General features: G+C 59.2%; 204 protein-coding genes, 1 tRNA gene and 1 pseudogene (2 of these 206 only partly in view). 106 read left to right on the top strand and 100 right to left on the bottom strand.

The genetic code is table 11. The annotated features are described in order from the left end of the window. The 5 genes from cyoB to H8F22_RS20305 form a co-directional block, all read left to right on the top strand. Positions 1 to 1747: the 3' portion of a cytochrome o ubiquinol oxidase subunit I gene (gene cyoB, locus H8F22_RS20325; protein ID WP_027922710.1), read on the top strand. Its footprint begins 284 nt before the window's first position; the window shows 1747 of its 2031 coding nt (coding positions 285-2031); its start codon lies beyond the left edge, outside the window; the stop codon is at positions 1745 to 1747. Between the two features lie 3 nt (positions 1748 to 1750). Further along, positions 1751 to 2377, top strand: coding sequence for a cytochrome o ubiquinol oxidase subunit III (locus tag H8F22_RS20320; protein ID WP_027922711.1), 627 nt, complete (start codon positions 1751 to 1753; stop codon positions 2375 to 2377). Further along, the gene (gene cyoD, locus H8F22_RS20315) at positions 2377 to 2718 is read left to right on the top strand and encodes a cytochrome o ubiquinol oxidase subunit IV (RefSeq protein ID WP_027922712.1); all 342 of its coding nucleotides are present in this window, start codon (positions 2377 to 2379) and stop codon (positions 2716 to 2718) included. The genes H8F22_RS20320 and cyoD overlap by 1 nt, the downstream gene beginning before the upstream one ends. Positions 2719 to 2729: 11 nt before the next feature. Beyond that, positions 2730 to 3617 carry a heme o synthase gene (gene cyoE, locus H8F22_RS20310; RefSeq protein ID WP_027922713.1) on the top strand — a complete coding sequence of 296 codons (888 nt, stop codon included), beginning with the start codon at positions 2730 to 2732 and terminating at the stop codon, positions 3615 to 3617. A 190-nt stretch (positions 3618 to 3807) separates the two neighbouring features. Next, positions 3808 to 4347 carry a hypothetical protein gene (locus tag H8F22_RS20305; RefSeq protein ID WP_194940608.1) on the top strand — a complete coding sequence of 180 codons (540 nt, stop codon included), beginning with the start codon at positions 3808 to 3810 and terminating at the stop codon, positions 4345 to 4347. Positions 4348 to 4435: 88 nt separating this feature from the next. Here H8F22_RS20305 and H8F22_RS20300 read toward each other — a convergent pair whose 3' ends face one another. Further along, complete coding sequence (locus tag H8F22_RS20300) at positions 4436 to 5845, bottom strand: aminotransferase-like domain-containing protein (RefSeq protein ID WP_194940607.1); 1410 nt, start codon at positions 5843 to 5845, stop codon at positions 4436 to 4438. Between the two features lie 121 nt (positions 5846 to 5966). Between H8F22_RS20300 and H8F22_RS20295 the strand changes: the two genes are divergently transcribed. Further along, positions 5967 to 6461: a RidA family protein gene (locus tag H8F22_RS20295; protein ID WP_027922715.1), complete on the top strand. Its 495-nt coding sequence runs from the start codon at positions 5967 to 5969 to the stop codon at positions 6459 to 6461. 57 nt (positions 6462 to 6518) lie between these two features. Here H8F22_RS20295 and H8F22_RS20290 read toward each other — a convergent pair whose 3' ends face one another. From H8F22_RS20290 to H8F22_RS20275, 4 genes are all read right to left on the bottom strand, one after another. Continuing rightward, the gene (locus H8F22_RS20290) at positions 6519 to 7223 is read right to left on the bottom strand and encodes a hypothetical protein (RefSeq protein WP_109787539.1); all 705 of its coding nucleotides are present in this window, start codon (positions 7221 to 7223) and stop codon (positions 6519 to 6521) included. A gap of 135 nt (positions 7224 to 7358) precedes the next feature. Further along, a complete protein-coding gene (locus H8F22_RS20285) occupies positions 7359 to 7874 on the bottom strand; it encodes a hypothetical protein (protein ID WP_194940606.1) in 516 nt (171 codons plus the stop codon). A gap of 66 nt (positions 7875 to 7940) precedes the next feature. After that, positions 7941 to 9458: a sensor histidine kinase gene (locus H8F22_RS20280; RefSeq protein ID WP_027922718.1), complete on the bottom strand. Its 1518-nt coding sequence runs from the start codon at positions 9456 to 9458 to the stop codon at positions 7941 to 7943. After that, on the bottom strand, positions 9455 to 10171 hold the full coding sequence (locus tag H8F22_RS20275) for a response regulator transcription factor (RefSeq protein ID WP_027922719.1): 717 nt from the start codon (positions 10169 to 10171) through the stop codon (positions 9455 to 9457). Before H8F22_RS20275 ends, H8F22_RS20280 begins: the two co-directional genes overlap by 4 nt. A 152-nt stretch (positions 10172 to 10323) precedes the next feature. Between H8F22_RS20275 and msrB the strand changes: the two genes are divergently transcribed. From msrB to msrA, 3 genes are read left to right on the top strand one after another with little or no spacing between them, the layout of a single operon-like run. Next, positions 10324 to 10842, top strand: a complete 519-nt coding sequence (msrB, locus tag H8F22_RS20270; protein ID WP_059182190.1) for a peptide-methionine (R)-S-oxide reductase MsrB — start codon at positions 10324 to 10326, stop codon at positions 10840 to 10842. A gap of 43 nt (positions 10843 to 10885) precedes the next feature. Then, entirely contained in the window at positions 10886 to 12649 is a 1764-nt protein-coding gene (locus H8F22_RS20265) for a cytochrome c biogenesis protein DipZ (protein WP_194940605.1), read from the top strand. Positions 12650 to 12679: 30 nt separating this feature from the next. Further along, positions 12680 to 13384, top strand: a complete 705-nt coding sequence (msrA, locus tag H8F22_RS20260) for a peptide-methionine (S)-S-oxide reductase MsrA (protein WP_027922722.1) — start codon at positions 12680 to 12682, stop codon at positions 13382 to 13384. A 20-nt stretch (positions 13385 to 13404) separates the two neighbouring features. Here the strand turns inward: msrA and H8F22_RS20255 are convergent, their stop codons facing one another. After that, a complete protein-coding gene (locus tag H8F22_RS20255; RefSeq protein WP_059182192.1) occupies positions 13405 to 14418 on the bottom strand; it encodes a sensor domain-containing diguanylate cyclase in 1014 nt (337 codons plus the stop codon). Positions 14419 to 14493: 75 nt separating this feature from the next. Beyond that, positions 14494 to 15399 carry a LysR family transcriptional regulator gene (locus H8F22_RS20250; RefSeq protein WP_027922724.1) on the bottom strand — a complete coding sequence of 302 codons (906 nt, stop codon included), beginning with the start codon at positions 15397 to 15399 and terminating at the stop codon, positions 14494 to 14496. A gap of 102 nt (positions 15400 to 15501) precedes the next feature. Here H8F22_RS20250 and H8F22_RS20245 point away from each other — a divergent pair, with 102 nt between their 5' ends. Beyond that, complete coding sequence (locus H8F22_RS20245) at positions 15502 to 16677, top strand: aspartate aminotransferase family protein (RefSeq protein WP_059182193.1); 1176 nt, start codon at positions 15502 to 15504, stop codon at positions 16675 to 16677. 144 nt (positions 16678 to 16821) lie between these two features. Here the strand turns inward: H8F22_RS20245 and H8F22_RS20240 are convergent, their stop codons facing one another. From H8F22_RS20240 to H8F22_RS20205, 8 genes are all read right to left on the bottom strand, one after another. After that, the gene (locus H8F22_RS20240; protein WP_027922726.1) at positions 16822 to 17274 is read right to left on the bottom strand and encodes a bleomycin resistance protein; all 453 of its coding nucleotides are present in this window, start codon (positions 17272 to 17274) and stop codon (positions 16822 to 16824) included. An 11-nt stretch (positions 17275 to 17285) separates the two neighbouring features. Continuing rightward, a complete protein-coding gene (locus tag H8F22_RS20235) occupies positions 17286 to 17783 on the bottom strand; it encodes a P-loop NTPase family protein (protein WP_027922727.1) in 498 nt (165 codons plus the stop codon). A 14-nt stretch (positions 17784 to 17797) separates the two neighbouring features. Beyond that, entirely contained in the window at positions 17798 to 19714 is a 1917-nt protein-coding gene (locus H8F22_RS20230) for an alkaline phosphatase D family protein (protein ID WP_027922728.1), read from the bottom strand. A gap of 80 nt (positions 19715 to 19794) precedes the next feature. Continuing rightward, positions 19795 to 20172, bottom strand: a complete 378-nt coding sequence (locus H8F22_RS20225) for a hypothetical protein (protein ID WP_027922729.1) — start codon at positions 20170 to 20172, stop codon at positions 19795 to 19797. Between the two features lie 196 nt (positions 20173 to 20368). Beyond that, positions 20369 to 20590, bottom strand: a complete 222-nt coding sequence (locus H8F22_RS20220; RefSeq protein ID WP_027922730.1) for a formate dehydrogenase subunit delta — start codon at positions 20588 to 20590, stop codon at positions 20369 to 20371. Further along, complete coding sequence (gene fdhF / locus H8F22_RS20215; RefSeq protein ID WP_194940604.1) at positions 20587 to 23469, bottom strand: formate dehydrogenase subunit alpha; 2883 nt, start codon at positions 23467 to 23469, stop codon at positions 20587 to 20589. Before fdhF ends, H8F22_RS20220 begins: the two co-directional genes overlap by 4 nt. Then, on the bottom strand, positions 23466 to 24998 hold the full coding sequence (locus tag H8F22_RS20210) for a formate dehydrogenase beta subunit (RefSeq protein WP_194940603.1): 1533 nt from the start codon (positions 24996 to 24998) through the stop codon (positions 23466 to 23468). The genes fdhF and H8F22_RS20210 overlap by 4 nt, the downstream gene beginning before the upstream one ends. Next, positions 24995 to 25471: a formate dehydrogenase subunit gamma gene (locus H8F22_RS20205; protein WP_027922733.1), complete on the bottom strand. Its 477-nt coding sequence runs from the start codon at positions 25469 to 25471 to the stop codon at positions 24995 to 24997. Before H8F22_RS20205 ends, H8F22_RS20210 begins: the two co-directional genes overlap by 4 nt. A gap of 374 nt (positions 25472 to 25845) precedes the next feature. Here H8F22_RS20205 and H8F22_RS20200 point away from each other — a divergent pair, with 374 nt between their 5' ends. Continuing rightward, positions 25846 to 26298, top strand: coding sequence for a hypothetical protein (locus H8F22_RS20200; protein WP_194940602.1), 453 nt, complete (start codon positions 25846 to 25848; stop codon positions 26296 to 26298). Between the two features lie 12 nt (positions 26299 to 26310). Next, positions 26311 to 26679 carry a PH domain-containing protein gene (locus H8F22_RS20195; RefSeq protein ID WP_027922735.1) on the top strand — a complete coding sequence of 123 codons (369 nt, stop codon included), beginning with the start codon at positions 26311 to 26313 and terminating at the stop codon, positions 26677 to 26679. A 164-nt stretch (positions 26680 to 26843) separates the two neighbouring features. Here the strand turns inward: H8F22_RS20195 and H8F22_RS20190 are convergent, their stop codons facing one another. After that, positions 26844 to 27155 (bottom strand): DUF3077 domain-containing protein, encoded by a 312-nt coding sequence (locus H8F22_RS20190; RefSeq protein WP_194940601.1) that lies wholly within the window; start codon positions 27153 to 27155, stop codon positions 26844 to 26846. 724 nt (positions 27156 to 27879) lie between these two features. Here H8F22_RS20190 and H8F22_RS20185 point away from each other — a divergent pair. After that, the gene (locus H8F22_RS20185) at positions 27880 to 28680 is read left to right on the top strand and encodes a DUF7946 domain-containing protein (RefSeq protein ID WP_194940600.1); all 801 of its coding nucleotides are present in this window, start codon (positions 27880 to 27882) and stop codon (positions 28678 to 28680) included. Next, positions 28677 to 29378 (top strand): hypothetical protein, encoded by a 702-nt coding sequence (locus tag H8F22_RS20180; protein ID WP_194940599.1) that lies wholly within the window; start codon positions 28677 to 28679, stop codon positions 29376 to 29378. Before H8F22_RS20185 ends, H8F22_RS20180 begins: the two co-directional genes overlap by 4 nt. A gap of 842 nt (positions 29379 to 30220) precedes the next feature. Here H8F22_RS20180 and H8F22_RS20175 read toward each other — a convergent pair. Both H8F22_RS20175 and H8F22_RS20170 read right to left on the bottom strand, forming a co-directional pair. Beyond that, complete coding sequence (locus H8F22_RS20175; protein ID WP_194940598.1) at positions 30221 to 30550, bottom strand: hypothetical protein; 330 nt, start codon at positions 30548 to 30550, stop codon at positions 30221 to 30223. Positions 30551 to 30700: 150 nt separating this feature from the next. Beyond that, a tRNA-Leu gene (locus tag H8F22_RS20170) sits at positions 30701 to 30785 on the bottom strand. Between the two features lie 107 nt (positions 30786 to 30892). Between H8F22_RS20170 and queA the strand changes: the two genes are divergently transcribed. From queA to H8F22_RS20140, 6 genes are all read left to right on the top strand, one after another. Next, positions 30893 to 31942: a tRNA preQ1(34) S-adenosylmethionine ribosyltransferase-isomerase QueA gene (gene queA, locus H8F22_RS20165; RefSeq protein WP_027922739.1), complete on the top strand. Its 1050-nt coding sequence runs from the start codon at positions 30893 to 30895 to the stop codon at positions 31940 to 31942. Positions 31943 to 31956: 14 nt separating this feature from the next. Further along, positions 31957 to 33072, top strand: a complete 1116-nt coding sequence (gene tgt / locus H8F22_RS20160) for a tRNA guanosine(34) transglycosylase Tgt (RefSeq protein WP_172825974.1) — start codon at positions 31957 to 31959, stop codon at positions 33070 to 33072. A gap of 43 nt (positions 33073 to 33115) precedes the next feature. After that, positions 33116 to 33451 (top strand): preprotein translocase subunit YajC, encoded by a 336-nt coding sequence (yajC, locus tag H8F22_RS20155; protein ID WP_007982729.1) that lies wholly within the window; start codon positions 33116 to 33118, stop codon positions 33449 to 33451. A gap of 64 nt (positions 33452 to 33515) precedes the next feature. Then, a complete protein-coding gene (secD, locus tag H8F22_RS20150) occupies positions 33516 to 35384 on the top strand; it encodes a protein translocase subunit SecD (protein ID WP_027922741.1) in 1869 nt (622 codons plus the stop codon). Between the two features lie 9 nt (positions 35385 to 35393). Continuing rightward, the gene (secF, locus tag H8F22_RS20145) at positions 35394 to 36308 is read left to right on the top strand and encodes a protein translocase subunit SecF (protein ID WP_027922742.1); all 915 of its coding nucleotides are present in this window, start codon (positions 35394 to 35396) and stop codon (positions 36306 to 36308) included. A 119-nt stretch (positions 36309 to 36427) separates the two neighbouring features. Continuing rightward, positions 36428 to 36976 carry a glycine zipper 2TM domain-containing protein gene (locus H8F22_RS20140; RefSeq protein ID WP_027922743.1) on the top strand — a complete coding sequence of 183 codons (549 nt, stop codon included), beginning with the start codon at positions 36428 to 36430 and terminating at the stop codon, positions 36974 to 36976. 248 nt (positions 36977 to 37224) lie between these two features. On the opposite strand, the gene suhB is transcribed toward H8F22_RS20140, so the two are convergent. Then, the gene (gene suhB / locus H8F22_RS20135) at positions 37225 to 38043 is read right to left on the bottom strand and encodes a type III secretion system regulator SuhB (protein WP_027922744.1); all 819 of its coding nucleotides are present in this window, start codon (positions 38041 to 38043) and stop codon (positions 37225 to 37227) included. A gap of 306 nt (positions 38044 to 38349) precedes the next feature. Here suhB and trmJ point away from each other — a divergent pair, with 306 nt between their 5' ends. The 21 genes from trmJ to H8F22_RS20030 all read left to right on the top strand — a co-directional run bounded on the left by trmJ (position 38350) and on the right by H8F22_RS20030 (position 57189). Continuing rightward, positions 38350 to 39120: a tRNA (cytosine(32)/uridine(32)-2'-O)-methyltransferase TrmJ gene (gene trmJ / locus H8F22_RS20130; RefSeq protein ID WP_027922746.1), complete on the top strand. Its 771-nt coding sequence runs from the start codon at positions 38350 to 38352 to the stop codon at positions 39118 to 39120. Between the two features lie 2 nt (positions 39121 to 39122). Then, positions 39123 to 39899, top strand: coding sequence for a serine O-acetyltransferase (gene cysE, locus H8F22_RS20125; protein WP_027922747.1), 777 nt, complete (start codon positions 39123 to 39125; stop codon positions 39897 to 39899). 248 nt (positions 39900 to 40147) lie between these two features. Further along, positions 40148 to 40639, top strand: coding sequence for a Fe-S cluster assembly transcriptional regulator IscR (gene iscR / locus H8F22_RS20120; RefSeq protein ID WP_027922748.1), 492 nt, complete (start codon positions 40148 to 40150; stop codon positions 40637 to 40639). A 50-nt stretch (positions 40640 to 40689) separates the two neighbouring features. Further along, positions 40690 to 41904: an IscS subfamily cysteine desulfurase gene (locus H8F22_RS20115; protein ID WP_027922749.1), complete on the top strand. Its 1215-nt coding sequence runs from the start codon at positions 40690 to 40692 to the stop codon at positions 41902 to 41904. An 85-nt stretch (positions 41905 to 41989) separates the two neighbouring features. Beyond that, positions 41990 to 42376 (top strand): Fe-S cluster assembly scaffold IscU, encoded by a 387-nt coding sequence (gene iscU, locus H8F22_RS20110; protein WP_003443374.1) that lies wholly within the window; start codon positions 41990 to 41992, stop codon positions 42374 to 42376. A gap of 34 nt (positions 42377 to 42410) precedes the next feature. After that, entirely contained in the window at positions 42411 to 42734 is a 324-nt protein-coding gene (iscA, locus tag H8F22_RS20105; protein ID WP_027922750.1) for an iron-sulfur cluster assembly protein IscA, read from the top strand. An 8-nt stretch (positions 42735 to 42742) separates the two neighbouring features. Next, positions 42743 to 43264: a co-chaperone HscB gene (hscB, locus tag H8F22_RS20100; protein WP_027922751.1), complete on the top strand. Its 522-nt coding sequence runs from the start codon at positions 42743 to 42745 to the stop codon at positions 43262 to 43264. Positions 43265 to 43315: 51 nt separating this feature from the next. Then, positions 43316 to 45178: a Fe-S protein assembly chaperone HscA gene (hscA, locus tag H8F22_RS20095; protein WP_194940597.1), complete on the top strand. Its 1863-nt coding sequence runs from the start codon at positions 43316 to 43318 to the stop codon at positions 45176 to 45178. Positions 45179 to 45180: 2 nt separating this feature from the next. Beyond that, entirely contained in the window at positions 45181 to 45522 is a 342-nt protein-coding gene (gene fdx, locus H8F22_RS20090; RefSeq protein WP_027922753.1) for an ISC system 2Fe-2S type ferredoxin, read from the top strand. 14 nt (positions 45523 to 45536) lie between these two features. Beyond that, complete coding sequence (gene iscX, locus H8F22_RS20085) at positions 45537 to 45737, top strand: Fe-S cluster assembly protein IscX (protein ID WP_027922754.1); 201 nt, start codon at positions 45537 to 45539, stop codon at positions 45735 to 45737. An 88-nt stretch (positions 45738 to 45825) separates the two neighbouring features. After that, a complete protein-coding gene (gene ndk, locus H8F22_RS20080; RefSeq protein ID WP_007903599.1) occupies positions 45826 to 46251 on the top strand; it encodes a nucleoside-diphosphate kinase in 426 nt (141 codons plus the stop codon). Between the two features lie 28 nt (positions 46252 to 46279). Further along, complete coding sequence (gene rlmN, locus H8F22_RS20075; RefSeq protein WP_027922755.1) at positions 46280 to 47422, top strand: 23S rRNA (adenine(2503)-C(2))-methyltransferase RlmN; 1143 nt, start codon at positions 46280 to 46282, stop codon at positions 47420 to 47422. 17 nt (positions 47423 to 47439) lie between these two features. Then, complete coding sequence (gene pilW / locus H8F22_RS20070) at positions 47440 to 48198, top strand: type IV pilus biogenesis/stability protein PilW (RefSeq protein ID WP_059182202.1); 759 nt, start codon at positions 47440 to 47442, stop codon at positions 48196 to 48198. Then, positions 48198 to 49253 carry a RodZ domain-containing protein gene (locus H8F22_RS20065; RefSeq protein ID WP_194940596.1) on the top strand — a complete coding sequence of 352 codons (1056 nt, stop codon included), beginning with the start codon at positions 48198 to 48200 and terminating at the stop codon, positions 49251 to 49253. The genes pilW and H8F22_RS20065 overlap by 1 nt, the downstream gene beginning before the upstream one ends. A 3-nt stretch (positions 49254 to 49256) precedes the next feature. Continuing rightward, positions 49257 to 50366, top strand: a complete 1110-nt coding sequence (gene ispG, locus H8F22_RS20060; protein ID WP_027922758.1) for a flavodoxin-dependent (E)-4-hydroxy-3-methylbut-2-enyl-diphosphate synthase — start codon at positions 49257 to 49259, stop codon at positions 50364 to 50366. A gap of 24 nt (positions 50367 to 50390) precedes the next feature. Beyond that, the gene (gene hisS, locus H8F22_RS20055) at positions 50391 to 51680 is read left to right on the top strand and encodes a histidine--tRNA ligase (protein WP_059182204.1); all 1290 of its coding nucleotides are present in this window, start codon (positions 50391 to 50393) and stop codon (positions 51678 to 51680) included. A gap of 40 nt (positions 51681 to 51720) precedes the next feature. Then, positions 51721 to 52362, top strand: a complete 642-nt coding sequence (locus tag H8F22_RS20050) for a tetratricopeptide repeat protein (protein WP_027922760.1) — start codon at positions 51721 to 51723, stop codon at positions 52360 to 52362. After that, on the top strand, positions 52355 to 53506 hold the full coding sequence (gene bamB / locus H8F22_RS20045) for an outer membrane protein assembly factor BamB (RefSeq protein WP_027922761.1): 1152 nt from the start codon (positions 52355 to 52357) through the stop codon (positions 53504 to 53506). Before H8F22_RS20050 ends, bamB begins: the two co-directional genes overlap by 8 nt. Positions 53507 to 53645: 139 nt before the next feature. Then, the gene (gene der / locus H8F22_RS20040; RefSeq protein WP_027922762.1) at positions 53646 to 55115 is read left to right on the top strand and encodes a ribosome biogenesis GTPase Der; all 1470 of its coding nucleotides are present in this window, start codon (positions 53646 to 53648) and stop codon (positions 55113 to 55115) included. 146 nt (positions 55116 to 55261) lie between these two features. Continuing rightward, a complete protein-coding gene (locus H8F22_RS20035) occupies positions 55262 to 56410 on the top strand; it encodes a pyridoxal phosphate-dependent aminotransferase (protein WP_027922973.1) in 1149 nt (382 codons plus the stop codon). Further along, on the top strand, positions 56398 to 57189 hold the full coding sequence (locus tag H8F22_RS20030) for an amidohydrolase (protein ID WP_027922763.1): 792 nt from the start codon (positions 56398 to 56400) through the stop codon (positions 57187 to 57189). The genes H8F22_RS20035 and H8F22_RS20030 overlap by 13 nt, the downstream gene beginning before the upstream one ends. 203 nt (positions 57190 to 57392) lie before the next feature. Here H8F22_RS20030 and leuA read toward each other — a convergent pair whose 3' ends face one another. Continuing rightward, a complete protein-coding gene (gene leuA, locus H8F22_RS20025) occupies positions 57393 to 59072 on the bottom strand; it encodes a 2-isopropylmalate synthase (protein WP_027922764.1) in 1680 nt (559 codons plus the stop codon). Positions 59073 to 59163: 91 nt separating this feature from the next. Further along, complete coding sequence (locus H8F22_RS20020; RefSeq protein WP_027922765.1) at positions 59164 to 59460, bottom strand: hypothetical protein; 297 nt, start codon at positions 59458 to 59460, stop codon at positions 59164 to 59166. On the opposite strand from H8F22_RS20020, the gene H8F22_RS20015 reads away from it, so the two are divergent. Then, positions 59459 to 59815 (top strand): hypothetical protein, encoded by a 357-nt coding sequence (locus H8F22_RS20015; protein WP_027922766.1) that lies wholly within the window; start codon positions 59459 to 59461, stop codon positions 59813 to 59815. The genes H8F22_RS20020 and H8F22_RS20015 overlap by 2 nt on opposite strands. 108 nt (positions 59816 to 59923) lie before the next feature. On the opposite strand, the gene H8F22_RS20010 is transcribed toward H8F22_RS20015, so the two are convergent. The 3 genes from H8F22_RS20010 to H8F22_RS20000 are packed head-to-tail and all read right to left on the bottom strand — an operon-like array spanning position 59924 to position 63099. After that, complete coding sequence (locus H8F22_RS20010; RefSeq protein ID WP_059182206.1) at positions 59924 to 60745, bottom strand: peptidoglycan DD-metalloendopeptidase family protein; 822 nt, start codon at positions 60743 to 60745, stop codon at positions 59924 to 59926. A 3-nt stretch (positions 60746 to 60748) separates the two neighbouring features. After that, the gene (gene xseA, locus H8F22_RS20005; RefSeq protein WP_194940595.1) at positions 60749 to 62128 is read right to left on the bottom strand and encodes an exodeoxyribonuclease VII large subunit; all 1380 of its coding nucleotides are present in this window, start codon (positions 62126 to 62128) and stop codon (positions 60749 to 60751) included. Positions 62129 to 62169: 41 nt separating this feature from the next. Further along, positions 62170 to 63099 carry a LysR family transcriptional regulator gene (locus tag H8F22_RS20000; RefSeq protein ID WP_027922769.1) on the bottom strand — a complete coding sequence of 310 codons (930 nt, stop codon included), beginning with the start codon at positions 63097 to 63099 and terminating at the stop codon, positions 62170 to 62172. A 100-nt stretch (positions 63100 to 63199) separates the two neighbouring features. Here H8F22_RS20000 and H8F22_RS19995 point away from each other — a divergent pair, with 100 nt between their 5' ends. The 4 genes from H8F22_RS19995 (at position 63200) to guaA (ending at position 67942) form a co-directional block, all read left to right on the top strand. Further along, on the top strand, positions 63200 to 63967 hold the full coding sequence (locus H8F22_RS19995) for a sulfite exporter TauE/SafE family protein (protein ID WP_194940594.1): 768 nt from the start codon (positions 63200 to 63202) through the stop codon (positions 63965 to 63967). A 162-nt stretch (positions 63968 to 64129) separates the two neighbouring features. After that, the gene (locus tag H8F22_RS19990) at positions 64130 to 64678 is read left to right on the top strand and encodes a hypothetical protein (RefSeq protein WP_027922771.1); all 549 of its coding nucleotides are present in this window, start codon (positions 64130 to 64132) and stop codon (positions 64676 to 64678) included. 117 nt (positions 64679 to 64795) lie between these two features. Further along, on the top strand, positions 64796 to 66265 hold the full coding sequence (gene guaB / locus H8F22_RS19985; protein WP_027922772.1) for an IMP dehydrogenase: 1470 nt from the start codon (positions 64796 to 64798) through the stop codon (positions 66263 to 66265). Between the two features lie 99 nt (positions 66266 to 66364). Next, positions 66365 to 67942 (top strand): glutamine-hydrolyzing GMP synthase, encoded by a 1578-nt coding sequence (guaA, locus tag H8F22_RS19980; RefSeq protein WP_027922773.1) that lies wholly within the window; start codon positions 66365 to 66367, stop codon positions 67940 to 67942. 72 nt (positions 67943 to 68014) lie between these two features. Here guaA and H8F22_RS19975 read toward each other — a convergent pair whose 3' ends face one another. Continuing rightward, complete coding sequence (locus H8F22_RS19975; protein WP_194940593.1) at positions 68015 to 72760, bottom strand: membrane-targeted effector domain-containing toxin; 4746 nt, start codon at positions 72758 to 72760, stop codon at positions 68015 to 68017. Between the two features lie 228 nt (positions 72761 to 72988). On the opposite strand from H8F22_RS19975, the gene H8F22_RS19970 reads away from it, so the two are divergent. Both H8F22_RS19970 and tadA read left to right on the top strand, forming a co-directional pair. Next, positions 72989 to 74365 (top strand): multicopper oxidase family protein, encoded by a 1377-nt coding sequence (locus H8F22_RS19970; RefSeq protein WP_027922775.1) that lies wholly within the window; start codon positions 72989 to 72991, stop codon positions 74363 to 74365. Then, positions 74365 to 74862 carry a tRNA adenosine(34) deaminase TadA gene (gene tadA, locus H8F22_RS19965; RefSeq protein WP_027922776.1) on the top strand — a complete coding sequence of 166 codons (498 nt, stop codon included), beginning with the start codon at positions 74365 to 74367 and terminating at the stop codon, positions 74860 to 74862. Before H8F22_RS19970 ends, tadA begins: the two co-directional genes overlap by 1 nt. 156 nt (positions 74863 to 75018) lie before the next feature. Here the strand turns inward: tadA and cmoB are convergent, their stop codons facing one another. The 8 genes from cmoB to H8F22_RS19925 all read right to left on the bottom strand — a co-directional run bounded on the left by cmoB (position 75019) and on the right by H8F22_RS19925 (position 85117). Next, entirely contained in the window at positions 75019 to 75975 is a 957-nt protein-coding gene (gene cmoB, locus H8F22_RS19960; RefSeq protein ID WP_194940592.1) for a tRNA 5-methoxyuridine(34)/uridine 5-oxyacetic acid(34) synthase CmoB, read from the bottom strand. Continuing rightward, entirely contained in the window at positions 75972 to 76751 is a 780-nt protein-coding gene (gene cmoA / locus H8F22_RS19955; RefSeq protein WP_172825931.1) for a carboxy-S-adenosyl-L-methionine synthase CmoA, read from the bottom strand. The genes cmoB and cmoA overlap by 4 nt, the downstream gene beginning before the upstream one ends. A 191-nt stretch (positions 76752 to 76942) precedes the next feature. Then, positions 76943 to 77593, bottom strand: coding sequence for a lysoplasmalogenase (locus H8F22_RS19950; protein WP_027922779.1), 651 nt, complete (start codon positions 77591 to 77593; stop codon positions 76943 to 76945). 2 nt (positions 77594 to 77595) lie between these two features. Further along, a complete protein-coding gene (locus H8F22_RS19945) occupies positions 77596 to 77991 on the bottom strand; it encodes a protease inhibitor I42 family protein (RefSeq protein ID WP_194940591.1) in 396 nt (131 codons plus the stop codon). Positions 77992 to 78182: 191 nt separating this feature from the next. Beyond that, positions 78183 to 80600 carry an endopeptidase La gene (lon, locus tag H8F22_RS19940; RefSeq protein ID WP_027922781.1) on the bottom strand — a complete coding sequence of 806 codons (2418 nt, stop codon included), beginning with the start codon at positions 80598 to 80600 and terminating at the stop codon, positions 78183 to 78185. Between the two features lie 276 nt (positions 80601 to 80876). Continuing rightward, the gene (locus tag H8F22_RS19935) at positions 80877 to 83285 is read right to left on the bottom strand and encodes a glucose/quinate/shikimate family membrane-bound PQQ-dependent dehydrogenase (RefSeq protein ID WP_027922782.1); all 2409 of its coding nucleotides are present in this window, start codon (positions 83283 to 83285) and stop codon (positions 80877 to 80879) included. A gap of 230 nt (positions 83286 to 83515) precedes the next feature. After that, the gene (locus tag H8F22_RS19930; RefSeq protein WP_027922783.1) at positions 83516 to 84898 is read right to left on the bottom strand and encodes a carbohydrate porin; all 1383 of its coding nucleotides are present in this window, start codon (positions 84896 to 84898) and stop codon (positions 83516 to 83518) included. Positions 84899 to 84922: 24 nt separating this feature from the next. Continuing rightward, complete coding sequence (locus H8F22_RS19925; protein WP_155953710.1) at positions 84923 to 85117, bottom strand: hypothetical protein; 195 nt, start codon at positions 85115 to 85117, stop codon at positions 84923 to 84925. Between the two features lie 62 nt (positions 85118 to 85179). On the opposite strand from H8F22_RS19925, the gene H8F22_RS19920 reads away from it, so the two are divergent. Continuing rightward, positions 85180 to 85410, top strand: coding sequence for a VF530 family protein (locus H8F22_RS19920; RefSeq protein WP_007944895.1), 231 nt, complete (start codon positions 85180 to 85182; stop codon positions 85408 to 85410). Positions 85411 to 85412: 2 nt separating this feature from the next. Continuing rightward, a complete protein-coding gene (locus H8F22_RS19915) occupies positions 85413 to 86051 on the top strand; it encodes a Pr6Pr family membrane protein (RefSeq protein WP_194940590.1) in 639 nt (212 codons plus the stop codon). A gap of 76 nt (positions 86052 to 86127) precedes the next feature. Here the strand turns inward: H8F22_RS19915 and H8F22_RS19910 are convergent, their stop codons facing one another. Both H8F22_RS19910 and H8F22_RS19905 read right to left on the bottom strand, forming a co-directional pair. Continuing rightward, on the bottom strand, positions 86128 to 86913 hold the full coding sequence (locus H8F22_RS19910; RefSeq protein ID WP_027922785.1) for a siderophore-interacting protein: 786 nt from the start codon (positions 86911 to 86913) through the stop codon (positions 86128 to 86130). Beyond that, entirely contained in the window at positions 86910 to 87488 is a 579-nt protein-coding gene (locus H8F22_RS19905) for a PadR family transcriptional regulator (protein ID WP_027922786.1), read from the bottom strand. Before H8F22_RS19905 ends, H8F22_RS19910 begins: the two co-directional genes overlap by 4 nt. 511 nt (positions 87489 to 87999) lie before the next feature. Between H8F22_RS19905 and H8F22_RS19900 the strand changes: the two genes are divergently transcribed. The 5 genes from H8F22_RS19900 to H8F22_RS19880 all read left to right on the top strand — a co-directional run bounded on the left by H8F22_RS19900 (position 88000) and on the right by H8F22_RS19880 (position 93663). Next, on the top strand, positions 88000 to 88491 hold the full coding sequence (locus tag H8F22_RS19900) for a CS1 type fimbrial major subunit (protein WP_027922787.1): 492 nt from the start codon (positions 88000 to 88002) through the stop codon (positions 88489 to 88491). Positions 88492 to 88605: 114 nt separating this feature from the next. After that, positions 88606 to 91128 (top strand): TcfC E-set like domain-containing protein, encoded by a 2523-nt coding sequence (locus tag H8F22_RS19895; RefSeq protein WP_194940589.1) that lies wholly within the window; start codon positions 88606 to 88608, stop codon positions 91126 to 91128. A gap of 38 nt (positions 91129 to 91166) precedes the next feature. Continuing rightward, entirely contained in the window at positions 91167 to 91907 is a 741-nt protein-coding gene (locus H8F22_RS19890) for a pilus assembly protein (RefSeq protein WP_027922789.1), read from the top strand. A 5-nt stretch (positions 91908 to 91912) separates the two neighbouring features. Then, complete coding sequence (locus H8F22_RS19885; RefSeq protein WP_194940636.1) at positions 91913 to 92401, top strand: CS1 type fimbrial major subunit; 489 nt, start codon at positions 91913 to 91915, stop codon at positions 92399 to 92401. After that, entirely contained in the window at positions 92398 to 93663 is a 1266-nt protein-coding gene (locus tag H8F22_RS19880; RefSeq protein WP_194940588.1) for a hypothetical protein, read from the top strand. Before H8F22_RS19885 ends, H8F22_RS19880 begins: the two co-directional genes overlap by 4 nt. A gap of 43 nt (positions 93664 to 93706) precedes the next feature. On the opposite strand, the gene H8F22_RS19875 is transcribed toward H8F22_RS19880, so the two are convergent. The 3 genes from H8F22_RS19875 to H8F22_RS19865 all read right to left on the bottom strand — a co-directional run bounded on the left by H8F22_RS19875 (position 93707) and on the right by H8F22_RS19865 (position 102773). Then, positions 93707 to 98779, bottom strand: a complete 5073-nt coding sequence (locus H8F22_RS19875) for an NEL-type E3 ubiquitin ligase domain-containing protein (protein ID WP_194940587.1) — start codon at positions 98777 to 98779, stop codon at positions 93707 to 93709. Positions 98780 to 98930: 151 nt separating this feature from the next. Then, a complete protein-coding gene (locus H8F22_RS19870; RefSeq protein WP_027922793.1) occupies positions 98931 to 102047 on the bottom strand; it encodes a transglycosylase domain-containing protein in 3117 nt (1038 codons plus the stop codon). 267 nt (positions 102048 to 102314) lie between these two features. After that, complete coding sequence (locus H8F22_RS19865) at positions 102315 to 102773, bottom strand: REP-associated tyrosine transposase (protein ID WP_059182216.1); 459 nt, start codon at positions 102771 to 102773, stop codon at positions 102315 to 102317. 611 nt (positions 102774 to 103384) lie between these two features. Between H8F22_RS19865 and H8F22_RS19860 the strand changes: the two genes are divergently transcribed. Then, positions 103385 to 104806, top strand: coding sequence for an amino acid permease (locus H8F22_RS19860; protein ID WP_027922795.1), 1422 nt, complete (start codon positions 103385 to 103387; stop codon positions 104804 to 104806). A gap of 56 nt (positions 104807 to 104862) precedes the next feature. Here the strand turns inward: H8F22_RS19860 and H8F22_RS19855 are convergent, their stop codons facing one another. Then, on the bottom strand, positions 104863 to 105987 hold the full coding sequence (locus tag H8F22_RS19855; protein WP_027922796.1) for an OpgC family protein: 1125 nt from the start codon (positions 105985 to 105987) through the stop codon (positions 104863 to 104865). A 248-nt stretch (positions 105988 to 106235) separates the two neighbouring features. On the opposite strand from H8F22_RS19855, the gene H8F22_RS19850 reads away from it, so the two are divergent. The 3 genes from H8F22_RS19850 (at position 106236) to H8F22_RS19840 (ending at position 109751) form a co-directional block, all read left to right on the top strand. After that, a complete protein-coding gene (locus H8F22_RS19850; RefSeq protein ID WP_059182217.1) occupies positions 106236 to 107741 on the top strand; it encodes a glucosyltransferase domain-containing protein in 1506 nt (501 codons plus the stop codon). A gap of 109 nt (positions 107742 to 107850) precedes the next feature. After that, positions 107851 to 108225 carry a GtrA family protein gene (locus tag H8F22_RS19845; RefSeq protein WP_027922798.1) on the top strand — a complete coding sequence of 125 codons (375 nt, stop codon included), beginning with the start codon at positions 107851 to 107853 and terminating at the stop codon, positions 108223 to 108225. After that, positions 108222 to 109751: a glycosyltransferase family 39 protein gene (locus tag H8F22_RS19840; protein WP_059182218.1), complete on the top strand. Its 1530-nt coding sequence runs from the start codon at positions 108222 to 108224 to the stop codon at positions 109749 to 109751. Before H8F22_RS19845 ends, H8F22_RS19840 begins: the two co-directional genes overlap by 4 nt. Here H8F22_RS19840 and H8F22_RS19835 read toward each other — a convergent pair. Then, a complete protein-coding gene (locus H8F22_RS19835) occupies positions 109729 to 111348 on the bottom strand; it encodes an FMN-binding glutamate synthase family protein (RefSeq protein ID WP_027922799.1) in 1620 nt (539 codons plus the stop codon). The two genes, H8F22_RS19840 and H8F22_RS19835, sit on opposite strands and share 23 nt — an antisense overlap. 61 nt (positions 111349 to 111409) lie before the next feature. Next, entirely contained in the window at positions 111410 to 112210 is an 801-nt protein-coding gene (locus H8F22_RS19830) for a helix-turn-helix transcriptional regulator (protein ID WP_027922800.1), read from the bottom strand. 129 nt (positions 112211 to 112339) lie between these two features. Between H8F22_RS19830 and H8F22_RS19825 the strand changes: the two genes are divergently transcribed. The 5 genes from H8F22_RS19825 (at position 112340) to H8F22_RS19805 (ending at position 116526) form a co-directional block, all read left to right on the top strand. Then, complete coding sequence (locus tag H8F22_RS19825; protein ID WP_194940586.1) at positions 112340 to 113161, top strand: carbon-nitrogen hydrolase family protein; 822 nt, start codon at positions 112340 to 112342, stop codon at positions 113159 to 113161. 238 nt (positions 113162 to 113399) lie between these two features. Further along, a complete protein-coding gene (locus H8F22_RS19820) occupies positions 113400 to 114725 on the top strand; it encodes an APC family permease (RefSeq protein WP_059182220.1) in 1326 nt (441 codons plus the stop codon). Between the two features lie 203 nt (positions 114726 to 114928). Continuing rightward, positions 114929 to 115363, top strand: coding sequence for an NUDIX hydrolase (locus H8F22_RS19815; RefSeq protein WP_059183057.1), 435 nt, complete (start codon positions 114929 to 114931; stop codon positions 115361 to 115363). Positions 115364 to 115387: 24 nt separating this feature from the next. Continuing rightward, complete coding sequence (locus tag H8F22_RS19810) at positions 115388 to 116026, top strand: LysE family translocator (protein WP_027922804.1); 639 nt, start codon at positions 115388 to 115390, stop codon at positions 116024 to 116026. 2 nt (positions 116027 to 116028) lie between these two features. Then, a complete protein-coding gene (locus H8F22_RS19805; RefSeq protein ID WP_194940585.1) occupies positions 116029 to 116526 on the top strand; it encodes a GNAT family N-acetyltransferase in 498 nt (165 codons plus the stop codon). A 32-nt stretch (positions 116527 to 116558) separates the two neighbouring features. Here the strand turns inward: H8F22_RS19805 and metR are convergent, their stop codons facing one another. After that, positions 116559 to 117476, bottom strand: a complete 918-nt coding sequence (gene metR / locus H8F22_RS19800; protein WP_007944922.1) for a transcriptional regulator MetR — start codon at positions 117474 to 117476, stop codon at positions 116559 to 116561. A 107-nt stretch (positions 117477 to 117583) separates the two neighbouring features. Here metR and metE point away from each other — a divergent pair, with 107 nt between their 5' ends. Continuing rightward, a complete protein-coding gene (gene metE / locus H8F22_RS19795) occupies positions 117584 to 119896 on the top strand; it encodes a 5-methyltetrahydropteroyltriglutamate--homocysteine S-methyltransferase (RefSeq protein WP_194940584.1) in 2313 nt (770 codons plus the stop codon). 42 nt (positions 119897 to 119938) lie between these two features. Here metE and H8F22_RS19790 read toward each other — a convergent pair whose 3' ends face one another. After that, positions 119939 to 125167, bottom strand: coding sequence for a dermonecrotic toxin domain-containing protein (locus H8F22_RS19790; RefSeq protein ID WP_194940583.1), 5229 nt, complete (start codon positions 125165 to 125167; stop codon positions 119939 to 119941). Positions 125168 to 125353: 186 nt separating this feature from the next. Next, positions 125354 to 128719, bottom strand: a complete 3366-nt coding sequence (locus H8F22_RS19785) for an Ig-like domain-containing protein (RefSeq protein ID WP_194940582.1) — start codon at positions 128717 to 128719, stop codon at positions 125354 to 125356. A 255-nt stretch (positions 128720 to 128974) separates the two neighbouring features. On the opposite strand from H8F22_RS19785, the gene H8F22_RS19780 reads away from it, so the two are divergent. Beyond that, positions 128975 to 130009 (top strand): alpha/beta fold hydrolase, encoded by a 1035-nt coding sequence (locus H8F22_RS19780; RefSeq protein WP_027922809.1) that lies wholly within the window; start codon positions 128975 to 128977, stop codon positions 130007 to 130009. A 111-nt stretch (positions 130010 to 130120) separates the two neighbouring features. On the opposite strand, the gene H8F22_RS19775 is transcribed toward H8F22_RS19780, so the two are convergent. Continuing rightward, positions 130121 to 130477, bottom strand: a complete 357-nt coding sequence (locus H8F22_RS19775) for a DUF6124 family protein (protein WP_027922810.1) — start codon at positions 130475 to 130477, stop codon at positions 130121 to 130123. A gap of 446 nt (positions 130478 to 130923) precedes the next feature. On the opposite strand from H8F22_RS19775, the gene H8F22_RS19770 reads away from it, so the two are divergent. The 3 genes from H8F22_RS19770 (at position 130924) to H8F22_RS19760 (ending at position 133284) form a co-directional block, all read left to right on the top strand. Beyond that, on the top strand, positions 130924 to 131589 hold the full coding sequence (locus H8F22_RS19770; RefSeq protein ID WP_027922811.1) for a DsbA family oxidoreductase: 666 nt from the start codon (positions 130924 to 130926) through the stop codon (positions 131587 to 131589). A 94-nt stretch (positions 131590 to 131683) separates the two neighbouring features. Beyond that, on the top strand, positions 131684 to 132379 hold the full coding sequence (locus H8F22_RS19765; RefSeq protein WP_027922812.1) for a hypothetical protein: 696 nt from the start codon (positions 131684 to 131686) through the stop codon (positions 132377 to 132379). Further along, on the top strand, positions 132376 to 133284 hold the full coding sequence (locus H8F22_RS19760; protein ID WP_027922813.1) for a hypothetical protein: 909 nt from the start codon (positions 132376 to 132378) through the stop codon (positions 133282 to 133284). Before H8F22_RS19765 ends, H8F22_RS19760 begins: the two co-directional genes overlap by 4 nt. A gap of 36 nt (positions 133285 to 133320) precedes the next feature. Here H8F22_RS19760 and H8F22_RS19755 read toward each other — a convergent pair whose 3' ends face one another. The 5 genes from H8F22_RS19755 to H8F22_RS19735 form a co-directional block, all read right to left on the bottom strand. Further along, positions 133321 to 134709 (bottom strand): sigma-54-dependent transcriptional regulator, encoded by a 1389-nt coding sequence (locus H8F22_RS19755; RefSeq protein ID WP_027922814.1) that lies wholly within the window; start codon positions 134707 to 134709, stop codon positions 133321 to 133323. Further along, positions 134699 to 136471, bottom strand: a complete 1773-nt coding sequence (locus H8F22_RS19750) for a sensor histidine kinase (protein WP_194940581.1) — start codon at positions 136469 to 136471, stop codon at positions 134699 to 134701. The genes H8F22_RS19755 and H8F22_RS19750 overlap by 11 nt, the downstream gene beginning before the upstream one ends. A gap of 138 nt (positions 136472 to 136609) precedes the next feature. Continuing rightward, on the bottom strand, positions 136610 to 137488 hold the full coding sequence (locus tag H8F22_RS19745; RefSeq protein ID WP_027922816.1) for an alpha/beta hydrolase: 879 nt from the start codon (positions 137486 to 137488) through the stop codon (positions 136610 to 136612). After that, the gene (locus H8F22_RS19740) at positions 137485 to 138879 is read right to left on the bottom strand and encodes an aspartate aminotransferase family protein (protein ID WP_194940580.1); all 1395 of its coding nucleotides are present in this window, start codon (positions 138877 to 138879) and stop codon (positions 137485 to 137487) included. The genes H8F22_RS19745 and H8F22_RS19740 overlap by 4 nt, the downstream gene beginning before the upstream one ends. Next, the gene (locus tag H8F22_RS19735; protein ID WP_027922818.1) at positions 138872 to 139570 is read right to left on the bottom strand and encodes an MtnX-like HAD-IB family phosphatase; all 699 of its coding nucleotides are present in this window, start codon (positions 139568 to 139570) and stop codon (positions 138872 to 138874) included. The genes H8F22_RS19740 and H8F22_RS19735 overlap by 8 nt, the downstream gene beginning before the upstream one ends. A gap of 219 nt (positions 139571 to 139789) precedes the next feature. Here H8F22_RS19735 and H8F22_RS19730 point away from each other — a divergent pair, with 219 nt between their 5' ends. Further along, complete coding sequence (locus tag H8F22_RS19730; protein ID WP_027922819.1) at positions 139790 to 140542, top strand: MipA/OmpV family protein; 753 nt, start codon at positions 139790 to 139792, stop codon at positions 140540 to 140542. A gap of 35 nt (positions 140543 to 140577) precedes the next feature. Here the strand turns inward: H8F22_RS19730 and H8F22_RS19725 are convergent, their stop codons facing one another. The 11 genes from H8F22_RS19725 to H8F22_RS19675 all read right to left on the bottom strand — a co-directional run bounded on the left by H8F22_RS19725 (position 140578) and on the right by H8F22_RS19675 (position 150560). Further along, positions 140578 to 140979, bottom strand: coding sequence for a DMT family transporter (locus tag H8F22_RS19725; protein ID WP_059183058.1), 402 nt, complete (start codon positions 140977 to 140979; stop codon positions 140578 to 140580). Further along, positions 140972 to 141346: a DMT family transporter gene (locus tag H8F22_RS19720; protein ID WP_194940635.1), complete on the bottom strand. Its 375-nt coding sequence runs from the start codon at positions 141344 to 141346 to the stop codon at positions 140972 to 140974. The genes H8F22_RS19725 and H8F22_RS19720 overlap by 8 nt, the downstream gene beginning before the upstream one ends. A 159-nt stretch (positions 141347 to 141505) precedes the next feature. Continuing rightward, positions 141506 to 141835 (bottom strand): GlpM family protein, encoded by a 330-nt coding sequence (locus tag H8F22_RS19715; RefSeq protein WP_194940634.1) that lies wholly within the window; start codon positions 141833 to 141835, stop codon positions 141506 to 141508. Positions 141836 to 141843: 8 nt separating this feature from the next. After that, on the bottom strand, positions 141844 to 143172 hold the full coding sequence (aauR, locus tag H8F22_RS19710) for a two-component response regulator AauR (RefSeq protein WP_027922823.1): 1329 nt from the start codon (positions 143170 to 143172) through the stop codon (positions 141844 to 141846). Further along, entirely contained in the window at positions 143169 to 145070 is a 1902-nt protein-coding gene (aauS, locus tag H8F22_RS19705) for a two-component sensor histidine kinase AauS (protein ID WP_027922824.1), read from the bottom strand. Before aauS ends, aauR begins: the two co-directional genes overlap by 4 nt. A gap of 178 nt (positions 145071 to 145248) precedes the next feature. Beyond that, positions 145249 to 145983, bottom strand: coding sequence for an amino acid ABC transporter ATP-binding protein (locus H8F22_RS19700; protein ID WP_027922825.1), 735 nt, complete (start codon positions 145981 to 145983; stop codon positions 145249 to 145251). Beyond that, complete coding sequence (locus H8F22_RS19695; RefSeq protein ID WP_027922826.1) at positions 145980 to 146651, bottom strand: amino acid ABC transporter permease; 672 nt, start codon at positions 146649 to 146651, stop codon at positions 145980 to 145982. Before H8F22_RS19695 ends, H8F22_RS19700 begins: the two co-directional genes overlap by 4 nt. Continuing rightward, entirely contained in the window at positions 146651 to 147397 is a 747-nt protein-coding gene (locus tag H8F22_RS19690; protein ID WP_027922827.1) for an amino acid ABC transporter permease, read from the bottom strand. Before H8F22_RS19690 ends, H8F22_RS19695 begins: the two co-directional genes overlap by 1 nt. 192 nt (positions 147398 to 147589) lie before the next feature. Beyond that, positions 147590 to 148504 (bottom strand): glutamate/aspartate ABC transporter substrate-binding protein, encoded by a 915-nt coding sequence (locus tag H8F22_RS19685; protein ID WP_059182230.1) that lies wholly within the window; start codon positions 148502 to 148504, stop codon positions 147590 to 147592. A 282-nt stretch (positions 148505 to 148786) separates the two neighbouring features. Further along, the gene (locus H8F22_RS19680) at positions 148787 to 149212 is read right to left on the bottom strand and encodes a DUF4440 domain-containing protein (RefSeq protein ID WP_194940579.1); all 426 of its coding nucleotides are present in this window, start codon (positions 149210 to 149212) and stop codon (positions 148787 to 148789) included. After that, the gene (locus H8F22_RS19675) at positions 149193 to 150560 is read right to left on the bottom strand and encodes an MFS transporter (RefSeq protein WP_194940578.1); all 1368 of its coding nucleotides are present in this window, start codon (positions 150558 to 150560) and stop codon (positions 149193 to 149195) included. The genes H8F22_RS19680 and H8F22_RS19675 overlap by 20 nt, the downstream gene beginning before the upstream one ends. Positions 150561 to 150665: 105 nt before the next feature. Between H8F22_RS19675 and H8F22_RS19670 the strand changes: the two genes are divergently transcribed. Further along, on the top strand, positions 150666 to 151553 hold the full coding sequence (locus H8F22_RS19670; protein WP_194940633.1) for a LysR family transcriptional regulator: 888 nt from the start codon (positions 150666 to 150668) through the stop codon (positions 151551 to 151553). A gap of 65 nt (positions 151554 to 151618) precedes the next feature. Here H8F22_RS19670 and glpD read toward each other — a convergent pair whose 3' ends face one another. The 5 genes from glpD to H8F22_RS19645 all read right to left on the bottom strand — a co-directional run bounded on the left by glpD (position 151619) and on the right by H8F22_RS19645 (position 156941). Then, positions 151619 to 153157 (bottom strand): glycerol-3-phosphate dehydrogenase, encoded by a 1539-nt coding sequence (gene glpD / locus H8F22_RS19665; protein ID WP_194940577.1) that lies wholly within the window; start codon positions 153155 to 153157, stop codon positions 151619 to 151621. A 266-nt stretch (positions 153158 to 153423) separates the two neighbouring features. Further along, the gene (locus tag H8F22_RS19660) at positions 153424 to 154179 is read right to left on the bottom strand and encodes a DeoR/GlpR family transcriptional regulator (protein WP_027922833.1); all 756 of its coding nucleotides are present in this window, start codon (positions 154177 to 154179) and stop codon (positions 153424 to 153426) included. A 94-nt stretch (positions 154180 to 154273) separates the two neighbouring features. Further along, entirely contained in the window at positions 154274 to 155779 is a 1506-nt protein-coding gene (gene glpK, locus H8F22_RS19655; RefSeq protein ID WP_027922834.1) for a glycerol kinase GlpK, read from the bottom strand. A gap of 74 nt (positions 155780 to 155853) precedes the next feature. Continuing rightward, positions 155854 to 156705: an MIP/aquaporin family protein gene (locus H8F22_RS19650; protein ID WP_027922835.1), complete on the bottom strand. Its 852-nt coding sequence runs from the start codon at positions 156703 to 156705 to the stop codon at positions 155854 to 155856. An 8-nt stretch (positions 156706 to 156713) separates the two neighbouring features. Continuing rightward, a complete protein-coding gene (locus tag H8F22_RS19645) occupies positions 156714 to 156941 on the bottom strand; it encodes a hypothetical protein (protein WP_155953711.1) in 228 nt (75 codons plus the stop codon). A 136-nt stretch (positions 156942 to 157077) separates the two neighbouring features. Here H8F22_RS19645 and ybaK point away from each other — a divergent pair, with 136 nt between their 5' ends. Together ybaK and H8F22_RS19635 are read left to right on the top strand one after the other, a co-directional pair. Further along, positions 157078 to 157548, top strand: coding sequence for a Cys-tRNA(Pro) deacylase (gene ybaK / locus H8F22_RS19640; RefSeq protein WP_027922836.1), 471 nt, complete (start codon positions 157078 to 157080; stop codon positions 157546 to 157548). 107 nt (positions 157549 to 157655) lie between these two features. Further along, positions 157656 to 158438 carry a PhzF family phenazine biosynthesis protein gene (locus tag H8F22_RS19635; protein ID WP_027922837.1) on the top strand — a complete coding sequence of 261 codons (783 nt, stop codon included), beginning with the start codon at positions 157656 to 157658 and terminating at the stop codon, positions 158436 to 158438. A 116-nt stretch (positions 158439 to 158554) separates the two neighbouring features. Here the strand turns inward: H8F22_RS19635 and H8F22_RS19630 are convergent, their stop codons facing one another. Both H8F22_RS19630 and argF read right to left on the bottom strand, forming a co-directional pair. Further along, entirely contained in the window at positions 158555 to 159664 is a 1110-nt protein-coding gene (locus H8F22_RS19630; protein WP_027922838.1) for an ABC transporter ATP-binding protein, read from the bottom strand. Then, positions 159661 to 160581, bottom strand: a complete 921-nt coding sequence (gene argF, locus H8F22_RS19625; protein WP_027922839.1) for an ornithine carbamoyltransferase — start codon at positions 160579 to 160581, stop codon at positions 159661 to 159663. The genes H8F22_RS19630 and argF overlap by 4 nt, the downstream gene beginning before the upstream one ends. Before the next feature lie 463 nt (positions 160582 to 161044). Between argF and H8F22_RS19620 the strand changes: the two genes are divergently transcribed. The 4 genes from H8F22_RS19620 to grxD all read left to right on the top strand — a co-directional run bounded on the left by H8F22_RS19620 (position 161045) and on the right by grxD (position 164353). Continuing rightward, the gene (locus tag H8F22_RS19620) at positions 161045 to 161251 is read left to right on the top strand and encodes a hypothetical protein (protein ID WP_059182233.1); all 207 of its coding nucleotides are present in this window, start codon (positions 161045 to 161047) and stop codon (positions 161249 to 161251) included. A 132-nt stretch (positions 161252 to 161383) separates the two neighbouring features. Then, positions 161384 to 161674: a hypothetical protein gene (locus H8F22_RS19615; RefSeq protein WP_194940576.1), complete on the top strand. Its 291-nt coding sequence runs from the start codon at positions 161384 to 161386 to the stop codon at positions 161672 to 161674. Positions 161675 to 161808: 134 nt separating this feature from the next. Then, positions 161809 to 163914 carry a molybdopterin oxidoreductase family protein gene (locus H8F22_RS19610; RefSeq protein WP_194940575.1) on the top strand — a complete coding sequence of 702 codons (2106 nt, stop codon included), beginning with the start codon at positions 161809 to 161811 and terminating at the stop codon, positions 163912 to 163914. Between the two features lie 97 nt (positions 163915 to 164011). Beyond that, complete coding sequence (gene grxD / locus H8F22_RS19605) at positions 164012 to 164353, top strand: Grx4 family monothiol glutaredoxin (RefSeq protein WP_007943565.1); 342 nt, start codon at positions 164012 to 164014, stop codon at positions 164351 to 164353. Positions 164354 to 164438: 85 nt separating this feature from the next. Here the strand turns inward: grxD and bfr are convergent, their stop codons facing one another. Both bfr and H8F22_RS19595 read right to left on the bottom strand, forming a co-directional pair. Further along, complete coding sequence (gene bfr, locus H8F22_RS19600) at positions 164439 to 164915, bottom strand: bacterioferritin (RefSeq protein WP_027922842.1); 477 nt, start codon at positions 164913 to 164915, stop codon at positions 164439 to 164441. Between the two features lie 198 nt (positions 164916 to 165113). Then, complete coding sequence (locus H8F22_RS19595) at positions 165114 to 165332, bottom strand: bacterioferritin-associated ferredoxin (protein ID WP_007943567.1); 219 nt, start codon at positions 165330 to 165332, stop codon at positions 165114 to 165116. Positions 165333 to 165645: 313 nt separating this feature from the next. On the opposite strand from H8F22_RS19595, the gene H8F22_RS19590 reads away from it, so the two are divergent. Continuing rightward, a complete protein-coding gene (locus H8F22_RS19590) occupies positions 165646 to 166248 on the top strand; it encodes a peroxiredoxin (protein WP_194940574.1) in 603 nt (200 codons plus the stop codon). A gap of 74 nt (positions 166249 to 166322) precedes the next feature. Here H8F22_RS19590 and rnt read toward each other — a convergent pair whose 3' ends face one another. Together rnt and pyrC are read right to left on the bottom strand one after the other, a co-directional pair. Further along, entirely contained in the window at positions 166323 to 167000 is a 678-nt protein-coding gene (rnt, locus tag H8F22_RS19585) for a ribonuclease T (protein ID WP_027922845.1), read from the bottom strand. After that, positions 166997 to 168043 carry a dihydroorotase gene (gene pyrC / locus H8F22_RS19580; RefSeq protein ID WP_027922846.1) on the bottom strand — a complete coding sequence of 349 codons (1047 nt, stop codon included), beginning with the start codon at positions 168041 to 168043 and terminating at the stop codon, positions 166997 to 166999. The genes rnt and pyrC overlap by 4 nt, the downstream gene beginning before the upstream one ends. Before the next feature lie 159 nt (positions 168044 to 168202). Between pyrC and H8F22_RS19575 the strand changes: the two genes are divergently transcribed. Then, the gene (locus tag H8F22_RS19575; RefSeq protein WP_027922847.1) at positions 168203 to 169114 is read left to right on the top strand and encodes a flagellar protein MotY; all 912 of its coding nucleotides are present in this window, start codon (positions 168203 to 168205) and stop codon (positions 169112 to 169114) included. A 129-nt stretch (positions 169115 to 169243) separates the two neighbouring features. Next, positions 169244 to 170461, top strand: a complete 1218-nt coding sequence (locus H8F22_RS19570; protein WP_027922848.1) for an argininosuccinate synthase — start codon at positions 169244 to 169246, stop codon at positions 170459 to 170461. 155 nt (positions 170462 to 170616) lie between these two features. Here H8F22_RS19570 and H8F22_RS19565 read toward each other — a convergent pair whose 3' ends face one another. Continuing rightward, on the bottom strand, positions 170617 to 171222 hold the full coding sequence (locus H8F22_RS19565) for a hypothetical protein (RefSeq protein ID WP_194940632.1): 606 nt from the start codon (positions 171220 to 171222) through the stop codon (positions 170617 to 170619). Between the two features lie 595 nt (positions 171223 to 171817). Between H8F22_RS19565 and H8F22_RS19560 the strand changes: the two genes are divergently transcribed. After that, the gene (locus H8F22_RS19560) at positions 171818 to 172444 is read left to right on the top strand and encodes a response regulator transcription factor (RefSeq protein ID WP_007943575.1); all 627 of its coding nucleotides are present in this window, start codon (positions 171818 to 171820) and stop codon (positions 172442 to 172444) included. A gap of 82 nt (positions 172445 to 172526) precedes the next feature. On the opposite strand, the gene H8F22_RS19555 is transcribed toward H8F22_RS19560, so the two are convergent. The 8 genes from H8F22_RS19555 to metG form a co-directional block, all read right to left on the bottom strand. Beyond that, positions 172527 to 172706, bottom strand: a complete 180-nt coding sequence (locus H8F22_RS19555; protein ID WP_059182237.1) for a PA3496 family putative envelope integrity protein — start codon at positions 172704 to 172706, stop codon at positions 172527 to 172529. Positions 172707 to 172812: 106 nt separating this feature from the next. Beyond that, a complete protein-coding gene (gene nth, locus H8F22_RS19550) occupies positions 172813 to 173451 on the bottom strand; it encodes an endonuclease III (RefSeq protein ID WP_027922850.1) in 639 nt (212 codons plus the stop codon). Positions 173452 to 173481: 30 nt separating this feature from the next. After that, the gene (locus H8F22_RS19545) at positions 173482 to 173991 is read right to left on the bottom strand and encodes an Rnf-Nqr domain containing protein (protein ID WP_194940573.1); all 510 of its coding nucleotides are present in this window, start codon (positions 173989 to 173991) and stop codon (positions 173482 to 173484) included. Then, positions 173984 to 174595, bottom strand: coding sequence for an RnfABCDGE type electron transport complex subunit G (locus H8F22_RS19540; protein ID WP_027922852.1), 612 nt, complete (start codon positions 174593 to 174595; stop codon positions 173984 to 173986). The genes H8F22_RS19545 and H8F22_RS19540 overlap by 8 nt, the downstream gene beginning before the upstream one ends. Continuing rightward, positions 174592 to 175581, bottom strand: a complete 990-nt coding sequence (locus tag H8F22_RS19535) for an RnfABCDGE type electron transport complex subunit D (protein ID WP_059182239.1) — start codon at positions 175579 to 175581, stop codon at positions 174592 to 174594. Before H8F22_RS19535 ends, H8F22_RS19540 begins: the two co-directional genes overlap by 4 nt. Further along, positions 175568 to 176782 carry an electron transport complex subunit RsxB gene (rsxB, locus tag H8F22_RS19530; RefSeq protein WP_194940572.1) on the bottom strand — a complete coding sequence of 405 codons (1215 nt, stop codon included), beginning with the start codon at positions 176780 to 176782 and terminating at the stop codon, positions 175568 to 175570. Before rsxB ends, H8F22_RS19535 begins: the two co-directional genes overlap by 14 nt. Continuing rightward, on the bottom strand, positions 176779 to 177348 hold the full coding sequence (locus H8F22_RS19525; RefSeq protein WP_027922855.1) for an electron transport complex protein RnfA: 570 nt from the start codon (positions 177346 to 177348) through the stop codon (positions 176779 to 176781). Before H8F22_RS19525 ends, rsxB begins: the two co-directional genes overlap by 4 nt. Positions 177349 to 177490: 142 nt before the next feature. Then, positions 177491 to 179542: a methionine--tRNA ligase gene (gene metG / locus H8F22_RS19520; protein WP_027922856.1), complete on the bottom strand. Its 2052-nt coding sequence runs from the start codon at positions 179540 to 179542 to the stop codon at positions 177491 to 177493. 328 nt (positions 179543 to 179870) lie between these two features. Here metG and apbC point away from each other — a divergent pair, with 328 nt between their 5' ends. Continuing rightward, positions 179871 to 180965: an iron-sulfur cluster carrier protein ApbC gene (gene apbC, locus H8F22_RS19515; RefSeq protein WP_027922857.1), complete on the top strand. Its 1095-nt coding sequence runs from the start codon at positions 179871 to 179873 to the stop codon at positions 180963 to 180965. Between the two features lie 137 nt (positions 180966 to 181102). Here the strand turns inward: apbC and H8F22_RS19510 are convergent, their stop codons facing one another. Continuing rightward, complete coding sequence (locus tag H8F22_RS19510; RefSeq protein ID WP_027922858.1) at positions 181103 to 181861, bottom strand: SDR family oxidoreductase; 759 nt, start codon at positions 181859 to 181861, stop codon at positions 181103 to 181105. 165 nt (positions 181862 to 182026) lie between these two features. On the opposite strand from H8F22_RS19510, the gene H8F22_RS19505 reads away from it, so the two are divergent. The 4 genes from H8F22_RS19505 to groL all read left to right on the top strand — a co-directional run bounded on the left by H8F22_RS19505 (position 182027) and on the right by groL (position 185534). After that, positions 182027 to 182758 carry a HugZ family pyridoxamine 5'-phosphate oxidase gene (locus H8F22_RS19505; RefSeq protein WP_027922859.1) on the top strand — a complete coding sequence of 244 codons (732 nt, stop codon included), beginning with the start codon at positions 182027 to 182029 and terminating at the stop codon, positions 182756 to 182758. 66 nt (positions 182759 to 182824) lie between these two features. Then, on the top strand, positions 182825 to 183301 hold the full coding sequence (locus H8F22_RS19500) for an FxsA family protein (protein WP_027922860.1): 477 nt from the start codon (positions 182825 to 182827) through the stop codon (positions 183299 to 183301). A 246-nt stretch (positions 183302 to 183547) separates the two neighbouring features. Further along, on the top strand, positions 183548 to 183841 hold the full coding sequence (locus H8F22_RS19495; protein ID WP_019827816.1) for a co-chaperone GroES: 294 nt from the start codon (positions 183548 to 183550) through the stop codon (positions 183839 to 183841). A gap of 49 nt (positions 183842 to 183890) precedes the next feature. Continuing rightward, positions 183891 to 185534 carry a chaperonin GroEL gene (gene groL / locus H8F22_RS19490; RefSeq protein ID WP_027922861.1) on the top strand — a complete coding sequence of 548 codons (1644 nt, stop codon included), beginning with the start codon at positions 183891 to 183893 and terminating at the stop codon, positions 185532 to 185534. A gap of 161 nt (positions 185535 to 185695) precedes the next feature. Here the strand turns inward: groL and H8F22_RS19485 are convergent, their stop codons facing one another. Both H8F22_RS19485 and H8F22_RS19480 read right to left on the bottom strand, forming a co-directional pair. Next, entirely contained in the window at positions 185696 to 186439 is a 744-nt protein-coding gene (locus H8F22_RS19485; RefSeq protein WP_194940571.1) for a phosphatase PAP2 family protein, read from the bottom strand. 54 nt (positions 186440 to 186493) lie between these two features. Beyond that, positions 186494 to 188443 (bottom strand): LTA synthase family protein, encoded by a 1950-nt coding sequence (locus H8F22_RS19480; protein WP_194940570.1) that lies wholly within the window; start codon positions 188441 to 188443, stop codon positions 186494 to 186496. A gap of 205 nt (positions 188444 to 188648) precedes the next feature. Here H8F22_RS19480 and colR point away from each other — a divergent pair, with 205 nt between their 5' ends. The 5 genes from colR (at position 188649) to H8F22_RS19455 (ending at position 192383) form a co-directional block, all read left to right on the top strand. After that, complete coding sequence (gene colR / locus H8F22_RS19475) at positions 188649 to 189332, top strand: two-component system response regulator ColR (RefSeq protein ID WP_007948597.1); 684 nt, start codon at positions 188649 to 188651, stop codon at positions 189330 to 189332. Further along, positions 189322 to 190605, top strand: coding sequence for a sensor histidine kinase (locus H8F22_RS19470; RefSeq protein WP_194940569.1), 1284 nt, complete (start codon positions 189322 to 189324; stop codon positions 190603 to 190605). The genes colR and H8F22_RS19470 overlap by 11 nt, the downstream gene beginning before the upstream one ends. Before the next feature lie 161 nt (positions 190606 to 190766). Further along, positions 190767 to 191435 carry a class I SAM-dependent methyltransferase gene (locus H8F22_RS19465; protein WP_027922865.1) on the top strand — a complete coding sequence of 223 codons (669 nt, stop codon included), beginning with the start codon at positions 190767 to 190769 and terminating at the stop codon, positions 191433 to 191435. Between the two features lie 4 nt (positions 191436 to 191439). Next, positions 191440 to 192153: a lipopolysaccharide kinase InaA family protein gene (locus tag H8F22_RS19460; protein WP_194940568.1), complete on the top strand. Its 714-nt coding sequence runs from the start codon at positions 191440 to 191442 to the stop codon at positions 192151 to 192153. Positions 192154 to 192155: 2 nt separating this feature from the next. Beyond that, positions 192156 to 192383 carry a hypothetical protein gene (locus H8F22_RS19455; protein WP_081743926.1) on the top strand — a complete coding sequence of 76 codons (228 nt, stop codon included), beginning with the start codon at positions 192156 to 192158 and terminating at the stop codon, positions 192381 to 192383. Between the two features lie 165 nt (positions 192384 to 192548). On the opposite strand, the gene H8F22_RS19450 is transcribed toward H8F22_RS19455, so the two are convergent. The 7 genes from H8F22_RS19450 to H8F22_RS19420 all read right to left on the bottom strand — a co-directional run bounded on the left by H8F22_RS19450 (position 192549) and on the right by H8F22_RS19420 (position 204443). Continuing rightward, positions 192549 to 195584, bottom strand: coding sequence for a multidrug efflux RND transporter permease subunit (locus H8F22_RS19450; protein WP_027922867.1), 3036 nt, complete (start codon positions 195582 to 195584; stop codon positions 192549 to 192551). A 13-nt stretch (positions 195585 to 195597) separates the two neighbouring features. Beyond that, positions 195598 to 196746: an efflux RND transporter periplasmic adaptor subunit gene (locus tag H8F22_RS19445; protein WP_194940567.1), complete on the bottom strand. Its 1149-nt coding sequence runs from the start codon at positions 196744 to 196746 to the stop codon at positions 195598 to 195600. Between the two features lie 179 nt (positions 196747 to 196925). Continuing rightward, complete coding sequence (locus tag H8F22_RS19440; RefSeq protein WP_027922869.1) at positions 196926 to 198023, bottom strand: DUF1513 domain-containing protein; 1098 nt, start codon at positions 198021 to 198023, stop codon at positions 196926 to 196928. A gap of 14 nt (positions 198024 to 198037) precedes the next feature. Then, on the bottom strand, positions 198038 to 199102 hold the full coding sequence (locus H8F22_RS19435) for an imelysin family protein (RefSeq protein WP_194940566.1): 1065 nt from the start codon (positions 199100 to 199102) through the stop codon (positions 198038 to 198040). A 27-nt stretch (positions 199103 to 199129) separates the two neighbouring features. Beyond that, the gene (locus H8F22_RS19430; protein WP_194940565.1) at positions 199130 to 200557 is read right to left on the bottom strand and encodes a di-heme oxidoreductase family protein; all 1428 of its coding nucleotides are present in this window, start codon (positions 200555 to 200557) and stop codon (positions 199130 to 199132) included. A 267-nt stretch (positions 200558 to 200824) separates the two neighbouring features. After that, complete coding sequence (locus H8F22_RS19425; RefSeq protein ID WP_059182244.1) at positions 200825 to 202162, bottom strand: imelysin family protein; 1338 nt, start codon at positions 202160 to 202162, stop codon at positions 200825 to 200827. Between the two features lie 229 nt (positions 202163 to 202391). Beyond that, on the bottom strand, positions 202392 to 204443 hold the full coding sequence (locus H8F22_RS19420; protein ID WP_027922873.1) for a putative bifunctional diguanylate cyclase/phosphodiesterase: 2052 nt from the start codon (positions 204441 to 204443) through the stop codon (positions 202392 to 202394). Between the two features lie 933 nt (positions 204444 to 205376). Between H8F22_RS19420 and H8F22_RS19415 the strand changes: the two are divergent. After that, a pseudogene (locus tag H8F22_RS19415) lies at positions 205377 to 205746 on the top strand (DUF6124 family protein). 114 nt (positions 205747 to 205860) lie between these two features. On the opposite strand, the gene H8F22_RS19410 reads toward H8F22_RS19415, so the two are convergent. The 3 genes from H8F22_RS19410 to H8F22_RS19400 all read right to left on the bottom strand — a co-directional run bounded on the left by H8F22_RS19410 (position 205861) and on the right by H8F22_RS19400 (position 207643). Further along, positions 205861 to 206457: a superoxide dismutase gene (locus H8F22_RS19410; RefSeq protein WP_008034365.1), complete on the bottom strand. Its 597-nt coding sequence runs from the start codon at positions 206455 to 206457 to the stop codon at positions 205861 to 205863. Positions 206458 to 206633: 176 nt separating this feature from the next. Next, positions 206634 to 207236 (bottom strand): LysE/ArgO family amino acid transporter, encoded by a 603-nt coding sequence (locus H8F22_RS19405; RefSeq protein ID WP_027922874.1) that lies wholly within the window; start codon positions 207234 to 207236, stop codon positions 206634 to 206636. Between the two features lie 5 nt (positions 207237 to 207241). Continuing rightward, the gene (locus H8F22_RS19400) at positions 207242 to 207643 is read right to left on the bottom strand and encodes an ACT domain-containing protein (protein WP_027922875.1); all 402 of its coding nucleotides are present in this window, start codon (positions 207641 to 207643) and stop codon (positions 207242 to 207244) included. Positions 207644 to 207739: 96 nt separating this feature from the next. On the opposite strand from H8F22_RS19400, the gene H8F22_RS19395 reads away from it, so the two are divergent. From H8F22_RS19395 to H8F22_RS19380, 4 genes are all read left to right on the top strand, one after another. Continuing rightward, positions 207740 to 208639: a LysR family transcriptional regulator ArgP gene (locus H8F22_RS19395; RefSeq protein ID WP_059182246.1), complete on the top strand. Its 900-nt coding sequence runs from the start codon at positions 207740 to 207742 to the stop codon at positions 208637 to 208639. A gap of 95 nt (positions 208640 to 208734) precedes the next feature. Further along, positions 208735 to 209727 (top strand): NAD-dependent epimerase/dehydratase family protein, encoded by a 993-nt coding sequence (locus H8F22_RS19390; RefSeq protein ID WP_027922877.1) that lies wholly within the window; start codon positions 208735 to 208737, stop codon positions 209725 to 209727. A 119-nt stretch (positions 209728 to 209846) separates the two neighbouring features. Further along, positions 209847 to 210722 (top strand): coiled-coil domain-containing protein, encoded by an 876-nt coding sequence (locus H8F22_RS19385; protein WP_027922878.1) that lies wholly within the window; start codon positions 209847 to 209849, stop codon positions 210720 to 210722. Positions 210723 to 210919: 197 nt separating this feature from the next. After that, the gene (locus H8F22_RS19380; protein WP_027922879.1) at positions 210920 to 211768 is read left to right on the top strand and encodes a cache domain-containing protein; all 849 of its coding nucleotides are present in this window, start codon (positions 210920 to 210922) and stop codon (positions 211766 to 211768) included. A 135-nt stretch (positions 211769 to 211903) separates the two neighbouring features. On the opposite strand, the gene H8F22_RS19375 is transcribed toward H8F22_RS19380, so the two are convergent. Together H8F22_RS19375 and pobA are read right to left on the bottom strand one after the other, a co-directional pair. After that, on the bottom strand, positions 211904 to 213421 hold the full coding sequence (locus H8F22_RS19375; RefSeq protein WP_027922880.1) for an MDR family MFS transporter: 1518 nt from the start codon (positions 213419 to 213421) through the stop codon (positions 211904 to 211906). 77 nt (positions 213422 to 213498) lie between these two features. Beyond that, a complete protein-coding gene (gene pobA / locus H8F22_RS19370) occupies positions 213499 to 214692 on the bottom strand; it encodes a 4-hydroxybenzoate 3-monooxygenase (protein WP_194940564.1) in 1194 nt (397 codons plus the stop codon). 179 nt (positions 214693 to 214871) lie between these two features. On the opposite strand from pobA, the gene H8F22_RS19365 reads away from it, so the two are divergent. Beyond that, positions 214872 to 215768: a helix-turn-helix domain-containing protein gene (locus H8F22_RS19365; protein WP_027922882.1), complete on the top strand. Its 897-nt coding sequence runs from the start codon at positions 214872 to 214874 to the stop codon at positions 215766 to 215768. A 9-nt stretch (positions 215769 to 215777) separates the two neighbouring features. Here the strand turns inward: H8F22_RS19365 and H8F22_RS19360 are convergent, their stop codons facing one another. Further along, positions 215778 to 215954, bottom strand: a complete 177-nt coding sequence (locus H8F22_RS19360) for a hypothetical protein (protein WP_170219114.1) — start codon at positions 215952 to 215954, stop codon at positions 215778 to 215780. Positions 215955 to 216135: 181 nt separating this feature from the next. Next, the gene (locus H8F22_RS19355) at positions 216136 to 217041 is read right to left on the bottom strand and encodes a LysR family transcriptional regulator (protein WP_218186575.1); all 906 of its coding nucleotides are present in this window, start codon (positions 217039 to 217041) and stop codon (positions 216136 to 216138) included. A 114-nt stretch (positions 217042 to 217155) separates the two neighbouring features. Between H8F22_RS19355 and H8F22_RS19350 the strand changes: the two genes are divergently transcribed. Together H8F22_RS19350 and H8F22_RS19345 are read left to right on the top strand one after the other, a co-directional pair. Beyond that, complete coding sequence (locus H8F22_RS19350; RefSeq protein WP_059182248.1) at positions 217156 to 218043, top strand: MBL fold metallo-hydrolase; 888 nt, start codon at positions 217156 to 217158, stop codon at positions 218041 to 218043. A 77-nt stretch (positions 218044 to 218120) separates the two neighbouring features. Beyond that, entirely contained in the window at positions 218121 to 218735 is a 615-nt protein-coding gene (locus H8F22_RS19345; protein WP_027922885.1) for an NAD(P)-dependent oxidoreductase, read from the top strand. A 131-nt stretch (positions 218736 to 218866) separates the two neighbouring features. On the opposite strand, the gene H8F22_RS19340 is transcribed toward H8F22_RS19345, so the two are convergent. Next, positions 218867 to 219748, bottom strand: a complete 882-nt coding sequence (locus H8F22_RS19340) for a LysR substrate-binding domain-containing protein (protein ID WP_027922886.1) — start codon at positions 219746 to 219748, stop codon at positions 218867 to 218869. Between the two features lie 161 nt (positions 219749 to 219909). Between H8F22_RS19340 and H8F22_RS19335 the strand changes: the two genes are divergently transcribed. The 6 genes from H8F22_RS19335 (at position 219910) to H8F22_RS19310 (ending at position 227332) form a co-directional block, all read left to right on the top strand. Beyond that, positions 219910 to 221547, top strand: coding sequence for a 5-guanidino-2-oxopentanoate decarboxylase (locus H8F22_RS19335; RefSeq protein WP_027922887.1), 1638 nt, complete (start codon positions 219910 to 219912; stop codon positions 221545 to 221547). Next, positions 221544 to 222992, top strand: a complete 1449-nt coding sequence (locus H8F22_RS19330; protein ID WP_194940563.1) for an aldehyde dehydrogenase family protein — start codon at positions 221544 to 221546, stop codon at positions 222990 to 222992. The genes H8F22_RS19335 and H8F22_RS19330 overlap by 4 nt, the downstream gene beginning before the upstream one ends. Before the next feature lie 217 nt (positions 222993 to 223209). After that, complete coding sequence (locus tag H8F22_RS19325; RefSeq protein WP_027922889.1) at positions 223210 to 224313, top strand: extracellular solute-binding protein; 1104 nt, start codon at positions 223210 to 223212, stop codon at positions 224311 to 224313. 191 nt (positions 224314 to 224504) lie between these two features. Further along, positions 224505 to 225413, top strand: coding sequence for an ABC transporter permease (locus H8F22_RS19320; RefSeq protein WP_027922890.1), 909 nt, complete (start codon positions 224505 to 224507; stop codon positions 225411 to 225413). Then, a complete protein-coding gene (locus H8F22_RS19315; RefSeq protein ID WP_027922891.1) occupies positions 225410 to 226258 on the top strand; it encodes an ABC transporter permease in 849 nt (282 codons plus the stop codon). The genes H8F22_RS19320 and H8F22_RS19315 overlap by 4 nt, the downstream gene beginning before the upstream one ends. An 18-nt stretch (positions 226259 to 226276) precedes the next feature. After that, a complete protein-coding gene (locus H8F22_RS19310) occupies positions 226277 to 227332 on the top strand; it encodes an ABC transporter ATP-binding protein (RefSeq protein WP_027922892.1) in 1056 nt (351 codons plus the stop codon). Between the two features lie 154 nt (positions 227333 to 227486). Here H8F22_RS19310 and H8F22_RS19305 read toward each other — a convergent pair whose 3' ends face one another. Beyond that, the gene (locus tag H8F22_RS19305; RefSeq protein WP_027922893.1) at positions 227487 to 228416 is read right to left on the bottom strand and encodes an AraC family transcriptional regulator; all 930 of its coding nucleotides are present in this window, start codon (positions 228414 to 228416) and stop codon (positions 227487 to 227489) included. Positions 228417 to 228751: 335 nt separating this feature from the next. Here H8F22_RS19305 and H8F22_RS19300 point away from each other — a divergent pair, with 335 nt between their 5' ends. Then, positions 228752 to 228787: the 5' end (the start) of an antibiotic biosynthesis monooxygenase family protein gene (locus H8F22_RS19300; RefSeq protein WP_027922894.1), read on the top strand. It continues 318 nt past the right edge of the window; the window shows 36 of its 354 coding nt (coding positions 1-36); its start codon is at positions 228752 to 228754; the stop codon falls past the right edge of the window.

Below are 228787 nucleotides of genomic sequence, written 5' to 3'. Positions count from 1 at the left end.
GCCTGAGCACTATGACCAGATCTTCACCGCTCACGGTGTGATCATGATCATCTTCATGGCGATGCCATTCTTCACCGGCCTGATGAACCTTGCAGTGCCGCTGCAGATCGGCGCGCGTGACGTTGCCTACCCGTTCCTGAACTCCCTGAGCTTCTGGCTGCTGATGTCTGGCGTCGTGCTGGTGAACGTGTCCCTGGGTGTCGGCGAATTCGCCCGTACCGGTTGGGTGGCGTATCCACCGCTGTCGGAACTGGGCTACAGCCCTGGCGTGGGCGTGGACTACTACATCTGGGCGCTACAGCTATCCGGGCTAGGTACGACGTTAACCGGGGTCAACTTCCTGGCCACCGTGCTGAAAATGCGTACCCCGGGCATGAAACTGATGGACATGCCGATCTTCACCTGGACCTGCACCTGGGCCAACGTTCTGATCGTCGCTTCCTTCCCGATCCTGACCGCTACCCTGGCACTGCTGACGCTTGACCGTTACATGGATTTCCACATTTTCACCAATGAACTTGGTGGCAATCCGATGATGTACGTCAACCTGTTCTGGGCGTGGGGTCACCCCGAGGTTTACATCCTGATTCTGCCGGCGTTCGGGATCTTCTCCGAAGTCATCTCGGCGTTCTCCGGCAAGAAACTGTTCGGCCACCACTCGATGATCTACGCCTCGGGCGCGATCTCGATCCTGGGCTTCATGGTTTGGCTGCACCACTTCTTCACCATGGGTTCGGGTGCCAACGTCAACGCCTTCTTCGGTCTGGCGACGATGCTGATCTCGATCCCGACGGGGGTGAAGCTATTCAACTGGCTGTTCACCATCTACCAGGGCCGTCTGCGCATGACCAGCCAGGTTCTGTGGACCCTGGGCTTCATGGTGACCTTCGCGATCGGCGGCATGACCGGCGTACTGCTGGCCATTCCGGGTGCTGACTTTGTCCTGCACAACAGCCTGTTTGTAATTGCTCACTTCCACAACGTGATCATCGGCGGCGCCGTGTTCGGCTACATCGCTGGTTTCGGCTTCTACTTCCCTAAAGCGTTCGGCTTCAAGCTGCACGAAGGTTGGGGCAAGGCAGCATTCTGGTTCTGGATCTCGGGCTTCTTCGTCGCGTTCATGCCGCTCTATGCTCTGGGCTTCATGGGCATGACCCGTCGTCTGAACGCCACCACCAACCCTGAGTGGGTGCCGTACCTGTACGTGGCCATGTTCGGTGCGGTCATGATCGCCTGCGGTATCGCCTGCCAGTTGATCCAGCTCTACGTCAGTGTTCGTGACCGTAAGAAGCCGGAAAACATGTGCGAACACGGTGACCCGTGGAATGCCCACACGCTGGAATGGTCGACCTCGTCGCCACCACCGTTCTACAACTTTGCCGTACTGCCAAAAGCCGACTGCATCGACCCGTTCACTGAAGCCAAGGAAGACGGTACTGCGTACCAGACTCCGGTCAAGTACGAGCCGATCCACATGCCAAACAACACCGCGACCGGCCTGGTCATGGGTGCTCTGTTGACCGTGTTCGGTTTCGCGATGATCTGGCACATCTGGTGGATGGCCATCTTCGGCCTCGCCGGCGCCGTGATCTACTTCGTGATCCACGCTGCCCGTGATGACCAGGGCTACATGGTGCCGGTCGACGTGATCGAGCGCACCGAAGCCGAGCAGCGCAAACGTCTGGTAGCCGCAGGGAAAATCCCGGCCACTGCCACCCGTGTTGAAACCTCGTTGGAACAGGCTTAAACCATGTCGAACTTAGTGACCAATGCTGGACACACCCATGTCGATGGACATGGGCACGATGACCATCACCACGACTCGGGCGAGATGACCGTATTCGGTTTCTGGCTCTACCTGATGACCGACTGCATTCTGTTTGCGTCGATCTTCGCGGTGTACGCGGTACTGGTTAATAACGTAGCGGGTGGCCCGTCGGGCCACGACATCTTCGAGCTGCCATACGTGCTGGGCGAAACCGCCTGCCTGTTGTTCAGTTCGATCACCTACGGCTTCGCCATGCTGGCGTTGTTCAAGGGCAACAAGAAGGCGGTACTGGGCTGGTTGGCCATCACCTTCCTGTTCGGCCTGGGCTTCATCGGCATGGAGATCAACGAGTTCCACATGCTGATCTCCGAAGGCTACGGTCCTAACCGCAGCGGCTTCCTGTCCGGGTTCTTCACCCTGGTCGGCACCCACGGTCTGCACGTGACCAGCGGTCTGATCTGGATGGCGATCATGATGTATCAGGTCCAGAAAAACGGCCTGACGGCGACCAACAAGACCCGTCTGAGCTGCCTGAGCCTGTTCTGGCACTTCCTGGACGTGGTGTGGATCTGCGTATTCACCGTTGTTTACCTGATGGGGACCCTGTAATGGCTAATGCACACTCCCACGATGGCCACGGCCACGACGACAGCCACGGCAGCGTCAAGTCCTATGCCATCGGTTTCATCCTGTCGGTGATCCTGACGATCATTCCTTTCGGCCTGGTGATGTACCCGTCGCTGCCGAAAGCCATGACCCTGTGGATCGTACTGGCCTTCGCCGTGATCCAGGTGCTCGTGCACCTGGTGTACTTCCTCCACCTGGACCGCTCCGCTGCCCAGCGTAACAACGTGATCGCGTTTGTCTTCGCTGCATTGGTAATCGTCCTGTTGGTAGGCCTGTCGCTGTGGATCATGTTCAGCATCCACACCGTCATGATGGCGCACTGAGGAAAGTCCGGATGTCCTTTAAGCACTTTATCCAAATCACCAAACCGGGGATCATTTTCGGTAACGTGCTTTCTGTGGCAGGCGGATTTTTCCTGGCCTCGAAAGGGCATGTCGATCTGGCCATCTTCCTGGCCGCCATGATCGGCACGTCCCTGGTGGTGGCTTCCGGTTGCGTGTTCAACAACTGCATCGACCGCGACATCGACCTGAAGATGGAACGCACCAAGAACCGCGTGCTGGTCCAGGGCTTGATTTCCCTGAAACTGGCCCTGGCCTTTGCGACCGTCCTGGGTGTTGCCGGCGTTGCGTTGTTGTACAAGGTGGCTAACCCGTTGGCCGCGCTGTTCGCCGTGATCGGTTTCGTCATCTACGTCGGCTTCTACAGCCTGTACCTCAAGCGCAAGTCGGTTCACGGCACGCTGGTGGGCAGTCTGTCGGGCGCCATGCCGCCGGTGATTGGCTACGTCGCTGTGACCAACAGCTTCGACATGGCCGCACTGACGTTGCTGGTGATGTTCAGCCTGTGGCAGATGCCGCATTCCTACGCCATCGCGATTTTCCGCTTCAACGATTACCTGGCCGCATCGATTCCGGTGCTGCCAGTGAAGCGCGGAATCCAGGTGGCCAAGAAGCACATCCTGATCTACATCCTGGCCTTCCTTGTGGCGACCTTGATGCTGACCTTCAGCGGCTACGCCGGCATGAGCTACCTCGCCGTCGCCGCGGCCATGGGCATGTACTGGTTGTACATGGCCTGGACCGGTTACAAGGCAGTGGATGACACGGTCTGGGCACGCAAGCTGTTCGTGTTCTCGATCTTCACCATTACCGCGTTGAGCGTGATGATGTCCCTGGACTTCAAAGTGCCGACCGAGCTGCTGCTGACGTACGCGCCTTAAGCGTCGGATGCTGTAAACAAAAGCCCCGCCTTCGAGAGAAGTGCGGGGCTTTTTGTTGCTGCATTGATGCGTTGATCGTGTTCCTGGTTAGATAACCACCTGTCAGCTTTGACAGTAGATAGGTACGGTGGGGCGGAGTATTTTTTAAAGGAGGGTATTTACAAATCACATGGAAAGCTGAGGTGTTGATATGAAATATAAACAACTTTATGAATTCATAAATACGGACGGCGCCGGGAAACCAGAAGTTGTAATGTCTCGTTATGACGAAGGAAATTACAGCCTGGATAATCCAAATACCAGGATTACAATATATTCTTCCAATGATGATTGGAAGTATGACATCACTTCCGCTACGAACGATGCGGATGGAGATGGTGATCATGATGAAGACGACCAATCCTACTACATGATCGCAGCCAGGCTGGTGGCAGAGATGGCCACCCTAAGTCCAATGGATGAGAGTAATAGACTGTTTGATCGGGTTTTGATTGCATTTTCTGATCATAGTGAGCAAGACGTCAATATTATGCATTACAAAAAAGGTAATAGAGATCTCAAAAATCCTGATTTTATTGTTAAGGCGTCAAATCGCGATTCGTATGGAAGATATCGAACTGTCATAGATACAATAGATGCGGACGGTGATAAGGATATTGATAAAGATGATGAGTTGATATATAGAAACTTGGCGACGTCTTTTTCATCAATGGAGAACTTGTTGCCATAATATAAAGCAAAGCCCCGCCTTCGAGAGAAGAGCGGGGCTTTTTGTTGGGGCTTTTCTGGTGGGCCGCGACTCGGTTTATCAGAAAAACTCAGCTATCAAGCAATCGCAAAAACCCCTCCCGCACCTGCGGGCTATCGCTGTGCGCGACGTTGAAGCGCAGGAAGCTGTTGGCATCAGCCGCTTTGCTCAACAACGTGCCGGGTGCCAGGACGAGGTCGTTTTCAAGGCCTTTACTGGCCAGCGTCTCGGCGTGCAATCCTTCGGGCAAACGGTTCCAGATGAACAGGCCTTCGCCCGGCAGCGAAGACACCGAGCATCCGGCCTCTACCAGCCAGCGCGCCACGCGGCTGCTCGATTCGTAGAGGCGATCGACGGTGCGGCGGGTGTGTTTGGCGTAAGTGCCGTTGGTGAGCATCGTGCAGATAATTTGTTCCGCCAACTCTGAAGTCACGCCGCCGCAGCTCATCTTCAAGCGGATCAACCGTGCGGCCAGTTGCGGCGAGAGCACTGCGTAGCTGACCCGGCTATTGGCCGTCAGGGTCTTGGAGAAACCGGACACGTAACTGACATTGTCGAGCCCGCTGGCGGCCAGGCGCGGGGTGCGTCGTTGCTGGAGATCGCCGTACAGGTCATCTTCAACAATGTGAAAACCGTAGCGGTGACTCAACTCCAGCAGGCGATACACCTGCGCCGCCGAAAACGAGTGCCCGGTCGGGTTATGCAAGGTGCTGTTGGTCATATAGAGCACGGGGCGGTGGACGATCAGCAGGTGCTCGAACGTCTCCAGATCCAGCCCGCTGCAATCGCGGGGAACGGTGAGGACCTTGGCGCCGTGCAACGCCAGATTGGTGTGCAGGTTGAAGTAGCACGGATCGTCGAGCAGCACCGTATCGCCGGGTTTTATCAACAGGCGCATCAGTTGGTCGATGGCCTGCATGGTGTTGGCGGTGGTGATGATTTGTTCCACCGGCACTTCGATGCCGAAGCCCGACAACTTGACCCGCAATGCCTCGCGCAGCGGCCGGTAACCGCCGACCTCACCGTATTCGCCCATGCGCAGCGATGTCGCACGAAGGGTGCCGCGCACGGCTTTGAGCAGTTCATCCGCCGGTAACCACGAGCCGGGTAGAAATCCACAACCGGGACGTAGAGCGTCGTTATCCACAAGAATCGCACGGCGGACACGGCTGAGGGTGTCTTGCGGTTGCAGGTCTGGGGCAGTAGCGGTTGGGGGCTGAGTGCTTGCCCGGTGGACGTAATGCCCCGAGCCCTGGCGTGAGACCACCAGTCCCTTGGCCCGCAATCGGTCGAGGGCGTCCACCACGGTGGATTTTCCGACGTTCATCAATTCGGAGAGTTCGCGAATCGGCGGCAACTTGGCCCCGTGCGGCAGGCCTCCCTGGCTGATGGCTTCGGACAGCTGATCGACAATCTGCTGCACCAGCGGCACCCCCGGCTGGAACTCGATGGCGGCGATCACAGCGCGTTGAGCCTGCATTTTACTGGTCTCCCTGGCAGTAAAGTTCGCTGGATTCTATACGAACTTGCCCTGATCAAGAGAAGCGTCTGTCTCTACCATCAAAATCGCGTTTGTATGGTGGATCAAGAGGGCTCAGTAGATGATTAGGCAAACAACCCGCGACGAACGTTTCCTCGAGATGGCGAAAGAGCATGGCTTCGATATCTACGACGAGAACGCGGCCGGGGGGCATTACGCGCCACTGCTTCGGCATGTCGATGAGCTGTATGTCAGTGGCCTGGTGCCGCGCATGAACGGCAAAATCCAGTACCCGGGCCGGGTGGGCCTGGAGCTTAATTTGGCCGATGCCCAAGAGGCCGCGAGCATCAGCGCGATACGCGGTCTGGCATTGATCCGCGAGGCCGTCGGCTCACTGGATAACGTCAAGGCCCTGCTTCGTGTCACCGTTTATGTGAAATCCACGTTCGATTTCGTCGACCTCAGTGAGGTGGCCAACGGCGCGTCGGATGTCTTCACCCAAGTGTTGGGCGATGCTGGCAAACATACGCGCACGACGGTCGGTGTTTATCAGTTGCCGAAAAACGCGCCGGTGGAAGTGGACATGATTGCGGCGCTGCATCCTTCGATTTCCTGATTTTTGCAGGCAATAAAAAGCCCCGCTGCAAGGGCGGGGCTTTTGGGTTGGGCCGTGTTACTGCGCGGCGATGCTGTAGCCGTCGAATGCGGTTTGCTGCTGCAGAGCGGTGATGATGTTCTTGCGGTTGACCGCTTGTTCCACACCGGCGTTATCCAGGAACGTCTCGCTTTCAATCACGGCGTCGTCGCCTTCGCCGACGAAGGTAAAGCCGAGGAACTCCAACGCTTTGCGGTCAACGTTCAGGCTTGAACGCGGGGTGCGCAGTGGCAGGGTGACGTTGATGCCGTCCTTGCTGATGGTGAACACTTCGAGGTCTTTCTTGGCGCGAGCCACTTTGCTTTTGCCACTGCTTGGGTTGCTGATGGCCTGGTGAGTCTGGTTCAACACTTTCAGCGCGAGGCCGTAGACGATTTCCTGAAACGCCGGGTCATCCTTGAAGCTGGAGAGAATCCGGCTGATCGGGAATTTGCTGCTCAGGTCTTCGAGAGCGGCAATGTCGGCCGCTTCCGCGTCCTTGAGTTGTTTGAGTTCGCCCATCAGTTCATAGGCTTTATCGTCGTCGAAGCTGTCGTGTGCCTGGCGAATTGCGGCGCGCAGTTCGCGGATCTGGTCGCTTTCCCGGGTGGATTGAAAAGCGTCCAGGACCATCTCGCTGATGGTCTTGGCCTGAGGCACATGCTGTGAAAGATTGATGGAGTTTTCGTATTCCGCTTTGGACGACAGGGTGACTACGGATTCAGCGGTGTTGGAATCGGACATTGAAATTTCACTACTTCTTTTAACTTGAATTGAGGCGAGAAAGCACAGGGCCTTTTCAGGTCGCCTAATCTATTGGACCCACGCCGAGTTGTCACGGATGAACAGGCGGTTGGTCATGATTTTTGCGAGAAGGCCTCAGTCGATGGCCATTTGCGGTCGTTGTGACTGAAGCGCTGATAGCGCCCGATAAAACTGCAAAGAGCGACCACTGATCAATCCGCAGACAAACCCGGATGCGGAGGCCTTGAGCAGTAACATCTCAAGCGTGGTGGCCTGTTCCGGGTGAACATCATCCTGGTAGCCGAAGTAGTAGTTCACGGCAAAAAACAGCAGGTAGAGCACCAGGGTTTTCGCTGTTCCCGGCACGACCAGTCCGGTTTTCGGCTTATTGAGTTCGACGCCTCTGCTTTGGAAAAGCACCAGCGCAGCCAGACCTCCCAGAACAACGGCGATCAACCAGCAACCGAGGGAGGCGGTGGGGTTCAACGACAGGTTCAGTGAATAGAGCGACCAGCCGAGCAAGATCGGCGGAGTCACGCGTAGCGAGGTTTTGCTTTCCTCAGTCGGGGATAGCGCTTTGATTCCGTAGTAGCAGAGCACCAGGAATACCGCATAAACCCACAGCGGGGTGTGTTGCAGGGTATTGAGCATCACGCAGCGTCCATGCCGAAAAACAAGTGCCGGGATAATAGTCGTTACCGGAGCAGGTGCGGTCGGCTATTTCCCCATCGAATTCAGGTTCATCGAGTGAACCGCCCATTGTTCCGCCGTTTGCTGATCCACCGGCAAGGAGAAGCGGAAGGTCGCGCCTCGTCCGGGCAGATCGATCAGCTGGATCTCACGTCCGTGTAACTGCAGGATCCGATGCACGATGCGCAGCCCCAACCCGCCATCGCGCCGTGCACCGCCAATGTTGAAGGGACGCAGGAACAGGCCTTCGCGCAGCGGCGCAGCGATGCCGGGGCCGGTGTCGCTGACCGTGACTTCTATAAATGGCCCCTGAGGGCGCAGGCTCAGCTCGATTTCTCCGCCTTGAGGGGTGTTGCGCAGGGCATTGTCGAACAGGTTGGTCAGCACGCGCTCGATCAATCCCAGGTCGGCGCAGGCGGCGGAAACGTTAGGGGCGAAAGTGGCCTTCAGTTCGATCTGGCGCGCTTCGGCGGTCAGTTCGAATTTCTGGAAAATGTCCTGCACCAGATCGGTCAGTGAGAAGCGCTCCAGCACCGGTTGCACAAAACCGTGTTCCAGCCTGACCAGTTCCAGCAGCGATTGCGCCAGGCCTCCCACCTTGCGGCTTTGATCGAGGGCGATGCCCAGATAGCGACGCCGGTCGACGGGGGATAACGTGGCGTCCTTGAGCGACAGGGTTTCCAGGTATCCATGCAGCGAGGCCAGTGGTGTTCGCAGGTCATGGGAAATGTTCGCCACCAGTTCGCGGCGTTCCTGGTCTTGACGCGTCAGCGAGCGCCACTGTTCACTGAGGCGGGTTTGCATCTGCCGGAAGGCGGCGTCCAGCACGGCGATTTCATCGTGACTGGCGGCTTTTTCCATCGGCTCGGAGGTGGGCGGTGTGGAGGGCACGCCGTCGATGTCGAACTGACTGACTCTTTCGGTCAAGCGCCGCAGCGGTCGGGTAATCAGGGCAAATGCCGTCAGACCGGCAATCAGGCACAGCAATGCCACCAGACCGATGGACAACAGGGCGGTATTGAGTGCGGCGCTGGTGGCACCGCGTTCGGCGAAGCGGTCGTGTTCTTCGCTGAGCAGTACCACATACAGGTAACCGGCGGGCTGGCCGTTGACCTGCAATGGCGCAGCGCTGAACACCTTGCGCCCGTCGGCGCTGCGCGGGTCATCACCGAGAATCGGCAGGGCATCGCCTTTGAGCAGGCGCTGGACGGGGGCCAGATCGATCCGCTCCCGACGTATCCGTCCCTCCGGTGCGGCGCTTCCGACAATCTTGCCCTCGGTGTCCAGCAGATAAACCTCAACGCTGGGATTGACCTGCATGAGTTTGCTGAACAGTTCACGAATGGCATTGGGCATCAAGCCGCTGCTGTCCATCAGCACCGTGTCATGGGCGATGTGTTGCGCCAGATCGCGCGACAGCCCCTGCACTACTTCCAGCTCATGCATCTTGTTGGAGCGCACCTGCATCCAGGCCGATGTGCCGCAGCACACCAGCAAGAGAATGGCGAACACCAGGGACAGGCGTTGTGTCAGGGTCAGCCTCATGGCTGCTCCTCCTTGACGGCGAATTTGTAGCCACGCCCCCACACCGTGAGGATGCGCGCGGGCAGCGCCGGATCGGTTTCGATCTTGGCCCGCAGACGATTGATGTGGGTGTTCACCGTGTGTTCGTAACCTTCATGGCTGTAACCCCAGACCGCATTGAGCAAATCCATGCGCGAGAAGACTTTGCCGGGTTGGCGGACGAAGAAATACAGCAGGTCGAATTCCCGTGGCGTGAGGTCCAGGCGACGACCGTCGAGCGAAACGTCGCGGGTGATCGGGTCGATGGACAAGCCGTCCGTCATCAGGCTGCCCGAGTCCATCTTCAGGTTGCGGGCCATGGCGTCGACCCTGCGTAGCAGCGCTTTGACCCGGGCGACCAGTTCCAGCATCGAAAAAGGTTTGGCGAGGTAATCGTCGGCGCCGAGTTCCAGCCCCAGGATCCGGTGCATTTCGCTGGAGCGTGCGCTGGTGATGATGATCGGGGTGTAGCGGGCCATCGCCCGTGCCCGACGGCAGATTTCCAGGCCATCGACACCGGGCAGCATCAGGTCGAGGATCAACGCGTCCCAGCTTCCTTGCTGCAACAGGCGCATGCCTTCGTCACCGTCGGCGCAGTGCACCACCTCGAACTGCTCATCGCGAAGATGCAGGCAGATAAGGTCGGCGATGTGCAGGTCGTCCTCGACCACCAGGACGCGTTTGGTCTGTTCCATAAAGCTCAATCCTTTGTAGCGCAATGGGCACATTGTGCGGGTTTTCCTCAGTCCGAGTTATCACGAATTGTTTAACTGCTCGTGAGGATTTGGCGATCAACCCAAGCCTAGGCTGTGTTCCTTATCAGGCATCGGGAATTTTGGAGAAGGCCATGTTTTCACGGCGACAGTTTCTTGTAGCGGGCGGCGGGCTGGGCGCTGCAGCCTTGGTGATCGGTGTGTTGCCAAAATTTGCCGCCAGCACCGCACTGGTCAGTGATGCCAGTGCCGCGGAGGTATTCGAGGTGACCCACAGCGACAGCGAATGGCACGCCATGCTCAGTGACGAGCAGTACGAAATCCTGCGTAAAGAGGGCACCGAGCGGGCCTACAGCAGCCCGTTGAACAATGAGCATCGCGAGGGCGTTTTCGCCTGCGCCGGGTGTGATCTGCCGCTGTTCTCATCCGATACCAAGTTCGACAGTCGCACCGGCTGGCCGAGTTTCTGGGCCCCCCTGGACAAAGCGGTGGCCACTCGTCAGGACCGGTCTTTCGGCGTGCTGCGTGAAGAAGTCCACTGTCGGCGCTGTGGCGGTCATCTGGGGCATGTCTTCGATGACGGGCCCAAGCCTACCGGCCTGCGTTATTGCATGAACGGTCTGGCGCTGACGTTCGAGCCACAGGCAGCTTGATTCATGGGCATTTCATTTCACTCACTTGATGCAGGTCGACGCTATGTGGCTTTTGGTTCTCGCTTATCTCGGTGGTGTCCTGACGATTGTCAGCTCCTGCATTCTGCCGGTGCTGCCCTTTGTCTTCGCGCGAACCGGGCAGCCGTTTATGAAGAGTGGCTTGCCGCTGTTGGCGGGGATGGCGTTGACCTTCGCCCTGGTCGCGACGTTGGCGGCGGTGGGCGGCGGTTGGGTGGTGCAAGTCAATCAGTACGGTCGCTGGCTCGCGTTGCTGTTCGTTGCACTGTTCGGGCTGACGCTGCTGCTGCCACGACTCGCCGAGCGTCTGACTCGACCACTGGTGGCGGCCGGCAGTCGATTGTCGGAAGCCGCCGGCGCCGATGCCCGGCCGCGTCCCGGCGCTTCGTTCCTGATCGGCGTCGCCACGGGTTTGCTCTGGGCGCCTTGCGCCGGGCCGATCCTGGGTCTGTTGCTGACCGGGGCGGCGCTGCAAGGAGCCAGCATCGAAACCACGCTGTTGCTGCTGGCGTACGCGGCCGGTGCCGCCACGTCGCTCGCCGTGGCACTGCTGCTCGGCGGTAAAGTCTTCGCGGCAATGAAGCGCTCGATTGGCGCCGGGGAATGGGTTCGGCGCGGTCTTGGGGCCGCCATGCTGGCGGGTGTCGCCGCGATTGCCCTGGGGTTGGATACCGGGATTCTGGCACGGGTTTCGACCGCGTCCACCGGCGGGATCGAGCAAGCCCTGGTGGGCCGATTGGCCGGCAAGTCGCCGAACAACAGCGGGGCGATGATGGCCGCGGGTGGCGCGATGAAAGCGAGTGACAAGGCATCGGGCGCGTTGCCGATTGAAGGCAATCTCCCAGCGCTGGATGGCGCGGTGCAATGGCTCAATTCCCCACCTCTGACCGCGCAGGCCTTGAAGGGCAAAGTTGTGTTGGTGGATTTCTGGACTTACTCCTGCATCAACTGCCTGCGCACCTTGCCGTATGTGAAAGCCTGGGCCGAGAAGTATCGCGATCAGGGATTGGTGGTGATCGGCGTCCATGCCCCTGAATTCGCCTTTGAGCGCGACGTCGGTAATGTCACCAAGGCCATGAAGGACCTGGGTATCAACTACCCCGTGGCCATCGATAACGACTACAAGATCTGGCGTGCCTTCAACAACGAATACTGGCCGGCTCACTACTTTGCCGATGCTCAGGGGCGCATTCGTTATCACCACTTTGGTGAAGGCGAATACGCCGAATCGGAAAGGGTCATCCAGCAACTGCTGCGTGAAGCGGGCACAGTGAACGTCGCGGACGGTTTGATCAACGCGGAGGCGACAGGGGTTCAACTCGCGCCGGACATGAGCGAAGTGCAATCACCGGAAACCTATGTCGGTTTCCAGCGGGCGGAGCATTTCGTCCCCGAAACCGGCCTTGTGCCTGACAAAGTGGCCGCGTACAGCCCTCCCGCCGAGCTGGCACTCAACGACTGGAGCCTGGACGGAAAGTGGAATGTCGGTTCAGAGCGTGCGACTTCCAGCGCGCCAGCCAGTCGCATCGTTTATCGCTTCCATGCCCGTGATCTGCACTTGGTACTGGGCCCCGGTGCCGACGGTAAACCGGTGCGATTCAAAGTGCTCATTGACGGCAAAGCCCCAGGCGATGCCCACGGCACCGATGTGGCACCCGATGGCAGCGGCCGTGTGAATTCACAGCGTTTGTATCAATTGGTACGCCAGAGCGGCGGCGTGACCGACCGCACGTTCAGCATCGAGTTTCTCGATCCGGGTGTTTCGGCGTACGCGTTTACGTTCGGTTGAAGTCATTTCATTTGTTGAGGAGTCTGCTCCATGAAAACCCTGTTCACCTGGCGCCGCACCCTGTTGGGGATGGCCGCTGCCGGCATTATCAGTCAGTGCTCGGCGTTCTCGTTCGGAGCCGAAGAAGCCGTCGTCATCCCTCCGCCGGCGCTGGATGAAACGACCCAGGCCCACAGCGAAAAAGTGGTGTTTGCCGGCGGGTGTTTTTGGGGCGTCCAAGGCGTTTTTCAGCACATTAAAGGCGTGAAGAAAGCGGTTTCCGGTTACGCCGGCGGTGCGGCCAACACCGCCCAATATGAACGGGTCAGCGAGGGCGATACCGGCCACGCGGAGTCCGTCGAGGTCACGTTCGACCCGACTCAGGTCAGTTACGGGACGCTGCTGCAGATCTATTTTTCGGTGGCCCACAACCCCACCGAACTGAACCGCCAAGGCCCCGACAGCGGCACTCAATACCGGTCGGCGATTTTCACTGAGAACACCGAACAGCAACGCGTCGCCCAGGCTTACATTGCCCAGCTAGACGCTGCTCATTCGTTCAACAAACCTATAGTGACCAAGCTGGAAACCTACAACGGCTTCTACCCGGCGGAGGAGGAGCACCAGGATTTTCTGACCGAGCACCCGACCTATCCGTACATCGTGATCAACGATCTACCGAAAGTGGCGCAGTTGAAGCAGTTGTATCCCGATCGTTATCAGGAGAAGCCGGTGTTGGTGAAGGCGGGGATGTGAGTGGAAGCGATAACGGGGGGTTACCCCGAAATCATATTCTTGCCCGACACCTTCGACCGATAAAGCGCCTGATCAGCCCGAGCCAGCAACCCGGTCTGTTGTTCTTCCTCAAAACGCTGGACCACGCCAAAACTCATGGTCACGTGAAACGCGCCCACCGGGGGCAGGCTCGACAGGCCATCGCGGATTTTTTCGGCCAGGAGTCTGGCGTCAGCCAACGGGGTATCGGGAAGGATCATGATGAACTCGTCACCGCCCCATCGCGCCAGCAGATCGCCTTCGCGCACGAAGTGCTTCACGCCCTCGACCACCTGCACGATGGCGGCATCACCCAAGGCATGGCCGTAGTGATCGTTAATGATCTTGAAATCGTCGATGTCCATGGCGATCAGGGACAGGGGACGTCGAAAGCGCTGGGCGCGTTCGCATGCCTGAGGCAGGCTTTTTTCCATCAGGTAGCGATTGGCGATGGAGGTAAGCGTGTCGGTTTCCGCGAGTTTGCGGTTCTCTTCGAGTTGAATCTGCAGCTGCTGATTGACCCGGGACAATTCCCGGGTGCGCTCTTCAACGATGGCTTCAAGGGAATGAGCGCGTCGCTCCAGTTCCTCGAGCAGACGTCGCTTGTCGTCGATGCTGCGGTGCGCGCCGACCATCCGCGCTACCGTGCCGTCGGCATTGCGGGACAGCACATAGCCGCGGTCTTCGATCCAGGTGTAGCTGCCGTCCAGCATGCGGCAGCGATATTCGGCTTGATAGGTGGGGGCGCGCTGTTTCAGGTAGTCATCAAACACGGCCATGACGCGGGGGTAATCGTCAGGGTGGATGAGGTTTTCCCAGGTCAACGCGGTGTTGTCCAGGGAATGAGGCTCGTAGCCGAGCATCTTGTACCAACCAGGGTTGCGGTAAACAAAACCGGTGTTGGCGTTCCAGTCCCAAATGCCATCGCTGACCAGCTCCAGAATGGTGTGGAGCAGGTCTTCGCTAAAATCTGACACATTGAATTTCAACGGCGTGATATTTGATGCTTCCCCCATCACCGCTCTCCCTGACGCGCAAATATCAATTGATTCGCCTGGGGGTCGAGATTAGTTCATGGCGCATTGCCACGGCTAGTGTTTGCCCCACAACTGCATGGCAAAGTCGACGAAGTGGCGTAATTTTGGCAGCCGGTAGCGATCCTGGGCGTACACCAGGTGCATGGGCCGGCTCGGCAGTTGATAGTGCTGCATCAATGCCACCAGTTTTCCGTTGAGCAGGTCCTGTTCCACCAGCGCATCGGGCAGCATCACGATGCCCATCCCGGTACGGGCCGCCTGATGCAACCCCGCTGAACTGTTGATCAACATCGGACCACTGACGGCCACCATCACTTCGCCTTCGGGTCCGCTCAGGCGCCATTGTTTTTCGACCGATTGCCAGTCATCCCCGACCGGGTAGGCAAAGGACAAGCAATCGTGATGTTGCAGGTCTTCGGGTTTTTCCGGCGTAGATCGGCGTGCCAGGTACTCCGGTGATGCGCACATGGTCAGGGTGTAGTCGATCAGCGGCCGGGCGATCAGGTTCGATGGCTCAATGGCGCCCAGGCGAAACGCCACATCAAGGCCGTTTTCGAGCAGGTCAGGGCGCCCGTTGGTGAGCACCACGTCCAGTTTGACCTGTGGGCATTGCAGCGAAAATTCGCTGAGCGCAGGCGCGAGTCTTTCCGTGCCGAAGGTCAGTGGTGCCGTGATACGCAAGGTGCCACTGGGCGCGTCCTGACTCTGTTCAGCCAGGCGTTCGGAATCGGCGACCAATCCCAATACTTCAAGGCAACGCTGGTAATAGGCCGAGCCGAACTCCGTCAGGCGCTGGCGCCGTGTCGTGCGGTTGAGCAGGCGTACACCCAGGCGTTGCTCCAGCGCCCGCAGGTGATTGCCGACCATGGTCGTGGACATTTCACACTGCTGCGCGGCGGCCGTCATGCTGCCGGCTTCCACCACGCGTACGTAAACGGTCATTGCCTGGAACAAATCCATTATCAAGCTCGGCTTTAAGATGATTGAAGTATTGCAGCGTTTATCCAGCTCAGGTGGCTAACCATACTGCAAAAACACCGACCATTGATGGAGCTTGATGCCATGACCGCCGCCTGCCTGATGAGCACTTACCAACCGCTGGCCCTGAGTTTCAGCAAAGGGGTGGGCACGCGCCTTTGGGATGAGGCGGGTCGTGAATACCTGGACGCCGTGGCGGGCGTGGCGGTGACCAACGTTGGCCACTCCCATCCTCGAATCGTCTCGGCGATCACTGAGCAAGCCGGTTTGCTGTTGCACACGTCCAACCTCTACAGCATCAATTGGCAACAACGGTTGGCGCAGCGGCTGACAGCGTTGTCCGGCATGGAGCGGGCGTTCTTCAACAACTCCGGTGCCGAAGCCAACGAAACCGCGCTGAAACTCGCACGGCTTTATGGCTGGCACAAAGGCGTCGAGCAGCCGCTGGTGGTGGTCATGGAAAATGCTTTTCATGGCCGGACGCTGGGCACGTTATCCGCCAGCGATGGCCCGGCCGTGCGCTTGGGGTTCAATGAATTGCCGGGGGATTTCGTCAAGGTCCCGTTCGGTGACCTCAGTGCACTGGATGCCGTGCAGCAAGCCCACGGTCAACGAATCGTGGCAGTCCTGATGGAGCCGATCCAGGGCGAAAGCGGTGTGCAGCTGGCGCCGCCGGGCTATCTCAAAGCGGTGCGCGAACTCTGCAACAAACGCTCGTGGCTAATGATGCTCGACGAAATCCAGACCGGCATCGGCCGCACCGGCCAATGGTTCGCGTTCCAGCACGAGGGTATTGTTCCGGACGTCATGACCCTGGCCAAAGGGCTGGGCAACGGCATCCCCATCGGTGCCTGCCTGGCCCGGGGCAAAGCCGCCGATTTGTTCACTCCGGGCAGTCATGGCAGCACGTTCGGTGGCAATCCACTGGCCTGCCGTGTGGGTTGCACCGTGCTGGACATCATCGAAGAACAAGGTCTGCTGGACAACGCCAGGCTTCAGGGCGAACGTCTGCTCGCCAGATTACGCAGCGAATTGGCGGACAATCCGAACGTTCTGGCAATCCGTGGTCAAGGCTTGATGGTCGGCATCGAACTCAAGCAACCGATCCGCGACCTGACCCTGATCGCCGCGCGCGATCACGGTTTGCTGATCAATGTGACACGCGGGAAAACCATTCGCTTGCTGCCGCCGTTGACGATTGATGAGCGGGAAGTGGAGATGGTTGTCAGAGGCGTTTGTCGGGCCGTGACCATTGCCTGACACACGTTCCCGATCGTTCCCGCGCTCTGCGTGGGAACGATCAAATGTTCACTCTTCTATAAGTTTTCCGGCGTTAGTCTTCCCCGCGCGCAGGCTACCAATCGATTTGATCAGGCGTTCTGCGTTAGCAGGAGAGCGTAGTAGTTAGGCCGTCTCCTCGGCAGCAGACAGATCTGAATACGGCCGCTCCCCCAAGCTTTCCACCAACCGAACCAGATACCCATCCGGATCCTGCACCAGAAATTCGCGTTGCCCGACCTCCACCGCATCGGCGCGATACCAGACATCGGCGCACGGGCGAAACAGTGGCCATTCGACTTCCGACAATCGCTCAAGTATCGGTTCGACGAGATCGACGGTGATCTGAAAGTTGATACCTCGACCAAACGGTGCTTCCAATGCGCCCGTCACCCACTGGCCGTCATCCGGAGCATATTGCTCCAGCATGATCTGTGCGCCGTTGTTATCGAGGTAGGCGAAACCCGCTTCCGGGCGTTCGTAAGCAATCTTGAAACCGATCAATGAGGTCCAGAAATGAAGGCTGTTCTTGAGGTCGATGACCATCAGTTCGGGGACCAACTTGCTCCGTGCAAACATACCTATCCTTGTTAAACCGTGTGGGAGGACTTGGCGAAAGCGCTGATTTCACCTCGATCCATGAGTTTGATTTTTGAGCCCGTGAACGTTGCGAACAATTGCCGGTGTACGGTAAACCCACTGGCGTCTTCGCGCATCCGATAACTGGCGGCCCATTCCACCAACGCTATCAGCAACTCGTCATTGTCCGGTCTATGTTCTCGTTGACGAATATTGGCCACACAGCTGTCGTCATCCACACACAACCAGATCAGCGCCGTTGCCCTGTGGATAAGTTCTCTGACAATCCAGCCATAAACACCTTCGATCACCCACTGATCTTCAGCGGCCGCCACCCGCGCTATGTCCAGTGCCGCGGCATATGGGCGGGCGATGCTGTGTTCGTCCGACACCCAGTAAATCAGGTCGAGATCGATCCATGGCACCTTGAGTTGTGCGGCCAATCGTTCCGCCAGCCAGCTTTTGCCGGCGCCGGAGTTGCCGATGATCAGCGTGCGGGTGAGGTTCATGGTGACTCGCCGTTTCAGTCGTCATGTTCAGGCGCAACCATCCGGGTCTTGGGCGAGCCGTTTGAGTTGTGCTGATAGATATCCTGGGGTTGCCCTTTCTCATTGAAGTACACCTGGCCGATGCCTGCCGAGTTCCATAGCCGTTCGCCGGCCTCGGCGTGTTCGGGGATGTGCGGGACGATGCGCATGCGTCGGCGTTTGGTCAGCCAGTTGAGGGGCGAGCGCGGCGAGTAGAGCCAGCGGTTGAGGCGGTCGAACCATTCGAGCAGCCTCGGCGGGAATTCATTCTTGATGCCGCTGCTGGTGATCTGCCAGATTTTCGGGCCGGCCTTACGGTGCCGGATCAGTACTTCGTAGACGAAGGAATAATGCACATCACCGGACAGCACCACGTAGTTACCCGGTGTGCGCGAGTGTCGGAAGATGTTCAGGATCACTTGCGCCGCGCCGCGATGGGCCATCCAGTTTTCGGCGTCCACCAGCAGGGGATAACCGAACCAGCTGAAGACTTTCTGTACGGTTTCGATCAGTTTGACGCCGAAGATCGGCGCGGGTGACACGATGATCGCCGACGGATGATCGAGCAGTTCCTGTTGCAGCTCGCTGAGGGCTTCCCAGTCCAGCAGGCCCGACGGTTGCTTGAGGTTCATCTCGCTGCGCCAGCGCCGGGTGCGGGTGTCGATCACCACCAGGGCGGGGGTGGTGGGCAGCACGTAATGCCACTGCTGAAAGCTCAACAGCGCATCGATCAAGTCATCCTGCACCGGACTGTCGAGGTAACGGTCGGCCCCGGTGACGCTGAGCAAACGGGTTTTTTCCAGCACATCGCTGAACGCGTCGGGGTTGTTGCCCCAGCCCTGGCACAGCATGTAGGCGATCAAGGCGTTGCCGATGATGCGCTTGGAGAACGGATGGCCGTAGGCCGTTTCCTCCCATTGCGCGGAAAGGTTCCAGTCGTCGGTGATGTCGTGGTCATCGAAGATCATCAGGCACGGCAGATGCGCCATGGCCCGGGCGACACCGCCCAGGCCGGACTTGAAGCCATCGATATGGGTCTGTTCAGCGGCATAACGCTTGCGTCTCTCAGGCGTCAGCGCAGGCGGTTGCGGGGCGATCAATCTCCAGGGCGTCGGCGACCAGACCAGCAAATACATGGCCATCACTTCAGCGAACGTCATCAAGTGATTGTCGGCACTGCTGCTGGTGAAGATCGGCTTGCGCGCGCCGCCGAAAAATCGATCACGCAGGGTTTCATTGCTCTTGAGCGCCGGTAACAAATCCGCACGGTGGTAGTAGCTGGCCGGGTGCTCATAAAGCTTGGCGCTGTCGCTGACCACGGCGCCTTCGAGGTGTTCTTCGAACAGTCCTAACCGCTCGATCAAGGCATGAATTGCTCGCAACATCGGTCCCGCGACATCGTCGGCGTAAATCTGATCGCCGCTCATCATCAACAGCGCCGGGCGTTGCGATGCGTCATGTTCCGTTGCCAATAGACCGTCGACACAGAGCAAGCCATCGGTGGCCGGGTGATGGGGTTTACGGCAGGAGCCATGCAGCAATTGATCAATGCGCGAGCGCAGGACGAAGTTCGGGCAGCGTGCTTCGCCGTAGAGCAAATGCGGGGCCCACTCGGCGATGCCCGTCCCGTCGATCAACAGGTCGTATTCGATCACGGTGTCGCAGGGCAGGGCGGTCGCCAGCGGCACATCGATCAAGTGGATAAACGCGTGAGTGCCGATCGGGATGACGGTGCACTGTCCGGCATCCAGTCGGATGTCGGCGCAGTCTTGCAGGCGCAACGTCAGCGACAGCGCCCGGGAACCCACGAGCCACATGACCAGCCGCGCAGGTTCCAGCCGCCGCAACAGCGGGCCGACCAGCACCGGTGGCAGTGAGTGGCAGTCATCAGACAAAGGCAGAGATACGGACATCCGGGTTCAAGGCTCTTGGCGCACAGGCCGGCGATGATAGCGCAGAGCTCTGGCTGAACTTCATCAATTGCCCGATGGGGTCACTTGAGGGGAAAGATCGTGACCGACACCACCAGCGCAACCAATGCGGCCACCAGGCTGCACGCTGCCGCAGCAAAATGTCGATAAGCGGGGGATTGTTCCTGGTTGCACTTGGTGAATACCAAGAGCCAGGTCCCGATCAGAGTGCCCATAAATGCCATCAGCGTATAAAGCGCAAAGGCCGGGGCTCGCGAGACGGGGGCGTCCGGGGTTAACCAGCTCGAGCAAAGAATCAGCACCGCAGTCCCGACGATGAAACTGGCCACGGCACCCGAGAGGTTCGCCAGCCAGATATTCAACGGGCCACGGCTCTTCACAACCCAAATCCACATCCCTGCTGATGCAGCGAAGAACATCAACATACTGATTAACTGCATTCCATCTTCCCTGTTAACAACGTCGTGGGTCTTTGTTGAGGTGAGGCGATGGCAGGCACGATATCAAATCAGTGGCTCTGAGCTGAAGGGCGTTGTGGGTTTATATCGATTTGATTGAGTCGCAGCGCGAATCCAATGTAATGAGGGAGCAAGCTCCCTCATTACAAGTTGGGTGATCTTCAAGGTCAATCCAGACCTATGCCGCCCAGCCCGCCCCACTGACCGCCGCCTGCGCCAATGGATGCATGTCCGCCCCCTGATGCTCCGTCTGCCAGGCCAGCAATTCCTTGCGCATGCCCGGCGTCCAGTACATCTGCAGGTGATTACGCACACCGAGCACGGCCGCTTGCTGGTCCGGTTCGGTGGCGAAGTACTGGGCGATCTGGTTGGCCATCTTGATCAGGTTTTCAGTGCTCATCGGCGCACCTCCGCTTTAGCGCCACGGGCATGCCGGCGTTCCTTGAGCAAACGATCCTGTTCGTCACTGAAGGCCTGATAGCGTTTTTGCCATTCGGAAGGGTGGTAGACGCGGCTGACCTCCACGGCAGTGACCTTGTACTCCGGACAGTTGGTGGCCCAGTCGGAGTTGTCGGTAGTGATCACGTTGGCCCCCGATTCCGGGAAGTGGAACGTGGTGTACACCACGCCCGGCGCGACCCGCTCGGTGACCCGCGCACGCAGTACGGTCTGCCCGGCGCGGCTGCCGATGCCGACCCAGTCACCCTCATTGATGCCACGGCTCTCGGCGTCGGTCGGGTGAATTTCCAGACGGTCCTCGTCGTGCCAGGCGACGTTTTCGGTACGCCGGGTCTGGGCGCCGACGTTGTACTGGCTGAGGATGCGCCCGGTGGTCAGCAGCAGCGGATAGCGGTTGTTGACCTTTTCCTCGGTAGGCACGTAACCGGTGAGCATGAAACGCCCCTTGCCGCGCACGAATTCCTCGATGTGCATGGTTGGCGTGCCGTCCGGTGCTGCGGCGTTGCACGGCCATTGCAGGCTGCCGTGGCGATCCAGTTCGGCGTAGCTGACGTTGGTGAACGTCGGCGTCAGGCTGGCGATTTCGTCCATGATGTCTGACGGATGTTTGTAGTTCATCGGGTAGCCCAACGCATTGGCCAGGGCCACCGTGCCTTCCCAGTCGGCCTTGCCGCCCAGCGGTTCCATGACCTTGCGCACCCGGGAAATGCGTCGCTCGGCGTTGGTGAACGTGCCGTCTTTTTCCAGGAACGAGCTGCCCGGCAGAAATACATGGGCGAACCTGGCGGTTTCGTTGAGGAAAATGTCCTGCACCACGATGCATTCCATGGCCGACAGGGCAGCGGTGACGTGTTGGGTATTCGGGTCGCTCTGGGCAATGTCCTCGCCCTGGCAATACAGGCCCTTGAAACTGCCGCTGAGGGCGGCCTCGAACATGTTCGGAATGCGCAGGCCCGGGTCGGGTTGCAGGGTGACGTTCCACGCCTGCTCGAACTGCGTCCGTACCACTTCGTTGGAGATGTGCCGGTAGCCGGGCAACTCGTGGGGGAAGGAGCCCATGTCGCACGAGCCCTGAACGTTGTTCTGTCCCCGCAGCGGGTTCACGCCGACGCCTTCGCGACCGATGTTGCCGGTGGCCATGGCCAGGTTGGCGATGCCCATGACCGCGGTGCTGCCTTGACTGTGTTCGGTGACGCCGAGGCCGTAGTAGATCGCCGCATTACCACCGGTGGCGTACAGGCGAGCGGCGGCACGGATGTCGGCAGCGTCTACGCCGCAGACGGCGGCCAGCACTTCCGGTGAGTTCTCCGCACGGCTGACGAACTCGCTCCAGCGGGCAAAATCGCTACCCTCGCAACGGGCGTCGATAAAGGCTTGATCGAGCAGGCCTTCGGTGACGATGACGTGGGCCAAGGCGTTGAGCATCGCGACGTTGGTGCCCGGACGCAGGGCCAGGTGCAGTTCGGCGCGGGCATGCACCGAGTCCACCAGATCAATGCGGCGTGGGTCGATCACGATCAATCGCGCGCCTTCACGCAGGCGACGTTTGAGCTGGGAAGCGAACACCGGGTGGGCGTCGCTGGGGTTGGCGCCCATTACCAGAATCACGTCGGCCTGCATCACCGAGTCGAAACTCTGGGTGCCGGCGGACTCACCCAAGGTTTGTTTCAGGCCATAACCGGTCGGCGAGTGGCAGACCCGCGCACAGGTGTCGACGTTGTTGTTGCCGAAGGCGGCGCGCACCAGTTTTTGCACCAGGTAGGTTTCTTCGTTGGTGCAGCGGCTGGAGGTGATGCCACCAATGGAGTCGCGGCCGTATTTTTGCTGCAACCGGCGGAATTCGCTGGCGGCGTAGGTCACCGCTTCATCCCAGCTGACTTCCTGCCACGGGTCGTTGATGTGTTTGCGGATCATCGGTGTGGTGATGCGATCCGGGTGGGTGGCATAGCCCCAGGCAAAGCGCCCTTTGACGCACGAGTGGCCGTGGTTGGCCTGGCCGTTCTTGTCGGGAACCATGCGCACCAGTTGGTCGCCTTTCATCTCGGCGCGGAACGAGCAGCCCACGCCGCAATAGGCGCAGGTGGTGATCACGCTGTGCTCGGGCTGACCCAGTTCGACCACGCTTTTTTCCATCAGCGTCGCGGTAGGGCAGGCTTGCACACAGGCGCCGCAAGACACGCATTCCGACTCAAGGAAATTCTCGCCACCAGCGGCTGCCACCCGGGATTCGAAACCGCGTCCGGTAATCGTCAACGCAAACGTGCCTTGGGTTTCTTCGCAGGCGCGCACGCAGCGGTTGCAGACGATGCACTTGCTCGGGTCGTAGTCGAAGTAGGGGTTGGAGGTGTCCTTCACGTCGGCCAGATGGTTGTCACCTTCATAGCCGTAACGCACTTCCCGCAGGCCGACCTGGCCGGCGACGGTTTGCAGCTCGCAGTTGCCGTTGGCCGAGCAGGTCAGGCAGTCCAGCGGGTGATCGGAGATGTACAGCTCCATGACATTGCGGCGCAGCGTCGCGAGTTTCGGCGTCTGGGTGTGCACGCTCATGCCTTCGCTGACCGGCGTGGTGCAGGACGCGGGATAACCGCGCATGCCGTCGATTTCTACCAGGCACATGCGGCAAGAGCCGAAGGCTTCGAGGCTGTCGGTGGCGCACAGTTTCGGAATCGTGGTGCCCATCAGCGCAGCGGCGCGCATCACCGAAGTGCCTTCGGGCACGCTGATGCTGCGGCCGTCGATGTTCAGGGTGACTTGCACCTGACTTTCACGGGCCGGCGTGCCCAGATCGATGTCGGTGTTCGGGTCGAAGAGAGTGATCATTGGTCGGCCTCCGAAGATTGCAGACCGAAGTCGGCGGGGAAGTACTTGAGGGCGCTGGCCACCGGAAAGGAAACCATGCCGCCCAAGGCGCACAGCGAACCGTATTGCAGGGTGTCGCACAGGTCCTTGAGGATGATCACCTGCTCATCGCGACCGTTCTGGTCCGGTGCGGCCAGCAAGCGGTCGATCACCTCGACGCCCCGGGTCGAACCGATGCGGCAGGGCGTGCACTTGCCACAGGATTCCTCGGCACAGAACTGCATGGCGAAGCGCGCCATGTGAGCCATGTCCAGGCTGTCGTCAGCTACCACCACGCCACCGTGACCGAGCATCGCGCCGATGCCGGCGAAGGCTTCGTAATCCAGCGGCGTGTCGAATTGCGAAGGTGGCACCCAGGCGCCGAGCGGGCCGCCAACCTGTGCGGCTTTCAACGGCCGGCCACTGGCGGTGCCTCCGCCGTAGTCTTCCACCAATTCACGCAGGGTCAGGCCAAAGGCCCGTTCCACCAGACCGCCACGACGAATATTGCCCGCCAATTGGAATGGCATTGTGCCGAGGGAGCGGCCCATGCCGTAATCGCGATAGAACTGCGCGCCCTTGGCCAGAATCAGCGGCACCGAGGCCAGGGTCAGCACGTTGTGCACCAGCGTCGGCAGGCCGAAAAGCCCCTTCAACGCAGGAATCGGTGGCTTGGCGCGGACGATCCCGCGCTTGCCTTCGAGCGAGTCCAGCAGCGCGGTTTCTTCACCGCAAATGTAAGCACCGGCCCCGACACGCACTTCCATATCGAAGGCCAAACCACTGCCGCCGACATTGGCGCCGAGGTAACCGTTGGTCCGGGCAATCTCCAGCGCTTCATTCAGCGTGGCGACGGCCTGTGGGTATTCCGAGCGCACATAGATGTAGCCGTAACTGGCGCCGACGGTGATGCCGGCAATGGCCATGCCTTCGATCAGCAGGAAGGGGTCGCCTTCCATCAACATGCGGTCGGCGAACGTGCCGGAGTCGCCTTCGTCGGCGTTACACACAATGTATTTTTGCGCCGCCTCGGTAGCGCGCACCGTGCGCCATTTGATCCCGGCGGGGAAGGCTGCGCCGCCACGCCCACGCAAGCCCGAATCGAACACCGCGGTCGCGGTCTCATCGCCGCCAATAGTGACAGCTCTGGTTAAACCCTCGAAACCGCCGTGGGCCCGATAATCGTCCAGCGACAGCGGACGAGTGATGCCGGCGCGGGCGAACAGCAGGCGTTGTTGAGACTTGAGATACGGCATTTCTTCCACCAGGCCCAAGGCCAGGGGGTGCGAAGACGGGTCGCCTTGCAGCGCATCGAGCACGGACGGCACATCGCTAGCGGTCAGCGGGCCGAAGCCGATACGGCCTTGCGGGGTGTCCACTTCGAGCAATGGTTCCAGCCAGTACAGGCCGCGAGAGCTGGTGCGTTGCAGGTCCGGGCTGGCAAGGGCTGACGCCACCGCATCGGCACCCACGGCACGGGCAAGAGAATCACAGGGGAGATAGAGGCTCATACGTCCTCCCGGCAAGCGTCGAGCAACGCATCGAGACGCTCGGCACTGAGCCGCGCATGCACCTGACCATCCAGCTCCAGCGCCGGCGAACAGGCGCAGGCACCGAGGCAATACACCGGACGCAAACTGATGCTGCCATCGGCGCTGCTGCCGTGATCATCCAGTTGCAGACGATCACGCAACTGCGCGGCCAACTGCTCGGCGCCGCGACTCTTACACGACTCCGCCCGGCACAGCCGCAGGATATGCCGGGCCGGCGGCGCGGTGCGGAAGTCATGGTAAAAGCTGATCACGCCGCGAATCTCGGCCTGACTCTGATTGAGGGCGTGGGCTATCTCGGGGATGGCGGCATCGGGGATGTAACCGATACCGGCCTGAATCTCATGGAGGATGGGCAACAGTGCACCCGCAGAGCCCTTGTGGCGCTCCAGCACGCTGTTGACCATAGGCAATTGCAACATCTCATCAGGCATACAGCATTCCTCACGGTCACGGACAAACCAGGCGGTTGTCGGTCGTCCGAAAGTGTCGGCTGCGGCATTCACACCACGTCACGGTATCGTGGCATTGTCAGGCCGTTGGCCAGGGCACCCTGAGCGGGCATCTTGTTGTGCCCGGCGCGGTCTTTGCCGCACCGTTTATAGGGCATTGAGGGAGCTTGCCACGCTGGTATTGATTCGACTGCACCAAAGCGACGTGTTTGGTTCTTTCCACGACCACCCGTTAAGTCTAGAAGAGCACTGACCACGGCGCGCATTGTCTGAAATGTTTTGTGGTACAAGCGCGGCACACTCGCCCGCTACCGTAAACGTACGATGCCGTCCGACGAGATCGCAAAGGAGCACATATGAACCGACTCATCCTGCCTGCGCTGGTCATCCTGATCGCGGCGCAATCCCCGGCCTACGCCATCAACGACACCTATCGCAAACAACTGGAGCAATCCGGCTGCACTCAGGTCAGCGAAACCCAAGGCTGCGATATCCACAAGAGCAAGGCAGAAAACGCCAAGGCAGGCTTCACCAACCCCGCCGCGGACAGCTCAAGCGCCCAAACCCCCTACGTCGGGCAATGGGTGGCCAAGAGCGATGCCGGCGCCACTGTCGCCACCATCCGCATCGATGCCAAGGAACAAGTGTGGGTCAACGGCAAACCGGTCAAAGCCAAGCGTACCGACGGCACGCTGCAGTTTCGCCAGGGCAACATCCTCTTCACCCTCCAGGGCGATCGAAGCCTGCAGAATCAGGACTACTGGATGGACAGCGATGCCGGGACCAAAGGACCGATACAGATTGAATAACAGGAGCGACACATGATTGATTTCAACAACAAGGGCTTCTTCAAACTCAAGCAAAACGAAGAATACGCCCAACGCGTTACCGACCTTTTGCTCGACGGCGAACACGTCATCGACGCCTACAAATCCATGCGTGACGGCGTGGTGTTCACCAACAAACGCATCATCGCCGTCAACGTGCAGGGCCTCACCGGCAGCAAAAAAGACTTCACCTCACTGCCCTACAAAAACATCGTGGCGTACTCGGTGGAAACGTCCGGCACCTTCGACCTGGATTCAGAGCTGGAGATCTACTTTTCGTCGTTGGGAAAAGTGAAGTTCGAATTCACCGGCAGGACATCCATGGTAGAAATCTCAAAACTGATCTCCCAACACGTCCTCTGACCCCAACACGAAAAAGCCCCGAAAACTCGGGGCTAACAACGGCCTCCAGCTAACCGCAATCCCTGTGGGAGCGGGCTTGCCCGCGAAAGCGCCAGACCAGCCAACATTCATGCTGAATCTACCGCCATCATCACAAGCAGCCCACTCACCTCATTTTTGAACCACTACCCTTCAGACGTAGCCGCCGCCCGCTCAGCCGCCGCCGCAGAACCCCGCCCCCGCCCAAGCACCTTCACCGCATCATCAACCACCGCCTTACTCATCGCCGTCAAATAATGCGCAGCCCAGGCGTGGCGGTCTGTGTCTGTTGCGTACGCGGCATCTTCATTCAGCTTCTTGGCGAGAAACAGAAAGTCAGAAGCCATGGCCAATGCATCGCCGAGGGGAACGCCGCGAGTGACGTGGAAGAGTGGTTGATCGGCGCAGTAAATGGCAGGGGTTAGGCCGATGGTTTGGAGTTCTGGTTGATCGGTCATTGGCCACCTCCGATGATGGAGAGGCGGTGGGAGAGGGTGGATGGTGGAGCGTTACGGAACTGGGAGTCGCGTTGAGGGAAAAGCCAAATTTTGTACGGATTGATGCTGCGCATTATCAGACTCCTTGATAGATGGAGCTGCCAGATTCGTTACCACACGAATGGGTGACAGCTGTGCGCAGGGTGGTAAACCGGGTATCAAGGAAACCGGCACGCCCAAAGGCGTCCCACGCACAGCCGCCATGACTCACGTCGCAGGCATAAAAAAAGCGCCTGATGACGTGTCTGGGGCGCTGTTGCGCCTTGAATAACTCGGGTTACCACACCCGGTCGCTGAATTGGCAGCGACGGTGGGAGGTTATCGTGCGGATCTCGTTCCTGCAACCTACGAAGGTTTCGATCCCAAACCTCCAATGACGAAGAAGTCTGGCCTTTCCCTTTTTTTTGGAGTTTTGTCGCGGATTGGGTGAGTCTAACCTTGCAGATGCGCTCGCTGACGGATCCGCCGTTGTTAAGCGGGTCACGGGATGGCTGGGTGGGAGGTATCTAATTGTTTTGCCGAGAAAATTTTCCACAGATCATGTGTCTCCCCTCAGATGGATGATGGTCAGGGAGGAGTTCCCATCTAATACTTTAGATGTATCTTTGCCAGGCCGCGAAAAGATGGGGTGGCATTTGGCTATTTCGCCGCGTAGGATGAGATTTCTGTCACTTGGGGTTTAAAAATGGAATTTGATTTCTCTGTTGTATACGATACGGATGAAAAACAATTTGATGGTCTTGATCTTTATTACGGATCTAAGTCGCTCCAAGGCATCAGTGAGGCAATATCTATTGCGACTCACGGTATCGTTAACAAATCTTATATCAGCAGGTCAACCGCTCGAAAGGGCATAAAAATAGATTTTAAAACAAGTTTCGAAGGGTCGTTTAAACAGCGATTCAAAGTGGCGTTCACAAGTGAAAAAACAGTTGCAAGTTTGCACGCGCTGACTAATAAAAGCTATATAGAGCTTTTGCAGTACACACTTGGTCAAGTGATTGGTGATAACCGAGAAATAAACCGAAGGACAGCTATAAAAAGTTTCGAGAAAATGTATTTTAGCGAAGATATTACGCATCGTTTAACAACATCTATTTTTGACGCGCATTTGCCAGTGAAATATCAGGGCTACAAGGCAACTCTTTATGCCGCGCAGACTCCGATAGCAACGCTCAATCAGAATACGTTGAGTTATCTAGAAGAAGAAATAACCAATCCCGAAACTGAAGAGCTGATCGTTGGTATCAGCCGATTCAACGCGCGAACTGGTACCGGAAGGCTGGTTCAGGACATCGATGGTGATTCTTACAGCTTTGTGCCTAATGGCGCGTTTAGCAAGAGACAAAAAAGCATACTTGTGAGAAGTCTTCATGGGATTACGCAAGGTAATTTTGTGGCTTTACGCGCAGAGGTGAATCGCGTAACTCTTAATAATGGTGCAACTAAATTTTTCAGGCTGCATAAAGCTGAGCTCATTCAGTGAAGCGTTGGTTGTTTGTAGGCGCTGCAATCCTGATTGTTGGAATGTATTCTGTTTATTTTTATGTAGTTGGCAAAGACTTTGCGAAGGGAGATCTTGGTCCTCTAGGAGACTTCATTGGGGGGAATATAAACCCCCTGTTGACGTTTATCTCGGTCGTTCTTCTAATTGACACTGTGGTTATTCAGCGCATAACAGCAGAGGGCGCGAAAGTATCCGAAATAGAGGCGCGAAAAACTATAAAGCAGCAATCAGATCTAGCTGCTAAGCAAAGTTTTGAGTCCTCGCTATTCAATTTAGTATCTCTTTGTCTCAATGAGGCGAAGAATGCAAATATAATTTTAAAAAGCGGTAGTTATGCTGGGAGTCAGGCGTTCGGAAAGTATATAGAGGTGTTTGAGACACTCATGGCATCGCAGAACAAAACCGATCTCTTGGCGACTTTAGAAGAACTTTCATCAGATGCGCTTTTTGATAATCTGAAAAACTTCTCTACTGCTTTCAAGTTTGTCAATGATTATGCTGTCCCGGCTGAAAAAGAAAATTATATCTCTCTCGTGCTCACTGTTATGCCTACATCTTTGATGCAGTTGTTGTGTGTGGCGCATAATCATAGTAAGTGGCCAATACTGTTGCCTTTCGAGAAGGCAGGGATATTTGATCGTGAAAGTTTAAAGATTTATCTCAAACACTTCGCTTGATGCTAGGGTGGGACTGGCTTGGTAATGGAAGTTAGCTGTCGTATTAAATTCTCTTTGTAAACTTAAAACTACGGTGAAAAGGTGGCCGGAGATAAGGGTGCGGATTTATTATTGGAAAAGGGGGCAAATTTATTAGTGGATTAAACTCGAAAATAAATCTGTCCTAATTTTTTCGTCCCCGTTTTTTCCATTTTCCATTTTTCCCTTGAGCCAGGGTCACTATTGAATCTCGCTTACTCCAGCCTGCTGTCAGAGGATACTCATTGCATTTTTTGGACATTCGAAGATTCTAGACTAGTGTCATCAGTGCAATGCGTTGCTTTACTCATAAAATCAATTGCTCAAAAGGAGCGACGATGGAACGTTATGGGAACCTGGGTAGAGATTCAAATGTGGCTGCATTTGAGATAGGGAATGGGTCTATCACTGTCGAATTTATGGACCGGGCGCAGTACCTGTATACAGATCAGAGCGCGGGTCCTGGATCTATTGCAGAAATGCATCGATTGGCTAGAGCCGGTAGAGGGCTGAATAGCTACATTTCACGCGTAGTTAAGAAAGGCTACGCAAGGAAAATTCGCTAAGAGCTAGAGCGCGCGATGCGTTTTTCGGATCATGAAAACGCGTCCCGGAGTCGATAGCTAGGCAAAGCCGGATTGCTGATTTAGTTCGGACGCTCAAATGTGAGCGAGGATCGCAATTGAATCGTGCCTGCTCGAGGCTGCTGTCAGGCTACCTGCTGACGCAATTGAAAGGTGGGCAGATAGATTTCCATATCAGACAAGACCCTTGCCAGCACTGGTCGGTATAATGGGTTACTAAACTTTGCCTCACTCGATCATTCACTGAATGTCGTTCAAGTAATCCTTGAGCGCGATGATCGGCGCATTAAGCTGCTCCATTGTCCGCGCACTGCTGAAATCAGCTGACAGCCGTCGCAGCTCCCGTCCCAGTGGCGTTTCAGCCCCGCCTATAGCGTCCAGCGCCAAACTTACACAATGCGCCACTCTAAGCTGAATACCTTCAAGATCCCCCCGGCGCACCAGCAACCCAAACACCTCCCGCTCATAATCACTCATCAGCAAATCATCCCGCAGAATCGGACTTGAATCTTCCGTCTCATACGCAAGCTTGAGGCAGAACAGGGCGACGGTTTCCAGCAGCAGTTCCATGGGAGTGAATCCTTGAGAATTGTCGTACCAACCGAGAACGAGAAGATCAAAAGCATCGCCAGCAAGCCGGCCCCTATAGGTCGGTGGGGCGTCAGCCACTTTATCGCAGGCGAAAAAAAAGGCCTTGCTAAGCAAGACCTTTCTTAATTTTGGTGCCCCGAGGGAGACTCGAACTCCCACTCCTTTCGAAAACGGATTTTGAATCCGCCGCGTCTACCAATTCCGCCATCAGGGCTCAATGGCGGCGAAGTATAGAGATGAGATTACCGTCGGTCAATCAGGTACATAGAGAATTTTCACTATTTCGGCTAGACTTCCGGCCCCTGCTAGACGAACCCCATCATGCGCGTTGCTGACTTTACTTTCGAACTCCCAGATTCGCTGATCGCCCGCCACCCTTTGGCCGAGCGTCGCAACAGTCGCCTGTTGACCCTTGATGGGGTCAGCGGCGCCCTGGCACACCGTCAATTCACCGATTTGCTCGAGCATTTGCGCCCGGGCGATTTGATGGTGTTCAACAATACCCGGGTGATTCCGGCGCGGCTGTTTGGCCAGAAGGCTTCCGGCGGCAAGCTGGAAATCCTGGTCGAGCGCGTGCTCGACAGTCATCGCGTGCTGGCCCATGTGCGTTCCAGCAAGTCGCCGAAGCCGGGGTCGAAGATCCTGATCGATGGCGGTGGCGAGGCTGAAATGCTGGCGCGTCACGATGCGTTGTTCGAACTGGGGTTCGCCGAAGAGGTGTTGCCGCTGCTGGACCGCGTCGGGCACATGCCGTTGCCGCCTTATATAGACCGCCCGGATGAAGGTTCGGACCGCGAGCGTTATCAGACGGTCTATGCCGAGCGCCTGGGCGCGGTGGCGGCGCCGACGGCGGGGCTGCATTTCGATCAGCCGCTGATGGAGGCGATTGCCGCCAAGGGCGTCGAGACCGCGTTCGTGACCTTGCACGTCGGCGCCGGTACGTTCCAGCCGGTGCGCGTCGAGAAGATCGAAGATCACCACATGCACAGCGAATGGCTGGAAGTCGGCCAGGACGTGGTCGATGCCGTCGCTGCATGCCGCGCTCGCGGTGGTCGCGTGGTGGCGGTGGGGACCACCAGCGTGCGTTCGCTGGAAAGTGCTGCGCGCGATGGCGTGCTCAAGCCGTTCAGTGGCGACACCGATATCTTTATCTACCCGGGCCGCCCGTTTCATGTGGTCGATGCCCTGGTCACCAACTTCCATTTGCCTGAATCCACGCTGTTGATGCTGGTTTCGGCATTCGCCGGTTATCCCGAAGCCATGGCTGCTTATAAAGCGGCCGTCGAGCATGGATACCGCTTTTTCAGCTACGGTGATGCGATGTTTATCACCCGTAACCCCGCACCACGTGGCCCAGAGGAAACAGAATGAGTCGCCAAAGTCGTATGTCGTTTGAGTTACTTGCTACTGACGGCAAGGCTCGTCGCGGTCGTTTGACCTTTCCACGCGGCACCGTAGAAACCCCGGCGTTCATGCCGGTGGGCACCTACGGCACCGTCAAGGGCATGTTGCCGCGGGATATCGTCGCCACCGGCGCGGAAATCATTCTGGGCAACACCTTCCACTTGTGGCTGCGTCCTGGCACCGAAGTGATCAAGAAGCACGGCGACCTGCACGATTTCATGCAGTGGAAAGGCCCGATTCTGACTGATTCCGGCGGTTTTCAGGTGTTCAGCCTGGGCGCCATGCGCAAGATCAAGGAGGAGGGCGTGACCTTCGCCTCCCCGGTGGATGGCGCCAAAGTGTTCATGGGGCCGGAAGAATCGATGCAGGTCCAGCGTGACCTGGGTTCGGACATCGTGATGATTTTCGACGAATGCACCCCGTACCCGGCTGACGAAGATGTCGCTCGCGTGTCGATGGAGCTGTCGTTGCGTTGGGCCAAGCGCTCGAAAGAAGCTCATGGCGACAACACGGCGGCGCTGTTCGGCATCGTTCAGGGCGGCATGCACCAGGACCTGCGCATGCGCTCCCTGGAAGGCCTCGACCAGATCGGCTTTGATGGCTTGGCCATTGGCGGTCTGTCGGTGGGCGAGCCCAAGCACGAGATGATCAAGGTGCTGGATTACCTGCCGGGTCAGATGCCGGCTGACAAACCTCGTTACCTTATGGGCGTTGGCAAACCGGAAGATCTGGTTGAGGGTGTGCGCCGCGGTGTGGACATGTTCGATTGCGTGATGCCAACCCGTAATGCCCGCAATGGGCATCTGTTCATTGACACCGGCGTGCTGAAGATCCGTAACGCGTTCCATCGCCATGATGATTCGCCGCTCGATCCGACCTGTGATTGCTATACCTGCCAGAACTTCTCCCGTGCTTATCTGCATCATCTGGACAAGTGCGGCGAAATGCTGGGTAGCATGTTGAATACCATCCACAATTTGCGCCATTACCAGGTGCTTATGGCTGGTTTGCGCGAGTCTATTCAACAGGGTACATTGGCCGCCTTTGTCGATGCCTTCTACGCCAAACGCGGGTTACCTGTTCCGCCTTTGGACTGAGTTTTCTGACCCCAAGATTCAACATTTGCAACTGGAGTGCTAAATGAGCTTTTTTATCTCTAATGCCATGGCTGACGCTGCTGCACCTGCGGCAGGCCCAATGGGTGGCGGCTTTGAGTGGATTTTCCTGGTCGGTTTCCTGGTCATCTTCTACCTGATGATCTGGCGTCCACAGGCCAAGCGCGCCAAAGAACAGAAGAACCTGCTGAGCAGCCTGCAGAAAGGCGACGAAGTTGTGACCACCGGTGGTATCGCCGGCAAGATCACTAAAGTGGCAGACGATTTCGTTGTTCTGGAAGTTTCCGACACTGTCGAAATGAAGTTCCAGAAGGGCGCTATTGCCGCGACGCTGCCAAAAGGCACGCTGAAAGCGATCTAAGTTTCAACTTCATATTCAATCGACGGGGCGCGCAAGGCGCCCCGCGTCATAAACGGGCGGCGTGATGCTGAACAAATACCCTCTGTGGAAATACATTCTGATCCTGGCGGTGCTGGCGGTCGGTCTGATTTATTCCGCTCCCAATCTATATCCTGATGACCCGGCCATTCAGGTCAGCGGTGCAAGTACTGCGCTGTTGGTCAATCAGGCTGATCTGGATCGCGTGAGCACAGCGCTCAAGGAATCCGGGATCAACGTCAAGGCAGCCACGCTGGCGGCCAATGGCAAGGGCGGTCTGATTCGTCTGACCAAGGCTGAAGATCAGCTGCCGGCCAAAGACGTCGTGCGCAAGGCATTGGGTGATGACTACGTCGTTGCACTGAACCTGGCACAAACCACGCCGCAGTGGCTGCGCAGCCTCGGCGCGCACCCGATGAAGCTGGGTCTGGACTTGTCCGGTGGTGTGCACTTCCTGCTGGAAGTGGACATGGACAAAGCCCTCGACGCACGCTTGAAAGTGTACGAAGGCGATGTAAAGAGCCTGTTGCGTAAAGAGAAACTGCGCTATCGCAGCCTGCCGCAACTCAACGGTGCCATTCAGCTGGGCTTCAGTGATGAAGCAACCCGCGAACAGGCCCGTGCGCTGGTCCGCAAGAACTTCAACGATTTCGACATTGTTCCGGCCGACCTGAATGGTCAACCGGTGCTGCGTCTGGCGATGACCCCAGCCAAGCTGGCGGAAATCCGCGAATACTCCATCAAGCAGAACTTGACCACGGTACGTAACCGCGTCAACGAACTGGGTGTTGCCGAACCGATCGTTCAGCGTCAGGGCGCCAACCGCATTGTGGTTGAATTGCCGGGCGTTCAGGACACCGCAGAAGCCAAGCGTATCCTCGGCAAGACGGCCAACCTCGAGTTCCGTCTGGCGGCTGAGCCAGGTGCTTCGAAAGCCACTTCCGAAACCTTCGAGTTCCGTGAAGGCAAGCGTCCGCCGGCACAGATCGAGCGTGGCCTGATCATCACCGGTGACCAAGTGACTGACGCCAAGGCTGGCTTCGGCGAGCACGGCACGCCAGAAGTGAACATCCGTCTGGATGGCCACGGTGGCGAGCTGATGAGTCGTGCGACTCGCAGCAACGTCGGTCGCAGCATGGCGGTGATCTTCATCGAACAACGCCCTGTGACCACCTACACCAAGCAAATGGTCAACGGCGTCGAGAAAGACGTTGCGGTCCAGACGTTTAAAGAAGAGAAGAAGATCATCAGCCTGGCGACCATCCAGTCGCCGCTGGGTGCTCAGTTCCGCATCACTGGCCTGAACGGCCAGGGCGAGTCGTCCGAACTGGCGCTGCTGCTGCGTGCCGGTGGTCTGGCTGCACCAATGTACTTCGCTGAAGAGCGCACCATTGGTCCAAGCCTGGGTGCCGACAACATCGTCAAGGGTATCGATGCTTCGCTGTGGGGCATGCTGTTTGTCTCGCTGTTCATCATCGCCATCTACCGCTTCTTCGGCATCATTGCCACCGTCGCGCTGGCGGTGAACATGGTGCTGCTGCTGGCCTTGATGTCTTTGCTGGGTGCAACGCTGACCCTGCCGGGTATCGCCGGTATCGTATTGACCATGGGTATGGCGGTCGATGCCAACGTACTGATCTTCTCGCGGATACGTGAAGAGATCGCGGCGGGCATGACCGTACAACGGGCAATCAACGAAGGCTTCGGCCGGGCATTCACCGCGATTCTCGACGCCAACCTGACCACACTGTTGGTCGGCGGGATTCTCTTTGCGATGGGCACCGGCCCGGTCAAAGGCTTCGCAGTGACCATGTCCCTCGGGATCTTTACCTCGATGTTCACGGCCATCATGGTGACCCGCGCGATGGTCAACCTGATCTTCGGCGGTCGTGACTTCAAGAAGTTGTGGATTTAAGGGGCTGCCATGTTACGTACAATCAACTTCATGGGCGTTCGCAACTTTGCGTTCGGCGTCACATTGTTCCTTACGGCGCTGGCCATTTTCAGCGTCTTCCACAAGGGCATGAACTGGGGCCTGGACTTCACCGGCGGTACGCTCATTGAGCTGACCTACGAGCGTCCGGCTGACGTCACCAAGGTGCGTGAGCAACTGGTGACATCGGGCTATCACGAAGCCATCGTGCAGAGCTTCGGTGCAACTACCGATTTGCTGGTGCGTATGCCGGGTGAAGATCCACAGTTGGGTCATCAAGTGGCAGAAGCGCTGCTGAAAGTCGGCGGTGACAACCCGGCGACGGTCAAGCGCGTCGAGTTCGTCGGCCCGCAGGTGGGTGAAGAACTGCGCGACCAGGGCGGCCTCGGCATGCTGATGGCGCTGGGCGGCATCCTGATCTACCTGGCATTCCGCTTTCAGTGGAAGTTTGCGGTCGGTGCGATTGTTTCGTTGATCCACGACGTGATCGTGACCATCGGTATCCTGTCGTTCTTCCAGATCACTTTCGATCTGACGGTGCTGGCGGCGGTACTGGCGATCATTGGTTACTCGCTCAACGACACCATCGTGGTATTCGACCGGGTTCGTGAGAACTTCCGGGTACTGCGCAAGGCTAACCTGATCGAGAACATCAACATCTCGACCACGCAAACCCTGCTGCGGACCATGGCGACTTCGATCTCCACGTTGCTGGCGATTGCGGCCCTGCTGTTCTTCGGTGGTGACAACCTGTTCGGCTTCTCCATTGCCCTGTTCATCGGTGTTCTGGCGGGTACTTACTCGTCGATCTACATCGCGAACGTGGTGCTGATCTGGCTGAACCTGAACAGTGAGGATCTGATTCCTCCTGCGGCAACCGAGAAGGAAGTCGACGACCGTCCATAACGGCCATCGCTTTCCCGCGGACTGCCAAAAAAGGCGCGAGTTGAACTCGCGCCTTTTTTTATGCTCCAAGGCTGGGAGAAGCGCGGGTTTGTCCCGCATGTGATGGTCAGGAGGTTCATGTGAACAAGTCGTTGCTGGTTGGTGCGGTATTGGGTGCTGTCGGTGTGACTGCCGGGGGTGCTGTTGCCACCTACAGCCTGGTTAAAAGCGGCCCTGAGTATGCGCAAGTACTAGCCGTTGAACCGGTCAAGACACAGATCAAGACGCCACGTGAAGTCTGCAAGGATGTCGCAGTGACTCGGCAAGCGCCGGTCAAGGATCAACACCAGATTGCCGGTACGGTGGTCGGTGCATTAGCAGGTGGTTTGCTGGGTAACCAGATCGGCGGCGGCACCGGCAAGAAGATTGCTACGGTCGCAGGCGCTGTCGGCGGTGGTTATGCAGGCAACAAGGTTCAGGAAGGCATGCAAGAGCGTGACACCTACACCACGACTCAAACTCGCTGTAATACAGTGAATGACATCAGCGACAAGGTCGTTGGCTACGATGTTCGTTATTCGCTGGATGGCAAGGAAGGCAAGGTGCGGATGGATCGTGATCCGGGCAACCAGATCCCGGTCGACAAGGAAGGCAAGCTGGTCCTGTCGCAGAACGAAGAAAACCGCTAAATCTTCAGGCTTAAGCGTTTAAAAAGAAGCACCCTTCGGGGTGCTTTTTTTGTGCCTGGAATTCATGAATCACCGTAAAACCCTGTGGGAGCCGGGCTTGCCCGCGATAGCAATGTGTCAGTCACCATGAAGGGTGCAGGCGAAACCGCCATCGCGGGCAAGCCCGGCTCCCACAAGGATTGGGGGTAATACCCAAATCGCAGGCATAAAAAAGCACCCCGAAGGGTGCTTTCTCTTTCGCTGGAGGCTTAGCGCTTCAGCGAGGCTGGCAGGTGCGGCTGGATCGCCGTCAGAACTGCCTTGAAGCATTTGGTGTTACCAGCAACGACGTGGCCTTTCTCAAGGAATTCGTGACCACCGGTGAAGTCGCTGATCAAGCCACCGGCTTCCTGAATCAACAGGGCGCCTGCAGCCATGTCCCACTCGGACAGGCCCGACTCCCAGAATGCGTCGAAACGACCGGCAGCCACGTAAGCCAGGTCCAGGCTCGCTGAACCCGCGCGACGGATGCCGGCAGTCTGGCCAACCAGGGCGCGGAACATGCCCAGGTAGTTGTCGAGGTTGTCCATTTGGTCGTCACGGAACGGGAAGCCGGTACCCAGCAGGGCGCCGTCCAGGCTGGTGCGACCGCTGACGCGCAGACGACGACCGTTCAGTTGAGCGCCGCGACCACGGCTGGCGGTGAATTCTTCCTGGCGAACCGGGTCCAGAACAACAGCGTGTTCCAGGCGACCGCGGTATTTGCAGGCGATGCTGACAGCGAAGTGAGGAATGCCGCGCAGGAAGTTGGTGGTGCCGTCCAGCGGATCGATGATCCACAGGTATTCTTCGCCTTCGATACCGTTGCCGGCGTGCATGCCGGTTTCTTCACCCAGGATCGAGTGGTTCGGGTAGGCCTTGCGCAGCGCATCGATGATTTTCTGTTCGGCGGCGCGATCCACCTCGGATACGTAATCCTTGGCGTCTTTTTCGTCGACCTTGATGGTATCCAGGCGCTCGATGGAGCGGAAAATCAATTCACTGGCGCTGCGGGCGGCGCGCAGCGCGATATTCAGCATGGGCTGCATGGATGTGTCACCTAAGGTTGTTAAAGAAAGCCGAGCATTCTATCAGAACTTTTCTACAGGTGAAGGTCGGTGTTCGCTTTCATAGCTTAACGGTGTGTCCCGCCTCAGAAATACGTTCACTTTTTGACGAGTGGTCAATGTTGGCGGGCAAGGCGCCGCGCCGACTCATGGCTTGCTATGGGGAGAAGCGGCAGCGCAGCATGCCGACATTGAACGCCGTCAAAAGTGAACAGTTATTTTTGAGGCGGGACACCCGGAGGAACTGTAAGATTCGGCTCCTTATTTCTGTGTTCGAGACTGCCTCCCGTGCTGCATAACATTCGTGTCGTCCTGGTCAATACCAGCCATCCCGGCAACATCGGCGGGGCTGCGCGTGCCATGAAGAACATGGGCCTGTCGCGGCTGGTGCTGGTCGAACCGCGGCAGTTTCCGCATCACGAAGCCGACGCTCGTGCTTCCGGTGCCGGGGATGTCCTTGAAAACGCGCAAGTCGTCGCCACCTTGGAAGATGCCTTGGTCGGCTGCAATCTGGTGCTCGGCACCAGTGCTCGCGACCGGCGCATTCCCTGGCCGCTGCTCGATCCCCGCGAATGCGGTGTGAAAGTGGTGGAAGAAGCCGGGCAGGGCGCCGAGATTGCCTTGGTGTTTGGTCGTGAAGATTCCGGTCTGACCAATGAAGAGCTGCAGCGATGTCATTATCACGTGCACATTCCATCAGACCCTGAGTTCAGCTCGCTGAACCTTGGGGCGGCGGTGCAGGTGCTGGGCTATGAAGTGCGCATGTCCTGGCTCGCGGCCCAAGGGCAGCCGAGCAAGGTCGAGAAGGATGAAGTGGCGTCCACCAAAAGTGGTGAACTGGCGACCATGGATGAGCTGGAGCGATTCTATGAGCACCTGGAACACACCCTGGTGGCCATCGAATTCCTCGATCCGGAAAAACCACGGCACTTGATGGCGCGCCTGCGCCGGTTGTACGGACGTAGCTCGGTCAGCCGGGCGGAAATGAACATATTGCGTGGCATCCTCACGGAAACCCAAAAAGCGGCCCGTGGCGAGCTTCTAAAGCGGAAGGATTAATGATGTTTGAGCGTTTGCGTGAAGATATCCAAAGCGTATTCCATCGAGACCCGGCGGCGCGTAACGCTTTTGAAGTTCTGACGTGCTACCCGGGCATGCATGCCATCTGGATTCACCGTCTGTCGTCGGTCTTGTGGCGCGCAGAGCTGAAATGGCTGGCGCGACTGGTGTCGAACTTCGGTCGCTGGCTGACCGGGATCGAGATTCATCCGGGTGCCAAAGTCGGTCGTCGCTTCTTTATTGATCATGGCATGGGCATCGTTATTGGTGAAACCGCCGAGATCGGTAATGACGTCACCCTTTATCAAGGTGTGACGCTGGGTGGCACCAGCTGGAACAAGGGCAAGCGTCACCCGACCCTTGAAGATGGCGTGGTGGTGGGGGCGGGCGCCAAGGTGCTGGGTCCGTTTACCGTCGGCGCGGGTGCCAAGGTTGGTTCTAACGCCGTAGTGACCAAGGCAGTGCCTGCCGGCGCGACCGTTGTCGGTATTCCAGGGCGGATCATCGTCAAGTCCGATGACGAGCAGGATGCCAAGCGCAAGGCCATGGCCGAGAAAATCGGCTTCGATGCCTACGGTGTCGGCGAAGACATGCCGGACCCTGTAGCGCGTGCCATTGGTCAGTTGCTGGATCACTTGCAGGCGGTCGATGGTCGTCTGGAGGGGATGTGCGGCGCACTGAAGGATCTGGGCAGTAATTACTGTGCCAAGGACCTGCCTGAACTGCGCGAAGAAGACTTCGCCTGTGTGAAGGACAAGGATCAGAGCCAGGCGAGCTAGACCGGGTCGACTTCAATCGCGGGCAAGCGCGCTCCCACAGGTATCTCAGTGTTCACACGGGACCCTGTGGGAGCGGGCTTGCCCGCGATGAACGATAACGCGCAATTGCTGGCTGTAACCGTCCAGCCTTTGCTATGATGCGGCCGCTCTTTTGCGGGTAAACCTGACTAAAGTACTAGGTCTTATAGTTGACTTAAACACTCGGGAATTGCATACTCGCCCCATTCCGAACTCCGTGGTAATTGTCCATGCGACTGACTACAAAAGGCCGATACGCCGTGACCGCCATGCTCGATCTGGCGTTGCACGCGCAGCACGGGCCGGTGTCCCTGGCCGATATCTCCGAGCGCCAAGGCATCTCCCTGTCCTACCTCGAACAGCTTTTCGCCAAATTGCGCCGTAGCAATCTGGTGTCCAGCGTCCGCGGTCCGGGCGGCGGCTACCAACTGTCCCGCGAGATGCAGGGCATCCAGGTCGCCCAGGTGATCGATGCGGTGAACGAATCAGTAGATGCCACCAAATGCCAGGGCCAAGGCGATTGCCATTCAGGCGACACCTGCCTGACTCACCACTTGTGGTGCGACTTGAGCCTGCAGATTCACGAATTTCTGAGCGGTATCAGCTTGGCTGACCTTGTGACTCGCCGTGAGGTACAAGACATAGCCCAGCGTCAGGACCAGCGCCGTTGCAACAGCAAGGCGCCACGCCTGGACAAGATTGAAGCGTCCGCCGTCGAATGACAGCCAAAGAGCTAACGGCACGCCAGCCAGCCTGATTTAGGAGATAGTCCATGAAATTGCCGATTTACCTTGATTACTCTGCGACCACCCCGGTTGATCCGCGTGTTGCGCAAAAAATGAGTGAATGCCTGCTGGTTGACGGAAACTTCGGTAACCCGGCGTCCCGTTCCCACGTGTTCGGCTGGAAAGCTGAAGAGTCCGTCGAAAACGCCCGTCGTCAGGTCGCAGACCTGGTCAACGCCGATCCGCGTGAAATCGTCTGGACCTCCGGTGCCACCGAATCCGACAACCTGGCAATCAAGGGTGCGGCGCATTTCTATGCGACCAAAGGCAAACACCTGATCACCACCAAGATTGAGCACAAGGCTGTCCTCGACACCATGCGCCAACTGGAGCGTGAAGGCTTCGAAGTAACCTACCTCGAGCCTCAGACTGATGGTCTGGTAACGCCGGCGATGATCGAAGCGGCCCTGCGTGACGACACCATCCTGGTCTCGGTCATGCACGTGAACAACGAAATCGGCACCATCAACGACATCGAGGCCATCGGCGAACTGACCCGCTCCAAGGGCATTCTGTTCCACGTCGACGCGGCTCAGTCCACCGGCAAGGTCGACATTGACCTGTCGAAGCTGAAAGTCGACCTGATGTCGTTCTCTGCCCACAAAACCTACGGCCCTAAAGGCATCGGCGCGCTGTACGTCAGCCGCAAGCCGCGTGTTCGCATCGAAGCGACCATGCACGGCGGCGGTCACGAGCGTGGCATGCGTTCCGGCACCCTGGCGACCCACCAGATCGTCGGCATGGGTGAAGCTTTCCGCGTAGCCAAAGAAGACATGGCTGCCGAAAACGTGCGCATCAAAGCCCTGAGCGACCGCTTCTTCAAACAGGTCGAAGGCCTGGAAGAGCTGTACATCAACGGCAGCATGACCGCTCGTGTACCGCACAACCTGAATCTGAGCTTCAACTACGTTGAAGGCGAGTCGCTGATCATGGCGCTCAAGGACCTGGCGGTTTCGTCCGGTTCGGCCTGCACCTCGGCGTCCCTTGAGCCTTCGTACGTACTGCGCGCCCTGGGCCGCAACGACGAACTGGCACACAGCTCGATTCGCTTCACCTTCGGCCGTTTCACCACCGAAGAAGAAATCGATTACGCCGCGCAGAAAGTCTGCGAGGCCGTTACCAAGCTGCGCACTCTGTCGCCGCTGTGGGACATGTACAAAGACGGTGTCGACATTTCGAAAATCGAGTGGGCGGCACACTGATTTCAAGTCGCCGCGAACCGGCCCTGTACAACCCAGGTTGGCAGGGCTTAAAGAGCGACTCTCTGATGAGTGAGGATTAAGCATCATGGCTTACAGCGAAAAGGTCATCGACCACTACGAAAACCCGCGCAACGTCGGCAAGATGGACGCGGAAGATCCTGATGTCGGCACCGGCATGGTCGGCGCTCCGGCGTGCGGCGACGTTATGCGCCTGCAAATCAAGGTCAACGAGCAAGGCATCATCGAAGACGCCAAGTTCAAGACCTACGGTTGCGGTTCGGCTATCGCCTCCAGCTCCCTCGCTACCGAGTGGATGAAGGGCAAGACCCTGGACGAAGCCGAGACCATCAAGAACACTCAGCTGGCTGAAGAACTGGCCTTGCCGCCAGTGAAAATCCACTGCTCCGTACTCGCAGAAGACGCTATCAAAGCGGCCGTTCGTGACTACAAGCAGAAGAAAGGCTTGATCTGACTTTCAGGTTTTGGCGACGAGTAAGGAGTCACCGATGGCTATCAGCATGACAGAAGCGGCTGCTCGACACGTGCGGCGCTCCCTCGACGGGCGCGGCAAAGGTGAAGGGATTCGTCTGGGTGTTCGCACCACAGGCTGTTCCGGCCTTGCCTACGTGCTGGAGTTTGTCGACGAGGTGGTTGAAGAGGATCAGGTGTTCGAAAGTCACGGTGAAAAAGTGATTATCGACCCGAAAAGCCTGGCCTACCTGGACGGCACCGAGCTCGATTTCGTCAAGGAAGGGTTGAACGAAGGCTTCAAGTTCAACAACCCCAACGTACGCGGTGAATGTGGCTGCGGCGAAAGCTTCAACATCTGAGGCTTGTCGTGGGTACTCCTTGTCATTTCGCTTTATTTGAGCTGCAACCGAGTTTCAATCTGGACCTCGACCAGCTGGCTACGCGCTACCGTGAGTTGGCGCGCAGTGTTCATCCGGACCGCTTTGCTGACGCTTCCGAGCGTGAGCAGCGGTTGGCGCTAGAGCAATCCGCGAGCCTCAACGAGGCCTACCAGACGCTCAAAAGTCCGCCCAAGCGCGCGCGTTACTTGCTCGCCTTGAACGGTGGTGAGCTGCCGCTGGAGGTCACGGTGCATGATCCGGAGTTTTTGCTGCAGCAGATGGAGCTGCGTGAAGAGCTCGAAGACCTGCAAGACAGTGCTGATCTGGCCGGTGTTGCAGCGTTCAAGCGTCGCTTGAAAACCGCCCAGGATGTACTGAACCAAAGCTTCGCGGCTTGTTGGAATGATGCGGCGCACCGTGAGCAGGCCGAACGCCTGATGCGGCGCATGCAGTTCCTCGACAAGCTCACCTACGAAGTGCGCCAGTTAGAAGAGCGCCTCGACGATTAACCCAGTGCCGCTCCGGTCGCACGCCTGATATACAGATAAGTCCTGATACCAATGGCCCTACTGCAGATCGCCGAACCCGGCCAAAGTCCTCAACCGCACCAGCGTCGTCTGGCTGTGGGGATCGACTTGGGCACTACCAATTCGCTGGTCGCTGCGTTGCGCAGTGGTCTTTCCGAGCCTCTGGCCGACGCTGACGGGCAGGTCATCCTGCCATCTGCCGTGCGTTATCACGCAGATCGCGTCGAAGTCGGCGAGTCCGCCAAACTGGCTGCCGCCACAGATCCCTTGAACACCGTGCTGTCGGTCAAGCGCTTGATGGGTCGTGGTCTGTCCGACGTCAAGCAATTGGGCGATCAACTGCCGTACCGCTTTGTCGGTGGCGAGTCGCACATGCCGTTCATCGACACCGTGCAGGGGCCGAAAAGCCCGGTCGAAGTCTCCGCCGATATCCTCAAAGTGCTGCGTCAGCGCGCTGAAGCGACCTTGGGTGGCGAGCTGGTCGGCGCGGTGATTACCGTTCCCGCCTATTTCGATGATGCGCAGCGTCAAGCCACCAAGGACGCGGCCAAGCTCGCCGGTCTGAACGTGCTGCGTTTGCTCAATGAACCAACCGCCGCCGCTGTGGCTTACGGTCTGGATCAACACGCTGAAGGCCTGGTCGCCATTTATGACCTGGGCGGCGGCACCTTTGATATTTCGATTCTGCGCCTGACCGGCGGCGTGTTTGAAGTTTTGGCTACCGGCGGCGACAGCGCGCTGGGCGGCGATGACTTCGATCACGCGATCGCTGGCTGGATCATCGAGAGCGCCGGTCTGTCCGCCGACCTCGATCCGGGGGCGCAGCGTCAACTGTTGCAAGCGGCTTGTGCCGCCAAAGAAGCGCTGACCACCGCCTCGTCGGTTGAAGTGGCTCATGGCGGCTGGAAAGCCGAGCTGACCCGCGAAACCTTTGATGCGCTGATCGAGCCGATGGTCGCTCGCAGCCTGAAAGCCTGCCGCCGCGCCGTGCGTGATTCGGGTGTTGAGCTGGAAGAAGTGCACGCGGTGGTCATGGTCGGTGGTTCGACACGTGTGCCTCGCGTTCGCGAAGCGGTCGCGGAAGCCTTTGGTCGTCAGCCGCTGACTGAAATCGACCCGGATCAAGTGGTGGCCATCGGTGCCGCGATCCAGGCCGATACGCTGGCTGGCAACAAGCGCGATGGCGATGAACTGCTGTTGCTTGACGTGATTCCGTTGTCCTTGGGGCTGGAAACCATGGGCGGCCTGATGGAGAAGGTGATTCCGCGCAACACCACCATTCCCGTCGCTCGCGCCCAGGACTTCACGACTTATAAAGATGGCCAGTCGGCCATGGCGATCCACGTGTTGCAGGGCGAGCGCGAGCTGATCAGCGACTGCCGCTCCCTGGCACGCTTCGAATTGCGCGGCATTCCAGCGATGGTGGCCGGTGCGGCGAAGATTCGCGTGACCTTCCAGGTTGATGCTGACGGTCTGCTCAGCGTTTCGGCCCGTGAATTGGGTTCGGGCGTTGAAGCGAGCATTCAGGTCAAGCCGTCCTACGGTCTGACCGACGGCGAAATCGCCAAGATGCTCAAGGATTCGTTCCAGCACGCCAATGACGATAAAGTCGCCCGTGTACTGCGTGAGCAGCAAGTCGATGCACAGCGCCTGATCGAGGCGGTGCAGGCCGCCCTTGATGTCGACGGTGAGCGCCTGCTCGACGCCGAAGAGCGCATGGTCATCGAGTTGCAGATGCAGGAACTGGCCGAACTGATGAAAGGTACCGATGGTTACGCCATCGAGCAGCAGACCAAGCGTCTGTCGCAAGTGACCGATGCCTTTGCTGCCCGCCGCCTGGACTCGACGGTGAAAGCCGCGCTGGCGGGGCGCAACCTGAACGAGATTGAGGAATAACGATGCCGCAGGTCATTTTTCTGCCACACGAGAAGTTTTGCCCGGACGGCATGGTTGTAGAGGCTGAGCCCGGCATTTCCATCCTCGAACTGGCGCACGAACACCACATCGAGATGGAAAGTGCCTGTGGTGGCGTCTGTGCCTGCACCACGTGTCATTGCCTGATTCGTGAAGGCTTTGATTCGCTAGAAGAGGCTGACGAGCTGGAAGAAGACTATCTTGATAAGGCTTGGGGGCTGGAAGCTCAGTCCCGCCTGGCGTGTCAGGCCAGAGTCGGCACGGAAGACCTGACCGTCGAAATTCCGAAATACTCGCTCAACCACGCAGCCGAAGCGCCGCACTGATTCAAGGAATTGTCATGAGTCTCAAGTGGACTGATGTGCTGGAGATTGCGATCCAGCTGGCTGAAAGCAAGCCCGATGTTGACCCTATGTCGGTCAACTTCGTCGATCTGCGCAAATGGGTTATGGAATTGCCCGATTTCGACGACAAGCCTGAGCATAGTGGCGAAAAGATTCTGGAGGCCATTCAGGCCCACTGGATCGAAGAACGCGACTGAGCCACGCTGCAGGTTAGGCAATACCCAAGAACCCGCGTATAATTCGCGGGTTTAATTTTTCACAAATTACCGTTTCTGGAGTTACACCATGGCTGTTCAACGTACTTTCTCCATCATCAAGCCTGACGCTGTTGCAAAAAACGTCATCGGCGAGATCACCACTCGTTTCGAAAAAGCAGGCCTGCGCGTTGTAGCTTCGAAACTGAAGCAACTGTCCAAAGCTGAAGCTGAAGGCTTCTACGCTGAGCACAGCGCTCGTGGTTTCTTCAACGACCTGGTTGCTTTCATGATCTCCGGCCCGGTTGTTGTTCAGGTTCTGGAAGGCGAAAACGCTATCGCTCTGAACCGTGAGCTGATGGGCGCTACCAACCCTAAAGAAGCTGCTGCCGGCACCATCCGCGCTGACTTCGCTGACTCCATCGACGCCAACGCTGTACACGGTTCGGACTCCGAAGCCGCTGCTGCTCGCGAAATCTCGTACTTCTTCGCAGCTACTGAAGTAACCACTCGCTAAGCATTGGCTTAAGAGTGAAGGTGAATCCATGACTACATCGACTGTAAAAACCAACCTGCTGGGTCTGACTCAACAGGAAATGGAAAAATTCTTCGACTCGATCGGGGAGAAGCGTTTCCGTGCCGGTCAGGTAATGAAATGGATTCACCACCTTGGCGTCGATGATTTCGACGCCATGACGAACGTCAGCAAAGCCTTGCGCGACAAGCTCAAGGTGATTGCTGAAGTTCGCGGTCCTGAAGTGGTCAGCGAGGACATTTCCACCGACGGCACCCGTAAGTGGGTGGTGCGCGTGGCATCCGGCAGCTGCGTCGAGACCGTGTACATTCCCCAGGGCAAGCGCGGCACTCTGTGCGTTTCGTCCCAGGCAGGCTGTGCCCTGGATTGCAGTTTCTGCTCCACCGGCAAGCAAGGTTTCAATAGCAACCTCACCGCGGCCGAAGTCATCGGTCAGGTGTGGATTGCCAATAAATCGTTTGGCAGCATCCCGGCGACTGCCGACCGTGCCATCACCAACGTGGTGATGATGGGCATGGGCGAGCCGCTGCTGAACTTCGACAACGTCGTCGCGGCCATGCACCTGATGATGGACGACCTGGGCTACGGCATTTCCAAGCGCCGTGTGACCCTGTCGACCTCCGGCGTGGTACCGATGATCGATGAGCTGTCCAAGCACATCGACGTCTCCCTGGCGTTGTCGCTGCACGCACCGAATGACGCATTGCGTAACCAATTGGTGCCGATCAACAAGAAATATCCGCTTAAGATGCTGCTCGAGTCGTGCCAGCGCTACATGTCGTCCCTGGGCGAAAAGCGCGTGCTGACCATCGAGTACACCTTGCTCAAGGACATCAACGACAAAGTTGAACACGCCGTTGAGATGATCGAGCTGCTCAAGAACATCCCGTGCAAGATCAACCTGATTCCGTTTAACCCGTTCCCGCATTCCGGTTACGAGCGCCCGAGCAACAACGCGATTCGCCGGTTTCAGGATCAGCTTCACCATGCAGGCTTCAATGTCACCGTACGCACCACTCGCGGTGAAGACATCGATGCCGCGTGTGGCCAATTGGTAGGGCAGGTGCTGGATCGCACCCGTCGCAGCGAACGTTATATCGCCGTGCGCGAGTTGAGCGCCGAGAACGATATGGCTACAAACGCTGCGAAATAATTAAAGAGAGGATCTCTATGTCCCTGCGCTTCGCGCTGCTTTTGCTGTGGGCCAGCCTATGTGCTGGTTGTGTCCTGTCGGGCGATTTCAACCCGATGAAGACCAGCAAGGGGCGCGATGAAGCGCGTGTGGCTTATGTACAGCTGGGCCTGGGGTACTTGCAGCAGGGCATGACCGAGCGCGCCAAGGTCCCGCTGAAAAAGGCGTTGGAGCTGGATGACTCGGACCCTGATGCCAACGCCGCGCTGGGTCTGGTGTTCCAGGCTGAAATGGAGCCGGAACTGGCCGACCAGCATTTTCGCAAGGCATTGTCTTCCCGCCCCAACGACGCACGAATCCTGAACAATTACGGCAGTTTCCTCTTCGAGGAAAAACGCTACAAAGAGGCGTACGAGCGCTTTGAACAGGCCGCCGCCGATACGCTGTATCCTGAGCGTTCGCGAGTATTCGAGAACCTGGGCATGACCGCTTCAAAGTTGGGCGAGCGTGATCTTGCACAGCAGCAACTCGAAAAAGCCCTGCGTTTGAATCGCCAACAGCCACGTGCATTGCTCGAAATGGCTGAGTTGTCCTTCGAAGACAGGCATTATGTGCCCGCGCGTGACTATTACGATCGTTTTAGCCTGCTGGCCGAGCAAAATGCACGTAGTCTATTGCTCGGCGTTCGGCTGGCAAATGTGTTCGAAGATCGCGACAAGGCCGCAAGTGCAGGCCTGCAACTAAAACGACTCTATCCCGGTACGCCGGAATATCAGCAATACCTGTCGGAGCAATGATGAAAGCGGCGCATCCCGAAGTTGTAGCAGCGAATCGCGTTAACCCCGGTGAGACTTTGCGCCAGGCCCGCGAAAGCAATGGCTGGTCGCTGGCCGAAGTGGCCCTCAAGCTCAACCTCACCGTCACCTCCTTGAGCAATCTTGAAGCCGGCGCATTCGACAAGCTGCCTGGGCATACCTTTGCTCGCGGTTATATCCGTGCGTACGCCAAATTGCTGGGCATGGACCAGGCCGTTCTCGTCCAGCAGTTCGACCAGTCCACCGGCACCGATTCCCAGGGCAGCAGCGTTCACAGCCTGGGGCGTATCGAAGAGCCGGTACGGGTTTCCCATACTATTTTGCGCATCGTCAGCCTGTTGCTGCTGATCGCGGTGATTGGGGGTGGTTTTGTCTGGTGGCAGGATCAAACCTCGCTGCGCACCAAGGATTCGATCGGCCTCGCCCCGGAACATGTAGAAGTTGAAGGCGCCGACGGCACCACCCAGATCCATCCGCTGGACGAGCCGGAAGACCAGGCCGTCGCGGAAGGTCAGGCGGAAGGGACTACTTCGCTGGCATTGCCACAAGCCGAGACCTCCTCTGAAGCACCGGCTGAAGCTGAAGCAACCACGCCGGCTGCTCCGGTAGTATCGACACCGGTGGCTCCGACGCACAACGCCGCTCCTGTTGTTGCTGCTCCAGCGCACAACACTGCCCCAGTGGTTGCGACGCCGACTGCTCCGGCGCCGGCTGCTCCAGCGGTTCCGGCACCGGTAGTGACCGCTCCGGTTGCTCCTGCCGCACAGGCACAGGTTGCGACGGCTCCAGTAGCCGGTCAGGGCCAGGTTCAGCTGCAGTTCACCGCCGATTGCTGGACGCAAGTGACCGATGGCACCGGCAAGGTGCTGTTGAGTGGTCTCAAGCGTAAAGGCGATAGCGTTTCCGTCAGCGGCAAGCCGCCGTTTGCCGTGCGCCTGGGCTTCGCCCGTGGTGCGCAGGTCAGCTACAACGGTCAGGCGGTTGATGTCGCTCCGTTCACCAGTGGCGAGACTGCTCGCCTGAAGTTGGGTCAATAAGTCATGCACGGCGAATCTCCAATCAAACGTCGCGAATCCCGCAAGATTTGGGTCGGTAACGTGCCTGTTGGCGGCGATGCGCCTATCGCTGTGCAGAGCATGACCAACAGCGATACCAATGATGTTGCCGCCACCGTGGCCCAGATCAATCGTCTGGAAGCCGCTGGCGTCGACATCGTGCGCATTTCCGTGCCAGACATGGATGCCGCCGAAGCCTTCGGCAAGATCAAGAAACTGGTCAAAGTGCCCTTGGTGGCCGACATCCACTTCGACTACCGGATCGCATTGCGCGTGGCCGAGTTGGGTGTGGACTGCCTGCGGATCAACCCGGGCAACATCGGTCGCGAAGACCGCGTCCGCGCGGTAGTCGATGCCGCCCGTGATCGCGGGATTCCGATCCGCATCGGCGTCAACGCCGGTTCCCTGGAAAAAGACCTGCAGAAGAAGTACGGCGAGCCGACCCCGGCAGCGCTGGTTGAATCTGCCCTGCGTCACGTCGAGCACCTCGAACGCCTGAATTTCCAGGACTTCAAGGTCAGCGTGAAGGCCTCTGACGTGTTCATGGCCGTCGAAGCCTACCGTTTACTGGCCAAGGAAATCGTCCAGCCGCTGCACCTGGGTATCACCGAAGCGGGTGGTTTGCGTTCAGGCACAGTGAAATCCGCCGTGGGCCTCGGTATGCTGCTCGCCGAAGGGATTGGCGATACTATTCGCATCTCGTTGGCGGCTGACCCGGTCGAGGAAGTGAAAGTCGGCTACGACATTCTCAAATCCCTGCATTTGCGTTCCCGTGGCATCAACTTCATCGCCTGCCCGAGCTGCTCGCGGCAGAACTTCGATGTGGTCAAGACCATGAACGAGCTGGAAGGGCGCCTCGAAGACCTGTTGGTGCCGCTGGATGTCGCGGTCATCGGATGCGTGGTCAACGGGCCGGGTGAAGCCAAGGAAGCCCATATCGGCTTGACCGGCGGCACGCCCAACCTGATTTACATCGACGGCAAGCCGTCGCAGAAACTGACGAATGACAATCTGGTGGATGAGCTTGAACGCTTGATCCGCCAGAAAGCGGCCGAGAAAGTCGAAGCCGACGCGGCAGTCATCGCCCGCGGCTGAGCCGAACGAATTTAAGGATTTAAAGTGAGCAAGTCTCTGCAAGCCATTCGTGGCATGAACGACATCCTGCCCGAACAGACTCCCCTGTGGCGTCATTTTGAGGGCACTGTTTCGCGTCTGCTGGATAACTACGGTTACAAGCAGATCCGCATGCCGATCGTCGAGTTCACCGAGCTGTTCAAGCGCTCCATCGGTGAAGTGACCGACATCGTCGAAAAAGAGATGTACACCTTCGAAGATCGCAACGGCGACTCCCTGACCCTGCGTCCGGAAGGCACGGCTGCGTGCGTGCGTGCAGTGCTTGAGCACGGCATCACCGGTGGTGGCCAGGTGCAGAAACTCTGGTACATCGGCCCGATGTTCCGTCACGAGCGTCCGCAGAAAGGCCGTTATCGCCAGTTCCACCAGATCGGTGTCGAAGTGTTCAACCTCGACGGTCCGGACATCGATGCCGAGCTGATCGTGCTGACCTGGCGCCTGTGGGGCGAGCTGGGCATCCGTGATGCGGTCAAGCTCGAGCTCAACAGCCTGGGCACTGCCGAATCGCGCGGTCGCTATCGTGAAGCGCTGGTCGAGTTCCTGTCCGCGCATCTGGACAAGCTGGACGAAGACAGCCAACGCCGTCTGAAGACCAACCCGTTGCGGGTTCTGGACACCAAGAACGCCGACACCCAAGCGATCCTGGTCGACGCGCCAAAAATGGCCGACTACCTGGACGATGAGTCCCGCGTGCACTTCGAGGGCCTCAAGGCTCGTCTGGACGCCGCCGGCATTCCTTATGTGATCAACCCGAAGCTGGTTCGCGGGCTGGATTACTACAGCAAGACCGTTTTCGAATGGGTCACCGACAAGTTGGGCGCCCAGGGCACCGTGTGTGCCGGCGGTCGTTATGACGGTCTGGTCGAGCAGATGGGCGGCAAGCCGACCACGGGCGTTGGTTTCGCCATGGGCATCGAGCGCCTGGTGCTGTTGCTTGAGACCCTGGAGCAGATCCCGGAAGAAATCTCCCGTCAGGTCGATGTCTACCTCTGCGCCTTCGGCGAAGCGGCGGAACTCGCCGGCCTGACCCTGAGTGAACGTGTTCGTGATCAATTGCCCAACCTGCGCCTGCAAGTCAATGCCGGCGCCGGCAGCTTCAAAAGCCAGTTCAAGAAGGCCGACAAGAGCGGTGCGCTGTATGCGCTGATCCTCGGTGACGATGAGATGGCCCAGCAAGTGGTAGGTTTCAAACCCCTGCGTGGCCAGGGCGAACAACAAAGCATTGCCTGGGATGCGCTTGCTGCACACCTGGCCACCTGCGTCGTGCAGGGTTGAAGCTGTCAAACAGCCGATTTAGCGATTAAGGAGTATTGGGGTGTCGAGTACCGAAGACGAACAACTGGCGGATTTGAAGGACTGGTGGTCACGCAACGGCAAGCCCCTGGTTACTGGCGGCCTGCTGGCGCTGGTCATCGTGTTCGGCTGGCAAGCCTTTCACAAATATCAGAGCAATCAGTCGCAAGGCGCCTCGATGCTCTATCAGCAACTGCTCGAAACCACGCTGACGCCTGACGGCAAGCCTGACGCAGCCCGTGTTGCCGACCTGGCTGGCAAGCTCAACAGCGAGTTCGCCGGCAGTGCCTACGCACAATACGGCAGCCTGTTCGTGGCGAAAGTCGCGGTCGACAGCGCCAAGCTGGACGACGCCGCCACCGAGCTCAAAGCCATTGTCGCCAAACCGGCCAACCCGGCGCTGGGTGAAATCGCCCGTCAGCGTCTGGCGCAGGTACTGGCCGCGCAGAACAAGGCCGATGAAGCCCTGAAGTTGCTCGAAGGCGATGCCGACAAAGCATTCCTGGCCACTCGTGAAGAACTCAAAGGCGACCTGCTGGTGCAGTTGGGTCGTACCGACGAAGCGAACACGGCGTATCAAAAAGCCAAGGCAGCCCTGTCGGATGAAGCGGCGGTCGGCGGCCTACAAATCAAGCTGGACGATCTGGCCAAAGGGGATGCGTGACGTGATTCGTTGGAAACATGCAGCATTGCTGGCCCTGGCCATTTTGGCCGCGGGTTGCAGCAGCAACAGCAAAAAAGAATTGCCGCCTGCCGAGCTCGTCGACTTCAAAGAAGAAGTGGTCTTGCACAAGCAGTGGAGTCGTTCGATCGGTGACGGTCAGGGCGAAACCTACAACATGCTGGTACCGGCGATTGATGGCGACAACATCTATGCTGCCGACGTCACTGGCGTGGTGGTCGCGATGGATCGCAGCAATGGCGACGTCAAATGGAAGAAAGATCTCGAACTGCCCGTTTCCGGCGCCGTTGGCGTGGGTTACGGGCTGGTCATGATCGGCACGCTCAAAGGCGAAATCGTTGCACTGGACGCGATCAACGGTGAAGAGAAATGGCGCGCTCGCGTGACCAGTGAAGTCCTCGCACCGCCGGCCAACAACGGTGACGTGGTTGTGGTTCAGACTCAGGACGACCGTCTGATCGGTCTGGATGCCGCGACCGGCAACCAGCGCTGGTTGTATGACAGTACGCCTGCGGTCCTGACCCTGCGCGGCACCAGCGCACCGATCGTGACCAACCGCCTTGCGCTGGCTGGCTTGTCGACCGGTAAAGTGGTCGCTCTGGACATCACCAACGGCGTGCCGGTTTGGGAACAGCGAGTAGCGATTCCACAAGGTCGTTCGGAGCTGGAACGTGTGGTCGATATCGACGGCGGCTTGCTGCTGTCCGGCGGTACTTTGTACGTTGCCAGCTATCAGGGGCGCGTTGCGGCACTGGACCTGGAAAGCGGTCGTCAGCTCTGGCAGCGTGATGCTTCCAGCTATGCCGGTGTCGCCCAGGGCTTTGGCAACGTCTACGTGAGCCTGTCTGCGGGCACGGTTGAAGGCGTCGACGAGCGTTCCACCACTGCATTGTGGAGCAACGACTCGCTGGCCCGTCGTCAACTGTCGGCTCCGGAAGTGTTCTCCAGCTACGTTGCAGTCGGCGACATGGAAGGCTACCTGCACCTGCTGAGCCAGGTGGACGGTCGTTTCGTCGGCCGCGAAAAGATTGACAGCGACGGCCTGCGTGCCCGTCCGCTGGTGGTGGGTGACACGATTTATGTGTATGGCAACAGCGGCAAACTGGAAGCCCTGACCATTAAGTAAAGGTTTGACTATGCTTGGGGTTAATCCCCAGGCAGCCCCGTAACACGGGGTTCGCAGCGCCCTCAAGCGTTGCCCCGAGCACCAGCCGCTGCCTCGCAGCGGCTTTTGTATTTTCTGAAATAACGAAGTGGAGAGCCGCATGGTTCCCGTAATCGCCCTGGTGGGCCGACCGAACGTCGGCAAGTCCACCTTGTTCAACCGCCTGACCAGGACTCGTGACGCCATCGTCGGCGACTTGTCCGGTCTGACCCGTGATCGCCAATACGGTGAGGCCAAGTGGCAAGGGCGTTCCTACATTCTGGTCGACACCGGCGGTATCTCCGGTGACGAGCACGGTATGGACGAAAAAATGGCCGAGCAGTCGCTGCTGGCCATTGAAGAAGCGGATGTCGTTCTGTTCCTGGTAGATGCCAAGGCTGGTTTCACCGCCGCCGACCAGATGATCGCCGAGCATTTGCGCAAACGTAACAAGCGTTCCTACGTGGTTGCCAACAAGGTCGACAACATCGACCCTGAAATGGCCCGCGCCGAGTTCGCCCCGTTGGGCATGGGCCACGCGATTCCTATCGCCGGTGCTCATGGTCGTGGCATCACCCAGATGCTGGAAATCGCCCTGAGCGATTTCCCGAAAGACGAGGAAGAGCCGGAAGACGGCGAAGAAGAGATCGTTGCCGAAGGTGAGGAAGCCAAGCGCATTCCTGGCCCAAGCGAAAAAGACGGTATCAAGATCGCCATCATCGGTCGCCCGAACGTCGGCAAGTCGACCCTGGTCAACCGCATGCTCGGTGAAGACCGGGTGATCGTGTATGACCAACCCGGCACCACCCGCGACAGTATCTACATCCCGTTCGAGCGTAACGACGAGAAGTACACGCTGATCGACACCGCCGGTGTGCGCAAGCGCGGCAAGATCCACGAAGAAGTTGAAAAATTCTCCGTGGTCAAAACCCTGCAAGCGATCAAAGACGCCAACGTGGTGATCTTCGTCATGGACGCCCGCGAAGGCGTGGTGGACCACGACCTCAACCTGCTGGGCTTCGCCATTGAGTCGGGTCGTGCGCTGGTGATCGCGATCAACAAGTGGGACGGCATGACGCCGAGCGAGCGCGACTTCGTGAAGGTCGAGCTGCAACGCCGACTGTTCTTCGTTGATTACGCCGACATCCACTTCATCTCGGCCCTGCACGGCACGGGCGTGGGCAACCTCTACGCCTCGGTACAGAACTCGTTCAAGTCCGCCGTGACCCGTTGGCCGACCAACCGCCTTACCCAGATTCTGGAAGATGCGGTCGGTGAGCACGCGCCACCGATGGTCAACAACCGCCGGATCAAGCTGCGTTACGCCCACTTGGGTGGTGCGAACCCGCCGATCATCGTGATCCACGGTAACCAGATCGAGAAGGTGCCGAAGTCTTACGTTCGTTACCTGGAAAACACGTACCGTCGTGTCTTGAAGCTGGTCGGTACGCCGATCCGCATCGAGTTCAAGGGCGGCGAGAACCCGTTCGAAGGCAAAAAGACCACGCTGACCGACCGCCAGGTCAACAAGAAGCGTCGCATGATGTCGCACCACAAAAAGGCCGACAAAAAGCGCCGCGATAAGAAATAGAAGCAGCTTTAAGTTTCAAGCAGCAAGCTTCAAGTCGAAGCAAGAAAGGGTCCTGTCAGGGGCCCTTTTTTGTGCCTGAAGGTTTGAGGCTTGACCGCTTGCAGCTTGTCGCTTGAAACTTGCAGCTCACCTGCAAGGGGCTACCGATGATCACCAGTAAGCTGCCGAATGTCGGCATCACTATCTTCACTCAGATGTCTCAACTCGCGGCGCAAACCGGGGCGATCAACCTGTCCCAGGGTTTTCCCGATTTCGATGCCCCGCAAGCCCTGTGCGATGCAGTCGGCCGGCACATCGCCAATGGCCATAACCAATATTCGCCAATGACCGGCCTGCCGGCTCTGCGGCAGCAAGTGTCGGCGAAGATCGCTCGCAGCTACGGCGTCAACGTCGATGCCGATCACGAAGTGACCATCACTCCTGGCGCCACCCAGGCGATCTTCTGCGCGATTCAGGCGGTCATCCACAGCGGCGACGAAGTCATCGTGTTCGATCCTTGCTACGACAGTTACGAGCCGTCGGTGGAACTGGCCGGTGGACGCTGCGTGCACGTGCAGCTCGGGCTGAACGATTTCTCCATCGACTTCCAGAAACTGGCTGACGCCATTACCCCGCGCACGCGGATGATCGTGCTCAACTCGCCGCACAACCCGAGTGGGGCGCTGATCAGCCGGGCCGAGCTGGATCAGTTGGCGGATCTGATTCGGGGTCGCGACATCTATCTGGTCAGCGACGAAGTCTACGAACACCTGGTGTTTGACGGCGTGCCTCACGTCAGTGTGCTCAATCACGAAGAGCTGTATCAGCGCGCGTTCGTGGTCAGTTCCTTCGGCAAGACTTATCACGTTACCGGCTGGAAAACCGGCTATGTGGTCGCACCGCCGGCACTCACCGCCGAGCTGCGCAAGGTGCATCAATACGTCAGTTTCTGCGGCGTCACTCCGCTGCAATTTGCCTTGGCTGACTTCATGGCGGAGCACCCGGAACACATCGAAGAGTTGCCAGGTTTCTATCAGGCCAAGCGGGATATGTTCTGCGATTTGCTGACGCCATCGCGCTTCAGTTTCACTCGTGTGACCGGCACCTATTTCCAGTTGGTCGACTACTCGCAGATCCGCCCGGACCTCAATGACGTCGAGATGGCATTGTGGATGACCCGCGAACATGGCGTGGCGAGCATCCCGATCTCGGTGTTCTACCAGACCCCACCCGAAGGCCAGCGCCTGGTGCGCCTGTGCTTCGCCAAACGCGAGGAGACCCTGCGTGAAGCAGCGGCAAAACTATGCGTGATCTGAGTGCACTGCCCAACCTGAATGTCGCGTTGATCCAGACCACGCTGGCCTGGCACGACCGGCAAGCCAATCTGGAGCATTTCGAGCAGCTGCTGGACCAGGCGCGCGGCGCGGACCTGATCATCCTGCCGGAGATGTTCACCACCGGTTTCTCCATGGAATCGGAAACGCTGGCGGAGGCGGAAAACGGTCCGACCAGCAAGTGGCTGCGCGTTCAGGCGGCAAAACTCGACGCGGTCATCACCGGCAGCATCATTGTTCAAACCGCAGACGGCAGTCATCGCAATCGCCTGCTGTGGGCGCGGCCGGACGGGGAGGTGTGGCACTACGACAAGCGCCATCTGTTCCGCATGGCTGGCGAGCATAACCATTACACGCCGGGCGAGCGTCAGGTGCAGTTCGAACTCAAGGGCTGGCGCGTGCGGCCGCTGATTTGTTACGACCTGCGCTTTCCGGTCTGGAGCCGGGATGCGCAAGACACCGACTTGCTGCTGTACACCGCCAACTGGCCAGGTGCACGGCGTCAGCACTGGAACCGTTTGCTGCCGGCGCGGGCCATCGAAAACCTCTGCTACGTGGCCGCGGTGAATCGCATCGGTACTGATGGCAAAGGCTTCGCCTACACCGGTGACAGTCAGGTACTGGATTTCCAGGGCGAAACCCTGCTCAGTGCCGGTGAAGCCGACGGCGTGTTTCAAGTGGTGCTGAACGCTGCGGACCTGCAGGCCTATCGCACGCGTTTCCCGGCGAACCTTGACGCTGATACCTTCGAGTTCACCTGACATCCTTGCCGTTTGAACCGGCCTCATCGCGAGCGAGCTCGCTCCCACATTGATCGATGTGAACGCAAAGTTTGTGTACACCAAAATCCACTGTGGGAGCGAGCTTGCTCGCGATGCACCCAGGACGGTCAGCACAAAAACAGCAGGCAAACAAAAAGGCCCCAAGGTAAGTACCTTGGGGCCTTTTGCATTTCAGCGACCGCTTACGCCGCTTTGGCTTCCGGCTGGCTCAGCGAGCGGTTCAGCGCGCTGAACAGGGCCTTGAAGCTGGCCGTGGTGATGTTTTCATCGATACCCACACCGTGCACCGCACGCTCGCCGTTCACACGCAGTTCAATGTAGGCCGCTGCCTTGGCATTGGTGCCCGCGCCGATCGCGTGTTCGTTGTAGTCCATGATCTCCACCGGAATCGGCAGGCCGGCCACCAGGGCTTCCAGCGCGCCGTTGCCCTTGCCGCGCCAGTGCAGGTTGGTTTCGCCCTGACCTTTGCTCGAGACTTCCACTTCCACCGCACTGTGACCGTTTTCTTCCTGCAGACGATGGCTGACCAGCGCGTACGGGGTGTTGGCCTGCAAGTACTCGCTGTGCAGCAAGGCGTGGATTTGCTGAGCGGTCATTTCCAGGCCGAGGCGATCGGTTTCACGTTGTACAACCTGACTGAACTCGATCTGCATGCGGCGTGGCAAGTTGATGCCGTATTCCTGTTCCAGCAGGTAAGCGATACCGCCCTTGCCCGACTGGCTGTTGACGCGGATCACCGCCTCGTAGCTACGACCGATGTCGGCCGGGTCGATCGGCAAGTATGGCACTTCCCACAGGGCATCCGGTTTCTGCTGGGCGAAGCCCTTGCGGATCGCATCCTGGTGCGAGCCGGAGAATGCGGTATGCACCAGGTCGCCAACGTACGGGTGACGAGGGTGTACCTGAATCTGGTTGCACTCTTCGACGACTTTGCGCACGCCGTCGATGTCGGAGAAGTCCAGCTCAGGGTGAACACCCTGGGTGTAGAGGTTCAGCGCCACGGTCACGAGGTCGACGTTACCGGTACGCTCCCCGTTGCCGAACAGGCAGCCTTCGACACGGTCGGCACCGGCCATCAGGCCCAATTCGGTAGCAGCGACACCGGTGCCACGGTCGTTGTGGGTGTGCAGGCTGATGATCACGCTGTCACGACGGTTGATGTGACGGCCGAACCATTCGATCTGGTCAGCGTAGATGTTCGGGGTGGCGCATTCGACGGTGGCAGGCAAGTTGAGGATCATCTTGTGCTCAGGCGTCGGGTTCCAGACCTCGATCACGGCATCGCAGACTTCCTTGGCGAATTCCAGTTCGGTGGCGCTGAACGTCTCTGGCGAGTACTCGAAGGTCCACTCGGTGTCTGGCTGCTGGGCGGCGTATTTGACGAACAGCTTGGCCGCGCTGACGGCGATTTCCTTGATTCCGTCCTTGTCCTGATTGAAGACAATCCGGCGGAAGGAAGGGGAGGTCGCGTTGTACAGGTGAACGATGGCTTTCTTCGCGCCGCGCAAGGATTCGAAAGTGCGTTCGATCAAGTCTTCACGGCCCTGGGTCAGCACCTGAATGGTGGTGTCGTCCGGGATGTGGTTGCCTTCGATCAGGGTACGCACGAAATCGAAGTCGGTTTGCGATGCCGCCGGGAACGAGGCTTCGATTTCTTTCACGCCGACAGCCACGAGGGTTTTCCAGAAGCGCAGCTTCTTGACCGCATCCATTGGCTCGATCAGCGACTGGTTGCCATCACGAAGGTCAGAGCTGCACCAGATCGGCGCGGCGGTGATGGTCTTCGACGGCCAGGTGCGATCCGGGATATCGATGGTCGGGAACGCACGGTATTTCGAAGACGGGTCTTTGAGCATGCTCATCGGGGGAATCCTTATTGTGTGGGCCGAAAAAAGGCGGCCTGCCGGTGGATCAAATGTTCTTGGGGAAAAGCGTGGGGCGAGGCACCGCGATTCAGCCTGGCAGTCGTGCGCTGACGAGGCACAGGCTGCGGTGCTGGCGAAGCTGAATGAGGGTGTGAAAGGTTTTCATGCCTTCAACCCTAACCGCGAGGGTGAAGGATGGCAAGCGGTCGAAAAAAATTGAGAGGAATACCCGAAAAGGCAGTTTTATCGAGATTTTATTGCTGTGAGCGGGGCTGATTGTTTTGATGATTGCGCGAGGTTTGAGCACTGCGCAATTGTAGAATTGCGATGACGGCCGCTTGAGCGCGGCTATGCTTAAAGCCTGATCAAGGCAGGAGTCGGACATGAACGAGTCGGACTGGAAGCGGTATAGCGCGTTGCGGCCGTTGGCCCATGAGCGGATGTGTATCCGGATCATGGAGGAGGTCGAGCGCACCGTGGCGGATAAAAGCCTGACGCCTTACGAGCGGATTGAAGCCACTGAAGAGCTGCTTCAGTGCAGGCAAAAGGAGCTGTATTGGGCGTTTGGTGTGTTCAGGTTTTCACGGCATGAGGCGCGGTCGCACTTGCTTGGGTTGTGCGCGCGGGAGTTGATCACGTCTGAGGAACTGGCGGGGTTTTCGGCGGAGACTCAGGAGTGGATCAGGCATTGCCTGGCGGACCGGGAAGCCCATGGGATTGAGGATCTTGAGGCTGAATAGAAGGCGTCTGTGATACCGCCATCGCGGGCAAGCCCGCTCCCACAGGGTTGGAGATCCCATGTGGGAGCGGGCTTGCCCGCGAAGAGGCCATCAGCCTTTGCACACAAGTCAGGGTTGAAACGCCCCAATAAAAATCGCCGGATCCACCCGCGCATCATTCAGGCTGACATTCCAGTGCATATGCGGCCCGGTCGCACGGCCAGTAGCACCGACCTTGCCTACCACTCCACCACGCGCCAACTGCTGCCCAACCTTCACATCGATTTTCGACATATGGCAGAACATGCTGATAAAGCCCTGGCCATGATCGACAAACACCGTGTTGCCGTTGAAGAAGTAGTTGCCGATCAGAATCACCTTGCCCGCGGCCGGCGTCTTGATCGGCGTACCTGCAGGCACAGCGAAGTCCAGCCCCGCGTGCGGATTGCGCTCTTCACCATTAAAGAAGCGGCGCACGCCAAACTTGCTCGACAGCGGTCCGTTGACCGGTTTGTCCAGCAACAGGTTGCTCGGAGTGTTCGGGCTGAAGCTGCGGTAGGCCTGGATCTGCTCGGCCAGTTCGCCTTCGATGCGCTTGAGGTTGTCCGGGTTCGGATTGACCTGCTGGGTATTTTTCAGGGTGATGTGTTGTTCCGGGTATTTCTTGTTGCCGACGGTGAAGTTCAGGCTGCGACCGCCGCTGCTGATCTGCTGCGTGCCCGGTTTCACGGTCAACGGCACGCCGACAATCGCCAGCCAGTTGTTCTGTTCCTTGACCACCAGCACCGGTTTGCCTTGATAGCTGGCTTTTGGCGCCTGGGCAGCGGCGCCCAGATCCACCACGGCCACGCCGCCCGGCACCGGTTTGTTCAACAGGCGAGTGATGTAGCTGTCGGCGTGGGCGTTGAAGGTCAGGCACAGCAACAGCAGCGGAGCTAAAAAACGCGGCATGGATCAATCCAGTAAAGAAAGGGTGACAGGCGTCAGGTGATTGTCTTCGACCCGAACTTGCAGTTCGCCGTCGCCGAGCTTGGCCTTCAGGCGCTGACCGTTATGGGTTTGTTCGGCGCTGCGGATCGCGTTGCCGCGCTCGTCCAGCAGAATGCTGTAACCACGGGCAAGGGTCGCCAGCGGGCTGACCACCTGCAACGTCTGCACTTGGCTTTGCAGTTGCAGGCGCCGCGACTTGAGGCCTTCGCGGATGGCACGGGGCAGGCGTTCGGCGAGGCTGTCGAGGCGCTGGCGGAGCATCGCCAGTTGCCGGCCAGGATGTTGCCCGGCGAGGCGGGTTTCCAGGCGAATCAAACGTTCGCGACGGGTGTTGAGGCTGCGTTCGAAGGCGCGCCGCAAGCGCATGTCCAGATCATCCAGACGCTGCGCTTGCTGGCGCAGGCGTTCGCCGGGGTGGCGCAGGCGGCGAGAGATGCCCTCCAGACGCAGGCGGTCGCGCATCAAGCGGTCACGCATGCGCATCACCAGCCGGCGATGCAGGCTTTCGACCCTGCGCACCAGATCGCTGGAATCCGGGGCGAGCAGTTCGGCGGCAGCGGAGGGCGTCGGGGCGCGAACGTCGGCCACGAAGTCACTGATCGATACGTCGGTTTCGTGACCGACAGCGCTGACAATCGGTGTGACGCAGGCATCAACGGCGCGGGCCACCGCTTCTTCGTTGAAGCACCAGAGGTCTTCCAGCGAGCCGCCGCCACGGGCCAGGATCAGCGCGTCGAAACCACGGGCGTCCGCCAGTTTCAGTGCGCGGACAATCTGCGCGGTGGCTTCGCGACCTTGCACGGCGGTGGGAATCAGTGTCAGCTGGATCTGCGGCGCACGGCGGCGGAACACGCTGATAATGTCGCGAATCACTGCGCCGGTCGGCGAACTGATGATGCCGATGCGTTGAGGGTGCGCTGGAAGCGCCACTTTGCGCTCGGCACTGAACAGACCTTCGGCGCTGAGCTTTTCCTTCAAGGCATCGAAGGCCAAACGCAGTGCGCCGTCACCGGCCGGCTCCACGGTGTCGAGGATCAGCTGATAATCGCCGCGCCCCTCGAACAACGAAACCTTGCCGCGGACTTTGACCGCCAGGCCATCCTTCAAGGCTTGGCGAACCCGCGCAGCGTTCTGCCGGAACAGCGCGCAACGCACTTGGGCGCCGCTGTCCTTGAGGGTGAAATACACGTGGCCGGACGCCGGGCGGGCGAGGTTGGAGATTTCGCCTTCGACCCAGATATTGCTGAACACGTCTTCGAGCAACACCCGCGCGCGGCCGTTGAGCTGGCTGACAGTCAGGACTTCACGGTCCAGGCCGAGTCTTGCAAAGGGATCTTTAATCATGGGGCGCAGTTTAAAGGCATTCGACTTCGAATCTCCATGAGTCAGCGCAAATCCCCTGTGGGAGCAGGCTCGCTCCCACAATGATCTGTGCAGACATTGATGAAGTGTTGAACCAGCGTCGTGGGATTCTGCCGGCAGGCGAGGGCGACGGTGCTGAGGCAATCCGGGTCTGCCAGGGGCAGGAAGTGAATGTCAGATGGCGCAATGTCCCGCATCGATTCCGGCAGCAGGGCGATGCCGAACCCGGCCTGAATCAATTGCAGTTGTGTGGTTTTGCGCGACACCACTCGGGCCGCTCTCGGGAAGAAACCCTGACGCATGCACAGCTCGGCGGATAGATAACTCAGGCCGCCGCGCTGGGGATGAGGAATGGAGATAAAGGCTTCATCCTTCAGTTGCGCCAGATCGATGCCCTGAGCGGAGTTATCCACGGCCAGTCGATGATTGGGGGGAACGGCCAGCAGCAAGCGTTCGCTGTACAACGGAACAATCTGCACGCCTTCACATTGGCGCAATACCGGCAGCCGCAGCAGTCCGACATCCAGCTGACTGTCGGCCAACGCTTCAAGTTGCGCTTCGGAAGACAGCTTGGCGATCTCCATGGACACGCCGACATGCTGGCTCAGATAGCCGCTGATGCCTCGCAGCAGGCGGCCACTCATGGGCACGGTGCTTGAGTGGCTAAGACGCAAGGTGCCGAGTTCTCCATTTCCGACCTGGGTAGTCATCTCACTGGCCTTGGTCAATTCGATCAGCAGGTTTCTGGCCCTGGGCAGGAAGGCTTCACCGGCCGCCGTCAGCCGGGGCAGACGTGCAGTGCGTTCGAACAAGGGGGTTTGCAGACGGGTTTCCATGTCCTTGATCTGCCGGCTCAAGGCTGACTGCGCGACAAACAAACGCTCAGCGGCTGCACTGAAGCTCCCGCACTCGGCGATTTCCACGAAGTAACGCAATTGACGGGTTGAAAGCACGAGGCATGCCTTTTTGAGATGAGAGGGCGACTTTGAAGATATTAGTCGCAAGACTCGGCGCTGGCTAAAGTCATCACAGGTAATTAATGAAGGCGTGCAGATGAACCTGTTTGAGATGTTGCACCAATGGCCCTTCGGCACAACGGATTGGCTGATCATCGGGCTGGGCATCGCTCTGGCTTATATCGTGTTCGGCATAGCCGGTTTCGGCACCGCGCTGGTGGCGGGGCCGATTCTGATTTTGTTCATGCCGTTGTCGAAGATCGTGCCATTGCTGGTGCTGCTGGATTTTGTCGCGGCGTTAGGCAATCTGCTGCCCTCGCGGCGTGATGTGGCGAAACCCGAGTTGCTGCGGTTGCTACCGTGCATGGCGGTGGGGTGCACACTGGGGGTGATCTTTCTGCTGAACCTGAAATCCGACGTTTTGCTGCTGCTGATGGGGCTATTTATCAGTGCTTATGCGATTTACAGCCTGTGGGTCAAAACCCGTCCGACACAGTTATCCGCCGCGTGGGCGGTGCCGATGGGCGCGGTGGGCGGGATGTTCGGGGCGTTGTTTGGCAGTGGCGGCTTCTTATATGCGATCTATTTGAACAGCCGATTGCCCAAAGAGGCGGCCCGCGCAACCCAGAGTGCGCTGATCAGTTGCAGCACGGTGGTGCGCTTGAGCCTGTTTGCCGTCGCAGGTGTGTACGCCGAGCTACCCTTGTTGGTATTGGCGTTGTGTTTGTTGCCGGCCATGGCCTTGGGGCTATGGATCGGGCGGCGATTGACCATGAGGTTATCGCGCGAAGCGTTTGTGCGACTGGTGACCTGGTTGGTACTGGCCAGCGGGATTGCCTTGATCGGACGTTACTTGAGCACTTGACCTGAGCATGTCAGGGATTAAGCTGCCGCCCGAAAATCCTGTAGGAGTGAGCCTGCTCGCGATAGCGGTGTATCAGTCGACAACATTATTGAATGTTAAACCGCTATCGCGAGCAGGCTCACTCCTACAAGGGTGAATATTCAGTATTTGCAGGGCTGTGCCATGAACTCCCAAAGCATCATCGTCCCGAAAATCTCCACGCTGCCAGTGCACGAACCCCGGGCCCGGGCGGTCGTGCGGTGGCTGGTGCGCAAAAACATCATCAAGGAAGAGCTCACGACGTGCGGCCGCACCGGCAATCGCATGGGACACGCCATCGCCGACGGTGCCCGCGCCGTGGTCCTGCACCCCGAAGCGCTGCCATTTGGCGAGCCAATCAATGGTCTGGAGATCATCACCAAGCGCTGCATCTACACGCCGGCCAAAGGTTTCCTGAGCGAGGCGGGCTGCGCCGAATGCCGCAAGGAAGTCGGCGAAGCGCTGTTCGAAAGCCTGGAAGACTGGATGCCCGGCCGCACCGACAACTTCACCTGTCCAGAATGCGGGCATGAAGATGACATCAACGGGTTTCTGTTCCTGCAGGAGTGCGGTTTTTCCAACCTCGGATTCATCTTCAATAACTGGGCAGAAGCCGGGTTCAAGCAGAGCTTTATCGACGAATTTGCCGATTGGCTGGATCAGCCGGTGAGTTGGGTCAAAGTTGAATTGTAGGCCGCGAGAAATCCCGTATATCAGTAATGCTAATAATAGACAGAGTTTTACATTGAACCCGAGGGGGTGTCTGACTATAATGGCGCGCTTCCATTTTCCCGCTCGGGAGCCCCCGCGATGCTGCGTATCAGCCAAGAAGCTCTGACATTCGACGACATTCTCCTAGTGCCCGGTTATTCCGAGGTACTTCCTAACGAAGTCAGTCTCAAGACCCGCCTAACCCGTGGCATCGAGCTGAACATTCCTCTGGTTTCTGCCGCCATGGACACCGTTACTGAAGCCCGTCTGGCAATCGCCATGGCTCAGGAAGGTGGCATCGGTATCATCCACAAGAACATGACCATCGAGCAGCAAGCTGCCGAAGTGCGTAAGGTCAAGCGTTACGAAGCCGGCGTGGTCAAGGACCCGATCACTATCGAGGCTGACGCCACGGTTCGTGAACTGTTCGAACTGACCCGCATGCACAACATCTCCGGCGTTCCGGTACTGCACAATGGCGACCTGGTCGGCATCGTCACTTCCCGTGACGTGCGCTTCGAGAACCGCTTGGACGTCTCCGTCCGTGAAGTGATGACGCCTAAAGAGCGTCTGGTCACGGTCAAGGAAGGCGCGGACAAGAACGACGTTCGCGAGTTGTTGCACAAGCACCGCATCGAACGCGTACTGATCGTCGACGACAAATTCGCCCTCAAAGGCATGATGACCGTCAACGACATCGAAAAAGCCAAGGCTTACCCACTGGCCAGCAAGGACGATCAAGGTCGTCTGCGTGTAGGCGCTGCAGTCGGTACCGGTAAAGACACCGGTGATCGCGTCGCAGCCCTGGTCAATGCCGGCGTTGACGTGGTGGTGGTCGACACCGCTCACGGTCACTCCAAAGGCGTGATCGACCGCGTTCGCTGGGTCAAACAGAATTTCCCTGAAGTGCAGGTCATCGGCGGCAACATCGCCACCGGCGCTGCCGCCAAGGCCCTGGCCGAAGCCGGCGCTGACGCCGTCAAGGTCGGTATCGGCCCTGGCTCGATCTGCACCACCCGTATCGTCGCCGGTGTCGGCGTTCCGCAAATCAGTGCCATCGCCAACGTCGCCGCTGCCCTTGAAGGCACTGGCGTTCCGTTGATCGCCGACGGCGGCATCCGTTTCTCCGGTGACCTGTCCAAGGCCATCGTTGCCGGTGCTTCCTGCGTGATGATGGGCTCGATGTTCGCCGGTACTGAAGAAGCGCCGGGCGAGATCGAACTGTTCCAGGGTCGTTCGTACAAGGCTTACCGTGGCATGGGTTCGCTGGGCGCCATGTCCCAGGCTCAAGGTTCCTCCGACCGTTACTTCCAGGACTCCTCGGCAGGCGCCGAGAAACTGGTTCCGGAAGGCATCGAAGGGCGTGTTCCTTACAAGGGCACCCTGAGCGCCATCATCCATCAACTGATGGGCGGCCTGCGCTCCTCGATGGGCTACACCGGCAGTGCCGACATCGAAGAAATGCGCACCAAGCCTGAGTTCGTGCGGATCACCGGTGCTGGCATGGCCGAGTCCCACGTTCACGACGTACAAATCACCAAAGAAGCGCCAAACTACCGCGTAGGTTGAGGCTTCAAGCAAAAAGTTAAGTAACCGGGGCTGTTTTATTCAGCCCCGAGTTGTTTCTGAATCACGACTGTTTCTGAATTACTTAGACGAGACTGAATCATGGCCCTCGACATTCACGCCCACCGCATCCTGATCCTCGACTTCGGTTCCCAGTACACCCAGCTGATTGCCCGCCGTGTGCGTGAAATCGGCGTGTACTGCGAACTGCATCCGTTCGACATGGACGACGAAGCGATCCGCGAATTCGCTCCAAAAGGCGTCATTCTCGCCGGCGGCCCCGAGTCCGTGCACGTCGCTGACAGCCCGCGCTGCCCGCAAGCGGTGTTTGACCTGGGCGTACCGGTCTTCGGTATCTGCTACGGCATGCAGACCATGGCTGAACAGCTGGGTGGCAAGGTCGAAGGTTCCGAATTGCGTGAGTTCGGTTACGCTCGCGTTGACGTCGTCGGCAAGAGCCGCCTGCTCGACGGCATCGAAGACCATATCGACGCCGACGGCCTGTTTGGCCTCGACGTGTGGATGAGCCACGGTGACAAAGTCACCAAGATGCCGCAGGACTTCCACATCCTGGCCAGTACGCCAAGCTGCCCGATCGCCGGTATGTTCAACGATGCTCGCGGCTACTACGGCGTGCAGTTCCACCCGGAAGTGACCCACACCAAGCAGGGTGGTCGCATCCTGTCGCGCTTCATCCTCGACATCTGCGGCTGCGAAGCCCTGTGGACGCCTTCGAAGATTGCTGAAGACGCCATTGCCAACATCCGCGCCCAGGTCGGCACCGACAACGTACTGCTCGGCTTGTCCGGTGGCGTTGACTCCTCGGTGGTTGCCGCACTGCTGCACAAAGCCATTGGCGACCAACTGACCTGCGTCTTCGTCGACAACGGCCTGCTGCGTCTGCACGAAGGTGAGCAAGTGATGGCCATGTTCGCCGAGAACATGGGCGTCAAGGTGATCCGCGCCAACGCCGAAGACCAGTTCCTGAACAACCTGGCTGGCGAAAGCGATCCAGAGAAGAAACGCAAAATCATCGGCCGTACCTTCATCGACGTCTTCGATGCCCAGTCGAACAAACTGGACAACATCAAGTACCTCGCCCAAGGCACCATCTACCCGGATGTGATCGAGTCGGCTGGCGCCAAAAGCGGCAAGGCTCACGTGATCAAGTCGCACCACAACGTGGGCGGCCTGCCGGAAGAAATGAACCTCAAGCTGGTTGAACCCCTGCGCGAGCTGTTCAAGGACGAAGTCCGTCGTCTGGGCCTGGAACTGGGCCTGCCGTACGACATGGTCTACCGTCACCCGTTCCCGGGCCCGGGCCTGGGCGTGCGCATCCTCGGTGAAGTGAAGAAGGAATACGCCGACCTGCTGCGTCGTGCCGACCACATCTTCATCGAAGAACTGCGCAAAGCCGACTGGTACCACAAGGTCAGCCAGGCGTTCGTGGTGTTCCAACCAGTGAAATCGGTTGGCGTTGTGGGCGATGGCCGTCGTTACGCCTGGGTCGTGGCCCTGCGTGCCGTGGAAACCATCGACTTCATGACTGCGCGTTGGGCTCACCTGCCTTACGAACTCCTGGAAACCGTCAGCGGCCGGATCATCAACGAAATCGAAGGCATCTCCCGCGTTACCTATGACGTGTCGAGCAAGCCACCAGCGACGATCGAGTGGGAGTGATCCCGGTTTAAACTGATCGTCCGTAACACCTGAAAGGCCCCGTGAGCGCAAGTTCACGGGGCCTTTTTGCGATCAGGCCACTACAGAGGGCAGGCGCCCTTCAAGGGTCAGGCCCATGCGGTTGAGTGCGTGGACAAGGTTGATCAGATTCGCGTAGGTGATCTGATGCACGGCAGTCCAGGCAGGACGGTTAATCAGAAAGCCGCCATCCGCCGTTCGCGCAATCATCGTTCGCACAATCTGGTTGGTCCGGCTGCGATGAATCAGCGTCAACGTGTCCTCCGAACTTTCAATGGTGAACATGCCTTGGCGGAACAGCAGCTCATTGATTTGCTCGGGCGATCGCTGAATGAACTGAGTTGGAATCTGCAGGCTGATGTCGGCATACAGGGTGTCGACATTACCGCCCATCAGGGGCGCGATTTCTGTAACTTCACGGCCGACTTCGATGCCATGGTCGATGTCCAGGTGCTGACGCTGGTCAGGGCCCACTTCTTCGATGCGTAGACCGATACCCCCCTCGGTTTCGCTGATGCCGGCCATTCCCCTGAACGTGTTGGTACTCTCCTGGTCGGTGATTACCACCCATTTGCCGCCACCATTGCGGGCTTGTGTGGCCTTCATGATGGTATGGGTGAGGTAGGTCCTGACGGATTGCCGTGAGATGGCGCGGAAATTCGAGTCTGTATAGCGATAACTGGCCAGGCAATCGGTGGCCTGGATTCGAATGCCGTTCTGTTGGGCGGCCTTGACGACTTCGAGGGGGGTGAACTGTCCCGCAGGATCGCCTGGCAGTTTTTGCAGGTACTTCCCCAGCATCCCATGCATGTCCCCGGTTTCGGCGAAATCGTTCAGGTCGACTTGATTGAAGTCGTTGAGCAGGCGATGCATGTAGATCGTCTTGACGCCTTGCTTCGCCAGCGTCGGCATGTTTTCGATCAGGAACCGCATGCTGGCAATGCGGTCCTGACTCTCACCGATTACCAGACCGGGCGCAGTGTTGAATACTTTCTCGATGAGCTCCGTAACGGTCGTGGAGGGCGTGATGACGGGCTGAATCGGGCGGGCCGGTAACGAGGCAAAAAAATTCTTCGGGATCTGGAATCTGATGGCATCCCTGATCAGGACCGCTCTACGCCCGGCGACATACTCTTCATAGGGGGAAACCCCTCTGAGGACCCCGCCAGGTGCGGCAACGACTTTTATATGGGTTTCGGGCTTTCCCAGAGCCAGGAAGTTCAGCGAGCGTCCATTGGGGGCGTCGTATCTCGTCAAGTGCCTGGAAAAATCAGGCGTTGGCCGGACATGATTCGTCGGCTTCGAGGGGCCGGGAACAGGCTTGCTGAGGTTTTTGCCGCCGCCCTTCAATCCGGCATTGGGCGCCAGCTCCCATTCGCCCTCGCCATTCAATCGCACCGGCATTGACCCCGTGGAGGCATGGGGGGTAGCCGGGTCGATAATGGCCCATGTGCCGCCGCCATTGATATCGGCTTCGTAACGAACGTAGTAAGCCTGATCGTTCATGAGGATCGCGGTGGACGGGTTTGAGTTCAGTGAATAAATGCCCTTGAATTTTCCGTCGGTGGCCAGCAGGGCCTGGCTTTCCAGAATTTCATTACTCTGCCAGTGCTCCGGCACCGAGGCCTGTGGCTCGATATCAGGCAGAGTCGGAATGAGCTTTTCGAGCACCTCGCTTGTCCCTGATGCCTCGGAAGTTATGTTCTGAGTTGCGACTTGTTCAACGGTATCCACCGCTTTGGACGGTTGAGCAGGCCAACCCATGAGTCTCATGCCCTTTGCGGCCAGTGCATTCTTCAGCGCTTCAAGATTATTGAAAGGCTTGAAGACGAAGTCCGGCCATATAGGGGAATCGAGTTCGATGTATCCGCCGGGCATCGTTTTGATAATGGTTTCTTCTATCTGCTTGTTGCCATTGCGATAGACCAAAAGCACGGCACTGTCCGAACGCTGAAAGGTGTACATGCCTGGCTCCGGCAACAGGGCTTTGAGGTTCGTCGAGGATCTATAGGTCCATGGGTTTTCCACTTGCAACCGCCAATCGCCTTTGATGGATGACGTTACGGTGTTCGAGCCCTCAAAGGGGGCTTCCTGAAGATCATAGACAGGCGTGTCCGCAGAGTCCTCATACACCACCGCTGCGCCGGAGTCGGCTGTAATGGGCTCCGCCAGTCCGGGGCTCACCTCATCGATGCGCACACTCACAGCGCCCACCTGTTCACTGATGCCTTGATAACGCCTGAAGGAACTCATGTTTTCCCGATTGACCAACGCCACCCAATTGGCTGATCCGTGCGCCTGCTCATTGAGTTGAATGACTTCGCTGGCAAAAAAACTTCGTGCCATTTGTTGTTGCGGCTCGAGGCTGACATGACCGTTGATGTTGTAAGTAATCGCGCAGTCGACGGCTTGAACGCGGATATGCTGCGCGTTGGCGGCCTTCACGAGTTCCAGGGAAGTCAACTTGCCCTCCGGGTCGTGACCCGTCTTGAGATCGAGTTTTTGCAGGTAGTCTTCGAGCTCTGCGGGCATTTCCCCGGTGCGAGCGAAAGTGTCCAGATCCATTTGATTGGCGTTGGTCAGCAGCTCTTGCAGATAGAGCCTCTTGAACCCAAGTTTCGCCAGTGTCGGCATATTTTCGATCAGCAATTTTCTACCGGCGAGGCTGCCCGGTGTCTGGCCCAAGACCAACCCGGACTTTTGTTCGGATACTGTTTGAAACAGCTCGGCCGCCGTTTTGAACGGAGGAGGGGAAGACGTTTGTACGGGGGGCAACGGTGGATGAGCTTCGTAATAGGCTTCGGCATCGTGTATCAGCCGGTTACGAGCAATGCGCTGATGCCAGGCAAATCGACTGGTCCGTACTTCCTGTCCTTCTTCCTCAATAACCGTAATAAACTCATCCGGACCGCCCAGGGCCCATTCCCTCATGCGGGGCGTTCGCAGTTTTTTTACATAAGTACCGGGTTCCTGCGCCCATGCCCCGTCTTGGGGGAGAGAGGGCTCACCCAACTGGCTGGTGGGCGGCGATTGCATTCCGCCTTTCAGTCCTGTGCGGGGTATCAGCTCCCACTGACCGTCAGCGTTCAGGCGAACGGGGAACGTGCCCGAGAAAGCGTCGGGGTTTTCTGGATCAATAATTGCCCATTTGCCGGCTCCGTTGGCGTCGCCTTCGAAGCGCACGTAATAGGCTGCGTCGTTCATCTTGATTGCGGTCGATGGGGTGGAATGGAGCGAATAGATCCCCTGAAATTTACCGCTCTGGGCAGACAGCATTTCGCTTTCCAGTGACTCATGGCATTGCCATTGTTCAGGCACTACAACCGGTTCGCTCGGCGATAAAGGTGACCCTTCGGGTTGAGGGCGACTCGACTCTACGCTGTCGAGCTCACGCGGATCTTCCGTTACGGTAGATTCAGCGGCACTGTCCGACTCCCTCAGCGAAGCCATTTCGGCGGCTTCGGCGGCATCCACTGAAGCCCCGACTTCTTCCAGAACGCTGGCTTCCTTGAGCATCGGGATATTGAACAGGGCATTGATGCCATCGAGCACCGCGCCGATGACGCCAGCCTTGCGTTGCGCCGCCGTTTTGCCATTGACCGCCTTGTCGATGTTCAAGCCCATCGCGGCGATACTGGCCCCGATCACCGGCAACGCGATTGGCCAACCCATCACCGCCAAGGGGCCAAACACATGCAGCCCGGCAGCCAGGTAACCCAGCCAAAGTTGTTTACGCATTTGTCCGTGAGTCACCAGCGTCAGATCGGCCTCTTCCAGCATCGTGCTCTGGACCGCCCGGCTCTGCCAGGTGAAGGGATCGCCGCTGATGGTGATGTTTTTCTGATTGATCAAATGGTGGTCGTATTTTCCCCAGGTGCCGACCAACTGGTTCATCAGCGGGGTGATGTTGTCGTGGACTTCCTTGCGTACCGACAGCGGGAAATGGGTCATGAACTCCGTGCGCGGTTGCTCTTCATTCATTTGCAGCAAGATCCACCAGTGCATGTCCGTCGCTGTCGGCTGCACGTGGAAAGCCTGTGCGGCACCGGGAACGTAAGTGATCTGTCGACCATTGCGGTCAACAATGCGCAGAATATCGGTGGCGACATGACCTGCGACATCCAGCGCGCAGATACGTAGATCTGCAGGCGAAGCGGTTTGGGACTGCAGGGTCGCCAGGGTGATCGGCCAGGTTGCACCACCGACGACGGCCCTGACGACGGTCTGGAAATCCTCCTCTTGCAGTTGGCCGTTTTGACGCGCCTCGACGGCTTTGCTGAGGTAGTTGGATTTGGCCAGGGTCCGGAAGTCATCGAGATGAGTCGCCCAGAACGCGTTCAGTTTATTCAGATAACGTTCACTGAGGTTCATCTCCCACAGGTCCGTGAGGACCTTGCTGGGGTACATCCGCACTTCATTGGTTTCATTGAAAATGCTGGCGTTTGCATCCTCAGTGTAAAACCCGCCGTTACTGTTCAGTTCGAGGGCGTCGTCTTGATCGGTCACGCGGTATCCCTGGATGACCAGTTGCGTCAGGGTCAATGATTCACAGGGTTTGGGGGCGTGCTCCCAACTCAGAAAGGCCGTGTTGCTGCTGGCCGAGACGTTGTCGAACCGATGCCACCAGACCTCATCCGGGTCCATGCCGGTGATGCCGTGTTTGTTCAGGATTTCGCTGGCGACTGCGTGGGCTTCATCCTTCAAGCCCGGGCAGGCCGTCACAACGACGGGGGCAATCGTTTTCAGCCGCTCCTTGTCGGCAGCATTGGGTAACGCTTCGGTATTCTGATCAACAGGCATGCTCTCGCTCCTTGAGAAATGGGCTGTGAGGATGACCCGTTAGCTCAAGGCAAGTGCACTACATAGTTATGCCCACATGCCGTTCGTGACCGTGTAAGGTCTCGCAGCAGATCGCATCTGCTGCGGCCATCCGCCGCCCCACCCTTACTGTTTCTCAACCGCAGGTGTATCGTATTCGCCTTTTGCAGGCCCTCGTGCCTGTCGCTGATACGTGAGGTAGTTAAGTTCATGTCGTTTACCCGTCGCCAAATCCTCGGTGGCCTGGCCGGTCTTGTTGTCGTTGGTGTCGGAGCGGGGGGCGCGTCGCGGTACTGGCTGGGCAAGATGGCTGACGCTGACGCAGGTCACGACTACGAGCTGATCGCAGCGCCGCTGGACGTCGAACTGGTGGCCGGGCACAAGACCGAAGCCTGGGCGTTCGGCCCCTCGGCGCCGGGCACCGAGTTGCGGGTTCGCCAGGGCGACTGGCTGCGAGTGCGTTTCATCAACCACCTGCCGGTCGCGACCACCATTCACTGGCACGGCATCCGCTTGCCGCTGGAGATGGATGGCGTGCCGTACGTCTCGCAATTGCCGGTGCTGCCGGGTGAGTACTTCGATTACAAATTCCGCGTGCCCGACGCCGGTAGCTACTGGTATCACCCGCACGTGAACAGCAGCGAAGAGCTCGGTCGCGGGCTGGTAGGTCCGCTGATCATCGAAGAGCGTGAGCCGACCGGTTTCAAGTACGAGAAAACCCTGAGCCTCAAGAGCTGGCACGTCGATGAAGAGGGTGCTTTCGTTGCGTTCAGCATTCCTCGTGAAGCCGCGCGCGGCGGTACGGCGGGACGTTTGTCGACCATCAATGGCGTCTCGCAGGCGGTGATCGACTTGCCCGCCGGGCAGATCACCCGCGTGCGCATACTCAACCTCGATAACACGCTGACGTATCGCCTCAACATCCCCGGTGTCGAAGCGCAGATCTACGCACTGGATGGCAATCCCATCGAGCCGCGTCCGCTGGGCAAGGAATACTGGCTTGGCCCCGGCATGCGTATTTGCCTGGCGATCAAGGCACCGCCGGCCGGTGAGGAATTGTCCCTGCGCAACGGCCCGGTTCGCCTGGGCACCTTGCGCTCAGTGGCGAATACCGACGCGCCGACACCATGGCCGCCGGCACTGCCTGCGAACCCGATCGCCGAGCCGGACCTGGCCAACGCCGAGAAACTCAACTTCAATTTCGAGTGGGTGGGCTCGGTGTCGGTCAACGTCGGCAACGGTAAACCGCCGAGCCTGTGGCAGATTAACGGCAAGGCCTGGGACATCACGGACAAGACCTGCGCCGACCGCCCGATTGCCAAGCTTGAGAAGGGCAAGAGCTACATTTTCGAATTGAAGAACATGACTCAGTATCAGCACCCGATTCACTTGCACGGCATGAGCTTCAAAGTCATTGCCTCGAACCGGCACAAGGTCATTCCGTACTTCACCGACACGTATCTGTTGGGCAAGAACGAGCGTGCGCAAGTGGCGCTGGTAGCGGATAACCCGGGCATCTGGATGTTCCATTGCCATGTGATCGATCACATGGAAACCGGCCTGATGGCCGCTATCGAGGTGGCCTGATGCGTCAGATACGTCCCGCCGCGATCATCGACCGCAGCCGTGATCGCGACTTCATGCGCGAAGCCCTGGCCTTGGCTGCACAAGGCGCAGCGTTGGGTGAAGTGCCCGTGGGCGCTGTGTTGGTGCAGGACGGCGAGATCATCGGTCGCGGCTTCAATTGCCCGATCAGCGGCAACGACCCGAGTGCCCACGCTGAAATGGTCGCGATCCGCGCCGCAGCCTTGGCCGCGAGCAACTATCGCCTGCCGGGCAGCACGCTGTACGTGACGCTGGAACCGTGCAGCATGTGCGCCGGCCTGATCGTGCATTCGCGGATTGCGCGGGTGGTGTATGGCGCGCTGGAGCCCAAGGCCGGGATTGTGCAGAGTCAGGGGCAGTTCTTCACCCAAGGGTTTTTGAACCACCGGGTGTTGTTTGAAGGCGGGGTGTTGGCGCAGGAGTGCGGGGCGGTGCTCAGCGAGTTTTTCAAGGCCCGAAGAGCCAAGCCAGCAGATTGAGTCGCACCGAGGAGTGAACTTGAGAACCCGATCAATGTGGGAGCTGGCTTGCCCGCGATGAGGGGCTGACAGTCGACATCTTTGCTGTCTGACACTCCGCTATCGCAGGCAAGCCAGCTCCCACATTTGATCTTCGGTGTTGCTGAAAGCTTCGGTTTACTTGCGGGCCACGATGACCGCACGCATCGGCGCCGGAAGCCCTTCAATCGTTTTGCTGTGATCGTCCGGTTCCAGGAAGTCGCTCAGCGACTGATACTTCATCCACTCCGTCCCGCGCTGTTCCTCGACCGTGGTCACGCTCACGTCCACGCAACGCACATCGGTAAACCCGGCACGGCGCAACCACAATTCCAGCGCCGGCACCGACGGCAGGAACCACACGTTGCGCATCTGCGCATAACGGTCTTCCGGCACCAGCACCTGCTGCTGATCGCCTTCGATCACCAGCGTCTCCAGCACCAGTTCACCGCCTTTGACCAGGCAATCCTTCAGCGCCAGCAAATGCTCGATCGGCGAACGGCGGTGATAGAACACGCCCATGGAAAACACCGTATCGAAGCCTTCCAGCTCCGGCGGCAAGTCTTCGAACGGGAATGGCAGGTGCCAGGCATTCGGTTCTGACAGGTAGCGCTGCACGGCCTGGAACTGGCAGAAGAACAGCCAGTTCGGGTCAACGCCGATCACGCTGTCGGCACCGGCGCCGAGCATGCGCCACATGTAGTAACCGTTGCCGCAACCCACATCAAGAATGCGTTTGCCCTTCAGATCCAGATGCGGTGCAACACGCGACCATTTCCAGTCTGAACGCCATTCGGTGTCGACGTGCACGCCGAACAGATCAAACGGTCCTTTGCGCCATGGCGATAAACCCATCAGCGCGGTACGCATTTGCGCACGGGTTTCGTCGTCGCACTCGGTGTCCAGCATCAGGCCGTTGAGCAAGTCGACTTCGCTCGGCTGAAGCTTCGGCAATGCATCCAGTGCACTCTGCCAACGTTCCAGGTCGCCATGACCCTTATCCATTTTCTTGTCGAGTTGCGCTTGCAGGGTGTTGGCCCAGGCGGCCAGTGGTGTACCGGCCAGACGGCGGGCGAGGGGGGACAGATCAATCATGGCAAGGCAATCAACGAGGCAAAGTTAAGACACTGGAACCACGGCACGACTTTCGAGAACCCGGCGGCCAGCAGGCGCTCGCGGTGTTCTTCGAGGCTGTCGGGCTTCATGACGTTTTCGATGGCGCTGCGTTTCTGGGCGATTTCCAGTTCGCTGTAGCCGTTGGCGCGTTTGAAGGCGACGTGCAGGTCGGTGAGCAGCGCGTGTTCTTCGGGGTCATTGAAACGCAGCTTCTCTGACAGGATCAGCGCGCCACCCGGCAACAGCGATTGGCGGATGCGCGACAGCAATGCCGTGCGCTGGTCCGGGGCGATGAATTGCAGGGTGAAGTTCAACGCCACCACCGAGGCGGGCTGGAAGTCGAGGGCGAGGATGTCGCCCTCGATTACTTCAACGGGCAGCAACTCCTGGAACATCGAGTCCTGACCGTTGAGGTATTCGCGGCAGCGTTCGACCATTGCCGTCGAGTTATCCACAGCGATCACCCGGCAACCGTCGGTGCGCACGTGTCGGCGCAAGGCTTGAGTCACAGCGCCCAGGGACGAACCGAGGTCGTAGAGCACGCTGTTGGGCTGGGCGAATTGCGCGGCGAGCACGCCGAGGTTTTCCACGATGGTCGGATAGCCCGGCACCGAACGCTTGATCATGTCCGGGAACACCCGCACCACGTCCTCGTTAAAGGCGAAGTCAGGCACCTGGGCCAAAGGCTGGGCGAAAAGGCGATCGGGTTCTTTGCTCACGGCGGTTCCAGCGGCGTTGGTGGAAAAGGCCGGCATTTTAGCCAAATTGACGGGGGGATGCGCGGGTTGTCTGATAAACCGTGCCGAAGGCGTACGCAATCCTGTAGCAGCTGCCGAAGGCTGCGTTCGGCTGCGAAGCAGTCGTGCCTTGTTTTGCGTCACTTAAGTACGATTGATGTTGTTTGGGAGGCGAGGGCTTTGCCCTCGAACTCAGCCTTCGGCAGCTGCTACAGCGTGTGGCGTGCTTGATACTGGGGGCCGAACGCCGACGCCGTGATCCCCCACTGCCCCAGCCAGTAACTGACGATGATCACGTAAGGCGCCGCATCGAACGGCGCCACAAAGCGGCTGATACCAATAACGCTGTCGGAGAACACAAACGCCAGCGCACCTGCCGCCGCCAGCAGTGCCGAGCGTTTTGGCACCTCCGTGCCCAAGCGAGCCAGTGCCCGCCAGAGCATTGCGCTGATGGCCAGGCCATAAACAATCACCGGAACCAGCAATGGGCCGAGACCGTGGGAAATCAAAATCCCCAACAATACTGCGCCGACGCCCAGGGCAATCACCAAGGGCAACGCCGCCAACCGCCGGCAATCGCTCAAATAGGCTTTGAGATAAGCCAGGTGTGCAACCAGAAACGCCCCGAGACCAAACACAAACAGATCCCCCGGCCAGGCCAGCAACACATCGCCCAGCAGCGAGAAAATCAGGCCAAGGCTGATCCAGCGTCGATAGTCGCTGGGCGGCGCGTCATGCAGCCAACCGAGCAGGGCCAGTACTGGCAACGGTTTGACCAGCAGACAAAGCAACGTCGCGTGCACGCTTACGCCATACAGGAAGGTCACCGCGCCCATCAGCGCCAGAATCAGCCAGCCCACGATCAGTTAATAACCGAAATCGCGCAATCGAAGGTGTCCACCGGCAACACTTCCGGCGCCCAAGGCTGCTGCGAGGTCAGGCGCAAACGCCCGGTGCCGGCGGCAAACGCCTGAAAGCGCCAGGTCGAAATACCGGCGCTGCCGACGATGCCAGCGTCCTCGGGGTTGCTGTACACCTCGGGGCTGAGCGCATGCAGCACACCACCGGCCGAATCCTGGATCGCCCAGCGGTAACCCGTACTCGGGTTGCTCGGCAGGGTCAGGATCAAGTTTTGCCCGTTGTTGAGTTTCACCGGGCATTGGCTTTGTTTTTCCACGGTCACGTTCTGTTTCGGCTGCGTGGCGCAGGCGGCCAGCAAGGAAAGGGCGAGGGGGACAAACAAGCGAGTGGGGGACATAGGGTCAGCGGCTCCGGCGTTCACGACGAACGGCGAGCATAACTGAAGATGAGACAAAGTGTGACAGCGCTGGGGATTTGCGCCGTCAGTGCCGACGCCTTCGCGGGCAAGCCCGCTCCCACCATGGATTGCAATAACCCAGTGGGAGCAAGCCTGCTCGCGAAAGCAGTGGTCCAGGCACTACCTAACGATCAGAACAATATCTTCGCCACATCCGCAAAGCGCTTGGCGAAATGCACGGTGATCCCTTCTTTCAGATAATCCGGCAGCTCCTCAAAGCTGCCACGGTTAGGCTCCGGCAAGATTAACTCGAAGATCTTCTGCCGCCGCGCCGCAATCACCTTCTCGCGTACCCCGCCAATTGGCAGGACGTGCCCGGTCAACGTCAGTTCGCCGGTCATGGCCACGCCTTTTTTCGGCGGCTGGTTGCGTGCGAGCGAGAGCAGGGCGCTGGCCATGGTCACGCCGGCGCTCGGGCCGTCTTTCGGGGTGGCGCCTTCCGGGACGTGGAGGTGGACGAAGGCTTCGTCGAAGAATTTCGGATCGCCGCCAAACGATTTCAGGTTGGAACTGACGTAGCTGTAGGCGATTTCCGCCGACTCTTTCATCACATCACCCAATTGCCCGGTGAGTTTGAAGCCACGGTTCAGCGTGTGGATCCGCGTCGCTTCGATCGGCAAGGTCGCGCCGCCCATGCTGGTCCAGGCCAGACCGGTGATAACGCCGGTGCCGGACAACACTTGCTCGTTGCGGAACACCGGATGACCGAGTGAGGTTTCGAGGTCTTTGGGGCCGAGTTTGATGACGGCTTTGGGGTCGTCGATCAATTTCACCACGGCTTTGCGCACCAGTTTGCCCAGTTGTTTTTCCAACTGGCGCACACCGGCTTCGCGGGCGTAACCGTCGATCAAGGCTTTGAGCGCGCTGTCGCTGATGCTCAGGCTGCCTTTGGACACGCCGGCCTTTTCCAGTTGTTTCGGCCACAGGTGACGCTTGGCGATGGCGATTTTTTCTTCGGTGATGTAACCCGACAGGCGAATCACTTCCATCCGGTCCAGCAACGGGCCGGGGATTGAGTCCAGGGTGTTGGCGGTGCACACGAACAGCACTTTCGACAGGTCCAGACGCAGGTCCAGATAGTGGTCGAGGAATTCGACGTTCTGTTCCGGATCGAGGGTTTCCAGCAGCGCCGAGGCCGGGTCGCCCTGATAGCTTTGGCCCATCTTGTCGATCTCATCGAGCATGATCACCGGGTTCATCACTTCGACGTCTTTCAACGCCTGTACGAGTTTGCCCGGTTGCGCGCCGATGTAGGTGCGGCGGTGGCCCTTGATCTCGGCTTCGTCGCGCATGCCGCCGAGGCTGAAGCGGTAGAACGGCCGGCCAAGGGATTCGGCGATGGACTTGCCGACGCTGGTTTTACCCACGCCCGGCGGGCCGACCAGCAGCACGATAGAGCCGCTGATCTCGCCTTTGTAAGCACCGACCGCGAGGAATTCGAGGATGCGGTCCTTGATGTCGTCGAGGCCGGCATGGTGTTTGTCCAGTACCTTGCGCGCGTGCTTGAGGTCGAGTTTGTCCTCGCCGTACACGCCCCACGGCACCGAGGTCGCCCAGTCGAGGTAGTTGCGGGTGACCGCGTACTCCGGCGAGCCGGTCTCGAGGATCGACAGCTTGTTCATTTCCTCTTCGATGCGTTTCTGCGCCTGCGGCGAGAGCACTTTGCCGGTGAGGCGTTGCTCGAACTGCTCGATGTCAGCGCTGCGATCGTCTTTGGTCAGGCCCAGCTCTTGCTGGATGACCTTGAGTTGTTCCTTGAGGAAGAACTCGCGCTGATGCTCGCCGATCTTGCGGTTAACTTCGGCGGAAATCTCTTTCTGCAGGCGTGCAACTTCGACTTCCTTGCGCAGCATCGGCAGGACTTTTTCCATGCGCTTGAGCATGGGCACGCAGTCGAGCACTTCTTGCAGTTCGCCACCGGTGGCGGAGGTCAGGGCGGCGGCGAAGTCGGTCAGCGGCGACGGGTCGTTGGGGCTGAAGCGGTTGAGGTAGTTTTTCAGCTCTTCGCTGTACAGCGGGTTGAGCGGCAGCAGTTCCTTGATCGCGTTGATCAGCGCCATGCCGTAGGCCTTGACCTCGTCGGTCGGCTCGGTGGGCTGGTGCGGGTATTCGACTTCCACCAGGTACGGCGGGCGATGGTGCTTGAGCCAGGTCTTGATGCGCACCCGGGTCAGGCCCTGGGCGACGAATTGCAGTTTGCCGTTTTCACGGCTGGCGTGGTGCACCTTGACCAGGGTGCCGTACTCGGGGAGTGCGCCGGTGTTGAGATGGCGCGGGTCTTCCTGGGGCGTGTCCATGTAGAACAGGGCCAGGGAGTGGTGATCGGCCTTGCTGACCAGGTCGAGGGTTTCGGCCCAGGGTTCTTCGTTGACGATGACCGGCAGTACTTGAGCCGGGAAGAACGGGCGGTTGTGGATCGGGATGATGTAGACCTTGTCCGGCAGGTTCTGGCCGGGCAGGGCGAGGCCTTTGCCGGTGGCGTGGTGTTCGATTTGCTCGGCTTCGTTGTACTCGCTCGGGTCTTCGGGGAAGTCTTGCTGGTCGCTCATGGGGCACCTGCGCAATGGGGTATGGGTGTTAGATGGGGCAGGTGGGGGGTGGTTTCAATGGCACGGGATATTTCAAGGTGTGTGTTCAGGGTCTGGACAGGTGAGTGTGTTGACCTGTCCAGTGTAGATGCACCGCGCCAACTTGCCCGCCTGATAGCCGACCCAGCAGTAGCAGATGAACCCAGTCCAATTGTAGGAGTGGGGTGACAAAAATAGTGGCCACAAAAAAGGCGACCCCCTCGCAGGAGTCGCCTTTCCATTAACCGCCGCTAGAACTTACTCGGACAGTTTGTACGCCATCACATAGTCGCCTTGCTTGGTGCCCAGCGACCCGTGACCGCCGGCAACAACCAGCACGTATTGCTTGCCGTCCTTGCCGGTGTAGGTCATCGGTGTGGTTTGCGCGCCGGCCGGCAGGCGACCTTCCCACAGTTGCTTGCCGTTTTTCACGTCGTAGGCGCGCAGGTATTGGTCGAGGGTGCCGCTGAGGAACGCGACGCCACCGGCGGTGGTGAAGGTGCCGCCCAGGCTGGGTACGCCCATGCTCAACGGGATCGGAACCGGTGAGCTGTCGCGCACGGTGCCGTTCTTGTGCATCCAGATTTTTTCATGGGTGGTCAGATCGACCGCGGCCACGTAACCCCACGCCGGAGCCTGGCACGGCAGGCCCATCGGCGACAGCAGGGGTTCGAGGACGACGCCGTACGGCGCGCCTTTGTTTGGCTGTACGCCTTCGGTTTCGCTTTTACGCGGGCCTTGGGCAGCGATTTCCGCAGCCGGGATCAGCTTCGATTTGAAGGCCATCCAGTCCGGGTTCACGAACAGGATCTGACGCACCGGATCCACCGAGACACCGCCCCAGTCGAACACGCCGAAGTTACCCGGATAAACGATCGAACCTTGCAGCGATGGCGGGGTGAACGGGCCGTCGTAGCGCAGGGATTTGAAGGTGATCCGGCAGACCAGTTGGTCGAACGGCGTGACACCCCACATGTCGCGCTCTTTCAACGGCGGCGGCATGAAGTTGAGGTCGGACTTGGGTTGGGTCGGCGAGGTGTGATCACCGGCGACAGCGCCTTGTGGCACCGGCACTTCGTTGATCGGCACAATGGCTTTGCCGGTGCTGCGGTCCAGCACGTAGATGCTGCCTTGCTTGGTGGACGCGAGTACCGCCGGCTTCACGCCGTCAGCGGTTTTCAGGTCCATCAGGGTTGGCTGGCCGCCGACGTCCATGTCCCACAGGTCATGGTGGGTGAACTGGAAGTGCCAGCGCACTTTGCCGGTGGCGATGTCCAGCGCGGTCAGGCCGGCGGCGTGCAGTTCCGATTCAGGGGTGCGAGCGCCACCGAACTGGTCCGGCGTCTGGTTGCCCATCGGCAGGTAGAGCATGCCGAGTTTTTCGTCGACCGCGAACATGGACCACATGTTCGGCGAATTGCGGGTGTAGGTCTGGCCTTCGGCAATCGGCGTGGTGTCGTCCGGCTTGCCGCTGTCCCAGTTCCACACCAGTTTGCCGGTGTGCACGTCGAACGCACGGATCACGCCGCTTGGCTCGTCGGTGGAGACGTTGTCAGTCACGTGGCCGCCAATCACCACCAGGTCTTTGGTGACCGCAGGAGGCGAGGTGGAGTAGTAACCGCCGGCGGTGAAGCCGCCGATGTTGGCGCGCAGGTCAACCTGGCCCTTGTCGCCGAAGTCTTCGCACATCTTGCCGGTGTCAGCGTTGAGGGCGATCAGACGGGTGTCGGCGGTCGGCAGGAAGATCCGGCGTGGGCAGGCGTTGGTGACAGCGGCGCTGGCGCTGCCGGTCGGGCTCTGCTCGGAGGCGTAGACGGCGTCATCGTGGTACGACACGCCACGGCAGGTCATGTGCGCCCACCCCTTGAAGTTCGCCGCGTTTTGCGTGGAGAGCTTAGGGTCGAAACGCCAGATTTCCTTGCCGGTGTCCGGGTCCAGCGCGATCACCTGGCTGTGCGGCGTGCACACGTACAGCATGCCGTTGACTTTCAGCGGGGTGTTTTCAGCGGTGGTCTCGCCCGGATCGTTCGGACCCGGCAGGTCGCCGGTGCGGTAAGTCCACGCCGGGACCAGTTTGTGCGCGTTTTGCGGGGTGATCTGTGCCAGGGGCGAGTAACGATCACCGTGAGCGCTGCGGCCGTAGGAGTTCCAGTCGCCGTCGGGCATGGCCGGCGCGGTGTTGGTCATGCCGGGCACGCTGTCGCGGTCCAGTTGGCCTTTGATTTCACCCGGGCTGGTGAACTGGCTGGCCAATGCGGCCACGCCCGCCACGACCACGGCGACGCTCAGGGCGCCGGTGCCCATCGGTGCAGCGCCTTCGCGCAGCAGCGGGCGACGAAACCAAGGCAGCAGCATGACGATACCCAGCGCAAACCACAGCGCCAGGCGCGGCACCAGTTGCCACCAGTCGAGGCCGACTTCCCACAGTGCCCAAACAGTGCTGGCGAACAGCACCAATGCGTACAGGCCCAGCGCAGCGCGGCGGGCCATCATCAGCAGCACGCCGGTCAGCGTCAGGCCGATACCGGCCAGCAGGTAATACAGCGAGCCGCCGAGCATGCTCAGCTTGATCCCGCCTGCCAGCATGGCCAGGCCCATTAGCAGAAGCAGGATGCCGAGCAGGCTCGGCAACAGACGGCTTCGACTCAAAGCACCATCAGTGCTCATAGTGTGGTTCTCCGTGACGTTTTAAGTAGTCCCGCGCAAGTTCACTGTAGATGACGATCTGGCGTGGGCATGGTTCAGTTATAAAAGTGAAACTTGGTTAGAGCTTGTTCAGGTGTTGCAACCCTTGTAGGAGCAGTGCTTGCTCGCGATGGCGGTGTGTCAGACCGCATCTTCGTCAACTGACACTCTGTCATCGTGAGCAAGCTCTGCTCCTATAGGGGGGGGGTGGGTCAGAAGGATGAAGTGATCTTGATCCCGCCAATCAGGGCGTCATCGACCTGGTCCACGCCACCGGGATGGCGGATGTATTGCAGGTTCGGGCGCACGGTCAGCCAGTTCGTCACATGCACGCCGTAATAGAGCTCGGCGCTGTATTCAGTGTCTTGCGGCGGCAGGTACGACGGATCGTCGTAGTTGAAGACGGCGCGGGCCTGATTGGTCGCCTCGGCGTTTTTGCGGTAGGCCGGGTTGACGTGAACCCGGGCCAGGGCGAAGCCGATGTCGTCTTTGGCGCGCGCGTCGAACAAGCCCTTGTAGACCACGCCAGCCTGGACGTAGTTGTCGATGGCGTTGGTCTTCTTGTCGTGCATCGTGCCGTTGGCAAACACGTTCAAACCACGGCTGTTATCGCTGGCGACGCTGGTGATCTGCTGCTGAATGCCAAGCCACACGCCGTGTTTGCTCGATGCACTGCGATAGGCTTCGCCACTCAGGGCCGCCGGCTGACCATTGCTGTCCTTATAGACATCGGTGGCGCTGGCGCTGCTGTAGTAATAACCGGCGCGGTATTCGCCCGGAAGGCCGTTGAGTTTCGGCGTCCACACCAGTTCCACCGGCAAAATCGCGCCCTGGGTGCCGCTGCCGCTGAGCTTGAAACCGTTGTCGCGATCCAGGTTCGACGGGTTTTGCTCGTAGGCACCGACCTGCGCATACAGCTCCGGCGTCAGGTGATATTTGACGCGCAACGCCCATTGGCTGACCGGCCAGTTGTACCAGACGTCGCCGACCCAGTTACCGACTTGGGAGCCGCAGAACGCCAGGTTCTGGAAGTCGCACGGGAAGCTGTTGAAGTCTTCGCCTTCGCCAAAACGACCGGCCTTGATGTCGAGCTTCTGGTCGAAGAATTTCTGCTGGTACCACATCTGCGTCAGGCGCCAGGTTTGCCCACGGCCCCAGACTTCCTGGGCCGACGTAAAGCCGCCCACGCGCGGATCGTTGATGCGGTCGTTGCTGATGTTGTTGCCGTTGCGCTCGGTGATGGTCAGCTGAAATTCAGCGTCGTCCCAACCGAGGATTTTCTGCAAATCCAGGTGCGTGCCGAAACCGAACTGGTCGCTGTAGCGCGCGGTGCGGTCATGGTCGTAGCCGCCATGCAGGTTGCTGCCCATTTCGCCGGTGTAATCGACTTTGAAGTCGTAGCCTTTTTCCGCAAGTTCGGTGCGCGTGCCGTTCCAGTCGCCGAGCATCCACGGTGAATCGCTATCGAAGGCGGGCGCCGCCTGGGTGCAGGTGGCAAAGCCCAGTGCGGTGAGTCCACCGATCAGGTTCAGGGCTTTTCGGCTGGCGATAGCTGTGCAGACAGCGCTGTCTCGCGAAGTTTGAAAGTAAGGCATAGAGAAGAAATTCTGGGTCTTTTTCTAGGGAATTATGGAGTGCAGCAGGGCGTAAAGCAGTTTGAAGAAGCGTTTCAGCTTGGCGGCGCAAGGATAATGTTCTGTTACAAATAGAGAAAGGGCTTTTATGGACATGGATCGTTTCAGATTTGGTAACAGTGTCGGGCGGCGATCTTCAACGTCACCTACATTGACTGATAGCGCACGCAGCGCTTCCACCCGATCACACCCTCGGCTAAGGTGCGCGGCTTCCCACTCCTTACATCGCTCGAAGGCCCGGCATGACCGAACAGAACAACAACCCGCTGCATGGCGTGACGCTGGAACAAATCCTCAACGCCCTGGTTGAACATTACGAATGGTCGGGGCTGGCCGAGCGCATTGATATCCGCTGCTTCAAGAGCGACCCGAGCATCAAGTCGAGCCTGACGTTCCTGCGCAAAACCCCGTGGGCCCGGGAGAAAGTCGAGCGTTTGTACGTGAAGTTGATGCGCACCAAGCGACCGGTCTGAACATGCAGGGCTCGGTCGCGAGGCGTCGTTTTGTGGCCGCTGCGGCGGTACTGGGCTGGGCGGGACTGGCCATTCAGCTGTACCTGATTCTGTATTCGCGCTGGACGCTGGATGCCAGGTTGATCGGCGGTCTGGTGAGCTTTTTCAGCTATTTCACGGTGCTGACCAACACGCTGGTGGCGACGGTTCTGACCTGCGAATGGACGTCTCGCGAGTCTGCGGCTCGACGCTGGTTTTTGCAGCCGTGGGTGAGCAGCGCGATTGCCGTGAGCATCGCTGTGGTGGGGCTGGCGTACAGCGTGTTGCTGCGGCATTTGTGGCACCCCGAAGGCTGGCAGTTCCTGGCGGATGAAGTGCTGCACGACATCATGCCGCTGCTGTTTCTGGCCTATTGGTGGCGGTGCGTGCCCAAAGGTACGTTACGGCTGCGGCACATTGGCCTGTGGGTGATTTTCCCGCTGGGGTACTTCGCCTATGTGTTGTGGCGCGGGCATCTGCTGGCGGTTTATCCCTATCCGTTCATTGATGTGGATAAGTTGGGTTATCCACAGGTGTTTGTGAATGCGGGGGGATTGTTGGTGGGGTTTGTGATCGTTGCGCTGATGGTGATCGGGCTGGATCGGTGGCTTGCCCGAAAGTGAACCTGAACTATGGCGAGGGAGCTGCTGTGGCGAAGGGGCAAGTCCCCTCGCCACAGGGAAGACAGGTAACCTTTAGTTATTCATCGTCGCTGTCATCCAATCGCCAGTAGCCGACTGCTTTGACCCTCTGCTCATTCAAGCCGTGCTCATCAAGCAAGACCCGCCGAATCTGCCGCGACACTTTGGTCTCCGTCGCCACCCACGCATAGAGATTGCCGCTCGGCACTTGCAGTTGCTTCACGGTCGTCAGCAGGTTGTCCTTGCCGCCTTCGCGCAGCACCCAGATCACATGGACCTGCGCGGCGCTTTCCAGGCGTTGTTGTTCAGCGCCGTTCTCCACTTCCACAACCACCAGCGCACGGCGATTGGCCGCCAGGCCTTCGAGGCGACGGGCGATGGCGGGCAGGGCGGTTTCGTCGCCGATCAGCAGGTAGCTGTCGAACATGTCCGGCACGATCATCGAGCCGCGTGGCCCACCGATGTGCAGGAACTGGCCGGGTTTGGCTTGCTCGGCCCAGGTCGAGGCAGGGCCGTCGCCGTGCAGCACGAAATCGATGTCCAGTTCCAGCGTGTCGAGGTCGTAACGACGTGGCGTGTAGTCGCGCATCGCTGGCATCGGCCCGTTGTCCTTGCCCGCGCCGAGCACCAGCGTTTCCAGCGCCGCGTGTTCCGCCGCGGTCTGCGGGAACAGCAGTTTGACGTGGTCGTCCGTACCGAGGCTGACGAAGCCGGCCAGCTCCGGCCCGCCCAGGGTAATCCGGCGCATGCGCGGCGTCAGGTCGACCACGCGCAACACCTGCAGACGACGGCGTTTGATTTCATGCATGACACGGTGGATGGATTGCACGATCACTTCACTCATTCGGCTTGCTCCTGAACGGGTTGAACGGCAGGGCCGTCGACGATGGCCTTGGCGGTGTTGTTGAGCAGGTCGCGCACCCGCAGGATTTCTTCCGGGCTCCAGCGGCCGTGGTGCATCTGCAAGGCGTGACGCAAGTTGTGCACCGCCTCGTGGATCTCGGCGGGACGGTCATGACCGCGCAGCGAGCGCTTGCTGACCTCGATGCGCATCCGCACACCGTCCAGCGCAATCGCCTGTTCGGTCAATGACAGGCGTCCGGCGTCGGTGACGGTGTAGCGTTTTTTGCCGCCTTCGGCATCGCCCAGAATCATTTCGCTTTCTTCGAGAAAGGTCAGGGTCGGGTAGATCACGCCGGGGCTGGGGCAGTAGGCGCCGTCGAACATGCTTTCGATCTGACGGATCAGGTCATAGCCGTGGCAGGGCTGCTCCGCGATCAACGCCAACAGCAGCAGTTTCAGGTCGCCGGGGGCAAACACCCGGGGGCCGCGGCCACCGCGTTCACGGCCGGGGCCAGGGCGTTTCTCGAAGCCGTCGCGGCTGTCGCTATGGTCTCGGTGGGAATGATGGTCTCTCATTTTTGCGTCTTCTCTCGTCGTGTTTAGATACAACTTAAGATATATCTTTAGGTGAGCGCAAGCCTACTGGACCAATGGTCGGTCTGCGCCACCGCTTGACGGCCAGACGCGCTGAGCGATGAGGAATACGGTATGGGTTGCTCTTTTAGAGCAATTAAACTAATCATGGAGGCTCATCGATTGATAATTGTTCCGCTGTTGCAAGATAAGTAGTCTTCATCTTTTGGAATTCAATTAGTTCCTATCTGTGTGCTTTTTCAGGTGAAAACTGTGTGTAGTATTTCTCTGAGGGTAAAACAATCGAGTTGGCGTTTTTCCAGTGTTTTTCCTATTGTTCGAACGCCGTTGTTACTACATGTTCTTCGGAAGTTGCGTACTTACTTTCTCATGGGATTGGACGATCATTCTTTGGCGTCGAAAGTTAAGCGAAATCGCCATCACCGTATGGAGAGATTTCCGCTTGCCCAACTTTCCTCGGTCCAATCCTTTGAAAAAATACAGGTACACAATAATGTTCAAGACGTTTGCAATCGCCGTTCCGATGACCCTCCTGGCCCTGAGCACTTCGATGGCGTTCGCGGCGGAAGAATCGCGCACCTCCATCAACATTACCGCTGATATTCCGAGCAAGGTCTTCCACGCTCAGCCTGTAGACAAAGACTTCGGCAAAGACGAGAAAATGCAGTATGTCGTCGGCTCCGGCACCCTGACGGAAGTCCGTGGCACCTATGATGTTCAACACACCAATGGCTCGGTCGGCGCTTATGTCGTGGGCGGTCCTACTCCGCTGTTCAATGGTAATCCAGCCTTGAACATTCCTCTGACTTACACCTTCAATGGCACGCCATTGACCGCTGATTCTCAGGAAGTCGTCGGCGACGCCGAGTCCAACGGTGGCATGCGCGCCGACCTGGTGATTACGGCAGAGAAGCCGGGCAACAGTCAGGTGGGGATCTACACCGCCAACCCGGTCGTCATCTTTGATGCCATTCCGCGCATCTGAAGTAAGCGCGTGCTGTAAGTAAGTTCTGTCTTACTTGGCAACGTTCACCGATCGCCAGGGAGGTTGTGCCTGTCGATCGGGTTTCAACGAATTTATCTTCAGAGTATTTCGTTCATGTTCCCGATGACTCCCATCGCGACGGCGCTTGCCCTATGTTTTTGTGCGACTGCCCTGGCCGCGCCAGCGGACAACGGCCACACACCCCGAAGTTTACTTGCGCAAGCCAAGGGATTACCGAGCGAGTTCGAAGAGCACTTCTTTGATGTGCCGCTGGCGGTGCGCGTGGAACTTGATCAACAGTTTCTCGGTGAGGCGATGGTCGTGCTGACCCGCGACGATCGAATAACCCTCGTTGACTTCACCGATGTCAGCGACAGCATGATCAAGCCCAGCGAGCGCGACATCTGGGCCAACTACCTGAAACAAGGCGTGGTGCTGGGCGCCTGCCAAGCCAATTGCCCCGAACAACTGCTGGCCGTGCACTACAGCCTGGAAAACTCGCTGGTGTCGATCCTCACGCAAAACGCCGAACGCGATGATCAGGTGCAGCGCTATTACAACCAGCCCGAAGGCGGCAGCACCGGGTTGATCGTGCGCAACCAGCTGAACCTCAATGGCGGTCAGAACCAGGACCTCGGTGGTCGATACGGTCTGGAAGCGAGCAGCAGCCTGGGCAACTGGACCCAGGCGGTCAACCTGCAGTTGTCACGCCTCGGTGGTGTGGACAATCAGCTCTATCACGCCATGCACGAGCTCTTTACCCAGCGCGAACTGGAAGGCAACTTCCTGCGCCTGGGCTTGTTCACGCCCACCTCGGAAGGCCTGACCCGTCAGCCGCGCTCCTTCGGCGCCAGCCCCGACACCGCGCTCGGCGTCATGTACGGCAGCTCCGACAGCCTGGCCATCAATAACCCGAAACCGGCGGTCTACCCGATCTATGTCACGGCCAATCGTCAGGGCTCGGTGGAGATCTACCGCGACGGCTTGCTGATCAATACTCAGGCGATACCCGCCGGTTTGCAGACCCTCGATACGCGGCCATTGCCCGGCGGCATCTATGACGTGGAAGTGCGGCTGATCGAAGACGGCCAGATCACCTCCAGCACGCAGGAGCTGGTCTACAAGCCCAACAATTGGCGCAATCATGACGAGCGCTGGCGCTACAACCTGTTTGCCGGGCGTGAATCGAAAATGCTCAGCAACTGGGATGAGCAGGCCGATGGCGACATGACTGCCGGCGCCGCATTCAACTTCCTGCTGCACCCGCGGGTGATTCTCGGCCTGTCGGGTCGACAAGTGAAAGACACCCTGCAATACGGCACATCGGTCGACTGGGCCATCGTCCACAACGCCAGCGTCTTCGCCAACGTCTACAAGACCGAGGACTACGGCACCGGTTTCGACGTGCAGGGGCTTTATTCCTACGGCAGCGGCAGCCTCGTCGCCAGCCATAACCGCAGCTGGCTCGACACCACCCGGCTCTACGACACTTTGCCCGACGGCACGCGCGTGCGGCAGCGCAATGTATTTATCGGTCAGACCAGTAACTCGTCCTTGTCTCTCAATCATCGCCTCACCAGCAAAAGTTCGGTCAATGCCCGGGTGTCCCACAGTGAAGGCAACACCGAAGGCGTCGGCGTGGACCTGGGTTGGACTCAACGCACGCAACTGTTTGGCAGCGACGCCAATTGGCGCCTGTCGCTGTTCGACAGGCCGGGCAGCGTCAGTTCGGGCAATGATCGAAATCGCGGCCTTGACCTGAGCGTGAGCGTGGCGCTGGGTGGCCCGGGAGAACAGTTGTCCGGCAGCATCGGCACCCGCACCGATCGCGATGGCGGGCGTGACAACAATGCCTCGATCACTTACCGCAAAGACTTGCAGGACCACCTGCTGCAAAGCGTTTCCGCCACGGCGATCACCGACACCTATGGCATCGGCATGAACGCGATGGCGACGATGCGATCGGACCTGGCCAACGCCGACGGATTTATCCAGCGCTCCTCTTACAACAACGACTTCACCGGTGGTCTGAACCTCGACAGCACCGTCGCCGTCGGCGGGCAAAAAATGGTCGTGACCAGCCAATACCACCGCAACGGTGCGGGCATGATCATCGATGTCGAATCGGACATCGAAGACATCACTTTACGTGCCGACGATCTGAGCGGTGGCAGCGCAGTCCTCAAGCCCGGACGCAATTTTGTGCCGATCACGGCCTACAAAAGCAGCTCCGTCAGTTTCGATTTCGAAGGCAACCACGTGCCTGCCGCGACCATCCAGCCGGTCCGTTCCAGTTATCACCTGAACAAGGGCGGCGTGGATTATCGCCAGATTCGCGTGATGCGAACCCTCACTGTCCTCGGTCGCCTGATCGACCCCCAGGGCAACCCGCTCAAGGGCCATCACATCATCAACCACGCCAGTCGCGGGGTCAGTGAGGTGGACGGCTTCTTCTCCATGGAAATGAACGCCGGTTCCCCGACCCTGGAAGTGCGCCACGGCAACCAGTTGCTGTGCCAGTTCCGCCTCGACCCGAGCCGTGGCCGCACGGAAAACAACGTGCTGATGATTGGCGATCTGCGTTGCACGCCGGACACCCTGGCGGACCTGACGCTTGAGACGCCGACGGCAGGCTGATGCCCGACACCCCGAATTTTTTTATGAGGTAAATGACGATGAAACGTCGGTTGGCACTGATTGGTTTTTGTTTGTTCACCCAGACGGCACATGCCGGGCCGAACATCAATATCGGCACGGTCTACGACTACCTGGACGGTGACAAAAGTACCTTTTTGAAACGCGTCTATAACGGCGGCGACAGCACCGCTTTCGTCAAGGTCAACATCCTTGAAATCCTCTACGACGCCGATGGCAAGTCGCGGGAGGTGCCGCTCAAATCCAATGCCGAGGGCAATTCCCGGGATGGCTTGATGGCCAGCCCGGCGCGACTGATCGTGCCCGCCAGTGGCATGCAGGGCACGCGGTTGCTGTACATGGGCGAGCGCGACAAAGAGCGCTATTTCCGTGTGCGTTTCATACCGGTGGTGCCCGAGAAGGAAGACGAATTCGCCGTCTCCGGCGAGGAGCGTGAGCAGTACAAGAAAGCCCTGTCCGCCGGGGTCACGGTGCTGGCCGGGTATGGCGCGGTGTTTTTCGTTCGCCCCAAGGCCCCGCGTTACGCCAGCGTGATCGAAAACGAGGCGGCCAGGTACCGGATCCGCAATACCGGCAACACCGTGGTGGTGATCGATGAGTTCAAGGATTGCTCGGTCAAGAATGACCAGGACTGCCAGCCGACCACCAAGCATCATGTTCTGGCCGGCCGCCATTTCGAGTTCGAGAAACAGGCTGGCCGCGAGTACCGCTTCACGCTGGTTGAAGGCGAGAGCCGCAAGAAACTCGATGTGAAAGGCTGATGACTATGTTCAGACAACTGACGGTCCTGATGGTGTCGGCAATGGCCTGCCAGGGTGCGTTCGCGGCCCGCGAAGTGCAGCACTTTGAAGTATTCGTGACGGTCCCGAGCCAGGCGTTTTACGTCATTCCCGCAGACCCCGGCTGGATTCACCGCGAACAGTCATTGCCATGGAATCTGACGACCTCGACCCTGGGCGGCTTGCGCAAGTATTTCGATGTGAAGAGCGAAGCCGGTTCCATCGAAGCCCGCCTTGAGGGCAGGCCTTACTTGTCTAACGGGACGCAGGCCCATGACATTGGATTGCGCGTGCTGTTCAACGAAAAGTTGTTGAACGAGGGGGAAAGCTGCGAGGTGGTTTCGCTGATCGACGCCGCGCAGGGCAAGCGGGTTTTACTGGAAGTGCTGCCTGTGCCACCCGCCGATGGGGTTTACAAACCCGGCAACTATTTTGGAAGCGTCAACATGGTCTTCAACGCGGTGTTGCCCAAATGATGAATTTATTGAATAAGCGATCAGCCCGGACGTTGAAGGGGGCTGCATCGGCCAGCCTGCTGTGTGCGGTGTTTGCCTTGCCCATACAGGCCGCTGTGATGGACATCGAAGCGGTGTTCGAGCCGGATTCGTCGGAGCCGAATAATAACGTGTTCGTCAACATGACCCCGTCCGAAGGTTTTTGCCGGCAGATTCCACAAGCCTGTGCGCCCTATAAGCTGTTCAGCCTTATTGCGCCTATTTCCTTCACGGCGAATGCGCCAATCCTGGCCAACCATGCGGACCCGCGGCAAGGAGGAATGGCCCGCGTTCCCTCGGACTGGAGAGAGGTGGTGGTTACCCACGAGTCGGGTGATAGCGAGGTGCTTTCCATTCGTATCGGCGGGATCGGGCACGAAGCTGCGATTCCCCGCCCTGTCACTGAACTGACCGGAGGAGGTTGGTGGGATGACTTGTGGGTAGGTGGCGGTTGGGCCTATGCGCCGATACCCTGTTCAAGTGTGGGTTGGCACTCGGCAGGGCCCTCGGGCTACAACAGTTTCTGGCGAGTCGCCAGAGGGGTGGGCGTGTGCAGCAAGACGGCGAAGTTCGATATTCCGCTTTCCTTTCGCTACCTTTACTTCGTGTTCGCTTATGAGCTGCGCACGCCTAACCCCCTGACCATGAAGTCGGGCAAATACACCGGCACCATGCCGTACACCGTCGGTCCACGTCAGGATTTCGACATGGGCGATGTCATGATCCCCAGTGACAACCAACTGACCCTCAACTTCTCCCTGGATGTTCGGCACACCCTCAAGGTCGAGATTCCACCCGGTGGCAATCGCGTTGAGCTGGTACCGCAGGGCGGCTGGCAAGCCTGGCTGACCCAAGGGCGCAAGCCCACACGGCTGTTTCGTGATCAGACGTTCAATGTGTCTTCATCGAGTCGCTTCAAGATGAACCTGGACTGCCAGTACAGCACCGATGGCAACCGCTGCTCGGTGCGCGACCCGGTTTCGGGCCATATCGTGCCGCTCGACGTCAGCGTGACCCTGCCCAATGGCCTGGTGGATGCCACCGATCAACCGGTCAGCCGCCGGCCGTTACGGCGCGACGGCATTGGTACCGAGCTGTTCCAGCCGCGCTTTTATGTCGATCGCAAACCGGGCACGTTGCACTTCGAAATTGCGCAGGATGAGGTCGAGGAGATGATCAAGCCCGGTGTCGCCAGAACGTACTCGGGCACTGTCACGGTGGTTTGGGATTCGCAGGTGGGTTAAGCGTGAACCCTGATGCATCACCCGATGCATCAGGGATTGCCGTTTATTGCTGTGCGTGTTTTTGCAACGCTTCGCGGGTGAGTTTTCGGCTCAGCTCTTTTTCTTCGTAACCCATGTCGTGCAGCAATTGGCCGTAGACCTCATCGGTCATGTCCTGGCCCGTCAACACCAAACTGTCATCGATATTCAGGCGCCGGGCGAGGTCTTGCAGACGCTGTTTGAGGGCGCGTCGTTGTGCAATTTGCTGGTCCCTGGAACGGGCCCAGGTGTGTTGGACTTCGCGTAACTCATCGAGCAAGTCGCTCTTGGTTTCGTAAAACCGGGCATTGCGCCGGAATTCGTTCGGATAGGTGTCCTGCAGGTATTTCTGCCAGAACGGCTGTTCGATCATGTCGTTGACCAACCCATCGCCGGCCTCCATCGACATCACCGTCTCGAAGGCGGTGTCGAGGGTTTTGGCGTTCACACCGGCGATGGTGCGAAACAGCATCGTCTCCGATTGCCACGGTAAGCCGAGGCGTTGAGCCAGGCCGGTTTCGTAGGCGAGGTACACCTCGACCTCATCCGGATTGCCCGGGCGGCTGCCGAAATCGGCACGGGCAATGTCATCCACGCGCGCGAGGCGAGCAGCACCTCTGGCCAGGTTCACCAGTTTGCTTTCAAGCACGGCGTTGGACGTCGACAAGGCATAGGCTTCGGAGGCGAGCACCTTGATGCCCATGTGGTTGAATACTTGGGCCCCGGCATCGGCGCAGGTAGTAGGCGCCCTGGCCATTTCGAACAGGTCCTTGCGCAATCCGGTGTCCAGGTCGATGGCTTCGATCATGCGCCATACCCGATTGCTGAGCTGCTGACGCAAATCACCACCGGCCTTGTAATCGGCCGAGCGGGTCTGTTTCTGGATCAAGGCAAAAAAATCCTCGGAGCCAGGCTCGGTCATCAATTCGTGCCAGGCTTCCTCCCGGAAAGTACCCAGCCCTGAGACCTCGGCACTCCACCATGTCGAGTCATCGTTCATGGGCCACAGGTTCATCGTGTCCCGTGCCGCATAGGCGTAGACCTGCTCTGGCGAGATGCCGACGGATCGTCGATACGCTTTGAAGGTGATCCGGTTGGCCTCCGAGAGCCGCTCGTCGTACAAGCGGGTCCGCGCCAGGAGGAAGGCATCTTCCGAGCCGGGCACGACCTTGGGAATGACGTTGATCGGGTTCTCCTGCAAATCCAGAAAGAAGCCCCGCGGTCGACGTTTGTTGAAAGGCCCGAACAGGCCATCGGGCCAGGCGGTGGCCCCGGTGTTGCTCAAGCTCAGGACTCTCAGTCTGGGCATGCGTCCGACGTCCGGGAGCCGGCCCAACTGCCTGTTGTCATCAAGCCTGAGGGTTTCCATGCGGGTCAGGTTTCGCAGTTGCTCGACGGCAGACGGGGTCAACGTGATGTTGTTGTTCATCAACCGCAGCGTCCGCAGGTGGTGCATTTTGCCGATGGCGTCGGGGAGTCGGGTCAAGCCGCAATTGCGGGCACTCAGTTGCTGCAGATGAGGGAAGTCACTGAGCAGACCGGGACCGCTTTCAAAAAAGGTCGTGCGGTCCAGATTCAAGGTGCTGATCTGATCGAGGTAGCGCTTGATATCCGGCAGCTCCTTCCACCAGCGTTCGAGGTCAAGCGACTTGAACTCTGTGGACAGGTCCAGCGCATACCCGCCGTCGGCCGTGATGCTGCGTTCACCAAAGACCGTGGGCTTGCGTTTGAAACAATCGATTAACCGTTCGGCAATGTGCAAGCCGCCACTGTTGACGAACCCGTGTTGATCCGGGCCCCAGGTATCCGGCTGCTGGTAGCGCCAGCGATTGAACAGCACACGCAGGTCGTCCAGTTCGCGGTCCAGTCGGGTCAGTGTCTGATGCCCTTGCTCCTGCGAACCGAGGGATCGAACGAAGGTATTGACCTCGCGGTCGTTGAAGTGAGGGTAAATATCCTGCACCCGTTCGGTGAGCGTGGGGGCAACGGTGGAAAAGCCGGGACCGCGCAACAGAATCATGTCTTCATGGTCAGCCAGCGGACGGATCGGCGGTGCGGCGAGCGCCGTGCGGCGCTGCGCCGGTGTCTCGGTCTTGGCCATCACCCATTGCTTGAAGAAGCCCCCCTGGCCTGGCCGATAACCCAACTGCGCCTGTTTGTTTTCCGGCAAGGCGTTGAGAACGGCTTCGTAAAAATCAGTGGCGTCGTGCAGTTTTCGGTTGTCACCGTCCCAGACTTCGAACCGGTTGCCATCGTCCTTGACCAACACCCGGACCATCGACGCGCCCTCGGCACCCACACGGCTGCGCAAGGGGCCGGCATCGTTGCCTTCGCGAACCTCGATGCGCAATTGCGCGAACGTGTCGGTATGAATCCTCAAGGCGTTCAGCACCAGGCTTTCGGTTTGCGCCACCCACTGCGCGCCGTCATGGAAACCTTCATAGGCGTGGTTGGTCCGGGCTTCGAAGGCCGCCTCACGGGTGCGGCTCTTGAGGCTCAAGGGCAGTCGTTGCGTTTGAATCATGCGCTTGAGGTCGGCAGCGTCGGTGGTGTTCAGCAGCGTCGTTGCGGCACGGGACGGCAACTCGGGAAAGGCGTGGCGCATGAGTCGCAGCGGCGGATCGTCGAACGCCTGGGCCCCTTGGTAAAGCTGATTGATGATGTCTGGGGTCAGTCGATCGGCTTCGTCCGCCAGACGATTGCGCAAGGCTTGCACCCGTTCACGTTGGGCGGTGGACCGACCGAGCACGGCGTGCAGCTCTTCTTCGTTGAGAAACCCGACAAGGTCTGGTGCAAATTGCTCGCTCATGAGGTTCGACAAACTGGTGGACAGGGTCTGTTCGGCCGTCGCATCGGCGTTGCCGTACTGGCGGAACCGGCCGCTCATGTCGGCGTTTTCGTAGACCTTCAGGGCTTTATCCGCGGGCCAGCCGTCCAGGTAAGTCGCCAGCGGTTCAAACCAGTAGGAAGAAGGATCCAGAGGCTGGCCTGAGCGAATCCTCCTGATGGCCTGGCGGGTCTGGCGCTGGATGTTCAAGCGGGTGAGGCTGTCGTCGAGTAACGGTGGCGGGGCCGTGTTGTCGACGTACATCCGGCGCAGCGCACCGTCGTCGGTACCACTGGCGATGCGAACGGCTTCGAGTTCCGTGTCGCTGAAGCCCTCCACGGTGTGGCCGAGACGGCGCATCAACGTCGGACGATCCCAGGCTCGCGGGTTCTCGGCTTCATGGGTCCAGGCGCCGAGGCCGTTGTGTTTCAACTCGGGCAGGTAAGCATTGTCGCGATGCGGGTGTTTGACCCGGTAGTTGCCGGTTTGCGGATCCTTTTGCACGGCGTAGTGCTTGTCATCCAGCGGCAGAACAGCCTCGCCCTCGTGAGCGTGCAGCCCCAGCGCGTCAGGTCTGGAGTCCGGCGATAACTGCACATCGGGCCATTCATAAGGTTTCAGGTCGGGGTGCCACAACCGGGGTTCGCCGTTGGGCAGCGTGACTGGTTTCATGCCTTCGATCAGCGGTGACAGTTTCAGGCGTGCCAGCGCACCGATCTGCGCACCGGCGGCGAACGCTTCCAGCTGAAGAACATCGGTGACCAGGCCGACAATGTGTTCGGTGGCTTCAGTCCACAGTCCCAGGGTCATGTCGACGAGGCCTTCAATGGCGTCGCTGGCCATCTGATAAGCCATGTAGCCCATCATCAGCTGACCCAGTCCGGGCACGAACGGCGTGACGACCATCAGGGCGATGTTGAAGATGTCCGAGACGATTTTCTTGAAGTTCTCCCACCAGGCCCATCGTGCATGAGTATCGGCATCGGCGGTTGATACGGCGATGTGACGGGCGTCATTGAGGACCTTGTTGAGCTTTTGCTCGAACAGGTACTGCCAGAGTTCGCCGCTGATCGGTGCGGTGTTGAACTGCAGACGAGGGGCGGTGATAGCCTCTTCGCGCCAGCTCGGCCTCGGGTCCAGCGGCTCTTTGCGATGCCATTTCACTTGAAACAGGCGTTGTGGCAGCCCGCCGAAAAAATGCCCCCGATCGGATTGATCGACGAACCGGCTGAAGAATTGCTGGTAGGTCATGCCGGTGGAGGAGATGACATCGTTGTCGCGCAGCTGACGCGTCAGTTCTTTCATCAGCGCGAGGGTCGAGGGGTACTCTTTCAGCGGGTGCTCGGGGTCTTGTGGGACATACGCGAAGATCGGCACCACCTCATGGACCCGGTTCAGATCCGGCGTAATCAAGACGATGCCGGTCAGCTGGCTGTCGAGCATGGACAGTTTGGCGAACTGCATGATTCGGCCTTTGCGGGTGAGGTTGCGCTGGCCATCGAGCATCATCAGGATCAGGTCACCGGCATCGGCGTCGATGTCGCCCTTCAGGACGGCCAGTCTGGCGGCGGCTTTAAACGCGGCTTTCTCGTTCTCGATGATCTTGTGTTTTAAAACCACCTGGGCGAGGCCATCCCTGGGCCGCAACTGTTCTTCGAGGTATTTCGTGTAGCGCGCGCCAATGTCCAGCGTGCGACACAGGGTCTGGAACTGGGCGATGGACATTTTTCGTTTGATCGCCAGGGTGTCGAAATGCCCGCGGGCATCGGGCTGGCTGATGAAGTTCGAGTCCGCCTCGCAGGTTTCGTGGCTCGCGAAGTTATGCAGGGCCGCGTCGAGTAGTGAAACGGTGCGGGTCACCACGCCGTTGAGGTGGCTGGCATACCAGGGAAGCTGTTTGGGTAGATAAAGGTGCAGGTAAGTGGTCTTTACATCGACGTCGACACCGAACTGTTCCAGCAACGCTCTGGTCAGCAACGGTTCGGCGAACTCGTAAACGCCTCGGACCTTGTCCATGACCCGGTCGACGGTGTTTTGAGCGGACCAGAGGTCGAGGTTGGCGTGTTGTAGCGGGGTGTGATCGAACCCCCTGATGTTCTGTGCCCAATACCCTGAAGCCGTTTGCGTGAGGCTCAGTTCCCGGATCCGTCGCACTGACGCGTCCTTGAACGTGGGATGGATACGGCTTTTGATGAAATCGTAGTGGCGACCTTTTTTGTCATTGGCCCCCGGTGTCGGTCGCGCTGATATACGTCCGTGTAAGTCAGTCATGCTTTTAATAAACCTTGAGCGTTAAGTGGAGTGACCAGCCTAACGCCCGAGGCTCAAAGTAAAAGCCTGAATTACCGCTGCTTAATCAGTGTCAGCCGCCCAAAAGCATTGGAATTACCAATGCCGAAAATAGGTAATTACCACCTTTTTTTCAGCGCCGTGCGACCTCCACTGGCAGGCATTGCGTATGCGTACCCGGTTGCAGATAAGGCGTGAGAATCGGTGCCATGCCCTTGAGCACCTGCACGGGCAGCGCGGAGGTGAACTTGAAGGCCTCGGCGGTGCGCCCGGGCACGAAGGCGGTCAACGTACCGAAGTGGCTATCACCGATATAGAACACGAAGGTGGCCGTGCGGTTGATTGACTTCGAACTCAGGATCCGCCCGCCGGAACCAATGGCTTCGATGCGGTTATCCCCGGTCCCGGTCTTGCCGCCCATCGCCAGGGGTTTGCCATCGGGGGTGATGAAACTGCCGGAAACACGTTTGGCGGTACCGGCGTCCACCACTTGCGACAAGGCCTCGCGCATGGCCGTGGCCACTTCGGACGGCATCACCCGTTTGCCGGCGACCGGGTCATTGATCAGTTTGGTTTCGTATGGCGTATTCGCCGCGAAATGCAGCGTGTCGATACGCAATGTCGGCATGCGCACGCCATCGTTGAGAATGGTGCCGATCAACTCGCCCAGCGCTGCCGGACGGTCGCCGGAGCTGCCAATGGCGGTGGCCAGCGACGGCACCAGGTGATCGAACGGATAGCCGACTTTCTGCCAGCGTTGATGGATGTCGAGGAATGCTTCGATCTCGAGCATGGTGCGAATACGGCTGTCGCGGGCGCCCTTGTGCTTGCTTTTGAACAGCCAGCTATAGACTTCCTGACGTTCGAACTGGCTGGCTTTGACAATCTGGCTCCACTTGGCGTCAGGGTTGTTCAGCAGGTAACCCATCAGCCACAGGTCCAGCGGGTGAACCTTGGCGATGAAACCCTGGTCCGGCAGGTCGTAGGTGCCCGGGCTGTAGCTTTCGTACAGCCGTTGCAGGCGTTCGTCAGTGAGTTTTTCAGTGAGCTTGGCGCCTTTGAGGTGCGAGCGCACAAAGGTGTTAAAGCTTTCCTGGCTGGCTTGTGGCAGCAGATACCGGTGCACTGCTGCCAGGCGGATCGGCGTCGGGCGCATGCCGTCGAGGAAGGTGTCGAGCCGTGCCTGGGTGTCCTTGTTTTTGTACTTTTTCCAGAACTTCAGCAGAAACGAAGTGCCTTCTTTGTCGGCGAAATCGGCCAGGTATTCCTGACGCCGGGGATCGCGGTCGTCCTTGAGCAGTTCGGCGCTGTTGTTGGGGCCGGAATAGGTGGTGTAGCGCACCAGGTCGCGCATCAGCCGAATGAACGGCAGGTTGATGGACTCACGCAGGGCATCGCGCAGGGTCGGTATGCGGCCGTTGTCTTCCTTGCGGAAGTTATGGAACACGTGCAACCCGCCACCGGTGAAAAACGCTTCGCCGGGGCTGGCCGAGTATTTGCGATCCAGCGCGGCACCGAGCATCGCGGGCAGGTTGCGATCCTTGTTTTCGATCAGGTAGTCAACCGCCCAGCGGCTCAGGCGGTCCTGATCGGGGACATCGACTTTCTTCAGTTCCGGGATGCTCATCCCGGCGTATTTATCGTGCAGTTCCGCCATGATTTGCAGGTAGGTGGTGAGCACGCGCATTTTCGCGGTGGAGCCCAGTTCCAGCTTGCTGCCTTCGTTGATGTCAAACGGCTGGTCGGTGCTGTCGGTTTGCACCCGCACGCGCGCGCCGTCCGGCGTCAGTTCAAACAGGGTGAAGCTGTAGCGCACCTGAGTGGTGCTGGTGGGGGTGAGCAGGCGTTCGCCCATCAAGCCGATCTGCGTGGCGAACACCGGGTCGGCCAGGCGCTTGAGGTACTCGGTAGCCTGGCTTTGCAATTCACCTTGCAGGGTGCTGGTGGCGGACAGGTCGAGGCGGTCGAGGTCGTACAGTGGACGATTGAGCAACCCGCCCAGACGGCTGCGCGCCACGCTGATGCCTTTGTTGGTTTCGATCGGCTGAATGGTCGGCTGGGTTTGCCAGTCGCGGTAAGTCACCTTGCTGGCCAGTGCCGCTGCCGCGAAAGGCGCATCGATCACGTTGTTCTGGGCGAGCAGGCGAATGTGGCTGTCGGTGAGGTCAGCCAGTTCATCACGACCCTTGGTCAGGTAGTGGGAAGGGCGACGCTGGGCAATCATCAATGACAGTATTTCACGCAAGGCCAGACCTTTGGCGGCCATCGTCTTTGGATCGGTGGCAGGGCTGGCCAGCGTTTCGTTGGCCTTGTCGAAGTCGGCGCCGTACCAGACGCGCAACCCTTCGGCCATGCCATGCACTTCACCGTGGCCGGGCACGGCGGACAGCGGCACGCTGTTGAGGTAGTCGCGGACCACATTTTTCCGGGCCTCGAGGGTGTCCGGACCTGCCTGATAGGCCCGCACGGTGGCGGAGATCATCTGCCGGATCTTTTCCGCACCCGACACCGTCAGGCCATCGGGCGAATGCCGATACTTTTCAAGCTGTGTCGCCAGGGTACTGCCGCCCGCCGATTGACCCGGCAGGTGAATCAACTTGGCCACCTGCGACCACGCGGCCATGCCGAAGCGCGGCCAGTCCACGGCGGGGTTGGCCAAGGGTTGCTTGGGGTCAAGCAGAAAGCGGTTCTCGATGAACAGCAGGCTGTTGACCACCACCGGCGGGATCGCATCAAAGCTTGAATAAAGCTGTTGTGGGTATTTGAACTGGTACAGCGGCATCGCGCGACAGTCGGTGATCGACAGGCCGGCCTGGATTTTCTCGGCGTAGGGCACGAAAAGGCCCTTGCCGCTGTAGTCCATCAACTTTTGGGAAAAACGGGTTTGGGCGGCAATCACGTAATTGCGCTTGAGCAGCCGGGGCAGGAACTCATCCAGTGAGCTGTAGCCCAGACGCAAATCAAAAGGCCCGGCGCCAGGGTAGCGGATGGCATCGCTGGGGCCTGGTTCCAGGGAATAGCTCAGGGACGCCGCAAACTTGCTGACTTCCCGGGCTTGGAATTTGGAGGTGCGCATTTCCTTGGCTGCCGCCAGTCCCACGACAATCGCGATGATCAGCAGCAACAACCAAAACGCCTTCCAGCCGTGTTTGACACGACTGGGGCGAGGTTTTTCAGGTGACGGCGCTTCATCCACACGTTCAGTCGGGACCACAGTTTTACTCGTATCGGTTTGCCACAAAGCGCCCATAGCCGATTGATCCATTCACGCAGATTGATCTGACTTGTCTGAAGCTTAGACGGTGGTTGGCGATGGTGAAAAAATTGTGAGTGCACAATTTTCCAATCTGTTTTGTTTTTTGTGGCGAGGGAGCTTGCTCCCGCTGGGCTGCGAAGCGGCCCCAAACCTGGCAATCGTGGTTTTTCAGGTAAATGGGGTCGTAGGTTTTGCGACTGCTGCGCAGCCGAGCGGGAGCAAGCTCCCTCGCCACAGGGCCGTAGTGGCCTTTGGGTAGTGTTACAACCAACAGGCATCCCAGAGGGGGTAATCACCGATTTTTTCCACCAGCCCGGCACGCAACGGGTTGGCAACTATGTATCGGGCGAACGGCAGGAGTTCTTCGCCATCGCGGATTGCACGATCGTGATAGCCGGTTTGCCAGAAGGCTCCTCGACTGTTTGATGCCTGGTTAATGGTGAGCGTGCTGCGTGATTTGATGGCCTGCATGAGTTGCGCCATGGTGCGCTGTTCGAGTTGCACCAGCCAATGGAAATGATCCGGCATGACGACCCAGGCTATCGAATTGACCCACTTCTCTTCGTGGGCTCGCCTGAGCTCGGCGACCAGCAAACGGCCCTTTTGCCAATCAGTGAAGATTCGACGGCGCTGATGAGTAACTGCAGTGATGAGATAGGCCCTGCCAGGTTCCGAACAGCGTCCATGGCGCAGCAGGTGCGAATTTGGGCGTGGATGCATTCCTTTGCGTCCTTGAGCTGATAGTCCAGTTCACCTTCGCCATGCTTTCGTTTCTGCGTGGCTTCAAGTTCTGAGTGAAATGTCTGAATCATCTGAAGGAACAGTCTCTGTGGCGAGGGAGCTTGCTCCCGCTGGTCTGCGAAGCAGACTAATAAGCGCAATGACGTTCTTTCAGATAATCCTTTGAACACAGAATTGCGACTGCTACGCAGTCGAGCGGGAGCACGCTCCCTCGCCACAGGGGGTTGGTGTCTGGAATGGCTGAGCTAGACACCTCCCAAGGTAAATGCGGCGAAGGTCTGGGCATGACGATGCACCAATGCTGTGCAATACTCGGCGCCGTTTTCTGTCACGGGTGAAATCACTTTTAGCCAGTTAAACCCTCTCCGCAAAACCGTCTTTTGCCGAGAGTTGTGGCTGCATTTTGTGGTTTATTGAGTGAAAACACCTGGGCAATGCTTTTTATACTGCACGTCCCGCTGATCCTGGAGGTTTTGTCCTACAGGACGGTCCTGCTCACGAAGTACGGCCGGTTTCAGGCAAGCAATGGCTTATCGGTCAGCGCTTCGACACTCGGTGGCTATATCCAATAACAAGACGAGGATGTCCCTATGCCAGCTGGCAATCACCTGCCCCACGGCGAGACCGCTCAGGGCGGCCCGCTTAAACGCGAACTCGGCGAACGGCATATTCGCTTGATGGCACTCGGTGCCTGTATCGGCGTCGGTCTGTTCCTGGGGTCGGCCAAGGCCATCGAAATGGCCGGCCCCGCCATCATGCTCTCCTACATCATCGGCGGTCTGGCGATCCTGGTGATTATGCGCGCCCTCGGCGAGATGGCCGTGCACAACCCGGTCGCCGGCTCGTTCAGCCGTTACGCCCAAGACTACCTCGGCCCCTTGGCGGGCTTCCTGACCGGCTGGAATTACTGGTTCCTGTGGCTGGTAACCTGCGTCGCGGAAATCACGGCGGTAGCGGTGTACATGGGCGTCTGGTTCCCCGATGTGCCGCGCTGGATCTGGGCGCTGTCGGCGTTGATCAGCATGGGCACCATCAACCTGATCGCGGTCAAAGCCTTCGGTGAATTCGAATTTTGGTTCGCCCTGATCAAGATCGTCACCATTATTGCGATGGTGGTTGGCGGCATCGGCGTGATCGCGTTCGGCTTCGGTAACGACGGCGTGGCGCTTGGGGTTTCCAATCTCTGGGCTCACGGTGGTTTCATGCCTAATGGCGTGCAAGGCGTGTTGATGTCCCTGCAAATGGTCATGTTCGCCTACCTTGGCGTCGAGATGATCGGCCTGACCGCCGGTGAAGCCAAGAACCCGCAGAAGACCATCCCGGATGCGATCGGCTCGGTGTTCTGGCGGATTCTGCTGTTCTACGTCGGCGCACTGTTCGTGATTCTGTCGATCTACCCGTGGAACGAAATCGGCACCCAGGGCAGCCCGTTTGTGATGACGTTCGAGCGTCTGGGCATCAAGACCGCCGCCGGTATCATCAACTTCGTGGTGATCACCGCCGCGCTGTCGTCCTGCAACGGCGGCATCTTCAGCACCGGGCGCATGCTCTACAGCCTGGCGCAGAACGGCCAGGCCCCGGCCGGATTCGCCAAGACTTCGAGCAACGGCGTGCCGCGTCGCGCCTTGCTGCTGTCGATGGGCGCATTGCTGCTGGGCGTGTTGCTCAACTACCTGGTGCCGGAGAAGGTCTTCGTCTGGGTCACCGCGATTGCCACCTTCGGTGCGATCTGGACCTGGGTGATGATCCTGCTGGCCCAGCTGAAATTCCGCCAAGGCCTGAGCGCCAGCGAACGTGCCGGCCTCAAATACAAAATGTGGCTGTACCCGGTCAGCTCGTACCTGGCGCTGGCGTTCCTGGTGCTGGTGGTCGGCCTGATGGCGTACTTCCCGGACACCCGCGTGGCGCTGTATGTGGGCCCGGCGTTCCTGGTGCTGCTGACGGTGTTGTTCTACGTGTTCAAGTTGCAACCGACCAATGCGTCGCAAGGCGCGGTGCATTCGGCTTCGTAAGACGTAACGTTTGAAATGCAAAAAGCCCCGGTCGAGATGACCGGGGCTTTTTGGTTTCAGGCGATTGCGTTTTGCGGTGATCGCGTCAGGCGTTTATTGAACTCCAGCCAGACCGCCAACAACCCCATCAACCCGGCCCCCACCAGTGCGGTGAAAATTTGCATGGCAAACGCATCGTCGGTCAGGGCGTTGACCATGTCGGCCAACGGCGCCAGTAACACGCCGAGGCAGAACACCTCCAGCGAATAACGCCCCATGCGCGAGCATTGCCGGGCCAGCCAGTGTTGCGTCCAGCCCGTGTCCGGCAACAGTTTCGCCGTGACATACGCCAGGGCCAGAAAGTGCAGCAGGCGCACCGGCGACAGGTCGGTCTTGCTGATCGGGTACAGCAGATTACTCAGCATCGTTGGCATCACGGCATCATGTATTTCCGGCCAGCGCCAGGACACGGTGATCACCCCGGCCAGCACCGCATACATCGCCGCACCGACAAACAACGGCTGGCGCAGCAGCGGACGCGTCTCGGCCGCCCGGGGCTTTTGCCCGTGAATCGCCGCTGCGCCACCGAGCACAAACAGCAGTTGCCAGGTGACAGGGTTGAAGTACCACACGCCGTCCTTGATCGCGGCCAGGTTCCAGCCAAACGAAGGCGCCAGCAGGTAAACAGTCAACGACACCGCCACCACCGCCCACGCTTTGCGCACCAGCATCGGCAGCACCAGCGGCAACCCGGCCAGCAGCACGATGTACAGCGGCAACGGGTCCATCAGGTTCGGCTTGAAGCGCAACAGAAGTTCATCCGTCAATGCTTGCTGCGGGTTGCTGATGAAGTGGTGCAGGCCCATTTCCTCGACCAGATCACGGGTTTCCACATGGCTGTTGGCGAAAAACACGATGCCCATCAGCATCGCCAGCAGGAAAATGTGCACCACGTACAGCACCCAGGCGCGGCGCAGGATTTTCACGCAGGCGATCAGATAACCGTCGCGCGCGAGGATCTTGCCGTAGGCCAGGACTGCCGCATAACCGGCCAGGAACACAAAGATTTCCGCCGCATCGCTGAAGCCGAAATTGCGCAGGGTGATTTGACCCATGGGGTTGTGGGGCACGTGATCCCAGAAAATGAAGATCAGTGCCAGGCCTCGGAAAAAGTCGATTCGGTGATCGCGTTCAGTCGTCATGGCGGCGGGCTCTTGAACGGTTTTGAAGTAGGAGCGAACGGCGCCACAAAGGGTAACGCGCCGCACATCGGCGGCGCGCAGGGTGCCGTGATTTACGGGTAATTGCAAAAGTCCGGGTATTACCGAATGTCTCTAAGCATCGCCGAACGATAACCGCCTGTCTAAAAGCCGCGCGGCCCCGCGATCTCTGGCTACCGTCGGGTTCAAAGCTTTATCGATTGAAGGCGGAATTCCCATGAGGCGCCGGCATGAAGATCAGCGATTGGCTCGACAAAGAACTCGCAGGCCGTCAGGTCTGGTTGTTGTTTCTTCTCGCGACGCTGCTGTATGCCCTGCCGCTGATCCTCGCGGATTACCCCTATATCGATGACAACTGGCGTTCCCTCGCTGCCGGTGCGGCGTGGACGGAGGAGGGCCGCCTGTTCGCGCAATGGTTCTATTACCTGCTGACCTTCAGCGGTGCCGCGCCCAATATTTTTCCGTTGCCCCTGTTGATTGCCACCCTGGCCATGAGCGCCGCCCTGACGCGCCTGACGTTCCATTATTTCCCCGAACCGACGTTCGGCCATTGCCTGGTGTTGCTGCCACTTTGGTACAACCCGTTTTTCCTGCAAAACCTGTCGTACCAATACGACGGCCCGACCATGGCGCTGAGCGTGGTGGCGGTGATCTACGCGATTACCTTCCGCAGCCTCTCGCGCGTCCAGCAACTCACGGTTCCGGCACTGTTGATCGCATTGGCCATCGGCCTTTATCAGGTCAGCATCAATGTGTTTCTCGGGCTCTGTTGCCTGGAGCTGCTGCGGGGCGCCAACGATCGATTATCGTGGCCCGCGTGGTGCCGATTGCTCGGCTGGAAAGTCGCGCAGTTGGTGCTGGCAGGCTTGATCTATTACGCCACGGCGTTTGCCTGCATGAGTCAAACCCGCACCTCGATGTTGAACGGTGCGGCCGCGCCGCTGCTGCAAGTTGAAATCAATGCCGGCCGGGTCCTGGAAAAAATCGTGCTGCTGTTTCATGGCGGGTTTGCCTGGGTATTCGGCGCGCTGTTGTTGTGCGCCATCGCCGGTGGTGTGTGCGTGGGGCGGGGTGTGCTGGCGCGATGGGACACGGGCCTGCACAAAGCGGTGATCGGTATTGCGTGTCTGTTGATGCTGCCGGTTTTGATGTTGCTCGTTCCCGGCATCTCGTTGTTTTTCCGCGACTTCAATGAAGGCGCCCGAACCTTGATGGGCTTTGGCGTTGTGCTGGTTTTACTGTTCTACCTGAGTCATCGGGTGCTGGCGTCATTGCATGGAAAGCTGCCCTTGCTGTTGTTAATCCCGCTGTTGGCGACGCTCTCGTTGTCCTTCGCTTATGGCCGCGTACTGACCTTGCAAAAGACCTTCTCGACCAACGCGCTGTATGCCTTGAGTGCCGACATCGCCTCCCGCCCCGCATTGCGCAACGCCAAGCGCATTTACCTGTCGGTCAGTTATTCGGATCACTGGCTGGTGGCCGCCGCCGGGTCATTCAAGCAACTGCCGGTATTGCACTACCTGTTGAACATCGACTTCTACATGCTCGCGGAAAACCTGCCGAAAACAGGCATCACCAACGTGGTCAGGGAAAAGGAACGGCGCAACGCCACGTGGGTGGGGTACCAGGGTTATCCACCGCTGGTGGACAGCCTGTTCTATCGCATTTATCTGCTGGGGGATTACGGATTCATCGTCATGAAGGAGCCGCCTCGGGTGACCACGCTGCAGTGGTAATCGACCGTTGGTCTGGAAGGCTGCGCTACCTGTTAGTTCTGACAGTAGACGCACATCTTGCGCTGGCTTTAGGTTGACGCCTGAAACAGCAAACAGCCAGGGAACGGACATGAAAGCCTTATGGAAAGAGTTTTCCACCTACGCGGTGGTTGGCGTGGCCAATACACTGATTCATTGGCAGCTCTTTTATATTCTGAACACAGCCGCCGGAATAAGTCAGGCGGCCAGTAACCTTTCGGCATTTTGTGTGGCAGCTACGTTTTCCTTCTATGTTCATGCGCTGTACACGTTTGAAGCCGGGACGTCGGTACTTCGTTATCTGCTGTATGTCTTCTTTATGGGCGTCATGAGTTTCGTTGTTGGACATTACGCCGATGTCTGGAAGGTCCATGGGCTGTTGACCGTCGGCTCGTTTTCGGTCTTGAGTCTGATCTGCGGAATCATCTTTTCGAGATTGGTCTTGTTGCACGAGCGCGAGGCGTGAAAATTTCGCGCTGTACTGGGGAGGTGGCGGCGCTGTCTGTGGTGGTGGCGATCGCGTTATTCGTGAGATTTCACGCCATCACCACGCCGAGTGTCTGGTACGACGAAGCCTACAGCCTGCTGCTAGCCGAGCGTTCGCCTGCGGAAATCTGGTCCACCACGGCGCGGGATGTTCATCCTCCGCTCTACTATGTGTTGCTGCATTACTGGATGTTGGTGTTCGGCAATGGTGTGTTGTCAGCGCGATCGCTGAGTGCCCTGGCCGATGTCGGCACCTTGTTGCTCAGCATCAAACTGATGAGCCTGATAGCGACGCGCAGGGCGACCTGGATTGCGGCTGTGTTGCTGGCATTGCTGCCGATTTCGGTTCGCTATAGCCAGGAAATCCGCATGTACACGACGCTCGGTTTTTGGCTCATGGCCGCGACCGTGGCGTTGGTGTGCTGGGTCAATGCACCGCAGCGAAAACGCTTTGCGATCCTGTATGTGCTGTTGATGACCGCGGCTTTCTATACGCATTACTTCGCCGGGCTGTGTGTCTTGGTGCATTGGCTTTTCTGGTGGCGAGCGCGAGGGGTATCTGATCGGGCATGGGTATTGGCCAACGGTTTGATTGTCTTGCTGTTCCTGCCGTGGCTGCCTCATTTCCTTGAGCATCTGCTACGAAGGTGCGGGTTCGAATGGATACCACCGCTTACGTGGCACACCGTTTTGACGGTCGTCTGGCCGTTCATGGTGATGAGTAACGTGGTAGCGGAAGAGTCAGGATGGCGCGTGCTGCCGACACTGTTGATCCTTGTGTGCGCAGCATCGGTGTTGTTGAACGATCAGAGTGACCGTCGTTACAGGGGGCTTCTGGTCGGGTATTTTTTTGTACCGGCTATTACGCTTTTTTTGATCGCTCTGTTAGCACCTGCGTTTGTCCCCAGATACCTTTTATTCGCAGCCCTCGGGTTACCGCTTATTGTTGCTGTTGCTCTAAGTTTCTGGTTACCGCAAAAGCGTGTTCTTGCTATGGGCGTTTTGACCGTGTTTTTAACCGGAGAAGTGCTGGGGCTTTTCAAGTACTACCAAGATGGCAATGGCATGGATATTAAAATGGATAGGGTGGCGGCCATGATTAACCGTAGTTGGCGACCGGGTGACGAGATCATGATCGACAGTTTGTCCTGGTACTTGCCGTTTACGTACTACAACACCACAGGCACGCAACCGAGGATTTACACCCCTTCAAATAAACCGGTGCTCTGGGGCTATCCTGATCAGGGTGGCTGGGCGCTTCTGCCCCGACGTTCGAATCACATCATCTTCGAGGACTTTACGGTGTGGGCACCCACGACCAAACGAGTCTGGTGGATAACAGATAAAACTCCAGCGAAAGATGAAAGGGTACTCGCGCAATACTGGAACCAAACAATGATGATTGATGGAGGTGACGTAGAAGCTCGACTGTTTACACGCGCTGCAACGCCAACCCCTGTCGGGATTGGCGCGCAAGCACTCATTACGCACCAGCCACCTCATTAGGCTCAAAACTATCCGCCCGCGCCATCTGCCACATCCGCGAGTAAAACTCGCCGTTCACTTCACCGGTGAGTAACTCCCCGGGTTTCAGGAACACATGCAGCTGCGAGAACAACTTGATCTCGGTCGCCGACATGCGTCGTACCAGATGCTTGGCCGACAACTGCGAAGGGTGATCGAGACCCGCCGCCGCCAACATTTCAGCCAGGGCTTTGAGCGTGTTGCGGTGGAAGTTGAACACCCGCTGGGCCTTGTCCGGGACCACCAGTGCGCGCTGGCGCAAGGTGTCCTGGGTGGCGACGCCGGTCGGGCATTTGTTGGTGTGGCAGCTCTGCGACTGGATGCAGCCGATGGCGAACATGAAACCGCGTGCCGAGTTGGCCCAGTCGGCACCGATGGCCAGGACGCTGGCGATGTCGAAAGCGCTGACGATCTTGCCGCTGGCACCGAGTTTGATTTTGTCCCGCAGGTTCAGGCCGACCAGTGTGTTGTGCACGAACAACAGACCTTCGCGCATCGGTACGCCGATGTGGTCGGTGAATTCCACCGGCGCGGCGCCGGTGCCGCCTTCCTTGCCGTCGACGACGATGAAATCCGGGAGGATGCCGGTTTCCAGCATGGCTTTGGCGATGCCCATGAATTCCCACGGGTGACCGAGGCAGAACTTGAAGCCCACCGGTTTGCCGCCGGACAGTTCTCGCAGTTGCTGGATGAAGTGCATCAGTTCGATCGGCGTGGAAAACGCGCTGTGCCGCGACGGCGAGATGCAGTCTTCGCCCATCAGGATGCCGCGGGTTTCGGCGATTTCCTTGGTGACTTTGTGCTTGGGCAGAATCCCGCCGTGGCCGGGCTTGGCGCCCTGGCTCATCTTGATTTCGATCATGCGCACTTGCGGGGTTTGCGCCTGGGCCGCGAAGCGTTCCGGGTCGAAGCGCCCGTCAGCGGTGCGGCAACCGAAGTAGCCGCTGCCGAGTTCCCAGGTCAGGTCGCCGCCGTTTTCCCGGTGATAAGCACTGATGCTGCCTTCGCCGGTGTCATGGGCAAAATTGCCGAGCTTGGCGCCCTGGTTCAACGCACGAATCGCGTTGGCGCTGAGCGAGCCGAAACTCATGGCCGAGATGTTGAACACCGAGGCCGAGTACGGTTGCGTGCACTGCGGGCCGCCGACGATCACCCGAAAACTGCTCGGGTCGCTCAACGGCGCCGGGCGCATCGAGTGGCCGATGAACTCGAAGCCTGATTGATACACATCGATCAGCGTGCCGAAGGGCTTGTCGGCGCTTTCGTTCTTGGCGCGCGAATAGACCAGCGAGCGCTGGGCTCGGGAGAAGGGCAGGGCATCGCTGTCGGATTCGAGCAGGTACTGGCGGATTTCCGGACGAATGCCTTCCACCAGGTAACGAATGTTGCCGAGAATCGGGTAGTTGCGGCGCACCGCGTGGGGGCTTTGCAGCAGATCGAACAGGCCGATCAGGCTGAGCACACCGGTGACGGCGGTGATCGGCCAGAGCCAGTCGTATTCGAGGAAAGGCAGACTGGCGAGGGTGAAGATCACGCAAGCGGCAAAGAAGGCGTAGCGGCTCAGGAGTGACAGGCTCATACGGTTTCCTTGGGGTCGGACTCGGTTGTGGCCACAGAGATCTCTGTAGGAGAGCGGTGTATCAGGCATTCTGTGCCTGCAGAAAAATCGAAAACAGCTCGGACTGGGATTTGATCCCCAGCTTGCTGTACATGTGTTTCTTATGGACTTTCACGGTTTCCACGGAGATTTCCAGCTTACGGGCGATTTCTTTACTGGAGCAACCGCTGAGCATCAACCGCCCGACATCCAGTTCCCGGGCGGTCAGTTGCGCGCCTTTGAGTTGCTGCACCGACGCTTCCAGCTGCACGCGCCAGTCGGGTTGCGGTGGCGACGGCGCGAGGGCCACGACTTCGTTGATTTCATAGGGCAGACGCTGGCGCAACAGGCCCAGCACCCACGGCTGGATCAGCGACAGCAAGGCTATCTGCTGGCCACTGAAACGTTGCTTGCTGCCCAATGACAGGCACAACGTGCGGTCGCCTTCGAGCTGGCAATTGAACTGGATTTCATCAGCGACCACATTCAGACGAAAGTAGCGCTGGTAATACTCGGTCAGCTCAAAGTGCTCCGGTGCCACTTCCGACAGGCGATAGAGGCCGGTGCGCGACTGCTCGCGACAGGCGATGTAGAACGGGTCCAACAGATACAAACCGCGCAGATAATCCTGAAACAGCTGATCCGGGCTGCCGTCCTCGCCCGGGCATTCGGCGAACACTTGCGGGTGCTGGTCGGCGCTGAAAAGCAGGGCCACCCAACTGTCGAAGGTCACGTACTGATCCAGCAGACGCACCAGTTGCGTCCAGAAATTGGGCTTGTCCAGGGCGTCGATCAGTTGACCGACCGAGCGGTGCCAAGCGATGTCGTCCAGCGAAAGTGTCATGCCTCTACCCCTATCGGGTTACCCCAGCGGCGTGATTCCCCGGCCGCTGGCTTGCTGCGCATACTGGCGCACAGAAACCGGCCGGGCAATCTTTCTGCCGCCCGGCCTCCCCAAGAACAAGGAATACCGATGAAAGTCGAACTCGCCCAGTTGGCGGGCCGTGACAACGGCACCGCGTACAACCTCGAACGCGCCCTGGTGGCGATTGCGGCCTGCGCTGCCGACACGCAACTGATCGTCTTCCCGGAAACCCACCTGATGGGCTTTCCGACCGCCGACACCGTGGCGCAAACCGCCGAACCACTGGACGGCCCGACCGTCAGCGCAGTGCTCGCCGCCGCCCGTGAGCGCAACATCGCCGTGGTGATCGGCATGGCCGAGAACGACAACGGTCGCTTCTACAACACCACGCTGCTGATCACCCCCGAAGGCATCGCGCTGAAATACCGCAAGACGCATTTGTGGGCCTCGGATCGCGGCGTGTTCGAGCCCGGCGACCGTTACGCCACCTGCGAGTGGAACGGTGTGCGGGTCGGCCTGCTGATCTGCTACGACATCGAATTCCCGGAAACCGCCCGCGCCCTTGCGCAACTGGGCGCCGAATTGCTGATCGTCACCAACGGCAACATGGACCCCTACGGCCCGACGCATCGCACCGCGATCATGGCCCGTGCCCAGGAAAACCAGGCGTTTGCGCTGATGGTCAATCGGGTGGAAGCGGGTGATGACGGGTTGGTGTTCGCTGGCGGCAGTGCGCTGGTGGATCCGCTGGGCACGCTGTTGTTCGAAGCGGGACGCCATGAGGGGCAATTCACGGTTGAGCTGGATTTCAACCGGTTGGAGGCAGCACGCAAGGACTACCGGTATCTGGATGATCAACGGCTGAAGTTGCCGGGGGAGATTGTGGAGCGGGCTTGCGGGGTTCGGGAGCTGCTGATTCCTTCGCGCTGATCCGGATTCTGTGTTGTCGGGACTGACGCTTTCGCGGGCAAGCCCGCTCCCACAGGATTTATGTCGTTCACAAAATCCGTATCCACAAGGATCCCTGTGGGAGCGGGCTTGCCCGCGATGAGGCCCTGACAGACGACACACCTGTTTGTCCCTTGAACCAAAAACAACAACGTAACCCCCGAAATTTAGCGCCGAACTCGGCTCTGCCATAAATCTAATAAATTCGGAGTAGTCGCTCATGGCTCGTTTGCAACGCACCCTGTCATTGGGTTCGGTGGTGCTGTTTGGCATTGCCTACATGACGCCGATCATTGTGCTCGGCACCTTTGGCATCCTCGCTCAATCCACCGCCGGCATGGTGCCGGCCGCGTACCTCGCGGCACTGGTGGCGATGTTTTTCACCGCCATGAGCTACGGCCGAATGGCCTCGGCATTCCCCGTCGCGGGCTCGGCCTACAGCTATGTACGCAAAGCCATCAGCCCGAAGCTCGGCTTCATCGCCGGTTGGGCGGTGCTGCTCGATTACCTGTTTTTGCCGATGGCGATCTGGCTGATCGGCGCCGCCTACCTCAACTCCGCGTTCCCGGCGGTGCCGCAATGGCTGTGGGTGCTGGCGTTCATCGGCATCACCAGCGCGATCAACATCGTCGGCCTGAAGCTGGCCAACGGCATCAACGCCTTGCTGATGCTGGTGCAGGCCCTGGTGCTGATCGCCTTCGTCGTGTTGTGCATCCACTACGTCGGTGGCGATGCGAGCACGCCGTTGTGGTCGATCAAACCGTTCTTCAACGGCGACATGCAGATGCCGCTGATCATGAGCGGCGCGGCCATCGCCTGTTACTCGTTCCTGGGCTTCGACGCGGTCAGCACCCTGACCGAAGAAACCCGCGACCCGCGCCGCACCATCCCGCGGGCAATCATGCTGATCACCCTGATCGGTGGGCTGATCTTCGTCAGCGTCTCCTACTTCGTACAGGTCGCACACCCGTCATTCCAGTTCGACAACGTCGACTCGGCGGCCTATGAAATCGCCCGCAACATCGGCGGCGACCTGTTCGTCTCGATCTTCCTGATCGGCCTGATCGTCGGCCAGTTCGCCTCGGGCCTGTCGGCGCAGGCCAGCGGTTCGCGCCTGCTGTTCGCCATGGGCCGCGACGGTGTGCTGCCGAAATCGTTCTTCGGCACCTTGCACGAACGCTTCGGCACCCCGGTCAACAGCATCCTGTTGTGCGCCGTCGTCGCGTTGCTGGCGCTGAAACTGGACGTCACCACCTCGACCTCGTTCATCAACTTCGGCGCATTTCTCGCCTTCAGCCTGGTAAACCTGTCGGTGATCTTTCACTACTGGATCGGCGGCGAGAAAAAAGGCCCGCGTGAACTGCTGCTGTTCCTGATATTCCCGTTCATCGGCCTGGCGGCAGACTTGTGGCTGATGGTCAGTCTCGATCACCTGGCGATTTACCTGGGCCTGAGCTGGCTGGCGATTGGCGTGGTGTACCTGGCGGTGCTGACTGGCGGTTTCCGTCGCCAGCCTCCGGAAATGGATTTCCAGGAAGCCACCTGAATTCCTGACACCGAAAAACCGTTGTAGGAGTGAGCCTGCTCGCGATAGCGGTCCGGCATTCACCATTGATGTCGACTGATACACCGCTATCGCGAGCAGGCTCACACCTACAAGGGGATCGGCGGTGAGTGCGGATATTCCCCGTGACGATGCTCAAGGGTTATGTGAACCTTGCGGCTTTTACCCAAGGCCCATTGCGATCCATGACCCTTGCATCCGCTGATTCGCCACGCATCATCCGCATCGCCGCTGCCCTGTTGATCGGTCCCGACGGCCGTACGTTGCTGGTGCGCAAGCGCGGCACCCAAGCCTTCATGCAACCGGGCGGCAAGATCGAAGCCCATGAACAACCGGTTCACGCCCTGGCCCGCGAGCTGGAAGAAGAGCTGGGTTTGCTCATCGATCCCGCGCACGCCAGTTACCTTGGGCAATTCTCGGCACCGGCGGCCAACGAGCCGGGGTTTGTCGTACAGGCCGAGCTGTTTTTGCTGACCATCGATGTCGACGTCACCCCCGCAGCCGAGATCGAAGAAGTAATCTGGATCGACCCGGCCACCGACGGCGGTGTCAGGCTGGCACCCTTGACACGGGACCTGATCCTGCCGTTTTATCGAGCATCGCTGACCGAACCTGCCTGATCATTTCCGGACGAAGGATTGCCCATGATCCCGCTTCAAGACCTGCTGATTTTTGCCGCTGCCGCGTTGCTGATGGTGCTGACGCCGGGGCCGAACATGATCTACCTGATCTCCCGTTCGATCTGCCAGGGGCGCAAGGCGGGTGTGACGTCTTTGCTCGGCGTGGTCGCGGGGTTCTTCGTGCATTTGTTCGCGGCGGCGGCCGGTTTGACCGCGGTATTCCTGGCCGTGCCGATGGCTTATGAAGTGTTGAAGTGGGCGGGGGCGTTGTACTTGCTGTGGCTGGCCTGGCAGGCAGTCAAACCCGGTGCCCGCTCACCGTTCGAACCGCAGCAGTTGCCACCGGATTCATCGCGCAAACTGATCACTATGGGCTTTCTTACCAGCGCGTTGAACCCGAAGATTGCGGTGTTTTACCTGTCGGTGTTTCCACAGTTCATCAACCCTGAACACGGCTCGGTGTTCAGCCAAAGCATCATCCTCGGCCTGACCCAGATCAGCGTCAGTTTCTGCGTCAACCTGCTCATCGCGCTGTTCGCGGCGGGCATCGCCTCGTGGTTCGTCAGGAACCCGACCTGGCTGGCGCTGCAGCGTTATGTCATGGGGTTTGTGTTGGCGGCGCTGGCGGTGCGGCTGATGCTTGAGCAACGCAGGGCGGCTTGATCATGTGGATTGAACGGCTGGACGCCAGTCATGCGCTGGCTTACCGGGAGCTGATGCTCGAAGCCTATGACCGGCATCCGCAGGCTTTTACGTCGAGTGTGCGCGAACGCGCCGCCATGCCGCTGAGCTGGTGGGAAGGGCGCCTGACCAGCAAGCTGGATGTGGTGTTCGGGGCATTCGAGGAGGGCAAGTTGGCCGGCATCGTCGGTCTCGCCTTCGAGCCTCGGGAAAAGGCCCGGCACAAGGCGACACTGTTTGGCATGTACGTGTCCGGTACGGTTCGCCAGCGCGGGTTGGGGTCTCAACTGGTGCAGGTGGCATTGGCCGAGGCGCAGCAGCATCCGGCGCTGAAGGTGATTCAGCTGACCGTCACTGCCGGTAATGACGCGGCGTTCAACCTGTACCAGCGTTGCGGCTTTATCCAGTTCGGCCTGGAACCGTTGGCGGTGCGGGTGGGCGAGGAATACTTCGACAAAATCCACATGTGGCGGGAAATCTGAACCCACCGCAATTCCCCTGTAGGAGTGTTGTGTTATCTGACGGCGCTCACACCATCCAGTGTCGAGAACGACGTGTCCTTCGCCGTCAGCAAGAAATCACGCATGTACGGCGCATCCAGCATGTCCGCGCGTATCCCCGCATACAATGTCGCAAACAATCCTTTTTCACCCAGCCGCTTGGCCTTCACGTAACCCCGCGAGCTGTATTCATGCAGCGCCCAATGCGGCATGCCACACACGCCGCGACCGCTGGCCACCAGTTGCATCATCATCACCGTCAGTTCCGAGGTACGGACCTGCGCCGGTTCGATGTCGGCCGGTTCGAGGAAACGGGTGAAGATGTCCAGCCGATCTCGTTCCACCGGATAAGTGATCAGCGTCTCCGTGAGTAAGTCTTCCGGCACGATGTACGCCTTGCTCGCCAAGCGGTGCTGGTTGGCCACCGCCAACATGGCTTCATAGGTGAACAACGGCACGTAGGTGATCCCGGCGATGTCCAGCGGGTCAGAGGTCACCACCAGGTCCAGATCGCCACGGGCCAGCGCCGGTAGCGGTGCAAAGGAAAACCCTGACGCCAGGTCCAGTTCGACTTCCGGCCACGCATCGCGGAACTGGTCGATGGTCGGCATCAGCCACTGGAAGCAACTGTGGCATTCGATCGCCATGTGCAAACGCCCGGCGGTGCCACCGGCCAATCGCGCGATGTCACGCTCGGCGCCGCGCAGCAGCGGCAAGGTGGCGTCGGCCAGTTGCAGCAGGCGCAGGCCGGCGCTGGTGAAGCGCACCGGTTTGGTCTTGCGCACGAACAGCGGCATGCCCATGCGCTCCTCCAGTTCCTTGAACTGGTGGGACAGCGCCGATTGCGTCAGGTGCAAACGGTCGGCGGCATCGACCAGGCTGTCGGCTTCACGCAAGGCGTGCAGGGTCTTGAGGTGGCGGATTTCAAGCACCGGATGGCTCCATGAGGAAAACTTGTGATCAACACGAAAAGGTTGAGTTTGTCTCATGTTGGCTTGGCTGTCGACAATAGCGCCATCTTTTACAGGAGCAATTCACCATGGCGCTGGCCCACACCCTCGGTTTCCCACGCATCGGCGCGGACCGCGAACTGAAAAAAGCCCTCGAATCCTACTGGAAGGGCGATCTCGATCAGGACGCGCTGAACCGTGTCGGCCGGCAACTGCGCGCCACCCATTGGCAACTGCAGAAAGACGCCGGCATCGACCTGCTGCCGGTCGGCGACTTCGCCTGGTACGACCAGGTGCTGACCCATTCCCTGACCTTCGGTGTGATCCCCAAGCGTTTCGACAGCGCCAGGGATGCCAGCGGCCAGCCGACCCTCGACACCCTGTTCGCCATGGCCCGAGGTGCCAGCGCGAACTGCTGCGGCGGCGACCACGGCACCGCGCAATACGCCCAGGAACTGACCAAGTGGTTTGACACCAACTACCACTACCTGGTCCCGGAATTCAGCGCTGACCAGCAATTCAAACTCAGCTGGGAACAGTTGTTCGACGAAGTGGATGAAGCCAAGGCCCTCGGTCACAACGTCAAACCGGTCATCATTGGCCCGCTGACGTACCTGTGGCTGGGCAAGGCCAAAGGCAACGACTTCGACAAACTCGACCTGCTGGAACACCTGCTGCCGGTGTACAACGAAATCCTCGGCCGCCTTGCCGCACAAGGCGTGGAATGGGTGCAGATCGACGAACCGATCCTGACCCTCGACCTGCCGCAAGCCTGGAAAAATGCGTTCGAACGCGCTTACCACATCCTTCAATACTCACCGCTGAAAAAACTCGTGGCGACCTACTTCAGCGGTCTGGAAGACAACCTCGGCCTGGCAGTCGGCCTGCCGGTGCAAGGCCTGCACATCGACGCAGTGCGGGCGCCGGATCAACTCGGTCAGGTGCTGGATCGTCTGCCGACCTACAAGATTCTCTCGGTCGGTCTGGTCAACGGTCGCAACGTCTGGCGCTGTGAACTGGAACAAGTGTTGGCGCAACTGCAACCGGCCCAGGAACGCTTTGGCGACAACCTGTGGGTCAGCAGTTCCTGTTCGTTGCTGCACAGCCCGGTGGATCTGGAGCGCGAAGACAAACTCGACCCGGAACTGAAAAGCTGGCTGGCATTTGCCGTGCAGAAGTGTGGCGAAATCGCCGTGTTGCGCGACGCCCTCAACGATCCGCAATCACCCAAAGTTCACACCGCACTGGCCGAAAGCCGGGCGATTCAAGCCAGTCGCGCCGAGTCGCCGCGTATCCATAAAGCCGCCGTGCAGGCGCGCATCAACGCCATCGGCGCAGCAGACAGCCAACGCCATTCGCCGTTTGCCCAGCGCATCGAACAGCAACGCGCACGTTTGAAATTACCGGCATTCCCGACCACCACCATCGGTTCGTTCCCGCAGACCGGTTCGATCCGACTGGCGCGTCAGGCGTTCAAGCAAGGCAAGCTGTCGGCCAACGACTACACCGACGCCATGCACAGTGAAATCCGCCACGCCGTGCAAATCCAGGAACGCCTGGGCCTCGATGTACTGGTACACGGCGAAGCCGAACGCAACGACATGGTCGAGTACTTCGCCGAGCAACTGGACGGCTACCTGTTTACCCGTTTCGGCTGGGTGCAGAGCTACGGTTCGCGCTGCGTCAAACCGGCAATCATCTACGGCGACCTCAGCCGTCCGAAGGCGATGACCGTCGACTGGATCACCTATGCGCAGGGCCTGACCGACAAGGTCATGAAAGGCATGCTCACCGGTCCCGTGACCATGCTGATGTGGTCGTTTCCCCGTGAAGACGTGTCGCGCAAAATCCAGGCGCAGCAGTTGGCGCTGGCCCTGCGTGATGAAGTGGTGGACCTGGAAAACGCCGGCATCAAGATCGTGCAGATCGATGAAGCCGCGTTCCGCGAAGGCTTGCCGCTGCGTCGGGCGCAGTGGCAGGAATACCTCGATTGGGCGGTGCAAGCGTTCCGCTTGAGCGCGTCCGGCGTGCGGGATGAAACCCAGATCCATACCCACATGTGCTACAGCGAATTTAACGACGTGATCAAGGCCATCGCCGACATGGATGCTGACGTGATCACCATCGAAACCTCGCGTTCGGACATGGAGTTGCTGGAAGCGTTCGAAGCCTTCGACTACCCGAACGACATCGGCCCGGGCGTCTACGACATCCACTCGCCACGGGTGCCGGACACCGCCGAGATGGTCAAGTTGATGAGCAAAGCCGTGAAGCGGATTCCGGCCGAGCGCCTGTGGGTGAACCCCGATTGCGGATTGAAAACCCGAGCGTGGCCGGAGACCGAAGCCGCGTTGGTGAATATGGTGGCGGCGGCGCGACAATTGCGCAGCCAGTTGGCATAAAAATCCCAAAACGGGAGCGGAAAACCGCTCCCGTTTCCCGTTTTACAGCGGCTCGAAATGCTTTAGTGCTACTGATCTTTTGCCGATATCGGCGTAGGGCAGGGCAGCGTTGTCGGCGTGGGTCAGATACCGGTGCTCGGGCAGTTTCAAGTGCGCTTTCTCGAATTCAGCGAATGCCGGTGCGGGTTTGCTGTAGTGGAAGTGGGCGTACCACAGCACCTTGGGCGGCGTGGCCGTCAGGTCCCACACTTGGTACTCCTGCAGGTAATCGATCCGTCCGTCAGGGCGTTTGCCAAGATTTTTCATCGGCGCCGTTTTGCGAATCTGCACTGCGTTTTGGCTGATCAGGTCGTCGAGCATGCTATCGGTAGGTTTTTGCGTACGTATCGACTGGCGGGTACGCATTTGACGACCGGTAGCCGTGAGTTCCGTGGCCTTGTCGCGCAGTTGCTCAATGATGGAATTGTGCGGGGCAAGTTCTTCGATAGTGAGGGCGCGACGGTTCAGCTCGCTGGCCTCGCTGACCATCATGTGCTCCAGATCGACTCCAAGCATGTCCTGAGCCGCATACGCTTGAACCCTGGCCTTGTAGGTTTCCTGGGACTGCAGACGGTTATTGGCATCTTCGACCAAGGCCTGAAGGTTTCTTTGTGGCGCTCCAGACGTCTGTGTCTGCGGATTCAGCAGGCGAGACTTGCCGTTGACGCCCAGTTCCCAGATTTCCTCGTATCCGCCCCGCCCCGTCAGCGTGTATCGGTGCGTCTGGGTGGTCGACTCCCAATGCTCCACCCCGATCAGCAAATGATCATCTTCGGTGGTGAAGACTTTTTTCCTGCGTTGCCCGCCGGGGGAAGGGGGGACCGGCTGATCGATGGCCCTGCGCGCTCGTTCGGCCATTTTCTCGATACCCTTCAGCAGTGGCGCCACGGCGTCCAGATGGAAGTGTTGCGGATAGCTGGCGGTCCAGGCGTTCATGTTGCGACGAAATTCTCTGTAGAGATCGAGGCACTCCAGCAAGATCTGGTTGCGCTGGGTTCTGGTGGCGGTGACTTCCGGCAGGCTGTATTGGGTGAACAAGGCGCGATCGACTTTGGCCCGCAGATTCTCCGCCTGTCCTTGCAGATAAAACCAGGAGATCTCCCGGGTGGTGTCATAGCGCTTGACGATTTCCAGCAGGTGGCCGGTTCTCAAGTAGAGCAGGTTGGTCTCGCTGAGCCGCTTGTTCAACATCATGACTTCGCCGGTCAGTTGTGCCTTGTGACTGCTGACCGTTATGCGTTCGTACCACAGGTTGAGATTGCGCATGGCGGCATCGATTTGATCCAGCTCGTGCATGAAGTCCACACGCACCTTTCTGATGTCTTGCAGAATACGGAAGCGTTCGCTGAGCGCGGAGTTAGGCAGTGCGTCCAGGCGCCCGATGAGATCGTCGATCCTGCCGACCAACGGATCGGCTCGATGATTGGCAAAGAACACCCGTTGCTTGTACCGGTCAGCGATCAACGAAGCGTCATGGCTCTGCATGTCCCGCAGCACGCGCTTTTTGTTGCCGTGAGTGAGGGGCGAAAGTTCAACCAGCGTCTGGTAGTGCCTGCTGGCCAGTTCGATGTCGCCGATACACGCGGCTTCTGTCGCCGGCATCAGCGTCGGGCGATGAGTTTCGATACTGATGTTGTACTGCTCGATCAAGGCATTGGTCCGCAGGACTTGGGCGTCGAGTGTCGGAGCAAATTCATCGACGGCTTCGGTCAATTGGTGATGGCGGCGAAAGGCATGATCGGCCCACCAGCGTGGCAGGCGTGCGCGAATGGCCGCCGGCCAGAGCGGGTCTAGCCCGTCCGCCAGATGCCCGAGCACCCCACCGCCTCCCAGTCCGCCACCCTCAAAGGTCACTCCGTAGACACCGAAGTAAGTGTCCCAACGGCCCGCCTCATCAAGGCCGATGGGTTGTTTATAGGTTTTTTGGGGCGTGCCGGTCAGTCGCCAGTTACGTGAATCCGTGCTGCGTTCAACCTGAAAGATGCGCCCCTGTCGAACGATAAAGTCGCCGTCTGCGTGCCGGTAAATGTTGCGGTACATCCCGTGGGTGGCCGGTTGCAAGCCGGCAAGAGAGATCGGCTTTTGGTAGTCGTAACCGGCGAAGCGATTGAAGCCATGCCGCGCTTGGCGCCTTGATCTTCCTTGCAACGCTCCTGCGCTTTTGCCCAATGCCTGGATTTGACGAAGCCGCGTGAGTGAACGGGCGCCCTTGGCTGACCGGGATCCTGCGGACGCGCCAGGAAGAACGTCCATGGCGGCATCGATCAGCGACAGCAACACCGATTCAATCTCCGTCAGGCCGTCGCCTGCCTCACCGCGCAACAGGGCCGCGACGGCGTGGTTGGCGCTGTGCCAGGCATCGTAGAGTGCGATGCCCGCGCCGACAAAGGGCACCATGCTCAAGGCCATTTTCATGTAGTTGAACGCCCTCGGACCGCTGAGCGCGTAGCGTTCCAGGTACAAGGCATCGTTGGAACGGGAGGTTGCGCGATGCGCTTCGATCAGTCGTCCCATGTGCGCGTTGAGCAAATGGGACGACAGTGATGTGGTTTTCGGCCAGGGCAGCCCGATCCCGATCATCGCGTTGAAATGCTTGAGCACAGCCTGGTTGATGCGGCTTTCATGAGCGCTCACCGTGCCTTGCAAGGCGCGTCCTGCCAGATAACTGACCATCTCACTGCGCAGGCACGCATTGAACAAGGCCTGGCGAGCCGTCTCAAGATTATCGTAGCGACGCAGGCACTGGCCGTCAGGACTGTCCGGCAGATACAGCAGGGTAATCCCGCTGACTTGCTCTTGAATGAACGTCACCCCCAACAACGTGGTGGGGCCCTCGTTTGGTGTGTCCTTGCCACCGGCGCTCAGGTACGCCGGCAGGAGCACAATGCGCTTGCCTTCAACGTTCCAGGCCTGCGGGGTGTCGGCATCAATGGCGATGTTCAATATCTGCCATTCGTGTTGATTGATCCGCTTTTGCAGGCGTGCGCAGGCCCCCTGCAATTGCAGCATCAGGCGCCAGGGCTCGATCAGGCATTCACGCCGGTGCTCTTTTACGAAAGCGGTCTCGCTGGTCGAGCCCATGAAGGCATCGCGAATCAGGTTTTCGTAGCCTTGGGGCAAGTCCAGCTCGGGCACCATCTTGCGCAGCCAGGGCTGGGTGATACCCCTTGCCAACGCCTGGCGTTCGGTTTCATCCGTCACCGTGATTTCAAGTCGCATAAATCCCAATCGCAGTGACAGGGGGTCCAGCCGCATCGAGGGCGTATTGTCGACGTTGAGCTGGACAAGTTCTTCGAGTGACATTTTGCTGCGGCTTGCACTGGGCACTGCGACGAGTTTCTGCGGGGTTCCCGGGGCTGCGCCATCCGACAGTTGTTTTTTCAGCAGGACCGAGTCAGGCAGGTCAATTTGTACGTCAAAGTGCCCCTTGAGCGAGAAGTCTTTGCGCAGACGGGCTTGCACATGCTGGCGGGTGAAATCGTCACGGGAGGGGAGGGCGATCTCCAGCTGTTCATGACTACGGCGCATCGCCAGAATGTAGCCCTCGAACAAACCCTTGAGCTCAACGCGTTCGGCTCCCGATAACCTGGCCATCCAGGTGGGCAGCAAAGAGAAAAGGGTCGCGCTACGGCTTTGTTCCAACAGGTGAGAGAAGGCCTGGCTCCTGGCGGCCGGCACCGGGACTTGCAAGGCGGCCAGCGTTTTTTTGCGCAGCTTTTCCAGTTCATCTGCACGCTGTTGAGCCTGGGCTGCATCAGGAAATTGTTGGCGTATGTGCGCTGCTTGTTCTTCGAAATGACTCGTTTTTTTGTTGAGGCTGTAGTGCAGCGGGTCGGTCTCGATTGTGTTCATTTTCAAGCCCAGAACCGTGTCCCCGTCCTGAATCTTGAACACCTGGCGTTCCAGTTCTGTGCAATTGGCGAACCGTTGCAAACCGCCGCCGGCGCCGGGCCAGTACAGCAACAGACTGCGCGGCGATGCGGCATCGAGCGGCGCTCGGGTAATGACGAAAGGGCCGATGAGTTCTTCGGTTTTGACGCCGGTGTTTGCCTCTGTCATCGACAGCGTCAAGCTGGCGGCGGTAATGGCTGAGTCACGATCGGCCGCGAGCGGCGAGTCCAGCACCGCTTCAAGCAGGCTGAATTCATCGCTGTTGAGCTGTTTGAGCGCCAGTTGAAGCTGGGCCTCGGCACGCAGGCCATCCTTGTGCGCCTGATAGAGCGCACTGAACTCGCGGTTGATGGTCACGAAGTCGAAGGTGCGCGCCCTGTAAAGCAGGGTGGACGCGGCCGTATCAGCGACTTGCTCTGCCGTCTCCAGCGCCTTCAAGGCCTCTTTGAATGTTTGTTGCCGGTCGCTTTCGAGTTGATCGCCCAGCAGCGTCTCGAGTGCATCGCGCTGGCGGTTCAGCGAAGCCTGGCGCTGGGGCCAGGGGATATCGGCAAACAGGCTGTCGAACAGCGGCTGTTCATCCTCCCCGGCAGGGTTGTCTGGCGGCAGGGTTTCATGGTCTGGAGGTAAGGCGAAAACGACGGCGTCCGCGTACTGCGGGTGTAACAGCCGCTCAGTGATGCCGACCGTCAGAGGCTGATCTTTCGCGCCGTATTCAAAACGCACGTCATCATCAGGCAGGCCCTGCGGGACGAGAGATTGTTCAGACAACCAGTCTTCCATGTCACTGCGCTGGTTGAAGACCTGAATGGGAACCGCCCGGCTCGGCAAATACAGCCACTGCGCGACGGGTTGGCGTTCGCCCACGCTGATGACCCAGGCAGCCGGGAGTTTCAGGGTGCCGCTGTCGCTCAGTATCAGGGTCAACTGCTCGATGTGGATGGGTTGATCATTCAGGCGCAGACCGGAATCGGGAGGGGAAGGGATCAGCACTAGTGTCTGCAACTGCTCTGCCGTCAGGGTTCTGCGCGCGAACGCCACTTGGGCACAGGCCTCGAAATGGCTGCAGTACAACTGACCCGCCCGCTCGCGTCGCGACACTGGCGTACCGGGTGCCCGGGCGTCCCAATAGGCCATCCAGCGTTGGATGAGCGATGGGTCCTGACGGTGGTTTCTCAGGGGGGCGGCGGCAAACAACGCTTGCAAGCCCTGGCTGCTGTCGCGCCAGCGCGCCGTAGCGCTGAGTAACAGGCTTTCATCGGGGTTGTGCTTCAGCGGCGGATGGGCCGCCATCGTGATTGGCGGAGAGACGGGCAGGGGACTGAACGCACTTTCTTTCATGACAACGTGGCTCTGTGCAGGGAGCGGCGTATCCGCTCTTGAAGAGCGCCATTAAAGAAAATCAGTCCGGGTCCATGGCACTACATAGTTATCGCATTGCCAAGCGAGTACGACCAAAGCCGCTGAAGCCTCCCTGTTCAGCGGGGTTGCAGTGGCTTTGGTGGCTAGGCCGTGTCGATCAATCGGTTAATTCGAAAGCTGCCTGACGGTCAGTGCGTGAATGTAAAAATCATTTCCGATGTCTCCAGGCTCGTGATTGGTGATGTGGAAGTTGGCGGTAGCCGCGGAGGCAGTAAAACTGCCTGCCACCGTAATCCAGCCGGTATGTTTGAAAATATTGACGACGGGGGTATTGAGCATGTTGTCGACATGCAGACTTATTTTCGGGTCGACGTCGTAACCGTTCACGGCGGTGTTGTATAGCTGGCAGGAAAACTGGTATTGCGCGCCACTCACCAACGCAAAGTTGCGGGTGAACAACACGCCTGAGTTATTTTTTTTTCCAGGTGTCCAGATGTGAAAGAGATAGTTGGGGGCTGTCCCCAGCAATCGGCCTGTTTGCGCTCCAGCGCCCAATGCCCAACCATTGAAATTGCCGTTTAAAAAATCGGTCACGGAATTCAGGTCTGCCTGCACCGTGACTTGCCAGGGCGTCGACGCCTGCTGTCCATCCGCCGTTTTTGCGATCAGGCCATGGCTGCCCGTTCCGACAGAAACTTGCGTCCTCCAGATGCCATTATCGTCTGCGACAGCTGACCCCAAGGGGGTCGCACCGTTGAACAGGCTCACCGCGCTTCCGGGTGTTGCGGTACCGACCAATTCAGGAGTGGGGTCATCGCATGTCCCACCCTCTCTGACCTGCCCGGTAAGTGGGCCTTGATTGTCGATCAACTGGGTAATCATCGGCGCTGCCAGCATTTCCGATTTGATCGTCAGTTCCCGCAGGGGGAAGAACGTATCAACGCCTCCCTTGTCGCTGAAGTTGGCAATCGACAGGCCGAATACTTGAGTACCGTCCTTGAACAGTTTCAGTGGCTCCCGGCTGATGACACCGCTTAATCCGGTGTTCACATGGTTGGCGTTAATCACCCCGTCGAACAACAGGAGGACGTATTCGCTACCGTCGGATTGTTGGCCACTCAACGCCACGCGCATCCGTGTCCCTATGGCCATGAAGATCCATGGAGTCAGTGTCCAGTGTGCATCCCCCGTGAAATGGTTGAGGTTAAGCGTCTTGTGATCCGGCGCCTCCTTGATGGTCATGCGCGGGTAGTTGATATCCTCGTTGGAAATAGCGGTGACCTCATACTTCGTGGGCGCGGAGCTTTGGTCATGTATGCCTTCCTGCGTCACGACATACCAAAAGGACATGAATGTGCCCATGTTGGCGGGGACGGCGGTCAGCGGCAGGGTGAACAGCAATGAACCACTGGCGCTGCCTTGAAGTGTCGCCAGTGCAGGGCTGCCAAACCCCTCACGTCCTTTGACGAAAAGGCTGACACGGTGTGTGGGGTTCATTCCGGTATAGGTGACTTTGACCGTGGCGTTTTGCTGGGTGTTTTGCGGGTTGATGATATTGCCAGGCGATGCCTGCAACAGTTCAGGCGCCGGCAGTACCAAGGCTTTGGCCCCGATTCGCAGCACCCGTTCGGGGGCTGTCAGCGGGAGTTCGCGGTGACGGGCGATGTACCAGTCCACACCGATAATTCGATTGAGCAGTGGATTGATCAGCTCCTGCGCCAGCCGAAACTCAATGTCTTTGCTGACATTGCTGGCGGTAATGGGTAACGAATCCTCAAAAACGAGGGCATCTTGCGGATCGAGCGGATTGCCCTGCTTCCAGACCTCCAGGTGCACCGTATCGCCAATGCGCGTGTGGGCCTTGGCCGGGCAAATGGCAGGTGTGCCGAAGGGAATATCTTTGGGGTCAAGTACGCCGTTTTCATCCTTGCCGATATCGATGACTTCCAGGATATCCGTCACCTGACCGATGCGCAGGCGCCGGACATAAGACTCCAATGGTGCCGCATGCGTGATGCCGGTCACCGTATACGACAGCTCCACCGAACCGTTCGGGTAAGTATCGAAGTGGGCGGTTTCCCAATCGAACGGCACCACGATACCTACACCGGGAATGTCCATTGAACGGGTGACAAATCGCTCGAAGGTTTGCAGCCGAGTGGTGCCGCCAGCGCTGGTGCTCAGGCAGTTCAGTGTCACCTTGTCACCGACTTCCAGGCCCTCGATTCCGGGGCCGGCATAGACAACAGTGTCTACCAGTCCTGGAGGGAAGACCGCCCCATGGGCTTGCGGAGCCGTAGGGGCCGGCGCGCGGTACTTTTCGCCAATAAGCCGTGGAGAGTAGGGGTATGACGGTGTCCGTACCGGTGAACCCGCAACCATTCGGATTCGCTGGTAGCTCAGCTTGATGGTGGTCGGGGCCAGTTTCTTCACGAGTTCGATAGGGACCCTGAATGTCACGACCCCGGCCTTGTAATCCTGCGGGCCAAAGACTTCGCTGATCCCGGTCGAGGCGTCATAAAGCGTCAATTCGACTTTGTCGCCCGCGACGACGTCTGCACGCCTTACCAGTACGTCAACGTCCATGGCTGCGCCGTCGAGATCATCAATGGCGAGAACATCGTCAACGGCGAGCGGCACTGAAGGCGCTTCAAGGTACGTCGTGTCCGGTTGCAGCGCACCCACGCCGATGTTGGACGTCAAACTGCTGTTGTGTACCTGGTCATGAAGGGTGTAACTCACCAGCAGCGGGTCGGCCGGGCCGATCGACTTGAGGATCGTCGAGGAGACGAACACCACGATGTCCTGACCGACGTGTTCGGCAGTGATGACGAATTCGACGATCTGGGTATCGATCATCAGTTTGATCCGGTCGCCCGAAGTCATGACTGGCCAGGCAGGGATGATGAAGTCAACACCGGCGCCGGCCATCTCTTTATCAATCACCTGCGGGAAGCGTGGGGCTTCAAGAGGCACGCGCTCACTGGATTGACCGGTTGGATCGAGGCTGTCCGGGAAGGTCGGCTTGAACCATACGGTGATGGGGTCCGAGCGTTCCGGGCCATTCCCGCTGGTACGCTCGACGGTGTACCACAGGTGATGGATACCCGGTTTTTCGACAGTGATCCTTGCGATGACGCTGGCGATGTTCTGGTGACCGTGATCGACAGGGACAATGACAGTCTTGATCAGTTGGCCGGTGTCTGCCGGATCCGGCTCCTCACCGGGCAGCAATCGCTTGCCTAAATACAGGCGCAGCGTGTCAAACGCGTCCATTAACGTGTAGGAGGGGAAAAGCACCCACCACCCCAGTCCGGGGCCGGCGGTTTCATCGGCGTTGACCCCACGCAAGGCCCGGGGGTAGTCGACCGCATGCCAGCCAGCAATCATGATCGGGAATATTCTGAGTACGCCATCCTCCGTGAACAGGCCATTGGACCTGACCTCGGCAAACACATCGACCTGTTGCTGCGGGCTTTCCTTTTGCAGCGCCACCAGTTGTTGTGGCGAGTAAATGAACAGTGCCGTCATGACGTTCTCCAATCCACACACGCGCGCGAACCGGTTCGGTGGTGTCGCGTCAGAGGCAGATTGCACGCTTAAAGTCGCCGACTGGCTACTGTCAGAAATAACAGGTTCAGACTGTTTTCTGACCAGCGGTAGCGGTCGACGCATCTCGCGACCGTTCAGCACTCTTCATCAAACTGTCACGTAACTGTGGCAGCGCGCTTGAACAAACTTCATCAGACTCGCGCTCTACTGGGGTTCTGCGTTTTGGTGTTTTTCATGGGTACTGGATTTTTTTCAAGAGTTGTCTTTTTGGCCGCGCTGCTGTTCGGCCTGCCGTCTTTCGCGGCGTCTCGTTGTGATGTCAACGTACCCACCGAACACGTTGATCTGGCGCAGGTGAGCCTGGCGTACCAGAGCATCGGCCGTGCGTCGGACCCTGCGTTGTTGCTGGTGATGGGCCTGGGCGGGCAGTTGATTCATTGGCCGGACGAGGTGGTGGTCGCGCTGTGTCAGCAGGGGTTTCGGGTGATTCGTTACGACAATCGTGATGTCGGCCTGTCCACCTGGCGCCAGACCCCGGCCGAGGCCAACCTGACCTTCGAAGCCTTGCGCTACAAACTCGGCTTGCCGGTGTCGGCGCCGTACACCCTGACCGACATGGCCGACGATGCATTGGGTTTGATGGACGCGCTGCACGTTGAACAATTCCACGTTTTGGGCGCGAGCATGGGCGGGATGATTGCCCAGCACATGGCGGCGATGGCGCCGCAGCGTGTGGAAAGCCTGACGCTGATCATGACCAGTTCCGGGGCCGAAGGCTTGCCGGCGCCGAGTGCGGCGCTGGTGCAGTTATTGTCGCGCCGCGGCGCGCCGAATAGGGAAGTGGCGCTGGAACAGCAGGCGGACTTGCTCGCGGCGCTGGGCAGTCCTTCCGTGACGGATGACCGCGAAGCATTGCTGCATCAAGCGGCGCTGTCCTACGACCGGGCGTTCAACCCCGAAGGCGTGAAGCGTCAGATCATGGCGATCCTCGCCGAGCGCAGTCGTGTGGATTTGCTCAACCACTTGCGCGTGCCGACGCTGGTGGTGCACGGCACGGCTGATCCGTTGTTGCCGGTGATGCATGGCGTGCATCTGGCGGCGCACATTCGGGGCAGTCAACTGGTGCTGATTCCGGGGTTGGCGCATCGCTTCCAGGAAGCGTTCAAGGCACCGCTGCTGGCGGCGGTGTTGCCGTACTTGCAGACCCACCGCGAAGACACTTCGCATTGGGCGCAGATCGACCCGGTTCCATCCCCCAATCTCCTGTAACCCCCATCCAAACTGTAGGAGCGAGCCTGCTCGCGATGACGGCGGAACAGTCTGCATCGATGTAGCAGGCAGACCGCTATCGCGAGCAGGCTCACTCCTACCTGTTTTGTATTACGTGGGGACGACGTTATCCAGCATCAGGTTCACCGCCAGTTCGCCCAACATGACGGAGTTCTGAATGCCAAGCACGGTGTTGCGCTGGGTGCCGTCAACCGTTGCGGCGTAGTTGCTCAACAGCACGCTCGCTGACGCCAGGGATTCACTGGCATTGACCAGCAGGGTTTCGTGGTCGGTGTCGGGGGCGACGAAGTAGATCGTGCTGGGTTTGCGCGGGGTGTCTTTGGGGATGACCGGTTTGAGGTAGTAATCGAGGGCGCGGTCGGCGGCTTTGTTGAGTTTTTTGGACTCAGGGGTTTCGTAGGGGGAAACGTCGTCGGTTTCCGGTGGGTTCGACGTTACTTTGAACATATGTAAATTCCTCTAGTAGAGCCGCTACCTTCTCGCTACTAAACGGAATGGGTGGCGGCTGTGCGCAGGTTAGTAGACCGGGAGGAATCAAACCGGCGCGCCCGAGGGCGCCAAGCGCACAGCCACCATCAAGTGCAGGCGGATACCTGACTGAATGACACTTGTGCATCCAATAAAACCTACCCGGGCTACTAAACCCGATCACTGGAAATCAGTGACAGGACCAAGTTACCGACGGCCCTCCAGGCGCACAAGCCGGCGGATTCTGACGTGGTTGTAGGCGACGGCGCAAGGCGCTGTAGCTTTCAGGAAGTAACCCTAAACAGAACTAAACACACGCCCCAAAACACGGCAAAACCTGTGGGATCAGTACAACGGCTGCCACCTCGGCTCAGTCAGGTGTATCGTTCCAGCTTTCCCGCACAATTCAGCCAGCGAGGTGTGTGATGAGTACCCCTTTGAAAATCGATTTCGTCAGCGATGTGTCCTGCCCCTGGTGCGTTGTCGGCCTGTACGGCCTGACCCGGGCGCTGGAGATTCTGCGCGATGAGGTCCAGGCCGAGATCCGCTTCCAGCCGTTCGAGCTGAATCCGAAGATGGGCCCCGAAGGGCAGAACATCACCGAACACATCAGCGAAAAATACGGCTCGACGCCCGAGCAATCGCAGAAGAACCGCGAAATGATCCGCGCCCGTGGCGCCGAGGTCGGGTTTGCGTTTCGCACCGACGGCAATAGCCGCATCTACAACACCTTTGATGCTCATCGCTTGCTGTATTGGGCAGGGCTGGAAGGCTTGCAGTTCAACCTGAAAGAGGCGCTGTTCAAGGCGTATTTCACCGACGGCGGCAACCCGTCCGATCACGGGCAGTTGGCGCAGATTGCTGAAAGCGTCGGCCTCAATCGGCAACGGGCCGAGGCGATTCTGGCGTCGGGTGAATACGCCAAAGAGGTGGTGGCGGAAGAGAAGTTGTGGCTGACCCGTGGCGTGAGTTCAGTGCCGACGGTGGTGTTCAACGGGCAGTACGCCGTCACTGGCGGGCAGCCGGTGGAGACGTTTGTCGGGGCGATCCGGCAGATCATGAGTGAGGCGAAGGGCGGAACGGTCAACTGACGACGGCTGGGCAAAAAATATCAATGTGCCACTACAGTTGTTAGTGGTGCTGCCGACACAGACAGCACCGCTAATAATCATAGGGACTTGATCCATGACTTTTCACGCTCTACGCACCTGGGCTGCGCTGACAGTGCTCGCCTGCCTGACCCTCACTGGCTGTGCTCACGTGCAACCTCCTGTACCGCTGGACCAGCAATTCTGGGATGCCAAGGAACCGACTATCGGCGTGGCGATTACAGTGGTGCCGGAACCGGTGCTGGCGTTGACCGGCAATCAGGGGATTATCGATTACGCCATCAACAAGGGCGTAAACAGCAAACTCAGTGACAACGTCGAAAAATGGCAAGTGAGCGATCTTAAAACCTTGCCGGATGTGATTGTCGCCAAACTGCAGGCCAAGGGTTACAAAGCCAAACGGATCAACGAGCCGGTCGACTTGAAGGCCTATAAGGAAACCAGTTTCCGCGAAGGCTACATGACCCGGGACATGACGCCGGTCAAGAACGCCTACGGCGTCGATCGCCTGCTGCTGGTGAATGTCTACGCCACCGGCGCTACCCGCAGCTACTACAGCGTCGTGCCGACCAGCGTGCCGATGGCGCAGGTGGGCGGGCAGGGCATGGTGATCGATCTGGCCGACAACAAACTGCTGTGGTTCAAACCCTTTGTCGCTACCCAGGCCGCCCAGGGCGAGTGGGACGAGCCGACCTATGCCAACCTGTCCAACGCGTTCTATCAGGCAATGGACAATAGCCGTCAGCAAATGATCACCCCGTTCGCGCAATGATGCGTTTGCCCACGGTGGCCGGTGCCCTGGCCCTGCTGATGCTGGCCGGGTGTGCGCAAAAACCGGCCCCTGAGGCCGGTTTCAAGGATCAAAGTGCCTTGCCTTACGTGCAGGCCCACGGGCTTAAGGTCGACGTGCAGCTGCCGCGAACCTTTGTCGGTGCCAGCACCGTGATTGACTCTAAGGCCGCCCTGCAAGCAGCTTCATCGAGTCAGAATCTGGTGGCCAGTTCAGGCAACAGTGCCGGGGTGGCAGGCTTGTTGTTGGCCAGCCTGATCAACACCCAGATGGGCAGCGGCAGCTTGCAGCGCGACGCGGAAAAAGCCGCGCTCAACGAGGCGCGACCGATGGCCGACTTGCTGGCAGGCGTTCCGTTGCAGGAGCGTCTGCAACAGCGTTATCAACAGGCATCGCAAGTGGCCGGGTTCAAGCAGGGAGAGGGGCAGGTCACCGCGCGGCTGGTGATTGAACCCAAGCTGATGCTGACCCCGGATCGTGGCAGCTTTGTGTTGATCAATCAGGTGCAAGTCCAGGACATTGCCGGTTCGGCGCTGTATCGCATGCGCATCGAAGTCGTCAGCCAGCCGATTCGGCGCTGTGGCAAGGAATGCATCGATGACGGCAGCCTCGATTTGGCGAAGGTCACGGCGGTGCTCGACGAGTGTATCGATGAATCGATGCGCGTTCTGTCCACCGACCTGATGCAACCGACACCGCCCGCGGCAGCCCAGGAAACCTTGCGTTATAGCCTCGATGGCCAGCGTGTGGTCGAGCGGGGCTATCAATTGGCCAACAATGGCAGTTACTGGCGTTATCGCAACCTTTACGGGGCAGTGAAATCGGTGCCGGTGCCGTTTGAGGATGCGTTGACCCAAGCGCAGTTGCAGAAGGTTTACGGGCATTGATGCGACCTTGTGGGAGCGAGGCCGCTCCCACAAGATTCAGCGGACGATTTTGTCGACGTGGATGCCGAGCTTTTTCAGCCGATACCAAAAGCTGCGCTCGGAGATGCCGATCAACTGCGCCGCCGCCGCCTGCACGCCATTGCTCTGCGCCAACGCCGCCAGAATGTAGGATTTCTCCACTTGCGCCAGTGCCGCTTCCAGGTCCGCCGGCACGCTGCCTTCTGCGACCAGAACACCACGGTCAGCCGATCGTGAAGCAAACAAATACGCCGGCAGATCCTCCTCTTCAATCACCGCCGCCGACGCGACGATGGTCGCGCGTTCCACGCAGTTTTGCAGTTCTCGAATATTCCCCGGCCACGAATAATTGGCCATTGCCTGCAACGCCTCGGCGCTGAAACCGGTGATGCGTTTGCCCGCCGTGACCCCCAGCGTATGGGCGAAATGCCGGGCCAGTGGCGCGATGTCTTCGACCCGCTCGCGCAGCGCCGGTAACGGAATCGGGAACACATTGAGGCGGTAGTAAAGGTCTTCGCGAAACTCCTTGTTCGCCACCGCCTCCAGCAAGTTTTTGTTGGTCGCCGCGATCACCCGTACATCCACTTTGCGCTCGCGCGGATCGCCCACCGGTTCGATCACTCGCTCCTGCAACGCCCGCAGGATTTTCGCCTGCAAGGCCAGCGGCATTTCACCGATTTCATCGAGAAACAGCGTGCCTTTGTCCGCCTGCATGAAACGCCCGACCCGATCCGCCACGGCGCCGGTAAACGCGCCTTTGCGGTGGCCGAACATTTCACTTTCCAGCAGGCCTTCCGGAATCGCCGCGCAGTTCACCGCGACGAAGGGCTTGTCCGCGCGATTGCCGTGTTTGTGGATGGCGCGGGCGACCATTTCCTTGCCGGTGCCGCTCTCGCCGGTCAGCAGGATGGTCGCGTTGCTTTCACGCACCGAGTCGATGGCGTGCAGCACCCGGCGGAAGTTCGGGCTGTCGCCGATCAGGCTGTCGATCTGCTGGTGTTCGTCGAGCTCGGCGCGCATGCGCTGGTTGTCTTTGAGGATGTCGCGAAATTGCAGGGCTTTGTTGACGGTGATGTCCAGTTCGTCGATGTCGAACGGCTTGGCGATGTAGTCGAAGGCACCGTTGCGCATTGACTGCACGGCGTTTTTCACCGTGCTGTAGGCGGTCATGACGATCACCGGCAAGTGCGGGTAGCGGGTTTTGATTTCCGCGAGCAATTGCGGGCCGTCCATGCCGGGCATGCGCCAGTCGCTGATCACCAGGTCGATGTCATCGCACTCCAGCACCTTGAGTGCGTGCAGGCCATTGCTGGCGGTGAACACCTGAATGCCGCTCTGACTCAAGGCCGATGCCAGCAGGTCGCACAGCTTGGGTTCGTCGTCGACCACCAGTACGTTATGTGTCATCACTGCCCCTGTCGAAGTGTTCGTCGTTGGCCGGGATGTACAAGGTGAAGGTCGCCCCGGCCTCTTTTTCACTGACGCATTCGATGCGTCCGTCATGACTTTCCATGATCGAGAAGACCTTGGCCAGACCCAGCCCGGTACCGGACGCCTTGGTGGTGACGAACGGCGTGAAGATCCGTTCGAGCATGTCCGGGGCGATGCCCTGGCCGGTGTCGCTGATGCGAATGACGGTGTAGTGCTGTTCGCTGCTGATCCCGACCGTCAGGCGACCGCCCTCGGGCATGGCGTCGATGGCATTGACGATCAGGTTCAGCCCGGCCTGCTTGAGTTGCCGCGCATCGGCATATAGGGTCGCGGCCGGCGCCTGGTCGTCGATGCGCACCTCGATGTGGTGGCTGGCCAGTTCCGGGGCGCAGAAGCCGATCAGCTCATCCACCAGCGGACGCGCCAGTTGTGTCGAGCGCATCGGTGCGCTGGGCTTGGCGAAGTCGAGAAAGTCAGTGATCAGGTCGTTGATGCGGCTGACTTCGCTGACCACGTATTCCAGGTGACGCTTGTCGGTCTCGGGCAAATCGGCGCGCCGGTGCAGCAATTGCGTGGCGGTTTTGATGATGCCCAGCGGGTTACGGATTTCATGGGCCAGGCCCATCGCCACTTCGCCCAGTGCATGCAGACGGTCGCGACGGCGCAGCTGTGATTCCAGGTGTTGCAACTCGCCGAGGCGTTCGCTCATGTGGTTGAAGGTGCTGCTCAGTTCCGCCAGTTCGTCGCCGCCGGTGACCACCAGGCGTTGGCGGTAATCACCGGCAATCACCGCTTGCACGCCTTTAGCCAGGCCGCGCAACGGCTTGGTCAGTCGCTGCGACACCAGCCAGCCGACCGCCAGGGACGCCGCCGAACTGAGCAGAAAAATCAGGATGAACAGGTTGCTCTGGTTCACCAGCCCGACCAGGCTGGAGTGGCGCAGCAGGCCACTGAAAATCACGCCTTGCAACTGGCCGTTTTCGTTGAATATCGGCTGATAGATACCGCTGTAGCGGTTGGTGAATTGTTCGATGGGTTGCTTGGTGGTGCGCAGGATCTGTTCGATGTTCTCCGGCACAGTCGCCGGGTGATCTTCGAAGCGCTGGGTCGAGAAGACTTCCGAAAAGTCATTGGCCTTGGCCAGGTACAAGCGCAAATCAAGGGAATGCACATCGGCCACACTGGTGAGGAAACTGCTGTCCAGGTAAGTGGCGATCACCAGTTTGTAGTCGATGCCTTGCTGTTCGGTCTCGAAGGTCGAGACCACCGTGCCGGTTGCCACGCCGCCGACTTGCAGGGTCTGCAACACCGCTTTGGGGGCGGTGCTGATCTGGCGGGTGATGTCGTCGGAGACGGTGCTGAACAGCACTTGGTGATCGCTGTTACGCACCAGTGCCACCACGTCGATGCCCATCGAGTCAGCGATGTCGGCGGTCAGTTGATCGTGTCGGGTCGATAGTCGATCCGTGGGCGGGCGGGTATATCGCAGGAACAACTGCGCCGCTCGGGCGTTTTCGTGGAGAATTTCGCTGATTTCGTCTTCGACAATCTTGGTCGATTCCTGCAGCCAGATGCGCACGTTGCTGTCGAAAATCTGCGACAGCGTGGTGGCGGCCAGTTCGGCGGCGATCATGGTCGGGATCACGCTGACCAACCAGAAGGCGAGCACCAGTTTGCGCTGCAGGCTCCAGCCGGAGAGGGTGAACGGTCGGGCGATGACGGGTGATTCTTTAGGCATTGGGTTTCGCTTATCGCAGCAGGTCCGATTGGATAAACCGTTTCAATACAGTAGCCGACTTCGCCCCGGAAAAGGCGCCACCGATCCCTGTAGCCGCAGGCTTCGCCAGCGGCTACATGAGTCAACTACAGGTCGTGTTCAGGCCAATTGGCGATATTCCTTGCGCACGGGTTGCGGGGCGTAGCCTTGTTGCATGAAACGGTGCTGGATGAAATCGGCGCTCAGCTCCACCACGCGGCGGTATTGCAGGTCGACGGTGATCATGTGATAGCAATCGTCGAGCAGCACCTTCACCACCGGACCACCGAGTTTTCGCTCAACGTAATCGGCATTCCATGCGCTGGTGATGTCGTCTTCCTTCGAGTGCAGCACCAACGCCTGAGTGGTGATCTGCGGCATGCGTTTTTTCACCGCCGCCACCAGCCGATGCAGTTCGCGAACACTGACCCCGGACATGGTCAGCAGTCCGGCATTGCTGCTTTCACCGGCCTTCATCTGTCGTTCAACGATGGCGCGCAAGCGTTCGTCCTTGATGCCGAACGGTGATTTTTCGTTGAAGCGGCACAGGTGCACGCCGTAGGGAATCGACATCACCAGGCTGCTCAATTTCGCCACCCAGGGCATGTTCCAGCCGTCGTAGCGCAGGGTCGTCGAGTACAGCAACAACCCTTCGATCTGCCCCGGATGTTCGGCGGCCAGGTACATCGACAACACCGCGCCCATGGACAGACCGCCGACGAACACATGCGGGTGCTTGCGTCGCACGCCAACGAAGGTGTTGCGCGCGCTCTCATACCAGTCGCGCCAACCGGTGGCTTGCAGGTCGGCGTTGTTCCCGCAATGGCCGGCCAGGGTCGGCACATACACCGTGCACCCGGCCTTGGCCAGGCCCATGGCCACCCGACGCAACTCGGTCGGGGTGCCGGTGAGGCCGTGGATCAACAACACCGCGACCTCCCCTGAGCCGAGAACGAAACCGGCGCTGCCTTCGCCCATGTCGATCTCTGCGGCATTCATCGTTTCATGGCCCGATCAAGCAAGCGGTCGAGCAGGGCGATGCCGAGGTCGATTTCCGGGTAGCTGATTTCCAGCGAAGGCGCGAGGGTGATCACGTTTTTGTAGTAACCGCCCACATCGAGAATCAAACCGAGGCGTTTGCCGTCGATTTCGATGTCGCCCTTCATGCCTTCATCGACCATGAAATCCAGGGTCGCCTTGTCCGGTGTGAAACTGTCCGGGCCGCAGATTTCGCAGCGCAGGGCCAGGCCCAGGCCGTCGACGTCGCCGATGATCGGGTAGCGCTTCTGCAAGTCTTTCAGGCCTTCGAGGAAGTACTTGCCCTTGTTCATCACCATGGCGCCGTAGTCGAACTCGCTGGTCATCTTGAACATTTCCAGGCCCACCGCCGTGCCCAACGGGTTGGAGGCAAAGGTCGAGTGGGTCGAACCTGGCGGGAAGATTTTCGGGTTGATCAGCTCTTCCTTGGCCCAGATGCCGCCCAGCGGATTGAGGCCGTTGGTCAAGGCTTTGCCAAAGACGATGACGTCCGGTTTGACGTCGAAGTGCTCGATCGACCACAGCTTGCCGGTGCGGTAGAAACCCATCTGGATTTCGTCGACCACCATCAGGATGCCGTGCTGATCCAGCACATGCTTGAGTTCGCTGTAGAGGTTCATCGGCGGAATCACGTAGCCGCCGGTGCCCTGGATCGGCTCGACGTAGAAGGCTGCGTATTCACTCTGGCCGACTTTCGGGTCCCAGACGCCGTTGTATTCGGTCTCGAACAGGCGGGCGAATTGCTGCACGCACTGGCTGCCGTACTCTTCCTTGGTCATGCCTTTCGGGCCTCGGAAGTGGTACGGGAACGGGATGAAATTGGCGCGCTCGCCAAAGTGGCCATAGCGGCGGCGATAGCGGTAGCTGGAGGTAATCGACGAGGCGCCCAGCGTACGGCCGTGGTAACCGCCCTCGAAGGCGAACATCAGGCTTTTGCCGTTGGTGGCGTTGCGCACGACTTTCAGCGAGTCCTCGATGGACTGCGAGCCGCCGACGTTGAAGTGCACGCGACCGTCGAGGCCGAACTTCTTCTTGGCATCGACCGCGATCATTTCCGAGAGCTCGATCTTGCCTTTGTGCAGGTACTGGCTGGCGATCTGCGGCAGGGTGTCGATCTGTTGTTTCAGTGCAGTGTTCAGGCGTGGGTTGGCGTAGCCGAAGTTGACGGCCGAGTACCACATTTGCAGGTCGAGGTAGGCCTGGTCTTCGGTGTCCCAGACGTAGGAGCCTTTGCAACGGCTGAAAATACGCGGCGGGTCGATGTAGTGAACGGTGTCGCCGTACGAGCAGTATTTGGCTTCTTTATCCAGGAGGATCTGGTCTTCAGGGGTGGCGATTCGGCTATCAGACATGGTGGAAGAGTTCCTGATTTTCTGTGTTGAAAGTTTCGGCATTGGCAGCGCTGGCGTTGGGAAGCAGGGCCAGCAACGCGGGGAGTTCGGCGAAGCTGTCGAAGCGCGCGTGAGGAATGCCGTTGCGCTCGCAGTGCTCGGCCAGGCGATCCTTGGCGAACACGAAATCGGCGGTGGCGGCGACGCACATGTCGGACTGGCCATCGCCGATCACCAGCACGCGTTTAGTGCTGGGGGTGGATTTGCATTTGCAGTTGCCGGAAGCGGCGCGGCAGGCGTCGCTGGCGTGGGGGAAATCGATGCGCCAGCTGTCGTGGTCGAGCTGACGCAAGCGGTTGGCGAGGATCGGCAACAGGCTCACATAGTTGCGCGCCAGAATCCGGGCGATGCCTTGTTCGATGCCGTCGCTGACCACTTCAAACGAAGCGCCGAGGCCGATGGTGTGGTCGACGAAGTCGGGGAAGTCCGGGTCGATCTCGATGGAGTCGAAGAACCCGAGCAGTTCATTGGGTGTGGCCTTGACCAGCGCGAGCTGGCGGCTGAGGCATTCACGGGAACCGATATTGCCGGCCAGCCACTCGTTTTCGATCGCTTCCCAACTCGGGTCGGCAAAACGTTGGAGGATGCTGTCGATCACGTCGGTGCGGGTGATGGTCCCGTCGAAATCACACACGATATGCCAGTCAATCATCTGCAGTACCTATTGGGCGTTGCGCGCTGTCTGCGCTTGCCAAAGGGATAGAGCAGAGACTGTGCCAACCGGGTTTGGCCCAGCAGTGCTGGGGTTTTTGCAGGAGTTGGGTGCTGCGAAGCTACAATTTTTGTAGGTCGCTACAAACAACATGAGTGCTTGCGCGGGGGAGGTGAAAAGGGGATTGATGCGCGCCTGTCCCGTACAAGGAATGGCCTCATGTCGAGGATCACTGTTGTTCTATTCACCGCGCTGACGTGCCTGTCGGCCAGTGTTTCAGCGGCTGGCATTACCGGCGAGGCCGGGGCGGGTCTCAGCTATCAGCCACACGATCCGAGCGGCAGTCGCTACGAAGTGCGGCCGGTGCCGTACCTAGATCTGGATTGGGGGGATGTCAGCCTCAACACGGATGACGGCCTGACCTGGAATGCGTTGAAGGCCAACGGTTTCAGCGCCGGACCGTTCGTAAATTACCTGCCGGGACGGACTGCCAACGGTGAGCTGCAAGGCTTGCACGACGTGCCGGACATGGGCGAAGTGGGCGGATTTGTGCAGTACGCGCCGGCTGATTTCTGGCGGGTGTTTGCCTCGGTCGGGCAAGCGGTCGGCGCCCGTGGCGGGGTGTTGGGCCGGGTCGGCGGGGAGGTGGGTTATCCCGTGGGGGGCGGGGTGATTGGCAGCTCCAATGTGACGGCGCACTTCGCCAATGCCCGGCAGAATCAGGCGTTTTTTGGTGTGAGTGGGGATGAGTCGTTGGCTTCCGGGGTTCGGTCGTATAACGCTGGGGGCGGTTGGCAGAATGTGGCGCTGACCCAAAGCTTTGAGTTTCCGCTGGCGCCGCACTGGTCGTTGCTGACCAGTGCGAGCTGGATACACCTGACGGGTTCGGCGGCGGATAGCAGCATCGTCAAACAGGTTGGGGATAGCAATCAGGGGGCAGTGCAGGCGGCTATTGCTTACAAGTTCCAGTGACCGGGACGCGCAATCCCTGTGGGAGAAGTGAGGTCTCAGGTTTCTTCACCTTCAGCCAGCAACGCAATCCCGCCAATAATCACCGCCACCCCCAGCCAGTGCAGCCCGCTGATCTGCTCCCCCAACCCCAGCCACGAGCCGAGCAGAACCCCGACAAACACCAATGAACTGAGTGGAAACGCCAGCGACAAACTGCTGCGCCGCAAAATCAGCATCCACACAAAAAATGCCCCGATACCGCAGCCCACGGCACTCAGTACGCCGGGGTCGACCACCACGGCCTGGAGCCATTGCAGGGTGAACGTCATCTGCCCCAATTGATCGCCGCCGACCTTGGTCGCAATCTGCCCGGCACTTTCCAGAACAATCAGCAGCGCCCACAGCACCACGGTACCGAGCCGCCCGTGCAGCCAATCCATCGGTCTGGAATCAGGCATGGCCGGCACACACGAGCATCACGCCCACCGTAATCACCAAGGTTGCCAGCCAGCGTCGGCGGCTGACGGTTTCGCCCAGCACCACGTTGCCCGCCAGCACCACGCCGCAATAGGCCAGCGCTCCGGCCGGGAACAACAGGCTCAGCGGGGCGCGGGACAAGGCTTCAAGCCAGACGAAAAACTCCAGCGTATAAGCGCCGATTCCGCACCACAGCAGCGGTGCGTTGAACACCTGGCCCCAGAAGGCGTTCAGCCGGAACCCGCCTTCGAGTTCCGGCAAACGGTCCAGGCCGAGCTTGAAACAGAGCTGGCCGATGACGTCCAGCACGATGGAAAAGGCGACCAGCAGAATGACAGTGACGGTCAGGTCGGGATCTAGGATAGGCACGGTCAGGATTCACCCTTGGCGGATCCTCCCGGACACCGGCGTCATCGAACATGAAGACCGGCCGGGAGGGCTTTGGGTGGTAAATGCAAGGGACGGGCCAGTGAGCCTGATGGAGATCCCACTGGGAATTGCGAGGTGTCAGGAGTGGAGGCGGACCCAGACAGTGACGAGGACGGTGGCCGCGATCAACCAACCCACTGCCGCCACGGCCAACGAAGCCTCCAACCGCATCCAATCCACCATCACGTACAACGTCGCCAGGTAAACGAAGTACGGAATGATCGACCACATCCCAAACACGATGGTGGTCTTCAAATCTTCCACCGAGCGCCCTTTGCCAACGATGAAATGCGCAATCAGGGCAAAGGTCGGAAACAACGGCACCAGCCCGGCGATGTAATAGTTTTTGGTCTTGGCCAGCGCCGCCAGAATCAATACAACCGCCGCACCCAGTGCCGCTTTGAGCATCAAATCCATCAGTGGCTCAGCCCGTACTTTTTGACTTTGTCGAACAGCGTGGTCTTGGCCATGCCCAGTTCCAGGCTGGCCTGGGTCAGGTTGCCGCCGCTGCGTTGCAAGGCGTCGCCGAGCAAGGTGCGTTCGAAGGCTTCCACCGCTTCGGCGAACGCCAGGCCCTGATTGCTGCCACTGGCCCCGGTTTTCTTGAAGGCCGGCAGGCCGAGGGCGAAGCGCTCGGCGACGTTGCGCAGTTCCCGCACATTGCCCGGCCAGTCGTGGCTCATCAGGTTCGACAGGGTCTGGTTGTCCAGTTCTGGCACTGCGCGATCAAAGCGCAGGGAGGACTGCTGCAGGAAGTGCTCGAACAATTGCAGGATGTCTTCGCGCCGTTCGCGCAACGGTGGCAGTTCCAGGGTCACCACGTTCAAGCGGTAATACAGGTCGCTGCGGAATTCGCCGGCCTTGCTGGTTTCGGCGAGGTCGGATTTGGTGGCCGCGATCACCCGGCAATCCACCGCCACGCTCTGGTTCGAGCCGAGGCGTTCGAGGGTGCGTTCCTGCAACACCCGCAGCAATTTGATTTGCAACGGCAGGGGCATGCTTTCGACTTCGTCGAGGAACAGCGTGCCGCCGTCGGCGTGTTCGATCTTGCCGATTCGCCGCTTGCCGGCGCCGGTGAAGGCGTTGGCCTCGTGACCGAAAATTTCGCTTTCGAACAGGTTCTCCGGCAAGCCGCCGCAGTTCAGCGCGACGAATTGTTTGGTGTGGCGGCGACTGAAGTCATGCAGGCAACGCGCGACCAGTTCTTTACCGGTGCCGGTCTCGCCTTCGATCAACACGTTGGCCGAGGTGTCGGCGACGTTGGCGATCAACTCGCGCAAGTTCTGCATGGCCGGCGAACGGCCGATGATCCGGCCTTCCAGCGAGTCGCGCTCGGCCAATTGCCGGCGCAACGAAGACACTTCGCGGGCGAGGCTGCGTTGTTCCAATGCACGGCGTGCAACGTCCACCAGACGTTCCGGGGAGAAGGGTTTCTCCATGAAGTCATAGGCGCCTTTTTGCATCGCGCCGACCGCCATGGAGATGTCGCCGTGACCGGTAATCAGCACCACCGGCAGGCTGCGGTCGCGGGCCTTGAGCCGGTTCAGCAGTTCCAGGCCATCGATGCCGGGCAGGCGAATGTCGCTGATGACAATACCGGCGAAGTTGTCGCCGACACGTTCCAGCGCTTCTTCGGCGCTGCCGACTCCGACGCAGGGAATGTCTTCCAGGGTCAGCGCCTGTTGGCAGCCGAGCAGTACATGAGGGTCGTCTTCGACGATCAGCACACTAAGGTCGTTGTTCATATTGGCTCGGCGAGAATGGGGCTTACCAACGGTAAACTGAGGACGAAGGTGGTACCACCGCTGGCCGGGTGTTCGACACCCAAATGTCCGCCCGTGGCGGCGGCCAGGCTGGCAGACAGGGTCAGGCCGAGGCCCAGCCCTTGTTCGCCGGGTTTGGTGGTGAAGAACGGTTCGAACAGGTGCTTGCGCGCTTCGGCGTCAATGCCGTGGCCGTTGTCGCGCACGCGCAGGCGATATTTGCCGTCGAATTCGTCGCCTTCCAGCCACAGTTCCGGCACCGGCTGGGCTTGCATGGCGTCGAGGGCATTGCCGATCAGGTTGACCAGAATCTGTTCGAGGCGGGTCTGGTCAATCTGCACCTGCACATCGGAAAACTCCCGATGCAGTTGCAGATGAACACTTTCCACCCGACCGCCGAGCAGTTGCAAGGCCGCGTCCACGGCTTTACCGAGGCAGGCCTGGCCTTTGTCGTCACCACGACGGGCGAAGGAGCGCAGGCTGGCGGTAATGCGGCCCATGCGGTCGATCAATTCGTTGATGGTCTTGAGGTTGGTGCTGGCGACATCCAGCTGACCGCGCTCCAGAAAGCGCACGGTGTTGCCGGACAAGGTGCGCAGCGCTGCCAATGGCTGGTTCAATTCATGGGCAATGCTGGTCGACATCTGGCCGATGGCCGCGAGTTTGCCGGCTTGCACCAGTTCATCCTGGGCGCGGCGCAGCGTCTCTTCAGCCTGTCGGCGCTCGCGGATCTGACCTTTGAGCCGCTCGTTGCTGGCGCGCAGGTCGGTGGTGCGTTCGGTAATCCGACGCTCCAGTTGATTGTTGGCTTCCTGCAAGGCTTCCCGGGCGGCGAGGCGGGTGGCGATGACCTTGCGCCGCTCGTTCCAGGCAATCAGCAGGAACGCCACCAGAGCAAAGGCCACCGCCACCAGAATTCCTTGGTTGATCGCCTCGCGGCGCAAATCCTGCAGCGGCGTGAGCAGGGTGAAATTCCACGGCGTGTCGCTCAGGGGCCGGGTCTGGGCCAGGTAGCTGATGTCCTCTTCGTCGGACTCCACTTCGCTGTTGGCCGGGAAGGTCAGTTTTTCCACGCCTTCGGCCAGGGTTTCACGGGCCAGCGGTTGCAGTTCGTTCAGCGGGAACCAGTAGTACTGGAGGCTGCGGGCGAGTTTTTCCTTGGTCTCGTCGCTCAACGGCACGACTGACTTCAGGCGCCGCGCCGGATCGCTGGAGAGGATGATGATGCCGTTTTCATCGCTGACAAACGCTTCGAGGCGCGCCCGCTGCCAGCGCTCTTCCATGGCTTCGAGGCGCACTTTGACCACCGCAACGCCGATGATCTTGCCGTGCTCTTCCAGACCGTGGGCCAGGTAGTAACCGGGTTCGCCGTTGGTGCTGCCGATGCCGTAGAAACGACCTGGCTGGCCGCGAATGGCGTCCTGGAAATAGGCGCGGAAGGACAGGTCTTCACCGAGGTAACTGTCGACATCGCGCCAGTTGCTGGTGGCCATGACGCGACCGGTGGTGTCCATCACATAGATAGCCCGACTGCGGCTGCGCCGGTTCAGGCCTTCAAGGTAATCATTGACCGTTTGCCGGTGTTCCGGCGATGGGTCGGCCAGCAGTTTCGACACACTGGATTCGAGTTCCAGCAGGCTGGGCAGGTAGGTGTATTTGCTGATCTCGCTCTCGACGGCGCGGGCGTGCAGTTCGAGCTGCCGCTGGCCGTTCTCGCTGAGGCTGCGAATGCCGTAGTGTTCACTGATCCAGAAGCCGGCGTAACCCAGTCCGATCATCAGGGTGATGATCAGCGGCGGCAGGAACAGATGGCGAATCAGACGGGGTTTCACGGCGAGTGATGGCGGCGCTGCGCGATGGAGAGAGGGGTCGCATTTCATCACAGATGCCTTGGGTCAACCACAACACTTGATCACGAACCACCGGCGCCCCCTGTGGGAGCGAGCTTGCTCGCGATGAGGCCAGCCCAGTCAACATTGATGTTGAATGTCAGACCGCCATCGCGAGCAAGCTCGCTCCCACAGGTGATTTGTGTGGTCTCGAGCGAGTGCCCGGTGCTTAGTGCTGCAAAATCTTGTTGAGGAAGTGCTGTGTCCGCTCGGCACGGTGGCTGATGTCGCCGAAGAACTCTTCTTTCTGGCAGTCCTCGATGATTTTGCCCGCGTCCATGAAGATCACACGATCCGCCACTTTACGGGCGAAGCCCATTTCGTGGGTCACGCACATCATGGTCATGCCTTCGTGGGCCAGTTGCACCATGACGTCGAGCACTTCGTTGACCATTTCCGGGTCGAGCGCCGAGGTCGGTTCGTCGAACAGCATGACGATCGGGTCCATCGCCAGCGCACGGGCAATCGCCACACGCTGTTGCTGACCACCGGACAGTTGGCCCGGATGCTTGTGCGCATGGGCCGACAGCCCGACGCGCTCAAGCAGTTGCAGGCCTTTTTTGGTGGCTTCTTCCTTGCTGCGGCCCAACACCTTGATCTGCGCGATGGTCAGGTTTTCGGTGATGGTCAGGTGCGGGAACAGTTCGAAGTGCTGAAACACCATGCCCACGCGCGAACGCAGTTTCGGCAGGTCGGTCTTCGGGTTGGCGATGGACGTGCCATCGACCACGATGTCGCCTTTCTGGAACGGTTCCAGTGCGTTGACGCATTTGATCAGGGTGGATTTGCCGGAACCGGACGGCCCGCACACCACGATCACTTCGCCTTTTTTGACCTCGGTGCTGCAATCAGTCAGTACCTGGAAGTCGCCATACCACTTGTTGATGTTCTTGATAGAGATCATACGGCAAACCTTTTTTGCAGACGCTTGACCAGCAGCGAGGCGGCAAAGCTGATTGTGAAGTACACGAGACCTGCGAAGATCAGGAACTCATTGGAGCGGCCAATGATGTCGCCGCTGGCACGCGAGGCGTTGAGGAAGTCCACCAGGCCGACCGCGTAAACCAGCGAGGTGTCCTGGAACAGGATGATGCTCTGTTGCAGCAACAGCGGGGTCATCTTGCGGAACGCTTGCGGCAGGATGATCAGACGCATCATCTGGCCGTACGTCATGCCCAGCGCCTGGGCTGCGCCCATCTGGCCCTTGGGAATCGACTGCACACCGGCCCGGACGATTTCGCAGAAGTACGCGGCTTCGAACATCATGAAGGCCACGATGCACGAGGCGAATGCGCCGATCGGGGTGTCTTCGCCGGTGATCCAGCGCAGTACGAACGGCACCGCCAGGTAGAACCAGGTGATCACCAGCAGCAGCGGGATCGAGCGGAAGTAGTTAACGTACGCGCCGGCCAGGTTCGACAGCAGTTTGCTGTGGGACAGACGGCACAGCGCCAGGATGGTGCCGAGGATGATCCCGCCGATCACGCCCAGCGCCATCAGTTGCAGGGTCATGACCATGCCGTTCCACAAGCCCGGCAGGGAAGGGATGATGCCCGAGAAGTCGAATTCCATCATTTACCCCCTACGGAGATCAGGCCCGGTACGGCGACTTTCTTCTCGACCAGACGCATCAGCAGCATCAGGCTCATGTTCAGGGTGAAATAGATCAGGGTCGCCAGGGTGAACGCCTCGAACAGGTTGGCAGAGAACTCGGCGGTCTGTTTGGTCTGCGCGAGCAGCTCCATCAAACCGATCAGCGAGGCCACGGACGTGTTCTTGAACACGTTGAGGAATTCCGAGGTGAGCGGCGGAATGATGATCCGGTAGGCCTGGGGCAGCAGCACGTTCCAGTAGATCTGCGGCAGCTTGAACCCCATGGCGCGGGCCGCGGCTTCCTGACCTTTGGGCAGGGCCTGAATGCCGGTGCGCACTTGTTCGCAAACGCGAGCGGTAGTGAACAGGCCCAGGCAGACGACGACGCTGAGGAAAGCCGAAGTGGTCGGGTTGAGGTCCTGTTTGTACCAGTCCTGCAGGTTTTGCGGCAGCAGATCGGGCACCAGGAAGTACCAGATGAACAGCTGAACCAGCAGCGGCACGTTACGGAAGAGTTCGACGTAGCAAGTCGCGATGCCCGATACGATGCGATTCGGCACGGTGCGCATGACACCCAGGATCGAGCCCAGTGTCAGGGCAATGATCCAGGCCACGATGGCGATGGCAATGGTCCAGCCCAGGCCGGCGATGTACCAGTCGAGATAGGTCTCGCTGCCAACGCCGGTGGACTTGAAGAACACGCCCCAGTCCCAGTTGTAATTCATTAGGGTCTCCCCTCAGATCGATCGATGTACAAGTGCCCGCCTGGGGAAGCTCCGTTCCCGCCCGACTTGAAAGTCGGGCACACGCCACCGGCTCGACAGCCACCGGTTCGAGTGTTTCCAAAAATGCCAGCAGGGAGTGACAAACTCCTGGGAGGGCAGCGGCCCTCTCAGGAGATAAGGTTAGTCAGAAAATCAGGACTTCTTGTCGTCAGCCGCTTTATCGGTCGGATTGGCGATCAGGGCCTTGAGCTCGTCGCTCATCGGGAAGTTCAGGTTCAGGCCTTTAGGTGGGATCGGTGCCATGAACCATTTGTCGTAGATCTTGTTGATCTCGCCCGACTTGTAGGTGGCGACGATGGCGTCATCCACAGCCTTTTTGAACGGCTCGTCGCCCTTGCGGACCATGCAGCCGTAGATTTCGTAAGACTGTGGAGTGCCGGTGACGGCCCAGTCATCGGCTTTCTTGGCTTTGGCGGCTTCGCCTGCCAGCAGGGCGTCGTCCATCATGAAGGCAACTGCGCGGCCCGATTCCAGCATCTGGAAGGACTCGCCGTGGTCTTTGGCAGAGATGACGTTCATGCCCATTTGCTTGTCGGCGTTCATCGACTTGAGGATGCGCTCGGACGTGGTGCCGGCGGTGGTCACGACGTTCTTGCCTTTCAGGTCGGTGAAGTCTTTGTACGGCGAATCTTTCTTGGACAGCAGACGGGTGCCGATTTCGAAGATGCCGACGGAGAAGTCAACTTGCTGCTGACGCTCGACGTTGTTGGTGGTGGAGCCGCACTCGACGTCCACGGTGCCGTTCTGCACCAGCGGGATACGGGTCTGCGAGGTCACCAGGTTGTATTTGACCTGGAGGTTGGGCATGTCCAGGTCTTTCTTGATGGCTTCAACGATTTTCAGCTGGATATCGTGGGAGTAGCCGACCGGTTTGCCGGAAGCATCCGCGATGTAGGAAAACGGAATGGAAGCGTCACGATGCCCGAGGGTGATGACACCGGACTCTTTGATCTTTTTCAGGGTGCCGGTGAGTTCGGCGGCGAAAACCGGAGTGCTGATCAGAGCGGCAGCAATGGCTGCGCCCAGGATATGGGGAACGATGCGCATCAAATTTTCCTCGACATTGTTTTTTTTATGGAGCCAGTTGGTCGGCCCTTTTGTGCTTCGAATGCTGGTGGGCTCCTGAAGAGGCGCAACAGGCATTCGTCGAAGAAGTGTAGAGCATGACTCGTGCCAGGCCAGGCGAGACAGGTCAACTTGTTGATTTGTAAGGAAATTAAATATTTATGGCGTTATTTGTCCGCTCAAATGATCCGGTTAACCGAATCGACTGCAAGGTCATGTTCGGAAAACCGAACGTGTTGAACTCCGTGCCAGACCGGCAAGCAATCAAATACGAATAACAGGTGCGACGGGGCGCACATCCGTTTCGTGCAGATACACCCATTGGACGTGGTCGTGCTGAACACGCAGGATCGCGAGCGAGATGCGCGACGTTTCGACGTCATTCAGACGATGGGTTTCCTTGTAGCGCAGCGCCACGGTCACGCCTTCGTGCCAGACCGTGTGCAGATCGCTGATCATGATCTCCAGGCCTTTTCGGGCGCCGACCGCGCCTTTGAACAGCTGCTCGACCTGAACGTGTCCGATCACTGCAGCTGAAGTGGTGACCATGCTGAAGTGCTCGGCAAAGACCTCCATCAGCGGTGTAAGGGTCGCTTCACCGGCACCGTCTTCATCGGTAAACACGCGATGAATCAGTTCATGGACGTGATGAATACTGTGGTGTGCTTGTTCAACCAGGTTGTTGTTCATGGCATTCCTTTGGAGGGTTCAATTGGCTCATCTGAAACAGCGGGAACAACCCGATCAGCGCCGCAATCGCAAACGTCGCGTGGTAGGCCGCCGTGATGTCGAGCTGCTTGAGCAGGAGGTTGAAGATCATCAGAAACAGCGCGGCACCGAAGCTGAAGGACATCTGTCGGTTGATGTTCCAGATCACACTGGCCTTGTGTGTATCGCCCCCGGCAAAGTCCATCAGTGAAGTGGTCTGCGCGGTGTTGGCGCCGATGCCGCCGCCGATCCCCATCAGGCTGTACGCGATGACGATTACCCAGAGATCCGATGGCGCATTCACCAGCATCAGCGTGGCGATGCCAGCGCTGTGCAGCAGCATGCCGAGGGTGAACAAGCGTTTGGCGCCGATCCGGTTGTAGACTCGACCGCAAATGGTCATCGCGATGAACGCGCCGATGGCGTAGACAATCATGAACATTCCGGTCAGCCTGGCGCTGAACTGCAGGGTGTTCTGCAGGAAGAAAATGCTCATCAGGTTGACCCCGGTGAACACACCGGGAATCGCGTAATAGATGAAGATCGAGGTACTGAGCTTTTTACTTTTGAGCAGGCTCAGTTCGATGATCGCGTTGCCGCAACGGCGGTAGTGCCGCAAGTACAAAGCGATGAACATCAGGCCTGCCATTACACAGGCCAGCGCCGCCAGCGCCGGGTAGTCGCCGCCGTACAGCGACATGCCCATCAACAAACTGGCGAGTGCAGCGCTGACCAGCAACAGACCTTTGATATCCGGACGTGGCAGACTGCTCGGTTTGGTCTCCTTGATCCAGAACCACGACAGCCCGGCGGCGATCAGCGAAAACGGAATGTTGCTGTAGAACACCCAGCGCCAGGAGCTGCTGTCGACGATGATCCCGCCCACGGTCGGCGAAATCGCCGGCGCGATCAGTGCGACAGCCATCACCAGCGTGGAAATCTTCGCCCGCTGCTCGCCCTGAAACAGGTTGAAGGTCAGCGCCTGGCCGACCGGGATCAACAAGCCACCGCCAACCCCTTGCACGAAACGCCAGATAACCAGTTCGTGGAAGCTGTCGGCCAATCCACACATCCATACCGATCCTGTAAACACCAGCATCGATGCGGTGAGCATTTCCCGGCTGCCAAAACGTCCGGCCAGCCAGGTGCTCACCGGAATGATCAACGTCAAACCGAGAATGTAAGCATTGGCGACCCATGCCACGGAAGCAGTACTGACTTGTAAAGTTGCCGATATACTTGGCAATGCCACGGCGGACATGAATATATTGATGCAGTCAATAAAGAAGCCGATCAGAAAAATGAGCGCGATTTTATAGCGATAGTTCATGGTGTATTCCCTTTGCCGTGCAGCATAGGGGCGATAGACTTGAAGTGTCGATATGACGATGCTTAAAACAGTGTTTGACAGGATTTAACAGTGAGCCATATCACCATGCACTCTCATCTTAATCGGGTTCAGACATTTCTCGCGGTGGTCGATTTTGGTTCTTTTACCAAGGCTGCGAATTACCTGTGTATCAGCAAGGCCATGGCCAGCCTGCATGTCAAGGCGCTGGAGGAGGTGCTGTCAGCGACCTTGTTGATCCGCAATACGCGCACTATATCTCTGACTGAAATAGGTCAGGATTTTTATGAAGAGTTCAAGAGGATTGTCGCGGATATCGATAATGCCTTTGATCATGTATTGGAAGGCAATAATCGGGTGTCCGGAAAGTTACGTATAAGTTCAACCAGTGAATACGGTGAGAAGTTTATTCTCCCGCTGATACCGTTGTTCTCTGAGTGTTATCCGGAAATCCGATTGTGTTATAACTTCAACTCTTCCCTGAATGATCTGGTCGCCGAAAAGCTCGATCTGGTTATCCGGCTGGGCAACTTGGCAGACTCGGCATTCAAGAGTCGCAAGCTGGCGGACTATGAAATTGTACTGGTGGCCACGGAAACGTTTCTCGCTCGTTATCCTGTGCATGAACCACAGGACCTGAGCGCTGTGCCGTGGATCGCCAACAGCAATCTGCAGGGGCCAACGCAGTGGGTTTTTCGCGACGGCGAAGGGCTGAATGTCGAGATTGGAGGGACCAGCCATTTTGAATCGAACTCCTCTACGGCCATTCGCTCGATGACATTGTCGTCGCTGGGCGTGTCGGTCTTGCCGGCGTGGGTGGTCGAAGAGGACATCGCCGACGGGCGTCTGGTGCGGTTGTTGCCGGCGTATTCGCTGCCTTCGCAATCGATCAACGTGGTGTTCCCCAATACCCCGCATCTGCCGCACAAATCACGGGCCTTTATTGATTTTCTACTGTTGCACCTGGCGAGCTGAACACCCTCAGCAAAAAAGCCCCCGAATCTCAGGATTCAGGGGCTTTCGTTTAAGCCGCCAAAAAATCAGGCCGCTTCAATCTTGCTGCGGTTCTGTTCGACCTTGCTCAGGTAATCCGCCAGCTTCTGCTGTTCCGCCGGGGTGGTGAACAACCCGAGCTTGCTGCGGCGCCACAAGATGTCATGCGCGGTGGTCGCCCACTCATCGCTGCACAGGTAATCGACTTCGCGGGTATAGAGGCCGCCGCCGATGTGTTCACCCATGTCGCTCAGGTTCTGTATGCCTTCGAGCATGCGCCAGGTGCGGCTGCCGTAAGTCGTGGCCCAGCGGCGGGCGATTTCGGTCGGTACCCAGTCATACTTGTCGCGAATCAGGGCGCACAAGGCTTGCGGGGTGGTCATGTCTTCGCCGCCCGGCAGCGTGGCGTTGGCGGTCCAGCTTGGCTTGATGTGCGTGAAGTACGGCGCCAGTTGTGCCAGCGCCGATTCGGCCAGTTTGCGGTAGGTGGTCAGCTTGCCACCGAACACCGACAGCAATGGTGCTTCTTCGCCAGTGCCCGACAGCGCCAGGGTGTAGTCGCGGGTGACGGCCGACGGGTTGTCGGATTCGTCGTTGCACAGTGGGCGCACACCGGAATAGCTGTGGAGGATATCGTCGCGGCTGATCTGCTTCTTGAAGTGGGCGTTGACCACTTTGAGCAGGTAATCGGTTTCGCCTTCGGTGATTGCCACTTTGGCGGGATCGCCGGTGTACTCACGGTCGGTGGTGCCGATCAGGGTGAAGTGGTTCAGGTACGGAATGGTGAAGACGATGCGCTGATCTTCGTTTTGCAGAATGTGCGCGTGTTCGCCTTCGTACAGCTTCGGCACGATCAGGTGGCTGCCCTGGATCAGGCGGATGCCGTACGGCGATTCCATCTTCAGGTCGTCACGAATGAACTTGGCCACCCATGGGCCGGCCGCATTCACCAGGGCCTTGGCGCGGATCGAAAACAGGCTGCCATCGGCGCGTTCCAGGTGCAGGTGCCACAGGCCTTTGGTGCGGCGAGCGCTGACACAACGGGTCTGGGTGTGAACGTGGGCGCCTTTTTCGCGGGCGGCCATGGCGTTCAGCACAACGAGGCGCGCGTCATCGACCCAGCAATCGGAGTATTCGAAGCCTTTGGTGATTTCGCTTTTCAGTGCGCTGTCCGCACCGAACTTGAGGCTTTTCGAGCCTGCCAGTTTTTCCCGTTTGCCGAGGTGGTCATACAGGAACAGGCCGGCGCGAATCATCCACGCCGGGCGCAAGTGCGGGCGATGCGGCAACACGAAGCGCATCTGCTTGACGATGTGCGGCGCCTTGGCCAGCAACACTTCGCGTTCGGCAAGGGCTTCGCGCACCAGGCGGAATTCGTAATGTTCGAGGTAGCGCAGGCCGCCGTGGATCAGCTTGCTGCTGGCTGAGGACGTGTGGCTGGCCAGGTCGTCCTTTTCACAAAGGAACACCGAAAGACCGCGGCCGGCGGCATCCGCTGCAATCCCTACGCCATTGATCCCGCCACCGATGACGGCGATGTCGTAGACCTCAGCGAGAGGGGGCGTAGGCAAGGTAGAAGTGGGCATCGGCTGGCCTCGGTGCTTGTATTATGTATTTGAATTCGAACATTAATGTTCATTTGCGAAAATGGTAGCCCATAAAGACGCCCACAGCCAGCTAACTTCGATTGAAAAAACTGATCGAAGGGCGGTTAAAGGAAAATTTTCGAACATTCGCGCACAGATCGTTCCCACGCTCTGCGTGGGAATGCATCAAAAGACGCTCTGCGTCGGCGTTGAGGTGAGACGGGCATTCCCACGCGGAGCGTGGGAATGATCTGTTGCGGAGAGGGTTAAACGACTTCGAGTCGAATCTTGTGCTGACTCAACAATTGCGCCAACGCCGGCACTGGCTGCTGATCGGTGACCAGGCAATCGATCAGGCTGATCGGCCCCAGGCGAATCATGGCGTTGCGCCCGAATTTGCTGGAGTCCGCCGCCAGAATCACTTTCCGCGCATTGGCGATGATCGCCTGCGACACCCGCACTTCCTGATAATCGAAATCCAGCAGGCTACCGTCTTCATCGATGCCGCTGATGCCCACCAGCGCGAAGTCGACTTTGAACTGGTTGATAAAGTCGACACTCGCCTGACCGACCACACCGCCGTCGCGCCGCACGTTGCCACCGGTCAGCAGAACGTCGAAGTCGTCCTTGGCGCTGAGCATCGAGGCCACGTGCAGGTTGTTGGTGATGATTTTCAGGTGATTGTGGTTGAGCAGCGCCCGGGCAATCGATTCGGTGGTGGTACCGATATTGATGAACAACGAGGCGTGATCGGGGATCTGGGCGGCAATGGCTTCGCCGATGCGCTGTTTTTCATCGCGCATCTGATCGGCGCGCATGGCGTAGGCAGTGTTTTCGACACTGGAATCGTAGGCCGCGCCGCCATGGTAGCGACGCAACAGATTGGCTTCCGCCAGCTGATTGATATCGCGGCGGATGGTTTGCGGTGTGACGACGAACAGCGTGGCCATTTCCTCGATACTGACGTAGCCGCGTTCGCGAACCAGTTCGAGGATTTGCTGCTGACGGGGAGGCAGATTCATGGGGCTTCCTTTGGGCTGCCGTGCAAAATTTGCCCATGATGCCGCAGGAATCCGCTCCCGACCAGTTACAACCTACTGTGAACCTGTTGTTGGCTTATTCAGCGCCTTCATGGGGTTCCCAATCGCGGGTGCGGCTGACGGCTTTTTTCCAGCCAGCGTAGAGTTTTTCCTTCGCGGCTTCGTCCAGGGTCGGTTCGAATTCGCGCTCGATCACGGCCTTGCCGCGCAGTTCTTCCAGGCTGCCCCAGAAGCCACACGCCAGACCGGCCAGGTAAGCGGCGCCGAGTGCCGTGGTTTCACGCATTTGCGGACGTTCAACGTGAGTGCCGAGGATGTCGGCCTGGAATTGCATCAGGAAGTTGTTGGCTACCGCACCACCGTCCACGCGCAGGGCTTTGAGGCGTTCGCCGGAATCCTGTTGCATGGCGTCGAGGACGTCGCGGGTCTGGTAGGCAATCGACTCCAGGGCAGCACGAATGATGTGATCCACGCGCACACCGCGGGTCAGGCCGAACAGGGCGCCACGGGCATACGGGTCCCAGTACGGCGCGCCCAGGCCGGTGAAGGCCGGCACCAGGTATACGCCGTTGCTGTCCTTGACCTTGTTGGCGAAGTATTCGGTGTCATGGGCGTCATTGATGATTTTCAGTTCATCACGCAGCCACTGAACCGTGGAGCCGCCGTTGAATACCGCGCCTTCCAGCGCATACGCCACTTCGCCGCGAGGGCCGCAGGCGATGGTGGTCAGCATGCCGTGCTTGGACTTCACCGCTTTGTCGCCAGTGTTCATCAGCAGGAAGCAACCGGTGCCGTAGGTGTTTTTCGCCTGGCCTGGCTCGACGCACATCTGGCCGAACAGCGCGGCTTGCTGGTCACCGGCGATACCGCCGATGGCGATGCCGCTTTTGGTGTGACCATAGATTTCGGACGAGGATTTAACTTCCGGCAGCATTTCGCGCGGAATATCCAGCACCTCCAGCATCTTCGCGTCCCACTCCAGGGTGTGGATGTTGAAGAGCAGGGTGCGCGAGGCGTTGGTGTAGTCGGTGACGTGGACTTTGCCGCCGGTAAATTTCCAGATCAGCCAGCTGTCGACGGTGCCGAACAGCAGCTCGCCGTTACGCGCACGCTCGCGGCTGCCTTCGACGTTGTCGAGGATCCACTTGAGCTTGGTACCGGAGAAGTACGGGTCAGTGACCAGGCCCGTGGTGTCGCTGATGTATTGCTCGTGACCGTCACGCTTGAGCTGCTGGCAGATCTCGGTGCTGCGGCGGCACTGCCAGACGATCGCGTTGTAGATCGGGCGGCCGGTGGTCTTGTCCCAGACCACGGTGGTTTCGCGCTGGTTGGTGATACCGATGGCTGCGACCTGATCGTGATGCAGGCCGGCTTGTGCCAGGGCCTCGACCATCACGGCGCTTTGGGTGGCGAAGATTTCCATCGGGTCATGTTCGACCCAGCCGGCTTGCGGGTAATGCTGGGCGAATTCGCGTTGGGCGGTGCAGACCACGTTCGCGTCGCGGTCGAAAATGATCGCGCGCGAGCTGGTCGTACCCTGATCGAGGGCAATGATGTAGTTCTTATTCTGAGTGTCGGTCATGTCGATTGCCTTGGACGAAAAAAGGGAGTGAGGTCAGGCGCGCGCCACAGGGGCAGGGTCACGCGCCTACGGTATCAAGAAGTTCTTGGTTTGCCGTCAATGGCCGGTGTTGCTTCCTTTGTAGCAGGTGTGGCGCTGGGCAGATGGCGGGCAATCAGCCCGCGATAGGCGGCAGCGCCGAGGCAGGCACCGACAATCGGTGCAAAAACAGGAATCAGGAAGTACGGGATATCACGCCCGCCGGTGAAGGAAATTTCACCCCAGCCGGCGAAGAAAGTCATCAACTTCGGTCCGAAATCACGCGCCGGGTTCATCGCGAAGCCGGTCAACGGGCCCATCGAGCTGCCAATCACCGCAATCAGCAGGCCGATCAGCAGCGGTGCCATCGGACCGTTGGGCAGGCCGTTGTTGTCATCGGTCAGGGACATGATCACGCCCATCAGGATCGCGGTGATGATCACTTCCACCAGGAACGCCTGGGCCGTGGTCAGGGCTGGATTGGGGAAGGTCGAGAACACCGACGCCAATTCCAGGCTGGCCTGAGTGCCGCGGACCATATGGTGGGTTTGTTCGAAATCGAAGAAGAGATTGCTGTACAGCGTGTAGACCAGCAGTGCGCCGCAAAAGGCGCCTGCCACTTGGGCAAGGATATAAAACGGCAATTTACGCTTTTCGAAGTCCGCGAAAATGCTCAGCGCAATGCTCACGGCAGGATTGAGGTGCGCCCCGGAAACCCCGGCGGTCAGGTAGATTGCCATGCTGACGCCGACGCCCCAGATGATGCTGATTTCCCACAAGCCAAAGCTGGCACCCGCGACCTTGAGCGCGGCAACACAACCGGTGCCGAAAAAGATAAGCAGGGCAGTGCCCAGAAACTCGGCCATGCATTGGCTCGAGAGCGACGGTTGTTGTAAAGCAGTTGTCATTGAAAACCTCAATTGTTTTTGTTGTCTGGCGCTTTTTTCATCATGGTCCAAGCGCGATTTCCACCAAGGCAGGATCCCCATCCTGGACTTGGTTTACTGCCGGGTGCTGCTGTAGGACTTTTCGTGCTGTATTCAGATTCGAAAAAATATAGACAAGAAACACTGCTGTCAAAGGTCGAAAGTGAACTGTCGGTCACAATCCAACTATTAGTCAGGTGAATGATCGTATTGTTCACGCAGTGGTTCCTGCGCGGACGAACGGTAAAAGTCGGCGCCAGCCCTTTAAAACAGGGCCGCAATAGAGCCTTTTGCGAGGCAATGTCCTAGAATCCAGCGCAGGATTTTTCTACTGCCGCCCAGTCTGGAGCTGTCATGACCCCCGCATTGGATTTGTTGAAAAAAGTTCGAGCCGAACATCGCGTGCACAGTTACGAACATGATCCAAAGGCCGCGTCCTATGGGTTGGAGGCCGCAGAGAAGCTTGGGCTCGACCCGGCGCAGGTGTTCAAGACCTTGCTGGCGGCCAGTGAAAAAGGTGAATTGCTGGTGGCGGTGGTACCGGTCGTCGGGAGTCTGGACTTGAAGCATCTGGCGCATGCGGCGGGCGTGAAAAAAGTCGAAATGGCTGATCCGGCGGCTGCACAGCGAGCGACGGGTTATCTGCTGGGCGGAATCAGTCCGTTGGGGCAGAAGAAGCGTTTGCGTACTTTCATCGATAACTCGGCTCAGCCTTTCGCCAGTATTTTTGTCAGTGCGGGGCGACGTGGTCTGGAAGTGGAATTGGCGCCAGCGGTGCTGGCCGAACATACCCAAGCCAAGTTCGCCGATATCAGTCGCGTCTGATTGAGGCTTATCCAGACGGGTCTGTATGGTGGAAATTCGGTTTCTCTGTCACTGGTGTGAGTCAGCCTGGCGCGGCATGCTGGGGGATCTGACAAAGGGAGAAGGTCATGCAGCTTGAATTTCACCAGGTCGACGCGTTCAGTGATCGGCCGTTCAGTGGCAACCCGGCGATGGTCTATCGACTCGATGCCTGGCTCGCCGATGAGTTGATGCAGAAAATCGCCGCCGAACACAATCTCGCCGAAACCGCCTTTGTGGTGCGTGAAGGGCAGGGCTGGCACATCCGCTGGTTTACCCCGACCACCGAGGTGCCGTTGTGCGGCCATGCGACGCTGGCCAGCGCCTATGTGTTGTTTGAGATCTATAAAGAACCTGCCGAACGCCTGGACTTCATTTGCAAGTCCGGCCCGTTGAGCGTGAGCCGCGAAGGTGGGCGTTTATGGTTGGACTTCCCGGCGATCACGCCTTCGGAGGTCGGCGTCACTCTGGACGTCGAGCGCGCCTTGGGGGTCGAAGTGGTCGATGTGCTGGGGTCAAACGAGTTGTTTGTGGTGTTGGAGTCAGAACAGGCTGTGCTCGATTGCCAGCCAGACATGCTCGCATTGGCGAAGCTGCCGTGGCCCGGGGCTATCGTGACCGCCAAAGGCAGCAAGCATGATTTTGTCTCTCGCTATTTCGCGCCAGCGATTGGTATCAACGAAGACCCGGTGACCGGCTCGACCCATTGCAGCCTGATTCCGTATTGGTCGAAACGGCTGGGTAAATCGGCCCTGACCGCGTATCAGTGTTCGAAACGGGGGGGGGAGTTGTTCTGCCGGCTGGAAGGTGATCGGGTGAAGATTGGCGGCAATGCGACGCTCGTTGCGAGCGGCACACTGATATTGGCTTAACGCAAAACACCTGTAGGAGTAAGCCTGCTCGCGATGGCGGTATATCAGTCGACATCTTCGTTGACTGACATATCGCCATCGCGAGCAGGCTTACTCCTACAGGTGGTCCGTATGTATCAGTTGGCGTTGCTGTAGCGGCGCACACCCGATTCGACGGCCGGAATCTGCGCGGCAACGCTGCCGGACGCCTGGAACAACACCAGGTGATCAGCCGCCACACGAATGCCGACGTCAGCACCGACCTGATGATCAGCATGGCTCGGGAAAATCGATTCCAGCTGCGCCCCGGTTGGCATCTGCAACCGATACAACGTCGACGCGCCCTGGAAGGACTTGCCGACAATTCGCGCCTTCAACGGGCTGTCCGGGGCATAGACGATATCGTCCGGGCGTAGCAACACGTCCACCGCGCCGCCCATCGGCCAGGTGTAAGCCCGATTGCCGCGCAATTCACCCAGCTCGGTCAGTACCGATTCCGGGCTGCTCAACTGGCCACGAATGAAGTAACCCTGGCCAATGAAGCTGGCCACAAACGGTGTCTGCGGTTCGTGATACAGGTTGTAAGGCGTGTCCCACTGTTCCAGCCGACCTTCCTTGAACACACCGACATGATCGCTGACCGCGAACGCCTCTTCCTGGTCGTGGGTCACCAGAATCGCGCTGGTGCCACGGGCCTTGAGAATGTCGCGCACTTCATGGCTGAGCTTGCGTCGCAGCTCGCCATCAAGGTTGGAGAACGGTTCGTCGAGCAACAGCAGTTGGGGTTCCGGCGCCAGTGCACGGGCCAGTGCAACACGTTGCTGCTGACCGCCGGACAGTTCATGCGGGAAGCGCTTGCCGAGGTTCTTCAGGTTGACCAGTTCCAGCAGCTCTTCGGTCACGCGCTCCTTTTGCGGATGCTTGCGGATCCCGAAGGCGATGTTCTCGGCCACGCTCAAATGTGGGAACAGAGCGTAGTCCTGAAACACCATGCCGATCCGGCGTTTCTCCGGGGCGAGGGTAAAACCGGCGCGGGAAATGGTCTCGCCGGCCAAGGTGATTTCACCTTCGTGCACCGGTTCGAAACCGGCGATCGCCCGCAACGTGGTGGTTTTGCCGCAGCCCGAAGAGCCGAGCAGGCAACCGATGTCACCGGCATTCAGATGCAGGTTGAGGTTCTGCACGACCCGCTGGTCTTGATAGCCGCAGGCGAGGTTACGCAGGTTAAGCAGTAATGGCTGGCTCATGCGTGGTGATACGAAGGCGGGACGAGAAATTCGAGCAAGGCCTTTTGCGCGTGAAGACGGTTTTCGGCTTGATCCCAGGCGACCGAGCGTTTGTCGTCGAGCAGGTCGACGCTGATCTCTTCGCCGCGGTGGGCCGGCAGGCAATGCATGAAGAGCACGTCGTCCGCAGCCAGGTCGAGCAGCGCGCGATTGACCTGGTAGGGCGCAAACAGCTTCAGGCGCTTGGCGGTTTCTTCTTCCTGGCCCATGGAGGTCCAGACGTCGGTACTCACCAGGTGAGCGCCGCGCACGGCTTCCTTTGGATCGCGGACGATGGTCACGCGATCGCCGGCCTTGGCCACGAAATCAGGGTTGGGCTCGTAACCTTCAGGGCAGGCAATGCGCAGCGGGAAGTCGAACTGGATCGCCGCTTCTATATAGCTGTTGCACATGTTGTTGCCGTCGCCGATCCAGGCCACGGTCTTGCCCTGGATCGAACCGCGATGTTCGAGGAAGGTTTGCATGTCGGCCAGCAACTGGCACGGGTGCAGGTCATCGGACAGGCCGTTGATCACCGGCACGCGGGAGTTGGCCGCGAATTCAGTCAGGGTGCTGTGGGCAAAGGTCCGGATCATCACCGCGTCGAGCATGCTCGACATGACAATCGCGCAGTCGCCGATCGGCTCGCCACGGCCCAGTTGCGTGTCGCGCGGCGACAGGAAGATCGCCTGGCCGCCGAGCTGGATCATGCCGGCTTCGAATGAGATCCGGGTTCGGGTCGAGGACTTCTCGAAAATCATCCCCAGGACGCGGTTTTTCAGAGGCTCGAACAGTACGCCGCGGTTACGCAGGTCCTTGAGCTCAACGCCTCGACGGATCACGCTGACCAGCTCTTCGGGCGTGCAATCCATCAGGGAGAGAAAGTGCCTTGCGCTCATCATTGACTACCTTTTTGCTACAAACCGCAGATGCTCAAAGCCTTGTTTAACGGAACAACGGGCGAGACCTGCGGCGTAAGCCGCACGGGGCGACGAAATAGGGGAAGGCGCGATCTTATAATTAAATGTCGCGTCTTACCAATAGGGGGCTCATTTTTACCGCTTCGAAAGGTTGCAGCGCTGCAACCGTTCGATGCAAGCGAAGGTTTTTTGATCCTCGTCGCTCAGCATTTGTACACGGTGCCGAAGCGGGTATGCAACCACCCCTTTGTTCAGGCTCGCGCATTGAGCGCGTGCTTCTGCCCAGGGGCTATGCGCCGAAGATGGCCTGTTTTCTCAAGGGCTACGTTGTCTGTTGTTAGGGTTTTGCGTGCGGGAATCAGGCGGCACTCAGGTAATCTGCACCTCATTACGTAAAGTCGACTGAATCTAGTCAGACACTCCCAAGGAGGGACCCCGCCGTATGTCGATCAATAAAACCGGATACGCAGGCCTGACACGGCTTCGCCGGGTCTCTCCGGCGTTTGATACGGCAGTGCTGTCCACGGTCATGGGCTTCGCGATCATCGCCAGCACGATTTACCCCGGCGTTCCGAGCGCCGTGGTGGGGGCCATCGTCGGTGCTTTTATTGGCGTGAAGAATTTCAAGGGCGACACGAGTGCAGATTGATTCGAGGAATGCCTCGCCAGTCAGTGAGGTGTGTCTTCATCTCCGAGCTTTCTCGGTGTCTGGCCTGAAACACTTGCTAATGCAAAGTGCTGGGTTATAACTACCTGACGAGTGACGCAGGAAGCCTTCGAAATGGAATCGAAAGAACAGCTGTTAATGGATTTACTCGGCCTCACGGCCCGCTCCCTGACCCACCTCACCGCCTCAATGACCTCGATGTGCTTCGAGCTGATGCGCAGCGAAGACGAAGTGACCAAAGCCGCCGGTCGACGAATGATTGATCGCATGGCAACCATCAGCACCGGGCTCGACGAGCATTGGCGACTGATCGGCGAGCTCACCGGCGTGCATGTTCCCCAGGAACAAGTCGAAACCCTTCAGGAACTCCAGTTGCAGGCGGCACCCGGTTTGCCGCCGAACTGAGTGCAAACGGCCATCGGCTGGCCTGATGGGCGCCGATTCACAAGACGAACGTCGCTGGCGCAGGAGCGTGTCTGGCGCCATAGTTTTGATCCCGCGGCCGCTATTGCCCGCTCAGAACAAGACAGAGACTGGCCATGACCAAGACTCTCCATCACCGTGCCTGCCACTTGTGTGAAGCCATTTGCGGCCTGACCCTCGAAACCACTGAAGCCGACGGCGCGGTGCAGATCACCTCGATCAAGGGCGATCCGCTGGATACGTTCAGCCGTGGGCACATCTGCCCCAAGGCGGTGGCCCTGCAAGATATTCAGAACGATCCGGATCGTCTGCGTCAGCCGATGCTGCGAGTGGGCAGCGAATGGCAACCTATCGCGTGGGAAGACGCCTTCAGCCTGGTAGCCGAACGCCTCGCAGCGATTCAGGAGCGTCACGGGCAGAACGCGGTGGCGGTGTACCAAGGCAACCCCAGCGTGCACAACTACGGGTTGATGACCCACAGCAATTATTTCCTGGGGCTGCTGAAAACCCGTAACCGTTTTTCCGCGACGTCCGTCGATCAGTTGCCGCATCACCTGACCAGTCATTTGATGTACGGCCATGGATTGTTGTTGCCGATTCCGGACATCGATCACACCGATTTCATGCTGATCCTGGGCGGTAACCCGCTGGCGTCCAACGGCAGCATCATGACCGTGCCGGATGTGGAAAAGCGCTTGAAGGCGATTCAGGCCCGGGGCGGCAAAGTGGTGGTGGTCGATCCGCGTCGCAGCGAAACCGCCGCGATGGCCGATCAGCACCTGTTCGTGCGTCCCGGTGGCGATGCGGCGTTGTTGTTCGGGCTGCTCAATACCTTGTTCGCTGAAAACCTGACGCGTGAGAGTCATTTGCCGGTCGACGGTCTGGATGACGTGCGCCAAGCCATCGCCACGTTCACCGCCGAAGCCATGAGCCCGTTGTGCGCCGTACCGGCCGAACAGATCCGCCAACTGGCGCGGGATTTTGCGGCGGCGCCGACCGCGGTGTGTTACGGCCGCATGGGCGTCTCGACCCAAGCATTCGGTACGCTGTGCCATTGGCTGGTGCAATTGATCAATCTGGTCACCGGCAACCTTGATAGCGTCGGCGGTGCGTTGTGCACTGAGCCGGCGGTGGACCTGGTGGCGTCGACTTCGGGCGGGCATTTCAATCGGTGGCAAAGCCGTGTGTCCGCACGTCCGGAATACGCCGGCGAGTTGCCGGTATCGGCGCTGGCCGAAGAAATGCTCACCGAAGGGGAAGGGCAGGTTCGCGCCCTGATCACCGTCGCCGGCAATCCGGTGCTGTCGACACCCAATGGCCGGCAACTGGAACAAGCGCTGGATGGTCTGGAATTCATGGTCAGCGTCGACCTGTACATCAATGAAACCACGCGCTATGCCGACCTGATTCTGCCCTCGACCTCGGCGCTGGAAAACGATCACTACGACACGACGTTCAACATGTTCGCGGTACGCAACGTGACGCGTTTCAACCGGGCGATTCTGGCCAAGCCGGAAGGTGCGTTGCATGACTGGGAGATCTTTGTCGGCCTGGCCAAGGCGTTTGCGGCGAAGACTGGCAAAGAACTGAAACCGACGATTGCGCCCGCGCAAATGATCGACCTTGGCTTGCGGATGGGGCTGTATGGCGATGCGTCGGAACACAAACTGTCGCTGGCCACCTTGTTCGACCATCCGCATGGGGTCGACCTGGGCGCGTTGAAATCCAACCTCGCGCCACGTTTGAAAACCGCCAATCAGCGAGTGCAGGCAGCGCCGCCGGCGATCCTTGCCGACCTCGCACGTTTCGCCGCACTACAAGCACCGGCCGCTGATCAGTTGCTGATGATTGGCCGCCGTCATGTGCGCAGCAACAACTCGTGGATGCACAACTATCAGCGCCTGGTGAAGGGCAAACCACGTCATCAATTGCTGATGCACCCCGACGACCTGTCCAGTCGCGGACTCAGCGACGGGCAGCGCGTGCGGGTGAGTTCGAGGGTGGGCATGATTGAAGTGGAAGTGGTCGCCAGCCTGGACATGATGAAAGGCGTGGTCAGCCTGCCGCACGGCTGGGGGCATGCGCGGCCGGGTGTGCAGATGACGATTGCCAGTGGCCAGCCGGGATCCAGCGCCAATGACCTGACCGATGAATGTCTGCTCGACGAGTTGTCGGGGAATGCGGCGTTGAACGGCGTGCCGGTCACCGTGGCGGCGGCGTGATCGTGTCTGTCGGGGAGACCGAGCATGGCGCTCGGGTTTCCGTTACAATGCGCCACCGTGCCGACCTCTGAGTCGGAAAGTTCAGCCGAGGTGCTCCATGGATATCATCGAAACGATTAAAGAGCAGATTGCTAACAACACCATTCTGCTTTACATGAAAGGTTCGCCGAATGCCCCGCAGTGTGGCTTCTCCGCGAAAGCCGCGCAGGCCGTGATGGCATGTGGCGAAAAGTTTGCGTACGTGGACATCCTGCAGAACCCGGAAATCCGCGCCAACCTGCCAAAATACGCCAACTGGCCAACCTTCCCGCAACTGTGGGTCGGTGGTGAGCTGGTCGGCGGTAGCGACATCATGACTGAAATGGCTGCTGACGGTTCGTTGCAGACCACGATCAAAGCCGCTGTTGAAGCGGCCGCTGCCAACAAGACCGAAGCTTGATTCGGTATTTGTAGGCAATAAAAAAGCCCCGCCTCTTTAAAAGAGTGCGGGGCTTTTTAATGTCTCGAGTTTAGCGGGCGCTCACTTACTCGTCTTCGCCCATCTGCGATTGCAGGTAGTTCTCAAGACCGACTTTATCGATCAGGCCCAGTTGGGTTTCCAGCCAGTCGATATGTTCTTCTTCGGATTCGAGAATGTCTTCGAGCAGTTCACGGCTACCGAAGTCACCGACCGTTTCGCAATGAGCGATGGCGACTTTCAGATCGGCATGGCCGGTGCGCTCGATACGCAGGTCGCACTCAAGCATTTCCTTGGTGTGCTCGCCGATGTGCAACTTGCCCAGGTCCTGGACGTTCGGCAGGCCTTCAAGGAACAGGATGCGCTTGATCAGCTTGTCCGCGTGCTTCATCTCATCGATGGATTCGTGGTACTCGTGCTTGCCCAGCTTGTTCAGGCCCCAATCTTCATACATGCGCGCATGCAAGAAGTATTGATTGATCGCGACCAGCTCATTGGCAAGGATCTTGTTGAGATGCTGGATGACTGTAACGTCGCCTTTCATGATGGGGTCCTGCCCTGAGTAGCTGTCAATAAGACTGAGTTTGAGCTGCGTATGTAAGGGTGTCAAACCTAAGTTATTGAAACTTATATGAAAATTAATCTGAATAAGAATGTTTGTGTTCCGCGTCTGGAGCGTAAGCGATTGATTTTCAGACATAAAAAAACCGGACATCAAGTCCGGTTCTTTGAAACAGGGGCTTTACGCGGCAGTAAATTCTACCGGGAAAGGAATGGCTGCCTGGGCCGATTGCAATTTGGTCAGGGTTTCGCGAACCACTTCCTTTGCAAGGCAGGCGCATTTGCCGCATTGGCTGGCTACGCCGGTGGCCTGACGGACTTCCTTATAGCTGCAGCAACCTTCATAGATTGCATCGCGGATTTGACCGTCGGTGACGCCAGTGCAGAGGCAGACATACATAAGAAAAAACCGTCGCTGGTTGTGACTCAATTGCGATGGATCTTAATGTTAACGAGAATGATTGTCAAAGTGGTTTCTGAAAGCTTTGCGATATAAGCGGGCGTGACCGACGAACGGTTTTCAATCAGGCAATCTGCCAGTAACGGTCATTACGGCAATTTTGCTCCTCCTGAAAAAAACCGTTGAGGACAGCCTAAAAACGCCGTGTATGATGGTCGGTCCTTCGAAGGGGATCGTGTCACAGGGCTGTCGCCTGAGGGTGGCAGGCTGATGCGAATCCAGTTCTTCACGTTAATAGACCAGGAGATATCCAATGAGCGTACTCGTAGGCAAACAAGCCCCGGACTTCACCGTTCCAGCCGTCCTCGGCACTGGCGAAATCGTAGACAGCTTCACCCTGTCGTCGGCCATCAAAGGCAAATACGGCCTGGTGTTCTTCTACCCACTGGACTTCACCTTCGTTTGCCCGTCCGAGCTGATCGCTCTGGACAACCGCATGGCTGACTTCAAGTCCCGCAACGTTGAAGTGGTTGCCGTGTCGATCGACTCGCACTTCACCCACAACGCCTGGCGCAACACCCCGGTGAACAATGGCGGTATCGGCCAGGTTCGCTACACCATGGCTGCCGACATCAAGCAGGAAATCATGAAGGCCTACGACGTTCAGTCCGCTGACGGCGTGGCTTTCCGTGGCGCGTTCCTGATCGACGACAAAGGCGTTGTCCGTTCGCAGATCATCAACGACTTGCCGCTGGGCCGTAACATGGAAGAGCTGATCCGTCTGGTCGACGCTCTGCAATTCCACGAAGAGCACGGCGAAGTTTGCCCTGCCAACTGGAAAAAAGGCGACAAGGGCATGAACGCTTCGCCAGAAGGCGTTGCTGCTTACCTGACCGAGCACGCTGCGGCGCTGTAAGCCCAAGCGTCAGGCATAAAAAAAACCGGCCTCAGTGGCCGGTTTTTTTATGCGCGGGATTCATCAGCGACAGATCAGTCGTTGAAATCTTCCCAGCCGCCCATTTGTTTCCAGCGATTGACGATGCCGCAGAACAGCTCTGCCGTCTTCTCGGTGTCATAACGAGCCGAGTGGGCCTCGCGACCGTCGAAGTCGATATCCGCTGCCTGGCAGGCCTTGGCCAGCACGGTCTGACCGTAGGCCAGGCCGGCAAGGGTCGCGGTGTCGAAGCTGGAGAACGGATGAAACGGGTTACGTTTCATGTCCAGGCGTGCGACGGCTGCGTTGAGGAAGCCCAAATCGAAGCTGCTGTTGTGGCCGACCAGAATCGCCCGTTTGCAGCCGTTGGCTTTCAGGGCCTTGCGGATGCCGCGGAAAATATCGGTCAGCGCCGCTTCTTCACTCACGGCCATGCGCAGCGGGTGATCGAGTTTGATTCCGGTGAATTCCAGCGCCGCTGCTTCGATGTTTGCGCCTTCAAAAGGCTCTACACGGAAGAAGTAGGTGTGATCGGGGTACACAAACCCTTTTTCGTCCATGGCGATGGTGGTTGCAGCAATTTCCAGCAGGGCGTCGGTGGCCGAGTTGAAACCACCGGTTTCTACGTCGACGACGACCGGCAGGTAGCCACGGAATCTGGCTGCCATTGGATGACGAGGACCGCCTCCACCGCCTTGACCGTCCTGTTCGTCGTCGAAATGGTCTTCACTCACGCGTGTTCCTCCAGCAGGCGCCAGCGCAGTTTTTCACCGGCGCGCAGCGGGATAACGGTCAACTCGCCAAATGGCAGGCTGGTTGGGGCGGTCCACTCATCGCGGACCAGGGTGATGCGGTCGGTGTTCGCTGGCAGGCCATAGAAACGCGGGCCGTTGAGGCTGGCGAAGGCTTCGAGCTTGTCCAGCGCGTTGCGCTGTTCGAACGCTTCGGCGTACATCTCGATGGCCGCATACGCGGTGTAGCAACCGGCGCAGCCACACGCGGCTTCTTTGGCGTGCTGGGCATGGGGGGCCGAGTCGGTGCCCAGGAAGAACTTTTCGCTGCCGCTGGTGGCGGCGTCGAGCAGGGCTTCCTGGTGTGTATTGCGCTTGAGAATCGGCAGGCAATAGAAGTGCGGCCGAATCCCGCCCACCAGCATGTGGTTGCGGTTGTACAGCAGGTGATGCGCGGTGATGGTTGCGCCGACGTTGGCCGAAGCCTCGTTGACGAACTGCACGGCATCGGCGGTGGTGATGTGTTCGAACACCACTTTAAGCGTCGGGAAACGCTCGACCACACGGCGCATGTGCTCATCGATGAAGATTTTTTCGCGGTCGAACACGTCGACATCGCCACGGGTGACTTCACCGTGAATCAGCAACGGCATCCCGACTTCGGCCATGGCCTCGAGCGCAGGGAAGATCTTGTCGATGCTGGTGACGCCAGAATCCGAGTTGGTGGTCGCGCCGGCCGGGTACAGCTTGGCGGCGTACACGAAACCGCTGGCCTTGGCCTCGCGAATTTCTTCGGGCTGGGTGCGGTCGGTCAGGTAAAGCACCATCAACGGTTCGAAGCGACTGCCGGCCGGGCGTGCAGCAAGGATTCGCTGGCGATAGCCGTCGGCTTCAGCGGCGTTACGCACCGGAGGTACCAGGTTGGGCATGATGATGGCGCGACCAAAGGTGCGCGCAACATCCGCAACGGTATTGGTCAACACGGCACCATCGCGAAGATGAATGTGCCAGTCGTCGGGACGCAGCAGGGTCAGGCGGTCGGACATGAGGGGATTCCAGGCGGGTCAAACTCAGGGGAATGCTACCGGAAAAGACTCTTGCAGGCACTCGCTATCAAGTTTTACAGGAACCTACCGATATGAATCAGGTATGCCGGAAACATGCGTGTGTCGGTCTTTTTGTTGTAGAAGCCAGTGGAGCCTCCCGTGCGCCAGCGTTATTTAGCCTTGCTCAGCGTGTTTGCCAGCCTTCCTGCGATGGCGCTCACTTTCCAGACGCGTCTGGAGAGCATCGAGTGGACGGTCGAAGGTGACAAGTTCGAATGCCGCCTGACTCAGCCGATCACCGATTTCGGGTCGGGTGAATTCGTACGCCGTGCCGGTGAGCAGGCGATATTTCGTCTGAACACCTACAACGCGATGATTGGGGGCGGTTCGGCAACCTTGCTGGCGGCCGCCGCGCCGTGGCAACCAGGGCGTGGCGACATCAATCTGGGTTTGGTACGCCTGGGCAGCGGTAATGTGCTGTTCAACAGCTCGCAAGCTCAGGCCGGGCGCTTGATCAGTGGCTTGATCGATGGCCGCAGTCCAGTGATCCGGCATGCCTCAGGTGATGGCAGGGTCTCGGAGGTACGGCTGTTGCCGGTCAAGTTCAGCAAGGCGTTCAATGATTACCAAAGCTGCGTGGCGAAACTGCTGCCGAAGAATTTCGAACAGGTCAAACAGTCCGAAATCACCTTCACGGGTGCTGAAGGCATCGATCTCGATGCGCATGCCAAGGCGCAGTTGCAAGTGATGCTGGAGTTCATGAAGGCTGATCCATCGGTCAATCACATCGAGCTCGACGGGCACTCCGACAACAGCGGCAATCGTCTGGCCAACCGTGAACTGTCACGCCGGCGTGCATTGGCGGTGATGGATTACTTCAAGGCCAACGGCATTCAGGAATCGCAGATCACCATGCGCTTCCACGGCGAGCGTTACCCTTTAGCGCCCAACACCAACGCCGCCAACCGCGCGAAGAACCGCCGGGTTGCCGTGCGTCTGGAACGCGTCGCGCCGACGGAGAAAGTCGCGCCTCAAGGGGCGACACCGGGAAGCGCTGCGACGACCTCCTGAGCCTGCTGAAATCGTCGCCCGATCGACAGAATCTGTCGCTTCGTCGTCATAAGCTGTCGCGACACTGTAAATTATTTCGTATGACCGGTAGACTTCACGGCTTTCCGTAGAACCCCGTGGAGTGATGGCATGGCGGACGTAAACAAGGTCGTTCTGGCGTATTCCGGCGGCCTGGACACTTCGGTGATCCTCAAGTGGCTGCAGGATACTTATAACTGTGAAGTGGTGACCTTCACCGCTGACCTGGGTCAGGGCGAAGAGGTCGAACCTGCGCGCGCCAAGGCACAGGCCATGGGCGTCAAAGAGATCTACATCGACGACTTGCGCGAAGAATTCGTGCGTGATTTCGTTTTCCCGATGTTCCGCGCCAACACCGTTTACGAAGGCGAGTACCTGCTGGGTACTTCCATCGCTCGTCCGTTGATCGCCAAACGCCTGATCGAAATCGCCAACGAAACCGGTGCTGACGCCATTTCCCACGGTGCCACCGGCAAGGGCAATGACCAGGTTCGTTTCGAACTGGGCGCGTACGCCTTGAAGCCAGGTGTGAAAGTGATCGCTCCGTGGCGCGAATGGGACCTGCTGTCCCGTGAAAAGCTGATGGATTACGCTGAAAAGCACAACATCCCGATCGAGCGTCACGGCAAGAAAAAATCCCCGTACTCGATGGATGCCAACCTGCTGCACATCTCCTATGAAGGCGGCGTGCTGGAAGACACCTGGACCGAGCACGAAGAAGATATGTGGAAATGGACCGTCTCCCCGGAGAACGCTCCAGACAAACCGCAATACCTGGAACTGACCTACCGTAACGGCGACATCGTCGCACTGGACGGCGTCGAAATGACCCCGGCCACCGTGCTGGCGACCCTGAACCGTATCGGTGGTGAACACGGTATCGGCCGTCTCGACATCGTCGAGAACCGTTACGTGGGCATGAAGTCCCGTGGTTGCTACGAAACGCCTGGTGGCACCATCATGCTGCGCGCTCACCGTGCGATCGAATCGATCACCCTGGACCGCGAAGTGGCTCACCTCAAAGACGAGCTGATGCCGAAATACGCCAGCCTGATCTACACCGGTTACTGGTGGAGCCCTGAGCGTCTGATGTTGCAACAGATGATCGATGCGTCCCAGGCCCACGTGAACGGCGTTGTTCGCCTGAAGCTGTACAAGGGCAACGTGATCGTGACCGGTCGCAAGTCTGACGAATCGTTGTTCGACGCCAATATCGCGACCTTCGAAGAAGACGGTGGTGCTTACAACCAGGCCGACGCAGCGGGCTTCATCAAGCTCAACGCCCTGCGTATGCGCATTGCCGCGAACAAAGGCCGCAAGCTGTTCTGAGACCTTTGCCGTTGGTAATAGAAGTGTGGCCTTGTCGGTGACAAGGCCACACCTCGTAATGGGGATGTTCTACCTGGCATTCTTCGAGCATTCAGCTTGTTCTTGATGCCTGTTACGCCTTTCTGCTGCTTTTCTCTCCTTTTGCTCTTCAAGAGCTACCTGCCGGTCTCTGCCGGATAAAACGTTTGCCCAATGATTGTCAGCGCTTGAGAGCTCGAATTATAAGCAACGCAGAAGATAGAACCGCTGCGCTTCCTTGTCAGTTTCGAATGCTTGAGCACGCTTTCTTTCAGCGATGTCTCCGAGTCGCCGCACGTGAGAAATACGATCACTTGCGCGAGGTTTTTCTGTGGGGGCTGAATGCTCTCCAGCAGTGAGCTGAACGCTAACGGCTGACCCGTTACGCGCGTATCGACGATGTGCAGATCCTTCAGCCGTTCAGGCAGGCAGACGTAATGCCGGGCCGCAAGATTAGGCATGGAGGCAGTGTTGTCCTTGCGATCAGCGCTTTTCATGACAGCTAAAAAGTGCTCTCCCTTTTCAAAATCAGAAGGCGCGTAAAGCGACCGATAATTGAAGTTAAGGGTCACGAAGAACAGGAAAAGCAAATAAAACGGAAAGCTGATCAGAAACCAGATGTACAGCGCTCGTTCTTCATCGCCGAGAAAGGGCAATGAAAGAGCCGCGGATGCTTCAGACAGTGTCGCGAATATTGCAATGATAGTCATGGGGGTCGTCATTTTTCTTTTGGGTTTCATAATGGTCTTTGCTCATTGTGGTATTAACTTTTGCTCGATGGTTTAAAGGTTTGTTTGTTGGGTTGTTGGAATCTGTTGTGCGAAAGCTGCTGGCAATATAGTTGGGGAATTCTCCGATTTCGAGTTGTATGTTTTAAAGTTTTGGTGAGGTGGCGTAAGTGTTTGAGTGTTGTTTTTTTGTGTGGCATGTTTTGCTGGAAAACATTGTGGGTTGTCTGATTTTTAAGTGTGTCCTGAAATAAGTAATTTGTTGTGCCGGAAGATGATATTTTTTGTGTAAGGTTTTCTATTGAGGGGAGCGTCTTGCCAGTTTTCGAGTGTAGCTGAGTACTGGTTTTTTTGTCGGAGGCGCGCGCGTGATGGATTAATGTTTTTTATTGCCGTAATTCGGTACGGAAAAATGGCCGGAAGGCTGGGTGCGCGAAATTTGATACCGTGCAGGATGCAATTTGTTTTAAGAAATTTGTAGGACCAATCTTTTAAATTTGTAAGAAATGTCTCTGGTTGTGGGTGGCTGAGGGCGGCGGCATGCCATGGATGAAGCGACTAGGCTATTGTGCGGGCTCTAAAAATTCGAACAGCGAAATTGGACTTGCCCATGAATAAAGTGCTGATCGTGGATGATCACCCCGTCATTCGTCTTGCGGTGCGTATGCTAATGGAGCGCCATGGCTACGAAGTCATTGCAGAAACAGATAACGGCGTGGACGCATTACAACTGGCCCGTGAACTAATGCCGGACATTGTCATTCTGGATATTGGAATACCCAAGCTGGATGGGCTGGAGGTCATTGCGCGACTGACATCGACGGCGATGCCACTTAAAGTGCTGATATTGACTTCACAGGCACCGGGGCATTTTTCCATGCGTTGCATGCAGTCGGGGGCTGCTGGCTATGTATGTAAACAACAGGACCTGACTGAGTTGCTCAGTGCAATAAAAGCCGTGCTGTCAGGCTACAGTTACTTTCCGAATCAAGCGTTGCATACCGTGCGGTCAAGTCTTGGCAATGCCAGTGAAGCCGATATGGTGGATCGTTTGTCCGGACGCGAAATGATGGTTTTACAACAGTTGGCCAGAGGAAAGACCAATAAGGAGATTGCCGATGGAATGTTTCTCAGCAATAAAACCGTCAGTACCTACAAAACCCGCCTGTTGTTGAAGCTTAATGCTCGCTCCCTGGTCGACCTGATCGAACTGGCTCAACGCAATGGCCTGGTATAAGTGCCACCCACGTCTGATGACGCCGTGCTCATCAGTGATTGGCGCTTAGTAAAAAGCCTCCGTTTCGGGAGGCTTTTAGGGGTTACAGGTCAAAATCGTAGTCGGCCAATTGCTTTTGCAGTCGGCGCTCCTCCAGCAGGTTGTCGATGGTGCGACGTTTGCTCAGGTTGGTCTTTGCCACTTCTACCACCGGTTCAGCGTCTTCGGCCTCAACGGGTGTGAAGTCGTCTTCTACGTCCAATTGCTCTTTGCCAGTGCTCATAGGTCAACTCCAGGCTAAGACTGCCTTTGGCGCCCCTTATATCGATAATCGCCCGGCGGGTAAAAAAGATTTTTTCAATCGATGCATCAATAATTTTAATAGCGCCTCAATCGTCCGAGGTCTTTTGCTTGTATTCGCATAAGTCCTCGATCCGGCAGCTGCCGCAGCGGGGCTTGCGGGCCAGGCAAACGTAACGCCCGTGAAGGATCAGCCAGTGATGCGAGTCGAGCAGGTATTGCTTGGGTACAAATTTCATCAGTTTCTGCTCAACCTCGACGACATTCTTGCCGGGAGCAATTCCGGTGCGGTTGCTGACCCGGAAGATATGGGTGTCCACGGCCATGGTCAGTTGGCGAAAGGCGGTATTGAGCACCACGTTCGCCGTCTTGCGGCCGACGCCCGGGAGCGCTTCCAGTTCCTCGCGGGTTTGCGGGACTTCACCGCCGTGGCGTTCCACCAGCAAGCGACAGGTTTCGATCACGTTTTTCGCTTTGCTGTTAAACAGGCCGATCGTCTTGATGTATTCCGACAGCCCTTCGACGCCGAGCGCGTAGATCGCCGCCGGGGTGTTGGCCACGGGATAGAGTTTGGCGGTGGCCTTGTTGACGCCGACATCGGTCGACTGAGCAGAAAGAATGACGGCAATCAGCAATTCGAAGGGCGACGAATAGGCCAGTTCAGTCTTGGGTTCCGGGTTGTCTTCGTGAAACCGGCGGAAAATTTCCAAACGTTTTGCGGCATTCATGGGCGATGCGTTTCCCTAAAAAACAGTCAATCAATGTGAGGGCGTCGAGCGAGCCCATGCCTGACGTGCGGCAATCAACACTCCCAGCAGGATGAACCCGCCGGGGACTAGCGTGGCGAGGTGCAGACCACCGTTGCCAAGGAGCTCTCGCAGCAGGCCCAGGCCCAGCATCAATGCGCCAAACACGGCGCATAGGCGCAAGCGATCACGGCGCGGGCTCTGGAAGAAACCGTTGTATTCCAGCACAACGCACTGCAGGGCGATCAGTCCTGCGTAAAGGGCCACAGGCTGGTGCGATTGAAGTGACAACACTTGTGCGGCCATTTGCGCGCAGCTGGTGAGCGTGGCGGCCAGCAGGATACTGGCAAGCAAGCGGGCGGACGGCACCAGTCGCGATCGCAAGGCCCACATGCCAATGCCGTAAGCACTGATGACCACGATGAACATCAGCCACAGTCCCAGCGCCGCCGTCCAGGAGGTCGTGGCGCCGATCAGGGGCGCCAGCAACAGTGAGTTTTGCAGGGTCGATGACTTAGTCATGGGCGCCACTCCCGATCAATTGATCGCGGTGTTCATCGAAGTAGCGCAAGGCGTCATGAATGGCGCTGATCACCGCCCTTGAAGTGATGGTCGCCCCTGCCACCTGATCGAATTGTCCCTGATCCTTTTTCAAGGCCCAGCCCGTGTCGCCGGGGTCGTTGCGGGACTTACCGGTAAACACCTGAAGCCATGCGTTCGGCCAGTCGGCGATCTTGCCCCCCAGCCCCGGCGTTTCCGATTGCTTGAGGGTTTTGACCCCCAACAACTTACCGTTGGCATCGATGGCAATCATCAACTCGATTTTGCCTTCATAGCCCAGAGTCTGGCTGCGCAGCAATACCGCGCTCGGCTGGCCGGCCTTGGTCGCCAGGTTGCCGCCCAGCAGCGTGCTGTTGGCCAACGGGATGTTGGCGAGGTCGAGCGGCTGTTCCAGTGGTTGATTGTCGTAGTTTTCCGGCGGTAGCAGGTCCAGCAGGTTGCGACTGTCGATCAGCCGTTGTTCTGCCGCAATGCGCGGGGCGCTGCTGTGGTGCGCGAAGTAAGTCGCGCCGATTCCCAATCCGGCCAGTAACACCAGAATCACCACACTGGACGCTCGGTTCATGGGGTCACTGGCTCCTGCCTGGACGCGATAAAACGCTCCAGCGCCGGTACACAAAGGTTCATCAGCAGCACGGCAAATGCCAATCCGTCCGGATAACCGCCCCAGGTCCGTATCAGGTAAGTCAGCAAGCCGACACCGAGACCAAAGAGCAATCGGGCACCTGCGTTTTTTGCCCCGGACACCGGTTCAGTGACAATGAAAAAAGCCCCCAGCATGGTGGCTCCGGTGAGCAGATGAAACAGCGGTGAGCCATGGGAATCGGAGCCCGAACCGTTCCAGCACAGCAGGCTGATGACAAACAGGCTGGCGAGCATGCCGACCGGTGCATGCCAGCTGAACACTCGACGTTGCAGGAGAAAGAGGCCGCCGGCGAGAAAAGCCAGGTTGACCCATTCCACGCCGCGTCCGCCGAAATGACCGAATGCCGGGTTGCCGGCAAAGAGTTCGTCCATGGTCAGGCTTTTGTTGATGCGCAGGCTGTCCAGTGCGGTGGCCTGGGCCCAGGCGTCTGGTGTCGCGCTGAGGTTGAAGCCGAATATCTGTTGCAGGCCGCCGAGCAAGTCCATGCCGTGGGAGGATGGCCAGTGCGTCATCTGTTGGGGAAACGTCACCAGCACCAGAGCGAAACCGAGCATCGCCGGGTTGAACGGATTCTTGCCCACCCCGCCATACAACTGTTTGCCGAGTATCGCGAACGCCGCTGCACAGACCGTCAACCACCACGGACAGTACGGCGGCAATGCCAGCGCCAGCAACGTCGCACTGACCAGCGCGCTACCGTCGCTCAACGTGGGTTTGAGCGGACGCCGGCGAAGTCGCAACACGGCACCTTCAACCGCCAGCGCGGTGGCGGCCGCCAGTATCAGGTTGATCAAGACGCCCCAGCCATACAGCCAAAACAACGTCAGCATCCCCGGCACGGTGGCCAGCAACACCAGCTTCATGGCCTGCTGGAGGCGTTCGTCCACCGATTCAAGGGGCGACATAGGCATCCACCTGGCGCTGGGCTTCCAGCAGCCGCGCGCGGGCCTTGGCGATCAATTCGTTCGGGGTGTCCGCACCTCGTTCGAGTTTGCTGACGTCGGCACGGGCGTAGGCCAATTCGGTTTTCAGCTGTCGAAGCTGGCTGTCGATGGGGCGCTTTTCGATGCGTGTCAGGTCCGGCAGCGGTTGTTCACTCGCCGCTTCCGCGACGTGCAACGCCTGTTCCGCCTCATTGAGCGCTTGTTGCAGGGCTTCGAGCTGTTCGGCCGGTGCTTCGTTGGTCTGGGCTTTCTTGAGTTCGGCGCGACGCATGGCCAACTGAATCTTCGCCCGCTTCAACTCGGCATCCTTCGCCGGGACCACTGGCGTCGGGGGGGCTGCTGAAGTGCTTTCCAGTTGCGCCAAAGCCTGTTCGGCGGCCTCGAACTGTTGTTGCAGCACGATCAGTTGCGATTGCTGCTCGAAGGTCGGTGGATGCCCGAAGGCCTTGAGCGACTTGTTCAGCTGCGCCCGACTCATCGCCACATCGATCTTGGCCTTTTTCAACGCCGCATCAGCGTTCGCCGCTTTTTGTGCGCGCACGCGTTCAAGCGCCGCTTGCACCGGGTCAGCCGTCGTCACTTCACTGTGTGCAACAGCGCGTTGGGCGCGGGCCTGACGTTCTGCGATTTTCTGTTGTTCCTCGCGCTGCAAGCGGGCGTTGCGTTGTTCAAAGCGGCGCCTTGCATGGTTGCGTTTGGTGGCGCGAGCGCGTTGCTCTTCAAGGCTGAAGGCCAGGCCTCCGACAATCGGCAGTACCGTGGCCAGCGGCAACGGGCGCATCTCGATGCAGTCCACCGGGCAGGGCGCCACGCAGAGGTCGCAACCGGTGCATTCGTCGATGATTACCGTGTGCATCAACTTGGCCGCGCCAACAATGGCGTCGACCGGGCAGGCCTGGATGCATTTGGTGCAACCGATGCATTCGGCTTCGCGAATATAGGCAATCTGCGCCGGGGCTGAACCGCGACTGGTGTCCAGTTCCAGCACCGGTACTTTCAACAGGTCGGCCAATGCCGCAATGGTCTCACTGCCGCCGGGCGGGCACTTGTTGATCGGCTCGCCGCTGGCGATGCCTTCGGCGTAGGGCTTGCATCCGGGGTGGCCACACTTGCCGCATTGAGTCTGCGGCAGGAGGGCGTCGATGCGTTGAATCAGACTCATGTTTTGATCAGTCCGCTAAATCCGAGAAATGCCACTGCGATCAGTCCGGCGCCGATCAGCTCGATCGGCAGGCCACGAAAGGGCAGGGGGATATCGTTATCGAGTGTGCGCTGGCGCAAATCGCTGAACAGGCTCAGCACCAGCCAAAACCCCAGCCCGGCGCCGAGGCACAGGAAGGCGGCGTGAAAGAATCCCTTGTCGTCCTGAGCGTTGAGTAACGTCAACCCGAGCACGCCAGCATTGCCCAAAAGAAGCGGCCAGAGCCCGTCGAACACCAATCTGGGCAACAGCCGCGACAGCGCTTTCAACAATGGTGAGATCAGCAACACGCTTAAGGGCAGGAACACGAAAAGACGCAGCGAGGTCAGCTCCAGCGGCACCAGCATCCAACGGTCAGCGCTATAGCCCAGCGTGCCAACCAGCAGCATCAAACAGGTGGTCGCAATGCCCAGTGCATGAACTTGCCGATGCGCGTTGCCCAGTAGCGGATCGGCGCCCAGCGGCCAGTGCAACACGACATTGTTGATCAGGGCAGCGCTGATAAGCGTAAGAAGTATCTCGGTCATGATCGTGCCGGCAAGAACGGGGGCTTTTTAACGAGTGGTCTAAAAAGCTTAGGCATTATCCGGCAAGGACGGAGGGTGGGCCAGATATGAAAATCCCACAGTCGCGTCAGGCACGACTGTGGGATCGGTTTACAGCACGACCTTACTTGATGCGCTGACCCGGCTTGGCGCCGCTGTCAGGGCTGAGCAGGTAGATTTCTTCACCGCCAGGACCGGCCGCCATCACCATGCCTTCGGAGATGCCGAACTTCATTTTTCGTGGCTTGAGGTTGGCGATCATCATGGTCAGGCGACCATCGAGCTTGGACGGGTCCGGGTAAGCACTCTTGATCCCGGAGAACACGTTGCGTTGCTCGTCACCGATGTCCAGGGTCAGGCGCAGCAACTTGTCGGCGCCTTCCACGTGTTCAGCCTTGACGATCAGTGCGACGCGCAGGTCGATCGCAGCGAACGCGTCGAACTCGATCTCTGGCGACAGCGGATCCTTGGCCAGTTCGCCGTTGCCGGCCGGTGCAGCTTCGCCGGTATCGGTTGCGCTGGCGGTCAGGTCTTCTTTCGACGCGTCGCTCATGGCCTGCACTTTCACCGGGTCGATACGGGTCATCAACGGCTTGAACTCGTTCAGCTGGTGGTTGCTGAGCAGGGTGGCGTGGTCGTTCCAGGTCAGCGGTGCGACGTTCAGGAACGCCTCGGCGTCGGCGGCCAGCAACGGCAGGACCGGCTTGAGGAAAATCACCAACTGGCGGAACAGGTTGACGCCCAAGGCGCAGATGGCCTGGACTTCGTCCTGCTTGCCTTCCTGTTTGTTCAGCGACCACGGGGCCTTGTCGGCGATCCAGGCGTTGGCACGGTCGGCGAGGCCCATGATTTCACGCATGGCGCGGGCGAAGTCGCGAGCCTCGTAAGCCTCGGCGATGCTGGGCGCAGCAGCCAGGAACGCGTCGGTCAGCTCAGGTGCGGCATTACCGGCCACCAGTACACCGGCGTTGCCTTTATGGATGAAGCCGGCGCAACGGCTGGCGATGTTGACGACTTTGCCGACCAGGTCCGAGTTGACCTTCTGCACGAAGTCTTCGAGGTTCAGGTCGAGGTCGTCGACGCCACGGCTCAGCTTGGCCGCGTAGTAGTAGCGCAGGTATTCCGGCGACAAGTGATCCAGGTACGTCCGGGCCTTGATGAAGGTGCCACGGGACTTGGACATTTTCTGACCGTTGACGGTCAGGTAGCCGTGCACGTTGATGCCGGTCGGTTTGCGGAAGCCCGCGCCTTCAAGCATCGCTGGCCAGAACAGGGCGTGGAAGTTAACGATGTCCTTGCCGATGAAATGGTACAGCTCGGCGGTGGAGTCCTTGCCCCAGAACGCGTCGAAGTCCAGTTCCGGCGTACGGTCGCACAGGTTCTTGAAGCTGGCCATGTAGCCGATCGGCGCATCCAGCCAGACGTAGAAATATTTGCCCGGCTCGTCTGGAATCTCGAAGCCGAAATACGGCGCATCGCGGGAGATGTCCCACTGTTGCAGGCCGGCGTCCAGCCATTCGGCGATCTTGTTGGCCACGGCGTCTTGCAGGGTGCCGCTGCGGGTCCAGGTTTGCAGCATTTCCTGGAAGTCCGGCAGCTTGAAGAAGAAGTGCTGGGAATCCTTGAGCACCGGCGTGGCGCCAGAGATCGCCGACTTCGGGTCCTTCAGGTCGGTGGGCGCGTAGGTCGCACCGCATTTTTCGCAGTTGTCGCCGTACTGGTCTTCGGTGCCGCACTTCGGGCAAGTGCCCTTGATGAAGCGGTCGGCCAGGAACATTTTCTTTTCCGGGTCGAAGTATTGCGTGATGGAGCGCTGGGCAATGTGCCCGGCGTCGCGCAGCTTCAGGTAGATCTGGCTCGACAGCTCACGGTTTTCTTCGGCGTGAGTGGAGTGGAAGTTGTCGAAGTCCACCAGGAACTCGGCAAAGTCGGCGCTGTGTTCAGCCTGGACGTTGGCGATCAGTTGTTCCGGGGTGATGCCTTCCTTTTCCGCGCGCAGCATGATCGCCGAACCGTGGGCGTCGTCGGCGCAGACATAAATGCATTGGTTGCCGCGGTGCTTCTGGAAACGCACCCACATATCGGTCTGGATGTATTCCAGCATGTGGCCAAGATGGATCGAACCATTGGCATAGGGCAGGGCGCTGGTGACGAGGATCTTGCGTGGCTCGGACATGGGGCTCGGCTACTTGATGAAACGGAGGTCGGCCACTATAAAGCGCCGGCGCATATTTTTCACCCCGTCAGCCTGTTTCCGGTTGCATCGAATGCCCAAACCTGTGAACAGGCAGTAACAGCGTGAAAATGCTTGTGTGTGGCGAGGGAGCTTGCTCCCGCTGGGTGGCGAAGCCGCCCCAAACCCTGCAACCCGTTTTCGGCGGAAGGAGTGCGTCTGCCTGATTGCGACTGCTTCGCAGCCGAGCCGGAGCAAGCTCCCTCGCCACAAATGTATGTCCGGCGTAGGATACCCGCCTGATTTTCCAGTCTTGCTATCGGAGTTGCCCATGAGCGCCGTCAATCGCGCAGCGGTGGAAGCCGTCCTTCGCCAATACACCGACCCTTACCTGAACCAGGACCCGGTCAGCGCCGGATGTGTACGTAATATCGACATCCAGGGTGATCGTGTCAGCGTCCAGCTGGAGTTGGGTTACGCCGCCGGCCTGTTCAAGAGCGGCTGGTCGCAGATGCTGCAAATGGCTATCGAAGGCCTCGACGGCGTAACGACGGCCCGTGTCGACATCACCAGCGTGATTGCCGCGCACAAGGCTCAGGCGCAGATCCCGGGGTTGGCCAACGTGAAAAACGTGGTGGCCGTGGCGTCCGGCAAGGGCGGCGTGGGCAAGTCCACCACCGCCGCGAACCTGGCGCTGGCGCTGGCCCGTGAAGGTGCCAAGGTCGGGATTCTCGACGCGGACATCTACGGTCCGAGCCAGGGCATCATGTTTGGCATCCCCGAAGGCACCCGACCAAAGGTCAAGGATCAGAAGTGGTTTGTGCCGATCGAGTCCCATGGCGTTGAAGTGATGTCGATGGCGTTCCTGACCGACGACAACACGCCGATGGTCTGGCGCGGGCCGATGGTCTCCGGTGCGCTGCTGCAACTGGTCACCCAGACCGCATGGGGCGACCTCGATTACCTGGTCATCGACATGCCGCCAGGCACCGGTGACATTCAGCTGACCCTGGCACAGAAAGTCCCGGTGGCCGGTGCCGTCATCGTCACGACCCCGCAAGACCTCGCGTTGCTGGACGCGCGCAAAGGCGTGGAGATGTTCCGCAAGGTCAATATCCCGGTGCTGGGCGTTGTAGAAAACATGGCCGTGCACATCTGCTCCAACTGCGGGCATGCCGAGCATCTGTTTGGTGAAGGCGGGGGTGTGAAGCTGGCCAACCAGTATGGCGTCGAACTGTTGGCCTCGTTGCCGCTGGCGATGGCCATTCGCGAACAGGCCGATGGCGGCAAGCCAACCGTGATCGCCGAGCCGGACAGCCCGATTGCGTTGGTGTATCAGGAACTCGCTCGCCACGTCGGCGCGCGGATCGTGTTGCAGGAAGCGGCGTCGCCGGCGATGCCGAACATCACCATCAGCGACGATTGATTCGCTGATGGTGATGTTGTAGCAGCTGCCGAGGCACGAGGCTGCGTTGGGCTGCGCAGCGGCCCCCGAGGGCGGTCCTGCGGACACACAACGCAGCCTCGTGCCTCGGCAGCTGCTACAGGGTTTTGGGTGTTGCCTTAGATTCGCAACCCGCCATCCATTTCGAGGATCCGGCCGGTGTAGTAGTCGTTCTCGAAAATGTACGCCGCCGAATGGGCGATCTCTTCCGGTTTACCCATGCGCTTGAGCGGAATACCGGCCGTCATTTTCTCCAGCGCTTCAGGCTTCATGCCCAGCGTCATTTCGGTTTCGATAAAGCCCGGGGCGATGCCCGCCACGCGAATGCCGTAGCGCGCCAGTTCCTTGGCCCAGGTCACGGTCGCTGCCGCCACGCCAGCCTTGGCGGCCGAGTAGTTGGTCTGGCCAACGTTGCCGGCACGGGAAATCGAGGAGATATTGATGATCGCGCCGCTGTTGTTCAGCTCGACCATTTTTGCCGCGACTTCACGGGTGCACAGGAACACGCCAGTCAGGTTGACGTCGATGACCGCCTGCCATTGGGCCAGGCTCATCTTGGTCATTTCGCCGTCCTTGACCTTCAACAGCAGGCCGTCGCGCAGGATGCCGGCGTTGTTGATCAGGCCGTGGATCGCACCGAAATCTTCGGCGACCTGGGCGACCATGTGGGTCACTTGCTCTTCATTGGCGACGTTGCACAGGTAGCTGCGCGCCTCGACGCCCTTGGCCTTGCACGCGGCGACGGTGTCGTCGAGTTTTTCCTGGTTCAGGTCCACCAGCGCCAGCTTCGCGCCTTTACCTGCGAAATACTCGGCCATCGAACGGCCTAAACCCTGGCAACCGCCAGTGATAATGATTACTTTGTCAGTGAGTTGCATTCGCATGCCCCAATAGCAGGTCAGAGTGGTTTCCTAGTAGAGGGCCTCTCGATCTGCGCCTGATGTGGCCTGGCTGCACATGAGAACTGCCCCGACGGCGTACTGGATACTTATCCCCAGGCGCCTGTCCGTTTTTTCGACGGATTCTATATAAGGAGTCATAAATTGAGCGTTGAAGCGGCCAAGAATGCCCGAGAATTGCTTCTCAAGGAATACCGGGGAGTGCTTTCGACCCACTCCAAGTCGATGCCGGGGTACCCGTTTGGCTCGGTGGTTCCTTACTGCCTGGACGAGCAGGGCCGGCCGCTGATCCTTATCAGCCGCATCGCCCAGCACACGCACAACCTGCAAAAAGACCCGAAATGTTCGCTGTTCGTGGGCGAGCGCGAGGCCGATGACGTGCAAGCCGTTGGTCGGCTGACGTACCTTGCCGAAGCAGAAAAGCTCGAGGACGAAGCGGCCATTGAAGCGGCCGCCGAGCGTTACTACCGCTATTTCCCTGAATCGCAGAGCTATCACAAGGCTCACGATTTCGATTTCTGGGTGCTCAAACCCGTGCGTCACCGCTACATCGGTGGCTTCGGCGCAATTCACTGGGTTGATCACCTGACTCTGGCCAACCCGTTTGCCGGCAAAGCCGAGGTGAGCATGGTCGAGCACATGAATGCCGATCACGCCAAAGCCATCGCGCACTACGTCGACCTGGCGGGCCTGCCGAAAACCGAACCGGCGCAACTGGCCGGCATCGACACCGAAGGCATGCATTTACGCATCGGTCAGGCGCTGTATTGGTTGCCGTTTCAAGCACCTTGTAATACGCCGACACAAGTCCGGGAAGCCTTGGTTTTCCTGGCTCACGCCGAGCATTGGCCCAAAAAAGAAGTCGCCGACGCTTGAATTCACGAAAGGGCGACGTCATCTAAGGCTAACTGGCAAGGCATTCTTGCGTTGAGGAACCATTTGATGCGCCCTTTTTTATTGCTCTTTGTACTGTTCCCGGTGTTGGAGCTATTCGTATTCGTCAAAGTCAGTGGCGCCATCGGGTTTTTCCCGGCCTTGCTGCTGATCATTCTCGGCTCGATGCTCGGCGTATTCGTGTTGCGCATCGCCGGTCTGGCCACTGCGCTGCGTGCCCGTGAAAGCCTGAATCGCGGCGAGCTGCCGGCCCAGACCATGCTGGAAGGGTTGATGCTGGCCCTGGCAGGCGGTCTGTTGATCCTGCCGGGCTTCGTCTCTGACGTGCTGGGTCTGATCATGCTGCTGCCGATCTCCCGTCGACTGCTGGCCAACAAAATGCGCCAGCGCGCCGAAGAAGCCGCGATCCGTCAGCGTGCCTTCGCCGACGACCTGCAGCCGCGTGGCGGTCCTGCTCCACGCGAGCCGCTGGGCCGTGAGCCCAATGTGATCGAAGGCGAGTTCGAACACCGCGACCCCCAGTAAAACGTTTCACCTGCACGGCACCTTCGGGTGCCGTGTCTGTTTCGGGTCATCGATGTAAAAAATTTCGATCCCCGCCCTTGTAATAAGCTTATGCGCCCTTATGTAACGGTCACCGCAAGGTTTCTGGCGATCACGCCAGACAGACTTCCGCGTCTCGCTTGTCGAGCCGCACCCGGCACCGCCGGATTTGTTAAACCCGCCGGGAATACACCGGCCGATGAAAACCACAATTAGGAGAGATCGACAATGAAGCTTCGTCCTCTGCATGACCGCGTCGTCATCCGTCGCAGCGAAGAAGAAAAGAAAACCGCTGGCGGTATCGTCCTGCCAGGTTCGGCTGCTGAAAAAGCCAACAGCGGCGAGATCCTCGCTGTCGGTACCGGCCGCGTGCTGGACAACGGTGAAGTGCGTGCACTGGCCGTTAAAGTGGGTGACAAGGTTGTGTTCGGCCCGTACTCCGGCAGCAACACCGTGAAAGTTGACGGCGAAGACCTGCTGGTAATGGCTGAGAACGAGATTCTCGCTGTTATCGAAGGCTGATACCCCGCTCATTTTCCCGCTACTACAAAGTATTTAAGGAATATCGATCATGGCTGCTAAAGAAGTTAAATTCGGCGACTCCGCCCGCAAGAAAATGCTCGCCGGTGTGAACGTCCTGGCTGACGCAGTAAAAGCGACCCTGGGCCCTAAAGGCCGTAACGTGATCATCGAGAAGAGCTTCGGCGCTCCGACCATCACCAAGGACGGCGTTTCCGTTGCCAAAGAAATCGAGCTGAAAGATCGCTTCGAAAACATGGGCGCGCAGCTGGTCAAAGACGTTGCCTCCCGTGCCAACGATGACGCAGGTGACGGCACCACCACCGCTACCGTTCTGGCTCAATCGATCGTCAACGAAGGCCTGAAAGCCGTCGCTGCCGGCATGAACCCGATGGACCTGAAGCGCGGTATCGACAAAGCGACCATCGCGATCGTCAAAGAGCTCAAAGCCCTGTCCAAGCCTTGCGCTGACACCAAGGCAATCGCTCAGGTCGGCACCATCTCGGCCAACTCCGACAACTCCATCGGCGACATCATTGCCGAAGCCATGGAAAAAGTCGGTAAAGAAGGCGTGATCACCGTTGAAGAAGGCTCGGGCCTGGAAAACGAACTGTCGGTTGTTGAAGGCATGCAGTTCGACCGTGGCTACCTGTCCCCGTACTTCGTCAACAAGCCAGAGACCATGACTGCTGAGCTGGACGGTCCGCTGATCCTGCTGGTCGACAAAAAGATCTCGAACATCCGCGAAATGTTGCCAGTACTGGAAGCCGTTGCCAAAGCCGGCCGTCCACTGCTGATCGTGGCCGAAGACGTTGAAGGCGAAGCCCTGGCGACTCTGGTTGTGAACAACATGCGTGGCATCGTTAAAGTCGCAGCCGTCAAGGCTCCAGGCTTCGGCGACCGTCGCAAGGCCATGCTGCAGGACATCGCTGTTCTGACTGGCGGTACCGTTATCTCCGAAGAGATCGGCCTGAGCCTGGAAAGCACTACCCTGGAACACCTGGGTAATGCCAAGCGCGTGATCCTGTCCAAAGAAAACACCACCGTGATCGACGGTGCCGGCGTTGAGGCTGACATCCAGGCTCGCGTTCTGCAGATCCGTCAGCAAGTGGCTGACACTTCGTCCGACTACGACCGTGAAAAACTGCAAGAGCGTCTGGCCAAGCTGTCCGGCGGCGTTGCAGTGATCAAGGTTGGCGCCGGTTCCGAAGTTGAAATGAAAGAGAAGAAAGCCCGCGTTGAAGACGCCCTGCACGCTACCCGTGCAGCCGTTGAAGAAGGCGTGGTACCTGGCGGCGGCGTGGCACTGGTTCGCGCTCTGCAGGCTATCTCCGAGCTGAAAGGCGACAACGATGACCAGAACGTTGGTATCCAGTTGCTGCGTCGCGCTGTTGAAGCGCCACTGCGTCAGATCGTTGCCAACTCCGGCGACGAGCCAAGCGTAGTGGTCGACAAGGTCAAGCAGGGTTCGGGTAACTACGGTTACAACGCTGCGACCGGCGAATACGGCGACATGATCGAAATGGGTATCCTGGACCCGGCTAAAGTGACTCGTTCGGCTCTGCAAGCGGCTTCGTCGATTGCCAGCCTGATGATCACCACTGAAGCCATGATCGCCGAGATCAAGGACGACGCACCAGCTGGCGGCGGCATGCCAGACATGGGCGGTATGGGCGGCATGGGCGGCATGATGTAAGCCAGCCTTACCCCTGTACTAAAAAACCCCGCCTGCGAAAGCAGGCGGGGTTTTTTATTGCCCCTCATATCGGGCCAGTCAGGAGACCGCGTCGCCGCCCTCGCGGGTAAGCCACGCTCCTACAGGTACGGCGTGATCCCTGTAGGTTTTTGATCTGTGTTTCAGGCGTTGACTGTTTTCGCTTTGGCCATCGACGCAACTTTGGAAGCAGGTCGGTAAAGCACGTAGTAATACGATCCCAGGCAAATCAGCCAGCAGAAAATCGCAGTCCATACGTTGTGCGAAAAGAAGTGCGCACCCTGCATCATCCGGCCAATCGAGAACACCGAGCCCAAGGCGAAGGCGAAGACAAACGCCGCGCGCGCCATGCGCGTACGACGGTCACGCAACACAAAGAACAGGGCAAACAGGGTGAAACCGGTGGCGGCATGACCACCGGGCCAGCAGCGGCCAGGTTTATTCGTGTGCGGGCGAGGGCTCAGCAATTCGCTGTAGGTCTCGTGGCCGCCAAACTGCTCAAGGCTCCATGGGCATTGCACCGCCGTCACTGCTTTCATGGGGGTGACAAAAGAAGTTGCCAGACCCAGCGACAGCACCAGACAGCCCAGTTCCCGTTTGAATGGCTTGAGCTTGTCCACGAAGAAAGAGGCGATAAAGCCGATGATCGCAAACACGGAAAAGGCGATGACTACCTGCTTGGCGCGGTCATGCAGGATGTCTTCCAGGAAGTAACTGTGGCGTCCGATGAAATCCCCTGCCACTGGATCGTAGAACAGCTTGGCGAGGTCCATGTCCAGGGACGTCAGTTCGAGCAGTACCAAAATGATCGCCGCGACGGCGGGCACGCCCAGGCACACCCAGAAATTGAGCGGGCGTGAGGCAGGACGGACAACGGTTGATGACATGGTGGATCCTGAACAAAGGAAAAACCCCCGGGGCATCAGCCCGGGGCGATTCGGTTAACGTTCGCTGACTTGGCCGGCACCCTCCTTGGGCGCCTTCCAGCCAAGCAGCTGTTGCTTGAAGCCATAACTGGCCGTTTGGTAATAAGTAATCGCCCGGGTGATCAATGGATCATTGGCCGTGGCACGGGACTCGCGACTCTCTGTCAGCGCGTCATCGTGACGGCGCAATCCTTGGCGCGGGCTAAGGATCGCCAGATCCTTGCCGTCAAACAACCCCAGGTGTTGATAATTGCCAACCACCACGCGTGGCGGCAGTGGATTGTCCTGCAACAGGTTGCGACCAAAGAATGTCGACTCGTAATCCAGATTCAGCAAGCCCAGTAACGTGGGGGCGAGGTCGATCTGGCTGGACAATTGTGCCGTCTCTCGGGCTTCGATCAACTTCGGTGCATAAATGAACAGCGGAATCTGGTAGTTGGTGATCGGCAAATCTTCTTTACCGGCGCTGCCCGCGGTGTGGTCGGCGACGAAGACGAAGATTGTATTGTCAAACCACGGCTTTTTGCGTGCCTGATCGAGGAACTGACCAATGGCATAGTCGGTGTACTTCACTGCGCCGTCACGGCCATTGCCGGATTTGATGTCGATCCGGTTATCCGGGTAGGTATAAGGGCGATGGTTGGACGTGGTCATCAGTTGCAGCAGGAACGGCTGTTGCTTCGCATAGTCGGCGTCCGCCAGTTTCAGCGTCTGCGTGTACAGGTCTTCATCGGCCATGCCCCAGGCGTTCTTGAAGTGAATCTCGGCTTCATCGACGCTGCTCTGGTCGACCACGCGGTAACCGTTGCCGCTGAAGAACGCGTTCATGTTGTCGAAGTAACCGCGTCCCCCATAAACGAACACGCTGTCGTAACCCACGGCCTTGAGCTGTTGGCCGAGGCTGGCAAAACCGCTCTCACGGCCTATGCGCTTGACGATCGAGCGCCCCGGCGTTGGCGGAATGGCCAGCGTGATGGCTTCCAGGCCGCGATCCGTACGGGTGCCGGTGGCGTAGAAGTTGTTGAAATACAGGCTCTGCTGGCGCAGGGCATCGAGGTTAGGTGTCAGGTTACGCTGGTCGCCATTGCTGCCCATGTACTTGGCACTGAAGCTTTCGATGGTCACCAGCACGATGTTGGGTTTGCGCAGCGTGCCGGGGTTATCGATGTCCCGGCGGATGTCTTGCGGGTCATTGCTGACAAAACGTGCATTGGGCTCGCTGAGCTCGGCCCGAATCTGCTGAGCGACAACGTCGGCCGGCAGCGTGCTGTAGAACTGCGGGTAATCCAGATCGTTGTTACGGAACGCTGCGAAAAACTGGTACGGGCCATTGCTCGACAGCTCGTTCTGGTAGGCGTTACCGCCCTGGGCGCGAGGTGAATCCTGACTGAGCAGTTGCAGGCTCAAACCGGCGACGATCAATAAACCCAAGGCATTCAGCAGACGCCCGCGCAACGGCGGCAACGGGGCGCTCATCGCGGCATTGAAGGGTTTACGCAATACGAAGCTCAAGCCGACCGCCAGGACCGCGAGCAGGCTCAACAATTTGCCGATCGGATAGGACTCGAGCAGGTTGTTCAGCACTTCATCGGAATACACCAGGTAGTCGACGGCGATGAAATTGAAGCGCACGCCAAATTCATCCCAGAACAGCCATTCGGCCACTGCGGTGAACAACATGGCGAACAGGCTGACCGTCAGCAGGCCCTGAAGCAACCAGCGATGACCGCGGCGACGCCACAGCGTCGGTGGGCACAGCAGCAAGTAGAGGCCCATGGGCAATGCCGCGTAGGCAATAAAGCCCAGGTCATACAGCAAGCCGATGCCGAACACCGACAGGAAGCCGCTGCCGGCCTCGTCCAGGTGTGTGAAGAGCAGCACCGTTCGTGTCAGAAAGAAAATCGCCAGCCAGGCGCCGGTGACCAGCAAGAGAAAGCGCATTGGCGCCGTCCTGAAAAAGTCCATTGTGTATACCTTCCTTATTATCATTCAGCGCGGAATTCTCGCCTGGATGCTGTTGCCAGGGTGTGAATCGATAGTGAAAAAGGTGTCAACCGTACCATTTGCGTGCACAAATTGATTCTGCGAAGCGAAACCCTAGTCCTCAGCCACACTTGGCCTTAAGCTGCGCGGGCCAAGACGGCTGTTACTGTGTTACCGAGGAGTGCCCATGCGAATTCTATTGGTTGAAGACAACCGCGATATCCTGGCCAATCTGGCTGATTACCTGGGCCTCAAAGGCTACACCGTGGATTGCGCACAAGACGGTCTGTCCGGCCTTCACCTGGCGGCCACCGAGCATTACGACTTGATCGTGCTCGACATCATGCTGCCCGGCATCGACGGCTATACCCTGTGCAAACGCCTGCGCGAAGACGCCCGCCGCGACACGCCGGTGATCATGCTCACCGCCCGCGATCAACTCGACGACCGGCTACAAGGCTTCAAGTCCGGCGCCGACGATTACTTGATCAAACCGTTTGCCCTGTCTGAACTGGCCGCCCGGATCGAGGCGGTGATGCGTCGCACCCAAGGTGGCGGCCGTCGCACGTTGCAGGTCGGCGATCTGGCCTACGACCTCGACACCCTGGAAGTGACCCGCGAAGGGCGACTGCTGAAACTCAACCCGGTGGGCCTGAAGTTGCTGGCCGTGCTGATGCAGAAAAGCCCGCACGTGCTGCGCCGGGAAATTCTCGAAGAAGCGCTGTGGGGCGATGACTGCCCGGACAGTGACAGCCTGCGCAGCCACGTCCATCAACTGCGTCAGGTGATCGACAAGCCGTTCGCCAAGCCATTGCTGCAAACCGTTCACGGTGTGGGTTATCGCTTGGCCGAGGGCCGTGATGGAGTTTAAGCAGAGCCTTGCTCAACGGATCATCATCGCCTTTGCGCTGATGAGCGCATTGGTGGCCGGTGCCTTTGCCATGGGCATTGTGGCAACCGTACACGTGGTGGAAGAAAAGCTGATTTCGTCCGGACTGGGTGGCGATCTGCAGCGTCTGTTGCTGATGGACAGCATGTCGGACTGGAGCCACCGCCCCGAGCCGGATCAACTGTTCTACTTCAGTGGCGGGGCAGGGGATTTCGAGCTGCCCAAGGATCTGCGCAACCTCGATTCGGGTTTTCACGAAGTTTTCCGCGATCAGCTGTCGTATCACGCCATGGTCGAAATCGTCGACGGTCGGCGCTATGTGCTGCTTCAAGACCAAAGCGATTTCGAAGAGCGTGAGCGGGTGCTGTTTGCCGTGGTGCTGGTCGGCTTCGTCCTGAGCCTGGCGCTGGCGGTTTTTCTCGGCTGGGTCCTGGCGCGCAAAGTCATGGCGCCCGTGGTACGACTGGCCCGCCAGGTCCGCCATCGCGATCAACTGTTGGGGCTGGCGCCGCCGCTGGCACCGGATTATGCCGCAGACGAAGTGGGCGAACTGGCCGTCGCCTTCGACGCCACCCTGGGGCGTTTGCGCCAGGCGCTGACCCGCGAGCGCCTGTTTACCAGTGACGTCAGCCACGAACTGCGTACGCCCTTGATGGTGTTGGCCAGTTCCTGTGAATTACTGCTGGAAAACCCCGGGATCGATCAGCGCGGCCACGCCCAGGTCGAACGCATTGCCCGGGCCTGTGAAGAGATGCGTGAACTGGTGCAAACCTTCCTGATGCTGGCCCGCGCACAACGTGAAGACGCCAGCATGTCGCCGCAGCAGAACCTGAAACAGGTTGCCGACGGCTTGCTCACGCTGTGGCGAGAACCGATCGAAACCAAGGGGCTGAAACTGATTTTCGAACCGGGTCCCCCTCCATCTGCCAGTTACAACGCAACGCTCCTGCATGCGGTGATGGGCAACCTGTTGCGCAACGCGCTGCATTACACCGAACACGGTTTCATCCGCCTGACCCTCACCGCCACGGGGTTTGTGGTCGAGGACAGCGGGGTGGGCATTCCCGAAGAAAAACGCGAGGCGATGTTCGAGCCGTTCGTGCGGGGTTCGGAAAAACGGGGTGAGGGTCTTGGTCTGGGGTTGTCGCTGGTGCAGCGGATTTGTGAGAACCAGGGCTGGACCGTCAGCCTGACGACCATGGAGCCCAATGGCTGTCGTTTTCAGGTCGAATTAAACGCATCGGAGGCTGGTTGAGTGAACGGTTGCAGTTCGATGGCCCTGAGCTATCGTTGTTATCCTGTAAAACCTTGAAATAGTTCGGGGTTTCCCTCAACGAAATTTTCACAAATGAATGACCTGACTCTGACACTAGACTACCTAAGGTTGGTGACATCAGCATTTCAGGAGACCTGATGATGGACGGCCCGATCAAACTCGATTTTTCCGAAAAATACGACGATCAACACGCTAAGCGTTATCTGCAAAAGCATCAGGATGGCCTCGGTCGCAAACTGTCCCACTGGCGCGACGTACAGCTGGCACGCAAGGCGCTGGCGCTGGCCGGCGAGCCCGGACTGGTACTCGACCTGCCCTGCGGTGCAGGGCGTTTCTGGCCAATGCTGGCGGAAAAGGCTAACCGTGCAATCATCGGCGCCGACAACTCTGAATCAATGGTGAAGATCGCTTGCCAGGCACAACCCGCCGACGTGGTGAAACGGGTACAACCCTTGCACACTTCTGCCTTCGACATCGCCTTGCCTGATAACGCCGTCGACAGCATTTTCTGCATGCGTTTGCTGCACCACATCGGTGAAGCCGAGCATCGACTGGCGATTCTGCGCGAATTCGAACGTGTCACCCGTGACAGCGTGATCATTTCGTTGTGGGTGGACGGCAACTTCAAGGCCTGGAAACGCAAGCGTTCAGAAGCGCGGCGTGGGCAGGAAGGTTACCAAAACCGCTTTGTGTTACCGGCTGCAACGGTAGAAAAAGAATTCGAGCAAGCGGGTTTCCGCATCCAGGAAAAACTGGACTTTATACCGCTCTACGCCATGTGGCGCGTTTACGTATTACGCAAGAGGTAACAGGATGGCAGTGCAATGTGCAGCAGAAACGGAAGTCGCTCCCAAGGACCGCTTCGACTTTTTCTGGAATCAGCGTGGTGAATGGGTAGAAGAACCCAACGTTCGCCGTGGTGGGGAAAGTGGCGTGCAGCGCGTCATGGGCAGTGATGGACAACTGCTCTATGGCAAGCGCCAGACCGGCCACATCTATCGCAGCTGGCTGCATCCGTTTGGCCGTCCGACTGTGTTGCGCGAGCAAGATGCACTGATCGGCCTGCGCAAGCTTGGCGTGCGTGTTCCTGAAATCGTTTTCTGCGGCGCACAGCGCGACCCTGTGCACAAATGGCGCGCGTTGCTGGTGACCAAGTCGCTGGATGGCTTCGAGGAAATCGAACACTGGTACGCCGGTGGTGGTCGCGAGCGCCATGGCGAGGCGGTAAATGATCGTGTGTTGAAGGATTTGGCCGAGAACCTCGCCCGCATGCACAAGGGGCGTTGGCAGCACAGCTGCATCTACATCAAGCACGTGTTCTTGCGAGTGACCGGCGAAGGCGAATCGGCCAAGGTCGAAATCGCCTTGATCGATCTGGAGAAGTGCCGACAGCGTATGACCGCTTCCCAAGCGGCCGCGCATGACATGAAGCAACTGCGTCGCCATTCGTCATTCAGCGATGCGGACTGGAAAAAACTCGTCTACTTTTATGAGACGGCGTTTGGCAGCGCTATCAAAGGTTTATAGCGATGAAACTCGAAATTGCACGAGGTTTGTTTTTAGTTGGAGCCTTGGCAGTTGCTTCATTGGCGGTGGCTGCCTGGGAGCAGCCACGCACGCAGGTCCTCAGTTCAGTGAGCAGCGATGCTCACTGTCCATTACCACGCGCTATCAAAGCCTCCGTTGCTGCGCAACCTGACCATGATTTGCTGTTGCTCATGTTCGGGCTTGCCCAGGGAATGAGGCCGCAAAGTTGACCAGATTGAAGCCAAAATAAAAGGCCTCGCATGTGCGAGGCCTTTTTTTTTGCCCAAAACAAATCCCCTTGTAGGAGTGCGCCTGCTCGCGATAGCGGTGTGCCAGTCACCAGTGAAGTCGACTGATCCACCGCTATCGCGAGCAGGCTCACCCCTACAGGGGGGTTATACGTGTTCTTTGGGGGCGGGTTTGGCCAGCAAGGTGTAGATGCACGGCAGCACGAACAAGGTAAACAACGTCCCGATCGACATCCCCGTAGCAATCACCGTCCCGATATCAAACCGGCTCACCGCCCCCGCGCCCGTGGCAAGGATCAACGGCACCATGCCAAACACCATCGCAGCCGTGGTCATCAGCACAGGGCGAAGCCGGATCGCCGCCGCTTCCTCCACCGCTTCGCGAGCCGTCAGGCCTTTTTCCTTGCGCAGCAGGTTGGCGAACTCGACGATCAGGATCCCGTGCTTGCTGATCAGTCCGATCAGCGTCACTAGCCCGACCTGGGTATAAATGTTCATGCTCGACCAGCCGAGGAATAGCGGAATCAGCGCCCCGCAAATCGACAGCGGCACGGTCACCAGAATCACCAGCGGGTCGCGATAGCTTTCAAACTGCGCAGCCAGTACCAGAAAGATGATTGCCAGCGCCAGGGCAAAGGTGACCCACAGCGCACTGCCTTCCTGAACGTATTGCCGTGATGCGCCGCCATAGTCGACGGCGAAGCCCGCCGGGGCTTCTTCCCGGGCGATCTGCCGCACGGTGTCGAGGGCTTCACCCATGCTGACCAGCGGCACCCCGGAAAGGATGGCCGAGTTGAGTTGCTGGAACTGGTTCAGCTGTCGCGGTCGCGCCCGGTCGGTGACGGTGATCAGGGTCGACAAGGCCAGCAATTCGCCCTTGTTGTTCTTCACGTAATAGTTGTTCAGCCAGTCCGGGTTATCCCGGAACGGGCGTTCGACCTGCGCGATGACCTTGTAACTGCGGCCCTCGATGGTGAAACGGTTGATTTCCGCCTCACCCAGCAACGTCGCCAGGGTTCCGCCCAGGTCTTGCATGGACACGCCCATCTGCGCCGCTTTGGCGCGGTCGATATCGACCACCACTTCCGGTTTGTCGAAGGCCAGGTCGACGTCGACGAAGGCGAACTTGCCGGACTCCATGGCACGCTTTTTCACCCGGTCCATGACCTGTAACAGCAACTCGTAATCATTGGCCGTGTTGATCACGAACTGAAACGGCAGGCCTTCGCCGGTACCGGGCAGGGAGGGCAGGTTGAAGCCGAAGATCTGCAACCCGGCGATGCTCTCCAGTTTGCGCTGGACTTCGGGCAGGATCGCCATCTGTGTGCGGTGGCGTTCATTCCACGGTTTGAGCAGGAAACCGCCAATCCCCGATTGCACGCCGTTGAACCCATTGATCTGGAACGAGGAGTAGTACTCGGGAAACGCTTTGAAAATGGTGATGAATTCGTCGGTGTAGGTGTTCAGGTAGTCGAGGTTGGCCGGTTGCGGGGCGTTGGCCAACATGAAAATGATGCCCTGATCCTCGTCGGGTGCCAGCTCCGACTTGGTGAATTTGAGCAGCACCGGGATCAGGCAGAGCACGATCAGCGCAAACACCAGCACCACCGGCCGGGTGTTCAGGGTGCCGTGCAGCAGGCTTTGGTAGCGACGCTTGAGTCCTTCGAAAATCAGGTCGAGGCGGTGGGCGAGGCCGCTGGGGTTTTCGTCGTGGCGCAGCAAAAAGGCGCACATCATCGGCGACAGTGTCAGCGCCACCACGCCGGAGATCACCACCGCCCCGGCCAGGGTCAGGGCGAATTCCTTGAACAACGCGCCCGTCAGCCCGGTCAGGAAACCGATGGGCGCATAAACCGCCGCCAGGGTGATGGTCATCGAGACCACTGGCATCGCAATTTCACGGGCACCTTCGATGGCCGCGTCAAAAGGCGTTTTGCCTTCTTCGATGTGCCGGTGAATGTTCTCCACCACGACGATGGCGTCGTCCACCACCAACCCAATGGCCAGCACCATCGCCAGCAGCGTCAGCAGGTTGATCGAGTAACCCATCATCTGCATGAAAAACATCACGCCGATCATCGACAACGGAATGGTCACCACCGGAATCACCACCGACCGCAGCGCCCCGAGAAACAGGAACACCACGACGATGACGATCAGCACCGCTTCGAACAGGGTTTTCACCACCTCATCGATTGAGGCCTGGATGAACAGCGTGGCGTCGTAGGCGATTTCACCTTTGAGGTTCGGCGGCAACTGGGCTTCCAGGTCCGGCATGATCTTGCGCACTTCCTTGATCACGTCCAGCGGGTTGGCGCCCGGCGTGGCCTTGATGCCGATGTACACCGAGGGGGTGCCGCCGAAGGAACTGATGGTGTCGTAGTTTTCCGCGCCCATTTCCACCCGCGCGACATCGCTGAGCAGCACGCGGCTGTCGCCGTCGACCTTGAGCGGAATCGCAGCAAAGGCTTCGGCGGATTTGAGCTCGGTGTTGGCATTGATGCTGGTGACGACGTATTCGCCTTTCACTTCGCCGGCGGCGGAGAGGAAGTTGTACTGGCGGACCGCGTTGGTCACGTCGCTGGCGCTCAGGCCGAAACCGGCCAGCTTCACCGGGTCCAGCCACAGGCGCATGGCAAACACCTGATTGCCGAGAATCTCGGCTTCGGCCATGCCGGGCAGGGTGGCCAGTTTCGGCTGGATGACCCGCGACAGGTAATCGGTGATCTGCGGGTTGCTCAATTCCTTGCTGAAGAAACTGATGTACATGAGTGCCGAGGCGTCGGCCGCTTCCTTGCTCAGCACCGGGTCTTCGGCGTCTTGAGGCAGCCGGTTCTTGACCTCGTTGGCCTTGGCCAGCAGTTCGGTGAACAAGCGGTCGCTGTTGGAGCCGATACGCGCGTAGATCGAGATCACCGAGAAGTTCTGGCGACTGACCGACGTCATGTAGTCGATACCCTCGGCACTCGCCAGACTCTGCTGCATCGGTTGGGTGATGTAGCCCTGGATGGTCTCGGCGTTGGCCCCGGGGTACGCCGTGGTCACCGTGATCAGGGCGTTTTCCATTTGCGGGTATTGGCGCAGCGGCAACTTGCTCCAGGCCTGGAAGCCCAGCAGCACTATCAACAGGCTGACCACGGTTGCGAGGACCGGGCGGCGGATGAACGGGTCGGTAAAAGCCATGGGGATTCCTTGATCAGTCCGCGCGCGGCTGACTGTTCTTCTCGGCTAGGGTCTTGTCGTCGCTGATCGCGATGTGCGCACCGTTGTCCAGTTTGATCTGGCCGGCCGTGACCACTTTTTCGCCGTTCTGCACACCTTTGGTAATCATCACCAGCCCGTCGCGACGCTCACCGGTTTCGATGAAACGGCGTTCGGCGATCAGGATCGGTTGGCCCTTGTCGTCTTTTTCCAGGCTGCCGTCTTCGGCTTTTTTCTGCGCGACGACGTAGATCGAGTTGCCGTACAGCGTGTAGGTGATCGCGCTTTCCGGCACGACGATGCGCGGCTGCGGGTCGGGCAACAACACTTGCAGGCTGGCGAACATCCCCGGCAGCAACGTGCCGTCAGGATTGGCCAGGGTCGCGCGGACCTGAACGTTGCGCGTGCTGTTTTCGACTTTCGGGTTGATCGCACTGATGGCGCCGGGGAAGGTTCGCGTCGGGTAGGCCGCGACAATGACCTGCACCGGTTGGCCGAGGGCGATCTTCGGGATCGACTGCTCGGGCACGAAGAAGTCTACATAGAGGCTGCTGAGGTCTTGCAGGGTGGCAATCATGGTGCCAGTGGCGACATAGTCACCGACGTCCACCTGACGAATGCCGATGGTCCCGCTGAAGGGCGCGGCGATGCTCTTTTTACTGAGCGCGGCCCTGAGCTGATTGACCGTGGCCTTGCTCTTCTTCTGCACCGCTGACAGTCGGTCGAATTCACCTTTGGAAATCGCCTGGCTGCCGACCAGCTGGCTGCCGCGACCGTAATCGAGCTGGGCCAGTCCGAGGTCGGCCAGCGCGGTTTCCAGCAAGGCTCTTTCCACGGCGCTGTCGAGCTGCAGCAGCGGTTGACCGGCCTTGACCTTCTGCCCTGACTCGAACTGCAAGTCGACGACGGTGCCGTCGGTCTCCAGGCTCAGGTCCACGCCCTGCAACGCCTTGAGCGTGCCAACGGTGGGCAGGCGGGCTTGCCACGGCCGTTCGGTGGCGGTGGCCACGGCAACACTGATCGGCGGTTTTGGCGCGGAGAAGCCTTGAATCATCGTGTAGATGGAAAAGGCTTTATAACCGGCCAGGACCAGCACGATCAGCAGAACAACACCCAACATGATCAGCATGCGGCGACGCAGCATATTTCCAGTTCCTTGGAGAAAATCAGGTGAGACAGTGGGGCACATTATCTGAGTCGCAGGGTGATTCCAACTGGAAGAAATTACAGGCTAGGCCTTGGAGCGCCTGTCACTCAAGGGGACTAACGAACGATGAATAACCTGTGGCGAGGGAGCAAGCTCCCTCGCCACAGGAAACGGGCTCAGATGAGGTGAAGGTGGTTATCCCAAAGCCCCGCCGGAAGCTCCAATGGTTTTGCAACCAGCGTTGTCTGACGGCAATCGTAATACCGGCAGCGGCCCTGACCCGAGGTCACGACAAACCCGTCGGCCACGGCGCCGACCCCGGCGCAATCGGGCAGGGGCGCATCCAGGCGCACTTCGCCGCTGTCCAGGTCCCAGATGAAAAAGCGGTTGCCCCGTGGCGCGGTCAACGCCACCAGGCGCAGTTCGCTGTGCACCGCGACGCTGGCGGTGTAATGCCCCATCGCCTGCAACTGATGCTCGGGCACTGGAAATGCCGCGAACGGCTGGCCAGGACGCTTGATCGCCAGCAGCTCCGACGACTCATGGGACGGCCCCATGAATTGCTGACCGGCAACGATGGTGCCGTCGCTGGCGATCCCCAGATGCCGCACGCTGTTCATCTGCTGGGCGAGGGTTTCCTTGCTCAATAGCGTGCCGTCGCGTTGCATCAGCACCAGGCTCGGTTCCATGGCATTGAGGTTCATCTCGACCCGGCTTTCGGCCTCGGTGCGAATGCCGCCGTTGGCCACCACCAGGGTTTCGCCATCGGGCATCCACGACACCTGGTGCGGGCCGATGCCATGGGTGGACATCTCGCCGCTGTGCACCAGCCGCTCACCTTCGAACTTATACACACCGAGCAAGCCACGGCCCGGATCGGACGTGTCGTTCTCGGTCGCGTACAGCCAGTCGCCGCTCTTGTGAATCACCGCGTGCCCGTAGAAATGCCGGTTCGGCAGCGACGTCACGGTTTGCAGCAACGTGCCGTCACGCAAGTCGATCAGGTAGCTCTCGGTGCCCGGACGACGGGCCACGAACAGCGCTATCGGCAACGTCGGGTGGTTGATGATGTCGTGGCAACGCTGGCCGACCTGGGTGGCAAACACCCGGGTGCCGTCCAGCCGATAACCGACGGCGTAATGCTTGCCGTCGGTGTCGTCCCGCGCCGACAGCAGCAGCGGGCTTTTGTCCTTTTGCTTGAACAGCGTCCAGCCGCCCAGTGTCACTGCTCCCAGCAGCAAGCTACCTAAAGTCAGAACCTGACGTCGCAGCATGGCACTCGTCCTCATCAGTCACCGTCGTTGGCGTTGAAGCCCAGTTGAATGCCCAGCGCCTTGGCCAGTTCGCCTTCGTGCAGGCGGTGGACAACGTTGAGGCTGTCGTAGAGATCGTTGAGTTGCTGGCGCCCGGCATCGTCGTTGAGCATTTCGGTCAGCGAACGCTGGTTGCTGGCGAACAGTTTCAGCGAGGCGGCGTAGGCGGCATCGATCTTGTCGGCCAACGGCTTTTGATCACTCGGCAACAGACCGCGCAGGCCTTTGTTGTCGACGCCTTCCCACACGGTTTTGGCCGCGGCGAGGCTGGCTTCGAGACCGGTCAGGGACGACTGGCTGCGCCATGCATCGGCCTGGAACGGCTGCGGCACGCCCTTGCTCTGGCGGCCCATTGGCGTGCCGAGTTTTTTCTTCAGGGTATCGATGGCGGTGACTTGCACACGCAACAAGTCGGCGATGGCTTCGTGGGAATCGGCGTAGCGCTGATTCGGGAATTTGCTCATCTGCGCGAGCATGCCGTCGGTGTTGTTCCAACTTTGCAGAATCTCTTCGGCCAGTTGTTTCTGACGTTCGCCGATGGCTTTCAGCAGCGGGCAATACTTGGCTTTCTGTGCGTCGTTGGCGACGTCCGGCTTGCTGTCGAACAGGATGTATTCATAGGCCGAGAGGCCCTGAACCACCACGCTGGACTTGGCCAGGGCGGCGGCATCGATCTGCGGCTGCGCGGTGACCAATTGCTCGAGCTGACGGCCGACCAGGTTCTTCTTGTCCGGCCAGAACTGCACCTGCCACGAACGGTTGCCCTCGGCCAATGGCCCGATCAGCAGCGGTTGCAGCTCGGCCCAGGCTTTCTGCGCGTGCAGGAAGTCGGTGCGGGCGGTGTCGAGGTTTTCCTTGCCTTCGCAGTAGGCCAGGGCGCTGGCGGCCAATTGGCGGTCGGCTTCAACCCAGCGGGTGTAGGTCGGCAGGATCACCGATTTGGCGATAGCGGCCGACGTCACGGCTTGCGGGTCCTGCGGTGAGCAGGCGCCCAGTGCGAGTGCGGCAAGGCTGGTGAACAACAATTTGGGGCGGAACATGTCGGGCTCCCGATGTTTTATAAGTGTTTAAAGTGAGTTCAAAAATGCCAGCAACGCAGCGCGCTGCTCGGCATTGAAAGACAAAACCTGTTGCTGCGCAGCCGTCGCTTCGCCGCCATGCCAGAGCACGGCTTCGAGCAAATTGCGCGCGCGGCCATCATGCAAAAACTGGGTGTGGCCACTGACCGCTTGCGTCAGGCCGATGCCCCACAATGGCGGGGTGCGCCAGTCGCGGCCACTGGCCTGGAATTCGGTGCGGTTGTCGGCGAGGCCGTCGCCCATGTCATGCAGCAGCAGATCGCTGTACGGGCGAATCACTTGATTGGCCAGTTCCGGTTCGGCGGCGTTGGCGGCGGTGGTGTATTTCGGCGTGTGGCAGGATTGGCATCCGGCCTGGAAAAACAGGTTTTTGCCGGCCAGCACTTCGGGCGCGCTGACATCGCGGCGGGCCGGTACGGCAAGGTTTCGGCTGTAGAACAACACCAGGCGCAGGATGTTGTCGCTGACTTCTGGCTCGCCGTCAGGGCCGGTGCCATTGGGTGCCTGTTTGCAGGCGGTTTGCGCGTCGGTGCAGTCGTCAAACGGTCTCAGGCTGGTAGTGAGGCCCATGTCGCCGGAAAACGCATGCACATTCTGTTGATTGAGATTCGGTTGCCCGGCTTTCCAGCCAAATCGGCCGAGGACGGTTTTCTGCTGGGCGTCATCCCAGACCCGGTTCGGGCGTCCGGCGATGCCGTTTTTGTCCTTCGCCTGCGCTTCGGCATTGGCCAGGATCGCCTCGTCGGGGATTGCTTCAAGCAAACCCAGGCCAATCATCGGCGGGGCGACGCGCGCCGAGAACCGCGTGTCGGGGTGCATCGGGCCGTAACCCAATTGTGTGATGTTCAGGCTCGGTTTGCGCAGTTCGACTTCGGTGCCGTCCTTGAATCGCACCGCAACGGGCGTGTAATCGACGCGCACCTTGCCTTCCGGTGCAACACCGGGCACGGCCATGTCCTGGAACTGACCGCCATAGACCGGCTCCGGCACCACGCCGAGCTGCTCGATAACCTTGGCATAGGCCGGTGCGTTGGGGATCGACAGGCGCACCAGCATCGACACCGCATTTGGCGCGTCGGGCGGTGGCGGATGGCCGCGCCCGTCCTTGATGTGGCAGCCCTGGCAGGCGTTGGTGTTGAACAGGGGGCCGAGGCCGTCGCGAGCAGTGGTGGTCGACGGCGCGATGACCCACGGGCTGCGGAAGAAACTGTTGCCGACGCTGAAGTCCACACGCCGTGATGGCGGCAGGTTGGCGGACGGCAGGGAAAACGAGTTCTGATCGGTCTTGCGCACGGTCGCGCTGCCACCGGACCGGGCTTCACCGGGTTCGGCCTTGGTAAAACGCGGGGCGTCATCGCAGGCACTCAGGCCCAGGGCCATTAACAGTGCGGACAAGCGAAGCAGCAGCGGGGGCATCAGACATCCTGCGAGACGAGCAAAACAAGGGCGCAAAGTCTAACAGGGCACGGGAGTTTGAATAAGAGGAATTATCGTTTACTTGATGTGGGGCAAGGTTTGACTTGAGACCGAGTCGCGGCCATCGCGGGCAAGCCACGCTCCCACAGGGTTTTGCACCGAACCTGCGGGAGCGTGGCTTGCCCGCGATGAGGCCATCAGCATCACCCAAAAAACAGGCGTAAAAAGGGCGACCCTAAGGTCGCCTTCTTGTTTGGCCAGCGTTGATCAGAACTCGTGATCAGCGTTGTCCGGGTTCAGGTCGCTGATACCCAGTTTGCCAGCGGCGGCTTCGATCGAACCGGTCTGCTTGACCAGCGAAGCGATGGCGTCACGGACGATCTGATTGCCCGCTGTGTTGCCGGCGGCGATCAACTGGTCGTAATGCTCACCCTTGTTGGCGTGGTCAACCATGACCTGGATCTTGGCTTCGGTAGCGGCCAGATCAGCTTTCAGCGCGGTGTCGGCAGCCGGGTCGGCCTTGGCCACCAGGGACGACAGGCTGGCGCCGGTCATTTTGGTGCCGTCGACGCGGGTGTATTCGCCCAGGTACACGTTACGAATGCCTTTGGCATCGTAGAAGTGCGAATTGTGGGTGTTGTCGCTGAAGCAATCCTGTTCGTCTTCTGGAGAGTTGGCTTCCAGGGACACCTTCATGCGCTCGCCCGCCAGTTCACCAAGGGACAGGCTGCCCATGCCGAACAGCATTTTGCGCAGGCCGGTATCCACCGGTTCGGCTTCCAGGGTGGCGCGGTAGTTGTCAGCCACGTTCGGCTTCCAGTTACCGACCATTTCTTCCAGGTCGCTGACCAGCAGTTGGGTCACGGACTTCAGGTAAGCGCGGCGACGATCGTTGTGACCGCCAGTCGCGCCTTTGCCTTCCAGGTAGTCGGAAGCCGGGCGGTTGCCCGCGCCTGGGCCGGTGCCGTTCAGGTCCTGGCCCCACAGCAGGAATTCGATGGCGTGGTAGCCCGTCGCAACGTTGGCCTCGGAACCGCCCAGCTCGTTCAGGCTGGCGAGTTTTTCCGGGGTAATGTCTTTCACGTCAACCTTGTCTTCGCCGACCTGGACTTCAGTGTTGGCGATGATGTTGGCGGTGGCGCCCGGGTTACCCAGTGCGTGTTCGTAGGATTTGTCGACGTAGTCGATCAGGCCTTCGTCCAGTGGCCAGGCGTTAACCTGACCTTCCCAATCGTCGATGATGGTGTTTCCGAAGCGGAACACTTCGCTCTGCAAGTAAGGAACGCGGGCCGCGACCCAGGCAGCCTTGGCGGCTTTGAGGGTGTCGGCGTCCGGCTTGGCGAGGAAAGCGTCGACGGCGGTTTGCAGGGTTTTCGCGGTGGATTCGGCATCGCTGTAAACGGCGAAGACGATGTCGGCGTAATGCGCGACAACGGCTTTGGCGGCAGCTTCATCGACTTTGCTGGCAGCAGCTGGCGCAGCAACGGTGCTGGCGGCCGGAGTCGGCGCTGGCGCGGCGGCGGTCTTGTCCTTGCCTTCGCCACAACCGGCGAGGGAAATAGCGATGGCCAACAGACTGGCGGTAGCCAGAGGCATACGAATCATGGCGAACATCCTGCTTCGAGAGGGGTGGAAGGGCGCTTCACGCGCGCAAAACTGCGACATAATGCAAATCTTTCGCATTATGTGTAAAGAGTGCAGGTGGAAATATTTCTTATTCGCACAGGGGTGGGGATCAAAAATAAACGCAGCCTCGTTTCACTCGACAGTTGCTACAGGACCACGTGTGTCTGTGGGAGCTGTCGAGTGAAACGAGGCTGCGTCTTTCGCAGGCCTACAAAATAGCCGCGTTGCTGCGCTGGGCCTGTTTCAGGTAGGCGCTCAATTCACGGGCCGGCAGTGGCTTGCTGTAGTGATAGCCCTGACCTTCGTGGCAGCCTTCGGAGATGATGTAGGCTTCTTGCTCGGCGGTCTCCACGCCTTCGGCAATGACCTGCATGCCCAAGCTCTTGCCCAGCTGGATGATCGCGCGAACGATGGTGGCATCGTCGTCGTCATCGAGCAGGTCCTGCACGAAGCTCTTGTCGATCTTGATCTTGTCCAGCGGCAGGCTTTTCAGATAGCTCAGTGATGAATAGCCGGTGCCGAAGTCATCAATGGCGATCAATGCGCCGGAGCGACGCAGGCTCAGCAGGTGCTGGGCGGCGGTGCTGATGTCTTCCATCAGGCCGGTTTCGGTCACTTCCAGTTCCAGGCTGCGCGGTGGCAAGCGGTACATTTGCAGCAGGTTGTTCACCACGCGTGGCAACTCTGCGTGGTGCAGTTGCACGGTAGACAGGTTCACCGCCATGCGCAGGTCGGGGAAGCCCTGATCGTGCCAGTCGCGCAATTGTTTGCAGGCCTGATCCAGCACCCATTCGCCGATGGCAATGATGGTGCCGTTCTGCTCGGCCAAGGGGATGAAAAGGTCCGGCGGCACCAAGCCATGCTCGGGATGCTGCCAGCGAATCAACGCCTCGACGCCCACCACCCGGTGGTCGCGGTAGCTGATTTGTGGTTGGTAGACGAGGTAGAACTGATCGCGGGCCAGCGCATCGCGCAGGTCTTTTTCCAGTTCGCGACGGCGGCGCATCTCGGTGTCGACGCTGGCGATGTAGAACTGATAGCGGTTGCGCGAGCGGGTCTTGGCCAGGGTCATGGTCTGCTCGGCTTTTTGCAGCAGCTTCTCGGTGCTGTCACCGTCCTCGGGGAACAGAGTGATGCCGATGGTCGCGCGCAGGCGGATTTCCTGATGGTCGAGGGCAAACGCCGCTTCCAGATCATCGAGGATGCTTTGCGCCAATTCGGCGGCTTCATAGGGTTGTTCGATATCGGCCTGGACCAGGGCGAACTGGTCACCACCCAAACGGGCGAGGGCGCCGAGGCGACCGCTGTGAGCGCGCAGCCGGTCAGCCAACGCCAGCAGCAATTGGTCGCCGGTCTGGTAGCTGAACTGTTCGTTGATGCCTTTGAAATCGTCCAGGCCCACCACCAATACCGCGACCCGACGCTGCAATTTGCCGGCGTCGACCAGGATCTTGTCCAGTTGTTGCTGCAATTGCTGGCGGTTGGGCAGGCCGGTGAGGAAGTCGTACTGGGCCATGCGCAACAGGCTGTTTTCTGCTTCGTGGCGCAGGTGGGTGTTGCGTTCGATGGATTCGAGCAGCTGGTTGGCGGTGTTGATCCAGATGCCCAGTTCGTTCTTTTCGTGGCCCTTGAGTTGCGGAATCTTGTGTTCGCTGGGGCGATCCGGGTTGATTTCGGTCAGGTGCTCGATAATTCGCGACAGCGGTTTGGTCAGCAGCCAGTGATAGACCAGGTACAGCACCAGGCCCATGGCCATGGCGCGCAACACGCCGGAAATGAAGATGATCACCGAGCTGATGATGAACCCTTGGCCGTAGGTGGCGGTGTCGAGGGTGATGCTCAGGTCGCCGTAATACTCGCTATATGGGCCGCGACCGACCAGTTGGGTGGTGAAAGTGCGTTCCTTGCCGAGGATCAGGTCGGTCAGCCAGCGGCTGTGGGAATGCTGCAATTCGCGGGTTTTTTGCGCGAGCATGGCTTCGTTGGGATGGCCGATGGAGGCCTGGCGCACGGCGTCGTCCTGGAACAGGCCTTCGATCACTTGCATGCCCATTTCCCGGTCCAGGCTGTAGACGGCCTGGGTAGAGGGGTCGCGGAACATGTCGAGGATGCGTTCGGCATCGTTGGCTACGGCCTGGCGTGTCTTGTAGGCGTCGAAAACGATTTGCGCACAGCTCAAGACCACGCCGACGATCAATGCCGACAGGAGCACGACCCGGAGCAACTTCACCGACAAGCTGTTCTTGAGTTCCAGCTTCAAAGGGTTATTCCTTGTTCCGTGCGGGTAGCATCAAGTTGCCATGAGTATTGGCAATCCCGTGTTGGCAGTCAAAGGGACATTTATTCACAGGGGATTTTGTCTGTGGGCGTGGCCGATTTGCTGTTGTCCGGGGTGTTTGTCCTATTAGTACTGTGTCGGTAGTTGGGTCCTTCAACTTGAGGGGATTGGGATAATTTTTCCTTCTCGGTTGATGGTAGCCGGCTATGGCGTTGGGGCAAGGGGGTGGTGTACATATCCATTTCTGCGGTAACGGCCGCTAATGGTTTCGCTCTTACAGCGAGTCCCTTTTGGCAAACGCGGAACGCCCCAAAAGGAACCAAAAGGTCTCGCCCCGAGCGTCCGGCCCCTCGCTAAGGCTCGGCCGCTACGACCTACATGCAGCGTGTTCGACTGCGTCGAACGGCGCTACGCGCCACTCCCCGGATGCACACCTCCACTCAGCCTCCCGAGGGGGCGGGTGAATCAAAAGCGGCAGGCGAGCTAACGTTCGGCCTGATGAGTGGTGAGAAGCGGCGGCTGTACACCGAATGATCGTTCCCACGCTCCCGCGTGGGAATGCCGCCGGGGACGCTCCGCGTTCCATTTTTTGTGTTGAACGATGTGTAAAAAACGCAGAGATTTCCCACGCATTTTTCAGGTTGCTGGGTAGGAAGCCCTGTCTCTAACCTCTGGCTGTCGCTGAAAACTCAGCGACCGGGTGTGAGAGCCCGGCAACTTATGGTCATCCAGTGTCTGTACACGCATAATCGCCGCCAGCTTACTCGCTGCCAGTAATTGCGTTATGGCGGCTGTGTGCGGGCGGACTTCGGTCCGGCCGGGTGTCCATAACCGGTCTTCTCACCTCGCACATAGCTGCCACCTCTTCGCCGTGTGAGAAGCGGCAAGTGGGGGCCCCAACGCTGGAGAAATACAATGGACAAATTGATTCCCGATCCACCCTTGAACACCACCGACCCAGACGCCGAAGAAACCCAATCCGAAGCTCTCCTGCGAGACCGCGAAGCCATCAAACGCGCACTCGACTATTACCTCGATCCCCCAGTCCCAATACACCGAAAAACCCCGCCGCCCCAGCACGATGTACATGATCGCTCCCAACATGGACACCGAAAGCCTCCTGGCCCAGGCCTGCGAGTCACTGGCCTCTGCCAGCGTCATGACCAGCGATTTCGCCGCGAACCTGATCGGCCCGCAGCGTAATACGGTGTTGGCGATTCAGCAGATCATCATGCTGGCGGAGTTGGCGGTGAACCGGGCCTTGGATAAAGTCGATCCGGCGTAGACCGCGTTATCGTTCTTCGCGAGCCTGCTCGCGAAGGCGCCCGAATAGTCGACACATTTCTCCAGGCAATAAAAAACCCGGCATAAAAGCCGGGTTTTTTGTCTGGCATCGATCTTAAGCGGTGAAGGTTTTGCCTTCAAACTGCTCAGCCACGAATTTCCAGTTGACCAGGTTCCAGAACGCTTCGACGTATTTCGGACGAACGTTGCGGTAGTCGATGTAGTAGGCGTGTTCCCAGACGTCGCAGGTCAGCAGCGGGGTGTCGCCGTTGGTCAGCGGGTTGCCGGCGCCGATGGTGCTGGCCAGGGCCAGGGAACCGTCAGCCTTTTTCACCAGCCAGCCCCAACCGGAACCGAAGGTGCCGATGGAAGTCTTGCTGAATTCTTCCTTGAACTTGTCGAACGAACCGAACGAAGCGTTGATGGCTTCAGCCAGTGCGCCGGTAGGTTGACCGCCGGCGTTTGGCGCCAGGCAGTTCCAGTAGAAAGTGTGGTTCCAGACCTGAGCGGCGTTGTTGAAGATGCCGCCCGAGGAAGATTTAACGATTTCTTCCAGGGTCTTGCCTTCGAACTCGGTGCCTGGCACCAGGTTGTTCAGGTTCACGACGTAGGTGTTGTGGTGCTTGTCGTGGTGGTATTCCAGAGTTTCCTTGGAAATGTGCGGCTGCAGGGCATCGTGTGCGTAAGGCAGCGGCGGCAATTCGAAAGCCATGATGATTCTCCTAATCAGGTCAGTTGCGGTGAGCGCAAGGCCGATCACGGGCGGCCAGACAAGCGCCGGGGAGTTTGTACTCTTTGCGGCGCATCGGATCGGATCATAGCACCGGGGGTGCGGCATAACCACGCAACAACTGTGTGGGATAGAGGTTCCAGAGCCTTTTGGAATATTCAGGGGGTGACGATTAATTGAAACGCCACCGCAAACATCATCACCGCCACCAGCAGATCAAGAATCCGCCAGGTGCTTGGCCGCGCGAGCCAGGGCGCCAACCATGCCGCGCCCAGCGCCAGGGTGAAGAACCACAGCAACGAAGCACTGGCCGCGCCCACCACATAAGCGCCGGGTTCGGTTTGTTGGGCACCGAGGGAGCCGATCAGCAACACCGTGTCCAGATAAACGTGCGGGTTGAGCAATGTCACGGCCAGGGCGCTGAGCATCACCGCGCGCAGTGAACGCACGGTCTGGTTTTCACCCTTTTGCAGGCTCTGTTTCGAGAAAGCCCTGCGCAGTGCCTGGCTGCCGTACCAAATCAGAAACACCGCGCCGCCCCAACGGGCAACCGCCAGCAGGGTCGGGTTATGCGCCAGTACCGTGGCGAGGCCAAACACCCCGGCGGCCACGAGCAAGGCATCGCAAGCGACGCACAGTGCCGCCACTGGCAAGTGATGTTCGCGACGAAGACTTTGCGCCAGCACAAACGCATTCTGCGTGCCGATCGCCATGATCAGCCCGGCGGCCACCAACAGGCCGTTCACATAGCTTTGCCACATAAGGTTTACTCCGCGTTGGCCGCCAGGTCACGCAGCACGTGGAGTGCGCGTTCGGCGTCGGCCTGACCGACAAACAGGTGATCGTGGTAATAGCCGGCGATCACGTTGCAGCTGATGCCGGCCTTGCCCAATGCGGTGGCGAAGGCGGCGGTCAGGCCGACCGCTTCCAGCGCCGAATGCACATTCAAGGTGATCCAGGCCGCGACGTAGTCGAAACTGAAACCGGCCTGTTGGGCGTGGGAACGTTCCAGGATCACGGTCAGACCTTCCTGCTCGCGAAAGCTGCCGACGATCTCAAGGCCCACTGGCAGCTTGCCGTCGCGCAAGGTACAGAACACGTATTCGCCGGCGTTGAGTTGCGGGCTCATGCTGCGCAGCAGGGTTGCCAATGAAGTTTCGCCAGCCATGTCGGTGTTCCTTGTTGAAGAGATCTTGCTGGGCATTCTCCGCTGCTAACCTGTATAAGAAAAACCAATCATGCTGATCGCTCATTAGGAAAACTGATGTTCGACTATAAATTACTCTCTGCCCTGGCCGCCGTGGTCGAGCAGGCCGGTTTCGAACGGGCCGCGCAGGTGCTGGGCTTGTCGCAATCGGCGATCTCCCAGCGGATCAAACTGCTGGAGGCGCGGGTCGGCCAGCCGGTGCTGGTGCGGGTCACACCGCCGGCGCCGACGGAAATTGGACGGCGCCTGCTCAACCATGTGCAGCAAGTGCGTTTGCTGGAGCGCGACTTGCAAACCCTGGTGCCAGCGCTGGATGAAGAAGGGCTGCCGGAGCGTCTGCGCATCGCCTTGAATGCCGACAGCCTCGCCACGTGGTGGGCGCAAGCGGTGGGCGATTTCTGTGCCGAACAACATTTGTTGCTGGACCTGGTGGTCGAAGACCAGACCGTCGGCCTCAAACGCATGCGCGCCGGCGAAGTGGCGGCCTGTGTCTGCGCCAGTGAACGCCCGGTGGCCGGGGCCCGCAGCGTTTTGCTGGGGGCGATGCGTTATCGGGCGTTGGCCAGTCCGGCGTTCATCGCGCGCCATTTTCCGGAAGGTGTGCGCGCCGATCAACTGGCGAAAACCCCGGCCTTGGTGTTTGGCCCGGACGATTTCCTGCAGCATCGCTACCTCGCCTCCCTTGGGGTCGACGGCGGTTTTGAACACCATTTATGTCCCTCGTCTGAAGGCTTCATTCGCTTGACCGAGGCCGGTCTCGGCTGGGGGCTGGTGCCGGAATTGCAGGTGCGTGAGCAACTGGAACGCGGTGTTTTGCGGGAGCTTTTGCCAGATAAGCCCATCGACGTGCCGCTGTACTGGCATCATTGGCGCAATGGCGGTCAGCTTCTGGGGTTGTTGACCGATCAATTGGTGCGTTCGTCGAAGCAATGGCTGGTGCCTTGGACACAGCCGTAAGCGTCAAGCTGCAAGCGGCAAGTGAAGCGCTTGCGGATCGTTTTTAACTTGCAGCTTGTGGCTTGAAGCTCACCGCTGCATTTGTGGAGCACTACATGAAAATTCTGGTCACCGGCGCAAGCGGCTTCATCGGCGGACGCTTTGCGCGTTTCGCCCTTGAGCAGGGCCTGGACGTGCGGGTCAACGGTCGCCGGGCCGAAAGCGTCGAACACCTGGTGCGCCGTGGCGCCGAGTTCATTCAGGGCGACTTGAGCGACCCGGAACTGGCGCGCGACCTGTGTTCAGACGTCGAAGCCGTGGTCCATTGCGCGGGGGCGGTGGGGCTGTGGGGGCGTTATCAGGACTTTCATCAAGGCAACGTTCAGGTCACCGAAAACGTGGTTGAAGCCTGCCTGAAACAGCGGGTTCGGCGCTTGGTGCACTTGTCGTCGCCGTCGATCTACTTCGATGGCCGTGATCATCTGGGTTTGACCGAAGAACAAGTGCCCAAGCGCTTCAAGCATCCCTATGCGGCCACCAAATTCCTCGCCGAGCAAAAAGTCTTTGGCGCCCAGGAGTTCGGCCTCGAAACCCTGGCCCTGCGCCCGCGCTTCGTCACGGGTGCGGGTGACATGAGCATCTTCCCGCGCCTGCTGAAAATGCAGCGCAAAGGACGCTTGGCGATCATCGGCAACGGCCTGAACAAGGTCGACTTCACCAGCGTGCAAAACCTCAACGAAGCGTTGCTCAGCAGTTTGCTCGCCAGTGGCTCGGCCTTGGGCAAGGCCTACAACATCAGTAACGGAACGCCGATTCCGTTGTGGGACGTGGTCAATTACGTCATGCGCAACATGCAAGTCCCACAAGTGACGCGCTACCGTTCCTACGGTCTGGGCTACACCGTCGCGGCACTCAACGAAGGGGTGTGCAAGCTGTGGCCGGGGCGCCCCGAGCCGACCTTGTCGCGACTGGGCATGCAGGTCATGAACAAAAATTTCACCTTGGACATCAGCCGCGCCCGGCATTATCTGGACTACGATCCGAAAGTCAGTGTCTGGGCCGCCCTCGATGAATTTTGCAGTTGGTGGAAGGCCCAGGACATCCGCTGACGTGCCAGGACCTGCCTGCCCGTACTGAACCGAGTGGGGTATAGAGAGTCAATCGGTGCGGCAGTGGGGTTTATACTCGCCGCATAAAGCCATCACCGCGTTCCACAAAGGTTGACTCAATGTCCATGCGTAACGATGCCAACGACGATTTCGATGATGTCCCGAGCCTGCGTGCCGACAGCCTCGACGATGATGATTTTCCGCCCACCGTCCGTACCAGCGTGCATTCCCGTCCAGTGCCGGTGGTGAAGGTCAAAAGCGCCAGCACCGGCCCGCTGTGGGCATTGGTCGGCGCGTTGTTTTTTGCGTTTGCGGGCCTGGCCTGGTGGAGTTTTCAGCAGATTTCGTTGATGGAACAACAACTGGTCGCAACCCAGGAAAGTTTCGCGCGCATCAGTGAGGAAGCGGCGGGACGCTTGCAGGATATTTCCGGCAAGGTCGTCGCCAGCCAGACCAACGTCACCAGCGACAGCGAAGCGCTGAAACTGCAAATCAAGGATCTGGAAACCAAACTGCTGGATCAGAGCAAACAGCAGCAGGGTGTTGTCGGTCAGACCACCGATCTGGACAAGCGCCTGGCGCAAATGACCGCACAAACCAGCGACCTGGATAAACGTCTGGCGCAGCTTGCCGCCCAGAGCACCGAGCATCAGACGGCCAATACTCAGTTGCAGGCGCAGCTAAAAGCCTTGAGCACTGAGTTGACCGCCCTGAAAAGCGCCCCGGACGACAGCAGCAAATTCGACGCACAGCTTAAAAGCCTCGGCGCCGATATCGTCGCGCTGAAAAAACAAGGCAACCCAAGCGCCGCGATCGAGCGCCTGGAACAAGACATGATCGTGCTCAAAAGCGAGCAGGACAACCGCCCGGCCGCAGCGCAAGGCTCCACCAATACCGCCGAGTTCGACGCATTCCGCGCCCAGGTCACCCGCAACATCAACACCCTTCAGGCGCAGATCCAGAACCTGCAGCAGCAACTGCGCGCCCGCCAGTAACCCCCGGGCCCCTGTAGCCGCTGTCGAGCTCCAGCGAGGCGGCGTCCGGCTGCGAAGCAGTCGTAAAATCTACCCAGCGGTCTTTCAGGTAGACCGCAGACGCAGCCTCGCCAAGGCTCGACCGCTGCTTCAGGACCGGGTGTATCTCCCATTGCCGTCTACGCTCTTGAAACACCGACAAGAACGAGGGATGCGCTATGGGGGTTTTGCACAAACTGGCCTTATTGGGCGGGATGCTTTTGCTGTGCCTGGGGCAGGTTCACGCCGCCACGGCGGAAAAGGATGACAGCCAGGCCGCCAAAGCCTTGCTGGAAAAAGCCCTGGCTTACTACCATGACAATGGCGACAAGGCCTTTGCGGCGTTCAGCCGTCAGGGCGAGTTTGTCGACAAGGATCGCTATGTGTTCGTGGTCGATACCAAGGGCGTGATGCTCGCCAGTGGCGGGCCGTCGGCGGCATTGATCGGGCGGGATGTCACCGAGACCCTCGGGCCGGACTTGCAGAAAGCCTTCAAGGACGCCTTGAAAGTGCCGGAGGGCAATGGCATCCAGCAGGCGGAATACCGCTGGCAGAACTGGTCTGACGGCAAGGTCGAGCGCAAACATGTGTTCTATCAGCGCGTCGGTCAGCGGATTCTGGCGGTCGGTTACTACCTGCCACGGGCGTCAGCGGAACAGGCGATGGCGCTGTTGAACAAAGCCGCGACCGATCTGGCCAAGGACGAGAAGGGCACACTGACCGCGATCAATTCCCTCAAGGGCGGTTACCTGCAGGATGACCTGTACGTGTTCGTCGTCGACCTGGACACCCAACGCTACGTGGCCCACGGCACCAACCTGCGGCTGATCAACACCGACTTCGGCAAGATCAAGGACCCGGAGGGCAAACCGGTGGGCGAGCCTATCCTGGCGTTGATGGCCAAGCAGGATTACGGCGAATACGAATACCGCTGGAAAAACCCGGTGACCAACAAGGTTGAGGACAAGCATGCCTACCTGAAGAAGGTCGGGCATTTTCTGGTGGCAGTCGGGTATTACAGCCCTTGAATCACTGTGACTGACAGATAGCTATCGCGAGCAGGCTCACTCCTACTGGATCTCCGCCCGTACACAAATATTGTGAGCACCGGAGATCCCCTGTAGGAGTGAGCCTGCTCGCGATTGGCAGACGACTCGGTGTGTCTACCGGACCTTGTCTTCCCGCCCCCGCAGCAACATATTCGGCATCGCAATCGCCGCCGCCAGTCCCAGCAACGACACCGCCGCACTCACCATCAACAAATACCTGAACGTCAGCAACAACTCCGCACGCAAGGCGTTTTGCGCATCGCCCGGCGCGGCGTTCAAACCGTCGAGCAAGACATTCCCGGAACTGCCCTCGACGATCAGCGACGAACCGGCAATGTGCGCGAAGCTTGAATCCTGCAACAACGCCAGCAGCAGCGCCGACATCAACGCCACCCCCACCGCGCCGCCCAGGGAGCGGAACAGATTGGTGGTGCTGGTGGCGACACCGATGTCGCGCTGGTCCACCGAGTTCTGTGTGCCGACCAAAGACGTCGGGAATTGCATGCCGCTGGCGATCCCGCACAACAACATGAACAAACTGCTGAGCACAAACGCCTGAGGCGGGCTGAACGCCATACCCAGAATCGCCATCGGCATCAGCGCCGCGCCGCTCAGGATCATTGGTTTGTAGCGCCCGGTCACCGAGGTCCGGCGTCCGGCAAAATAGGCGCCAATCGGCAAACCCATCGCCAGCGGCAACAGGTGCAGTGCGGCGCTGTCGGCACCGGCGCCGGTGACACTCTGGAAGCGCAGCGGCATCAGCACGATCAGCGAGATCGCCTGGAAACTGGTGAAGAAAATCGTGCACCAGCAAAAAATCGCGTTGCGGTTGGCGAACAGATGCATCGGCAACAACGGCTCCCGTGCCCGGCGCTCATGCCAGACGAACATCCCAAGAATCACCACCGCGCCGGCAAACAGTCCCAGCACTTGCGCGCTGCGCCACGAATGACCCTGACCGACCTGCGTGATGCCCAGCAACAACGCGGTCAAGCCGATGATCATCAGCAACGTGCCGAGGTAGTCGATCACAGGTTTGCGCTGCGGCACCGGCAGCCCGACCAGCGTTCGATGGGCCACCACCCAGGCACCCAGTCCCAGGGGCAGATTGATCAAGAATACCCAGCGCCACGACAAATACTCGGTCATGTAACCGCCCAGCACCGGGCCGGCCACGCTGGCCACGGCGTACATGCTGCTGAAGTAACCCTGATAACGACCGCGCTCCCGGGGCGGGACGATGTCGCCGATGATCGCCTGACTGACCGAAATCATCCCGCCGGCACCGATGCCCTGAATGATCCGCGCCAGCACCAATTGCTCCATGCTCTGGGCCATGCCGCAGAACAACGAGGCGAGGGTGAACAGGCCCATGCCGAACAGCATCAGCTTGCGCCGACCATACAAATCGCCGAGCTTGCCGTAGATCGGCACCGCCACCGTCATCGCCACCATGTACCCGGAAATCACCCAGGCCAGCAGGCTGACGTCCTTGAACTGGGCGGAAATCGCCGGCATCGAGACAGCGACGATGGTCTGGTCCAGCGCGCCGAGAAAGATCGCCAGCATCAGGGCGATCAGCACGCTGCGAATGGCCGGTTTGGGCGTGTCAGGCTGGTTGAGATTGGTCACGGTAAAACCTGCGGGCAGAGATGGACCCGCAAGTGGCAAGGCGAGCGGGAATGCTCGCAGTGTAAGTCGGTAGCAAGCTATTCGATAGCCTCGTACGCAAGCCCGACGTAATTTTCTGCAATGGTTTTTCGACCGGCTTCGGAGCCGACAAAGTAGTCCAGTTCCGACTCGCTGATGCGCTGGCTGAACGCGTCATGGTCGTCAAAGCGATGCAGCATAGAAGTCATCCACCAGGAAAACCGCTCGGCTTTCCACACGCGGCGCAGGCAGATTTCGGAGTATTTCTCCAGCAAATCCACGCGTCCTTCCCGATAGACCTTCAACAGAATATTGAACAACGTGCTGACGTCACTGGCGGCCAGGTTCAGGCCCTTGGCGCCGGTGGGCGGGACGATGTGCGCCGCGTCGCCGACCAGGAACATGCGCCCGAATTGCATCGGTTCAACGACAAAACTGCGCAACGGCGCGATGCTTTTTTCGATGGACGGGCCGGTGACCAACGACGCAGCCAACGCTGGCGGCAGGCGCAATTTCAACTCATCCCAGAAACGCTGATCCGACCAGTCCTGCACCTGGTCCTCGGCCGGTACCTGAAGGTAATACCGGGTGCGGGTCGCCGAGCGCATGCTGCACAAAGCAAAACCGCGCTCGTGGCGGGCGTACACCAGTTCTTCGTGCACCGGCGGCGTGTCGGCGAGGATGCCGAGCCAGCCAAACGGATAGACCCGCTCGAACACCTTGAGGCAGTCGTCGGGGATCGATTGGCGCGCCACCCCGTGGAAACCGTCGCACCCGGCGATGTAGTCGCAATCGAGGCGATACGTCTCGCCATCCTTATCAAAGGTGACGAAAGGTTCTGCGCTTTTCATCCCGTGTGGCATGACGTTGACGGCGTCATAAATCGTCTGCGCGCCGGCCTCCCGACGAGCGGCCATCAGGTCACGGGTGACCTCGGTCTGGCCATACACCATCACGGTTTTGCCGCCGGTCAATGCCTGCAAATCGATGTGTACCTGACGGCCATCGAGTGCCAGTTCGAAGCCGGTGTGCACCAGGCCTTCGGCATCCATCCGCCGACCCACACCAGCCTGACGCAACAGCTCTACCATGCCTTGTTCAAGGACCCCGGCACGGATTCGCCCGAGCACATAATCCGGGCTCTGGCGTTCAAGAATGAGGGTGTCGATACCGGCGTTGTGCAGCAATTGACCGAGCAGTAAACCGGCAGGACCGGCGCCAATGATGGCGATTTGGGTTTTCAGCGTTTTCATTGTTGTCAGGACTCGCAAGCTCCACGCGACCAAGGCCGGTGAATTATTTTTATGGATCGAGTGCTTGCATTTTTCCCTTGCGAGTCTGTCAATTGAAGGTGAAAACTGAGCCGATACCTGTTCTTTCTGCCAATCGGTGCGATTATCGCCCGTAACCCCCCGAGGCCTGGATTGAAGTGATGAACAAGCCTGACCTGCCTTCGATTCCAGTGTTCAAGCTCTACGGTGAAAGCCTGGACTGGCCGACCCCCGACTTGCTGCACTGCGAAACCATTTCCAAACGCAGCCGCGAACACCAATGGGAAATCAAACCCCACCGTCACGCCGATTTGTGTCAGTTACTCTTCATCTTCAAAGGTCAGGCAGAGCTTGAGATCGAAGGTAAACGCACGCAACTGACTGAGCCGACCGTGCTGATCCTGCCGCCGTTGTCGGTGCACGGTTATCGATTTTCCGAAGACGTCGAAGGGTTTGTCTTGACCCTCGCCGCGCCGCTGATCGCCCATCTGCAAGCGCAACTGGGCAACTCGGTGAATGCGCTGGCCCAGGCTGAAAGCTACCCGGCGGGCAAGGACGGTGACTACCTCAACAGCCTGTTTTCAGCGCTGCAAGACGAATACACCGGTCACCAACCGGCGCGTGAAATGCTCATGCATTCACTGGTCAGCGTGATCATGGTCTGGGTCAGCCGGCAGGTGATCACCCGCCGCAACGCCAGCCAGCGTCCGCAGCGCGCCCGGGAATACCTCAACGGGTTTATCCAGCTGGTGGAAGAGACTTACCGTCAGCACGTCAAGGTCGAAGACCTCGCGCATCGGCTGGGGATTTCCGTGTCCCACCTCAACGGCACGTGCCGTGAACTGGCGGGGCAACCGGCGTTGCAGATCATGCACGAACGGCAATTGCTGGAGGCCAAGCGGTTGCTGACCTACACCAGCATGACCATTTACGAAATGTCCGATGTGTTGGGGTTTTCCGATCCTACAAACTTCACACGCCTGTTCCGGCGTCGCGTGGGTATTTCGCCCAAGGCGTTCCGCGACCGCTTGAAGGCCGATCAGGACAACGAGGCCTGATCCCCTGGGTCACCGCAGGGCATTGAGGGTCGCGTTGTGGGGGATGCAGCGTTCGAAGTTGCAGCTCGCAAATTCACGGGGCAGTTGCCGTGCCTGCTCGACCCGCCAGGCTGCGGTGCCATACAGCGCCAGCGTCACCGCGCAGGTGATGAAAATGGTGAGGTACCTTCTTGTTTTGATGTTCATGGCGTGGACCTCTGAACGAAATACCCTTGGGTATTACTTTGAGCATAGGTCAGCGCGGGTGAGTTGCCACTAAAGCTGCATCGTACGTACCCCGATATTCAGAACACTGATGTGCCCACTGTGGGAGCGAGCTTGCTCGCCCCCACAGGTGATTGGTGTCGAACTCAAAGGTTACGGCGAGTTACAGGCCGATATCCCACGCTGGTTCTTCGGGAAATCTGAGCACCAGGAAATCCAGCAGGCTGCGCAACGCCGCTGGCATGTGTTTGCGTGACGCATACACCGCATAAATATTCATCTGCCGGGGCTCGGCCTCGGGCAACAGGCGGATCAGTTCGCCGCTGTGAATATGCACACCGGCCTGATAACTCGGCAGCATCGCCACCCCGGCGCCGGCGATGGTTACGCGCAGCAGGGTGCTGGCTTCGTTGGCGCTGATGTTGCCTTGCACCGTCACCGAGACCGGCTCGCCGTCCTCCTCGAAATGCCAAAGGCTTTTGCCGAAGTAGGAATGGGTCAGGCAATTGTGCTGGCTCAGGTCCTCGACCCGCTGCGGCGCTGGATGTTCGCGCAGGTAGCCCGGGGAGGCGCAGATCACCGAGCGGCAGACCGTCAGCCGTCGGGCGATCAGGTTCGGGTCCAGGTCGTTGCTGGTGCGGATCGCCAGATCGATGCGCTCATCCACCAGGTTCACGGTGCGGTCGAGCATCTGCAGGTCGATGCTGACGCCAGGGTAACGTTTGACGTAGGCCGCCATGGCGTCCGCCAGTTGCGCCTGGCCAAACGAAGTGCTGACACTGATGCGCAGCAACCCACGCGGTGCATCGTCCGGCTCGCTCACGGCGGCTTGCATGTCGGTGGACAAGTCGAGCATCTGCCGACAGCGGGGCAGCATCTCGGCGCCGGCGGCGGTCAGGCTCAATTTGCGGGTGGTGCGGTGCATCAACCGGGCACCGACCCAGTCCTCCAGTTCCGCCAGATAACGTGAAACCACCGGCCGTGACAGGTCCAGATGATCGGCGGCGGCCGACTGGCTGCCGAGGTCGACCACCGTGACGAATACGCGCATTGCTTGAAGACGATCCATGATTTGCCCGCTTTCAGAAACAAACTATGTTCAAGCATCGCATTTTTTGTACTGAGTCATGCAACTAAGCTCCCTCCCATCGCCAAGCATGGCATTCGGATTACGGAGCAACAGATGATCGGTTTCACCACCCTCAAGCGTATTTTGCTGGCCACCGCCGCTCTCGGCTTCGCGGCCCATGCAGCGGCGGCCTCGACCCTGACCCTGGATGTCTACAACCCCGGCGACAAGGCGATCTTCCCGGTGACGTCGGTGCTGGTCAGCGGTGAGAAAGAAGCGATTCTGGTGGATGCGCAGTTCGGCAAATCCCAAGCCGAGCAGGTGGTCGAGAAAATCCGCGCCAGCGGCAAGCAACTGACCACCATCTACATCAGCCATGGCGACCCGGATTATTACTTCGGCCTCGACACCCTGACCGCCGCGTTCCCCAACGCCAAAGTGCTGGCTTCGCAGCCAACCGTGGACCACATCAAGCACACCGTCGACGGCAAACTGGCGTTCTGGGGCCCGAAAATGGGCGCTGACGTACCGGCGAAAACCATCGTGCCCGGCGTGCTCAAGGGCGACAGCCTGATACTGGAAGGGCAGAAATTGCAGGTGGTGGGGCTGGACAGCAAGCAGCCGGACCGCACCTTCGTCTGGATTCCATCGATCAAAGCGGTTGTCGGTGGGGTGGTTGTGGCAGAAAACATCCATGTCTGGATGGCCGACACGCAAACCCCGCAGTCCCACGCCGATTGGTTGACGACGCTGCACGCCATCGAAACCTTGAAACCGAACACCATCGTGCCGGGTCATTACCTCGGTGACAGCGCCCGCTCCCTGGCGGCCGTGCGGTTCACGGCTGAATACATCAAGGCGTTCGACGAAGAAACCGCCAAGGCCAAGGATTCCGCCGCACTGATCGCCGCGATGAAAAAACGCTTCCCGACGCTGGGCGAAGAAAGCTCGCTGGAGCTGAGCGCCAAAGTCGCCAAGGGCGAGATGAAGTGGGGCGAATGACCGGACACCTGTGAATGATCGTTCCCACGCAGAGTGGGAACGATCAACATCTACATCCAAGCCAACTGGAGAACGTCATGAGCAAAATCGCAATCATCGGGGCCACTGGCCGTGCCGGCAGCCAATTGCTGGAAGAAGCCCTGCGTCGTGGTCATAGCGTCACCGCCATTGCCCGCGACACGTCGAAGATCGGTCAGCGTGCCGGTGTGGTCAGCAAGCATGTCGATGCCCTTGATGGCGCAGCGTTGCAAGCCGCTGTGGCGGGTCATGACGTGGTCATCAGCGCCGCGCATTTCTCGACGCTGCCCGCCGCGGCGGTGATCGGGCCGGTGAAAAAGGCCGGGGTGAAACGTCTGCTGGTGGTGGGCGGTGCCGGTTCGTTGTTGTTGCCGGGCGGAACTCGCGTGATCGACAGCGAGGGCTTTCCCGATGCGTACAAAGCCGAGGCGGGTGCCGGGGCGTTGTTCCTTGAGAACCTGCGACAGGAAAAGGACCTGGACTGGACCTTCTTGTCACCGTCGGCGGAGTTTGTCGAAGGGGAACGCACGGGGGTGTTCCGGATCGGCCAGGATGATTTGCTGGTGAGCCGTGAAGGGCGCAGCTGGATCACGTTTGCCGACTATGCGATTGCGATGATCGATGAAGTGGAAGTGCCGAAGCACTCCCGCCAGCGGTTCACAGTAGGCTACTGAGATCACCGATCCCCTGTAGGAGTGAGCCTGCTCGCGATAGCGGTTGATCATTCAACAGTGATGTCGACTGACCCAACGCCATCGCGAGCAGGCTCACTCCTACAAGGGGATTGCAGCAAGATTTTAGGCTTTCACCGCGCTTGAGCCTGCTCCACCAACCACCCCAACAATTCCTGCAACTTCGGCGAAGGTGCGGGCTTGTGCGGCAAAACCAGGTAATACGCCAACCCCGTTTTCACCTTCAACTCAAACGGCATCACCAGTCGCCCGGCGCTCAAGTCATCGCCAATCAACGACCAGTCGCCAATCGCTACCCCCGTCCCCTGTGAGGCCATCGACATCGCCAGGTCCAGGGTTTCGAAGTGCTGACCCTTGCTGACATTGTTCAGTCGCACATTGGCCGTGGCCAGCCAGGCTTTCCAGTCACGCTCATCACGGGTGGGGTGCAGCAGCATGTGCCGCTGAAGGTCTTCCGGGGTCTGCAACGGCACCGGGCCTTCAAGCAGCGGTTTGGAACAGACCGGCGTCAATATTTCTTCAAACAGGCGTTGCGAGGCCAACGTGCTGTCCGGTGGCACGCCGTACATCACCGCCGCATCGAACTGCTCACGATGAAAATCCACGCCGTGCTTGACCGTGGTGGTCAGTTCCACCGGCACGTCCGGCCGCTCCCGTTGCCACTGCAAAAGACGCGGCAACAGCCAGCGCATCACGCAGGTCGGCGCCTTGAGTTGCAGGGTTTCGCGCTTCTCGCCGATCTGTTCAACGGCCTCATCGATCAGGCCGAAAATCTGCTGCACCCGTGGCAGCCATTCCCGTCCTTCGGCCGTCAGATCGAGGCCGCGAGCCTGGCGGATGAACAGTTCATAACCGAGGTGATCTTCGAGCCCGGCGATCTGCCGGCTTACCGCGCCTTGGGTGATGTGCAGCTGTTCGGCGGCCCGGGTGAAGTTGCAGCACTGCGCGGTAATCAGAAAAGTGTGCAGCGCCGGCAGGGGAGGCAGTCGTTTCATTGGGATCCAAGGTATGACGTGAGGACATGGCTAGTATGACTTTTTATCCATTGTTGCGGCTACGTGTCGCCCGTTCCAATGAGGCCATCCCTGGACCTGCCCACTCATCATAAACACTGCGCAGGCCCGGCGTCTCAAACGAACAAGAAGGGCAAAACACAATGGCGACGTGCGGCGAAGTATTGGTCAAGTTACTCGAAGATTACGGGGTTGAGCAGGTGTTCGGCATTCCCGGGGTTCATACCGTGGAGCTGTATCGCGGGCTGGCCCGTTCGAGCATCAACCACGTCACTCCGCGTCACGAACAGGGCGCCGGTTTCATGGCCGACGGTTATGCCCGCACCAGCGGCAAACCGGGTGTGTGCTTCATCATCACCGGCCCTGGCATGACCAACATCACCACCGCGATGGGCCAGGCGTACGCCGATTCGATCCCGATGCTGGTGATCTCCAGCGTGCAATCGCGCAGCCAGTTGGGCGGCGGTCGCGGCAAGCTGCATGAACTGCCGAACCAGGGCGCGTTGGTCGCCGGTGTGGCGGCGTTCTCCCACACCCTGATGTCGGCGTCCGAGTTGCCGGGCGTGCTGGCCCGTGCCTTTGCGCTGTTCCAGGCTGGCCGTCCGCGTCCGGTGCACATCGAAATTCCGTTGGACGTGCTGGTTGAAGAAGCCGATGACCTGCTGACCAGCGTACCGGTGAACATTGACCGCGCCGGTGCATCGCCGACCGCCGTCTCGCGCATGACCGAATTGCTGGCCGGCGCCAAGCGCCCGCTGATTCTCGCCGGTGGCGGTGCCATCGATGCGGCTGCCGAACTGACTGAACTGGCCGAACTGCTGGACGCGCCGGTGGCCCTGACCATCAACGCCAAAGGCATGCTCGAATCCAGTCACCCGTTGCTGATCGGTTCGACCCAGAGCCTGGTCGCGACTCGCGCACTGGTGGCCGAAGCCGACGTGGTCCTGGCCATCGGCACCGAACTGGCCGAGACCGACTACGACGTCACCTTCGCCGGTGGTTTCGAGATTCCTGGCCAGTTGCTGCGCGTGGACATCGACCCGGACCAGACCGTGCGCAACTATCCGCCGCACGTGGCGCTGGTGTCCGACTCGCGCAACGCTGCTCAGGCATTGCTGAGCGCGCTGTCCCACAAGTCCCTGGCCGAGCGCGCCAATGATTGGGGTCAGGTGCGTGCCTCCCGTTTGCGTGAGGCACTCGCCGAGAGCTGGGATGCCCCGACCCTGGCGCAAACACGCTTTCTCGAAACCGTCCTGCACGAGCTGCCAGACGCGGTATTCGTCGGCGATTCGACCCAGCCTGTGTACACCGGCAACCTGACCTTCAACCCCGAGCGCCCGCGTCGCTGGTTCAACTCGTCCACCGGTTACGGCACCTTGGGTTACGCTTTGCCGGCGGCGATTGGCGCCTGGCTCGGCGGCAGCGTCGAAGGCGGTTCGCGTCCTCCGGTGGTGTGCCTGATCGGCGACGGCGGCCTGCAATTCACCCTGCCGGAACTGGCCAGTGCCGTTGAAGCGCGCACCCCGGTGATCGTGCTGCTGTGGAATAACCAGGGCTACGAAGAGATCAAGAAATACATGGTCAACCGCGCCATCGAGCCGGTCGGCGTGGACATCTACACCCCGGACTTCATCGGTGTGGCCAAGGCCTTGGGCTGCGCGGCGGAAGCCATCAGCGGCGTCGAGCAACTGCGCACAGCGCTGCGTGCCGCGGCGGATCGCCAAGGCCCGACCCTGATTGAAATCGATCAGACCCAGTGGATGAAGGCGGTGTCGAAATGAGTTTTCCAACCACGCTCGACGGTCTGTTCATCAATGGCCAATGGTCGGCCGGCCACGAACACTTGCGTGTGATCAACCCGGCGACCGAAGCCTTGTTGACCACGGTCAATGGCGGCGATGCACAGTCTGTCGATCAGGCGGTGAGCGCGGCCACCCACGCCTTCGCCGCCTGGTCGAAAACCACCGGAGCCGAGCGCGGCGCGATCCTGCGCAAAATCGCCGCAGGCGTGCAGGCCGGTCGCGAACAGTTGATGCATTTGCAGTCGAGCAACAACGGCAAGCCATTGTTCGAAGCGGCCATCGACGTCGACGACGTGATCGCGACGTTTGAGTATTACGCCGGTCTGGCCGAAGGCCTCGACGCTAAACAAGACAGCCCCGTTGAATTGCCGAGCGACGATTTCAGCGCGCGTCTGCGCCGCGAGCCGGCCGGTGTGGTCGGCCTGATCGTGCCGTGGAATTTCCCGATGGTCACCACCGCGTGGAAACTCGCCCCGGCCTTGGCCGCCGGTTGCTGCGTGGTGCTCAAGCCTTCGGAAGTGACACCGCTGCCGGAGCTGGAACTGGCGTCGATCATCGCTAAAGCCGGGTTGCCGGCCGGCGTTTTCAACCTGGTGTGCGGCATCGGTCTGGCCGTTGGCGCGCCACTGTCGGTTGATCCGCGCATCGCCAAGATTTCTTTCACCGGCAGCAACGCGGTGGGCGTGCAAGTCATGCAGCGTGCGGCGGAAACCGTCAAAGGCGTGAGCCTGGAACTGGGTGGCAAATCGTCGTTGCTGGTGCTGGCCGATGCCGACCTCGACCTGGCGGTGGAAGTGGCCTGTGGCGGTGGTTTCTTCAACGCCGGGCAAATGTGTTCCGCCACCAGCCGTGTGCTGGTCGCCGATGAACTGGCCGATGAATTCCTGCTGCGCCTGAAGGCGCGCGCCGAAGCCATTCGCGTGGCCGACCCGTTCGACCCGGCGGTGGAGATGGGTGCTCTGGTCAATCAGGCGCAATACCAGCGTGTGCTCGGCCACATCGATCGTGGTTTGAGCGCCGGCGCCAAGCTGATCTGTGGTGGCAATCGTCCGGCCGACCTGCCGCGCGGTTATTTTTTGCAGCCGACCATTTTCACTGAAGTGCCCCTCGACAGTGCGCTGTGGTGTGAAGAGATTTTCGGCCCGGTGATCTGCGTACGCAGTTTTGCCTCCGAAGCCGAGGCGATTGCCCTGGCCAACGACAGCCAGTTCGGTCTGGTGGCCAGCGTGGTCACGAGTAATGTCGAGGCCGCTGATAGGGTCGCCAACGCTTTGCAGGCGGGCCTTGTGTGGATCAACGCGCCGCAGGTGATCTTTCCGCAAACCGCCTGGGGCGGCTACAAGCAGAGCAGCATCGGCCGCGAGTTGGGGCCGTGGGGCTTGCAGGCGTTCCAGGAAATCAAACACGTGATTCGGGCGGTCTGACGGCACGAAAAAGGTCAGCGCATGCCTCGAAAGGAGGCATGCGCTGGCGTCATGGCTTCGATGAGTTTTTATCGATAGTCAGGTGTTTTACACGACCTCAGGATGAACTTGCCGGTTCAGCCAAACCCCCGAAAATACGGGGGCTAATGCAGATCCGGTCGCGCGGATGCAACAGTTTCGACCTGCCTTATACCTACAAAAACAAAGGGAGTCCGTAATGGGCGAACATGATCTGAACAGACGTCAATTCATCAAGACCGTAGGCGTAGCCTCGGTGGCAGCGGCCGCCATGAGCATGCCGTTCATGAAGGCCAATGCCAGCGACACACGCTTTGCGGGCAAGACCCTGCGTTTGCTGACCTGGTCCGATGACACTGGCCTGGCAGCCCTGCGCAACATCGCCGCGACCTTCGAAGACAAGTACGGCTGCAAAGTCATCGCTGACCGCACCGGCAGCACCTCGGAAATGGTCGCCAAACTCAAGGCCGGCGGTGATCGTCCGCAGTACGACATCATCACCCTGGCCGGCGTCGGCGCCGAAGGTCTGGCCGCCGCCAACCTGCTGGAAAAACCCGACCTCAACCGCATCCCGAACCTGGTCGATGTCCCGGAAAAATACCGCACCGGCGCCAATGGCCACGGCATCGGTTACCTGCTCTGGTGCAACAGCCTGGTCTACAGCACCCGCACCCAGAAAGAAGCGCCAACCAGCTACGCCTCCCTGTGGGATGCCGACGCTGCGCCAAACATCTTCCTGCCGCCGCCGAACTGGACCGAGGCCATGGACCTGATCATCATCGCCGCCAAACTGGCCGGTGGTGACGAGCACAACATTGAGCCGGGCTTCAAGAAACTCGCCGAGCTGAAAGATCGCGTGGTCACCCTGGGTGAAAACCCGAACCAGATCGCCGAGCTGTTCCGCACCGGTTCGCTGGACATGGGCGGCCTGTACGCACCGGCATTCTTCCCGAAACAGATCCGCGACCCGGCCTACGGCCTGAGCGCAACCTTTGGCATGAAGGAAGGTTTCTACACCGACTTGATGCAATCGGTGATGCCGAAGAACCGTCCGGGCGACACCGACATGGCGTACGCCTTCATCAACCACTCTCTGGACCCGCTGGTGCAGGGCAAGATGGCTGAAGACATCTACAACGGCCCGGTCAACGCCAAGGCGATCATCTCCGCCGAAGCGCGCAAGAGCCCGTACATCCTCACGCCAGAGCAGATTGCCGAGAAGGCGATCATGCACGACAACGCCTTCCTGGCCACCGTGCATGACCAATGGATTCGTCGCTACACGGAAATCTTTTCTTCCTGATTGAGTGACAAACACACGTTTTTAGAACACTGCAAAACACTGTGGGAGCGGGCTTGCCCGCGATGACGGCCTCCCTGTCGATATTGATGTGACTGACAGATCGCTATCGCGGGCAAGCCCGCTCCCACAGGGTTCGTGGTGGTTTTGAAAGGTGTGTTGGTCAGCTGCTTTCCATTGACGAGACCCTTGCTATGGAACACCAACCTTTGACTCATCCGGTAAGCATCGCCCCCGAGCGTGCCCGTCGGGGTGTTTCGCCAACGACCCGCGCCTGGTTTTTCCTGTCGCCGTCGATGCTGTTTCTGGGTGTGCTGATCGCCGCCAGCCTGCTGGTCCTGCGCATGAGCGTGGGCACCAAAGGCGCGGAATGGACCGGGTTCAGCCTGGCCAGTTACGCCCAATTGCTGGAACCGTATTACCTCAAATCCTTGCTGCTGACCCTGCGTCTGGCACTGATCAGCGCAGCGATCGCTGTGGTCCTGGCGATCCCGGTGGCCTACACCATGTCGCGCCTGACCTCACCGTTCGTGCGCCGGGTGTTCCTCGCCGCGGTGCTATTGCCATTGCTGGTCAACCTGCTGCTGCAAAGCTACGGCTGGCTGGTGATCCTCGGTCCGGGCGGCATGCTCAATCAGGCGTTGATGGGCCTCGGTCTGATCAAGCGTCCGATCATGCTGCTCTACAACCAGAACGGCGTGCTGATGGGCCTGGTGCAAACCGCGTTCCCGCTCGCTGTGTTGCCAATCGCCAGCGCCATGCGCGGCGTCGCCCGTACTTACGAAGAAGCCGCTGCGACCCTGGGCGCCAGTCGCTTCCAGGTGTTCCGCCAGGTGGTGTTGCCGATGAGCATGCCGGGGATCATCACCGGCGCGACGTTGGTGTTCGCCTACAACGCCAGCAGTTTCGTGGTGCCGTTGCTGCTCGGTGGTCGACGCGTGCCGATGCTGGCGGTGATGGTCCATGACCAGATCGCCCCGCTGATGAACTGGCCCGCCGCGTCCGCCGCCGGTGTGGTGCTGATCGTCACCACGCTCGCGATCATGACCTTGTCCGAATACATCACTGGCCGCCGTCGGCGCATGCTGGAGGCTTCGCAATGAGTACCCTGACCAAGAAACGTTACGGGCTGCTGCCGGGCGAAACCGGCAAGTTTGCCGGCATCCTCTCCGGCTTCATCCTGCTGCTGGCGGTGTTGCCGATCCTGACCATGATCGTGATGTCGTTCAGCGGCTCGTCGAACCTCGACTTCCCGCCGAGCAGCTACAGCCTGCAATGGTACAAAGCGGCCTGGCACACCTTCGTCTCGCCGGACGCCAGTGACGTGCTGAGCCTGGGCAAAGCCATGACCACCAGCCTGATGGTTGCGTGCCTGACCATGGTTTTCGCCACGATCATCGCCGTGCCGGCGTCTTACGCGCTGACCCGTTGCGAGTTCCGCGGCAAGGCCGTGGCGCTGCAACTGATGTCGTTGCCGCTGGTGTTTCCAATGGTGGTGTTGGGCCTGGCGTTGCTGCTGGTGTTCGACAGCCTGCCGTTCCAGATGACCACCTCGCGGCTGGTGATTGCCCACGTGATTCTGGCGTTGCCGTTCGTGGTGAAAAACTGCACTGCGGCGATGCTGTCCATCGGCAGCGAAGTCGAGGAGGCCGCGCAAATGCTCGGTGCTTCGCCGACCCGGGCGATTGTCGATGTGGTGGTGCCGTTGATGAAGTCGGGGATCCTGGCGGGGATGCTGCTGGCGTTCATCGTCTCGTTCAACGAATTCACCGTGACCTATTTCCTCTACACCATCGACGTCATGACCGTGCCGATCTGGATGTACAGCCGCACCGTGTCTTCGCTCGACCCTACCGTTTTCTCGTTTGCCGTGCTGATCGTGCTGATCGACTTCGTCCTGATCTGGGCGCTGGAGAAGCTGGTTGGTGAAGGTGGCGTTTCGTTCTGATTTCTTGAGGTGATTCACATGTCTGGTCTGATTCTGGAAAACGTCGAGAAACACTACGGCTCGGCCTGCGCGGTAAAGGATGTAAACCTGCATTTGCCCGAGGGCAAGCTGGTGTGTTTTCTCGGCCCGTCGGGCTGCGGTAAAACCACGCTGCTGCGCATGATCGCCGGCCTCGAAACCCTCACCGGCGGCGAGATTCGCCTGGACGGTGAAGACATCGGCCACACCCCGGCGCATCTACGTAATTTCGGCATGGTGTTTCAATCCCTGGCCTTGTTCCCGCATATGACCGTGGGCGAGAACATCGCCTATCCGCTGAAACTGCGTGGCGTCAGCAAGGCTGATCAGCAGGCGCGTGTGGTGGAGTTGCTGGAGCTGATTCAGTTGCAGGAAATGATTGATCGCCCGGTGGCCAAACTCTCCGGCGGTCAGCGTCAGCGCGTGGCGATTGCCCGGGCGATTGCTTCGCGACCAAAAATCCTCCTGCTGGATGAGCCGCTGTCGGCGCTGGACGCCAAGCTGCGCGAATCGATGCAAGTGGAAATCCGTCAGCTGCAGCAACGCCTGAACATCACCACGATCATGGTGACCCACGATCAGCGTGAAGCCATGACCATGGCCGATATCGTCGTGGTCCTGGGCGAGCACCGTGTGCAGCAAGTCGGCACGCCGATTGAAATCTACCGCCACCCGGCCAACGAATTTGTCGCGGACTTTATCGGTTCCGGCAACATCTTCCCGGCCACGGCGTTGGGCAATGGCAAGGTCGGTCTGCCGGGGGGCGATGCACTGGACGTGCCGATCTGCAGCAGCATTGTGGTCGGCGAGAAAGTGAAGATGCTGATTCGCCCGGAAGACCTGCAACTGTCGCACCCGCAGGCGACGGCGGGGAATCGTTTGCTGGGTACGGTGACGTTCGTGCGTGATATCGGCGCGACGATTGAAACCACCGTGGAGTGTTCCGGGGTGTCGTTTACCGCGCTGAGCACACCGTGCCAGGGGTTCGGGTTGAGCATTGGCAACCCGGTGTCGGTGACGTTGCCGGCTGAGGCTTGCCGCGTACTCGGTGCCTGATTCAGGATTGATGCCAGCCTTGCTGGCCTCTTCGCGGGCAAGCCCGCTCCCACAGTGATCGTCGGTGTTCACGCCATTTTGTGACTGCCAATAATTCCCTGTGGGAGCGGGCTTGCCCGCGATGGGGCCATCCGCCACACCAGAAAACTCTGGATCAGACACTCAACCGCAACCGCGCCAAATCCCGCAACGGCGGCGCCCCAAACAACCGACTGTATTCACGGCTGAACTGCGAAGGGCTTTCATACCCCACCCGATACCCCGCCGCCGAAGCCTCCAACCCTTCCGCCAGCATCAACCGCCGCGCTTCCTGCAACCGCAACTGCTTCTGATACTGCAACGGACTCATCGCCGTCATCGCCTTGAACCGGTGATGCAACGTCGACACGCTCAGGTTCACCTCTTTCGCCAAATCATCAATGCGCAGCGGCTGCTCATAGTTGCCGTTCAGCCACTGGATCGCCTGGCTGATGCGATGGCTCTGGCTATTGGCGATCGCGATCTCATACAGCCGATGCCCCTGCGGGCTGCGCAACAACCGATAAAGAATCTCCCGACGAATCAACGGCGCGAGCATGGCGATGTCTTTCGGGGTGTCGAGCAAACGTGCCAGACGCAGTACGGCATCGAGCATGGCGCTGTCGACCCGCTCGACATACAGGCCACGACCGGTGGGGCGGGTCGGCACACCTAAAGGTCCGGCATCGGCAATCAGCGCGCTGATTTCCGCTGGGTCGATGTCCAGCCGCACCGAGAGAATCGGTTCTTCCGAGGTGACATTGACGATCCTGCCGCTCAGGGGCATCGAGACCGAGACCACCAGGTAGTGCAGCGGGTCGTAATTGAAGTATTCGTCCGCCAGCCGCACCTCTTTGCGCCCCTGCGCCATGATGCACAACGCCGGTTGCGCCAGCACCGGTGCAAAGTCGTGGGACTTGCTGTGTTTGGCCATGAACAACGAGCCGACGGCGGTCTCATAATTGCCATCATCGGTTGTATAGCGACGGATGATCGCGGCCAGTTCCGCGCGCTGTTTCTCCATCTCGGCATCCAGCGGGGCTTGAAAATGATCGAGCGACGACATGCAAGGCATCCTCGGTGGGGCGTGGATAATGGGCTCAGCTTATGTTTGTGCAAGACGAAGCGGTAGACACATCCTGCCTCAACCTTGCCTGATTCTGCACGGGGTGAATTAGCGGTGCCTCTGGCAGTGGGCATTCCCCGCAAAACTTGCTTGAAAGCCCTGTTTCATTGGCCTGAAAACCTTTTGCCGGCGGGTAGAGGTTTTTTACGACGCGCGCAGGATTGTGCAACAAGCCGGCAGGAATCGACTAACCGCGCTGGCGGGTGCGCGATTAACCTTTGATCCTGTCGCAGCCCGTCCCACGGCTGCCACTCGAGTACCTGGGAGGGTTGAACATGTCTACGCAGATCCCCGTCAGTCATATGGCTTTT

The organism is Pseudomonas mucoides (genome assembly GCF_015461845.1).
Lineage (GTDB): Bacteria > Pseudomonadota > Gammaproteobacteria > Pseudomonadales > Pseudomonadaceae > Aquipseudomonas > Aquipseudomonas mucoides.
Note: the sequence above shows the minus strand (reverse complement) of the source record. Positions and strands in the feature narration are given on the sequence as shown.

Excerpts from the sequence above, each read along its gene's own strand:
- H8F22_RS19995 (WP_194940594.1), top strand. The coding sequence starts at position 63,200 with ATGAACCTGTTTGAGATGTTGCACCAATGGCCCTTCGGCACAACGGAT.
- pyrC (WP_027922846.1), bottom strand. The coding sequence starts at position 168,043 with ATGTCCGACCGCCTGACCCTGCTGCGTCCCGACGACTGGCACATTCAT.
- H8F22_RS19595 (WP_007943567.1), bottom strand. The coding sequence starts at position 165,332 with ATGTATGTCTGCCTCTGCACTGGCGTCACCGACGGTCAAATCCGCGAT.
- H8F22_RS19890 (WP_027922789.1), top strand. The coding sequence starts at position 91,167 with ATGAAACGTCGGTTGGCACTGATTGGTTTTTGTTTGTTCACCCAGACG.
- iscR (WP_027922748.1), top strand. The coding sequence starts at position 40,148 with ATGCGACTGACTACAAAAGGCCGATACGCCGTGACCGCCATGCTCGAT.
- H8F22_RS19755 (WP_027922814.1), bottom strand. The coding sequence starts at position 134,709 with ATGACACATAACGTACTGGTGGTCGACGACGAACCCAAGCTGTGCGAC.
- H8F22_RS19715 (WP_194940634.1), bottom strand. The coding sequence starts at position 141,835 with ATGCTCAAAGCGGCACTGGGTGCGGCGGTTGTATTGATTCTGGCGGCG.
- cysE (WP_027922747.1), top strand. The coding sequence starts at position 39,123 with ATGTTTGAGCGTTTGCGTGAAGATATCCAAAGCGTATTCCATCGAGAC.
- H8F22_RS19860 (WP_027922795.1), top strand. The coding sequence starts at position 103,385 with ATGCCAGCTGGCAATCACCTGCCCCACGGCGAGACCGCTCAGGGCGGC.
- H8F22_RS20290 (WP_109787539.1), bottom strand. The coding sequence starts at position 7,223 with ATGTCCGATTCCAACACCGCTGAATCCGTAGTCACCCTGTCGTCCAAA.
- H8F22_RS19365 (WP_027922882.1), top strand. The coding sequence starts at position 214,872 with ATGAACAAGCCTGACCTGCCTTCGATTCCAGTGTTCAAGCTCTACGGT.
- fdx (WP_027922753.1), top strand. The coding sequence starts at position 45,181 with ATGCCGCAGGTCATTTTTCTGCCACACGAGAAGTTTTGCCCGGACGGC.
- H8F22_RS19615 (WP_194940576.1), top strand. The coding sequence starts at position 161,384 with ATGGAATCGAAAGAACAGCTGTTAATGGATTTACTCGGCCTCACGGCC.
- H8F22_RS19885 (WP_194940636.1), top strand. The coding sequence starts at position 91,913 with ATGTTCAGACAACTGACGGTCCTGATGGTGTCGGCAATGGCCTGCCAG.
- H8F22_RS20235 (WP_027922727.1), bottom strand. The coding sequence starts at position 17,783 with ATGAACCTCACCCGCACGCTGATCATCGGCAACTCCGGCGCCGGCAAA.
- H8F22_RS19325 (WP_027922889.1), top strand. The coding sequence starts at position 223,210 with ATGGGCGAACATGATCTGAACAGACGTCAATTCATCAAGACCGTAGGC.
- H8F22_RS20200 (WP_194940602.1), top strand. The coding sequence starts at position 25,846 with ATGAACCGACTCATCCTGCCTGCGCTGGTCATCCTGATCGCGGCGCAA.
- H8F22_RS19820 (WP_059182220.1), top strand. The coding sequence starts at position 113,400 with ATGGCTCGTTTGCAACGCACCCTGTCATTGGGTTCGGTGGTGCTGTTT.
- H8F22_RS19480 (WP_194940570.1), bottom strand. The coding sequence starts at position 188,443 with ATGGACTTTTTCAGGACGGCGCCAATGCGCTTTCTCTTGCTGGTCACC.
- msrA (WP_027922722.1), top strand. The coding sequence starts at position 12,680 with ATGAAAACCCTGTTCACCTGGCGCCGCACCCTGTTGGGGATGGCCGCT.
- H8F22_RS19425 (WP_059182244.1), bottom strand. The coding sequence starts at position 202,162 with ATGATTCGTATGCCTCTGGCTACCGCCAGTCTGTTGGCCATCGCTATT.
- H8F22_RS19775 (WP_027922810.1), bottom strand. The coding sequence starts at position 130,477 with ATGTTCAAAGTAACGTCGAACCCACCGGAAACCGACGACGTTTCCCCC.
- H8F22_RS19555 (WP_059182237.1), bottom strand. The coding sequence starts at position 172,706 with ATGAGCACTGGCAAAGAGCAATTGGACGTAGAAGACGACTTCACACCC.
- bamB (WP_027922761.1), top strand. The coding sequence starts at position 52,355 with ATGCGTGACGTGATTCGTTGGAAACATGCAGCATTGCTGGCCCTGGCC.
- tgt (WP_172825974.1), top strand. The coding sequence starts at position 31,957 with ATGTCGTTTGAGTTACTTGCTACTGACGGCAAGGCTCGTCGCGGTCGT.
- H8F22_RS19735 (WP_027922818.1), bottom strand. The coding sequence starts at position 139,570 with ATGATTGACTGGCATATCGTGTGTGATTTCGACGGGACCATCACCCGC.
- H8F22_RS19440 (WP_027922869.1), bottom strand. The coding sequence starts at position 198,023 with ATGCTGCGACGTCAGGTTCTGACTTTAGGTAGCTTGCTGCTGGGAGCA.
- H8F22_RS20280 (WP_027922718.1), bottom strand. The coding sequence starts at position 9,458 with ATGAGGCTGACCCTGACACAACGCCTGTCCCTGGTGTTCGCCATTCTC.
- aauR (WP_027922823.1), bottom strand. The coding sequence starts at position 143,172 with ATGAACAACGACCTTAGTGTGCTGATCGTCGAAGACGACCCTCATGTA.
- H8F22_RS19335 (WP_027922887.1), top strand. The coding sequence starts at position 219,910 with ATGGCGACGTGCGGCGAAGTATTGGTCAAGTTACTCGAAGATTACGGG.
- apbC (WP_027922857.1), top strand. The coding sequence starts at position 179,871 with ATGAGCGCCGTCAATCGCGCAGCGGTGGAAGCCGTCCTTCGCCAATAC.
- H8F22_RS19730 (WP_027922819.1), top strand. The coding sequence starts at position 139,790 with ATGTCGAGGATCACTGTTGTTCTATTCACCGCGCTGACGTGCCTGTCG.
- H8F22_RS19430 (WP_194940565.1), bottom strand. The coding sequence starts at position 200,557 with ATGCCCCCGCTGCTGCTTCGCTTGTCCGCACTGTTAATGGCCCTGGGC.
- H8F22_RS19345 (WP_027922885.1), top strand. The coding sequence starts at position 218,121 with ATGAGCAAAATCGCAATCATCGGGGCCACTGGCCGTGCCGGCAGCCAA.
- H8F22_RS19865 (WP_059182216.1), bottom strand. The coding sequence starts at position 102,773 with ATGCATCCACGCCCAAATTCGCACCTGCTGCGCCATGGACGCTGTTCG.
- H8F22_RS19510 (WP_027922858.1), bottom strand. The coding sequence starts at position 181,861 with ATGCAACTCACTGACAAAGTAATCATTATCACTGGCGGTTGCCAGGGT.
- H8F22_RS20220 (WP_027922730.1), bottom strand. The coding sequence starts at position 20,590 with ATGAGCACTGAAAACCTGATCAAGATGGCCAACCAGATCGCCCAGTAC.
- H8F22_RS19590 (WP_194940574.1), top strand. The coding sequence starts at position 165,646 with ATGAGCGTACTCGTAGGCAAACAAGCCCCGGACTTCACCGTTCCAGCC.
- H8F22_RS19315 (WP_027922891.1), top strand. The coding sequence starts at position 225,410 with ATGAGTACCCTGACCAAGAAACGTTACGGGCTGCTGCCGGGCGAAACC.
- H8F22_RS19470 (WP_194940569.1), top strand. The coding sequence starts at position 189,322 with ATGGAGTTTAAGCAGAGCCTTGCTCAACGGATCATCATCGCCTTTGCG.
- H8F22_RS19320 (WP_027922890.1), top strand. The coding sequence starts at position 224,505 with ATGGAACACCAACCTTTGACTCATCCGGTAAGCATCGCCCCCGAGCGT.
- argF (WP_027922839.1), bottom strand. The coding sequence starts at position 160,581 with ATGAGCGCAAGGCACTTTCTCTCCCTGATGGATTGCACGCCCGAAGAG.
- H8F22_RS20195 (WP_027922735.1), top strand. The coding sequence starts at position 26,311 with ATGATTGATTTCAACAACAAGGGCTTCTTCAAACTCAAGCAAAACGAA.
- H8F22_RS19930 (WP_027922783.1), bottom strand. The coding sequence starts at position 84,898 with ATGCCTTACTTTCAAACTTCGCGAGACAGCGCTGTCTGCACAGCTATC.
- H8F22_RS19525 (WP_027922855.1), bottom strand. The coding sequence starts at position 177,348 with ATGACCGAGATACTTCTTACGCTTATCAGCGCTGCCCTGATCAACAAT.
- H8F22_RS20265 (WP_194940605.1), top strand. The coding sequence starts at position 10,886 with ATGTGGCTTTTGGTTCTCGCTTATCTCGGTGGTGTCCTGACGATTGTC.
- queA (WP_027922739.1), top strand. The coding sequence starts at position 30,893 with ATGCGCGTTGCTGACTTTACTTTCGAACTCCCAGATTCGCTGATCGCC.
- H8F22_RS20225 (WP_027922729.1), bottom strand. The coding sequence starts at position 20,172 with ATGCAGTTAATCAGTATGTTGATGTTCTTCGCTGCATCAGCAGGGATG.
- H8F22_RS19845 (WP_027922798.1), top strand. The coding sequence starts at position 107,851 with ATGAAAGCCTTATGGAAAGAGTTTTCCACCTACGCGGTGGTTGGCGTG.
- H8F22_RS19610 (WP_194940575.1), top strand. The coding sequence starts at position 161,809 with ATGACCAAGACTCTCCATCACCGTGCCTGCCACTTGTGTGAAGCCATT.
- H8F22_RS20295 (WP_027922715.1), top strand. The coding sequence starts at position 5,967 with ATGATTAGGCAAACAACCCGCGACGAACGTTTCCTCGAGATGGCGAAA.
- H8F22_RS19675 (WP_194940578.1), bottom strand. The coding sequence starts at position 150,560 with ATGAACTATCGCTATAAAATCGCGCTCATTTTTCTGATCGGCTTCTTT.
- H8F22_RS20190 (WP_194940601.1), bottom strand. The coding sequence starts at position 27,155 with ATGACCGATCAACCAGAACTCCAAACCATCGGCCTAACCCCTGCCATT.
- H8F22_RS19460 (WP_194940568.1), top strand. The coding sequence starts at position 191,440 with ATGGCAGTGCAATGTGCAGCAGAAACGGAAGTCGCTCCCAAGGACCGC.
- H8F22_RS19305 (WP_027922893.1), bottom strand. The coding sequence starts at position 228,416 with ATGTCGTCGCTCGATCATTTTCAAGCCCCGCTGGATGCCGAGATGGAG.
- H8F22_RS19740 (WP_194940580.1), bottom strand. The coding sequence starts at position 138,879 with ATGTCTGATAGCCGAATCGCCACCCCTGAAGACCAGATCCTCCTGGAT.
- H8F22_RS19635 (WP_027922837.1), top strand. The coding sequence starts at position 157,656 with ATGCAGCTTGAATTTCACCAGGTCGACGCGTTCAGTGATCGGCCGTTC.
- H8F22_RS19760 (WP_027922813.1), top strand. The coding sequence starts at position 132,376 with ATGATGCGTTTGCCCACGGTGGCCGGTGCCCTGGCCCTGCTGATGCTG.
- H8F22_RS20210 (WP_194940603.1), bottom strand. The coding sequence starts at position 24,998 with ATGAGCCTCTATCTCCCCTGTGATTCTCTTGCCCGTGCCGTGGGTGCC.
- lon (WP_027922781.1), bottom strand. The coding sequence starts at position 80,600 with ATGAGCGACCAGCAAGACTTCCCCGAAGACCCGAGCGAGTACAACGAA.
- H8F22_RS19810 (WP_027922804.1), top strand. The coding sequence starts at position 115,388 with ATGATCCCGCTTCAAGACCTGCTGATTTTTGCCGCTGCCGCGTTGCTG.
- cyoD (WP_027922712.1), top strand. The coding sequence starts at position 2,377 with ATGGCTAATGCACACTCCCACGATGGCCACGGCCACGACGACAGCCAC.
- H8F22_RS19830 (WP_027922800.1), bottom strand. The coding sequence starts at position 112,210 with ATGACACTTTCGCTGGACGACATCGCTTGGCACCGCTCGGTCGGTCAA.
- H8F22_RS19410 (WP_008034365.1), bottom strand. The coding sequence starts at position 206,457 with ATGGCTTTCGAATTGCCGCCGCTGCCTTACGCACACGATGCCCTGCAG.
- H8F22_RS20250 (WP_027922724.1), bottom strand. The coding sequence starts at position 15,399 with ATGGATTTGTTCCAGGCAATGACCGTTTACGTACGCGTGGTGGAAGCC.
- H8F22_RS19660 (WP_027922833.1), bottom strand. The coding sequence starts at position 154,179 with ATGAATCTGCCTCCCCGTCAGCAGCAAATCCTCGAACTGGTTCGCGAA.
- H8F22_RS19405 (WP_027922874.1), bottom strand. The coding sequence starts at position 207,236 with ATGTGGCAAAGCTATGTGAACGGCCTGTTGGTGGCCGCCGGGCTGATC.
- msrB (WP_059182190.1), top strand. The coding sequence starts at position 10,324 with ATGTTTTCACGGCGACAGTTTCTTGTAGCGGGCGGCGGGCTGGGCGCT.
- H8F22_RS19400 (WP_027922875.1), bottom strand. The coding sequence starts at position 207,643 with ATGGCTGGCGAAACTTCATTGGCAACCCTGCTGCGCAGCATGAGCCCG.
- H8F22_RS20205 (WP_027922733.1), bottom strand. The coding sequence starts at position 25,471 with ATGCCTGATGAGATGTTGCAATTGCCTATGGTCAACAGCGTGCTGGAG.
- H8F22_RS19780 (WP_027922809.1), top strand. The coding sequence starts at position 128,975 with ATGGGTACTGGATTTTTTTCAAGAGTTGTCTTTTTGGCCGCGCTGCTG.
- H8F22_RS19945 (WP_194940591.1), bottom strand. The coding sequence starts at position 77,991 with ATGTCCCCCACTCGCTTGTTTGTCCCCCTCGCCCTTTCCTTGCTGGCC.
- H8F22_RS19690 (WP_027922827.1), bottom strand. The coding sequence starts at position 147,397 with ATGAATTACAACTGGGACTGGGGCGTGTTCTTCAAGTCCACCGGCGTT.
- xseA (WP_194940595.1), bottom strand. The coding sequence starts at position 62,128 with ATGATTAAAGATCCCTTTGCAAGACTCGGCCTGGACCGTGAAGTCCTG.
- H8F22_RS19875 (WP_194940587.1), bottom strand. The coding sequence starts at position 98,779 with ATGACTGACTTACACGGACGTATATCAGCGCGACCGACACCGGGGGCC.
- H8F22_RS19790 (WP_194940583.1), bottom strand. The coding sequence starts at position 125,167 with ATGAAAGAAAGTGCGTTCAGTCCCCTGCCCGTCTCTCCGCCAATCACG.
- H8F22_RS19445 (WP_194940567.1), bottom strand. The coding sequence starts at position 196,746 with ATGCTGCGTCGCCGCATGCTGATCATGTTGGGTGTTGTTCTGCTGATC.
- H8F22_RS19310 (WP_027922892.1), top strand. The coding sequence starts at position 226,277 with ATGTCTGGTCTGATTCTGGAAAACGTCGAGAAACACTACGGCTCGGCC.
- H8F22_RS20305 (WP_194940608.1), top strand. The coding sequence starts at position 3,808 with ATGAAATATAAACAACTTTATGAATTCATAAATACGGACGGCGCCGGG.
- H8F22_RS20285 (WP_194940606.1), bottom strand. The coding sequence starts at position 7,874 with ATGCTCAATACCCTGCAACACACCCCGCTGTGGGTTTATGCGGTATTC.
- H8F22_RS20035 (WP_027922973.1), top strand. The coding sequence starts at position 55,262 with ATGATCACCAGTAAGCTGCCGAATGTCGGCATCACTATCTTCACTCAG.
- H8F22_RS19455 (WP_081743926.1), top strand. The coding sequence starts at position 192,156 with ATGAAACTCGAAATTGCACGAGGTTTGTTTTTAGTTGGAGCCTTGGCA.
- H8F22_RS19390 (WP_027922877.1), top strand. The coding sequence starts at position 208,735 with ATGAAAATTCTGGTCACCGGCGCAAGCGGCTTCATCGGCGGACGCTTT.
- H8F22_RS19650 (WP_027922835.1), bottom strand. The coding sequence starts at position 156,705 with ATGACAACTGCTTTACAACAACCGTCGCTCTCGAGCCAATGCATGGCC.
- yajC (WP_007982729.1), top strand. The coding sequence starts at position 33,116 with ATGAGCTTTTTTATCTCTAATGCCATGGCTGACGCTGCTGCACCTGCG.
- cmoA (WP_172825931.1), bottom strand. The coding sequence starts at position 76,751 with ATGCCGGCCTTTTCCACCAACGCCGCTGGAACCGCCGTGAGCAAAGAA.
- H8F22_RS20030 (WP_027922763.1), top strand. The coding sequence starts at position 56,398 with ATGCGTGATCTGAGTGCACTGCCCAACCTGAATGTCGCGTTGATCCAG.
- H8F22_RS19870 (WP_027922793.1), bottom strand. The coding sequence starts at position 102,047 with ATGGGCGCTTTGTGGCAAACCGATACGAGTAAAACTGTGGTCCCGACT.
- H8F22_RS19745 (WP_027922816.1), bottom strand. The coding sequence starts at position 137,488 with ATGAATGCCGCAGAGATCGACATGGGCGAAGGCAGCGCCGGTTTCGTT.
- aauS (WP_027922824.1), bottom strand. The coding sequence starts at position 145,070 with ATGAAATGCGACCCCTCTCTCCATCGCGCAGCGCCGCCATCACTCGCC.
- hscA (WP_194940597.1), top strand. The coding sequence starts at position 43,316 with ATGGCCCTACTGCAGATCGCCGAACCCGGCCAAAGTCCTCAACCGCAC.
- H8F22_RS19355 (WP_218186575.1), bottom strand. The coding sequence starts at position 217,041 with ATGGATCGTCTTCAAGCAATGCGCGTATTCGTCACGGTGGTCGACCTC.
- H8F22_RS19395 (WP_059182246.1), top strand. The coding sequence starts at position 207,740 with ATGTTCGACTATAAATTACTCTCTGCCCTGGCCGCCGTGGTCGAGCAG.
- grxD (WP_007943565.1), top strand. The coding sequence starts at position 164,012 with ATGGATATCATCGAAACGATTAAAGAGCAGATTGCTAACAACACCATT.
- H8F22_RS19725 (WP_059183058.1), bottom strand. The coding sequence starts at position 140,979 with ATGCCTGATTCCAGACCGATGGATTGGCTGCACGGGCGGCTCGGTACC.
- suhB (WP_027922744.1), bottom strand. The coding sequence starts at position 38,043 with ATGCAGCCCATGCTGAATATCGCGCTGCGCGCCGCCCGCAGCGCCAGT.
- iscX (WP_027922754.1), top strand. The coding sequence starts at position 45,537 with ATGAGTCTCAAGTGGACTGATGTGCTGGAGATTGCGATCCAGCTGGCT.
- H8F22_RS19545 (WP_194940573.1), bottom strand. The coding sequence starts at position 173,991 with ATGACTAAGTCATCGACCCTGCAAAACTCACTGTTGCTGGCGCCCCTG.
- glpD (WP_194940577.1), bottom strand. The coding sequence starts at position 153,157 with ATGCCCACTTCTACCTTGCCTACGCCCCCTCTCGCTGAGGTCTACGAC.
- H8F22_RS19825 (WP_194940586.1), top strand. The coding sequence starts at position 112,340 with ATGAAAGTCGAACTCGCCCAGTTGGCGGGCCGTGACAACGGCACCGCG.
- H8F22_RS19835 (WP_027922799.1), bottom strand. The coding sequence starts at position 111,348 with ATGAGCCTGTCACTCCTGAGCCGCTACGCCTTCTTTGCCGCTTGCGTG.
- groL (WP_027922861.1), top strand. The coding sequence starts at position 183,891 with ATGGCTGCTAAAGAAGTTAAATTCGGCGACTCCGCCCGCAAGAAAATG.
- fdhF (WP_194940604.1), bottom strand. The coding sequence starts at position 23,469 with ATGATCACTCTCTTCGACCCGAACACCGACATCGATCTGGGCACGCCG.
- H8F22_RS19570 (WP_027922848.1), top strand. The coding sequence starts at position 169,244 with ATGGCGGACGTAAACAAGGTCGTTCTGGCGTATTCCGGCGGCCTGGAC.
- H8F22_RS19915 (WP_194940590.1), top strand. The coding sequence starts at position 85,413 with ATGCAGGGCTCGGTCGCGAGGCGTCGTTTTGTGGCCGCTGCGGCGGTA.
- ndk (WP_007903599.1), top strand. The coding sequence starts at position 45,826 with ATGGCTGTTCAACGTACTTTCTCCATCATCAAGCCTGACGCTGTTGCA.
- H8F22_RS20300 (WP_194940607.1), bottom strand. The coding sequence starts at position 5,845 with ATGCAGGCTCAACGCGCTGTGATCGCCGCCATCGAGTTCCAGCCGGGG.
- H8F22_RS19380 (WP_027922879.1), top strand. The coding sequence starts at position 210,920 with ATGGGGGTTTTGCACAAACTGGCCTTATTGGGCGGGATGCTTTTGCTG.
- rlmN (WP_027922755.1), top strand. The coding sequence starts at position 46,280 with ATGACTACATCGACTGTAAAAACCAACCTGCTGGGTCTGACTCAACAG.
- H8F22_RS19340 (WP_027922886.1), bottom strand. The coding sequence starts at position 219,748 with ATGAAACGACTGCCTCCCCTGCCGGCGCTGCACACTTTTCTGATTACC.
- cmoB (WP_194940592.1), bottom strand. The coding sequence starts at position 75,975 with ATGATTGATCTGTCCCCCCTCGCCCGCCGTCTGGCCGGTACACCACTG.
- cyoE (WP_027922713.1), top strand. The coding sequence starts at position 2,730 with ATGTCCTTTAAGCACTTTATCCAAATCACCAAACCGGGGATCATTTTC.
- H8F22_RS19450 (WP_027922867.1), bottom strand. The coding sequence starts at position 195,584 with ATGGCTTTTACCGACCCGTTCATCCGCCGCCCGGTCCTCGCAACCGTG.
- H8F22_RS19815 (WP_059183057.1), top strand. The coding sequence starts at position 114,929 with ATGACCCTTGCATCCGCTGATTCGCCACGCATCATCCGCATCGCCGCT.
- H8F22_RS19855 (WP_027922796.1), bottom strand. The coding sequence starts at position 105,987 with ATGACGACTGAACGCGATCACCGAATCGACTTTTTCCGAGGCCTGGCA.
- H8F22_RS20175 (WP_194940598.1), bottom strand. The coding sequence starts at position 30,550 with ATGGAACTGCTGCTGGAAACCGTCGCCCTGTTCTGCCTCAAGCTTGCG.
- bfr (WP_027922842.1), bottom strand. The coding sequence starts at position 164,915 with ATGAAAGGCGACGTTACAGTCATCCAGCATCTCAACAAGATCCTTGCC.
- guaB (WP_027922772.1), top strand. The coding sequence starts at position 64,796 with ATGCTGCGTATCAGCCAAGAAGCTCTGACATTCGACGACATTCTCCTA.
- H8F22_RS19485 (WP_194940571.1), bottom strand. The coding sequence starts at position 186,439 with ATGTCATCAACCGTTGTCCGTCCTGCCTCACGCCCGCTCAATTTCTGG.
- H8F22_RS19905 (WP_027922786.1), bottom strand. The coding sequence starts at position 87,488 with ATGAGAGACCATCATTCCCACCGAGACCATAGCGACAGCCGCGACGGC.
- leuA (WP_027922764.1), bottom strand. The coding sequence starts at position 59,072 with ATGAGCATGCTCAAAGACCCGTCTTCGAAATACCGTGCGTTCCCGACC.
- H8F22_RS19920 (WP_007944895.1), top strand. The coding sequence starts at position 85,180 with ATGACCGAACAGAACAACAACCCGCTGCATGGCGTGACGCTGGAACAA.
- H8F22_RS20245 (WP_059182193.1), top strand. The coding sequence starts at position 15,502 with ATGACCGCCGCCTGCCTGATGAGCACTTACCAACCGCTGGCCCTGAGT.
- H8F22_RS19935 (WP_027922782.1), bottom strand. The coding sequence starts at position 83,285 with ATGAGCACTGATGGTGCTTTGAGTCGAAGCCGTCTGTTGCCGAGCCTG.
- H8F22_RS19975 (WP_194940593.1), bottom strand. The coding sequence starts at position 72,760 with ATGCCTGTTGATCAGAATACCGAAGCGTTACCCAATGCTGCCGACAAG.
- H8F22_RS19680 (WP_194940579.1), bottom strand. The coding sequence starts at position 149,212 with ATGAACAACAACCTGGTTGAACAAGCACACCACAGTATTCATCACGTC.
- nth (WP_027922850.1), bottom strand. The coding sequence starts at position 173,451 with ATGAATGCCGCAAAACGTTTGGAAATTTTCCGCCGGTTTCACGAAGAC.
- H8F22_RS19910 (WP_027922785.1), bottom strand. The coding sequence starts at position 86,913 with ATGAGTGAAGTGATCGTGCAATCCATCCACCGTGTCATGCATGAAATC.
- H8F22_RS19970 (WP_027922775.1), top strand. The coding sequence starts at position 72,989 with ATGTCGTTTACCCGTCGCCAAATCCTCGGTGGCCTGGCCGGTCTTGTT.
- H8F22_RS20275 (WP_027922719.1), bottom strand. The coding sequence starts at position 10,171 with ATGGAACAGACCAAACGCGTCCTGGTGGTCGAGGACGACCTGCACATC.
- ispG (WP_027922758.1), top strand. The coding sequence starts at position 49,257 with ATGCACGGCGAATCTCCAATCAAACGTCGCGAATCCCGCAAGATTTGG.
- H8F22_RS19895 (WP_194940589.1), top strand. The coding sequence starts at position 88,606 with ATGTTCCCGATGACTCCCATCGCGACGGCGCTTGCCCTATGTTTTTGT.
- iscA (WP_027922750.1), top strand. The coding sequence starts at position 42,411 with ATGGCTATCAGCATGACAGAAGCGGCTGCTCGACACGTGCGGCGCTCC.
- H8F22_RS19385 (WP_027922878.1), top strand. The coding sequence starts at position 209,847 with ATGTCCATGCGTAACGATGCCAACGACGATTTCGATGATGTCCCGAGC.
- rsxB (WP_194940572.1), bottom strand. The coding sequence starts at position 176,782 with ATGAGTCTGATTCAACGCATCGACGCCCTCCTGCCGCAGACTCAATGC.
- H8F22_RS19630 (WP_027922838.1), bottom strand. The coding sequence starts at position 159,664 with ATGAGCCAGCCATTACTGCTTAACCTGCGTAACCTCGCCTGCGGCTAT.
- H8F22_RS19880 (WP_194940588.1), top strand. The coding sequence starts at position 92,398 with ATGATGAATTTATTGAATAAGCGATCAGCCCGGACGTTGAAGGGGGCT.
- H8F22_RS20255 (WP_059182192.1), bottom strand. The coding sequence starts at position 14,418 with ATGGGGGAAGCATCAAATATCACGCCGTTGAAATTCAATGTGTCAGAT.
- H8F22_RS19670 (WP_194940633.1), top strand. The coding sequence starts at position 150,666 with ATGCACTCTCATCTTAATCGGGTTCAGACATTTCTCGCGGTGGTCGAT.
- H8F22_RS19785 (WP_194940582.1), bottom strand. The coding sequence starts at position 128,719 with ATGACGGCACTGTTCATTTACTCGCCACAACAACTGGTGGCGCTGCAA.
- H8F22_RS19495 (WP_019827816.1), top strand. The coding sequence starts at position 183,548 with ATGAAGCTTCGTCCTCTGCATGACCGCGTCGTCATCCGTCGCAGCGAA.
- H8F22_RS20240 (WP_027922726.1), bottom strand. The coding sequence starts at position 17,274 with ATGTTTGCACGGAGCAAGTTGGTCCCCGAACTGATGGTCATCGACCTC.
- H8F22_RS20015 (WP_027922766.1), top strand. The coding sequence starts at position 59,459 with ATGAACGAGTCGGACTGGAAGCGGTATAGCGCGTTGCGGCCGTTGGCC.
- H8F22_RS19990 (WP_027922771.1), top strand. The coding sequence starts at position 64,130 with ATGAACTCCCAAAGCATCATCGTCCCGAAAATCTCCACGCTGCCAGTG.
- glpK (WP_027922834.1), bottom strand. The coding sequence starts at position 155,779 with ATGACCGACACTCAGAATAAGAACTACATCATTGCCCTCGATCAGGGT.
- H8F22_RS19535 (WP_059182239.1), bottom strand. The coding sequence starts at position 175,581 with ATGTCGCCCCTTGAATCGGTGGACGAACGCCTCCAGCAGGCCATGAAG.
- H8F22_RS20320 (WP_027922711.1), top strand. The coding sequence starts at position 1,751 with ATGTCGAACTTAGTGACCAATGCTGGACACACCCATGTCGATGGACAT.
- iscU (WP_003443374.1), top strand. The coding sequence starts at position 41,990 with ATGGCTTACAGCGAAAAGGTCATCGACCACTACGAAAACCCGCGCAAC.
- secD (WP_027922741.1), top strand. The coding sequence starts at position 33,516 with ATGCTGAACAAATACCCTCTGTGGAAATACATTCTGATCCTGGCGGTG.
- tadA (WP_027922776.1), top strand. The coding sequence starts at position 74,365 with ATGCGTCAGATACGTCCCGCCGCGATCATCGACCGCAGCCGTGATCGC.
- H8F22_RS19360 (WP_170219114.1), bottom strand. The coding sequence starts at position 215,954 with ATGAACATCAAAACAAGAAGGTACCTCACCATTTTCATCACCTGCGCG.
- metE (WP_194940584.1), top strand. The coding sequence starts at position 117,584 with ATGGCGCTGGCCCACACCCTCGGTTTCCCACGCATCGGCGCGGACCGC.
- H8F22_RS20115 (WP_027922749.1), top strand. The coding sequence starts at position 40,690 with ATGAAATTGCCGATTTACCTTGATTACTCTGCGACCACCCCGGTTGAT.
- H8F22_RS19750 (WP_194940581.1), bottom strand. The coding sequence starts at position 136,471 with ATGCCTAAAGAATCACCCGTCATCGCCCGACCGTTCACCCTCTCCGGC.
- H8F22_RS19350 (WP_059182248.1), top strand. The coding sequence starts at position 217,156 with ATGATCGGTTTCACCACCCTCAAGCGTATTTTGCTGGCCACCGCCGCT.
- secF (WP_027922742.1), top strand. The coding sequence starts at position 35,394 with ATGTTACGTACAATCAACTTCATGGGCGTTCGCAACTTTGCGTTCGGC.
- pobA (WP_194940564.1), bottom strand. The coding sequence starts at position 214,692 with ATGAAAACGCTGAAAACCCAAATCGCCATCATTGGCGCCGGTCCTGCC.
- H8F22_RS19465 (WP_027922865.1), top strand. The coding sequence starts at position 190,767 with ATGGACGGCCCGATCAAACTCGATTTTTCCGAAAAATACGACGATCAA.
- metG (WP_027922856.1), bottom strand. The coding sequence starts at position 179,542 with ATGTCCGAGCCACGCAAGATCCTCGTCACCAGCGCCCTGCCCTATGCC.
- H8F22_RS19500 (WP_027922860.1), top strand. The coding sequence starts at position 182,825 with ATGCGCCCTTTTTTATTGCTCTTTGTACTGTTCCCGGTGTTGGAGCTA.
- H8F22_RS19770 (WP_027922811.1), top strand. The coding sequence starts at position 130,924 with ATGAGTACCCCTTTGAAAATCGATTTCGTCAGCGATGTGTCCTGCCCC.
- H8F22_RS19540 (WP_027922852.1), bottom strand. The coding sequence starts at position 174,595 with ATGAACCGAGCGTCCAGTGTGGTGATTCTGGTGTTACTGGCCGGATTG.
- H8F22_RS20010 (WP_059182206.1), bottom strand. The coding sequence starts at position 60,745 with ATGCCGCGTTTTTTAGCTCCGCTGCTGTTGCTGTGCCTGACCTTCAAC.
- H8F22_RS19330 (WP_194940563.1), top strand. The coding sequence starts at position 221,544 with ATGAGTTTTCCAACCACGCTCGACGGTCTGTTCATCAATGGCCAATGG.
- H8F22_RS19620 (WP_059182233.1), top strand. The coding sequence starts at position 161,045 with ATGTCGATCAATAAAACCGGATACGCAGGCCTGACACGGCTTCGCCGG.
- H8F22_RS19685 (WP_059182230.1), bottom strand. The coding sequence starts at position 148,504 with ATGCGCATCGTTCCCCATATCCTGGGCGCAGCCATTGCTGCCGCTCTG.
- H8F22_RS20065 (WP_194940596.1), top strand. The coding sequence starts at position 48,198 with ATGAAAGCGGCGCATCCCGAAGTTGTAGCAGCGAATCGCGTTAACCCC.
- H8F22_RS19695 (WP_027922826.1), bottom strand. The coding sequence starts at position 146,651 with ATGGAATTCGACTTCTCGGGCATCATCCCTTCCCTGCCGGGCTTGTGG.
- H8F22_RS19700 (WP_027922825.1), bottom strand. The coding sequence starts at position 145,983 with ATGATCTCTATCAAGAACATCAACAAGTGGTATGGCGACTTCCAGGTA.
- der (WP_027922762.1), top strand. The coding sequence starts at position 53,646 with ATGGTTCCCGTAATCGCCCTGGTGGGCCGACCGAACGTCGGCAAGTCC.
- H8F22_RS20020 (WP_027922765.1), bottom strand. The coding sequence starts at position 59,460 with ATGTCCGACTCCTGCCTTGATCAGGCTTTAAGCATAGCCGCGCTCAAG.
- H8F22_RS19435 (WP_194940566.1), bottom strand. The coding sequence starts at position 199,102 with ATGTTCCGCCCCAAATTGTTGTTCACCAGCCTTGCCGCACTCGCACTG.
- colR (WP_007948597.1), top strand. The coding sequence starts at position 188,649 with ATGCGAATTCTATTGGTTGAAGACAACCGCGATATCCTGGCCAATCTG.
- H8F22_RS19900 (WP_027922787.1), top strand. The coding sequence starts at position 88,000 with ATGTTCAAGACGTTTGCAATCGCCGTTCCGATGACCCTCCTGGCCCTG.
- H8F22_RS19560 (WP_007943575.1), top strand. The coding sequence starts at position 171,818 with ATGAATAAAGTGCTGATCGTGGATGATCACCCCGTCATTCGTCTTGCG.
- guaA (WP_027922773.1), top strand. The coding sequence starts at position 66,365 with ATGGCCCTCGACATTCACGCCCACCGCATCCTGATCCTCGACTTCGGT.
- H8F22_RS19805 (WP_194940585.1), top strand. The coding sequence starts at position 116,029 with ATGTGGATTGAACGGCTGGACGCCAGTCATGCGCTGGCTTACCGGGAG.
- pilW (WP_059182202.1), top strand. The coding sequence starts at position 47,440 with ATGTCCCTGCGCTTCGCGCTGCTTTTGCTGTGGGCCAGCCTATGTGCT.
- H8F22_RS19850 (WP_059182217.1), top strand. The coding sequence starts at position 106,236 with ATGAAGATCAGCGATTGGCTCGACAAAGAACTCGCAGGCCGTCAGGTC.
- H8F22_RS20230 (WP_027922728.1), bottom strand. The coding sequence starts at position 19,714 with ATGTCCGTATCTCTGCCTTTGTCTGATGACTGCCACTCACTGCCACCG.
- ybaK (WP_027922836.1), top strand. The coding sequence starts at position 157,078 with ATGACCCCCGCATTGGATTTGTTGAAAAAAGTTCGAGCCGAACATCGC.
- H8F22_RS19765 (WP_027922812.1), top strand. The coding sequence starts at position 131,684 with ATGACTTTTCACGCTCTACGCACCTGGGCTGCGCTGACAGTGCTCGCC.
- H8F22_RS20185 (WP_194940600.1), top strand. The coding sequence starts at position 27,880 with ATGGAATTTGATTTCTCTGTTGTATACGATACGGATGAAAAACAATTT.